The sequence below is a fragment of the Haloferax mucosum ATCC BAA-1512 genome (assembly GCF_000337815.1).
Classification (GTDB): domain Archaea; phylum Halobacteriota; class Halobacteria; order Halobacteriales; family Haloferacaceae; genus Haloferax; species Haloferax mucosum.
The window spans coordinates 57,672-282,805 of sequence record NZ_AOLN01000001.1 but is presented as its reverse complement, the minus strand read 5'-3'; the positions used below and the strand labels follow the sequence as shown (position 1 = coordinate 282,805).

Genomic DNA, 225,134 nt, shown 5'->3' with positions numbered 1-225,134 from the left:
TCGGTATCGTCGCCGTCTTCTTTCTCATCGTCTTCCTGACCAACCCCGTACAGGCCGTCACGCCCGTCGGCAACATCGCAGAGAACATCTCGCAGGTCGCCTCGTTCGCCCTCATCGTGCTCTTTATCGTGTCTATCGCCGGTCTCATCGGCGGCGTCATCGGCGGGTTGTCGGTCCTGCTAGACGTCAGCCTCTACGGGGCCGCAACCCGGCTCACGGAGCGTATGACTGAGACGCCCCGGCGGTCGAACACGTCGGACGCGGGCGAGTGACCGTCGCTCCGGAGCGGCCCGCGCGGACCCGTCAACCACGACGTCAGCCCGGCGGCGACTGCAATAACGTAGGAATCCGTGTGGAGGGCATGCAACCACGATAAAATCCGGGGGCAAAAAGTTAACCAGTTGACACAGATGGGAGCGAGACTCAGTTGACTAACGCCTCCACGACCCGCTCACGCAGGTCGTCGCGCACGCGGTGAGAGTCTTCGGCGTCGGTCCGGACCTCGATAACGTCGGTTCCATCGGATGCGACGGCGTCGGCGTAGGCGTCGCGGAACTCGTCGGTTCCGACCGAGTCGAACGAGAGGTCGTAGAGGTCCGCTGTCGCCTCGAATTCGAGACCGTGTGGCGTCTTGAACTGGTCGGTGAACGGCGGTTCGTACTCTTCGATGGGGAGCATGTGGAAGATGCCGCCGCCGTCGTTGTTGACGAGGACGATAGTCGCGTCCACGCCGAGTCGGCCGAGTGCGAGCAGGCCGTTCATGTCGTGGTAGTACGCGAGGTCACCGGTGACAAGCGTCAGATGGTCGGTCGTCGCCGACCCGGCACCGAGGGCCGAAGAGACGATGCCGTCGATACCGGACGCGCCGCGATTTCCGAGGACGGTCCGCGCTTTCGTCGAGGGACGGGCGAATCGGTCGAGGTCGCGGACAGGCATCGAGTTCGAGACGAAGACGGTCGATGGCTCGGGCGCGAGGTCTGCCACGTCGGCCGCGATTCGACCCTCGAACGCGTCGGTTTCGGTGTCAACAGCGTCCCAGTGTGCCGCTTCAGCGTCGGTCCACAACTGGTTCCACGCTGAATCGGAGCGGTTGCGAACGAGTTGCGAGAGTCGCCACGCGAGCACGGATGGCTCGGCTTCGACGAGGTCCGTCGTGGTGAACTCGGCTTCACGCCACCGGCCTGTCGGGTCCACGAGATACTGTCGGGCGTCGGTGCGCGCGAGGTACTTTCGAAGGGGCTTCGAGGTCGGCGACGCGCCGATTCTGACGACGACTTCGGGGTCTGGCCAGTCGGCGGTGACGCGCTCGTCGAGGTAGGCGTCGTAGCCGCCGAGGACGGTTGTCGTCCGGGTGTGGCCGCCGAATCGGAGTCCGGAGAGCGGGTCGGCGACGATGGGGAAGCCGGTCGCGTGCGCGAAGGCGGCGAGGGCTTCGGCGTTGAATCCCGGCGGGTCGGCGGGACCGGCGACGATGAGCCCGCGGTCCACGGCGAGTTCGTCAGCGAGCTTTCGGAGGTGGTCCTCCGAGAGTTCGGGTGCGCCGCCGGTCGTCTTGACGTACGGCGTGTTCGCGCCGCGCCCGTCGAGCGCCGCGGGGTCGAGGTCGGCCGGAACGTCGTCTTCGACGCGGGTCGGTTCGAGCGGCTTTCGGAAGGGAAAATTGAGGTGGACCGGACCGGAATCGACGCCGGTCGCCTCCGAGACGGCGCGCGCCGCAGTCGTTCGGAGTCCCCGAAGCTTTCGCGTCGTCGCCTCGGGTTCGGGCATATCCTTATACCAGCGGACCGCGCCGCCGTAGAGTTTCTCTTGATCGACGGTCTGATTCGCCCCGCTGTCGCGGAGTTCCGGCGGTCGGTCGGCGGTGAGGACGAGCATCGGCACGCGCGCCTGCGACGCCTCGATGACGGCCGGGTGGAAGTTCGCGGCGGCGGTGCCGGAGGTGCAGACGATGGGCGTTACGTCGCCCGTGCGTCGTGCGCGGCCGAGCGCGAAGTAGGCCGCAGAGCGCTCGTCGAGGTGCGAGAACGTCTCGATGTCGTCGTGGCGGTCGAACGCCTCGGTGAGCGGCGTCGAGCGACTGCCGGGTGCGATGCACACCGCGTCGATACCGGTGCGTGCCAGTTCGTCGGCGAACGTTCGTGCCCAGAGGGTGTTTCGGTTCGGCGCTGTCATCTCGTGTTGTCTCTAATCGTCGTGGTGAGTCGGTACAAAAGACGGCTCGAACGTTCAGTCGTCGCGTTCGAGTTCGTCCAGGATGGGTCGGTACTTGAGTTGGACTTCGTCCCACTCGGCGTCGGGGTCAGAATCGGCGACGAGACCGACGCCCGCAAAGAGCGTCGCCAGCGTGTCGTCAACGATAGCCGAGCGGATGGCGACCGCGAAACTGCCGTCGCCGTCGGCGTCGAACCAGCCGACAGGCGCGGCGTACCAGCCGCGGTCGAAGGGTTCGGTGTCACGGATAACGTCGAGTGCGGCCGCGGGTGGCAGACCGCCGACCGCAGGCGTCGGGTGGAGCGCGTTCACGAGCGAAAGCACGTGTTCGTCGCGTTCGAGCGTGGCGTCGATAGGCGTCCAGAGGTGTTGGACGGTAGCGAGTTTGCGGATGCCGCGGTCGCCGACGCGAATATCGGCCGAAAACGGGTCGAGTTGCTCCCGAATCGTCTCGGCGACGAGTTCGTGTTCGTGGTTGTCCTTCTCGCTTGCGAGGAGTTCGTCCGCTAACCACTCGTCTTCGTCGTCGGTGTCTCCGCGGCCGGTCGTTCCGGCGAGCGCGCCGGTTTCGACCTCGCGGCCCCGGAGCGACACGAGTCGCTCGGGTGTCGCACCGAGGAAGCTCGCACCCGTCTCGGGTTCGACGAGGAAGCGGTGGCACTCGGGGTAGGTATCGCCGAGACGGGCGAGCAGGTCGGGAACGGACGCCGGTCGGTCGAGTTCGACTTCGAGCGCCTGCGCGAGAACGACCTTTCTGAGTTCGCCCGCGAGGATGTGCGAAACTGCCACTTCGACGCTGTCACGCCACGCATCGACAGAGGTAGTTCGGTGGCGTTCCGAAACGCCGGGCGGTCCCTGTGGCGGCGCGTCGGGGAGGTCGGTGAGCGTCTCGCGGACCTCCGCGAGTCGGTGTTCGACCGCCTCGGGAGCGTCACCGACGGCGGTGACCGTGAGCCACGCGTCGTCGCCGTCGAACACGAGTTGTACCTCGGGAACGACGAACCGCGCCGCCGGGAAGTCACCCCACGGATTTCGTCCGGTCGCCGCTTCGTGAAACGCGAACCCGCCGAAGAAACGCGGGCGACCGACCGACGGGCCGTCGATATCGGCATCGTCGAACAGCGACGTCGCGGCCTCGCGGGCGCGCGTGAGACGCGCCGGGCCATCAGACTCAACGGTCACGGCCGCGCCGCCACCGACGACGGTTGGCTCGTCGGGGGCGGTCCACACCGTCCGCGGGCGGTGCACCGCCGCGAGAGACGCCGTAACGGGCGGTGCAGACAGTCGAACCGACCTGCTGACGAGATGTGTTGTCACCTCGTCGGTCCGCAACGGTTCCATCGAACGAGGCTCAGGACCGGGGACGCTTGAAACTCTCCCTTCTGTTCTGTGAGAGAGTCGAGATATCAGCCACAGCGCGCCCATATTTGTATATTAGTCAACAGATTGTGGCTCTCGCGGGAGGGACCACCCCGACTCTAACTGTACCGCTCTTCGTCCCACGGGTTTGCCGTGTTCGAGTAGCCCCGCTTCTCCCAGTAGCCACGTTCGGGTTCCGTGAGGAATTCGACGCCGGTCACCCATTTCGCACCTTTGTAGGCGTACCTGTGCGGGGTAACGACTCGAAGCGGGCCGCCGTGGTCCGTGGGTAGGTCGTCGCCGTCGTAGCCCCAGACGAACATCACTTCGTCGCGCATGCACTGGTCGAGCGGGAGGTTCGTCGTGTAGCCGTCCATCGCGTGGAACATCACGTGAACCGCGTCGTCGGCGACGCCCGCTTTCTCCGCGAGCGTCGGGAAGGTGACGCCCTCGAACTCGCAGTCGAACTTGCTCCAGCCGGTGACGCAGTGGAAGTCCTGAATCTGCGTCTCCGAGGGGAGGTCGCGGAACTCGTCGAACGAGAGGTCGAGTTGGTTTTCGACCGCTCCCCACACCTCGAACGACCACGATTCGGGGTCCCACGAGGGCGTCCCGCTCTTCGAGAGGACCGGAAATCCTTGGGTCTCGCGTTGGCCCGGCGGGAGTCGGTCGCCGTCGAACTCCTCGTAGAGGTGCGTCACGTCTTTGGGCATGCTCGAACCTTCGACCCGACGCACCTATCAGTAACGACTCCGGTCCCGCTCGTGTGACCGCCCGGGTGTCGGCGACGGGCGAAAGTGCTTGCCGCCTCGGTTGCGACGTGTTGGCTACTTCGGCGTCTCGGTTTCCACAATCATACCACCGAAGAATACTGAACCCGTACGTCGCTCTTGCTGACCTTCGGGAATCCCTATTGGCCCCCCGGTAGAGTTATATACGGCCCTTCCAAAGCGTCGGACGTTCAGATGCCCAAAGTAGAGATTACCGTGCCGGAACACCTAGAGATGCAGATCGTCCAGCTCGTCGAGCAGGGCGAGTTCGTCAACCGCGACGAGGCTATCGAAGACCTCCTTTCGACCGGTATCCGCGCGTACAAAACGAGCGGTCCGATGTCCGACGAGGACCGCGCCTTCGAAGACGACGGAATGATGGGCCACGAAGACGAGTACGTCTTCTGAGCCGGATGACAGAAGTCCCCAATAACTCTTAAAACATCCTCGCGCCTAACGAACTCTCATGCACAAGGACGAACTGCTGGAGCTGCACGAACAGATGGTCATCATCAAGGATCACTTTTCGGCGCGCGACCACGTCGATTCGAGTCTCTTCGACCCGTACGACGAACTCAGCGTCGAGCCGTCGCACGTCCACAAATCCAAGAGTGAACACAAACATGCCGTGTTCGTGCTCGGAAACGCCCTCGCAACCGCGATGAGCGACGACGAGTTTTCGAGTGCCGGACGCGTCGGCAAGCGGATGGAAGAACTGGCAGACGACGCCGAAGGCAAGATTTGAACGACGGGGACACCCGTCCGAGCCTTTCGAGCGGCGTTCGCCGTCGCCGTAGTCGTGTCGCTCGATAGCACGTTTCAAGCAGTTCTCCGCGGGTTTCTTTATCACCCGTTCGCACGACACAGGTAGCCAATGCTAGACATTCCGGGCTGGATTCCGTTTCACCGGCTCGCCGCCGTCGCCACGCTTCTCGTCGCCGTCGTCGCGCTCGCACTCGCGGACCGTCCGAGTCGGTTCGCGGCCGTGCTCCGCCGTCGGTTCCTCTTCGGCCTTCCGTGGGGGACTCTCGTAAGTGTCGGCGGCGTTCTATTCGTCTATCTATTCGTCCAAGACGGGCTTTCGACGTGGTATCGACCCGTCGTCATCCCGTTTCGGGCGTGGTCGTACTTCTACCCCCTCGGGATGGTCGTGGCCCCGTTTTCACACTCCGGTGCCAGTCACCTCACCGGGAACCTCATCGGGACGCTCACGCTGGCACCGGTCGCCGAGTACGTGTGGAGTCACTACCCGACTCGGCGCGGTTCGACCTCGTTTGGATCGCTCCGCGAGAATCCGTACGTTCGGGCGTTCGTCATCTTCCCCGGTGCCGTCTTCGTCGTCGGCCTTCTCACCTCGGTGTTCGCACTCGGCCCGGTCATCGGGTTCTCCGGCGTCGTGTTCGCGTTCGCTGGATTCGCACTCGTCACTCGGCCGCTGACGACCGTTCTCGCCTTCGTCTCGGGACGCGTCGTCAGCGTCTTCTACAACGCGATGTTGTCGCCCGAAGTTGTCGCGTCGGCCCGGCCCGTGTTCTCCACGCCGTGGTGGGCGCAAATCGCCATTCAAGGGCACGCAATCGGACTCCTGTTCGGAATCCTCCTCGGCGTCTGGGTCGCCAGACAACGGCGGGAGGTGCGCGTACCGGCGTTTCGAAGCTTCGCCGGCGTCCTGCTGTTCGCAATCAGTGAGTCGCTGTGGGCGGTGTACTTCTTCCGCGGCGGCGGGACGTACGTCCTCTTTCGCGCCGTCGGATTCGCTCTCGTCGTCCTCCTCGCGTTGCTCGTCGCGCTCACCGTTTCGGCGTCCGACAGGCCACTCCGCGAGCGCGCGCCATCGGGGTCGCTCCCGTCGGCGCGTCACTGGCAGGTCGGCGTCGTCGTCTTACTGCTCGTCGTGTCGTCGCTGTCGGGTCCGGCGGTGCTGTACAACCTCTTTACCACCGCCGGCGACGACCTCCCCGGCGAAAGCGTCTCGGTCAGGGATTACGAGGTGACCTACGCCGAAGACGTACCGAACGGGCTAACCGCCGCATTCGACGTCGAACTGTTCGGAGAATCGACGACGACGAACACGTCCGGCGTCATCGTCAAGAGCCAGCGACGCGGCATCTGGACGACAGCAGTCTCGAAAAACCGGTTGGCGTTCGCGGGCGACTCGACCGTTCGGTTGGGCGGACTCGGGTGGCGCGACGAGGTGACCGCCTCGCGGGACGGCTACGCCGTCGTCGGGTCGGGGAACGCGGCGTATCGAGTGTTCCTCGCTGGCGACGAGAACGCGACACTGGCTTACAAGACGGGCGCAGTTCGGGCCGAACCCGTCGTCTCCCGTCGCAACATCTCTGTCGTTCCGACCGCGACGGGGTACGACCTACAGGTCTCGTCGGAACGCGGCACCGTCAGAGGGCCGATGCCGACGAAGAACGTGAGCACGACCCTCGATGGGATTCGGTTCGTTCGAGAGGGGTCGTTCGTGTTCGCGGAGTCGCAAGGGACGCGAGTCCGTATCGCCCGACAGGAATCGTATAAGTAGGAGACAGCTCCGGTTACCACTCGATTCGGAACACTTCCGCGTCGAGTTCGCGGCGGTCGGCGTCGTGGAAGTCGAACTGTCGTTCGAGGTCGAACGTCGCCCGGAACGCGTCGGTGAGTTCGCCGTCCGCGTCGGCGACGAACGATTCGACGAACTCCTTGCTCCCCTCGTTGTGGACGGAGTACGACACGTCCGCGACGCGCGAGACCGCATCGAGGAACGCGCGGTCAGCGTGCTCGTTGCCCCGTTGAGCACCGAAAGGCGGGTTCATCAACACGGTGACCGGTTGGTCGTCGGGAAGACAAAGCGGGAGGCGAGTGGCGTCGCCGCGAATCCAGTGAATTGGGGCGCTGGCACCGACGCGGCGGGCGTTGTCGAGCGCGGTGTCGAGCGCGTCCGGGTCGAGTTCGACGCCGACGACGCGGGCGGGTGACCTGAGCGCGGCGCCGAGCGCGAGCATGCCGGTTCCGGTTCCGAGGTCGAGAACGGTCGTGCTCTCGATATCACCGCGGAGGTCCGCGAGGTGAACGAGGTGCGCCGCGAGGTCCGGCGGCGTCGGATACTGTTCGAGAGAGACCTTGGGAGCCTCGAATCCGGCGACCACCGCCAACTGCGCTTCGAGCGCGGCCTTGGTTGCCATCAAGCGTCGATGGAACCCCGAACCTCAAAAGCGACACCTTCGCGGTGGGCGCGTTCGTCGAGCGCGGCGAGTGCCGACGCCGTCTCCTCGGGGCGACAACAGTCGGCGACATCGACGATGACGCGTCCGACGCCGAGGAACGCGGCGGCGCGGACGTACTCCCGGAGGCGGTCGGATTCGGCTTGCACCGCAAACGGGTCGTCCTCGCAGAACTGCGCTTCGACGGTGAGTTCCGCGGGCAAGTAGCCCTCGTCAGCGAGTCCGGCTTTCAGGTCGCGGAGGTGCGCGGGCGCGGTCGAATCCAGATTCGATGCGTCGAGTGCGACCGGCGTGAAATCGGTCGGACGACCTGCGGCGACGGCGGCTTCGACGGAAGACGTGTCGAGGGTGCTCATGACACCCTCACATTTCCTTTGGTTATGTATATAGCTTTGGAAATGCGCAATAGTAATTTTTTATGACGTGGCGCTCCGGGTCAGCGGGTCGAAGACGGCGTATGCGACCGGAAAAACAGACTAGACACTGATAATCGAGCAGAACGTAGGGCTTCCGGGGGTCACACGCTCCAACCCCCATCCCCCACACGGGATGTGGAGTCGCACGGTCCCCGCGTCGAAGTAGCACGCGGTCAGTTTTTCAGTCGTACGTGTGCGTGAGGACTTCCGAACCAGTCGCGTCGCGCACCGTGACCGTATCGCCGCCGTTGTTCCAGACCGCACCAGCGCGTTCCCAGTACACGTCGGTTGCCGTGTCTGACCCCGACCCGGTGTGGAGCGTAATCGTCGCGCCGCTCGCAAGTTCCGTCCCGTCGGCAAAGGTGTACGTCGAACCCGCGGCGTCCGAGATAGTCCACCCCGAGAGGTCGATAGCGCTGTCGCCGCCGTTTTCGAGCGTCACCGTCTCTTCGTTGAGGTTGTTGTTGTCGTTTCCGGGCGCGTCGGCGGCGACGGTGACGGACAGTCCGTCGTCGTTGTCCGAACCGCCGTCACCACCCTCGGTCGCACAGGACCAGAGACCGACGCCGCGCTCGCGTGCTTCGCGTTCGGCGCGGTCGTACCGCTCGCGCTCTTCGAACGAACTGTCGTAGAATCGAGCGTGCCCCTCGGTGATGAGGTCGTAGTTGAACTCCGAGCCGTCAACGACGACGTAGGCGAGAATCCGGCCGTAGTAGCCGCGCTTTCCGGCTTTCTCGTCGTATCTGAGTTCGACGGTCCGCCCGGAGAGTCTCGACTTCGCGTAGGCGCTCGCGTCCTCGCCCGCCTCGCCGAGACACCGTTTTCCGGCGTCGGTCTCGGGGACGCCCTTGAACTCGTCAGGCGTATTTTCGCCGTAGACCTCGGGCGTATCGACGCCGAGGAGTCGAATCGTCTCGCGGGACCCGTTCGGCATGACGACCTTTATCGTATCGCCGTCAACGACTTCGACGACTTCGACCGTGACGTCACCCGACACGGCGGTCACCGATGCCGACTGATTGGTGGTGGTCGTCTCAGTGACCGTCGTCTCCGCGGCCGTCGTTTCGGCGGCTACTGATTCGGTCGGTGTCAATTCCGCCGTCGGAGATTCGGTGTCTGCGCCACCCACACCGACGCACCCAGCCAGAACAACGAGTAATACGATACCGAGGGTCAGGGTAACACGTCTTACCATCTGATTTACCGTTTGTCAGGGAACTGTATTAGTAGTTGAGTCGGAACGACCTGAATCCGAACGCCTCGAATCGCACGACTGCGACCTGTGTCATAATTCTGTTACAAAGGTTTAAATTCACGCTCCACCAGAAACCTTTTAATGGAACGTCCGAGCCGGCAGCGTCAGCGAGAGGAGGCAACGGCACAAGAGGACGAGCAAGTCAACTGCCCGGAGTGCGGGTCGGACCAGATCGTCACAGACGCAGATCAGGGGGAGTTAGTGTGTGACGACTGTGGTCTCGTTCTCGATGAGCGACAGATCGACCGTGGTCCGGAGTGGCGCGCGTTCAACCACTCCGAACGCCAGTCGAAGTCGCGCGTCGGTGCTCCCATCACCGAGACGATGCACGACCGCGGGTTGACGACGACCATCGACTGGAAGGACAAAGACGCCTACGGTCGGTCGCTCTCGTCCGAAAAGCGGTCGCAGATGCACCGGCTTCGAAAGTGGCAGGAACGAATTCGAACGAAAGACGCGGGCGAGCGAAACCTCCAGTTCGCACTCAGTGAAATCGACCGGATGGCGTCCGCACTCGGCGTACCGCGGTCGGTACGCGAGGTCGCATCCGTCATCTACCGACGCGCCCTCAACGAAGACCTGATTCGCGGGCGGTCTATCGAGGGCGTCGCCACATCGGCGCTCTACGCCGCCTGTCGGCAGGAGGGAATCCCGCGCTCGCTCGACGAAGTCGCCGAAGTGTCTCGCGTCCCGCAGAAAGAAATCGGTCGCACGTACCGCTACATTTCCCAGGAACTCGGATTGGAACTCAAGCCGGTCGACCCGAAGCAGTTCGTCCCCCGGTTCGCCTCCGCACTCGAACTCTCCGAGGAGGTACAGGCGAAGGCGACCGAGATTATCGATGTCTCCGCGGAACAGGGACTTCTCTCCGGGAAGTCTCCGACCGGATTCGCCGCCGCCGCAATCTACGCGGCCTCGCTTCTCTGCAACGAAAAAAAGACTCAGCGCGAAGTCGCGGACGTCGCGCAGGTCACCGAGGTCACCATCCGGAACCGCTACCAAGAACAGATCGAAGCGATGGGATTTAGATAAGCGCGCCGCGGTCTCTCGGCGGTTCTCGGTCTTGCAGTCTCTCAGTTTTTCACGAAGACGACGATTGGACGCCCCCAAAGCCCTGTCTGATAGGTGTGTGCGACGTAGCCGTCGAGTCTCGGTGCCAACGTGTCGCGCTCTGATGCGGGCGCGATGACGACCGGCGGAATCGACGACCGTCGTTCGAGCGCGGTCGCGTCCGTCACGGACGCCGTGTCGGCACCGGTTCGTTCGACGTACCACGCCATCGGCAGTTGCTCACCCCACTCGTCGGGGACCGGCGGGTAGTCCGCCGCGCCGTCCGAGACGTACATCGAACTCCCGTAGTAGAGCACGTCGGCGTCCGAATCCTCGGTCGGGCCGACCCACGTCGAGAGGTTCTCGCGGAACGCGGCGAAGTCGCTCGGCGGCTGGCCGTAGTGTGCGAGGTTGGTGTCGCGGTCGCTCGGAGCGTACACCTCGGTCGTCGCAACCGCGCCGGTCTGCGCACCGAGCGCGAGCAAGACGAGAATCGCCGCCGCGACGCGAGGCGTATCCTGGCTGTCGAACGCTCGTCTTCCCCACCGGCCGAGCGCGGCGAGACCGACCGCCGCCGGGATGGCGAGCGGGACGACGACGTAGACGCCGAGCCACGGGGCAGACACCTCAGTCAACATCGGGACGAACGCGAGCGACGCACCCGCCCAGTAGACCGCCGCTGAGACGACGCGCCGCGGACCGCCGGCAGTGTAGCGGTCAACGACGAAGACGCCGACTCCGAGGAGCGTCACCGGGAGCGCCGCGAGCGCGAGTGTCTCGCCGAGGTTAGCGAGGTACGGGAGATACTCGTGTGTCGCACCGGGGTAGCGGTTGACGATGCGGACGCCGACGAACCGGCGCACGGATTCGAACAGCGCCACGTCGATTGCGCCGAGAATCGTCCCGGGCGTGTAGAGTCCGGCCCTGTCGGTCACGCCCGCTCGCGGGGCGAACGTGAAGACGTAGAGACCGACGAAGACGAGGACGGCACGTGCGGCCGGTGTCACCCCACCGCGGAGGCGCGCGGAGAACTCACCGAGTCGCATCGCGGCGGGGCGCGCCGACGACACGAGCGCGGCGTGGTCGAACACGAGCAGGCCGGCGACGCCGAGACAGCAGAGCGCGACGATACCGAGACCCGAGGCGGCGATTGCGAGCGCGCAGGCCGCGGCCAGACCGTAGGCGTTCTTCCGTCCGTGACCGTTTGCGAGTCGGAGCGCAAACCCGAAGGCCGCGAACGCGAAGCCGATTGCGAGCACGTCTCCGCGGGCGAACCGGCCGTAGTAGACGAGAAGCGGGTTCACCGCGAGGACGAGCGCGAGCGCGACTGTCTCGTCGGATTCGAGGTAGTCCCGAAAGAGGAGGCTCACGAGCGGGAGCACCGCACCGACGACCGCAACCGGCAGTCTGAGCGCGAAGTCGGTCGTTCCGAAGACGGCCAGTGAAGTCCGCGAGAGGAGGTATACGAGCGGTCCGCCAGCGACCGGCCGGTATTGGAAAAAGCCGGTTTCGAGGTAGCGGAGGCTCCAGTAGCCGACGCGGGCCTCGTCCCAGTGGAGTGGTCGCCCGCCGAGACCGACAAGGCGGACGACGAGCGCCACGAGGGCGAGTGCGCCGACGGCGAGCGCCGTTCGGTCGAGCCGTTGCCCGACGCGGGAGGGTATCATGAGGAGACGTGGCGCGCCGGACGGCAGAAAGGTTACGGAACATTCGAGCGAAGCGCCACGAATCGTGCGCCGGCACCGACAGCTTCGAAAGCATCATCTCCGCCGACCGGTAGCACACGGATATGACGCTCATCGACTCGCTTCCACCGCGGCCGTTAGAGCCGCAGGAACTCACATCGCTGAATCGCTCCGAGGCGTTCGACCTCGTCGTCGCCGTCGAAAACGACGGGCCGGCGCGCGGCCTGCTTTTCGCCACCGACTCGTGGGTCAAAGGTGCCGCGTACGCCGACGAGTCAGGCTGGTCTGTCGTCGAGACGGTCGAACTCGACGACGGAACCGCCCGAATCGACGGCCTACAGGCCTGTGAATCGTCGATTCTGTCCTTCCAAGACGACGAGAACGAGGAGTAGAACTAATCCCGTTCCCGACTGAGTATACTCTGTCATGTACAGCGAAATCCTTGTGCCGACCGACGGAAGCAAAGCCGCCGAGCGCGCCATCGACCACGCGCTCGACCTCGCAGAGACGTACGATTCACGGGTGCACGCGCTGTACGTCGTCGATACGAGCATCTACACCTCGCTCGATGCCGGCGCCGATGTCGTCATCAACGCGCTCGAACGCGAGGGCGAAGCCGCGACCGGGCACATCAAAGAAGCCGCGAAAACGTCGGGCGCTGAAATCGAGACCGAAGTGGTCACGGGAACCGCCTATCGCTCGATTCGGGACTACATCGACGACCACGACATCGACCTCGTGGTCATGGGCACCCACGGCCGAACCGGACTGAGCCACTATTTGCTCGGAAGCGTCACCGAACGCGTCGTCCGAACGTCGCCGGTGCCGGTGCTCACGATTCGGATGGACGAAGACGAAAGCGAGCAGGCAGGGGCGGAGACGGAAGCGGAGACCGACGCGTCGGCGACCGGAACCGAAGCCGAGTCGGACGCCGACGCCGCCGAATGAGTCCTCTTTTAGACGACGAATCTCCCGTCGGACCCGGCTGTTTGATAAACAGTTTTGGTGCGTTCCCTCATACGCCGCGGTATGACCGAGTACACCGTCGAGTTCGTCGGAACGGGCGAGACCATCACCGTGTCCGACAAGCAGACGATTCTCAAAGCCTGCATCGAGGAAGGAATCGCACAGGAGTACTCTTGCCGCGTCGGGATGTGTCTGGCCTGTTCCGCGGAGATTCTCGAAGGCGACGTCACTCAACCGGCCGCTCGCGGCCTGACCGAAGAAGAAGCCGAGAAGTACGCGCTTACCTGTATGGCTCGCCCGCAGAGCGACCTGAAGCTCGACCGCGGCGTCTACCCCCCGAGCATCGAAGACGACGCCGCGACCGCGGGCACCGTCGCAGACGACGACTAACGACGGGTGTCACCGCGCGGGCGACCACGACCGCGCACAGATTCTTTTTGTTCTCGCTACGCGCCCGGTCAGCGAGTCGCGCTCACGCCCGGGAACGAACCCAACGCGTCGTCAGTTGACCAATACGTCAGTCGATTCGTCGGTCGATTCGTCGGTCGATTCGTAGTCACCTCGCCACTCGTCTCGGCAATCGACCCGTCACTCGCCGCTCGCCGTCGCCGCGCAGTTGTTCGGTCCCAACTCGACTTCGAACGCTTCGTCGTCGTCAAGGGAGTCGCGGCCGAGATTCGCGTCGATGATTCGCTCGTAGTTGGCCGGGCGCGGCGGCATGTCGTCGAGGACGAACGAGACGAACTCGGCTTCGTCCATCGAGAGCGCCCCGAGACGGTCGCGGAGCGTTCCGAGCGTCGCCACGTAGCCGCCGCTTTCGTCGGGGTCGGCCCGGTCGCTGTAGTGGCCGGGAGCGACGCGTATCTCGTCGTCGAACTCGCCGTAGCGGTCGCGGAGCGTTTCGTAGAGCCGTCTGGCCGCGTCGGGTGCGCCCTCGTCGCCGTCTTCGAGGTCTGGCCGTGCGACGCTCTCCAAAAAGAGGCTGTCGCCGACGAAAAGCAGGTCGCCGAGGCGGTAGGCGGTCATCTCGCTCGTGTGTCCTGGCGCGTGAACCGCGGTGAGCGATGCGTTTCCGACCGACACAGTGTCACCGTCTTCGACCAGTCTGGCGTCGAAATCGAGACCGCGCTCGACCGCTCCGACCGGGACGACGGCGGGGACGTCCGCGAGTTCGGCGACAGCGCGGACGCCGCTTACGTGGTCGGCGTGGACGTGCGTGTCCACGGCGGCGACGAGTTCAGCACCGCGTTCGCGGGCGTCTTCGACGTACCGCGATGCGAACGCCCGAAGCGGGTCGATGACGACCGCTTCGTCGCCGCCGACGACCATGTAGGCGAGACAGCCGCTCGACGGGCGGTCGTACTGGAGCACCGTCGCCTCGTCGTGTTCGACCTCGTGGGCGCGGTAGACGCGCGCCCAGCCCTCCATCCCATCTTCGAGGTTTTCGGCTTCGACGCCGGCCTCGGTGAGCAAGTCGGCGACGGTCGCGCTCGACCGGCCTTCACCGCAGGCGACGACGACCGGCGACGGCACGTCTCGAAACTGGTCTGCGAGGTCCGAGACGGTGCCAGTCACCTCAGCTTGCGTGAACTTGATCGCCGGAATCTGCGTCGCTGTCACGTGCTGGCCGTCGATGTGCCACGTGTCGAACTCGTCACGGTTTCGAACGTCGAGGACGGCCGTCGGGTCGCCGCGCTGGAGTCGTGCCGCGAGTTCGTCGGGAGTCATACTCACATCTACGTACTCGGCCCGCAAGAACGCTCCGCGGCTTCGACGGAGACTCTACCGCGCGGTCCTGTCGCCGTTCACTGCGGTGTTTCGCTGGCGTTACTGTGGCGTTCAACCGCGTTACTGCGGTGTTTCGCTGGCGTTACTGTGGCGTTCAACCGCGTTACTGCGGTGTTTCGCTGGCGTTACTGTGGCGTTCCGCCGTCGTTGCTGAGATTCGGGTCCGGCGAGTCGTCGTAGTCGGTGTCGTCAAGGACGCTAGCCGGCGGGCCGTCGATATCGCCCGGAAGTCCACTGCTGGACTGCGATGCTGGCCGGTCTCCACCGTCGTCGAGTTGCGACTCCTGTCGGTCGTCGCCGCCGAGTCGCATCGCGGCATCGCGGATTGCGAGGACCTGTTGGGTTTGCGAGCGGGTCGCGTCGGCAATTTCCGCGATTTTCGCTGAGACGGCGTCCGCACGCGCGTTCGCGTCATCGACCATATCGGCGATTTGTTCGGCGCTCTCGGCTTGGTCGTCGGTCGCGGACGCGACTTCGCTGACGCCGACGGTCGCCTGTTCGACCGCCGAGGAGATGTCCGAGAGACTCCGCATCACGTCTTCGCCGCGGTCGATACCGTCGTAGAGGCGGTCGGTCGTCTGCGAGAGGCTGTCGATGGTGTCCTGTGCGTCTTCTTGGATGTTGTCTACAGTTGTCTCGACTTCCGTCGCACGCGCCTGTGACTCTTCGGCGAGGTTCTTCACCTCGTTTGCGACGACGGCGAATCCCTCACCCGCCTCGCCCGCGCGGGCCGCCTCGATAGAGGCGTTGAGCGCGAGCAGATTCGTCTGTTCGGCGATATCGTTGATGGCGTCGAGTACTTCGTCGATTTCCTCGATTTGGTCGTGGAGGCGTTGGACGTCGCTCGACGCGGTTTCGGCGGCTTCACTGACGTCGCGCATCACGTCGATGGCTTCGTCGGCCGCATCCTCGCCTTCGGCGGCGCGGTCTGCGGCGTCCGCGCTGGTGCGTTCGACTTCCTCGGCCGTCGCCGCGATTTCCTCGACTGTCGCGCTCATATCCGAGACTTCCGCCGCAACCGTGGCCATGTCCTCAGCCTGTTCTTCGGCGGTCGCTTCGATGTCGGTGGTCCGGTTGGTGACCTGTTCGGAGGTCGAAAGCAACTCCTCTACCGGTTCGCTCACGTCGGCTTCGACCTCGGCGGCGAGTTGCCGACGACGCGCCGCGGCGGTCCGCGCGGCCTCGCTGTGCGAGTGGATGTACGTGTCCATCGCAACCTGTTGGTCGAGAGAAAGCAGTTTCAACACCGGAAGGAGTCGCTCGACGAGCGCATCGACCGCGGCATCGACCTGATTCCCATCGCCCCCGCCGCGAGCGAGGCTATCGCGGTCGCCGCCGTCACCGAGTCCGGACAACAACCCACGCAAAAGCCCGTCAGCCCGAGTTCCGTCGTCGTCGCCAGCCCCGGATTCGGCTCCAGATGTCGCGTCAGTGGCGGTGTCAGTATCGGACCCGCCGAACTCTGCTTTCACGTCGGACGCGATTGCTTCGGTTATCCCCTCGTAGTACACCGAATACGCGCCGAGGTAGAACTTCGGCCCGAGGTCTATCAAATCGTGTATCTTCCCGATTCGCGCCCGCGTTGCGAAGTAGTCGGCGTCGTACTCGCCGGAGGCCAGTTGTCGAAGGTAGGCCGCTTGGTCCGCCTGTAGCCGCTCCATCGTCTTCGTCGAGCGGCCGAAAAACGCCGTGGCCTCCGCGTGCTCGCCGAGATGGTCGTAGAAGTTGGCGGCGAAGTCGTCTGCAAACTCATCGAAAAGCGGCTGAAGCTCGCTGACACGCCGCTCGTCCGCCGCAGAGAGACGGACGAACGACTTCCGCCACTCGATTTCTGCGTCATCGATATCTAATTGAGAAAGGAGGGCCTGTCCATCGACGCGTCTTCTCACGTCGGCAGTGACCTGTTCCGAGGGGTCGGTCATAACTGGTCTCACCAGCCAGCCGTATTTCAACCCTCCCCACGCGGTATCACTATTGATAGCACCGTAGGACCGTCAGTGTCGTCGGAAAGTCGCTATCTGTGAGTCCGGACTCCGGTTGTCGGGTACGGAAAAGGTTACCGAGGCTAACGTTCACATCGACGGCCGCCCAGTGAACACCCATGAACGCCGAAACGTTCCGCGACTCCATCGAGACGGCGAAGCAAACAGAACTCGACCGACTCGGTTCCTCGAAGCTCCTGTTGGCCCTCACCGAGGCGGACCTCTCCGAGCCGGCGGTGCTTCGCGCCGCCGCCTTCTCGGAACACGCGGCCTGCGAGACGTTCCGCACGTGGGCGGAAAGTGAGACCGACGAGCGGGCGAAGACGGCCTTCGAAACCACCGCAGAACAGGAAGCGACGCACCTCGACCGCGTGCTCGACGCGCTCGACGACGACATCGACCTGCCCGACGAACCCGGCCCGATGCACGCCTATCTCCGCGGACGCGACGACACTATCGAACGAATTGCCGCCGGGATGGTCGGCCGCGGTCTCGTCTCACTTCGGACGCACACACAGGTTATCGGCTTTTTCATCAACGAAGCCGACAGGCAGGGCGCAGACCTGTTTCGAGAGCTGAAATCGGAAACCGAAGACACCCTCGACACCGGTCTCGACCTGCTGGACGAACTGTGCGAGAGCGACGACGACTGGGAGCGCGCGAAGATGGTCGCCGAATACGTCGTCCAAATCGCCTACGACGACTACGCGGACGGGCTTGCCAACCTCGGCGTCGACCCGAAACCGCTCTGCTGACTGCCCGCAGACGACGTCGTTGGTGGTGGGAAGAGACCAGTAGGTCGCTCCGTCCGAACCTATTCGGTTCTTCATGTGCTAGCCAGAGGCATGAAACGTGAGATGCACGGATGCGTGGACGGACTCTACACCGCTCCGTCGAGCGGCGAGGCGATGGTGTCCCACGAGACCGTCGCGGTCAGAGACGGCGGTATCGAGGGCGACCGCTACTTCGACGGCAACGGGTACTACTCGGCGACCGATGGCTGTCAGGTGACGCTCGTCGATGCCGCAGTACTGGACGAGGCCGAGCGCGAGTTCGACCTCGACCTCTCCGGGGGACGACACCGCCGAAACGTCGTCGTCCGCGGTATCGACCCGTCAGCCCTACTCGATGCGACGTTCGCGCTCGGCGAGGCCGAACTCCGCGGGACGAAGCTCAGGCCACCCTGCGCGTATCTCGCCGACCTCGTCGGCGACGACGTTGGCGCCGCGCTCCGGGAACGCCGCGGCGGTATCTGCGCCGACGTCGTGACGCCCGGTCGCGTCGCAGTCGGCGACACGCTCCGCGTGACCGAAGCGAACCCGCGCGAGATGGGGCGGGAAATCGCCGACCGGCTCGGCGGGCGCGACGCGGAAGCGGCGTCTTCGGAACCGAACCCGGAGACCGGACACGAATGACGCGGGGGCAATCGGGAGCCACCGAGCCGGTGAGACGGGCGAAATCGAGCCTGCAAGCCGTGCTCGCAACCAAATCGAGCGAGACGGAACGAGACTCATTCGTCGCGGTCGCACCCGGCCGGGTGAACCTCGTCGGTGGTCACACCGACTACAACGACGGCCTGTGTCTCCCGACGGCCGTTGACCGACACGTCGCGGTCGCGGCCCGCCCCCGCGACGACGACCTGCTTCGCGTCCATGCGACCGACTTCGACGAGACGGCGACAATCGGACCCGACGACGCGCCGGACGGGTGGGCCGCCTACGTCGCCGCCGTCGCTCGCGTCCTCCGCGAACAAGTCGCGGTTCCCGGCGCGGACCTCGCTATCGCCTCCGACGTGCCGACCGGCGCGGGTCTCTCGTCGTCCGCGGCACTCGAACTCGCCACCGGTCGGGCGCTCCTCGCCGCGGCCGACGCCGACCTTCCAACGGTCGACCTCGCGCTGGCGTGCTGGCGGGCCGAACGCGAGGGTGTCGGGGTCGAATGCGGCATTCTCGACCAGTTCGCGGCCGGTCTCTGTGAACCGGATTCGGCGCTCTTTCTCGACTGTCGAACCCGCGAGTACGAACAGGTCTCGCTCGGCGGCGCGGTCGGCATACTCGTGATCGACACCGGCGTCTCCCACGAACTGGCCGATTCGGGCTACAACGACCGCGTCCGCGAGTGCCGCGAGGCGCTGTCGGCGCTTCGGGAGGCGTCCGGACGCTCCCTCGACGCACTCAGAGACGTTGACCGCGACCTGTTGGAGGCGCACGCCGACGCTCTCGATGCGGCCCACTATCGCCGCGCGCGACACGTCGCCACCGAAAATGAGCGCGTCAAACGCGCCCGCGACGCCCTCTCTGCGGGCGACTTCGAGCGAGTCGGCGAAGCGATGGTCGCGGGCCACGAGAGCCTCCGCGACGACTACGAAGTGAGTTGCTCGGAACTCGACGCCGCGGTCGAACTCGCAACCGGCACCGACGGTGTCTACGGCGCGCGAATGACCGGTGGCGGATTCGGCGGCAGTGCCGTGGCGCTGGTTGACGGGGCCGAACTCGGCCGCGTGATGGACGCGATTGACGCGCGGGCAACCGAGTGGGTCGGGGCGGACGCGCGGGTGTTCGCGTGCCGACCCAGCGGGGGCGTTCGACTGGTGGATGCCCGCTGAAATCGGCTCGTCCGGCGATAGTTGGGTGTCTCACTCGGGGAAGATGCTGTCCGGCAGGTACGCCGTGACCGTCCAGTTGGGCGCGCCGACGACCTCGCTTATTTTGAGACTCAGCGCCGCGGAACAGAGGATGTAGGCCTCGCCGCGGGTCAGGTCGCGCTCGGCTTCGAGGTGCGAAATCATGTGGCTGACCGCCCGCTTCATCGCCGTCATCAGGCTGTCGGCGATGCCTGTCGTCCCGTAGGCCGGGTCCGCCGGGTTGGTGTGCGTCGTCGAACCCGACGTTTCCAACTCGGGTTGCGCGATGGACTTGTCTTTCAGTACGTCGAACCGCGCCGTGACGAACATCGGCGCTTCGATACCGGTGACACAGACTTCGCCGTCACCCTGTGCCGCGTGGCAATCACCGGTCGAAAACAACGCCCCCGCGACCTCGACGGGGAGATACAGCGTCGAACCCGCTGTGAGATACGTCAAGTCCATGTTGCCGCCGGTGTCGCGCGGCGGGAGCGTGTTGTGTGCACCGGGCGTCTTCGGAGCCACGCCGCCGATACCGGGAAACAGGTTCAGCGGAACCTCGATGTCGTTTACGAAGTGCGCAACGTCGTCGCCGAGGTCCCAAACGTATAGCCCGCCGTCTTCGAACTCCTCGGGAAGCAGGCCGTAGCCCATCTCGCCCGGCATGTACCCCGTATAGCCCCAACCTTTGTGCTCGAAGTCGAGGAACTCGACGGCGAGCACGTCCCCCGGTTCGGCACCGTCGATAGCGACCGGGCCGGTGAGCGGGTGCACCGGGTCGAAACTGACGTTCTCGAAATCGTCGGCCGTCGAGTCCGGCGTGAGTTGCCCGTCGAGGGCGTCTCGACACTCGAATCGGACGACTTCCCCGGGTTCGACGGTGAGGACCGGTTCGATGCTGTTGTCCCACTTGTGATGAATGTTCTCGTCGTCGTCACTCAGTTCGTACTCGACGCGATAGTTGTTCGACATGCGCTAGCATATGTCGTTGCGACGTAACAAAACTAACTAGGCGGCGAGCGGCGCGTTCTTTCCCGTCTCAGTTTCGGACGGCCGACTGTCGGCGACTCACGACAGAACGGACTTCGATACGTCGATTGACATACATAGCAGTAGTGTTAGATAGTGACATGGACGAAGTCGAACTCAATCGCGGGTTAGCGGGTGTGCTCGTCGCGGAGACGAAACTGAGCTTCATCGACGGCGAGGAGGGAGAACTCATCATCGGCGGCTTCCCGCTCGCCGAACTGGCGGCCAACGCGACCTACGAGGAGAGCGTCTTCTTGCTGTTGAACGATAGACTGCCGACAGCGGCCGAACTCGACGAGTTCCGCGCCGACCTCGCGGCGCGACGCGACATCGGCGACGAGGTTCGGGCCGTGCTCCGGCGCGCCGCAACCGAGCGCAAGCCGCCGATGGACGCCCTCCGAATGGGCGTCGCGGCCGCGACGCTCGGAACCGACGACCAGTCGAACGAGACCGCGGCGCGGCGGGTCGTGGCCGTCCTCCCGACACTCGTCGCAACGTACTGGCGCTACCGAGCGGGCGACGAACCGGTTGCACCCCGCGCGGACCTCGGCCACGCCGCGAACTATCATTACATGCTGAACGGCGAGGAGCCGACCGACGCCGAAGTTCGCGGCCTCGAAACGTACCTCAACACCGTCATCGACCACGGCCTGAACGCCTCGACGTTCACTGCCCGCGTCGTCGTCTCGACTGAATCGGATGTCGTGTCCGCGGCGACCGCCGCCGTCGGGACGCTCAAAGGACCGCTTCACGGCGGCGCGCCCGGTCCCGTCCTCGACATGCTTCGGGAGGTCGCCGACGGGGACGACCCGCGAGCGTACGTCCAAGCGAAACTCGACGCCGGCGAGCGCCTGATGGGCTTCGGCCACCGCGTCTACCGCGTCCGCGACCCCCGCGCGGCGGTGCTCTCGGCGGCCGCCAAGAGCTTCTACGAGGACAGCGGTGATACCGAGTTTTTCGACACCGTCCAAACGTTCGAAGACGTTGCGGTCGAGCTACTCGCCGAGCACAAACCGGGACGCCGACTCGAAACGAACGTCGAGTTCTACACCGCCGCGCTCCTCCACGGCGTCGGCATCCCGAAAGACCTCTTTACGACGACGTTCGCCGTCGCCCGCGTCGGCGGCTGGATAGCGCACTGTCTCGAACAACTCGCCGACAATCGCATCATTCGGCCCCGGAGTCAGTACGTCGGTGAGAAGGGGCGGACGTGGGTGCCGGTCGAAGAGCGGTAAGGCGGCGCAGTCGCTGTGTGGTCTTCGTTTGGGAAGAAAAACCGCAGGAGAACGCTCTCGGCTTACGCTTCGTCGAACAGAGCGAATCGGAGATTCGCTGGCTCGCCGAGTCGCTTCACTCCTCGTCGAACAACGTGTCGCCTTCGACCATGTGCGCTTCGACGGCGTCCATATCGAGCGTCAGGCCGAGACCCGGCTCTTCCGGAATCTCGATGTAGCCGTCTTCGATGACGGTCTCTTCGACGAGGTTCTCCCACCAGCCGAGTTCGTAGGAGTGGTATTCGACGGCCAGCGAGTTCGGAATCGCCGTGCCGACGTGCGCGGAGGCCATCGTCGCAACCGGCGACGAGACGTTGTGCATAGCGACCGGAACGTAGTACTGGTTCGCCACGTCCGCAATCTTCTGTGTCTCGCGCATGCCGCCGACCTTGGGCATGTCGGGGGCGACGATATCGACCGCCTGATTCTGGATGAGACGGCGGAGTTCGGTCACGCGGTAGCGATTTTCGCCGACCGTAATGGGGGTAAGGGTGGACTTCGTGACTTCCTCTTGGACTTCGAGGTTCTCCGGCGGGACGGGGTCTTCGAGCCACCAGACGTCGTAGTCCTCGATAGCGGCGGCGAGGCGCTTCGCACTGCCGCCCGAGAAGGTCCAGTGGCAGTCGAACGCGACGTCTGCGCGGTCTTTCACGCGCTCGGTGACGGCTTCGACGATTTCGGCTTTGTGTCGAATCTCGCCAGGACGGAGATGTCGGTTGGCGCGGTCCTTTTCGAGTCCGGACGGCACGTCGAGGTCGAACTTCAGGGCGTCGTAACCGAGTTCCTCGACGACGCGTTCTGCCTCGTCGGCGCAGGCTTCGGGGTCGGCCTCGTCGGCCGTGTGGCAGTCACAGTAGACGCGAACCTTGTCGCGGTACTTGCCGCCGAGCAGTTGGTAGGCCGGGATTTCGAGAATCTTGCCCGCGAGGTCGTGCAGGGCGATTTCGATGCCGGAGATGGCGGTGACGGTGACGCCCTCGACGGAGCCTTCGCCGGACATCTTTTGCACGAGGTGCTCGTACAGCCGGTCGATGTCGAGCGGGTTCTCGCCCACGATGAAGGGCTTCATGCGCTCGATGAGTTCCGGAACGCCAGCGCCCCAGTAGGCCTCACCGGTGCCGACGATACCGGCGTCGGTGTAGATGCGGACAAGTGTCCACGGGAAGTTCCCGTCCACCATCGTCGTCTGTACGTCCGTGATTTCCACGTCTCGGCCGCCACCGCGCTTTGCGGTCACGCCCATCGTCTCCGCGGAAAGCTCCCGCATCGTGTACTCCGCGTTCGGGTCGTGAAGGTCCGCGTAGTTCTTACCCATGCGAAGTAGTTTACTCGAACATTAGTAAAGTTTTCCCGACCCGTGCGACGGGTGACGAATCGGACGGCGAGCGAAGACTGCCGGATGGACGTGTGATGCGCGGGCGGGTGTTCGGTGCACGGGCGGGTGTTCGGTGCACGGGCGGGTGTTCGGTTCGAGGAGGAGCGTATGGCGCGAGAGATAGAGAGAACACGGGACACACGGGAGAGAACCCGCAGTCGTCCGATAGAGAGCGCAAAACTCTCGAGGAGACTCCCTTTCGGACGGCTGTGGGCCGTTAGTAAACGGATACCACCTTCGAATCTCACGCGAGCCGTGACGACACGGTCACTGACGATTCGGTCGTGTTACTGGTTTTCAGTGGTTTAGGAGCCTCTTACCACCGTCTTCGGCTCAGGCAGGTATATCGGATAGTGTGAAATTCCGGTAGCCGACAGATAACGAAGGGATTCACGGTCGAACTGATTCGTGAATGACGGACGACAATACAATCGAACTGTCGCGTCGGAAGGTCCTCGGTGGACTCGCCCTCATCGGCGTCGCATCCGCGACCGCAGGTGCAGGAACGATTGCCGCACTGAACGATACCGAAAACAGCAACGGAAACCAGATATACGCGGGTCGGATGGACCTCCGAATCGACGGCGGGGATTCGAGCGTCACCCTCATCGACACGGGAAGTAACTCCATCGTCCCCGGTGACAGCGGAATCGGTTGCGTGACGCTAACGAACTCGAATGGGAGCAACGTCGCAGGAGCGGTTGACGTTCGCATCACTCGCGTCGCGGACAGCGAAAACGGCCGCGAAGAGATGGAAAAAGAGGCGGGAGACACGACCGGAGCGGGCGAACTCGGCGAACACCTGCTCGTTCGGATGTACTTCGAAGACGGGTCGGGCAACCGAACCTACCTCGGCGACGACCAATACCGAAAGGCCACCAACCGCCTGCAATCGGGGAAGACGTTCAACACCCACTACCCGCTCGACGTGAGCGGGGAAGTCGATTTCTGCCTCGACTGGAAGCTCCCTTCGTCCGCGCCGCCGACGATTCAGACCGATAGCTTCGAAGTCGATTTCGCCTTCGACATGATGCAGGCGGTGCTCGGAGACGTTATCGACGGCCAGTCCGGGTTCGCGTTCACGACGAGCGGGAAATACACGGGCTACCCGGTCTGGAACGGGTCGGAGACGTTCAAGGGCAAGATGATTCGCGGCGACACCGCCGACAGCACGGCCGAGTCCGTCCAAGTCGATGGGACCGGCGCGTACCGGACGTGGGACATCGATGGCTCGCCCGCCGGCTTCGCATTCGAGACCGACGGCGACACCGCGTCGCTCGACGTTGACGGGACCGGAACCGGCGTCATCGACGTGGCCGACACGACGAGCGGCGTCATCGCCTTGGTTCTCAAGAGCGGCGACGTCACCGTCGAGAACCTCGCAATCGACGGTATCCCCGTCGCCCCCGGGTCGCTGTCCATCGACAGCGGCGGTGAGACCCTCGGCATCCAACTCGACGTTGGGTCGTTCGACAGCGGCGTGACCGTCACCGGCGACATCACGCTCGGAAGCACCGACCTCGCCGACGAGACAGGCGTCGAAATCCTCGTCCAATAATACCGGCTGACGGCGGCGTCACCCGCCTTCGGCGAATCAAATCAACAACGAAACATATGCACTCATCCGTCTCACGCTCGCTTCGGGCCGTTGGCGTGCTGGCCATCGTCGTCGCCGTCGCCGCCGCGGCCGTTTACGCGGTTCCCGCACTCGTCGGTGCCGAACACAGCTACGTCGTCCTCACGGGTAGTATGGAACCCAGTATCGGTGCTGGAGACGTCGTCATCCTCGACGAGCGACCGACCGACACAATCGCCGAAGGCGACGTCATCACCTTCGCCCCCGGCGGCTACGGGTCGAAAAGCGACGTGCGCGTGACGCACCGCGTCGTCGAGGTACACGAGCGCACGGACGGCCTGTACTTCGAGACGAAAGGCGACGCCAACGAGGACCCAGACCCCGGCCTAGTCCGTGCGGACCGCGTCGTCGGCGTCGTCATGTTCCATATCCCGTGGTTCGGCTACGTCGTCTCCTTCGCTGGCACGCCGCTCGGGAAATTCTCATTAATCATCGTTCCTGCCGGGTTGCTCGCAGTCACCGAACTCCACGCACTGGTCCGGGGAGACCGAAACGAAAGGAGGGAGAACGAAGGTGGAGACGCGTGAAGCGTGGCGAACTCGGGAATGCGCTCGTCGGCGTGCTCGTCTTCGGACTGCTGGTTGGCTCGACCGGCGCGTACACGTACGGTGCGTTGACCGACTCTGAGACCGCGAGCGCCGCCTTCGGTGTTGGCGTTTTTACGCCACCCGACGTGTCGAACATCCCCGAGGGTCCGAACGAGACCGAGTCCGAGACCACTGCAACGACGGCCCCGACGCCCGCCGCGAACTGGACGACGATAGATTCGAACGAGACGACACCAGCGAATCAGACCGTACCGGCGGAGAACCAGACAGCACCGGCGGAGAACCAGACGATGCCGGAAACGCCTGAACCCCCCGCCTCACCCGACTCGCCGGAACCGTCCGAAACACCGGAAACGCCCCAGACTGCGGCGAACGAAACGGAGACTGAGGGCCCGAAGACGAACGAAATGGGGACCGAATCAAGGGAGCCGGAGAACACGACCGAGACGCAGACGCCGACAGCGAATCCCGACGACGCGGCGTCTGAACCCCCAGAGACGCCGGACGATGCGGACGATGAATCGGCCGACGGGGAGATTTGTACGCCCAGTGAGACGCCTACTGCGACACCCGCTGAGACCCCTTCGGACTCGCTGACCGACACGCCGCCTGAATCGCCAGCCGAAACGCCGTCTGAAAGCACCGGAGGGACGACAGCCGAGACGGAGACGACGAAATCAGCGTAGCGCGTCGGACTGCTCAGGGCGACGACGGGCCGAACGGGACACAATGTTCACCGCTACTAGGCCGGTTCGCGGCGCTGGATGACGTCCCTGAACGTGGTTCGAACGATACCGTCGAGTTCGAACGAGAGGTCGAGTCTGTCGAGTTCGGCTTCGATGTCGCACGTCTGTTCGAAGTCGATACCGCGGCGGCGGAGCGCGAGAAGCCGCCAGAGGTACGCGAGTCTGAGGAGTCGCATCGCGCCGGGAACGTCAACCTCGCTCCGGACGCGGTAGGTCACCCACGCCGAATCCGGCAGGACGTGGTGTGGGTCTGCGAGACCGTCGGTGAGAAGCGAATCCCGAATCGATTTGGTGATGGCGAGGTCAACCACGCCAGCGTCGTGGACGTGGCCGATTTCCTTGCCTGCGACGCGGAATTCGGTCCCGCCGAAGCGGTGCGGTGCGGTCTCGACGCCGGGCCATCTGGCGACCCTCGAAACGATTCGGTCTATCGAGGCAGTCATACCGGAACTACGCGGTCAGTCCGCATAAAGAGCGTTTACGACGATGTTGCCGTCGAAGCCCGACCAATCGTCGGAGAGACCCGAACTCGTGACACGGTAGTGGTTTCTCGTCGCCGAGATACCCGATACATACCAGCGTTCGTGACTATCTGTAAGAAAAGAGAATATTCGAAACGGGGACACTCATCCCCGGCAGGTATTCACTGATTAAGACGAGTTAAGACACCATATTTTCGCAGACTGCGACGCATTCGACTGCCTGCAAAGACCGGCCGCCGGCGAAGCCAACTCTCCCGGACGAGTCGTGCGCCTGTCCGAGAGTAGATAATTCGTAACGAAACCCCTCGAAGACGAATACCGAGTTGAATCATGTCTTCGACTGCCACCGCTAAAGCACTCCATCGAACATCCATCGACGCTCGGGGGGCGTGGCGATGAACATCAGTCCGTTCGGCGTCGGGGTCGTCGTATTGATCGTCGTCGTGTTCGCGTTGCTCTCCGGCGGCGTGAACACGTCCGACGCCCCGGCCCCGACGAACGAAGCCGACGCCGCTATCGGCTCGAACGCGGCCGACCCCGCCGGGAACACCGCGGACGACGCCGACAACTCGGCCGGTGTCACCGCCGCCGACGACGATGACGACGCGGGCGCGGACGGTGATACCGCTGACACCGACACCAAAGTCACACAAGGGACGTTCACGGTCGTCTCAGCGCCGGTGAGCGACGAGGAAGAGTCGGAAAAGAAGTCATCGAAGAACAAGAAGAAAAAGAAGAACCGAAACTCGAACGACGACGAGTCGAACACTGACGACAAGACGGCCGGTGACAGCACAGCTGACGACTCGTCTGGCGAAGGTGAGATGTGTACGGTGTGACCGAACGCGGAGAGTACTGATTGACTCGGCATCTCCTTCCACATCGATGTCGTCTCGCCTGTCGGTATCACCCCGTCTGTCGGTATCACCCCGTCTGTCGGTATCACCCCGTCTGTCGGTATCACCCCGCCTGTCGGTATCCACTCTACCTGTCGGTGTCTCCCACCCCGTCGATGTCGTCGAAGGCGGTTACGTCGAATCCGTCTCGGCGAGTCGGTGCGGGGGAGTCACTCCCGCCCGATGCCGACGAGTATCAATCGACGAGGAGATTGAGCGCGTACGCGGTCCTGAGCACCGACGCGGCGTCGCCTCGGTCGAACACCAGCCCGTCGGTCTCGCGGACGTGTTCGAGGACGCCGGGCGAGGAATGCTCGGGTGCCGCCGCGAGGCCTTGATTCTGTTCTGCGGCCCACGTCATCACGTCGAGGTCGGACTTCGAGTCGCCCATGACGAGCACGAACGGGTCGTCCACGCCGAGCACGTCGAGAGCGGCCTCGACACCCGCCGCTTTGTTCAAATCGACCGCTGACAACTCGGCGGCGTCGGCGTGGTAGTATGCGACCGTCACGCGCTCCAGCGTCGCTTCGACGTCGTCCGGGATGGTCGCGTCCATATCGGGTTTCTCGCCGCGGTCGGCGAGGACGCCCTCGATTTCCGGGTCGCGCGACGCGAAGTAGGACCGAACCCACGCCGGTCCCTCGGGGTCGTCGGTGACGGCCTCGCCGAGGAGGTCCATCATGTAGACGAGTCCGTCGTCGATGACCGTCTCGGCGTCGTCGCTCCCCGTCTCGAAGTTCGGCTTGAGCGTGACGTTGAACTCGTTGCCCTGAAGGTGGACGCACCCGCGCAGTGAGTCTGGCAGGTCACGAATCACGCGGCCGCGAACCGACTCGAAGACAGACTGGACTGAGTCGTCGAGAGCCTCGTAGAGCAGGCGTTTCGTGTCGGAGCCGTGACCCGGCGTGAACACGCCCGTCCCGGCCTCGTAGACGATGCTCACGTTGCCGGAGTGGACGAGTTCGTTACCAAGCCCCTGAATCGAGAAGCCCTTGACGTTCTCTAAGGTCTGTCCGGTACAGATGACGATGGGAACGTCAGCCTCGTGGAACTCCGTGAGGAGGTGAAGGACCTCTCGCGGGATTTCGTTGTCCGTCCGCCCCGCCGAACGGAGCGTCTCGTCCACGTCGAGCACGAGCGCGTTCACCTGTTTTTCGTACTTCGTGTAGAGGTCGAGCGCGGTGAACGCTTGGTCTCTCGTGGCGCGAGCGGCGAGTTCGGCGTAGCGGTCGCCGTCAGAGAACGCCCGCTTGATTCGGTCTTTTTTCTCGGTCAACTCGTCATCGACCGCTTGCCAGTGCGAAAGCGCCACAGAAGAACCGAGTGGTGGCAAGAGATCGACGAAGTCCTGTGCTTCCCGGACCGCGTCAGCGTCGAAGTTCCCATACAACCGATACAGGATGTCGTACCGCTCCATGACTCGGGGTCGTCACCCAATCGCATTAAAGCCGTGTGGCAGGCGAATCGTGCCGGAACACTGCGACCCGCCCTCGAAATCGTCGGACGACCCCGCAACTCTGATACTGACTGGACGACGACGTGTGCACATGGCACATTGGACCGACAGCATCGTCGGCGACCGAATGACAGTTGACCGCGAGTTCAACGACCACGTGATGAACTCCCGGTTCTCCAGTCAGGAGTGGGGTCTCATCATGACGGCGACCGAGTTCGAAATCGAAAACGCGGACGACCCCGAGACGGCGCGAATCGTCGCCGACACGGAGAAAGTCCCGCAAATCATCCCCGAACTCGACAACATCCGCAGTCAGATGGGCGCCGTGGGCGGCGGCCAACAACAGCAATCGTCGTCCGGCGGCGGCATCGTCGATTCCATCAAAGGCGCACTCGGTCTCGGCAACGGGGGTGGTGGCAAACAGGACGAACAGGAGAAACTGGAGGACGCAGAGCGTCTCACGCAGGAGTACGCCGACACCCTGCAGGAACACCTCGAAAACAACGGGAAGTGGGAACAGGTCCGAGTCAGCTACCTCGAATAGAGACGAATCCGAGACAGGGATTCGACTGCGGGGTCAGTACTCGTCGCCCGCGTGAAACATCGTCCGCTCGCTCGCCTCGTAGATATTAATCAGTTCGTTGACTAACTCGTCGTACTCCTCGTCTTCCTCCCGAAGCATGTCGAGTCTTTCGACCGTTTCGTCGTCGAGGTGAATCTGCGGCATGTGTGTTACCACGCCGTCAGATGTCTTAAACAGCGGGGCGCTCCCGTCGAAACGAGAACGTAGAACGAGGGTCGGCGGACCGATTAACAGACTCGGCTTCGAAAACAGAACCATAGACATACTTCGGTTAAGGAGACCGTAGAGCGCGTATTTCGGGAGTTCGGAACTCGAACCTGTGGGCCTCAACATATTAGTCGCTGCCAGCACATACTGTTCTGTACTGTGGATAGTCTGGATATTGGACAAGACGAGTCGGTTCGTGTCCTCTATGTCGATGCCGACAGGTCGTACGCAGAGGTGGTCCAGACGAATCTTTCCCGTCTCGATTCGGATATCGAAGTTATTTGTACGGACACTGCCGATACGGCGCTGGAGCGGATTTCGTCGCAGTCGGTCGATTGCGTGGTCACCGCAGCATCTCTCGACACCGACACCGGCCGCGGTCTCATTGCGGCAGTCCGCGAGCGCAACGAGTTTCTGCCGACGATACTGCTCAGCAAAGACCACGAGACAGGCGTCGATATCGAAGCGACGGCGAGCGGTCTCTCCGAGCACGTCGCGCTTCGGCCCGAACGAGAGAGCTTCGAATTCCTGGCGACGCGAATCGAGGCCCTCGTCGGCGCGGCCCGCGACAGACGACGGAACAGCGTGCCGACCGACAGGCTCAAGCGGACGCTCGAACGCACGACGGACGCGATTTACGCGGTGAACACCGCGTGGGAAATCGAGTACATAAACCAGAAGATGGCGGACCGTATCGGCCGTGACCCCGACGACGTTATCGGTGCCGTACTCTGGGAGGAGTTTCCGACTATCGTCGGAACCGAACTGGAAGCGCGATACCGGACTGCGATGGAGACCGGAGAGCCTGCTTCGTTCGAGCAGTATCTGGACTCGCCGTTCGACTACTGGGTCGAAGTGCGCGCGTTTCCCGACGACGACGGGCTAACGGTCTTCTCCCGCGAGATAACGGCGGAACGAGAGCGCGAACAGGAGCTCCGGCGGAGCAAGGCGATTTTGGAGAACGTCCACGACATCGTGTTCGTCCTCGACTCGTCGTTGGACGTGCAGTACGCGAACCCCTCCGCGGCGCGCGCTCGCGGCGGTCCGGTGGAGATGCGCGGGATGAATATCCTCGATATCGTCGGTGACCGCATTCCCGACGACGACCTCGAACGCTTCCGCGAGGCTGTCGACGAGACGCTCTCAGGGATAGACGGCCGAAGCGATGGCGGGCCGGCCGGGTTGTACGACTTCGACATACAGATGTCGTTCGACTCGTCGTTCGGAGGTCGGACGTTCGACGTCAGACTCACGCCGTTGTGTGAGGCGGACGAAAAACGGGTGCTCGTCGTGGGCCGCGACGTGACAGAACGCGAGGCCGCCCAGCGACAGCTCGAACGGGAGCGAGACGCACTGCAAGCGGTCCAGAAAGTGATGGGAGACGCCGGTCTCTCGACCGACGAGCGCCTGACGCGACTGCTCGAAATCGGGTGTCAAACGACCGGACTCGACATCGGCATCATCTCCGACATCGACGGGGACGACTACGTGGTTCGGGCAGTCCATCCCGCCGGTGGCGGGATTTCAGTCGGCGACGAGTTCAACCTCCAATCGACCTACTGCGAGGCGGTCGTCGCCACCGACGACGTGTGTTCGTTCGTGGACGCAATCGAGGCAGGAAAGGAGACGCACCCCGCGTATCAGGAGTTCGAGCTCCAAGCCTACATCGGCGTTCCGCTCGCCGTCGATGGCGAGCGCTACGGGACGCTGAACTTTTCGAGTCTGGAGACCCGAGAGACGCCGTTCGGAGAACTCGAACGGGCGTTCGTCGAACTCCTCGGGGAACTCGTCAGCACCGAGTTGGCGCGCGAGCGGAGTCGGACCGAACTCGAACAGACGAACCAACGCCTCGAATCGCTCATCGAAGCGGCCCCGATGGCGATTCTGGAAGTAGACGAGCACGGGGACGTACTCCTCTGGAATCACGGCGCAGAGGAGATGTTCGGCTGGTCGAGGGAAGCGGTTATCGGGCAGTTCAATCCGCTCGTTCCAGACGAGAAGACAGCGGAGTTCGAGGCGCACAGAAGACAGACGCTCGCCGGCGAGCGTATCCGCGGAAAGGAGGTCAAACGGCAGACGAAACACGGCGAGGAACTCGACTTACTGCTCTCGACGGCCGCGATAGGCAGTCCGGACGGAGATACCGACCACATCATCGCCGTTCTCGAAGACATCACGCCGCAGAAACGAATCGAGCGCAGTCTCCGTGAACTACAACGGACCGCACAGCGACTCACCGTCGCAGAATCGACCGAGGAAGTCGGGGAAATCGTCGTCGAGGCGGCGGTCGATGTGCTCGGTCTCAAAGTCACGACCATCTGGGAGTACGATACCGAAGAAGACGCGCTCGTCCCGCTGAACGAGACGCGCGCGGCCCGCGAGCTATACGGAACCACGCCGACACTCACAGCCGGTGAGAGCCTCGCGTGGGAGGCGTTCGAGGCCGGGGACATCCGCATTTACGACGACGTTCGGACCCACGAAGGACGCTACAACGAGGACACAGAGATGCGAAGCGAGATTGTCGTTCCGCTCGGCCGACACGGTCTCTTGCTCACTGGTTCGACCGCCTCACGCGAGTTCACCGACCGCGATACGGACCTCTTTCGAATCCTCGCGGCCTCCGCCGAGGCCGCCATGGTGCGAGCGAAACGAGAGGCGGAACTCAGAGAGCAAAACGAGCGACTCGACAAGTTTGCAGACGTCGTCGCACACGACCTTCGAAACCCGCTCACCGTCGCCGTCGGCTTCCTCGACGTGGCTACCGAAACCGGCGACGAACAATATTTCGACAGGGTCCGGGACGCACACGAACGTATCGAGAACCTCATCGACGACCTGCTAACGCTCTCTCGCGGCGAGCGCCCGATCGACGACAGCACCGAAGTCGATATCGAACTGTTAGCGCGGCAGTCGTGGGAGTACGTCGATACCGACGACGCGACGCTCTCGATAGCCGAGTCGCTCCCGGCGGTCCGCGGGGATGCGGGCCGGTTGAAGCAACTGTTCGAGAACCTGTTTCGGAACGCAATCGAACACGGCGACGTGGACGTGAACGTAACAATCGAGGCTCTCGCGGACGGCGACGGGTTCGCCGTCGAAGACGACGGAGACGGTATCCCACCGGAGAACAGAGAGGAGGTCCTCGAACACGGCGTCTCCTACAGCAGTAACGGAACCGGCTTCGGTCTCAGTATCGTCGCCGCCATCGCCCGCGAACACGGGTGGACACTCACGGTGGGAGAAAGTACGACCGGCGGCGCTCGGTTCGAATTCAGACCCAAACAAAGCGCGTTCGACGACGCGTGTTGACGCGCGCTGAACCGGAGAGTACGACCGTCTTACCGGACCGTTCAGCGGGCTGAACGAAAATCAGTTCGCGGTTACGCTTTCGACGACAGTTGCTTGTACAGGCTTTTTCCGGCGCTTCCGGAGACCTCGGTCAGGTCGGCGTGTACATCGGCGATGCGCTCGCGGATGTCGCGGCCGACGACGCGCGGGTCGAACACGGACTTGTTCGGCGACCAGTCGGTCTCGTTGAAGAACGTGTCGCGGGCGTCTTCGACGCCTTCCGGCGGGACGATGGCGTGCGGGTCGTCGCTGTAGAGGTCGTACGCCGTCCGCGTGTACTCGTACTGATAGCGGGTGTCCTTGTTGACCTTGCAGATGCCGTGTTTGAGCATCTCTTGGAGTTGGTCGGGCTGGACGCCCGAGGAACCGTGTAGGACGAGCGGCGTGTCGAGACCGTGATCGCGGAGCGCCTGTCGGATGTCGCGGGCGAGGTCGGGACGGAGTTCGAGGTCCTTCCCCTTGGCGACGCCGTGTTGCGTGCCGACGGAGATAGCGAGCAGGTCAGCGCCCGTCCTGTCCACGAACTCGACCGCCTGTTCGGGGTCCGTGTAGAACGCCTCTTCGGCCTCGATTTCGTCTTCGACGCCCTTGATTTGGCCGAGTTCGGCTTCGATGAGCGTGTCGGAGTCAGCGGCTTCGACCATCTCGACGACCTCACGGCTCGTTTCGACGTTCTCCTCGAACGGGGCGTGCGAGGCATCGATCATGATAGACGACGGGATGTCGAGTTCGATCTGTTGCTCGATGAACTCGAGGTCCGTCTGGTGGTCCATGTTGAGGAAGACGCCGATGTCGTACTGCTCGGCGATGACCTCGATGTAGTTCCCCATGGCCTTCAGACCCGCGACAGGGTCACCGTTGCCCGCGAACTTGCAGGCCCCGCCGCTGAGTTGTAACAGAAGGTCCGAGTTCATCCGGTCGGCACCCTCCATGAGTCCCATCATGATACTCGGCTCTGCGATGTTACTTGCGATGAGACCGAATCCTTCGTCGAGCGCCTCGTCGTACACTGTGGCGAGTTCCTCCCCGCCGTAGAACGGCATTATGCGTTCACCTCGGATTCGTCAACGATTGCGAGGATAATAATCTATGGGAACTCAGTTTCGAATCTGCACGTTATTGTTTGTTCGTGTCCGAGTTAATTTTCACAACGCAGAGGTCGTCCCGGACGAGACAGACGGACAGGCAGGTAGGCGGACAGACAGACGGACAGAATAGCGGAAACTCGTCGCCGACAGCGACCCTACGAGAGCAGTCGCTTCAGGCGGGCAAACAGCCCTTTTTCGGGGTCGCCGCCGCGACGAACGGGTTCGTCAGATTCGGACGGTTCGTCCGCGTCCGAACTGCTCGCCGATGAATCAGCCGTTTCGGCGTCAGCGTCTCCAGCGTCGTCAGTGACGGCACCACCGCTGTCGCTTCCGAAAGAGACAGCGCCGGTCGCACCCGATTCGACGAGTTCGACCGCGTTCTCGATGACCGCCTCGGCGTTGTTGACACCGTCTTTGACGGTGCCTTTGAGGACGAGTTTGCCCTCGAATCGGTCGCGGTTGACCGACGTGTCCGAAGTGATGATGACCGCCTCGGCGTCGGTGATGGCGTCCGCGTCGAGTTCGTCCTGCGTCCCCATCGCGCCTTGGACTTCGACGTCGATGTCGTGGCCGAGGCGTTCTGCGGTTTGAAGGAGATTCTCAGCCGCCATCTGGCTGTGTGCGATACCGGTCGGACAGGAGGTGACTGCGACGAATTTCATTGTGTTTCTCTCAGTAGTTCCGTGACTTCTGCCTTGGTCTCGGCCTGCAACGCCTGCGATGCGAGTGTCGTTGCGTCGTCGGTGTCGGTCTCCGAAACGGCCGCTTTGACCTGCGGCACCGTGACGGCACTCATGCTCAACTCGTCGAGACCGAGACCGACGAGGAGTTCAGTGAGGTTCGGGTCGCCAGCCATCTCGCCGCACATGCCGACCCAACAGTCGGTGCCGTCGGCGGCGGAGACTGTGGCGTCGATAGCGCGGAGCACGGCCGGTTGGCGGTAGTCGCCGAGGTCGGCGACGCGCTCGTTGCCGCGCTCTGCGGCCATCACGTACTGTGCGAGGTCGTTCGTGCCGATGCTGAAGAAATCGACGTGCGGAGCGAACTGGTCGGCCATGAACGCCGCGGCGGGCGTCTCGACCATGATACCGAACTCGGGCATCGCGTGGTCGATGCCTTCCTCGGCGAGGTCGTCTGCGACCGCCTCGAACCGCTCGCGCGCCCGCTTGAGTTCATCGACCGTCGAGACGAGCGGGAGCATCACGGAGATTCTCGCGCCGTCTGCGCTCGCCGCGGCCCGGAGGAGCGCACGAATCTGCGTCTCGAAGAGAGTCGCGTCGGGACCGAGCGACCGACGGATACCGCGCTCGCCGAGGAACGGGTTTTCCTCGTCCGGCAAATCGAGGTACGGAACCGGCTTGTCGCCGCCAATATCGAGCGTTCTGACGACGACGCGGCCAGAGTCGAACGCCTCGACCGCCTCGACGTAGGCGTCGAACTGCTCGTCTTCGTTCGGAGGCGAATCGCGGTCGAGAAAGAGGAATTCGGTGCGGAACAGCCCGATACCGTCGGCCCCGCGTTCGACCGCCGGGCCGAGGTCGGACCGCGTCCCGACGTTGGCCGCGACTTCGATTTCGACGCCGTCGGTCGTGGTGACCGGGTCGGGTCGAACCGCGACGTCGTCGTCGGCCGCGACGGCGTCTTTCCGCTCGGCGTCGGGTGAAATCACAAACTCGCCGGATTCGCCGTCAACGACGACTTCTGCGCCGTCTTCGACCGAATTGAGTTCCTCGCCGATGCCGACGATTGCGGGCAGGGCGAGCGACCGTGCGAAGATGGCCGCGTGCGACGTTCTGCCGCCGGTCACCGTGGCGAATCCGGCGACGCGTTCGGGGTCGAGTTGGGCCGTGTCGCTCGGCGTGAGTCGCTCGGCGACGACGACGCTTCCCGCCGGAAGCGACGAAAGGTCAGTTCGCTCGCTGTCGGCGAGAACGCGAACGAGTCGGTCGCGGACGTCGCGGAGGTCGTCGGCGCGTTCGCCCATCCGGCCGCCCATGTTTTCGAACTGCTCGATGAACGTCGAGAAGGTCTCTTGGACGGCGTGTTCGGCCGGCAGTCCGCCATTGATTGCCTCGGTGACACCGTCGGTTATCTGCGGGTCGTTGAGAAACTGAATATGCGCGTCGAAAACCGCGGCTTCGTCTTCGCCGACCCGCTCGGCAGTCCGCGTTCGCTCCGTTCGGAGTTCTCTTTCGGCAGTGGCGCGCCCGTCTTCGAAGCGCGTACGTTCGGAACCGACGTCTACGTCTTCCGGTTCCGGCGGCTCGGGGAGGTCCGCGTCCGGGCGATACCAGACGACAGATCCGACACCCGAAAGCGGCGTGACACCGATACCGGAGAGAGTTCGCTCGGCCATGGTCAGTGTGTGGCTTCGGGCGTCGAAAGGATAGCTTCGAGGGCATCGAGTGCCGCTTCCGCGTCGTCGCCCTCGGCGACGAGGCGAACGGACTCGCCGTGGCTGACCCCGAGTCCGGTGACAGCGAGCATGCTCGCGGCGGGTGCGAGGTCGTCCGCGTCCGCGCGTCCAAGTCGGACATCGGCGTCAAACTCGGTCGCCGTCTCGACAAACTGCGAGGCGGGGCGGGCGTGCAACCCGTCTTCGGGGACGACGGTGACGGTTCGTTCCATCAGGCGACCACCTCGTCGAGGACGGCTTGAACCGTCTGTTTGCGCTCGGCTTCGAGGAGGTCTTCGCGCACGTCTTCGTGCATGAGCGACCGCGAGAGGGCGCTCAGAATCTGGAGGTGGTCTTCGCCGCCGTCGGCGGGGACGAGAATCAAAAAGAGGAGTCTCGCGGGTTCGTCGTCCATCGCGTCGAAGTCGATACCGTCCGTCGAGCGCGCGAACGCGACCGTCGGTTCCGAGACGGTGTCGGTCTTCGCGTGTGGGATTCCGATGCCGAACCCGACGCCGGTCGTCGCCTCGTTTTCGCGTTCGAGGAGCGCGTCGAGGGCGGTCTCGCGGTCGTCGACGCGGCCCGCATCGACGGCCAAATCGAGGAGGAACTCGATAGCGTCCTCCTTCATCGCCGGCGGTTCTTCGAGTGAAATCAGTTCGAGTGGTGTGATGGTGCTGATGTCTGTGGCGTCCATGGTGCGTCGTTCGGGTCTGGGAAGGTGTGGTTGCGTTCGTCGTCAGTCGTCGGAGGCCTGTGCGGCGATTTTCGCGTCGAAGTTTGGCTTGATTGCCGTCGCAATGGTCGCCGTGACGAGCGACCCGAGCAGGATACAGCCGACGAACATGAACGGCTGATTCGACAGTGGCACGACGAAGATACCGCCGTGCGGCGCGGGCATCGTCACGCCGAGTGCCATCGAGGCCGCGCCCGCGACAGTGCTCCCTGCGACGACGCTCGGAATGACGCGAGCCGGGTCTGCGGCCGCGTACGGAATCGCGCCTTCGGTGATAAACGAAAAGCCGAGGAAGACGCCGCTTTTGGCGTTTTCGTACATCTCGGCGGCGTACTTCTGCGGCGCGATGAAGTTCGAAAGCGAGAGTCCAATCGGCGGCACCATGCCCGCAATCATGACCGCCGCCATCGGCGCGGTGACGCCCTCGGAGATGAGGCCGACGGAGAACACGTACGCGACCTTGTTGATTGGACCGCCCATATCGGATGCCATCATTGCTCCGAGGATGGCACCGAGGAGAATCGCCTGCCCGCCGCCCTGCATGTTGCTCAGAAACTCCGTGAGTCCCGCGTTTGCGATGGAGATGGGAACGCCGAGTACGAACAACATGACCGGCGCGAGAACCGCGGTCGTCGCCACCGGGATGAGGAGGACGGGCATCATCGGTGCGACGAACTCCGGAACGTTGCGCTGTTTGAACCAGCGGGCGACGAACCCGGCGAGGAAACCAGCCACGATTGCACCGAGGTAGCCAGCCCCGGCGGAACCGCCCTGAAGACCGATAACGTCGCCAGCCGCTTGGAGGACGTTCCCTTGCTGGATGACGTACGAGAGAATAAAACCCGGTGCGAGTCCCGGTCTGTCGGCGATGGCGTACGCGATGTACGCGCCGAGTACCGGAACCATGAGCGTCAGTCCCGCGCTCCCGATTTGCGCGAGGAACCAACCGGGCGTGCCAGTCGCCTCGAAGATGTTTCGCACGTCTGCCGAAAACGAGGCGACCGCGTAGCCCAGCGCGAGGAAAATGCCGCCAATCGTCACGAACGGAATCATGAACGATACCCCTGTCATCAAGTCCTCCTTCACCGAGGTCAGGTAGGACCGAACTGCGTCTTCTGCGTTTGCCATAATGTTGCCAACCCTACGCAGAAACATACGAAAATGTATTCAAAAATCCTTTCGAATATGTATATTTCTGATTGAAATATAGTTTATAAAAGTCTGAATTGTGAACTTACCGCCGCCGTACGGTGGTTACGTCGATGCGCGTTTCGTTCGTGAGTACGTCTTCGAGGTGTGGGACGCGGGTACCAGCGACGCCGACGACGCGAGCGGCGGTCAAGATACCCATTCGGAGCGCGTCCGCGTTGCTCGTGCCGTGTTCGCGGGCCGCGAGGAATCCCGAGAGAATCGCGTCGCCAGCGCCGACCGTATCGACGACCTCGACATCGGCCGCGGGTGCCGAGAGCACTTCGTCGTCTGTGACGAGAAGTGCGCCGTCGGCACCGAGCGAGGCGAGGACGTACTCGAAACCGCGGTTCTGAAGCGCTTCGGCGGCCGCAATCGCATCGTCGTCCGATTCGACGGCCCGCCCGGTCGCCGCCGCGAGTTCCGACCGGTTGGGTTTGCAGACGAAGTAGTCGGCTTCGAGATTCGAAAGGGACTCTCCGCCCATATCGACCGCCGTTCGCCAGTCGCCGGCGCGGGCGAGCCTATCGACCGCCGACAGCGACATTCCCGGTGGGAGACTGCCGCCGACCAAGAGCGTGTCTGGCTCGTTCGCCTGCACCGTCTCGACGAGTTCGTCTACGTCGGCGGCGCAAATCTGCGGGCCGTTGTGATTGAGTTTGTATTCGCCGTCTTCGGCGAGGACCGTCGTGTTCAGACGCGTGTTCGCGTCGATGGTCACGAAATCCGAGGGAACGCCGTCGTCGTCGAGTCGGCCGCGGACGAACGTGCCGAAGTGGCCGCCGAGAAAGCCGGTCGCGGTCGTGTCGGCGTCGAGTGCCGAGACGTACTTGGCGACGTTGATTCCCTTACCTCCGGCGGTGAACACCGCGTCGTCGGTGCGGTGGACGACGCCGGTTTGGAGCGGTTCGTCGAAGTGAATCGTGTGGTCAACCGCCGGGTTCGGCGTGACGGTGAGAATCATTGTCCGGCCTCGTCGGCGACGACGACGCTGGCGCTCTCGATGGCTTCGCGGGTGTCGTCGTCGAGCGTGCCGTCGGTGATAAACAGGTCAACGTCCGCGAGCGACGCGAACTGAACGAAGCTTCGGCGACCGAGTTTGGATATATCGGCGACGAGGACGACTTTCTCTGCCTTTTCGACCATCAGCTCTTTCATCCGCGCTTCGTCCTCGTTCGGCGTCGTGAGACCGGATTCGATGTCGATGGCGTTGGTTCCGAGAAAGAGCACGTCGAAGTTCGTCCGTTGCATGAACGATTCGGCGGTCGGCCCGACGAGCGCTTTCGTCCGCCGGCGAAGCGTCCCGCCGGTGAGTTTGACTTCGTTGTCGTCTTCGTTCAACTCGACCGCGAGACGCGGCGAGTTGGTCACGCCGAGAATCGTCCCGTCTTTGGGGACTTTGCGGGCGACTTCCATCGTGGTCGTCCCCGCGTCGAAGAAGACGACGTGACCCTCGGCCAGTTCTTCGACGGCTCTGTCGGCGATTGCACGTTTGCCTTCGAGATTCTGCACTTCTTTTTGCCCGTATGTCTGCTCGCGGCCGACGGAGGTCACCGGGACGGCCCCACCGTGTGACCGTTCGATGAGTCCGCGGGTTTCGAGTTCGCGTAGGTCACGGCGTATCGTCGCCTTTGAGTATCCCAGGTTCTCGGAGAGTGATTCGACGGACCGACCGTCTGAATCGGCGACGAGTTCGACAATGCGACGTTTGCGCTCTGCTGGTAACATCAGTGGCGGTACCTCGTTGGGTGGATGGTACGTCGGCAGGGAGTGTTAATTGTTTATGTTGGATTTCGTTCGTCTTTGTTCGGTTTGGGCGAATAGACGCGCAGGAACGAAGACAAGTCGTCGAAGGGAGCGTGACTGACGAAGCGACTCGCGGTGAGACAGAAACAGTAACAGACGGAGAGCAATGCCGAAAAATCGAACGAAGCCCGCGCGTCGGGCAGGTGTGGCAGGGGCAACGCGCCCAGCGACGGACTTCGATGGCAGGCGGCTCCAACCCGGTATCGAGTTCGGATTCAGGCTCAGGTTCAGATTCAGATTCAGATTCAGATTCAGATTTAGATTTAGATGCAGATGTAGATTCGAATTCGGCTTCGCGGATTCGAACGTGAACGCGCGTCCGACAGCGGCGTCCGAGAGTGAGTACCAACTACCGACTATCGACCGACAGACAGCTTAGAGACGGTCGATAATCGCCGCGGACACGTCCTCCGTGGAAGCGTCGCCACCGAGGTCCGGGGTTCGTGGACCGTCCGCGAGAACGCCTTCGACGGCGGCTCTGACCTGCTGTGCTTCGGCTTCGTAATCGAGGTAATCGAGCAACATGGCGGCCGAGAGGATGGTCGCCGTCGGGTTGGCGATTCCTTCACCAGCAATGTCGGGAGCGGACCCGTGAACAGGCTCGAACAGTGCACTGTCCGGACCGATGTTCGCCGAGGGGAGTAGGCCGAGACCGCCGACGAGTCCGGCCGCGAGGTCCGACAGCACGTCGCCCGCGAGGTTCGGACAGACGATGGTGTCGAACTGCGTGGGGTCGAGACAGACGCGCGTTGCGAACGCGTCCATCAGAACTTCTTCGACTTCGACGCCGTTCTCGTCGGCGACGGAGACGACGGCGTCACGGAAACGGCCGTCGGTCTCGCGCATCACGTTCGCCTTGTGAGCGACCTGAAAACTGCCGCCCTCGCCGCCGACGTAGTCGCAGGCGTATTCGGCGAGCCGCTCCGATGCGGACGTGGTCACGACGCGCGTGAGCGTCGAGAGGTCCTCAGAGAGGCAGTCCTCGTGACCCGAGTAGACGCCTTCGGTGTTCTCCCGGAGGAAGACGAGGTCCGTCTCCGGGCGCAGGGCGTCCACGCCGGGGTAGGCCTTCGCCGGGCGGACGTTGACGAAGGAGTCCACTGCAGTTCGAAGTGGGAGAATAACGTCCGCCGCCGTCTCGCCCGCGGCCCCGAACAGGGTCGCGTCGGCCTCTGCCGCGAGGTCGTAGGTCTCCTGCGGGAGCGCCTCGCCGGTTTCTGCTTTCACGTGGTCGCCCGCGTCGGCTTCGACGAATTCGAAGTGACCGACCGCTTTCAGTACGTCCACGGCGGCCGGGACGACCTCCGCCCCGATTCCATCGCCGGGGATGACGACAATCTCGTGAGTCATGTCAAACCGTGGGATGGGCGACGGAAAGAGTGTGTCGATACCCCCGAAAACCGCCTTTCACCGGGGTGTGAACTTCAGCCCAAAAATGACTTCTTCCCGAATGTTTTTATCCTCTCCGTGAGAATAATTACGTGTGGGAAGTATTCGAAAATAAATCGGTGTTTTCTTGTATCATGTTCCTGTAGCTATTGCTCCGGAGCACCGACCTCCGGGAACGACCTGCTCTGTGGGTCGGGGTTCGCCGTCTACGAGCGTCTGCCACGCGAAGCGTCTATCACGTGAACAGCGACGCGACACGAAGAGCGTCTGCTACACGAACAGCGACGCGTATAGCCAGCGATTCGACACGAAGAGTCACACGGTCATCCCGGCTCACGAGTCACCAACAAGCTATGTCCGAACACACCCACCCAGACGAGATTGCAGCCGAATCAGCGACCGAACGACATCTCCCGGACCCGGCGGTACTCGCCGACCGCGAGGACATCGACTACTGCGAGCATACGTTCGTCCACGAAGACGGCGACTTCTGTGAGCGCGACTACGCCGGTCGAGCCATCGTCGGCGTCACGAACGACGCGGGTGAGGTTCTCCTGCAAATTCATCAAGAATCCGGGGCCGGTGTTCTCCCGAACGTGAAAGTCGCCTCGGACGACGACTACGTCGCCGAAGCTGTTCGGGGAGTCAGCGAACAGACCGGCATCGACGTCGAAATCGAGGGTATCGAGCGCTGTCGGCTCGCCAAACACGACGTCGAAGGCGAGGACACGTCCATCGACGCGACGACTCACGTCGTACTCAGCGCCGCTCCCGTCTCCGACGACGACCCACACTCTGACACCGACGGTGTGACCGCCGAATGGCGCGACGCCGTCCCGGAGGCGAACCGTGGCCTCCCAGCCGACGACGACGTGCGACTGTTCGTCGAGTAAGCAACAGAGTCACACAGCAGCCGTCGCGTCACGCTCACAATCAGGTCGAAACGCTCGCCAGAAACAGTGCGGTGCGTCTGTGACTGCCGAAGAAACAGCGACCGGTCAGCCGTCCACGTAGGGAAGGCTGTCTGCCGTGTCCTGTACCGCGTCGGCGTTCGACTTCATGAGCGCCGTCGTGTCCCAGACCCCCTCGGTGAGCGCCTTTCTCTGTGCGTCGTCAACGGTCACGTCCACGGTCGTATCGCCGTAGGTGACCGTCTCGTTTTCCACATCCACGTCGATGTCGGCGTCGGGGTTCTCGTCGACCCAGTCCTGCAGTTCGACGATGGTGTCGTGGTCGGCGGTGACCGTCGGGATACCCAACGCGAGGCAGTTGCCCGCGAAGATTTCCGCGAAGGACTCGCCGATGATGGCGTCGATGCCCCAGCGCATGAGCGCCTGCGGGGCGTGTTCGCGTGACGAGCCACAGCCGAAGTTCGCGTTGACGACCATGATAGAGGCCTCTTGGAAGTGCGGCTCGTTCATCGGGTGGTCCTTGGGGTCGTCGTGCTCGTCGTACCGCTTGTCGAAGAACGCGAACTCGCCGAGACCGTCGAACGTGACGACCTTCATGAACCGCGCCGGGATTATCTGGTCCGTGTCGATGTCGTTTCCGCGGATGGGGACGCCCGTCCCCGAGGCGGAGTCGATTGCTGGGATTTCGTCGGTCATGCTTCTGTCACCTCCTTCAGGTCGCGCACGTCAGTCACGTGGCCGGTCACGGCCGCCGCGGCCACCATGCGCGGGTTCATCAGCACGGTCTTGCCGTCTTTCGACCCCTGTCGGCCGATGAAGTTCCGGTTCGACGAGGACGCCGAGGCTTCGTCGCCCTCCAGTTGGTCTTCGTTCATGCCGAGACACATCGAACAGCCCGCTTCGCGCCACTCAAATCCGGCTTCCTCGAACACCGCGTCGAGACCTTCCGCCTCGGCGGCGGCCTTGACGCGCTGACTGCCGGGGACGACCATCGCGCGGACGCTGTCGGCGACTTGACGACCCTCGACGACCTCCGCGGCACGGCGCAGGTCGGGCATCCGAGCATTCGTACACGACCCGAGAAACGCCACGTCGATTTCGTAGCCCGCCATCGTCTCGCCGGGTTCGACGCCCATGTGCTCTTGCGACATCCGGGCGGTGTCCTGTTTTTCTTCGGACAGGTCTTCCGGAGCCGGAATCGGTTCGGTGATGCCGACGCCCTGTCCGGGCGTGGTTCCCCACGTGACGACGGGTTCGAGTTCCGACCCGTCGATGGTGACGACATCGTCGTACTCGGCGTCCTCGTCGGAGCGGATTGACTCCCAGTACGGCTTGAGTTCGTCGAACTTCTCGGGGTTCTCCTGGAAGTAGTCGGTCTGTTTCAGCCACTCGTAGGTGGTCTCGTCGGGATTGACGTAGCCCGCGCGAGCGCCGCCCTCGATGGACATGTTGCAGATGCTCATCCGACCTTCCATGTCGAGGCTCTCGATGGCTTCGCCGGCGTACTCGTAGACGTAGCCGACACCGCCTTCGGTGCCGAGGCGACGGATGATTTCCAGCACTACGTCCTTGGCTTCGACGCCGGGTTCGAGTTCGCCCGTGACCTCGATTTTGCGAACCTTCTTTTTCTCCATGGCGACGGTCTGTGTCGCCAGCACGTCACGAATCTGGCTCGTTCCGATACCGAACGCCAGCGCGCCGAACGCGCCGTGGGTCGAGGTGTGGCTGTCACCACAGACGATGGTCGTGCCGGGTTGGGTGAGTCCCTGCTCCGGCCCGATGACGTGCACGATACCCTGGTCGCCCGAGGTCGGGTCCGAGAAGTTGATGCCCGCGTCACGGACGTTCTGTTCGAGTTCGGACATCATCTCTTCGGCGGCGTCGTCTTGGAAGGGACGCGACTGGTCCGACGTGGGGACGATGTGGTCTACCGTCGCGTGAGTCCGCTCGGGATAGGCGACGTCGAGGTCGCGCTCTTGGAGCATCCCGAACGCCTGCGGACTCGTCACCTCGTGGATGAGGTGCAGGCCGCAGAACAACTGCGTCTGGCCCGTTGGGAGTTCGGAGACGGTGTGTTCCTCCCAAACCTTGTCGTAGAGCGTTCCCTCACTCATCTACGTCACCTGTGTCCGTCCGATTTCGGCCGGTGATTTCGGTGTGTCCGCGTTGCCAAACGTCGTTCGTGCCGTCGCCGTACGGCGGCGTGTGGTCCACCTGTTTCATCGTCTCCGACCCGCCCGTCATCGCGGGTTGCGAGTCGGACCTGCCGCCGTCGGTGACGGCCGGGCCGCGCTCGTAGACCGTGGTGAACGTCTCGCCTGTGTAGGGGTTGGTATGGTTAACATTGCGCATTCGGTTCGATTCGTCGTCCGCTGTCTCGTTTCGCGTCATTGGTACGTGGTGGTTAGGGGGTGGTCAGTCGTCTGCCGGTGCTTCCGGTTTGTCTGCGTCGGTCTCGTCGGTCTCATCGGCCCACGAGAAGAGGTCGCGGAGCGGTTCGCCGACCTGCTCGATGTCGTGGTTCTCCTCTGCTTGTTTGAGCTGGGAGTACGACGGACGGCCCGCCTGATTCTCCAAAATCCACTCGCGGGCGAAGGTACCGTCTTGGACCTCTTCGAGGACTTCCTCCATGCGCTCGCGGCTGTGTTCGTCCACGACGCGGTCGCCCCGGGTCAGGCCGCCGAACTCGGCGGTGTCGGACACCGAGTGCCACATGCCGCCGAGTCCGTCTTCATACATCAGATCGACGATGAGTTTCAACTCGTTCAGGCACTCGAAGTAGGCCATCTCGGGGGAGTAGCCCGCATCGACGAGTGTCTCGTAGCCCTGTTTGACCAGCGAGGTTACGCCGCCGCAGAGGACGGCCTGCTCGCCGAAGAGGTCGGTCTCGGTCTCCTCGCGGAACGTCGTCTCGATGACGCCCGCACGGGTACAGCCGATGGCGTGGGCGTACGCCAGCGCTTCCTCCTTGGCCTCGCCGGTCGTGTCCTGATAGACGGCGATGAGACCGGGCGTCCCCTCATCCGCCTCGTAGTTGCGTCGGACGAGGTGGCCGGGAGATTTCGGTGCGGCGAGCGTCACGTCAACGTTCTCGGGCGGCCGAATCTGGTTGTAGTGAATGTTGAAGCCGTGAGCGAACTGGAGCGTGTTCCCGGGTTCGAGTCCGTCACGAATCTCCTCGAACACCGTCGGTTGGACGGTGTCGGGAACGAGCACGGAGACGATGTCGGCTTCCGCGGCGGCCTCTGCGGGCGTCGCCACGCGCAGTCCGTCTTCGCGTGCGGCCGTGCGAGACGAGGAGTCCGCACGCAGGCCGACGACCACGTCCACCCCGCTGTCGGCGAGGTTCTGGGCGTGGGCGTGGCCTTGACTGCCGTATCCGAGGACGGCAACGGTCTTGTCGTCGATGTGCGTTCGGTCTGCGTCGTCGTCGTAGTAGACTGTCGTGGTGAGTTCGGTCATTTGGATGTAGTGTTGGTCGTCGGTTTGGTCGGTTCGCCGGAGGTTCCGGGCTCCTCTCCGGGGACTGTCTTTTTCCCGCCGTGGGCGAGGGCGGTCTGGCCGGTCCGGGCGATTTCGATGATGCCGAATCGACGGAAGGCGTCCACGGCATCGTCGATTTTGTGCTCGTCACCGGTCAGTTGGACCGTGATGGTCTCCGGGCCGGCGTCGAGCGTCTTGCCATCGTACATCTCCGTGATTGCGTGGACTTTGTCGGGGTCTTCACCGCGGACTTTCAACAAGACGAGTTCCGCGCGAACGGCGTCGTCGTCCAGTTCGCCGATGGAGATGACCGGCTTCAGTTTGGCCAGCTGTGTTTCGATTTGGTCGATGCCGGGGTCGGGTTCCTCGACGACCATCGTGATGCGCGCGTGTCCATCGACGGTCGTCGGCCCGACCGTGAGGCTCTCGATGTTGAACTGCCGGCGCGCGGCCAGTCCAGCGACCCGCGAGAGGACGCCGGGTTCGTGCTCGACGATGGCCGACAGCACGGTTCTGCGCGGCTCGCGTTCCGATTCGACCGCAGGGTCAACGCGGATTCCTTGGGCGTTCCGCCGTCCGTCGGGATGCGGACGGTCTTCGGGCGCGGGACCCTGCAATCCCGTTTGACCGTCGCTCATAACTGGTCCTCCGAGAGGGCGAATTTGCCGTTCGCACCGCCCGACGAGACCATCGGGTAGACGTTCTCCGCGGGGTCAACGTGGAAGTCGATGACTGACGGACCGTCGTACGCCAGCGCCGCCTCGATTGCTTCCGGGACTTCCTCGTAAGAATCGACGGCCCAACCGCGCGCGCCGAAGGCTTCTGCGAGTTTGTCGAACTGGGGACACCAGTCGTAGCCAGCGGCCATGCGACGGCCCTCGAAGAAGGCGTCCTGCCACTGGCGGACCATCCCGATGTACTCGTTGTTCAGGATGGCGACGGTGATGTCGAGGTCCTCGCGGACGGCGACCGACAGTTCCTGAATCGTCATCAGGAACGAGGCGTCGCCATCGACACAGACGACGGTTTCGTCGTCGTCGGCCGCGAGTCGGGCACCGATAGCGGCCGGAAGCCCGTATCCCATCGTGCCGAGTCCGTGCGAGGAGACCCAGCGACGCGGTTCGCGGAACGTCCAGTACTGGGCGGCCCACATCTGGTGTTGGCCGACGCCGCTCGTGACGATGGTCTCGTCGGGCGTGGCTTCGTCCAGCGCCTCGACGACGAACTGCGGCTTGAGCGGTTCGGTATCCGGTGCCGCGTAGTCCATCGGGTACTCGTCTTTCCACGTCAGACACTGTTCGCACCACTCACGGGCGTCGGGGCTGGCCGTCATCTCGGCATCGACGCGCTCGATTGCGCGCTCGGCGTCGCCGACGACCGGGTAGTCCGCGTGGACGTTCTTCGATATTTCCGCCGGGTCGATGTCGATGTGAACGACCTCCGCTTCGGGCGCGAACGTGTCGATACCGCCTGTCAGACGGTCGTCGAAGCGCGTGCCGACCGCGACGAGACAATCGGTGTGCGTGATGGCCATATTCGCGTAGCCGGTGCCGTGCATGCCCGCCCACGAGAGACAGAGGTCGTGGTCTTCCGGCATCGCGCCGATTCCGGGCATCGTCGTGACGACCGGAATCCGGTGCTCTGTCGCAAACTGCCGGGCCGCGTCGGTCGCGTTCCCCTTGACGACGCCGCCGCCGAATAGCAAGAGCGGTTTCTCCGCGCGCTCGATTGCGCGGGCCGCGGCCTCGACTTCGGCGTCGGCCGGCTCGGTTCGGGGACGGCACGTCGCCGGGGACCGTCCCGGACCGGGTTCTCGGTCGGTCTCGCCGAGCGAGACGTCTTTCGGGAGGTCAACCAGTGTCGGTCCGGGGCGTCCTTCGGCGGCGAGTGCAAACGCTTCGCCGACCGTGTCGCCGACGGTGTCTGGCGAGGTTGCGAAGTAGTTGTGTTTCGTGATAGGCGCGGTGACGCCCGTCGTGTCCGTCTCTTGGAACGCGTCGGAACCGACCATGTCCGATGGGACCTGTCCTGTGAGCGCGAGCACCGCGTCGGAGTCCATGTTGGCGTCGGCGATGCCGGTCACGAGGTTCGTCGCACCCGGACCGGACGTGGCGAGACAGACGCCGGGAGCGCCGTGGACGACACCGTAGGCGTCGGCGGCGTGGGACGCGGCCTGCTCGTGCGCCATCGTCACGTGACGAATGTCGGAATCGTACAGCGCGTCGTAGATTGGCATGATAGCGCCGCCCTGCACGCCGAACGCGGTTTCGACGTCAGCGTTTTCGAGCGCGCGGATGACCGCCGTCGCGCCGGACGTCACTTCGGTGTCCGTCGACTCCGCTTCGGTCGCGGCCGGGGCAGGCTCTGTCGCAGGTGCGGTGCGTTCGCTCATGTGTTGGCTCCGTGCTTTCCGGGGGGTGTGGTTGGTCGTCGATACAGGCGCTTTCGGTCGATTGCGTGGTGCTGAGACTCCATTGTGGGGACTGCAGGGATGGCTGAAAACGGTGCAAATGCGCGGGACAGAGAGATGGGGTGGTAGGGGGCTAGGCCCCTACAATAATGAGCGACCGAAGCGCAACGACGGCGGCGGCGCTCGCACCGACCTGCGGAGCGGCGAGTGCCACGGATGCGTCGCGTTGCGTCATCGTATCGCACACGTACGTCCGGCGTATAATAATCCTTTCGCGGCGGGCAACGATTGCACGCCGAGCGAGGTGGCCGAAACCGGACACGTGCGCAGGGCGGTCGCCCCGTAGGGCCACAGCCCGCCGCCATCAGGCGCGGACCTCCTCCTCCCTCTCGGTCTCTGTTTCGTGGGTAATTCCCACGTCACGGGCGAACGTTTCGAGCGTCGTGTCGTCGATTCGCTCTTTTTCGGCGCCGTGGTCCTTGACGCGGCGGGTGACTTCTCGGACCTCGGCGTCCGAGGCGTCGAACCCGATGTCCGCCAGGCGCTTGCGCACCGAGTGTGTCCCCGTGTGCTTGCCGAGTACGAACTCGCGTGTCGCGCCGACCATCTCCGGAGTCATGACGCCCGGTTCGAACGTGTCTGCGTTCTCGATGACGCCCGCGGCGTGAATGCCGCTTTCGTGGGAGAAAGCGTTCCGTCCAACGACCGGCTTGTTCGCCGGGACCGGGATGTCGGAGGCGCGCTCGACAGTGCGAGCCAGTTCGGTGATTCTCGTCGTGTCGATACCGGTGTCAACGCCGTAGACGGATTCGGCGGCCATGACGACCTCCTCGTAGGCGGCGTTGCCGGCACGCTCGCCGATGCCGTTGACGGACACCTGCGCCTGTGTGGCACCGGCTTCGAAGCCGGCCATCGCGTTGGCCGACGCCAATCCGAAGTCGTCGTGTGCGTGCACGTCGATTCGGGCGTCGGTGTGTTCGCAGACCATCTCGACCATCCGGGCGAAGCGAGTCGGCGTCGCCACGCCGCAGGTGTCGGGGAGGTTAATCCAGTCAACACCGGCGTCGGAGACGGCTTCGACGATTTCGACGAGGAACGCCTCGTCGGTTCGGGTGGCGTCCATCGGCGAGAACATTACTTCGACGCCCGCGTCGCGGACGCGTTCGACACTGCGGACGGCGCGCTCGACGGCCTCCTCGCGGGAGGCGTGCATCGAGTCGGCCAACTGGACGTCACTGGTGCTGACGAACGTGTGCACCATGTCCACGCCAGAGTCCAGCGCGGCTTCGATATCCGTATCGACGACGCGGGCCAATCCGCACGTCGTCGTGTCCGTCGAAGCGGCGATGTCGGCGACCGCTTCGAACTCCGCATCAGAGTTCACCGGGAACCCTGCCTCGATGACGTGGGTCCCCATGTCGTCGAGGGTGTGGGCGATGTCGCGCTTTTCCTCGTAACTGAACGAGGTTCGCGGAGACTGTTCGCCGTCGCGGAGCGTCGTGTCGAAGATTCGTACGTCTTCGATTTCAGATTGGTGGGCTAACGTGCCCTGGAAGAACTCGACCCGCCGGGGAACCCGACGAATCCTCCGTGTCGTTGTGAGACATCGTGTCAGTCAGGTGCCGCAACTCGTATTTAACTGTTTCTCCCAGACAGTATCACGAATGTTCACAAGCGACCGCATGACAATACCTAGCGCTTCTAATCGCTGTACCTAAACGACCTAATACGATTTCATGTCATATAGTGACTTGATACACCGACGCAGGATTCTACTTAGCCCACTATTTAATACAGTTTATATAATTTAGAAATTAATGTTCGGCCGGGCTGTGCGCGTTTTGGATTGGACAGATGTAGACCGAAACGGTGGCTGTGAATCGGTCGGTCGTTGCGCACGAATCTCGGAGGGTGCCGAGAGACAGGTCTCGCCGATTGACCGAACCCTTTTCTCGTCGCTCGACAACCGGGCGGGTATGGGCGACTTCAATCTCAATTTGCAGACGGCCGAAGAACACCTCGACACGGACGACGCAGAGGGAGATGTCGTTCTCGGCGTCCTCGACGGCTCGACCCCGCCCGAAGAGTGGGTCGAAACCGTCGCTCGCGGCAACGTCCTGATGCTGGCAATCGACGGCGACCTCAACAAACTCGCGTCGGGCTTTGCGCGCGACGTCAAGGATATGGACGGACAGTTGATGCATTTCCGGAAGTTCCTCGTCGTCTCCCCGCCGGGCGTCAAGATCAACACCGACAACCTCTGAGCGAGCAACGACGGAAAAACCGGGTCCATCGGCCGCGGGGAGAGACCTTATCCGCGTTCCGTCCTACAATACGGGCATGCCGATGAAAGGTCGTGGCAGTTCGCAACTCCATGAAATCGACCGCTGGGAACACGGTGTCGGATGGCTCGCGTACCCCGACGAGACCATGCAACGCGCCAGCCACGCCGTCGAAGTCGATGGCGACGTGTGGCTGTTCGACCCGGTTGACGCCGACGGACTCGACGACCTGCTCGCCGAATACGGTGACGTCGCAGGCGTCGCAATCGGACTCGACAGACACAAGCGCGACGCGGCGACTATCGCCACCCGTCACGAGGTTCCCGTGTACGTCGCGTCGTGGATGACCGGCGTCGCCGACGAACTCGACGCGCCCGTCGAACGCTTCGGAAACTCCCTCGGCGATTCGGGCTTCCAGACGTTCCGCATCGTAGACCGCGCTGTCCCGCCGTGGCAGGAAGTCGGCTTCTTCCACAAAGAACTCGGCACGCTCGTCGTCCCCGAGACGGTCGGGACGGTCGGTTACTTCTGTGCGCCCGGTGAGCGACTGGGCGTTCACCCGATGCTCCGCCCGATTCCGCCGCGACGGGCACTGTACGGCTACGACCCCGACCGTCTGCTCGTCGGTCACGGGGCGGGCATCTCCGAGAACGCGGGCGACGAACTCAGAACCGCGCTCTCGAACGCCCGAACGAACCTCCCGAGCGCCTATATGCAGGCGTTCAAATCGATGCTGTCGAACTGATGGACGAGACGAGCACGCTCGGGAGCGACGGCTACTCGACCGGTGACGACACACCAGCGGCCGGTGGGTCAGAACACGGTCACACTGCGGACGAGACGAATGCCGCGACGGACGAGCGCCGACGCGTTCACGCGACCCGCGGTCTCATCGACTTGCTTCTCGACATGGCCGAGGACGCCGAGCCGACGGCGATGAATCTCGTTCTCGCGCCGACTCCCGCCGGAGAGTTCGACGCCGACCTCGGACTCGGTCCCGAGACACCGGTCCTCACGCACTTCTACATGGCCGAAGCGGGTGGGTCGGTCAGCGCTGTCTTCGGGATGGACCTCGGCACGCCCGCCGGAAGAGGTCGCGCTCGGTTCCTCACGCACCCACAGGGACCCTTCGAACTCACAGAGCGCGACGACCTCGCCGCGGTCGTCCTGCTCGCCGTCCCGCCGTGGGAGTCCCGGACGCTCGCCGCGTTCGACCGCGCCGGGCGAAAGTTGGAACTCGTCGTCGTCGATGCCGAACCGCCGAAAGAAGAACTCACCTGAGTGGTTGGTGGTCGAGTCAGACACCACGGCGACGGTGCGCGTGTGATGACGGGTCGTCGGACCGGCCGCGACGTCGCTACCGGAGATACCCGAGGTCGGTCAACTGCTCCGCAATCTCCTGAAACTCCGACTCAGAGAGGTCGCCACCCGACCGCTCGTGCTGGATGACGATGCTCCGAAGGAGGAACCGAACGAGGTCGCTCGTGCTGGAAAACGTCGTCCCCTCCAAGGTATCGTCAACGCGGGCGGCCAACTCTTTCGGAATAGATACCGTCGTGTACTCCGTCATGGCTTGCAACTGGTACTCACTGGGGTTAACCCCAACGGTGCCGTCCGAAACCACGTTCCAGGCAGTGCATTGACAGTACTGGACGCCAGCGATATCGCAGGAGGTCGGGGGTTTTTCCATCACGGGATACGTACACGAACTCGATGGCTGCGAGACCGCCCCAAAACGACACGTCGGAACCGGACGCAATCGAGTTCGGTATCGCCGCACTGGCCGACCACCTCAAACAGGCCGACATCGACTACCCGGCAGACGCACGGTCGATTGTGCAGGCGCTCGACGATGTCGCCGTCCCGGTTGACGCCGCGGGCAACACGGTCAGAATGAGCGAGGTACTCGAAGTCGCACCGACCGACCGCTTCGAGTCCCGGCGAGAGCTACTGGACACGCTCCACCCGGTGTTCGAGGAGTATCGCGCGAAAGCGTCGAAAAGTCTCGTGGGGCGGCTCCGCGCGCTCGTACCGTTCTGAAGACCCGTCTGTCGGCCGAAGCGTTCTAATGCCCCGTCTGGCGGTGTAACGGCCGCCTATCGGCCTCACAATCGTCTATCGTTCTGACACCTCTCCAAGACAGTCCGCTAGCCCGTCCTCTTGCCCGGCGGAACCGATTCCGACAGCTCTCGTCTCGGTTAGTCGCCTGCGCTCTCGTCTTCGATCGAGTTGATGCGCTTCATCTGTTCGCGGTGGAGCGACAAGATGAGGTCTGAAAGCACGCCGAACATCAGGAGTTGGACGCCGAAGAGGATGCCCGCCGCGGAGACGACGGCGATGACTTCGTGCGAGACCATCCGGACAAGCCACTCGTACGCGACGTACACGGCGAGACCAAGCCCCGTTGCGGTCGAAGCGAGACCGACGCTCCCGAAGTAGAAAAGCGGGTTGTTGGTCTTCGCGCGGCGGTAGAGTTCGAGGAAGATGATGCCCCCGTCACGGATCGGATGGAGGTTCGTGTCCGACCCGTCCGGGCGAGGGTAGTATTTCGTCGGCACCACCGTGGTCTCGATGCCGCGTTTCGCGCACTCGACGGCCATCTCCGTCTCGATGCCGAAGCCGTCGGAGGTGAGCGTCATCTGGAGGAACGACTCGCGGGTGAACGCGCGGTAGCCGCTGAGAATGTCCCGGTAGTCGTGGCCGTGAATGAGGGCGAACGCTCGGTTGATGATTCGGTTGCCGATCTTGTTCAGCGTCGTCATCGCGCCGGATTTCATGTCGGCAAAGCGGTCGCCGATGACGTGTTCGTATCCGTCGTCGAGCGGTGCGAGCATCTTCGACGCGTCGCTCGGTTCGTAGGTCCCGTCACCGTCGAGCATCAGGACGTACGTGGCTTCGACGTACTTTTCAACGGCCTCTCTGACTGCTTGTCCCTTCCCGTCACCCGACTGGACGACGACGCGTGCGCCGGCTTCCTCGGCGAGTTCGCGCGTCTCGTCCGTGGAGTCGCCGTCGATGACGAGGACGTTTCCGAATCCCTCGTCTCGGTAGTCGGCGACGACCTCGGCGATAGTCTCCGCTTCGTTGTAGGTCGGGACGAGGACGCAAACGTCCGCGTAATCCATCGGCCGTACCTGTGAGGGGGATGCTTAAAAGTGGTTCCGAAACCCGGTGCGCGCTCCGAGCGGACCGTCGGGATTTTTGTCGCAGTCCGTCAAGGGCGGACCATGCGCAGACTCGTCAAACGTCTCGCCGGTGCCGTTACGGCGCTCCTCTCTCTTACGGGGCTCCCGTACGCTATCTACCTCCTCCTTGCAAAAGTGTGGAACCCGCAGGGGTCGCCCGCGGACAAGCGCCCGGCGGAGCCGTCAGTCAGCATCGTCCTCCCGACGTACAACGAAGAACGAATCGTCGAGAACAAACTCCGCGACCTCGTGTCGCTCGACTACCCGATGGACAAGGTCGAAGTCGTCGTCGTTGACTCCAGTGACGACGACACCCGCGACATCATCCGCAACTTCTTCGCCGACCGCGAGACGCCCGAGTTGACGCTCCTCGAAGAGGACGAACGCCGCGGTCTCGCGCCCGCGCTCAACGACGCCTACGCCGCCACGAAAAACGAGATGGTCGTCAAGACCGACTGCGACTCCAAGGTTGCTCCCAACGCGCTCCGCGAAGCCGCCGCGAACCTCGCAGACCCCGACATCGGTGCGGTGACCGGCCGCAACGTCGAAGTCCTCGGCGGCAGTGACGTCGAAGAGGGCTACCGCGACGTCCAAGCCACAATCCAGACGCTGGAGTCGCACATCGACTCGACGCTCATCTTCCACGGTCCGTTTTCGGCGTTCGAACGGGACGAAATCGTCCCCATCGACCCGGATTCGATCGCCGACGATACCGAGTTGGCGCTGAAGATTCGACGCAACGGCAAGCGCGTCGTCTTCGACCCGGACGTACAGTATATGGAGGCGTCGCACTCCGAGTTCGGAAAGCGCCGCACGCAGAAAGACCGCCGCGCGATGGGCCTGATTCGCCTGCTCTTCCAGCACCGCGACGCCATTGGCCGCCACGGTCTCTACGGCGGTGTCGTCCTCCCGTTCAACTGGTGGTTCATGGTCGTCTCGCCGTGGCTCCTCGCGGGCGCAATCGGGCTGACGACGCTCGCCGGTCTCCTCGTCTCCGGTCCGCTCGGACTCGCAATTCCCACAGCACTCGGCGCGTTCACGTTCCTTGGCTCGCGCGACCTGCTTGGCTCGCTCCAGCCAGTGTACGCCATCTTCGACACGCAGGTCTCCCTGCTTTTCGCCGCCGTGAAACTCCTCCGCGGCGAAGGCTCGGCCATCTGGGACGTTGACGAGGAACTGCGGGATGTCTACGAATGAATCGCCGACGCAACCACCGGACCGACCGATAGCATCATGAAGATACTGCAGGTGACGCCGCGGTATCCGCCGCAGTCCGGCGGTGTCGAAACGCACGTCCGCGAAGTGTCGGAACGTCTCGTCAACCGCGGTCACGACGTGACCGTCGTCACCGCCGACGCCGGTGGCGACGGCTTTCACCGCGAGCGACGCAACGGCGTTCGCGTGCGCCGGCTCCGAGGCGTCGCACCCGGCGGTGCGATGCACATCTGCCCGCACGTCGCCCGCGCGGTGAGACAGGCCGACGCCGACGTCGTACACGCACACAACTATCACTCGTTCCCGCTTTTTTTCGCGGCCCTCGGCGTCGGCGACCGGCGGTTCGTGGCGACGCCGCACTACCACGGCGCGAGCGCGAGTTCGATCCGTGACCGACTCCTGTCGCTGTACCATCCGGTCGGCCGGTGGGCGGTTCGCCGTGCGGACCGAGTGGTCGCCGTGAGCGACTGGGAGCGCTCGCATCTCGAAGCCGACTTCGGCGTCGATGCGACGGTCATTCCGAACGGGCTGGAACGCGACCGATTCGCGTCGGCGACGGCGACCGAACGGAACCGACCGTACGTACTGACCGTCGGCCGGTTAGAGGAGTACAAAGGCGTCCAACACGCGATTCGGGCGCTTTCGGAGCTTCCGGAGTACGACCTACTTGTCGCCGGAAGCGGCGACTACCGCGACGAGTTGGAGCAAATCGCCGCCCGAGCGGGCGTTTCCGACCGCGTCGAATTCCTCGGCTACGTCGCCGACGAGGACCTCCCCGGACTCTACGCGGGGGCCGCGGCATACGTGACGCTCAGCGAATTCGAAGCGTACGGAATGACCGTCGCAGAGGCGCTAACCGCGGGGACGCCCTGTGTCGTCCTCAACGCCGCCGCGCTCACCGACTGGACGACGGAACCCGGCGTCGTCGGCGTCTCAGACACCGAGTCAGCGCGCGTCGCCTCGGCGGTACGAGAGGCGAGCAAACGGACGAATCCCGCGGCGGAGACGGTCATCGACTGGGACACCGTCGTCGAACGACTTCTCGACGTGTACGCCTGACCGAACCGCCGCGTCGAGCGATACCGACTCGAATGTCAAATCGGACGAATTCTCCGAGTGAACCCGTCAACGGACTAATTATCAAATGTCATTATTGGCACCAAACATTGACATTAGAGAGTCGTGACACCCGAATATGGCGACTTTGGAAGGGGACCCAACGCAGGGGGCGACTATCGAGAGCGTTGGTGGGACGGTCGAGCATTACGATAGCGAAATCGAGGACTTCGACCGCGCCAACCTCGGATGCGGAGACGAGTACAAAGAGGGCTGGTACAACGTAGACATTCGGGACACGGTTGACCCAGATGCCGTCTGGGACTTCAACGATTACCCGTGGCCGTTCCCGGACGACGCCTTCGACGAGGTGCTTTTGGACAACGTTCTCGAACACCTCGACGACCACTACGCGGCGCTCGAAGAGATTCACCGCATCACTCGCGTCGGTGGGACAGCGAAGATTGCCGGGCCGCACTGGAACTCCGCCGGCGCGTGGATCGACCCCACCCACACCCGTCCGTTCGACCCACGGACCTTCGAACACTACCTCATGAGCGACAAGTTCGACGTCATCGACCTCACGGTTGATAAGGTTCGGTGGGCGAAACCCCTCCCCGACGCGGCGGCGCTGTGGCTCGCCGATAGTTTCGGACAGGGCGTCTCCGGCTTCGAGGTCGTCGTTACCCCGACATCTCAATCGAAATAACTGGAGCACAGCCGGGACTGTCCAGTGTCCTTTTTACCTGCTCGTGAGATGCGTACAGTATGAACGTGCTGCTCGTCACTGTGGACTCTCTCAGATACGACCGCGTGAACGAGCGGGTCATGCCGTTTACGCGGTCTTTCGCGGACGATTCGCTGGAGTTTACCCAGTGTGTTGCGAACGGCCCATCGACTCCCGCTTCGTTCCCGTCAATCCACGCGAGTCGCCATTTCGCCAGCATCGACGGTCTTGGGCTTCCCGCTGGCGGACGCGACATCGTGACCCTCGCAGAACGACTCCGCGACGCTGGCTTTGCTACCTCGGGCTACACTGACAACCACTTCACCAGTGGGTCTTACCACTTCGACAGAGGCTTCGACACGATGCACGACGCCAGCGGCTCCGCCGAGGCCGGAAAGCTCAAGCAGTTCGTCCAGTCGAACCTCGACAAGGAGGGCGTCCTGTTCAAGACCATCGAGCGGGTCTACACGCAGGTCGATGCCATGTGGTCTACGACCGTCGGCAACGAAAGCGAGTACGAGCGGGCCGCCTCGCTCAACCGTCGCGCGCTCGATTGGATAGACGAACGCGAGGAAGGCGAAGACTGGTTCGTCTGGCTCCACTACATGGACGTCCATCACCCTTACGAGGCCCCCGAAGAGTATCAGCGGCAGTTCCTCGGCGAACCGGTTGGGGTTGCCGACTGTCGTCGGCTCTCGCGGAAGGGCACACACCACCCCGAAGAGGTGACAGACGAAGAGTGGGAACTGATTCGTAACCTGTACGACGCCGAGTGCGCCTACGTTGACGACCAGTTCGAATCGTTCATGGGCGAACTCGACCAGCGCGGAGTCGTAGACGACACGACCATCTGTTTCACCGCCGACCACGGCGAACTCGTCGGCGAACACGGCAATGCAGGCCACCCCGCCGAGTTCTGGGAAGGGACCGTTCGTGTTCCCTTCATCCTGAGCGGCGTGGACGAAACCGGAACGGTCGAAGGACAGATTCGCCTCCTCGATACGGCACCGACGTTGACCGACGCGGTCGGACTGGAGATACCCCCCGAGTGGAACGGGGAATCCGCGCTCGATGTCGCCCGCGGCACCGTCGAGAGCCGCGAGTTTGCCTTCGGTGGCGTCGGCCGGCAAATCGACTACAAGCGGTGTTACGTCCGCCGGAGCGACGGGTGGAAACTCCTCCGCCACGCCGACGACGGCGAGTTCTGTTTCGACATCACGGAGACACCCGACGAACGCCCCGAAGACGACCGCTCGGGCGACGGCGTGCCGGAGTACGACGAACTCTCCGCCGTCCTCGACAAACACATGCAAGAGATGGCGGACCTCAGAAGCGGCGTCGGCGGCGTCGATGAAGGCGAAGAGATGGTCGAAGAGCACCTCCGCGAGTTAGGCTACCTCGAATAGAATCGCTCGGAAACCGCTCCCTCGAATAAAACCGTTCGAAAGTCGCTACCGGAATAGCGCTGTTCGGAAACTAGTCGCTTCGGACAAACAGTCGAACCGTCGGATTCTGAATCGACGAATTCGAGAGTTCTCACTCCAGATAGCCGAGTTCTTCGAGTCTGCCGCGCGTCGCCGAATCGACCTCCATCTTTTCGTCACCGTGGACGCCCATGCCGAACGTCTCGTACGCCTCGCGGAGGTCCGCCGGCGGGTCGTCGCGCGTGGTCGCCTCTTTCGGGTCGTCGCCGAGGTCGAACCACACGGTCGTCCCCGTCTCGGGCACGTCGATGAGTTTTCGGTCGCTGAGCCAGACGGCGCGTTGGTTGTAGCCGTACCCGGTCTCCTCGCACAGAATCGGTGTTGGCGACTCCGAGTCCTGCGAGAGCGGACGTCCGGAGAACTCCGGTGCGTTTTCGAGTTCGAGCGCGTCGGCGACGGTCGGAACGACATCGACGAGCGAGACGCGCGTGTCGTCTCGACCGGGTTCGACGGTCGGCGCATCGATCCACAGCGGAACCGTTGCGGTCTCTTCGAAGACACTGTGGCCGTGGTCGGTGCCGTAGAACCCTCTTGGGTCGTCGTTCAGGCGTCGTTCGAGGTCGGTGTGTTCCCAGAACGCCTCGCCGTGGTCGCCACAGACGACGACGATGGTGTCGTCCGGAACCGCCTCGAAGAGCCGTCCGAGTTCGTCGTCCGCGCCGCGAATACCCGCGTCGTACGCGCGCTTCCGGGCATCTCGGTATTCTTCGAAGTCAGCACCGTCGGTCGATTCTCGGAAGCGCCAATCTTCGAGTCCTTCAACGTCGGGAACGCCGAATCGCTCGCGGTGTCTCGCTGGAATGTCGAGCGGCGCGTGCGGGTCACCGAGTTGGAGATGAAGGAACCAACGGTCGCGGGAGTCGGTCCAATCGAGCGCCGCGTCCACGCGCTCTGTGGCGTCAGTGTACTTGATATCGACCGACTGGAACCGGTCGCCGACCGATTTTTCGGCCATCGGGATGGCGCTGACCATCGCGGTGTCGTAACCCGCCGATTCGAGCAGTTCGGGGAGTGTCGGCACGTCCGACCGCGGGCGCGTTGGGAACTGCTCAGACGAGAGGTCTCGCGGGTCAGTGTCGAATCGACCGCCGTGTTCGTGTGGATACCGACCGGAGACGAGCGACGCGATAGACGGGAACGTCCACGTACTCGTCGCGGTCGCCGTCGAAAAGGACCGGCCGTCGAACGAATCGAGCGTGGGTGTCGTCGGCCTGTCGTGTCCGAATCCGGAGACGTGGTCCGCTCGCAGACAGTCGATGACGACGAACAGGACGTTTTGGGGTGCTCCGACGCGCACCTCGTGAGCGGTCGCTCGTCCCCGTCGTTCGCGCCAGTGGGCGAGTTTGTGCTTCGTGTTCACCCACATATTGTTGAGCCGTGGGAATCGTTTGAGAGAGACCATCTTATTCAACGTACCCCAAACTCTTCAGCGTCTCCTCGACGTCGCGTTGGTCGGCGCGATTGTCGCCGACATCGGTCGCAGTCGCAGGTCCCGTCTCGACCGGTCTGTCGGCGACGTCGCCGGTGAAAAGCGACGAGAGCACTGACCCGTCTGCGTCCTCCGGCATCGGAACGCCGAGGTAGTGGAGGATGGTCGGGGCGAGGTCGTACAGCGTCGGGTCGATAGCGACATCGTCTGCGGCGATGTCGTCGCCCCACGCGGCGAACACCCCGTGGTGGCGGTGGGTCGCAAGCCAGACCAACTGCTCGCCGAACACGTCGCCGCCGAGGGATTCGGGGGCATCGACGCCAGTCGTGTACTCGACGAGGAGGTCCGGCGAGAGCGGCATCGAACCCGTGTAGATGTCGGCGGGGTCGTGGACGGCCTCGGCGACGGGCGTTCCGTCGGGCGTTTCGAGCGATTCGAACGCCGCGGTGAGGTCCGCGACGTACGCGTCCTTGTCGGCGTCGGAGTCGAACGCGCGGTCGTTGACGTAGACCGGGCCGCGGCCGAGCGAGATGGCTTTCGTCTCGTCCCAGTCGATTGCGGCGTCCTGAATCGAGATGCGACCGCTCTCACTCGGGAACCACCGCTGGACCGATTCGGGAACGACGGCCTGTGCGAGACTGACGAGACCGAGCGTATCGACCACGCGTTTGAGGCGTTCTTCGGTGAGCCCGACCGACGCGAGTAGGTTCCGAGACGACTCCGCTTCGACGATGAGGTCGTCTCGCTCTGCGAGCCACTGGTTGACGAGGAACGTCTCGTCGATTTCGACGAATCCGTGGTCGCTCATCAGGAAGACCGCCTCCGTGTCGTCGCGGTCGAGGAGTTCGCCGAGGCGAGCGTCGATTCGCTCGTAGAGACGGCGGATGTGGTCCGGGCGGTCCCAAAGACGGTGCTGGACGGTGTCTGTGATGAATACCGTCGTGTGCACGAAGTCGCAGTCGCGGTCGGTCGCCAGCCACTCGGCGGCCTCGAAGCGCTGGTCTGCGAGCGTCTGAGCCTCCGTTATCAGTTCGTCCGGCGACGCCTCGCTGAGGACGAGGTTCGGTTTGACCCGGTACGAGGGGATTGCATCGAGAAGGTCGGCTTTGAGCGATGCGGGCGACGTGAACTCGCCGCGCTCCGAGGCGGGACTCCCGGCGATAGTGAGCACGCCGTCTGTCGTCCGCGGCGGGTGCGTCGTCGGCATGTTCACCACGCCCGGTTTCACGCCCGCATCGACGAGCACGTCCCAGTACTCGCGCGAGCGGAAGTCCGAGGAGTCGTTCGTCGAGATATCGCAGGTGTCGTGGTCGAACGAGAACCACTCGTAGACGCCGAGTTTTCCGGGTGTCTTCCCCGTGGAGTAGCACTTCCACGCGGGGAACGTAATCGGCGGCAGTGTACTTTCGAGGTCGGCATCGACGCCGCCCGAACAGAGGCGTTCGAAGGCGGGGAGACCCCCGTCGTCCATCCACCGTCGGAGGAGCGACCAATCGGCCCCGTCGAGCCCGACGACGTATACGGTCATGGATTGAGTCTCGTCGGTAGACGTTTAAAATTCTTCGAGTACACTGGCGAATGCCGCTCTGAACGCGTCCTGTCTCGATTCGGCGTCGAACGTCGCACCGCGCGCGCTTGCGTTTTCGGAGAGGCGACGGCGCTCGGAGGGCGTTCGGTCGAAGTACGTTGCCACGCCGGTTGCGAGTGCCGACGGCGTGGGTTCAACCACGAGCGATGGGTCGAGTTCGCGCACTTCGGATTTCGTTCCCGTCGCGTCGGTCACGACCGGCGGCAGTCCGGCGCGCATCGCTTCGAGCACGCTTACCGGGAAAGTGTCCATACGCGACGGTTGCACGTACAGGGACGCCGGTTCGAACGCATCTTCGAGGGCCTCGACGTAGCCGCGGACGGTGACTCCCTCGGTCCGTTCGTACGACTCCGGATGACCACCGCCGACGACGTGGAGTTCGGCCTCGGGGTGGCGCTCTCTGACCATCGGCCACGCCTCGACGAGCAGGTCAACGCCCTTGTATCGCTCCGGCCGACCGACCGTGACGGCGACCTTGCTCTCGATATCCGGCGTTACCGAGCCGAGCGCCTCGAACACGTCCGGCTGGACGAAGGGGTGGGAGACGGCAATCGGCGTGTCCTCGCCGACGATAGGGCGAGTGAAGTCGGCCGCGAAGTCGGAGACTGCGACCACACCGTCGATGTAACGCGACCCAATCGTTCGGACGAGGGGCTGGCCGAACCGACCGACCAGCGATTTCACCGCCGAACTTCCCTCGAAGTCGTCGCGGCCGAGACTGTACAATCCGTGGTCGGCACAGAGATACACGAGTTTGGAGCCTCGAATCACACGGTTGACCAGTGCGGCGTAGAGCGGGCGGGACCCCTCGACGAGATACACGTCGTACTTCGGGGCGCGGATGCCGTTGACCACGTCGGCCGGGATGCCGTCGCCGAGAACGTCGGGCGAAAAGCCACGGAAGTCGACGAGGTCCGCGCCGATGGCCTCGGCGAACCCCCGGTGTGCCGGGTGCGGGTCCTGAAAGAGCATGGCCACGCGAGCGGAATCGAGGTCCATAGTATATCCTGAACGAGTCGCGGCATCGGATAAAAAGGAAGCGGACGTACGGGGGACAGCCGCATCGAAGAAGTCAGTGAGACGGACACATTCGTAACCGGGACTGACTGGTTGGGGGGGCGTCCAGTCGTGCGAACTCGTCCCCTCACCATGGTAGCTACCCTCACCGTTGTTGACAGACATTTCAACTTATCATTGAGGAGAACGAACCGCCCGATATGGTCTCTCCCCGTCACCCTAACGTAGTTCTCCTCATCTTTGATACGCTCCGAGTCGATGCACTCTCGTGTTACAGTGACGACGCCGTCGAGACGCCGAATATCGACCGCGTCGCAGAAGAGGGAGTCCGCTTCGAAAACGCGTTCTCCGCCGGGCCGTGGACGCCCCCCGCACACGGAACACTCTTTTCCGGGCGATGGCCGTCGGAAACCGGATTTACTGGCGGCATGCCGTGGATGGACGAGAGCGTGCCGCTTCTCGCGGAGGTGCTTCGAGACAACGGTTACGACACCGTTGGCGTCCCGGGTCCGGCGAAGATGGCGTCGGCGACGGGACTCGACCGCGGATTCGATTGGTACTACGAGGCGTACGAGGCAGTTGCTAAACGGCCATCTGCGGCGTGGTTCAAACAACTCCTCACCGACCCCGCGATTCGGCGCGACTTTATTCGGATACTGACCCGCGGCAACGACTACTACAACGAGCTTCGAATCGAGAAGTTCCAAGAGGGTCTCGCGGAGACGACGAATCCGTTCTTCGGGATGATGAACCTCACGACCGTCCACGCCCCGTACGACCCGCCGCGTCCGTACAAGGAAGCGGAGACACCGGAACTGTCTCGACCTCGACTCCCGATTCTCGAAGAGTTCACGACGAGCGGGAGCCTCGACCGCGACGACGTTCGAGAAGACCGTGTGTTCGGCGTCGCTGACGGCGAACACATCCAAGACATCCGATTGCGCTATTTAGACGACCGCTCGTACGTCACCGACAGCGAACTCGGCATCGTCGAGCAATGGTACGACGCCTCAGTCCGGTACCTCGACGACCAGGTGGGCCGTGTCCTCGATTGGCTCGAAGCGCAGGGGAAACTGGACGACACCGTCTTGATTCTCACGAGTGACCACGGCGAGTACTTCGGAGAACACGGTGGATTGAGTCATGGCGACTTCCTGTACGACGAGGTTCTACACGTCCCACTTCTCATCTCTGGGCCGGGTGTCCCGTCGGGCGAGACCCGCGAGGACTTGGTCTCGCTCGCAGACGTGTTCGCAACCGTGTGTGGGTGCTGTGATGTCGAGTGCCCGCCGACCTCCGGTATCGACCTCTTCGGCGACGAGGCGCGCGACGTCGTGTTCGGTGAGCGCGCGCCGACCGACGAGCGCGAACTCGCGGCCGCAGACGACGTCTCAGCGGAGACGGTTACCGCGCTCGAACTGGGACGAAAGAGCATCCGAACGACCGACTACCGATTCGAAATTCGTTCGGACGGGAGTGAAGCGCTCTACGAACTGCCGGGCGAGACGGTCGTCTCTGACCCCGACCCCGAACTCGTCGAGTCGCTTCGAGACCGTCTCGTTGACACCCTCGGCGACGGGTTCGGCGGGGACGACGGCGGTGACCGAGAGTTCAGCGACGCGGTCGAGCGGAACCTCCGCGAACTGGGCTATCTCGGCTGACGAGAGTGCGGGCGGTCGGGTCGAACCGTCGTGTCCGGTCACCCGAACGGGAGATTTTTACATACTATGGTCGTCGTCGCCAGTATGCGCACGCTACTCGTTGGCCTCGACGCGGCCTGTGCGCCGGTCCTCGATCCACTCTTCGAGGACGGCGCACTGCCGAATCTTGCATCTCTCTTCGAGGACGCGGCGACTGGCCCACTCCGGTCCCAAATCCCTCCATGGACCGCGAGCGCGTGGCCGTCGCTGTACACCGGGAAGAATCCCGGCAAACACGGAGTGTTTGATTTCCTCGCGTTCGACGGCTACGACTGGGACGTGGTCAATGGCTCGGACGTGAAGGCCCGAACGATGTGGGACTACCTCGACGAGAACGACCTGTCGAGTGTCGTCGTCAACGCCCCCGTCACGCACCCGCCGCGGCATATCGACGGTGCCGTCGTTCCGGGCTATCTCGCCCCCGACGAACCCGACTGCCACCCAGAAGGAATCCTCGACGACATCCGCGAGGCGGTCGGCGAGTACCGCGTCTACGCCGAACGCGAAACCGACGAACGCGTCGATGACGACGCAAAATTCCGCGAGTACCTCCGACTCACGGAACTCCGCGGGGAGACGTTCCGCTACCTCGCAGACCGCTTCGACCCCGACTTCGGGTTCGTCCAGTTCCAGAAGACCGACGCCGTGTTTCACGACTTTCCCGGCGAGTTGGACAAAGCCCGCGAGGTCTACGAAACCGTTGACGAGCAACTCGGCGAGATTCTGTCGGCCTGCGACCCCGACGTGGTCGTCGTCGCGTCCGACCACGGCATGGGCGAGTACGACGGCCACGAGGTCCGCGTCAACGAGGTCCTTCGACAGGAAGGCTTTCTGAACACCTCCACAGACGGTCGCGGCGTTCCCTCGTGGTTCCAGATCAAAGACGAACGACTGGTTGACGGCGACGGCGAAGCAGACGGCCCGACGCTTCTCGAACGCCTCGCCGTCGTCGCCGCCAAGGGCGGCCTGACCTACCAACGCGGAAAAGCCATCCTCGACCGCCTCGGTCTCGCCGAGTTCGTCGGGAAACACGTCCCCGTCGGCGCGGTCTTCGCCGCCAGCGAGAGTGTCTCGTTCGAGTCGTCGAGCGGCTATCTCCGGTCGGGGTCGGAACTCGGCGTTCGACTGAACGTGGACGGACGCGACCCCGCGGGCGTCATCCCCGAATCGGAGTACGAGTCCGTCAGAGACGACATCATCTCGGTACTCGACGCGCTGACCGACCCCGAGGGACGCCCCGTCTTCGACGAGGTCGTCCCGCGCGAGACGTATATTCACGGCCCGTACGCGGACGACGCGGTCGATATTCTGTGTGTCCCACGCGACTTCGAAAACTCGCTTTCGGTCCACATCGGCGACGCGTTCGGCGCGCCAGAGCCGTGGAATCACAAACCTGATGGTATCGTCGCCGTCGCTGGCGACGGGGTTGACACAGCCGCTGACCTCTCGGATGCGCACTTGTTCGACGTCGCGCCGACGGTGCTCTCGACGTTCGGCATCGCGCCTGACGAGGAGATGGACGGCACGACGCTCCCGGCGGTCGAGGGAGTCGAACCCAAGTCGTACCCCGAGTTCGAAGTCGAAGCGCGGATGCAGACCGACGACGAGTCGGTCGAAGAACGACTCGCGGACCTCGGCTACCTCGAATAGCCGAGTCTGGTTGCCCGTTGTAATCGGCCGTAAACGGCGTGTACGGGCGTCCTGTGACTGAACCGCTAACGACCGAACTATTTTTCAGCGATGCACACGCCTCACAGGACGATGATTGTCCTCGGCCTCGACGGTGCCACCTTCTCTCTTATTCGCCCTTGGGTAGAGGCTGGTGCCCTTCCGACGTTCAGCAGATTGCTGGACGAGAGTGTTCACGGAGAGTTAGAGAGCACAGTCCCCGAAATCACGGTCCCCGCGTGGCCCGCATTCGCCACCGGGCGAGACCCCGAATCGTTCGATATGTACGGTTTTACCCACTTCAACCGCGATACCAACGAACTCGACTTGAGTCACGACGAGTTCGTCCGCGGCAAGATGTGGGACGCGATAGACGACCAAGACGGACGAAGCGTCGTCTTCAACATCCCCGGGTCGTACCCGTGGCAGGCTATCGACGGTGCGATTATCGCCGCCGCGCCGGAGTACAAAGAAGAGTACTCACACCCTCCGGAGAAGTGGGACGAACTCGTCGAACTCGTCGATGGGTACAAACTCCGAAACGACAAGGTTCCGGGGTCGCAAGCCTACGTCGATCTGAGCCTCGAACTGGTGGACAAGCGGTTCACTGGCTTCGAACACTTCATCGAATCCGAAGACCCCGACCTCGCAGTCGGTCTCATCCGTGCGACAGACCGCGTCGCACACCACTACTGGGAGACGGAGGTATCGGACGACAACGCTCTCTTGCAGGTGTACAAGCGGGTTGACGAACGTCTCAGCGAGTTCCTCGATTCCCACGACGACGAAGACATCGTCATCATGAGCGACCACGGCTTCGAGAAAGTCACCGGGAAGTTCATGCCGAACAAGGTACTCGCCGACGACGGGTTCATTCACCTGACCGACTCCGGCGACAGCACGAAAGCGACGCTCGGGTCGCTGAAGGATTACGCGAGCACCGCACTCGGAACGGTCGGCTTGCTCTCGTTCGCCCGCAAGGTCGTCCCTGAAGACTTCGTGAACAGCCTCCCGTCCGGGGATACACTGAGCCTCGACAACGCCATCAACCTCGGCCGAATCGACTTCGACCGAACGAAGGCAGTCTGTGACGTCGGACAGAAGACGACGCTCGTGTACGCGCTCTCGGACGACGAATCCCAAGTGGACGCGATTTGCGACGAGGCGGAAGCGACGCTCCGACGGGGCGCGACTGACGTCGGTCTCGACGTCTCGTTCAAACGCCTCGAACGCGGCGGTCCCCACACGCCCGACCTTGCAATGATAATCGAGACGCCGGAGATTCACGCGTCGTCCCGACTCGATACCGATTCGGCACTCATCGACGTTGATACGAGCGGACACGCCCGCGACGGCGTTTTCTTCGCGCGAGGCCCGTCGTTCCGAACCGGCTCCGTCGAAGGCGCACACATCACGGACGTCGCGCCGACGATTCTCCACACGCTCGGCTACGAGATTCCCGAACTCACGAGCGGGGACGTCCTCGACGTGTTCGAACCCGGCTCGGAGCCCGCGACTCGGTCGCCATCGTACTACGACTTCACAGGGTCCGACGCCGTGACCGGCGGCGGTCTGTCGGGTGACGAAGAAGGAGAAGACGAGGTGAAAGACAGACTCCGAGAACTCGGGTATCTCGAATGAAAGTCGGTGCCGAGGTTTCCAAGCGGTTCATCACCAACGTCCTCGGCACGCTCGCGGGATTCCTCGGGACGATATACTTCGCCCGCGTCCTCGGTGCCGAAGGCATCGGTGTGTTCGCCATCTTCCAGAGCATTCAGATGCTCATGGGGGCTACCTTCGGGTTCGGCATCTTCGTAACCGTCACAAAGTTCGTCAGCGGCAGTGACGACGAGGCACGCCACTTTACCGCCGCGCTCTTTATCGTCGCCCTCGGCGGCCTGCTTTCGGCGATCGTGTCGGTGCTGTTCCGCGGCCCGATAAACGAGACGTTGGGCGTTGACGCCGCGTTGTTACTCCCGTTGGGCGTCGTCAGTTGGAGCCTGTTCAGAGTGACCGGTGCGTTTCTCGAAGGTGAGGGTCGCGTCGCTCTCAGTGGGATGTTAGAAAACGGCCGATACGTCGCCATCGTGGGTATTCAGACGGTGTTCGTCGTCGGCGGGTTCGAGGTGCTGGGTCTCCTCTGGGGGCTGATTCTCGGCCAACTGCTCACGTTCGTCGTCGCGTACTTCGGCTTCGCCCGAGTCCGCCCGGCGCTCCCGACACGCGAGACGCTGGTAACGTTTGTGACCTTCTCCAAGAACACCTACATCCAGTCCCTCGCGGGGCAGTTTTTCAAACAGGCCGACTACATCGTCATCGGCCGGCTTCTCGGCCCGGGCGCGGCGGGGATTTACCGCGTCTCGTTTACCATCTCGGAGTCGTCGATGCTGTTTTCGGCCGCCCTCTCGAAGGTATCGTTCCCCGAATTCTCCAGGCTGACGGCCGAAGAGCGTCACGAGCAGGTTCATCGGCTCTTCGACCGCGTCGTCGCCTACAGCGGCGTGTTCTCGATTCCGCTCATCGCGGGGGCGTTGGTGGTCGGAAACGACCTGCTACGGACCGTCTACCAAATTTCGCCCGGAACGGTCGGAATTCCGTTCGTCGGTGAAATCGGACTCGCCAGCGCGCTCATCGCAACACTCGCACTGGCGAATCTGTTCAACGGCTACCGCGGAACGCTCGATAGCTACTTCCTCGGCATCGACAGGCCGCGGCCGGTCGTCCTCGGAAGCCTCGCACTCATCGGGACGTACGTCGCGTTCGTCTACCCGCTGACGGTCTGGTTCGGCGCGCTGGGCCTCGGGTGGACAACTACGATTAGTTTCCTCGCGTGTGTCGGCGTGCTGTCAACGACACTGAATTACCGGCCGTCCGCCTCGTCTTTGACCGACGTGGGCGCGCAGGTGTTCGCCGCGAGCGCGATGTACTTCGCAACCACGGCAACCGTGTCCGTGCTCGGCGGTTCGGCGGGTGCTATCCGGCTTACGGCCGTGATTCTAACCGGTGCGGTCGTTTACTTCGCGCTTCTCGTCGTATCGAGTTCGAGCATCCGAAACGACGTGTTTTGGATCGCAAAAGACCTCTACGAGGGTCGTACGTGAGTTATCGGCCCTCGCAAGGGTCGCTATCATAAGGCTTATGCGCGTTTTCCCAGTCCATCGAAGCGATGAGCGTAGACACTGAGCGAATCGAGGACTCCGACGCGAAGTCGGTCCTCGAACTCGCCAAAGACTGGTATCACGTACCCGCCCTCCTCGTGATACTGGTCGGTATGTTGACCATTCGCCTTCGGTCGTACAGTAATTTCATTAGAGGTGGTGAAGTCCTCTTCTCAGGAAACGACGCTTGGTACCACCTTCGGGAGGTGACGTACACGGTCCAAAACTGGCCTTCGACGATGCCGTTCGACCCGTGGACCTACTTCCCGTTCGGAACGAGCGTCGGACAGTTCGGGACGATTTACGACCAAATCATTGCGACCGCCGCTCTCATCGTCGGTCTCGGGAGTCCGTCGCCCGACCTCGTTGCGAAGACGCTTCTCGTCGCACCGGCGGTCTTCGGGACGCTCGTTGCGATTCCGACGTTCCTCATCGGTCGCCGCCTCGGTGGTCGCCTCGGCGGTCTCTTCGGCGTTCTCATTCTGGCGCTCCTGCCGGGAACGTTCCTGCGACGCGGTCTCGTCGGCTTCGCCGACCACAACATCGCAGAGCCGTTCTTCCAGGGCTTCGCCGTGCTGGCGATTATGATCGCCCTCACGGTTGCGAACCGCGAAAAGCCGGTTTGGGAACTCGTCGCCGCCCGGGACCTCGACGCACTGCGTTCGACCCTGCTGTGGTCGGCGCTCGCCGGCGTCGCCATCGCCATGTACATGTGGTCGTGGCCTCCGGGCGTCCTTCTCGTCGGTATCTTCGGTCTCTTCTTGGTCCTACAGATGGTCGCGGACTACGTCCGCGGTCGGTCCCCGGAACACGTTGCGTTCGTCGGTGCCGTCTCGCTCGGCGTCGCGGGACTGCTGATGTTCGTCCCGCTTCACGAGATGTCCTTCAGCGCGACGAGCTTCAGCCTGCTGCAGCCCGTCGTGTCGTTCGTCATCGCACTGGGCGCTGTCTTCCTCGCCGGACTGGCTCGCTTCTGGGAGCGCAACGACGTTGACGACCGTGGCTACCCCGTCGCGGTCGGCGGACTGGCGGTCGCCGGTATCGTCCTCGTTTCGGTCGTCCTCCCCGACGCGTTCAACAGCATCGCACGGAACTTCCTCCGTACCGTCGGTTTCAGCGCCGGTGCGGCGACGCGAACGATCGGTGAGGCACAGCCGTTCCTCGCGGCAAACACGCTCCAGTCTACGGGCATGACGGCGGCCGAACGCATCATGTCCGAATACGGATTCACGTTCTTCACCGGACTCGTCGGTGCGATTTGGCTCGTCGGCAAGCCGCTCGTCAAAGACGGCGACGTCCGAAAAGTCGGATACGTCTTCGGTAGTCTGGCGGTCATCGGACTCATCTTCCTCCTGCCCGCCATCCCCGCCGGAATCGGTTCCGCTGTCGGCATCGACTCCGCACTCGTCAGCCTCGCCATCGTCACCGCTCTTATCGTCGGTGCAGTGTTGCAGGCCGACTACGAGAGCGAACAGCTCTTCGTACTCGTCTGGGCGGCCATCATCACGTCCGCCGCCTTCACGCAGGTTCGTTTCAATTACTATCTCGCAGTCACGGTCGCGGTGATGAACGCGTACCTCCTCCGCGAGATTCTCTCTTTCGACGTTATCGGTCTCGCCGACGTGGACCGCCTCGACGACGTCTCGCTCGGGACGGTCGCCGTCGTCGCCATCGCGTTGCTCCTCGTCCTCACACCGGTTCTCATGGTGCCGATTCAACTCGGCAACGCGGGAACCAGCAGTAACGCACTGCAGTCCTCACAGGACGGTCCCGGCGGTGTCACCCAGTGGCAGGGCACCTTCGATTGGATGCAGAACAACACCCCCGAAGAGGGTGAGTTCGGCGGCGCGTCCAACGACATGGAGTACTACGGCACGTACAAGGCGACGAACGACTTCGAGTACGCGGACGGCACCTACGGCGTCATGTCGTGGTGGGACTACGGTCACTGGATTACGGTCCTCGGCGAACGCATCCCGAACGCCAACCCGTTCCAGCAGGGCGCAAAGGGGGCGGCAAACTTCCTCCTGTCGCCGAACGAGACGCAAGCCGCCGACGTCCTCGCAGACCAGAGCGAAGAGGGTGAAGACACCCGCTACGTCATGGTCGATTGGCAGATGGCTTCGACCGACTCGAAGTTCGGTGCGCCGACCATCTTCTACAACAGACAGAACGTCAGTACGACTGACTTCTACAGCACGCTCTACGGACTGCAAACGCAGAACGGACAAGAGCGCATCACCTCGACCGCAGACGTCAAAGACCAGCGCTACTACGAGAGCCTGATGGTCCGCCTCTACAAGTACCACGGCAGTGCTCGCGCGCCCTCGCCAATCGTCGTTGACTGGGAAGAGCGCGTGTCGCAGGACGGCTCTGTCACCTACAAGGTAACGCCGAGTGACGGCCAGCCGGTCAAGACGTTCCGGACCATGGACGCCGCGAAGTCGTACGTCGCAAACGACACGACCTCGCAGATTGGCGGTCTCGGCGAGTTCCCCGAGGAACGCGTCGCCGCCCTCGAACACTACCGCCTCGTGAAGTCGTCGAACAGTTCGGCGCTTCGCTCCGCGTCGTACCAGAACTCGCTCATCCGGAGCGGCAACACCTACGGCATCCAGCCGCGTGGTCTCATCGGTAGCAACCCCTCGTGGGTCAAGACGTTCGAGCGCGTCCCCGGCGCGACGGTCGAAGGCGACGGTGCCCCGGCCAACTCGACGGTGACCGCTCGCGTCCAGCTGCGCGACCCCGACTCGGGAACGACGTTCAACTACACCCAGCAGGCGCAGGTTGACGCCAACGGTGAGTTCACCATGACGCTTCCGTACTCCACGACGGGCTACGACAACTACGGTCCCGACAACGGGTACACGAACGTCAGTGTCCGCGCAGTGGACGACTACAGCTTCTCCGGACCGACGTCCTTCACGGGGAACAACACCATCGTCAGCTACCAAGCGACGAACGTCTCCGTCGAGGAAGGCCTCGTCAACGGCGCTGAAGACGGCACCGTACAGGTCTCGCTCGAACGGAACGAACAGGAGTTCTCCCTGACGGAATCGGGCGGCGACAATTCGAGCGCGGACGACTCGACGACGAACGAGTCGGCGTCCGCATCCATCGACGCTGACGCGATTCCGGTCGCCGCCTAACTCGGCGACGAATCGCTCGACCGCGGTCTTTTTTCATAGTCTCACTCGGGATAACGGTGGACTGATATTCTTCGCGGCAGAGAAGCCGACAACGAAATGTCGAAGCACACTGACGAGCGCCCACCCAGTTTTTCGTGGCTCGTCGTCTACCTCAAAGGTATCTGCATGGGTGCCGCCGACGCCGTCCCCGGCGTCTCCGGCGGCACTATCGCGCTCATCACCGGTATTTACGAGCGCCTCATCGGTGCCGTCACGGCCATCACACCGGGACGAATCAAGCGAGTGTTCCGCGGCGTCGCCCCCGGAAATCGAGACGATGCGATTGCGGCGATGCGCGAGGTCGATGTCGGATTCTTACTCGCGCTCGGTGCCGGCATCGCAACCGCCGTCGTCACCATCATGCGCGTCCTCGAAATCGCCATCGAGCAACAGCCGGTACCGACGTTCGGCTTCTTTTTCGGCCTCATCGCGGCCTCGGCGGTCGTGCTGTACGCGCAGGTCTCCCTCGACGGTCCGCGCCAAATCGCCGCCGCAATCGCCGGTTTCTCCGTCGCGTTCATCGCGTCGGGGACGGTCGGTAACGCGCTCGGACACTCGCTTCCCGCGACAGCGCTCGCGGGCGCAGTCGCCGTCAGCGCGATGATTCTCCCCGGTATCTCCGGGTCGCTCCTCCTGTTGATACTCGGCCAGTACCAGTACATGACAAACACGCTCAACGCGTTCGTCGATAGCCTCATCGGCGTCGTAAACGGCGGCTCTGTCGCCGCCGTCGTCGAACCGGGGACCGTGGTCGTGACGTTCATGGGCGGTGCGGTCGTCGGCCTGCTCACCATCGCACACGCCGTCCGCTGGGCGCTCGAACACTATCGACGCGCGACGCTCGCGTTCCTCGTGAGCCTCATCGTCGGTGCGCTCCGCGCGCCGGTCGCCAAAAGTAGCGAGCAACTCGCCGAGTTGGGCCAGTCGTGGACGACGGAACTCGTCGTCATCTTCGTCGCCGCGGCGGTCGTCGGCGCGGCTCTCGTGTTGCTCGTTGACCGCTACACCAGCGTCATCGAGTCGTAAGCGACCCTCGACTCCGAGTATGCGAATCGGGTAGTAGAAGGCCTGAAAATCTCGAATCCCTCGTCAGCGACGAGCGACGCAGACGAACGTCTCGTGTCTCGTCTCGCCGTGTGTGACGGTAAAGCCAACCGATTCGAAGGCGTCCGCCGCGTCACCGAGACCGAAGCGGTGGTCAATCGGCGGGCCGGCATTTCCGTCGCCGGCTGTGGACCAATCGACCACAACCACGGTGCCGCCCGGGCGGACGACGCGCGCGAGTTCGGCGAGCGATTCGTCCGTCGCAAACTCGTGGTACGTCATCGTCGAAAACGCCGCGTCGAGGTCGTCGTCGTCGAACGGAAGGCTCGCAACGTCGGCGGTGACGAACTCGACGTTCTCCGGCGCGCCGTTCTCGCGGTAAAAGTCGTGCATCTCCGCTTGGACATCGACGGCGTACAGCGTGCCGACGTGCGGAGCGACGTCGTCGGTGAAGAATCCGGTTCCGCTTCCGAGGTCTGCGACCGTGCTTTCGGACGACGGATGCAGATGAGACAGCAGTTCCTCCCGAGAGACGAATCGGTACCGTGCGGGGTCGTCGAGTTTCGCCGCCGCATCGACGTCGAAGGTGTGAAAGCCCATGTTCTCACTCCGCTCGGAGTCCGGTAAGTCCCATCGGTTCCGGAAGAAACGTGCGTGAACCATGCACGACCGGGTGTCGATGCCGCGGCTGTGGCTCCGAATCTGCCTTGACGGTGGGATTTTTTGTGTCGGCCGATAGTCCTCCACGTATGGAACCCCAACTTCGGCGACCCACGCGGCGCGCCTGTGAGCGCTGTGGCCGGGTCGAACGCTGGGACGAAGACGCCACGACGTGGGTAGTCACGTCCGAAGACGGTGACAAACTGGTCGGGAGTCCGTATTGCATCCACGAGTGGGACATCAACGGTCGCTTCGCACCGTTCGAAGAACCGGCCTGACCCGACGCGTGGACGATTCCCGGAGGCGAATCTGAGATGCCGACTGTCTACATCACTACCCCGTCTACTGCGAGCGACGAACTCGCTCGAACGCTCGTCGAAGAGCGACTCGCGGCCTGTGTGAATCGCGTCCCCTGCGAGTCGGTCTACCGCTGGAACGGCGAGGTTCACGACGACGAGGAGACGATTCTCCTCGCCAAAACGACCGCCGACCGCTACGACGACCTCGTGGCTCGCGTCGTCGAACTCCATCCGTACGACGTGCCCTGTATCGAGCGATTCGACGAGTCGCACGTCCTCGGCGAGTACGCCGACTGGGTCGAAAACGAAGTTCGGTAACTCGACTCCGACGGGTCACGAAATCAGCTATTCTCGAAGTGCGTCGAGTACGGAGAGCGTGCCGTCCATGTACGACTGCGCCAGTACTTCGTCAGCCGCCGCCTTGGCTACGTCGTCGGCGTTGGCGACGGCGTACGACTGCCCGACGACGCGGAACGTCGAGGCGTCGTTTTCGCTGTCGCCGACCGCGACGAAGTCCTCGGGGTCGTACGACATCGTCTCGCAGACGTGTTCGAGACCGACACCCTTCTCGACGCCGTGAGATTTGACGTGGTAGGCGAAGCCGGTGTCGATGACTTCGAGGTCGAACTCGTCGGCGACGGTTCGAAGGAGGGCTTCGTCGGCGTCGAGATTGACGGCGATTTCGGTCTCGCGCCAGCGGTTGACGGTGTCGGCGGCACCCCACCCGAGATCGCCGCCGCGAGCGGTGAACTCGTCCGCGGCGGCCTGTGCGGCCTCGCGGTCTCCCGCGAAAGTCACGTCGCCATCGACGAGCACGACGCCGCCGTTTTCGGCGATGACCGTCTCGGGAAGCCCGAGGTAGTGACAAAGCGAGACGGGGTACGGAAAGGCCTTGCCGGTGGCGAGGATGACGGGTGCGTCCCACGACGGGAGCACGTCGAAGGCTCGCGGGTCGAGTCGGCTCTGTGCGTCGGTAAGCGTCCCGTCGATATCGAGTACCAGCGGTGGAACCATACCCGCCGTTCGGGGAGGGGGCAAAAAGAGTCAGCGGTCAGTGTCGTCCAGTCCGCGGAACACCAGCGTCGAGAAATTCGGAATCGGGCGCGTCGCCGGACGCCCCGGTCCGTCGGACGAATCGCGTCCCGAAACCCGGCGGACGATGCCGAGGTCGGAGAGTTCATAGAGGACGCGTCTGATGGTCGCCGCCGACAGCGAGACGTCCGGGTTCGAGGCGATTGCCTCCGTCGCGGCCGACACCGACGCCGTGTCGGCCCCGTCGAGCGCGACGAAAGCTCGGAGGACACGACGACGACTGTCAGGGAGCGCGAGGACGCGTCCGAGCGAGCATCCGTCCTCCGGAACCGCGTCGATACCGGCGTCGATGTGTTCGGCGGTGATAGTGTCCGCGCCGTCGGTCGCGGCCAGCGTGGCCGCTCCGTACAGTGCCGACAGCGCGTCGTGAGCGTCGCCGTCGGCCCACGCGGCCACGTCGCTCGTCGCATCATGAGTGAGCGCGTTGCGCGCGAGGCCGTCGGACGCCCGGGCGACGAGAATATCGACGAGGCTGTGTCGTTCGTACCTCGGCACCGAAACGGAGCCGATTCGACCGGCGTCGTCTTCGAGAGCGGTTCGACCGACCGTCAGCACCGAGAAGTGCGGCGAGACGGCTTCGAGCGTCTCGATGGCCGCCGTCGCGGCATACGTTTCGGGTTCGCCGACGTGGTCAACCGCGACGATAGCGCGTTCGTCGTACGTGACTCGGCGACCGAGTTTGTCGCGCAACGCCTCGATACCGACGCCCTGCGAGGGAATCGACTCGTCGGACAGCGCGTCGAGCGTCGAATGCAGGAGCGCGAACTCGGTTGACGCGTCGCGGGCATCGACGTACGCGAACGAGGTCGTCGGTGACCCGGACGTACGGGTCGTCGTGTGGATGACGGATTGTTGGGAGGGGACGGCACGCGAGAGATGCTCGAAGAGCGACGTCACGACGGCGGATTTCCCCGCCCCCTTGGGACCGTCGATGTGGGCGTTCGACGGGAGGTCGCCGTCGAAAACCGGGTCGAGATGGTCGAGGATGCGTTCGAGCGTCGGCCCGCGGCCTGTCGGCTCGTCGGGATGGGTAGTCGGGGCTAACGCGCTCAGGTCACGGACGAGGCGGCGTCGAGTCCCACCACGTTGCCGCCGTCGAGTGATTCTGTCTTCGAGGCGCATGTCGGAGAGTGTCTCGTACCAAGGGTATCCGGCGCACGATTAAAAAGCGAACTACTCCACGGACGGCCGTGGTGTGAGAGAACATTATTCATGAACTATTCTGGAAAACACGCCTCAAAGCCAGCTGAGAGGTTCCTGAACCGACCGGTTGACGAATCGTCCGTAACTAATATGAAAGATGATTTTGAATTATATTCGTCGTTTAAATTCGCAACACAAACACCAAGCTACGGTATTCTACGAGCAGAACGTTGGCATTCGCTCACCGAAAGAGGTCCGAGTACTGAGGTGAATCGAGGCGGAATCGAGTGAAGGTAAAATAAAGTGCCGTCGGTCCTACCTCACGAAAGACAGATGAATAAATCGCCGAGCGTCCTCGTCATTGGCGGGGGTTCGACTGGTACGGGCATCGCACGGGACCTGGCGATGCGCGGGCTGGATGTGACCCTCGTCGAGAAGGGGAATCTCACACATGGGACGACGGGGCGGATGCACGGCCTCCTCCACAGCGGCGGGCGGTACGCAGTATCCGACCAAGCGTCGGCCAAGGAGTGTATCGTAGAAAATCGCGTCCTACGACGAATCGCGGGCCACTGCGTCGAGATGACGGGTGGCCTGTTCGTCCAGCGACCCGAAGACTCCGACGAGTATTTCGAAAAGAAGCTAGCGGGATGCCGCGAGTGCGGGATTCCCGCTGAAGTCCTCTCGGCCGAAGAGGCTCGGGAGATAGAGCCGTACCTCGCAACGGACATCAAGCGAGCTATCAAGGTCCCCGACGGGGCTGTTGACCCGTTCCGACTCTGTGTTTCGAACGCCGCGAGTGCCGTCGAACACGGCGCGCGCGTCGAGACACACTCGGAGGTCACAGACGTGCTCGTCGAAGACGGCGAAGTCGTCGGCGTCGAAGTGACCCACCAGAGCGGGACCGGGCCGTACGTCCACGGAAAGCCCGGCGAAGTCGAAGAGATATACGCCGACTACGTCGTCAACGCGACTGGCGCGTGGGCGGGGCAAATCGGCGACCTCGCCGGCGTCGATGTCGAAGTGCGGCCGTCGAAGGGCGTTATGACCATCATGAACACCCGACAGGTCGATACGGTCGTCAACCGTTGTCGGCCGAAAGGCGACGCTGACATCATCGTTCCCCACGAGACGACGTGCATCCTCGGGACCACCGACGAAGAGGTCGAAGACCCCGAAGACTACCCCGAGGAGGGCTGGGAAGTTGACCTGATGATCGAAACGCTCTCGGAACTCGTTCCGATGCTGGAAGATGCACGGACGATTCGGTCGTTCTGGGGCGTCCGCCCGCTGTACGAACCGCCGGGGACGGGCACCGAAGACCCGACGGACATCACGCGCGAGTTCTTCCTTCTCGACCACGCCGACCGCGACGACCTGCCGGGCATGACGAGCATCGTCGGCGGAAAGCTCACGACCTACCGGATGATGGCCGAGAAGATTTCCGACCACGTCTGCGAGAAACTCGACGTCGAAGCCGAGTGCCGCACCGCCGACGAGCCACTTCCGGGGAGCGAGGACTTCTCCGTCCTCCGCGACTACATGGAGGACTTCGGTCTCCGGTCGCCGATTGGCCGCCGCTCGGTTCAGCGACTCGGCTCGCGGGCCGACGACGTGCTCAACAGTATCGACCCGAACCCGGTCGTCTGCGAGTGCGAGGCCGTCACCCGCGCCGAGATTCACGACGCGCTCGACACCGCGGGCACTGACCTCAACTCCGTTCGCATCCAGACGCGCGCCTCGATGGGCAACTGTCAGGGGGCGATTTGCTGTCACCGGATGGCGAACGAACTCGCACCCGAGTACGACGAAGACATCGTTCGCTCCTCGCTCGACGACCTCTATCAGGAGCGCTGGAAGGGCGAGCGCCACGCGATGTGGGGCGAACAGCTCTCACAGAGCGCGCTCAAACACATGTTGCACGCGACGACGATGAACCGCGACGAAGACCCGGCCGCGTCGGACGACGCACTCGACTTCGCCGCGTTCGACGACGGCAATCAGTCCGAAGGTGGAAGCGCTTCAGATGGGTCGTCCGGCGGCGCTGTCGCCGATGGCGGTCGCGTCTCCACCGCGGACGACACGGGAGGTGCCGATGGCGATAACTGACGACGTGCTCGTCGTCGGTGGCGGTCTCGCCGCCTGCACGGCCGCACTTTCCGCCGCGGAGACGGGCGCTCGCGTCCGCCTCCTCGCACACAAGAAGAGCACGCTCCGACAGGCCAGCGGTCTCGTGGACGTACTCGGCTACGCCGGCGGCGACGGTCCCTTCGCGGAGCCGTACGACGGACTCGACGCGCTTTCCGACGACCACCCGTATCACGTCGTCGGCGAAGACGGCATCCGCGACGGGCTTCGCCTCTTCGACGAGGCCGTCGGCGACGCCTATCAGGGCGGCCACACGGACGCGAACGCACTCGTGATGACGCACGGCGGGACGATGAAGCCGACCGCTCGCTACCCCGAGTCGGTCGCGCCCGGACTCGCCAGTTCGTCCGGCGACATGCTTCTCGTCGGCTTCGAGAGTCTGACCGACTTCGACGCACCCGTCGCGGCCGACCACCTCGCGGCCGCCAACGTTCCGTTTTCGGTTCGTGGCGTCACCGTCGAGTTCCCCAAATCGTTCCGTTCCGACGCCAAGGTCACGCGCTTCGCAAAGGCACTGGACCGTGACGAATCGGTGTCCGGCGGGACGGTTCGATCCGACCTCGCCGACGCTATCGCGGCCGAACTCGACGGCGAAACCCGCGTCGGCTTCCCGGCGATGCTCGGCGACGACCACGACGACGAGGTCCGCGACGAACTCGCAGACCGACTCGGCGTCCCGGTCTTCGAAGTCCCGACCGGCCCGCCGAGCCTTCTCGGTCTCAAACTCGAAGATATGCTGTTCGACGCCCTCGACGAAGCGGGCGTCCGCATTTCGACCGGTAACCCGGCGGTCGATTTCGAGACCGAAGACGGACGCATCGAGACGGTCATCGTAGACCAGAAACACCGAATGACACCCTACGAGGCCGACCAAATCGTCCTCGCAACGGGCGGCTTAGTCGGCAAGGGTCTCGATTCGGACCGCGAGCACATCACCGAACCCGTCTTCGGGTGCCACGTGCCGCATCCCGAGGACCGCTACGACTGGTCCGAACCCGAGGCGTTCGGGGACCACGCGTTCGCGCGCTTCGGCGTCGTCCCCGACGACGAACTGCGACCGACCGACGAAGACGGAGCGGTACAGTTCGAGAACTTGCGTGCGGCGGGCGGCGTCGTCGGCGGCGCTGACGTGGCACGCGAAAAATCCGCGAGCGGCGTCTCGCTGGCCACCGGTGCGGTCGCCGGACGCCTCGCGGGCGAGGAGGCAACCCAATGAGCGACGCAGAGTCACCGACAAATCCGAATCTTAGTCCCGGCGCACAGACAGACGACTTCGAAGCCGTCGAGGTGTTCTCCGAGAGCACCGACATGGACCTCCGTCCCGGCGCGGACAACTGTTACAAGTGTACCGCCTGCGACGTGTCCTGTCCGGTCGCCGAAGTTGACGACGAGTTCCCCGGGCCGAAGTTCCAAGGGCCGGAACAGTGGCGTCTCAAGCGCAAGGACGACGCCGCCGTTGACGACTCCATCATGTCGTGTTCGAACTGTATGCGCTGTGACGACGCCTGTCCGTCGGGCGTCCCGCTCAGCCAGATGCACAACACGGCCCGCGGCGAGTACGTCGAAGAGGAGATGGACAAACTCTCGCGGGAGTACATCCGCAACCGCATCCTCGCCAACTACGGGACGCTCGCGCAACTCGGAAGCATGTTCCCGCGTCTGACGAACGCCATCATGGGTAACTCGGTCGTCCAACAGATCAACGAGAAGGTCCTCGGCATCACCGCCGAGCGCGAGTTCCCCGACTTCGCCACACAGACGTTCCGCGAGTGGTGGAACGAACGCGGCGGTCCGAAGGTCCGCTCCGAAGAAAAGCGCGTCGCCTACTTCCACGGCTGTTACTCTAACTACAACACGCCCGAAGTCGGCAAGGCGATGGTACGCGTCTTCGAATCGTTCGGCTACGAGGTCGTCGTCCCTAAACAGCGCTGTTCGGGGACGCCGATGTTCGCAAACGGGATGCTGGAAGACGCGAAGCGCGCCGCCGGCATCAACGTCGAGAACTTCTCGGGGCTTCTCAACGAGGGTTACGACATCATCGCCTCGTGTACCTCGTGTTCGATGTCGCTCCGACAGGAGTACCCCGAACTGTTCGACATCGACGGCATCAAAGACGTGTCCAAACACACCTACGAAGCGCTCGAATACCTCCGCATCCACGAGGACCTCGAAAGCGAGGTCCGAACGTCGTCCGTCGAAGACCAGGCGTTCGCCTACCACGCGCCGTGTCACGCCCGCAATCAAGGTCTCGACCGGCAGGCGGTCGAACTGTTCCGCGAACTCGACGGCGTCGAAATCGAGGACGTGGGCGACTCCTGTTCCGGCATCTCCGGCACCTACGGCTGGAAAGAAGAGAAGTACGACAAGTCGATGCAGATCGGCGCGGACATGTTCGACCACATGGACCACGCCCAAGGCGATGTCGGGATGACCGAGTGTCCGACGTGTTCGATGCAGATGGAACACGGAACTGGATACGACATCAAACACCCGCTTCAACTCCTCGAAGAAGCGGTGGTGTGAGGCGCGCGCGATAGCGCGCACGCGCCGCGGTACCAATAATCACTGCCGAAATCGTCGTTCGTCGGTCGCGGGCGTCCAGCGCGCACGGTCGAGTGAAAAACTGCTATTCATCTGTTTGAGGGGCTTTTGAGCCAGAATTCACCAGTTCGGAGTTACGTCACCGCGCGGCGCTCGAACTCGTCGCGGCCGCTCAGCGCAACACATTCGAAAAACGACGATTTCAGGGTGGTAGTAAGAAAATAATCCCTCGAAATTGAGCCGTACAAGCGATTTAGAACGATATAGTCACCCCTTATTTCGAATCGTCAGTAAAGAAAGGTTTATCATATAATTTGTGCACGTTTGTAGTGGCAGAACTCTCGTGCTGAGAGTTCGCATCGAGGTTGGTCAAAATGTCAGAAAAAACATATGTCGGCGCCATCGACCAAGGTACCACAGGTACACGGTTCATGGTGTTCGACCACGACGGCAAGGTGGTCGCAAACGCATACGAGAAACACGAGCAAATCTACCCCGAACCCGGCTGGGTCGAACACGACCCGAACGAGATTTGGGAGAATACGAAGGTCGTCATCAACGAGGCGCTCGACGACGCCCTTCTCGACGCGGAACAACTCGAAGCGATCGGTATCACGAATCAACGCGAGACGACCATTATCTGGGACCGAGAGACCGGACAGCCGATTCACAACGCCATCGTCTGGCAGGACCGCCGAACGACAGACCGCATCGAGACGCTCGACGCGGACGACAAGACGGACGACGTGCGGGCCAAGACGGGACTCGAACCAGACGCGTACTTCTCTGCGACGAAAGCCGAGTGGCTACTCGACAACTCAGACCCCATCAAACTCCAGCGCTCGCGGCCCGAAGACATCCGCGACCGAGCGAGAGACGGCGAACTCGCCTTCGGGACCATCGACACGTGGCTCATCTACAAACTGACGGGGAACCACATCACGGACGTCACCAACGCGTCGCGGACCATGTTGTTCAACATCCACGACATGGAGTGGGACGACGACCTCCTCGACGAGTTCACCGTCCCCCGCGAGGTTCTCCCCGAAGTTCGCCCGTCGTCCGACGACGACCACTACGGCGAGACCGACGCCGACGGCTTCCTCGGTGCCGAAGTCCCCGTCACGGGCGCGCTCGGCGACCAGCAGGCCGCCCTGTTCGGTCAGACATGTTTCGACGCCGGTGACGCGAAGAACACCTACGGGACCGGTTCGTTCATGCTCATGAACACCGGTGACGAGGCCGTCATGTCGGAACACGGCCTGCTTACCACCGTCGGCTTCCAGCGTACCGGCGAACCCGTTCAGTACGCCCTCGAAGGTTCGATCTTCATCACCGGCGCGGCTATCGAGTGGCTCGAAGATATGACACTCATCGAGAGCGCCACCGAGTCCGAAAAACTCGCCCGTTCTGTCGATTCGACCGACGGCGTCTACTTCGTGCCCGCGTTCGCCGGGCTTGGCGCGCCGCACTGGGACCAGCGCGCCCGCGGCACCATCGTCGGCATGACGCGTGGTACCCGCCGCGAACACATCGTTCGCGCCACACTCGAATCCATCGCGTTCCAAACCCGCGACGTGGCCGAAGCGATGGAGTCCGACAGCGACATCGACCTCTCCAGTCTCCGCGTTGACGGCGGCGCGGTCAAGAACAACTTCCTCTGTCAACTCCAGTCGAACATCCTCGACACCGAAATCGTCCGCCCGCAGGTTGACGAGACCACGGCGCTCGGTGCGGCCTACGCCGCCGGTCTCGCCGTCGGCTACTGGGAGACCATGGACGAACTCCGCGCGAACTGGCAGGTTGACCGCGAGTTCGAACCGAAGGACCCACAGAACGTCGAGCACCGCTACGGCCGCTGGCAAGAAGCGGTCGAGCGGTCGCTCGATTGGGCACGGGAGAGCTAAGATGTTCGAGACGCTCCCGCTCCAGATTCCGGTTCTCGGTCTCGAAGTCGAGCGCTTTCTCGCGCTCCTCCTCGCGGCGTTCGCCGGTGGGATGTTCGGAGCGGCAATCGGCGCGCTCCCCTCGTTTATCTTCACTGGATTCGTCGTCCTCCTCGGTGAGACCGCCGGAACCGTCATCCGACAGTTAGAAGGCACCGAGATACTCACCGCTGGCGAACTCGGGACCGGAATCACCGGTAGTATCGGATTCGGCCCGTTCGTCGGTCCCCACATCGCCTTCGCCGGCGGTGTCGCGGCGACGGCGTACGCGGCCAAGCGCTACCCCGAGATGGAACCCGACGGCTGGGACTTCCACTTCGGAAAAGACATTCTCTACGCCTTCGGCACGAAGCCGGACATTCTCGCCGTCGGCGGCCTGTTCGGCGTCCTCGGTCTGCTCATCGCCCGCACCGCGTCGGGCCTCGGACTACCGCTGGACGGCATCGCTCTGTCGGTCATGACGACCGCGCTCATCGCGCGGCCGGTGTTCGGCTACCCGCTTCTCGGAAGCCCCGCCGGCGACGGCTTCCTCGACATGACGCCGTTCGAACGCGACGAACTGCGGCGCGACGGAAGCGGCCGCCCGGCTGTCGAACCGTGGCTTCCCCAACAGTACAAGTGGCTCAACGTCTCCGTGCTCGGACTCGGTGCCGGTATCCTCGGTGGCTGGGCGTGGCTCATCACCGGGAGCTTCTTCCTCGGCTACGGCATCTCAGCGGCGAGCCTGTTGTTCTTGAACCTCGGCGTCGAGAACTTCCCCGTCACCCACCACATCACGCTCGGTGGCTCGGCGTTCGCGGCCGTCGCCGCCCCGATTGTCGGCGGAAGCGAACCGCTGATTATCGTCGCCGGAGCCGTCGGCGGTCTCGTCGGCGCGCTTCTCGGCGAGGTGACACAGCGCGTCGCATACTCGCATTCGGGGACCCACGTGGACCCCCCCGCGATGTCGATTACGATTTACTCGCTCGCCATCGGCGTGCTACACCTGCTGAACGTGATTCCCAACGCGGCGTACCTCTGACGCACCCAAGCAGTACCCGCTTCGGACGTACCGTCGCACCGCTCGCGGCTCACGAGTCGGTCGCCGACGGCGGCCGACGTGATTTTTTCGGGTCGCAACCCCCCCACGACCGTCAGTGCTAACTCAGCACGGCCGAGAGGCTGTGTATGGAGCGCATCGTCACCGTCGTTCCGGAAGACGGGCTTCACGCTCGCCCGGCATCCATGTTCGTTGAGACTGCAAACTCGTTCGACGCGGAGATTCGAATCGGCCGCGCGGACGACGGCGAACTCGTTCCCGCGGCGAGCATGCTCGCCGTCACCGGTCTCGGCGTCCGCCACGACGAACTCGTCAAGCTAGTCGCCGAGGGTGACGACGCGGCGGCCGCTTTGGACGCGCTCGAAGACGTACTCTCGACGCCGGAACGCGGCGACGAGTGACGCGAGACTCGCTTTTCAGCCCGACTGGGTCGGACTGTGCGACCGGTTCAATTCAGTTTCCGATAGTCGCGGGCGTCTTCGGCCCGCTCGACGACCGAATCGAGCGTCGCCTTCGAACTCGTCGTCTCGACCGCCGCGTTGAGCGTTCCCTCTAAAATCGGCGCGTCGGCGATGACGGCCGGAACGTCCGCGGCCATCTCGATGGCGAGTTCGGCGTTCATCACGGCGCTTCCGAGGTCAACGAGGACGACGACGCCGTCACCGTCGTCGGCCGACTCGATACCCTCGCGGATTCGGTCCGGAGACGTGCCGATACCGGCTTCGTCGCCGCCGGCAGGGACGATTCTGGCGTTTCCGCCGCCCATCTGTGCGGCCACGTCTGCGATACCTTCGGCGGCCTTCGCGCTGTGCGAGACGACGACGAGACCGATCATTCGTCCCTCCGCGCGGCGTCGGCGGCGTGTGCGTCGCGCTCGACAGCACCGTCGAGGTACGTTTCGGCGGTCGCAAGCAGTGCTTCGAGAATGAACAGTGTACTCGTCGCGCCGGGGTCCTGATGGCCGACAGAGCGCCAATCGAGGAACGATGCGCGGCCCTTCAACGCCTTGAGCGGGACGGTGAACGCGACGCCGCGTTCGGCCGCATCGACCGCTTTGGCGAGGGCCGAAAGCGGCGGGAGGTCGTCCTGTTCGATGGACTTCTTGTAGGTGTGGACCGCGGGGACGAGCGCGTCAACCATCGTCTTCGACCCGACTTCCGCCCCACCGCGGTCTTTGACCTTGTCGAGGTACGTCTCCGCGAAGGCGACCGACGTGTCCGCAGTGATGCCGTCTTCGAGTTCTTGACTGGCGAACATGATAGAGCCGCCGTAGAGCGGTCCGGCGGCACCGCCGACGTTCGAAATGAGCGTCTTACCGACGTTCTGTACGACCTCGTTCGGGTCCAGCTCCTCGAACTCGTCGCGTTTTTCGGCCGCCTTACCGAAGCCGCGTTGCATGTTCGCGCCGTGGTCCGCGTCACCGATTGCGGAGTCGAGGTCGGTGAGATACGACTTCTCGTCGGCGAGTCGCGCCGCCACGTTATCGAGCGCGTCCAGTACCGCGTCGCGTTCCGTCTCAGCATCGGCCATAGGTTCACCTTCGTAACCGAGTCGTTAAGCCCTTGCCACGGTGGAGTGTTCCGCCTGAAAATTGGGTTGCGGGTTGTCGGACGGGCGATTTACTCGGAGACGGTGAGCGCGGGCGTTTCCGCGGGCGCGCCGAGCAGTGTTTTCAGTTCGTCGTCAACCCGGAGGACCGAGACCGAACAGCCCATCATGTCCAGCGAGGTCATGTAGTCGCCGACCCACGCGTCCCACGTCTCGACGCCGTGGTCGTCGAGGATGGACTGGAGTTTTCGATTGACGATGTAGAGTTCCGAAAGCGGCGTGCCGCCCATACCGTTGACCATTGTCACGACCTCCTCGCCCTCGTCGAGTTCGAGGTCCGAGAGGACGTTTTCGGTCAGGTGTTCGGTTATCTCGTCGGCGCTCATGATGTCCGCGCGCTCGGTTCCGGGTTCGCCGTGGATGCCGATTCCGAGTTCGATTTCGTCCTCGCCGAGGTCGAACGTCGGTTCTCCCTTGTCGGGCGTGACACACGAGGTGAGCGCCATCCCCATCGTGCGGACGTTGTCGATGACCTTCTCTGCGACCGCCGTGACCTCGCCGAGGTCGCCGCCTGCGGCCGCCTTCGCGCCAGCGCACTTGTGGACGAAGATGGTTCCTGCGACGCCGCGGCGGCCCGAGGTGTATAGCGAGTCTTCGACCGAAACGTCGTCGTTGACGACGACTTGCTCGACTTCGACGCCCTCCATCGACGCCATCTCGGCGGCGGTGTCGAAGTTCATCACGTCGCCTTCGTAGTTCTTGACGACACAGAGGACGCCCTCGCCTGCGTCGGTCGCCTGAATCATCTCATCTATCTGGTCCGCCGTCGGCGACGTGAACACCTCGCCCGCCGCCGCGCCGTCGAGCATGCCCTCGCCGAGATAGCCCGCGTGTGTCGGTTCGTGGCCCGACCCCCCACCGGAGACGACCGCGACCTTCCCATCGACCGGCGCGTCGTCTCTAACGAGTACCGACGTGCCGTCGAGGCGGCGCAGTTCGGGGTGTGCGGCCACCATCCCGTCGAGCATTTCGTCAACTACCGCGCTCGGTTCGTTGATCAATTTCTTCATGATTCACGTACTAGAATGGTCGATTAGGGCAAAAGTGTTGGTCAGCCGGAGCACTCGGCTGGCAGTCACGGGCCAAAAAACGACGCCGTCGTCGCCGACGGTGTCTCAGTCGAGTTGCGTGACCGCGATGGTCACGGACACGTCTTCGACGTCCCACGTCTCGACGGTCTCGCCCTCTGCGCGTCCGAGTTCGAGCGTGCGAGCGCGGACTTCCTCGGCGATGAGGTCGTGGTTCTCCTCGACGAAGGCGGCTACGCGGTCGTCCGCGACGTCGATTTCCACGTCGATTTCGGCTTCGACGTCGAGGTCGAGTTGCTTGCGCATCTCCTGGATTCGGCGGATAACGTCGCGGGCGTAGCCCTCGGACTCGATGTCGTCTGAGAGTTCGGTATCAACGTAGACGGTGCCGCCCTCGAAGTCAGCACCGGAGACGTGTTCCGGCGGTTCGGCGCGATAGCTGACCATCTCGTCGGTGAGTTCGTAGGTCTCGCCATCGACTTCGACGCCGGATTCGACGTCGGCGCGGGAACGACCTTCGACGGCACCCATGATTTTCTGGGCGTCAGCGCCGAACTCCGGCCCGATGACGCTCATCTGCGGTTCAGCCGTCTCGACGAGTTCGTCGAACACTTCGACGACTTCGACGGCCCGCGTGTTCACGCGCTCAGAGAGGAGGTCCGAGAGGGCTTCGACCGCCTCGGTAACCTCGTCGTCGTCGGACTCGACGACGATACGCGAGACGGGCCAGCGGAGTTTGCGGCCGCCGAGTTGGCGAGCGTGGGCCGCGGCCTCCTCGACATCACGGAGAACCGCCATGTTGGTCTCCAGTTCCTCGTTTCGGAGGTCGTCGTCGGATTCGGGGTACGAGAGCATGTGGACGGTCGTCTCGGAGCCGTCGAGTCGCTGGTACATGCGCTCGGCCATGTAGGGCGTGTAGGGCGCGATGAGTTGGATGGACTCGGTGAGGACGGTCGAAAGCGTCGCGTACGCGCCGAGTTTGGAGTCCGAATCCTCTTCGTCCCACATACGCTCGCGGATGGCTTTCACGTAGAACCGAGACACGTCTTCGGTGATGAAGTCGAGAAGCGTGTTCAGCGCGGTGGAGACCTCGTAGTCGTCCCACGCGTCGTGCATCTCGGCTTTCACGGTCTGAAGCCGCGAGAGCACCCACTCGTCAACGATGGTGAGTTCGCCCTCCGAGAGGTCGGTCTCGGCGGGGTCGTAGCCGTCGAGGTCCATGTACGGAAGCGGGAAGCGGAAGACGTTCCAGAAGATGTTGAGCGTGGACTGCATGTCCGCGAGACCGTCCCAGTCGAACGAGAGGTCAACGCCCTGCTGGTCGTGGCTCAGGAGGTACGCGCGAAGCGGGTCGCGGCCGGCGCGGTCGATAGCCTCCTCGGGCGTGACGATGTTGCCGACGGACTTCGACATCTTGCGGCCGTCCTTGTCGTTTGCGAACCCGTGCATGAGAACCTCCTTGTACGGCGACTCGCCCGTCGCGGCGGTTCCCATGCCGAGTTGCGACCAGAACCACCCGCGGGTCTGGTCGTGGGCCTCGATGATGAGGTCGGCGGGCCACAGCTCCTCGAAGTTATCGGTTTCGCCGGGGTAATCGAGGGTGCCCCACGTGGCGACAGAGGAGTCGATCCACACGTCGAACACGTCGGGGACGCGCTCGTAGGTCACGCCGTCTTCGGTGATGGTGAGGGGGTCAACCGACGGTCGGTGAAGGTCGATTTCGTCGGGGTCGATATCTTGGTCGGCGCGCTCGGCGAGTTCTTCGCGGGTGCCGACGACAAGCATCTCTTTTGCGCCCTCGGCGTCGGGGTCTTCCGGAACCCAGATGGGAAGCGGGATGCCCCAGTAGCGCTGGCGGGAGATGTTCCAGTCGGGGGCGTCGCTCACGAAGTCACGGAAGCGGTTGTCGCGCGCCCATTGCGGGTGCCACTCGGACTCCTCGATGTTGTCCAAGAGTTGGTCTTTGATGTCTGTGACCGTGATGAACCACTGGTCCGTGGCGAGGAAGATGATGTCCGTGTCACAGCGCCAACAGTGACCGTAGCGGTGGTCGTGCTCGCCTGCGTGGAGTAGGTGGCCGTTCGCTTCGAGGTCGTCCATGACCGCCGGGTTGGCGTCGCGGACGAACGTGCCGGCGTAGTCGCCGGCCTGTTCCGTGAACTCGCCTTTGTCGTCAACGGGGACGAACACGTCGAGACCGAGTTCCTGCCCGCGGGCGAAGTCCTCTTGACCGTGGCCGGGCGCGGAGTGGACGAGACCGGTTCGGTCGGCTTCGACGTAGTCGGCGGTGTAGACCTGTCCGGCACCCTCGAAGTCGGCGAACTCGGTGAGCACGGGTGCCAGCGGGTGGTCGTACTCCCAGCCGACCATCTCTTCGCCGGTAACCTCATCGAGAACCTCGAAGTCCTCGTAACGACCCTTCTTGAGCACGTCCTCGACGCAGGGTTCGGCGACGTAGAGCACTTCGCTCTCGCCGTCTTTCTCGGCGCGGACCGCCTGGTAGGTCATCTCCTCGGAGACGGCGACGAAGGTGTTCGCCGGGATGGTCCACGGGGTCGTCGTCCAGATGACGAGGTTACCCTCGCGGCCCTGCAACGGGAACTTGACGTAGATAGACGGCGAGGTGATTTCGTCGTATTCGACCTCGTTGGCGGCGATGGCGGTCTGACAGCGCGGGCAGTAATTGACAGAGCGTTTGCCCTGCTCGACGAGTCCGTTGTCGGCAACGTTGGAGAACGCCCACCACGCGGCCTCCATGTACTCCGGCGATAGCGTCTCGTAGGGGTTGTCCCAGTCCATCCACGTGCCGATGGACTTGAAGTCCTCGTCCATCGCCTCGCGGTTGCGGACGGCGAACTCCTTGCACTTGTCGATGAACGCCTCCATACCGAACTCCTCGATATCGCGCTTCGAGGTAAAGCCGAGTTCCTCTTCGACTTTCACCTCGATGGGAAGCCCGTGCATGTCGTAGCCGGGGCGGTCGGTGACGTGGTGCCCCGTCATGCGCTTGAAGCGGATGGCGGCGTCCTTCAGCGTCTTGTTCCAGGCCGTGCCGAGGTGCATCTGGCCGGACGTGTACGGTGGACCGTCAACGAAGAAGAACGACGGGTCGTCGGCGTGTGCCTCCTTCGTCGCCTCGTACGCGTCGTTCTCGTCCCAGTACTCGCCGACTACGGACTCGACATCCGCCGGCGTGTACTGGTCTGCGATGTCTTCCATACCCCGACGTTCTCGCGGATATATATCAAAACGGCGGGTCTCGTCCGCGTCCGTCGGACGTTCTGTCGCGTCGCTCTCAGACATGGTCACGGCTCCGTCGCGGCGGACGGGTGGCTCGTCGCCACCGTCCGAACGCAGTGGGTTCAGTCTGCGGTCGATACTCGTGTCGGGTGTGAGTCGTGTGTCGTTCCATACGATGTACTGCGGGTGCTCAGAGACGATTCGGGCGGGATACGGAGTTGGAGAGTTGTGCGAGGCTACTGCCCCGCAATAATGAGCGAGTCGACGGCGACGGTGGACAGTCGGGACTGAGAGACCGCAAGCGAGCGGTGTTCAGTCCGGTGCCGTCGCATAATACGTGACACGTGTGTCTCGGAGCAGATAACCCTTACTCCGAGGGCGACACCACCGCTCTCCGGTGATGAAAGCGGGGGGCCGCTCGGAGAGACCGCTCAGTCCCACGTAATCCACAGGAGGATTCCCAGCGCGACCGCTTGGAGGACGTGAATCCCCATCAGGACGCGCCACGCGACAGCGGGCATCTGCGTGGCGAACCACACCGAAAGCGTAGGGTCAACGAGGTAGTAATACAGGGTGAACAGGCTCTGTACGAGGAGGAAGAACCCGAACACGAGCAGGCCGAGAGCGTGTTTTGACCGGAAGGTCAGGTAATTCCGTCCCCAAATTCCGAGCATGACGACGAGGAACGCGGCACTCAGGCCGACCGAGAGCCGAGCGATATCGACCCAGATGCTCATGGCCATCGCTCCGTGTGGGGCAGTCCGCGTCGTGGTCTCTGTGTTGTCGTCATTCACTCACCTGTGCGATGATTTGCTCGATGGTGTCCCAATGCTGTCTCGTCCGTCCGGAGGGGATGTAGACCGTTCCGTAGCCGTCGCCGCCGTTTTCGACGACGCCGTTTTTCACGAGCACGTCGAGGTGGTGACGAACCGTCTTGTAGTCGAGTTGCAGTTCCTCGGCGAGTCGGTTGGCGTTTTGCGGACGGGCCGATAGTTCGCGGAGGATTCTGATTCGGTTCGCACCGCCGCGCGTGCCGGTCAGTACGTACCAGAGAACGCCCTCCATCCACCGCTATTACGGACGAAAGCGACGTAAGTACGTCGGCTGGTACCAACTGTCGTCGTATTTTCGACTGACATTCTGTTGCCGACTGTCGGTGGGCGCAGTGCGGTCGAAACGAACCGAGTTGGGACGGTCGGTTCGGGTTCGCAACTCTGCGCCCGTCTCCGTCCTCGTACACAGACCCGGCCTCGGTCTCGAACCCGAGACGACTGTCAGTTAGTTGTCGGCGACGACGCTGAGGTCGAATCCCGCGTCTCCGGGTTCGTCGTCGGGCGTCAGGTAGCCAAGTGCGATCGCGGTGTAGGCGCGGCCGCCTTCGGCCGACACGTCGAATTCGGCAACCACGTCGCCGTCGTTGGACTCCGTGTCGCCCCGAATCTGGAGTGTGTAGTCTCCGGCGGGGACCTCAACTGTCGCGGCGTCGCCGAAGGCCGCGCCGTCAACGAGAGCGTCTCCTGAACCCGCGACAGCCACATCGACCGCGGGTGCGTCGGGCGAGGCGTGGAGGACGCGGATACGGGCCGTATCGTCAGCGGGGGCCGAGCGGTCGTCTTCGAGGAGCGAGACTGCGAAGGCGTTGTCGGCCATCGAGTCGAGTTCGCCGAGCGCCGCGGCGGTGTACGCACCGGCCGCGAGGTCGAGTTCCTCGTCGAAGACGACGGTATCGGGTGCGTCGGTCGCGCGAATCGTCACTTGATGCATCCCGGTGGTCAGCGCGAGGTAGTCGCTTACGGCACCGAACGGCACGTCAGAGAGGGCGACCGCGCCGTCAACGACCACGTCCACGTTCGGCGCGTCCGGCGAGAGGTGCGCGGCGCGGAAGAAGACGTCACGCTGGACGAGACCGCCGCCGCCGGCACCGGCGTCAACGGCCGCGATGGGCCGGAAGGCTTCGTCCATCGGTTCGTCGTCGGACGTCAGGTACCCCGCGGCAAACACCGTGTAGACGGTCCCGCCGACGAATTCGACGTCGAACTCGGCGACCGCGTCGCCGTCGTTCGATTCCGTGTCGCCTCTGACCTGGAGCGTGTAGGTGTTGGCTGGCACTTCGACGCTTCCGGACTGGGTGAATTCGACGCCGTCGAAGAGCGTCTGGTCGCCCGCAGTGATGTCCACGGCAGGCGCGTCCGGCGAGGCGTGAACGACGCGAACGCGGGCGGTGTCGTCGGAAGGGACCGAGACGTCGTCTTCGAGTACGAGCGGTTCGAACGTCTCTTCGGAGAGTTCGCCGACTGCGGCGACGGTGTAGGTCGCCTCGGCAACGTCGAGGTCGCCCTCGAAGGCGACCGTCGAGTCGTCGCCCGCGGCCGTTATCTTCACCGTCCGCACCCCGACCGGAACCGAGAGGTAGTCGCTCACCGCCCCGAACGGCACGTCTGAGAGGGCCATCGAGTCATCGACGTACACGTCAACGTTCGGCGCGTCCGGCGAAAGGTGTGCCACGCGCACCATCGCCATCTCCGGTTCCGGCGTCGGTGTCGGCGTTGGTGTGGTGGTCGTCTCCATCTCGTCGTCGTCTGCTGTGCCACTGCCCATGCAACCTGCGAGTCCACCAACGATGGCGACACCGCCGATTCCACGGAGCATATCTCGGCGCTTCATGTTCGTCATAGCGACGAGAGATGGATTCGGCGAAGCAAAGATGAGGATTTTCCCAAATTCAGCCAGAATGCCTCCAGATTCAGACGCCAATGGAGCCACTATCCGACTAGTAGATTGTTTTTATCCAGAATAAACCCAGTGATGCCAAATTCTGACGGAGGCTGATTCGACCGCTGAACGCGGGAGTCGCTACCCGAAATCCGGCAGGTCGTCGGGGGCTTCGTATTCAGACTCCCAGTCGATGTAGTCGTCTTTGAGCACGTCACACACCGCTTGGCCGAGTTCGGTGAGTCCGGCGTTTATCGACGACACCTGCCCCCACGAGGTCAACTCGGGGTGTAACTCGCGTTCCTTCCAGTCTTCGGGGAGACCGGGAGCGTGGTAGCCGACGCGGTCGGCGAAGTCGTCCCAGAAGAAGTCGAAGTACGTGAGTAAGTCGAGGTCGAGGACTATCTGCCACTGTGCTTCGGTGACAGGAGTCTCCGCGGCCCACGACTCGAACGCGTCGGCCCACGCGCCCTCGACGAGGAACGCTTCGAGTTCGGTTCGCTTGAAGTCGGCATCGACGGCGACCTCCGCGTCGTCGTACTGGTTCGGGTCCACTTTCGGAAGCGACGGCGGGTCGGGGACGGGAACGTCGAGCATGCTCGGCAGTGGGTCGCGGTCCCGGATAAGCGTTCGCCGGACGGGACGGTCCGACGGCCCGCGCGTCGCTTAGTCTTCCATCCGTTCGATGACGGATTCCAGTTGGGCGGCGCGCTCTGCGACCGCTTGCTCGCGGAGTTCCGCTTCCTCGTCGGTCTCGCAGACGAGTTTCGGCACCGGCGTCGGGTGGCCGTCGTCGTCGAGCGCGACGAACGTCAGAAACGACGTGGTCGTCTTCCGGCGTTCGTCGGTCTTCGGGTTCTCGGCGTGGACATCGACTTTCACGTCAACGCTCGTCCGGCCGACGTTGAAGACATAGGCGTCCATCACGGCGACTTCGCCGAGGTCGATCGGGCCGATGAAATCGACGTGGTCCATCGACGCGGTGACACACTGCCGGTTGGAAAAGCGCATCGCCGCGATGGCACCGCAGATGTCCATCCAGTGCAGGACGGCCCCACCGAGCGCGCGGCCGAGATTGTTCGTGTCGTTCGGTAAGAGCAGTTCGGTCATCTCAGTGCGCGATTCGGCGAGCGTCGCAGTGGGGTTGCTCATGCGAGAGGCGTCGCACTGGGGGGGCTTGAAATCGTGGGACGCGAACTGGCCCGTCTGAGAGTCAGTCGTCGAAGTCCGTATCGAACGCTTCGGGCGGCTGTCCGGCGGCGTCGAGCACTTCGTCGGAGATGAGAATCGGGCAATCGACCCGGATTGCGAGTGCGATGGCATCGCTGGGGCGCGCGTCGAAGACGAACGTCCGCGCCTCGCCATCGTGATACCGTTCGGCGTCAACTTTCGCGTAGAACGTGCCGTTCGAGAGGTCGTCGATGCGGATGCTATCTATCGCGCCCCCGAACTCAGTCACCATCTCGGCGAGCAAATCGTGCGTCAGCGGGCGTTCGAACTGTTCGCCGGAGAGACCGAGTTGGATCGCTTGGGCCTGGTCCGAGGTGATGACGATGGGTAAGAACTCGTCCCGAGCTTCGAGAACGACCGCGGGGACGTTCGACCCGTCTTCACCGACACCGACCCCGATACCGTGAACCACGGCACGGTGTTTCATGCTATGCAGTAGTCGCGGAGAGTACGAATAATTACCCCACAGCGAGACCGGGGTGCGTTACGCCCGACGCTGGCGCACGTACTGGAAAACCACGATTGCGAGGATGATGACCAGTCCGCCGGCGAAGAACGCCACTCCCGGCGGGATGGTCTGTGTCGCCGCGGGCGCGGCTTCCGAAGCCATCATCGTCACGTCGCCGCCGTCGGCGCTTCCCGTTTCGGCGGCCGGAAGGAACGCGCCGGGACCGCGGGTCGCAATCCACTGGACGAGCGCCGAGAGGAGACCCAAGACGGCGACGCCGCCGAGCAGGCTCGTCACCATACTCGCCAGTCCGGTTCGCGTCTCTTCGCCCGCCGCGACGACGACGAGCGGGCGGTCCGCGGGCGCGTAGACTTTCATCTCGCGGCCTTTCTCGGAGTAGACGGTATCGACGACTTCGATGAGGCCGGCGTCGTCGAGTTTTCCGAGGTGGTACTGGACGTTCTGTAGGGACGTGTCCACGCGCTCGGCGAGTTCGGCGGCGTTCGTCGGTTCTTCGTGGAGTTCAGCGAGCACGCGCCGGGCCGTCCCCGACGAGAGCGCCGAGAGGAGTTCCGACGCCTCGTCGTCGTCGAGTCCGATAACGCGAGGCGACGGCTCGTCGGCGGCGGAAGTGTCCGGTGCGGAGGGCAATAAACCGGCCATGAGAGGCGTTACTGCACGGGAGGATACAAACTTGTTGTCCGTCGCGTCGGTCGTGACCCCGAGGTATCACTCGCCCGCGCCGACGACCAACACCCGCAAATCGTTGACGTTCGTTCCCGTCGCGCCCGACCTGACGAGCGCGTCTGCGTCGCGGAGCTTCGGCAGTGCGTCGTTGTTCGCCAACGCGGCGCGCGCGGCGCGCTCAGAAACCGTGTCCGCATCGACGATTGCGCCAGCCACGTCGGTTCCACCGTCGCGGCCGTCGCTGTCGATGCTGGCGAGAACGGCGCGCGCAGGCAGTTCCGGCGCGGCGGCGAGGCAAAATTCGAGGTTCGGGCCGCCGGACCCGTCACCGCGGACGGTCACGGTACACTCGCCGCCGGAGAGAATCACTGCGGGCGCGTCGATTGGGTTCCCGGTCGCCACAACTTCTTCCACGACGGCGACGTGGGTTTTCGCCGCCTCTCGGGCCTCGCCGCGCACGCTAGACGAGAGTACGAGCGTGTCGTAGCCGCGGTCGCGGGCCACGTCGCGGGCGGCGTCGAGGGCCGTGAACGTGTCCGCGAGCACGTGGTTCGTGACGCGCTCGAACACCGAATCGCCGGGGGATGGCGTCTCCGGTCGTTCGCCGGCCGACCCGCGGGCGAGGTGGGTTCTCACCGCCCGCGGCACGTCGAGGTCGAACCGGTCGAGCACGTCGAGGGCGTCGTCGTAGGTCGTCTCGTCGGGCGCGGTCGGTCCCGAGGCGATGACGCCGAGGTCGTTTCCGACGACGTCCGAGAGGACGAGTCCGACAACCGTCGCGGGCGCGGCGAGTCTGGCGAGACCGCCGCCTTTGAGCGTCGAGAGGTGTTTCCTGACCGCGTTGAGGTCGTGAATTTCAGCTCCGCTTTCGAGGAGTCGGTCGGTCGTCTCCCGAAGGTCCGAAAGCGGGATGCCGTCGGCCGGTGCGGGGAGGACCGCGCTCGCACCACCGGTGACGGCGACGAGAACGAGCGTTCGTTCGTCGAGGTCCGAGAGGAGAGAGACGAGTCGAGTCGTGCTTTCGACGCCGCGGGCGGACGGAACCGGGTGGTCGCCGGGGAGACGTTCGATTCGATGTGCGTCGTCGTGCGCGGTCTCATCAGGGCGTCGTGGCGTCACGACGACACCGGCGTCGATTCGGTCGCCGAGGATAGATTCGAGCGCGTCCGCGATGCCGTCGGTCGCTTTCCCGCCGCCGACGACGAGGAGGCGGTCGTAGACCGAGAGGTCGTACGTCGCGTCTGCGACCGTGAGCGCGTCACCGTCGAGCGAAACCGACTCGTGGACGACTCGCTCCGGGAGAACGGCTTCGACGCCGGCCCGCAGGCAGTCGATTGCGGCCTCGTGGTCGGATGTCGGGGTTCGTGCGTCGAATCCCTGCATGATTCGTGGGAGATGCCGACACGGATAAAAGTCGTGGGCCGGTACACCCGGCGATGAACGATTCGTCGCCCGGCGAGGGCCACGTCCGCGTCGTCGGCACGGCCCACGTCTCGGCCGACAGCGTCCGTGAGGTCGAAGAGACCATCGAAGCGGAGCAACCGGACGTTGTCGCGGTCGAACTCGACGAAGGACGCTATCGTCAGTTGAAAGGCGGGTCCCCGGAAGATATCGAAGCGAGCGACCTCCTTCGCGGTAACACCGTCTTCCAATTTATCGCCTACTGGATGCTGTCGTACGTCCAAGCGCAGATGGGAGAAAAATTCGACGTACAGCCCGGTGCAGACATGCTCGCCGCGGTCGAGACCGCCGAGTCACACGGCATCGACGTGGCGCTCGTGGACCGAAATATTCAGACGACCATCCAACGCTTCTGGCGGCGGATGGGACTCGTCGAAAAGATGCAGATGGCCGGCGAGTTGCTGTTCGGCTTCGCGGACGCTCGCGGTGTCGGCGTCGTGTTCGGCATCGCCGCGGGCGTCGTTCTCGGCCCGCTCGTGGGTCTCTACGGCGGTGCTATCGGTATCACCGACCTCATCCTGACGCGAACTGCCACCGCCGCGGTCGTCGGTGCGGCCACCTCGTACATGCTCTATACGGTCGCGTCGTTCTATCTCGACGGTGACGACGCACTTCTTGCCGGTCTCAGCGGTGGTGCGGCGCTGGGTATCATCCTTAGTTTCGGTCTCGGTGTCGGAACCGGTCTCGTCACGCTGATTCTCAAGGACCTCGGCACCGCTATCGTCGGCAGTCTCGTCATCGGGATTCTCAGCGGCGTCGTCGTCGGCATCGTTGCCGGAACGCTACTGAACGTCCTCGGTCTGTTCGCCCCCACCGCGGAGGACCAAGACTACGAGGAATACGAGATGGCAGACCTCACCGACGGCGACGTTGTTTCCGCCATGATGGAGGAATTCCGTCGGTTCAGCCCCGGCGGCGCTGAGGCGCTCATCGACGAGCGCGACGCGTATATCGCGCACAAACTCATCGCGCTCCGGCAGTCGGGAGCCGACGTCGTCGCCGTCGTCGGCGCGGGTCACAAGGCCGGCATCGAAAACTACCTCCAGCAACCGGAGACGTTGCCGCCGATGGACTCGCTCGTCGGCGTCGCCGAGAAAGACGGCTTTCCGTGGGGCAAGCTAATCGGATTCGGCGTCACTGCAGTCTTCATCGGCTTTTTCATCCTCCTTGCGATGGCCGGCATCAGCAACGAGCGCCTCCTGACCATCTTCGGTGCGTGGTTTCTCATCAATGGTCTCTTCGCCGGTACGCTCGCCAAAGTCGCCGGGGCGCGCTGGAGCGGCGCGCTCGTCGGCGGTCTCGTCGCGTGGATGACTTCCATCAACCCACTTCTCGCACCTGGTTGGTTCACCGGCTACGTCGAACTTCGGCACACGCCCATCAACGTCGGCGACATCGGGACGCTCAACGAACTGCTCTCGGACGAGGAGACGCCGATTCCCGAACTCGTCGGGCAGATGCTCGACGTGCCGCTTTTCAAGCTCATCATGGTCGTCGCCATGACGAACATCGGGAGCATCATCGCAAGCTTCCTCTTCGTGACGTACGTCATTCCCGTCATCGCGGCCGACCTCGGCGGCGCGTCGGGCGTGGCGAATCTGATGTTCGAAGGCGCGCGTAACAGCGCCGACCTCATCTGGAGGACGTTCACGTGAACGTCACGTTCTCCTCGCGCGAACTCCGTGACCTCGTGGTCGCGTGGCTCGCGCTCGGACTCGCGTTCGCCATCTTCTTCGCCGGTGGCGGCAATCGCGCGCTCGCATTACTTCTGAACGGGTCGTTCGGTCTCGCGCTTATCGTGAGCCTGCTCACCGCCGGTGTCGGGTTCCTCCTCCACGAAGTCGCACACAAGGTCGTCGCTATCAGATTCGACCAGATAGCCGAGTTCCGCGCGGATTACGGCATGCTCGGAATCGCCGTCATGAGCGCGCTCATCGGCTTTATCTTCGCCGCGCCGGGCGCGGTCTACCACCGCGGAATGCTCACCGAGCGCGAACACGGTCTCATCGCTCTCGCCGGACCAGTGACGAACCTGCTTCTCCTCGTCGCGTTCGCGCCGGTGTACGTCGTTGGCCTGCTCGGCGGGTCCGAAGTAGTACAACTCGTCGGCGCGCGAGGACTGGTTATCAACGCCTTCCTCGCGGCGTTCAACATGCTTCCCTTCGGGTCGCTCGACGGCCGAACGGTCAAAGCGTGGAGCACGCCCGTCTTCGGGGGAGTTCTCGGCGTCTCGGTCGTTCTCACCGTCGCGCTTCTCTTGTTCGTCGGCATCTGAGCGCAGGAGCGTTCTTCTTGTCTCTCGGCGGGTCTCTCTTTTTGCGGACTCGAAACGACCAGCCCTCGACTGTCCGGAAAGGATGCTCCGACCAAGAGCCGCCGCTGTGGCGTGAGGGATGGTTCGGGAACGTGACGGGAACGTCGAAGTAGAAAAGTCGGGGAGGGCGTGTGAGTGGGTGAGTGAGTGAGTGAGCGTGGATACACGGAGGGACGAGGGCAATTGAGGACGATACAGGGTCGAGTGAATGAGTAAAAAAGTTGGGCAGGGAGGAGGGGTTGGGAGGGGTTGGGCAGGGAGGGCGATTAGATAGGGGGCGGGGAACCGGAGGGGAACGAGGGGCAGGTCGGTCGGGTGCGATTCGAGGAGTTGCGGGAGGTGACGCCACGTGTGGAGGGCCGGGACGTCTGCGGGTACCGAGACGAATCCGGGAGGGGCGTGCGTTGCAGTCGAGCGCGGTCCGCGTCGCGGTGTCGCCGTCGTCTCACTCCTGTCCGTGCCCGCGTCCGAGAGCGAGCATAGCCACGTGGAGGGCGATTAGACCGATGAACAGAGTGAATTGACCTGACTCGAAACCGCCCGCGAGCAGGGGCAGGTACACGAGGGGGAGCGCAACTGCCGACCAGAACGCGATGGTTTCGACTGGTTCGAAGGCGATGCGACCGAGCGTCGATGCAGAGTCCAGTGTGACCGAGTCGGACGTGGAGGGGATTCCGGACATCGTCACTTCTGCATAGAACGGGGACCATCATATAAGGGGTTGAGCGTTACCGTGAATTCGCATTCTTTTCGGACCCTTCAGGGACCTCCGACACCGAACGTTTCTCTTTAGTAACGTTTTACAAACGATTCAGAGAGTCCGAAAAGTTTTATAATCACTTCTCGTGGTTTTTCAGATAACCCGGCAATTATCTCTGGGTTGGCGTTGTGTCGCACACGAACCGGTGAGAATGTGCCGCAGAAGGCGGTGCAAAACGCCGCGCGCGTCGCGGTTTTGTGTCGGGTAACACGGAGGACGAAACTCGGCGCGCGAGCAGTGGAACGATACCCACAACCGAACATATGCGAGAACGTGGATGAATTGGACCCTGTGATTTTATATTTCGGCCTATCTCGTACACGAACATGACGAACGACGATTCCGAAGGGATGACCTACGCCGACGCGGGCGTCGATATCGAGGCGAGCGAGGCCGCGACGGCGGCGCTCGTCGCGCAGGTCGGCGGCGGGTCGGGCGACTACGCCGGACTGCTCGACATCGGCGACCGCTATCTCGGACTCGCAACCGATGGCGTGGGGACGAAGCTCCTCGTCGCAGAAGCCCTCGGCGACTACTCGACGGTCGGCATCGACTGTATCGCAATGAACGCGAACGACCTCGTCGCCGCGGGCGTCCGCCCGGTCGCCTTCGTTGATTACCTCGCGGTTGACAACCCGGATGAAACGTTCGCCGAACAGGTCGGACAGGGACTCGCCGCCGGTGCCGAAGCGGCCAACATCGAACTCGTCGGCGGCGAGACGGCCGTCATGCCCGAAGTCATCAACGGACTCGACCTCGCCGGAACCTGCGCCGGACTGTCGAAGAAAGACGCCATCTTCCCCGGCGAAGCGGACGTTGGCGACGTTCTCGTCGGGTTCCCGTCGTCTGGTATCCACTCGAACGGACTCACGCTGGCCCGAAAAGCCGCCACGTCAGACGGCGACTACGACGACACGTGGGACGGCGACGACTACGAGACCGTCGGCGAAGCGCTCCTCGAACCGACGCGTCTCTACACGTACCTGCTCGACGACCTCCGCGCGGCCGAGACGAACGCCGCGGCCCACATCACCGGCGGCGGGTGGACCAACCTCGAACGCATGGGCGAGTTCCACTACGCCATCGACGACGCCTTCGACCCGCACCCAATCTTCGAGTTCGTCCAGACCCGCGGCGGCGTCTCGGACGAAGAGATGCACAAGACGTTCAACATGGGAACCGGATTCGTCGCCGCAGTTCCCGAGTCGAACGCGAACGCGCTCGTCGAAGCCACCGACGGCCGCGTCATCGGTCGCGTCGAATCAGGTGACGGCGTCTCGATTCGCAGTCTCGATCTTAAATAGTCAGTCAGAACCTATTACATAAATTTCAAATAAGATTATATGTGTCGTTTTGCTATCGTGTCGTGTGATACGACCACCGACACCGACGGGAGCGCCGCTTCTCGGGCACACTGTCGGGTTTGCAACCGACCCCTTCGGCTTCGTCGCCGACCTCCTGACAGCACACGGGGTCGAGGATGCGGTCGGACTCGACGTGGTCGGGATGGGAGCGTTGTACGTCCTCGCACACCCCGACCACTTCGAACGAGCGCTCGTCACCGAACGCGACGCGGTGACCAAGGGACACGAGTTCGAAGCCGCGTTCGGTGACGCGACCATCTCGTCGGAGGGAACAGCGTGGCGGCGACAGCGGACCGAACTCGACCCGTTTTTTCGGTGGGAACAGATTAGCGAGTACGCACCCGAGATGCATCGGCAGGTCGAACGACGGCTTTCGACGTGGCCCGATTCGGGGACGCTCTCACTCGAAGCGGAGATGAAGGCGATGGCGCTAGACGTGGTCTTTGCGACTATCCTCGGCCGCGAACTCGACATTGGCGGCGACGAGCGAGTCCGTAGGGCCGCGGACGGTCTCAACGCCCGGTTCGCCCCCTCGTCGTGGGTACTTCCCGCGTGGATGCCGACACCGAGTCGCCGCCGGTTCGAGCGCGCACAGCGAACGCTTCGAGAGGAAGTGCGACGACTCGTCGAGACGGCGGACGACGAGAGCCTCACGAGACGCCTCGCCGACGCCCTCGGAATCGACGGCGAGTATCCGACGACGGTCGAGTCACTAGAGGACCAGCTTATCGGAATGATATTCGCCGGTCACGAGACGACGGCGCTGGCGCTCACGTTCACACTGTACGCGTTGGCGACGAATCCAGATGCACGTGAACGGGCTGTCGAGGAGGTAGACCGCGTCGTCGGCGAAGAGTCGATAACCGCCGAAACGCTCGGCCACTTACCCGTCCTCGAACGAGTAATAAAAGAGTCGCTCAGACTCTATCCGCCGATTCACACGATTCCGCGCGAGACGGCGAAACCGCTTTCGACCGGCGAGCGAACGGTTCCGGCGGGAGTCGATATCCACCTCTCGGTCATCCGTGTCCACCGCGACGAGCGCTGGTACGACGACCCGCTCTCGTTCGACCCGGAAAGGTGGACCGGCGACGGGGACCGACCGACGTACGCCTACCTCCCATTCGGTGCCGGGCCGCGGAGTTGCCTCGGGCGGTCCTTCGCGCTCACCGAGATGAAAATCGTGCTTGCGGCGGTTCTCCGGGAGTTCGAACTCGATTGGGGAACCGATGCACCGCTGGGGATTACGCCGGAGATGACGACGCAACCGAAGGGACCGACACCGCTCGTCGTTCGCCGACGTTAGATGTGTGCGGCGATGTCGGCTTCGGTGATGATACCGACCGTCTCGCCGCCCTCGACGACGATGATAGCCGAGTTGTGGTCGAGGTAGACACCGATTTCGTCGAGCGTCGTGTCGGGTTCGACCGTGGTGACGCCTTCCGACATCACCTCGTTCACCGGTCGGTCGGTGACGTTGTCTTCCTGTACGTGGCGGATGTCGGCGTTGGAGATGATGCCGAGCGGACGACCGTTTTCGATGACCGGCAACTGCGAGAACCCGGCGTCGAGCATGATGTCGCGCGCCTCGCGCACGGAGTGGTCGGGTTCGACGCTCCGGACCGTCGTGTTCATGATGTCTTCGGCGCGGACGATACGACCTTCAGCCTCGTCTAACGCCTCCACGATGCGGCGAAGCGTCGAGAGACGCGGGTCTACGTCACCGCCTTCGATGCGAGCGATGAGGGGTTGAGAGACACCCGCCATGTCGGCGAGTTTGCTTTGCGTCAGTTCTAACGAGTTCCGGCGTTCCCGGAGGTCCTGCGGCGTGGGGAGTTCCATGTCGTTGTGATAACCCATGGTTATGAAAAAGGTTTCTGGTCGCTTACCGTGCGGTGTGGTTCAGTGTCTGACCGGAAAATCGAGTGTCGTACCGGTGAGGACGCGGCGTGTCCCGGCCGGTGGCCGTCGGCTTCGGCTTACTGCTCTTCTTCTTCGTCGAACTCCATCACGTCGATGACGTCGAGGGGAACGTCACGGAGGGCACCGCCGACTTCGCTCTTTGCGATGCGAGAGGCGTGTTTCTCGCCGTCGGCGTTGAAAACCTTGATTTCGAGGAGCAGTCCGACGAGCGCGGTGTTGGCCGCGATGAACGCGGAGTCGAACGGTTCGCCGCAAGCGGGACACGGCGTCGCGCCGACTTCGACTTCGACGTACTCTTTGTCCTTCTGGTTGAGACGCTTGCCGGCTTCGCTGACTGCGACGCCGATTGCGTCGTCGATGTCCTCGACGTCCCGGACCAACCAGGCCGCCTCCATCGCTACGAGATAGTTGCTCATACATACGTTACGCGCCGGTGGGGTTTCGTGTCTTGTGGTTCGGCCGGCGGGTTGCCAGAGAGATGCATACTCACGGAGGCGGCGGTGATGAGACTGAACGTGCCAGCGAAGAGGAGCAATCCGAGAGAGACGGTAACAGACAGACAAACACCGTCGTCGATTCGGTCTCGATGGCCCGCCGACCACTGCGCACGTACTGCGCATGCCACCCTGATAATCGCCATAACTTATGCGAATCCCTTCGGAGAGTGACACGCGACGCCCTATCGAATCGCGTGCTCAGCCACCCAATAGTCATATTTTGAAAATCGCAAGACAGCGCCGGGTTCGTCTCACGGGCGTCGAAGAAAGACTTATATTGGGGGACCACCCGAGCCACGACTGAGGACACGGTAATGTTCCCCCGCTTGAAACACTACGGCCTATTCGCCGTCTACCAACTGTCGGTCGCCGCCGGCATTGCACTGCTCCCCATCGCGCTCGCCGCCCGCCGTATGGGTGTGACCCTCCCAGTCCAGCGTCTCGTTGAGACGACCGGGACAGCCTACGAACGCGCCGCAAGCCGGTAACACGGCGCATACAGGTGTTTTGTTCTTCGCATCGAGAGCGACGCGACACCGCGATGACGGGCGTCAGACAGCACAGCACCGGCAACGGCGAGGTGAAGGGTTGCATTTATCAGCGCCGAAGTGCAATCGCAGACAATGCGTACCCCGACTCACGACGAGTTCTCCGGCCGTCTCGACTCGCTCAACGGCGACCACTCGAACGTGTACGGCCCCGAACTCGGCGAGTTCCACCACGCCGAGCGTCGAGCCGACTCGCTCGGTGACAAAGAGACGAAGACCGGAACGACCACGGTCGGCATCAAGACGGACGAAGGCGTCGTCCTCGCAACTGACATGCGCGCGAGCCTCGGTCCGATGGTCTCCTCGAAGGACGTCCAGAAGGTCGAAGAGGTTCACCCGACTGGCGCGCTGACCATCGCTGGGTCGGTTTCCGCCGCCCAGTCGCTCATTAGCTCGCTCCGCGCCGAAGTGCGACTCTACGAGTCCCGCCGCGGCGAGGACATGAGCATGCAGGCGCTTTCGACGCTCGTCGGTAACTTCCTCCGCACCGGGGGCTTCTACATCGTCCAGCCCATCCTCGGCGGCGTTGACGACGACGGCGCACACATCTACAGCATCGACCCCGCAGGCTCCATCCTCGAAGAGGAGTACACCGTCACCGGTTCCGGGAGCCAGTATGCTCTCGGTGTGCTCGAACAGGAGTTCTCCGACGACCTGAGCATCGACGAGGCAAAGCAAGTCGCCACGAAGGCGATTCGCTCCGCGGTCGAACGCGACCTCGCGTCGGGCAACGGCATCAACATCGCCGTCGTCACCGACGAGGGCGTCGATATCCAGCGCCACCAGAACTTCGAAGGCCTCGAATAGGCACGCTCGTTTTCTATTCGTTTCCACCCGTCGCGTACCTGCGGGACTCGCGTTTCAGTCGCCGCTCCGTTTTCGACGTGGGTCACCGCTTCTGACCGCGTCCCGGCTCCCGCAATCGTCTCTCAGCCGTTTGCTTCCGGAAGCGGCCGAAGGAGACCGAACCAGACTCGGTAGACGGTCGCTCCGAGGAGGTGTCCGAGCGTGAAACTGTCGTTGAACGATTCGCTACGGGACGACAGCCGAACATCGACCGCCGTCGTCACGAGACTGGCGAAAAAACGACGCCGCCGACTCGTCCGAACCTGCCAGAAATCGCGGTCGTCCGCCCACAGGTGGCCGACCCCGCGGACCCCTCCCGCGACGAGTCCGACGAGAGACAAACGAGCGGGCGCGTGCTGTTCGTCTGCGCTGTCCTGACGTATCTTCCGGAGCAGGAGCATCCAGAGCGACGCGAAAAGCGAGAGGCCGAGTTGCACGAGCGCTGTCGTTCGACGGGTGACCATACTGCGCCTTAGTCGGGCGATTCAATAGTTGTTTCTTCGACAAAATGGTGGGAGGACAATCCGTGAGGTTCGTGCGGGTCGGTCCCGTTAGAACCAGTCCGCGAACGCGCCTTCGAGAAGCGTCTCTGACTGCTGTTCGACGTACTCACGTTGCATTTTGTGGAGCGCCATCTCGAAGTCGGCCCCGTCGTCGAGTGCGTCCTCGACGCGGGCGCGCTTCCAGTCTGCTGGCGTGACGCCCGTTTCGACGCGTTTCCGCAGGGGTTCGAGGTAGTAGTTCGCCTCTTGTTTCGAACACCCGGCGAGTCGGAGACCGTCGCGGGCGTGGACGAGCAGGTCCTCGTAGAGTTCCGCGCCCGACACTTCGTCGCCGTCGGCGTCGAGCCAGTAGATGTCGCCGTGGGGACCCTCGCGCATCGCCGTGTAGAAGTTCTTCTCGGCGGTCTCCCACGCGATGTCGATGCTGGGGTGGTCCTGCCGAGGCAGACGTTCCATGAGTCCCGCGAAGGCGGCTTGGAACGCCACGGAGTCGCGGACGGTTGGCTGGCCCGCGATGGGACGGAACTCGATGCGGGCGTTCGCCGAGGAGCGCGATGCCCCATCGAACACTGGTCGGACCCAACGCCAGTAGGTGCCGTGTTTGCGGCGGAGCGTAGCGAACGCGTCGTCGAATCGGTCGCCCCGCTCGACAGACATCGGAACCATCGTGGAGTCCGAAACCACACGGTCAACGGCGTCTTCGACGGTCGTGAGGTCACGTGGGAACATGACCTTCTCGTGGTCGCCGGAGTTGAGCACCGATTCGAAGACGGCGATGCGGTGTTCGTCCCAGCCGTCGTCGAGAATCTCCGCCGCCGTCGCCTCGTCGTCGTAGAGGTCCGCCGGGAAGAACGGCGAGTTGACACCGAGTGCGAGAAGCGGCCCGGCGATGCGGAGCGCGTAATTGAAGAAAAACGGCAGGTCGGCCGCGTGTGGTACCTGATAGTGCGGTTGAATCGACGTGATGAGCGCCTCGGGCATCACGGTGTCCGCTTCGAGAGAGACGTGCGGCGCTTCGAGAGTAAACGACGGCGGCGCAGTCGGGCCGTTAGCCATCGCGTGGTACCGAACCGAGTTGCTCATGTTCGTTGCGAGGCGGACGCCGTCGTCGGCGACGGAGTCGGTGAGGTACTCGGTGGCGCTCTCGCCGGCGGGGGGGATACTCCACATCCCGTCGGAGACGAGACGCATCCCCTCGGCGGCGGCGCAATCGAGCGCGGCGTCGAGGCGGGCGCGAACCTCGGACTCCTGTGCGCGAAGTCCGTGGGGGTTCAGCGGTTGCGGACTCGTCGTCATCTCGGCGTTGTGCAGTCCCAACTCCTTTTCGAAGCCCATGAGTCCGAGCAGTCGCCGTGGGACCCGCATAAGCGCGTGTACGTCGTCTTCGCTCGCGGACCATCGGCCGTCGGAGACGGCGTAAAACTCGTACTCCAACCCGACAATCGACTGGTGGTTGTCGAAGGTTCCCTCGCGCAGTTCGCGCTTGAGAACGTCGGCGTCGGCGTTCGCTTGTGCTTCGAACTCGGCCGCGTCGACCGCGAGCACGTCTTCAACGCGCTCTGCGAGGTCGTCGCTCATACCCGCCGTTCGAGCGGCAAGACTCTTGAACTTCCCGGCAAGGGAGTCGTTCGACAGCGAATCACACGCCCGACGACTGTCGAGACGCTTTTGCTCCGGGCGGCGATAGTCTGCGTCGATGGAGTTCGCCGAGTTCGCTTCCCGCGCCGCCGAAATCGAAGCCGAGAGCGCGGACCTCGCCGTCATCTCGCTGTTGGCTGACCTCTTTTGCGACGCGGACGACGACCTCCCGACGGTCGCCCGCTTCGTCCAAGGCCGCGTCTTTCCCGCGTGGGACTCGACCACACTCGATATCGGCCCGCGACTCTGCCACGAAGCAATCGCTCGCGCGGCCGGCACGAACGTCTCTGCCGACGACGTGGAAACCCGGCTCGCCGACCGCGGCGAAATCGGTGCCGTCGCCGCGAGTTACGACTTCGGCGGCCAACGCGGTCTTGCCGCGTTCGGCGCCGGCGGACGAGAGACTCTGACCGTCGCCGAAGTCGATTCCGAACTGCGCGCGCTCGCCGCCGCCTCGGGGTCCGGGAGCGAAGAAACCAAGCTCAAAACGCTCTACGGACTGTTCAACCGAACCGACTCCGACGAGGCGCGGTTCCTCGCGCGACTCGTCCTCTCCGAGATGCGTATCGGTGTCGGCGAAGGGACTGTCCGCGACGCAATCGCAGAGGCGTTCCTCGTCACCGACGCTGACGCCGCCGCAATCCGCGACGACGACGCGGATTCGGAGACCGAGACGGCCGCCCGTGACCGCCGCGACGAGGCTATCGCCGCCGTCGCCCGCGCGCTACAGGTCTCGAACGACTACGGCATGGTCGCCGAAGTGACCCGCGATGAGGCCGAGTCCGGTCTCGACGAGGTCCGCCTCGAAGTCGGCCGCCCCGTACAGGCGATGCTGGCGCAGGCGGGGACCGCCGCCGACGCGCTCGACGAGTGGGAAACCGCGGCGGTCGAGACGAAGTTCGACGGCGCGCGCGTGCAGGTCCACCGCGACGACGAGGGCGACGTGTCGTTGTTCTCGCGGAACATGGAGGACGTGACGGGCGCGCTTCCGGAAGTTGTCGAGTTCGTCGCGGACGCGGTTGACGAACCGGTCATCCTTGACGGCGAAGTGGTCGCCATGGACGACGACGGCGAACCGCTCCCGTTTCAGGAGATTTTGCGCCGGTTCCGCCGTAAACACGACGTGGGCCGAATGCGCGAGGAAGTCCGCGTCGAACTCCGGGCGTTCGACTGCCTGCACGCCGCCGGCGACGACCTCTTGAACGAACCGCTCACGACGCGACACGACCGACTGTCGACAGTCCTCGGGAGCGATTCGGACGCCGTATCCGACTTGCTTCTTACGGACGACCCCGACGAAATCGCCGCGTACGAATCCGACGCGCTCGAATCCGGCCACGAGGGGATTATGCTGAAAAATCCCGAAGCGACCTACTCGCCGGGCGACCGCGGGAAACACTGGCTGAAGCGAAAACCCGACGTGGAGACGTTAGACCTCGTGGTGACGGGCGCGGAGTGGGGCGAAGGCCGTCGCGCGAAGTATCTCGGCACGTTCCTGCTTTCGGCCCGCGTCGAATCTGAGTCGGACGACGATGAGTTCGAAACCATCGGTAAGGTTGCGACCGGCATCACAGACGAAGAGTTAGTCGAACTGACCGAACTGCTCGAACCCGAAATCGAGCGTGAATCGGGCAAAGAGGTCGATATTCGCCCGTCTGTCGTCTTCGAAGTCGGCTACGAGGAGATTCAGGCGTCGCCGACGTACTCGTCGGGGTACGCGCTTCGGTTCCCGCGGTTCGTCTCCGTGCGGGCGGACAAGACCGCTGACACGGCGGATTCGCTGACGCGCGTGGAGCGACTCGCCGAGTCGCAGTAGGGTGAAACGAACGGACTCACAGTCGCAGTAGTCGTGTTTTTCAGTCGGCAGGGCCTCTCACCAGCTATGACCATCGCACACGACGGCCTCGACGTTTCGTGGCTCGGCTACGCCACCGTCCGCATCGAGTCGCCCGACGGTTTCGTCGTCTACTTCGACCCCGGCCGCTACGGCGTCCTCGACGACTATTACGCCCGCGACGGCGACCTGATTCTCGTCACGCACGACCACCACTACGACTCTGATGCCATCGAGCAGGTCGCAAACTCGGATGCGACCGTCGTCGCCTTCGAGGGCGTCGATGCCGCGAACATCGACCGCGACGTGGTTCCCGTCGAAGACCTGCCGTACGAAACGATTCGCGTCGGCGAGGAGGACTTTCTCACCGTCGGTGAAGTTGACGTGTGGTCACTCCCGGCCTTCAACGACCCCGACGGGTCTCACCTGCGGGAGAACGGCGAGCCGTACCATCCGCGCGGACTCGGCTGTGCGTACCGCATCTCGATTGGTGACCGGTCGGTCTTCTGGCCGGGCGATTCGGACGTGCTCGAAGGGTTCCGCCACCTCGAAGTCTCGCTGTTCCTCGCCAACATCGGTGGGTCGGTCGTGATGGACCGTCACGAAGCCGCCGACCTCGCGGACGTGCTCGACCCCGACCTCGTGTTGCCCGTCCACTACGACACCATCCCGGTTCTCGAAGCCGACGAGGAGGCGTTCGTCGTAGACGTGGCGAAACGCGGGATTCCGGTCGTCCTCGACGACCCGACACAGCTCTGAACCGTTCTCAAAACGGTGTAATCGGACAGAACGATTTTCTTTCGTCAGGCCATCACTTGGAGTATGGACCTCGACTACGGCATGCTCGACGGCCGACGTCCCTACTACCGCTTCGGCGACGCCGACGCCGACCCGGTTTTCGTGCTTCCCGGTCTCTCCGACGCGTTCCAGCGAACCGCTCCGAGCCGCGGGACTGCGATGGTTCTGAGCGGTCTGTTCCGTGAGTTCTCCGACCGCGACGTCTGGGTCGTCGGCCGCTCGCAACACCTGCCGGTCGGCACGTCCACCCGCGACATGGCCGCCGGCTACGCCACCGTCATCGACGAACACGACCTGTGGCCGGTGGACGTTATCGGCGTCTCGATGGGCGGTCTCGTCGCACAGTACCTCGCCGCCGATTACGGCGATTACGTCGATTCCGTGGCGCTCGTCTCGGCCGCGACTCGACTCGGTGGCCACGGCGAAAACGCACTGCGGCGCTGGCGGAACTTGGCCGGCAAAGGAAAGTGGGCCGAGGCCGTCGCCGAGATGGAGCGCGAAGCCGCCACCGGCTACGAACAGAAACTCGCGCCGACGTTCCTCGGACTCGCCGGGCGGTTCGTGGACTTCAGACCCGTCGTTCCTGCGGATGCGGTCGTCTCCTGTACCGCCTGTCTCGAACACGATTCGCGCGACGTGCTGGACGGTATCGACGCGCCGACGCTCGTCGCCGCGGGCGACGCCGACCGACTATTCCCGGTCCCGCGACTCCGCGAGACCAAAGCCGGCATCGACGACGGGACCCTCGCGCTGTTCAAGGGCGTCGGTCACGACCTCGCAGTGAGCGAGCCGCGAGAGCTAAACGGCATCGTCAGACGGTTTTTCGACGGGTTCCGCGGTGACGGACTGTATCCCTAACCTCAAAAGAAACACCGAATCGAGCCGAAAGCGGGACGAACCGACCGCTCGTTCGCCGGGTCAGCCGCCTCAGATGATACCCATCTCGTCGAGACGGGTCGGGAGGTACTCTTCTGTCACGAAGTCGAGACCGCGGGCCGCGAGCGCCTGCTGTTCGGCCTTCTTGCCGATGTCGAGTTGGAGTTCGATTTGCTCTTTCCAGTAGTCGGTCATAAAGCGCGGGTCTTCGAGTTCGGACTGGAGCGCGTTGATGTCCGAATCCGCGAGCGGGTCTGTCGGCAGGTCGTAGTCCACGATGTCCTGTGGCTGGATGCCGACGAACTTCGCTTCGGGCGTCGCAAGGTACTCCGAGAGGTGCGCCGATTTGATAGAGCCGTAGGCGACAGAGCCGAAAATGCGGTAGGACCACGGGTCACCGTCTGTGAAGACGACGACCGGCAGGTCGAGTTCGTCGTGGAGGCGCTTCGTGATACGACGGGTCGCACGCGCCGGTTGGCCCTTCAGGTGGACGACGAGAACGTTGTACTCGTCGTCGAAGCCGTTTTCGACCAACCGGTCGCGCATCCCACCGGTCTCGACACAGAGCACGAAGTCGATGTCGTGGTCGAGGAACTCTATCGTATCCGGGTTGTTCGGAATCTGGTACCCGCCCTCGCCGACGTCCATCTGACAGTGGATGTCGCGTTCGCCGCGGCGCGTCTGCTCGCGGAGTTCGAGCGGTCCCATGAGCGTCGCACCGGACTCCTCGGGGCGCATGTGGAAGTCCTCGCGGGTGACCTCCGAGACGATTTCGAGGTCTTCGATGAGTTGGTTCGATTCGTCCTGTCCCGTGAAGTGCGCCTCCTCTGCGTCCCACGATTCGGAGAGATAGTAGAGTTCACGCAGGGTAGACGACCGGTCTTCTTCGAGTTGCCGCGCGAGGAACTCGATGGTGTAGGCGGCCTTCAGAAGCTTTCGCGCGCCGCGGACGCTGTTGGCCGAGCGCGTCGAGGTTCGGTCGCCGTAGACCCAGACGTTCGAGTCTTCGTCGTACTCGATGTTGCTTTTCGTCCGCGTCGGGAGCGTCATCTCCGGAATCTCCCCCGCGTCGAACTGGTCGTAAAACTCCGCCGCGAGGTCGATGAGTCGTTCGCGGGCGACTTCTTCGGGCGTTTTCGAGTCGGATGCCATTATACGTTCACCGTGAGTTTCTCAGTCTCGACGCCGTCCACGTTGATGTCGAACGACGCGTCCTGTGCGACCGAATACGTGAGTGTCGCCGTCTCGCCGGACGACACCTCGGGGTTCCACTTGACGAACCACTCGCCGTCGAGGTCAACGACGGACGCTTCGCCGTTGAGTCCCTGCGGTTCGGCGGAGACAATATCCGTGATATCGGGCGACTCGTTGGTGCTCGAATAGTTCTTCACCGTGAGTGTGACCGACCCGTCTTCGACGGTTCGTTCGATACTTACGTTGTTCATGATGCGAGCGAGCGCGCCGTCGATGTTCGGTTCGTTTCGCTCGGTGACCTCCGAGAGCTTCGTCGCCATCTGCGGGAGGATGCGGCCGAGTACGTCCTGTTTCTTGCGGCGTTTCTGGAGCGACCGGCGCTTCGAAAGGTAGGATTTGAGTTCGCGGGCCGCCTCGCGGATTGCGAGTTCGACCTCGTCTTGAATCGCCGGAACGTCGGCGAGTGCGTCCTTGGACTCGCTCGTGAACGGAACGTTCGTGGACGCGACGTGAACCATCAACACCGCCGGACCGCTCGGCATGCCACTTCCGCCCGGTTGGTCGAGGTTGTAGTTTCGCCAGCCGATATCCTTGACGACGTGCGTGATAGTACACGCGCCCTGCTGGTAGACGAGGGGGACGCGGTTGGCAAACCGGAGCAGGTCGATGCTCCCCTCGGATTTGAGTTCGCCGCCGTAGGCAATTCCGGCTTCGACGATGAACGGGTCGCCGCCGTGAACTTCGGCGTCACGGGTCGCGGCCGCGTAGAAATCGGCGTCGAACTCCTTTTTCAGGCCCGCTTCGACGAGTTCTGCAGAGATTGGCGATAGGCAATCGGTCGGCGGCGCGAGGATGTCCGTCTCGCGCATCGCGTCGAGCAGGTCGCGGGCGAGGTCGCGGTCGTCCGCTACGTCGCGGACGTTGGGGACGTCGTCGCCGACGGTTCGCATGCGCGACCAGATGGCATCGACGATCTTCTCGCGGGCCGTCTCGCCGTAGGTCTCGTCTTCGCGTTCTTTGGTTCGCTCGGCGGCCCACGAGACGAACTCCGCGATGTCACCGCGGGGCGCGCGGTCTGCCGGACCGGTCGTCTCGGCGAACTGCGTGGCGATAGACCGCGCCATCGACAGTTTCCCGGCGTCGTCTTTCTGCGTGGTCGTCACGTCGTCGATGATGGCGTACACGTCGTCCTCGCGGTCGTCGGTGAGAACGGGCCACAGCGCTTCTACGACGTTCGACTGGACGGTATCGCCGAACGACGTGTCGGTCTCGTCGCCGACCGATTCGGAGACGTTGCCGACGATGGTGAGCAGTTCCTCGTGTGCGATTCGGTCCTTGCCGACGACAGTCTCGACCAGTTCCTCGGCGAACGCCGCCGTGGCGTCTTTGCCCTTGTTGGCGACGGCGTCTTCGACGACCGCGACGAGTTCGTCGGCGTCGGTCGAAGCGGGCGTTCGCCACGTCATCTCGCGGCCGAAGTGCCGGTCGCGGAAGGCGTCGTGAATCTTACTGGAAGTCTTCGAACCGACCCGTGTGAACTCCTCTTGGAGAAATCCGGAGATAGAGTACGATTCGGTCGCCGTGAGCATCTTCAAGAGCGTCCCGAGCTCGACGCCGTGAGGATGCGGGCGGATTTCGGTCGTCTGTTCCGGGAGTTGGTCGGTCGCCCGCTCGAACTTCAGCGGTTCGTCGAGTCCGGGTTCGCGGAGTTCGAGTCGCGCGTGTGGGTTCACGACCGCGGTGTGGAGAATGTAGTCGTGAAGTTGCTGGCGTGCGCGCATGTTCGCTTCCATCTCCAACTCGATTCGCGTTCCGTGGGGGCGGTCCCACGAGGTCGTCTTCTCCGTGCGAATCTCGGGTTCGTTCTGGTCCGTGTTGATGACGAGTTCGAAGTACTCGGCGTCTTCTGCGCCCTGTGTGCGACTCGTCACCTTCGCGGGCTTTCCGCTCGTCAGTTGCGAGTAGAGGACGGCCGCTGAGATACCGATACCCTGCTGGCCACGGGACTGTTCGCGTGCGTGGAAGCGAGAACCGTAGAGGAGCTTCCCGAACACTTTGGGCAACTGTTCTTTCGTGATGCCCGGCCCGTTGTCTTCGATAACGAGGCGGTAGTAGTCGCCCGCCTCGGCGATTTCCACGTAGATGTCGGGCTGGATGCCCGCTTCCTCCGTGGCGTCGAGCGCGTTGTCAACCGCCTCTTTGACGGCGGTGACCAACCCGCGGGCTCCGCTGTCGAAGCCCAGCATGTGCTTGTTCTTCTCGAAGAACTCGGCGATGGAGATCTCCCGCTGGCCCTTGGCCAACTCCTCTGCGATCCCCGGCTCGTCACCGAGTGTCGACTGGAACGACGTCATTTCCTGTTCCGCATCTACCCAGTCCCACGTTAAGTACCCACCGGCACCAGAGTGGAAGTGAAACCGGGTTTCCTGAGGCGTGAGTACTGCTACCAACAGATGTGGCGAGTGTGAATGACACCGACACGCGCGGGTTTTTAGGTAAACGCCGAGACCGCCAGACTGCGCTCAAGTCGCAAAGCAGGGCTTCAGTAGGTAGTTCGCGCCCGCGCGTGAGAGCCTTTAAGGGACGGGCTATCCTAGGCCACTTCAGATGTCACAGGATAACGAGTACGGGGCCGGGCAGATTCAGGTCCTCGAAGGGCTGGAAGCCGTTCGAAAGCGTCCGGCGATGTACATCGGGTCCACCGATTCTCGCGGACTCCACCACCTCGTCTACGAAGTTGTCGATAACTCTATCGACGAAGCGCTTGCGGGGTATTGCGACGCTATCGAAGTGGCCCTCCACGAAGATGGTTCAGTCAGCGTCACGGACAACGGACGCGGGATTCCGGTAGATACGCACGAACAGTACGACCGACCCGCACTGGAGGTCATCATGACCGTCCTCCACGCGGGCGGGAAGTTCGACAACAAGTCCTACCAAGTGTCCGGCGGTCTCCACGGTGTCGGCGTCTCCGTCGTCAACGCGCTCTCGCAGAAACTCGAAGTCGAAGTCAAGCGCGACGGGGCAGTTTGGACGCACCGCTTCGAACACGGCGAGCCGAAGCCGGATCAGTTCCAGCGCATCCGCGACCTCGAACCCGACGAAGACACCGGGACGACAATCCGGTTCTGGCCGGAAGGCGAAATCTTCGAGACCACCGAATTCCAGTTCAAGACGCTCGAAAACCGTCTCCGCGAACTCGCGTTCCTCAACTCCGGCGTCGAAATCACGCTCACCGACGAGCGCACCGACGGATCGAGCACGTTCCTCTTCGAGGGCGGTATCCGCGAGTTCGTCGAGTACCTCAACGAGACGAAGACGGCGCTCCACGACGAGATCATCTACTACGAGGACGAAGCGGAGAACATCGAAGTCGAAATCGCCATGCAGGCGACCGACGAACTGCAAGGCTCTATTCACGCCTTCGCCAACAACATCAACACCCGAGAAGGGGGAACCCACCTGACCGGGTTCAAGACCGCGTTGACCCGCGTCATCAACGATTACGCGCGGAGCAACAATCTGCTCGACGACCTCGACTCGCTGAAAGGCGAAGACATTCGTGAAGGTCTCACCGCGGTCATCTCGATCAAACACCCCGACCCGCAGTTCGAGGGCCAAACGAAGACGAAACTCGGCAACAGCGAAGTCCGCGGTATCGTCGAGTCGATCACCCACGAACAGCTCGGGACGTTCTTCGAAGAGAACCCCGGAACGGCACAAGCAATCGTCATGAAGGCCGTCGAAGCGGCGAAGGCTCGCCGCGCCGCGAAGAAGGCCGAAGAACTCACACGCCGAAAGTCGGCGCTCGAATCGACGGCGCTCCCCGGAAAACTCGCCGACTGTCAGAGTCGTGACCCCACGAAGTCCGAACTGTTCGTCGTGGAGGGCGACTCCGCGGGTGGCTCTGCGAAGCAGGGCCGAGACCGGAAATTCCAAGCGATTCTCCCCATCAAAGGGAAGATTCTGAACGTCGAGAAACACCGTCTCGACCGCATCCTCGAAAACGACGAGGTTCGGGCGCTCATCACTGCCATCGGTGCGGGTATCGGCGACGAGTTCGACATCGACGAGGCGCGCTACCAGCGCATCATTCTGATGACCGACGCCGACGTCGACGGGGCACACATCCGGACGTTGCTTTTGACGCTTCTCTACCGGCACATGCGTCCCCTCATCGAAGCGGGCTACGTGTACGCGGCCCAACCGCCGCTGTACCGCGTTCGCTACCGCGGCAACACCTACGACGCGATGACCGAATCGGACCGCGACCGCATCGTCGAAGAAAAGTGCAACGGCAACCCCACGCAGGTCCAGCGGTTCAAGGGTCTCGGCGAGATGAATCCCGACCAGTTGTGGGAGACGACGATGAACCCCGAAAATCGCGTCCTCAAGCGCATCACGGTCGAGGACGCCGCCGCGGCCGACCGCATGTTTAGCATCCTGATGGGCGACGCCGTCGAACCGCGAAAGCAGTTCATCAAAGACCACGCGACAGACGCCGAGTGGGTGGATATCTAATATGAGTTCTGAGACACCAGATGCATTCGAACCGGGCGCGGGTATCGCGGCCGAAATCAAGAACGCACGCATCGAAGACGAGATGGAACAGTCGTACATCGACTACGCGATGTCGGTCATCGCGGGTCGCGCACTCCCCGACGTGCGCGACGGTCTCAAGCCGGTTCACCGGCGCATCCTCTATGCGATGGACCAAGCCGGCGTGACCGCCCACTCGTCGCACCGCAAGTCCTCGTCCATCGTGGGCGAGACGATGGGAGACTACCACCCGCACGGTGACTCCGCCATCTACGACGCCCTCGCGCGCATGGCGCAGGACTTCTCGATGCGCTACCCCCTCGTGGATGGACAGGGGAACTTCGGGTCCGTTGACGGTGACCCGCCAGCCGCGATGCGGTACACGGAAGCGCGGATGGCCCCAATCGCCGAGGAACTCCTCGAAGATATCGACAAGGACACCGTCGATTTCCAATCGAACTACGACGACCGCAAGCAGGAACCGACAGTCCTGCCGTCGTCGTTCCCGAACCTACTCGTCAACGGGTCGTCCGGTATCGCGGTTGGGATGTCCACGAACATCCCGCCGCACAACCTCGGAGAAGTCATCGACGCGACCGTCGAACTCATCGAGAACCCCGACGCGACCGTTTCGGACCTGATGGAACACGTCAAGGGTCCGGACTTCCCGACCGGCGCGAACATCGTCGGCCGCAACGCGGTCCACAAGGCGTACAAGACGGGTCGCGGTCGCGTCCGCGTCCGCGCCGACTACGAGGTCGAAGAAGAGGAAGGCCGCATCGTCATCAACGAACTCCCGTATCAGGAGAACAAGGCCCGCCTCATAGAGCGCATCGCCGACGACGTCAACGCCGGCAAAATCGAGGGTATCCGCGACATCCGCGACGAGTCCGACCGCGACGGTATCCGCGTCGTCATCGAACTCAAGCGCGGCGCGATAGCCGAGGTTGTCAAGAACCAACTGCTCGACAACCACCTCGAATCGACCTTCGGCGTCATCAACCTCGCGCTCGTTGACGGCCAACCGCAGGTCCTCACACTCAAAGAGACGCTTCAGCACTACCTCGACCACCGCCGCGACGTGGTTCGGCGGCGCTCCGAGTACGAACTCACCGAGGCCGAAGACCGCGCGCATATCCTCGAAGGCCGGCTGAAGGCCCTCGAACACATCGACGACGTGGTCGAGACGATTCGGAATTCCGAGAGCCGTGACGACGCGAAGGCCGCACTCCGTGGGGAAGTGACCGTCGAGGTTGACGGCGAACCCCTCCCGGCCTTCGGCTTCTCGGAGGACCAAGCGAATCACATCGTTTCGATGCAACTCGGTTCGCTCACCTCGATGGAAGCGGCCGAAATCGAAGACGAGTACGATGACGTCCAAGACACCATCGAGCGTCTCGAAACCATTCTCGGCGACCAGTCGGAACTCGACGCAGTCATCGAGGAGGAACTCCTCGAAATCAAAGACCAGTACGCGGACGAACGCCGCACGTCCTTCGTCGCCAACACCGGCGAGGTCACGCGCGCCGACCTCATTCCCGAAGAAGACGTGGTCGTCGTCGTCAGCGAAGACGACTACATCAAGCGCATGCCGGTTTCGCAGTTCCGCGCCCAACACCGCGGCGGCAAGGGCATCATCGGGACCGACCTCAAGGAAGGCGACAACGTCTCGTCGGTGTTCGTCACGAACACGCACGACGACCTGTTGTGTTTCACCAACCACGGACAGGTCTACCAACTCAAAGCCTACCAGGTGCCCGAGATGTCGCGGACGGCCCGCGGCAAGTCGGCTGTCAATCTCCTCGACTTCGACGACGGCGAGGAGATCACCGCCGTCGTCAACTGCGACGACCTCGAAGAGATAGACGGCTACCTGACGATGGTGACGCGAGACGGCTACATCAAGCGCACCAGCGTCGATAAGTTCCAGAACATCCTCTCGACCGGTATCATCGCCACCAAACTCGACGAGGGCGACGAACTGGCCGATGTGGAGGTTACAGACGGCACCCGAGACCTCGTTATCGGCACCGAACAGGGCATGTCAATCCGGTTCGACGAAGACGAGGTTCGTGCCATGGGTCGCTCCGCACGCGGTGTCCGCGGCATCAACCTCACCGGTGACGACGTGGTTGCCGGTGTCGCCGCCATCGACGAGACCCACCACAGTTGGGTGCTTACCGTCACCGAAAACGGCTACGGAAAACGGACCGACCTCGACGCGTACCGCGCGCAGTCGCGCAACGGGAAGGGCCTCATCGACATCAAGACGAACGAGCGAAACGGGCCGGTGTGCGCTATCAACACCGTCGGCGAAGGCGACCACCTCGTCGTCATGTCCGACGAAGGCCAGATTCTCCGGACCCCCGTCGAAGACATCTCGACGGTCGGCCGCAACACGATGGGCGTCATCGTCATGGACATCGAATCGGGCGACGCCGTCGCGTCAGTCGATGTGATTCCGGCCGCGATGAGCGAAGACGAAAACGAACTGGACGACGAAACGTCGGAAAACGCGCTTGCCGACGGCGAGTCGGCTGACGACGAATCGACCGAACGCGCCAACGAGTCGGCTGACGAGATTCCGGCTGACGACGAGTAGTTTCCTCGCCGACTCTGCGTCGGTTCGGCCGGTTACGGCGGCGTACAGTCCGCCAAAGACGAACACGGTAGCGACGAACCCCGGTGGTGCTGAGCGCGACCCATTCGGCGGCCGTCCGACGCGAAACCGTGAATCGTTCGAGGAGCACCGACGACGCCGGCTCGGTGGGGGGGTTTTCGGGGTTTGCCTAGAGGTTTCCCGCCGGTCGGTGGTATCGACGGCGGTATCGCTGTCGCTCTCGCGGGCGAAGTCGGCTGGAGAACCCGCCATCGAACGGTATCGTCAGAACAGACAACTGAATCCTCGGGTCGCGTTCCCGCGGGAGCTACTCGTCAACCGTCGCCGGTTCGGTCGTCAGGTCGTACGTGTAGTGTCGGGGTTTACGGTCCCGAAGCCACTCGCGCAACGGCTCGACCCGCGGCCGGTAGGTGAGCGCCGACCCGAGTTCTGAAAGCGGCAGAAACTCCGCTTGCTCGATTTCGTCGTCGGGGTCGCACGGAGCCGGTTCGACCGGGTCGCCCTGTTCGGTCGCGTGATAGAACCGCTGGAGGTAGATTCGCCGGTCAGGGCCGCGAATCTCGCTCGTGAACGCGAGCGACTGAATCTCCACGTCGAGACCGGTCTCCTCTGCGGCCTCGCGGGCGGCCGTTTCGGAGAAGAACTCCCCGGGTTCTGACCCACCTTTCGGGAGACCCCAGCGGTCTTTCTCGTACACCGCGAGTACCGACTCGTCCCGAAGCACGACGACTCCGGCGGCCAAATCGTGCGGCGCGGGTGCCTCTCTCGGAGTTGCCATCAGAGGATACGCTTTCCGAAGGCGCTGGCGGCGAGTTCGGTTGCGAGCGTGGCCGTCTCGTTGTGTTCGTCGAGGATGGGGTTGACCTCGACGAGTTCGAGCGAACGCATCGCTCCCGACTCTGCAACGAGTTCCATCGCGGTGTGGGCCTCGCGGTACGTCGCACCGCCGCGGACGGGCGTCCCGACCCCGGGAGCCTCGCGGGGGTCGAGCCAGTCGAGGTCGAGACTGACGTGGACGCCGTCGGTGCCGCTCGTCGCCACGTCGAGCGCGTCGAGAGTGACGTCGGTGATGCCTCGTTCGTCGATATCAGACATCGTGTAGGCGGTAACGTCGCTGTCGTGAATCGCCGCGGTCTCGTTTTCGTCGACGTCACGGAGACCGACGATAGCGACGTTTTCTTCCTTCAAGCGCGGCGCGTTCGCCCACTTGACACCTTCGAAGTCGCCGATACCGAGCGCGGCGGCAAGCGGCATGCCGTGGACGTTTCCGGACGGCGAGGTCTCGGGCGTGTTGAAGTCGCCGTGGGCGTCGAACCAAACGACGCCGATGTCGGCGTCGCGGGCGCTTCCGACCATCGAGCCGATTGCAATCGAGTGGTCACCGCCGAGGACGAGCGGGGTGACGCCATCCGAAATCGCGTCGGAGACGGCGTCCGCGAGGGTCGTCGTGACCTCTTCGACTTCGTTGATGTGCTTTGCGTTCGCCGCGCCCGCATCCGCATCACGCGTTGCGAGGTGTGGGACCGTGAGGTCCCCCGCATCCGATGGCGAGACGTCGGCGGCTTCGAGTTGTTTCGTGAGTCCACCGTACCGAATCGCAGAAGGTCCCATATCCACACCGCGCCGATTCGCCCCGTAGTCCGTCGGGGTGCCGATAATTCGGACAGATTTCGCCATGATTCTACTCACAGATACCGGCGGTTTACCTCCACCGGTTAGTCGCCGGGCGTAGGGCAACGGAAGAAACAAATCGCTTCCCGAGACGACACCGGGGACAGCACCGAAGGTGTCTCCGAGAGAGAGAGCAGTTGCCGTGTTTTAGTAGTTAGACGTCCGGTCGGTCACTCGTTCAGATACGGTTCGCAGACGCGCTCGACACCTTCCTCGAAGCTGATTTGGGGTTCCCAACCGGTCGCCGCCCGGATTTTGGTGCAGTCGGCCATCGTGTCGTGGACGTAGACGTCGAGTGGGTTGTCGATGTACGCCGGTTCGACATCAGTACCGAGAACCTCGTTTATCATTCGGACCATCTCGTTGAACGTGTAGCTCTCGCCGGTTCCAAGGTTGTAAATGCCCTGTAGGCGGTTGTCTGCGGCGACTTCGATTCCGCGGACGATGTCGTCAACGTGCGTGAAGTCGCGCGTCTGTGACCCGTCACCGAACAGTTCCGGCGACTCGCCGTTGGCTATCTTGTCGGCGAACTGTGCGATGGTGTTGGCGAACTCGCCTTTGTGTTCTTCCGCGCCGCCAAAGCCTTGATAGACCGAGAAGAACCGAAGGCCGGCGAGGTGCATGTCGTAGTGGTTGTGGAAGTACTCCGCATAGCGTTCGCGGGCGAGCTTCGACGCCTCGTAGCCGGTTCGAGCCTCGACCGGCATGTCTTCGGGCGAGGGGTCGGTCCGTGACCCGTAAATCGAGGACGTGGAGGCGTAGACGACCGTATCACAGCCGTCGTTGCGGGCCTGTTCGACCGTGTTCACGAACCCTTCGATGTTGACACGAGCACCCTTCGTGGGGTTTTCTTCGTGCATCTTGTACGACGAAAGCGCCGCGAGGTGGAACACAACGTCCACGTCTTCGGTCGGCAGGTCGTCGTCGAGGACGCTCTTTTCGTGGAATTCCACGGCGTCGTCGAGATTCTCTGGCGTGCCGAGATAGAGGTCGTCAACCGCAACCACGTCGTTATCCGCGGCGAGGTGGTTTGCGAGGTTCGAGCCGATGAATCCGGCACCGCCGGTGACGAGGACTCGTTTCCCGTTCATATTCGACCGCACTCCCGTGAGGCGTATAGTGCTATCGACCGCATCTCGTCTAAATCTCGGTTCAAAATGAACATTCATGTATGGCCTTTCATCACAAAGTAAACGAACGGTAGATTTGAGGCGTCATCCATCGGATTTAAGGACGTATGTAGCCAATCACTCTCCATGTCATCAATCGAGCTCACTTCGAGTCAGAAAACTATCCTTACCGCACTCATCAACCTCTATCGAGAATCTGAAGACGCGGTGAAGGGCGAGGACATCGCAGAGGAAGTCAACCGAAACCCGGGGACCATCCGAAACCAGATGCAGAGTCTGAAAGCGCTCCAACTCGTCGAGGGCGTCCCGGGACCGAAGGGTGGCTACAAGCCGACCGCAAACGCCTACGAAGCGCTCGACGTCGATAAGATGGACGAGCCTGCATCGGTGCCGCTGTTCCACAACGACGAGCAGGTAGAGGGCGTCAACGTCGATGGAATCGACCTCTCCAGCGTTCACCACCCCGAACTCTGCCGCGCGGAGATTCACGTCCAAGGCTCGGTTCGTGACTTCCACGAGGGCGACAAGATTCGCGTCGGCCCGACGCCGCTCTCGAAGCTCGTCATCGACGGCACGCTCGACGGCAAGGACGACACGAGCAACATCCTCATCCTGCGCATCGACGACATGCAGGCCCCCGTCGGCGAACCTCAGCACTGAAGCCTCACGGAGCCTCACCGACTTTCTTTCTCTCTTCTTCTGTCCCCGAGCAACAGCGCCGGTCGTGTTCGACCGCTCTTTGGGTTGACGTAGAGACTGGACTCGGTATCGACAGACGCATTCTGCGAAAGTGATAGGGAAGCACTCGAAGAGACCCCAAGAGCCGGACACGAACACAAACCGCAGTCGGAGGAACGCGAGTGGCAAAACCGAAACCAGAAACTCGACGAGAAGAGACGAAGCGAGACGGTCGAAATCAGAGAGTCAGTACGTCACCGAACGCACCTCGCGTCCCGGTTCCGATTCACCGCGTGCGCGTCGCTCGCTTACAGGTCGTTCCAGGCGGAGAGCGCGCGCTTCGGGGAAGTCACGTCGGAGATCCAGTTCGCGGCGATTCCCTTCTTGAGCAGACGGGCGAGCGGGCCGCCGAAGACGTTGACCGGGAACTCGCCGACGACGGGGAACTTCACGCCGTGAGCGACGGCGTCGTGACCGATGGAAATGACCGTCCCTTTGTCGGTGAACGTCCAGCGCTTGAGGGGCTTGCCAGCGATGGCGCGGGCGATGTTCTCGCCAGCGACGTCCGCGGCGTCCCACGCGGCCTGCGCCGTCGGCGGCGCGACGTTGTCGGGACCCTGTTCGACGAGCGAACAGTCGCCGACCGCGAAGACGCGGTCGTTGCTCGTCTGGAAGTCCTCTTCGGCGAAAAAGCGGTGGGAGCGCTCGTCCTGTTCGAGTTCGATCTCCTGGGCTTCGGGCTGGCCAGTGATGCCGCCGGTCCAGACGAGAACGTCGTAGTCCAGTTCTTCCGGGGCTTCGTCCTCGCCGCCGCCGAGGAAGACCGTCTCCTCGTCAACCTTCGAGATGAAGTCGCCGGTCAGGATTTCGATGTCGAGTTCTTCGAGTCGGCGACGGAGCGCGCCTTGGAGTTCGGGGTCGTTGCCGGGGAATATCTCGTCCATACCCTCGACGATTTGGATGTCGATAGGGGCACGGTTCATATCGCGGTACTCGGCGACTTCGGCGGCGGTCTGGATGCCGGAGAGACCTGCACCGCCGATGACGACCTTTGCGGGGTCGTCTCGGGAGGCGTCCTTTGCGGCCTGTTTGATGTCCTGGTGAATCTCGCGGGCGTCGTCGAGACCTTTGAGCTGGTGGGCGAACTCTTCGAGTCCCTCGATGCCGAAGAACGCGGTCGAAGAGCCGATAGCGACGAGCAGGTAGTCGAAGTCCACGGTGTCGCCGCCTTCGAGTTCCACGGCGTTCTCCTCGACATCGACGTTCGTCGCGCGGCCTTTGACGAACTCCGTCTCCGGGGATTTGATATCGTCAACCGGGATGGTGATGCTCGACTCGACACTCGGGTCGCGGATGCATCGGTGGACCTCGTGGAGAACGAGGTGGTAGTCGTGTTCGGCGACCCACGTCAGTTGTGCGTCGTAACCGAGTTCTTCTTCGAGGCGTTTTACTGCGCCGGCCCCGGCGTACCCTGAGCCGAGAACGACGACCTGCGTGCTCATGTCGTCGTCTGCGCAGTCATCCGATAAAGGGGCTTTGAAACTCGCTCCCAACGCGGGGGGATTTGGGTGCGATACGCCTCGTAGCGTCGAAATACGGGTTCGACGGTTGTCGGATTATTCGAGGCTGAGTCCGGCGTGCCAGCGGTCAACGCCGGCCTCGCGTTTGACCTCGTCCATCTTGGCGAGGAGGTGGACCGCGAGGCTCGCCACTTCTGCCGCCCGCGACTCGCCTTCAGTGCGGAACTCACCGGTGACCCGGTTCGCGTAGACCGAACAGACGGCACCGGCGCGGAGTCCGTAGACGTTCGCAATCGTCAGGAGCGCCGACGCTTCCATCTCGATGTTCTTCACGTTCGCGTCTTGCAGTTCCTCGACGAGCGAGTCGGCTCCGGCGGCGCGAAAGCCCTCGAATCCGGGGCGGCCCTGCCCGGCGTAAAACGAGTCCGCGCTCATCGTCAGTCCGACGTGGTAGTCGTAATCGAGTCGCTCCGCGGCCGCGACGAGCGCAGAGACGACTTCGTGGTCGGCGACGGCGGGGTAATCCTCGCGGACGTACTCTTTCGAGGTCCCCTCTTGTCGAACTGCCCCCGAGGTGATGACGAGGTCGCCCACGTCCATCTCCGGTTGAATCGCACCGCACGAACCGACGCGAATGAACGTATCAGCGCCCACACGGGCGAGTTCCTCGACGGCGATAGCCGCCGACGGACTGCCGATTCCGGTGGAGGTGACTGAAATCGGCGTCCCGTCGTACGTTCCCGTCGCAGTTCGGTACTCGCGGTGGTAGGCTTTCTCCTCGTGGTCGTCCCACAGGGACGTCACCTTGTCCACGCGCTCTGGGTTCCCCGGCAGGAGGACGGCGTCTGCGACGTCTTCGGAGGCGAGTTCGATGTGGTACTGGACCTCGTCGTTGGGGTCCTCGCTGTGGCCGGTCATACCCGCCGCGTTCGCTCGGCCCGATAAAAGGTCCTTCGCGTTACGCTCGTAAACATGCCAATTCGCCGTCGAAGTGACGGCGGTTCGTTGTGATAGATGTTAACTAAATAGAATAATATAAGTAATGTAAAATCAATTCAATTTTAAATTTGTCATCTTGTCCAGTCATAAAACTATAATGTTACCCAGACAACACTTCCAACTGCGATGTTCGAGAAAGACGGAGTGTCACGACGTTCGTTCGTCAAGCAAAGCCTCGTCGCTACCGGCGTCGCCGGTGGCGTCCTCGGAAACGTACAGACCGTCGCCGCAGACAAGCCGCAGACGCTCACCGTCGACGGAAACGGAAAGTACGAAGTGGTCGTCAACGACCCGAATGCAACTGGCCGAAACCTCGAAGATGACAGAATAAACGACTTTGACAGAAAAACGAAGATTAACGGAAACGTAGAGGGAGACAAAGATATAATTGACTTCGACGGCTGGATTACCAGAATTTCGCTTGAGGGCGATATTGTAGCTGACGTGTACGGCTCAGACGATACCCCGGGAGGAGATGTGGTAGTCTCAGGGGACGAGGGTGGGTCTCAGTACGCCTTTACTGTCAGCAACAGTGTCGAAGCGACAGCGGACTGTGAAGATGAGTCTATATACGGTGGGGACACCGTCAATGGGACGCTGAATGATTATGGCGACGATGACACGTTCGAGGTAATCGGCACGATTACAACCGCCTCTACGTTCTCGTTTGAGGAAGAAGTGACATTCAAATACGTCGATTAATTCTGACGAGAGTCGGACACGAAAACTCCCTCGACTTAGCCGCGTACCATTTCTTCGGTAATCGTATTCGGGAGGAGTTCACCGAGCGTGTACGTTGTCGTCTCGCCGTCCCCCTCGTCACAGATGACCGGGAGGTCGTCGTCGCAGAATTCCGCGAGTGTCTGTCGGCACATCCCACACGGCGTCACGCCGTCTCGTGCGCCCGACGTGACCACGAGACGGGCGAACTCGGTGTGACCGTTCTTTACTGCTTCGGCGATGGCGACTTCCTCGGCGTGAAGGCTGTTCGAGTAGTTCGCGTTCTCGATGTTACAGCCGACGTACACCTCGCCGTCAGTCGTTTCGAGCGCCGCACCGACGGTGTACTCCGAGTAAGGAACGTGGGCGTTGTCGAGCACCTCGCGGGCACGTTCGACGAGTCGTTCGGACATGTGTCGCGGTGATTCGCCCGTGGCGGCTTAGTTCGTTCGCCTCTGGAATTCGGTCTCGTCGCCGTGTCGGGTCCGGTCTTGTCGCTGTCTCGTCAGTCCCGTCGTGTCGCTGTGTCGAATGCGGTCGTGTCGTCCCGCAAGCGACTATACCGTTCGGTTCCAACGCGCCGTCGTGAACGACAGATTGGGTGGACGGCGAGTGCTCATCCTCATCGGCGCGAGCGCCGTGCTCGTCTCGGGGATTCTTGGCGTCTTCATCGGCGAAAGCGGCGGTCAAGTCGCCGCCGAGGTATCACTGTTCGGACTGCTTTCGTTGCCGACGTCGCCGCTCGCGTTCAGCGTCTACGGCATGGCCCTCTCCGTGGTCATCCTCGCGGTACTGTTCGGTCTCGTCGAGTTCGCATCGCGGCTGGAACAGGCCTAACTCCGGTGTGCGACCGAGCGTGTAATCGCGGCCGAAAGGCGGACCGCTTTTGCTCGTCGGGGCCCGAAGGCCGTCTATGGACGCGCCCTCATCGACCTCGACATCGTCTTCGGCCGGTCAGCCGTCGCCCGGGCCGCTCCCGGAAGAAGAGGGTACGAAAAACAGAAAACGCGCCGCGTTAGCCACCGCGCCGTTTCTGGCGCTCGGTATCGCCGACGTGGTGCTCATCCTGTTGCAGGGACTCGAACCGCTCTGGGGGTTCGCAATCCTGCCACCGATTCTCTTCTGTAGCGTACTGTCGTGGATCGTCTTCAGCACGGACTTCCTCGACGACCGAACGTAGCCCGCCGGAACTGTCGTACGCTCAGCGCCGCAGATTCGTGGAGTATTTCGTCGGCGTCTCCTCGTCGTAGCCGAAGTCTTCGGCGGTTAGTTCCGGCTCGGATGCGTCGGATTCCGCCGGTGCGGCGACCTTGAACCGCTCGCGGAGGCGGTCGGGCATCGTGAACGACTCGCGGTCGAGTCGGAGCGCAATCGCGTCGGGGTCAGTCTCTCTGACAACTTCGAGTCGGCCGGCGATATTCTCGGGGAGGTCACTGGCGTCCAGTGCCTCGAACCCGAACTGCGCGCAGTAGGTGTGTTCCGACGTGAATCCGTACACCGTGTCGAATCCTTCGGCACTGGCGCGGTCGAGGAGTCGCTCGACGACGTGTGCGCCGACGCCCTGTCCGCGCCATCGCGCCGGGACGCCGACACAGGCCACCTCGCAAAACGGGTCGTCACCCTTGTGGACGCGGATGCGACCGAACCCGGCCTTCTGATTCGACTCCTCGTCGAGCGCGACGACGTAGTCGCGGGAGCGAAAGGAGCCATCGTCGAGTCCAAGCTCCTCCAGCGAATCGAGCAACCAGACTTCGTCTCGGTTCTTAGCATCCCGGACGTACATGCGTGAATATACGCGCTCCGGGAGACAAAAACACCCCGGCGGAACGTCGGGTGTCCACTCGGACCGCAAATCCGAACGAAAGAACGGTAAAGATTGATGGTTCCGGTCACGGTACGTCGATTCATGAACGTACCCGACACCGATACCGTGGTGCACGAACCGGACCCGGCGTTCGTCGAAGACGCCAACGTGACCCAGTTCATGCGGGAGTACGATATCGCGGACTACGACGAACTCATCGAGCGGACGACGTCCGATATTCCGGGCGTGAGCGCCTCGGGCGTCGATTGGTTCTGGGACGAACTCACGGACTACCTCGACATCGAGTTCTACGAGGAGTACGACGCGGTGCGGGACGACAGCGAGGGACCGCAGTTCACAGACTGGTATCCCGGCGGCGAGATTAACCTCGCCCACAACGTGCTCGACCGCCACGCCGCCGTCGAATCGCCGAATCGAAACCGCGTCGCCTGCATCTGGGAGGGCGAAGACGGGGAAGTCGTCCAGCAGACCTACCACGACCTCTACCGAGAGGCGAACCGCGTCGCCAACGTCCTCGAATCCTACGGCGTCGGCACCGGCGACACCGTTGGTCTCTACATGCCGATGGTCCCCGAAGTCATCTCGATTCTCTACGGCTGTTTCAAAGTCGGCGCTATCGCCGTCCCCATCTTCTCCGGCTTCGGCGTGGACGCGACCGCGACGCGTCTCGAAGACCCCGAGTGCTCGGTGCTCTTTACCGCCGACGGCTTCTACCGCCGCGGCTCGGAAGTCCGGCTGAAAGCGACCGCCGACGAAGCCATCGAGGAGGCAGGCTGTGTCGAAAACGTCGTCGTCTACCAGCGGTTCGAGGACAGCAACGAGGATGGTGGCGTCCCGTGGACCGACGGCCGCGACGAGTGGTGGGACGACGTTGTCGCATCCGCCGACCCCGAATACGAGACGAAACACCTCCCCTCGGACGCTGAGTCGATGCTCCTGTACTCCTCGGGGACGACGGGGAAGCCGAAAGGCATCGTTCACACCCACGCGGGCGTGCAGATGCAGACGGCCAAGGAGATTCACTTCGGGTTCGACCAGAAGCCCGAAGACCGCTTTTTCTGGGTCTCAGACATTGGCTGGATGATGGGACCGTGGACGCTCATCGGGAACCACACCTTCGCCGGAACCATCTTCATGTACGAAGGCGCGCCCGACTACCCGGAACCCGACCGGTTCTGGGAGATGATAGAGCGCCACCGCATCACCACGTTCGGCATCTCGCCGACGGCCATCCGAGCGCTCCGGAAATACGGCGACGAAGCGGTCGACAAACACGACCTGTCGAGTCTGCGTCTCCTCGGTTCGACCGGCGAGCCGTGGGACCCCGAGTCGTGGCAGTGGTTCTACGAGCACGTCGGCGGCGGCGAAGCACCGATTATCAACATCTCCGGTGGCACCGAAATCTGCGGCTGTTTCCTCATGCCGATGCCGACCCAACCGCTCAAACCGTGCAGTCTGGGCGGTCCCGGCCTCGGCATGGATATCGACATCGTGGACTCCACGGGCGAGTCCATCGCCGACACCCACGAACGCGGCTTCCTCGTCGCCCGCGACTCCTGTCCGTCGATGACAAAGAGCCTCTGGTCCGGCAACGAGCGCTACCTCGACACCTACTGGTCGTCGTGGGACGACCTCTGGGACCACGGCGACTGGGCGCAGAAAGACGAAGACGGCTTTTGGTTCCTCCACGGCCGCGCCGACGACGCCCTCAACGTGGCGGGTCGTAAGGTCGGTCCCGCCGAGGTCGAAGGCGCGCTCATCGAACACGACGCCGTGAATCAGGCGGCCGCCGTCGGTGCCGACGACGAAACCACGGGAACTGCTGTCGTCGCCTACGTCGTCCTCGAAGACGGCTTCGAAGCGAGCGACGACCTGCGCGAGGAACTCCGCGGCGTCGTCGGCGAGGAACTCGGGAAGCCGTTCCGCCCGCGCGAGGTGCTGTTCGTAGACGAGTTCCCGAAGACGCAGTCGGGGAAGATTATCCGCCGCGCCATCGCCTCCATCTACGCGGGTGAAGCGCTCGGCGACATGAGCAGTATCGAAAACCCCGAAGCGCTCGAAAAGCTCGAACAGGCGTCCTGAAAGGAACGGCTGGGTAGATTTGGTGCCGTTTTTCAATCGGCTATCGACGGAACGACGCCGTCGTTCCACGCCTCGGCCGTAAAGTCAACCGCACCGTTCCATTTTGCGACGACGGTCGTCACCGCGAGGTCGCCGGTCACGTTCACCATCGTCCGGATACGGTCGAGAATCGGGTCAACACCGGCGACGAAGCCGACGATTTCCAGCGGCAAGCCGAGTTGCGTGAGCACCAGCGTGAGCATGATGAGACCGGACCCCGGAACCCCTGCGGTTCCGATACTCGCAAGGACGGCAACCGCGACGACCGAAAACTGGTCTATCAACGAGAGGTTCACACCCATGATGTTCGCCGCGAAGACGGCCGCAACGCCCTGATACATCGCCGTGCCGTCCATGTTAATCGTCGCACCGAGCGGGAGCGAAAAGCCGTAGATTCGCTCTTCGATGCCGAGGTTCTCGTCCGCGTCGGACATCGTAACCGGTAGCGTACCGGACGACGAACGGATGCTGAGTGCGGTCACCATCGCGTCGCGTCCACCCGAAAGGAACGCGAGCGGCGAGCGACCGGCAAGTCCGGCGACGAGACCGCCGAGGTAGACGAGACCGATGTGGGTGACGGCGGCCAAGAGCATTGTGACAATGAGAAGCGTAAACGGGAGAATTGCGTCGATACCGGACGTTCCGAAGACGTTCGCCATGAGCGCGAAGACGCCGACGACGCCGAACTCCATGGCACCCCAGACGACCTTGTACATCGCCTCCGCGCCCGCTTCGGCGAGGTCGAAGAACGTCTCGATGCCGGACCGAACCGCCTCGTCGTCGGTCTCCTCCCAAACCAACGAGAGACCGAGACCGAAGACCACGACGAAAAAGATGGTCGGAAGCACGTTGCCTTCGGCCATCGAACCGATCGGGTTCGCCGGAACGATGTTGAGAAGCACCTCGACCGCGTTCGGTGCCTCGGCGCTCTGGGCCTCGGCGTTCGTCAGCGAAAGCCCGCGAGACCCGGGGGAGACCAGATTGCTCACGCCCAACCCGACCGCGACTGCGAGCGCGGAGGTGAACGCGTACAGCGCGACGACCTGTACGCCGACACGTCCGAGCGACGACGGAGAGAGCTGTCTGACGCCCATCAAAAGCGTGAACACGACGATGGGAACGATGAGCATCTTCAGCAACCGAACGAACAGGTCGCCAATGGGCTTCAACGCGGTCGCGGGCTGGCCGACGACGAGTCCGAGAATAGAACCCAACACGAACGCCAATCCGATTCGGTAGACGATGCTGACAGCCCGGTACCGTCGCCACAACGAAACGATGGCAGTATTTGACATGATGCAAGTTGGCACTAAGGAGACAACAGAACGATAAGTGTATTGGCCAGACACCAACGTTCGGCGTAAAACTCGAACCGAGTGTGAAATTTCGCCTTTCTCTCCAACAGAACTCCGACAGCCGTCGAACCGGCCAACTCAGCCGTCGGCGAAAACGTCGGCCGGCGTAATCGTAGCCGGAGTCTCCGTTCTTTTCGCGGGTTTGTGGTCGGCGACGACGACTGCCGCGTCTGTCCGGTCCGCCGTCTCGTCACCAACGGGGACGCGAATCGTACCGCCGGCGAGAAGCGGTGCGAGGAGTCCGGCGGCGACTGTTCCCGGGTGCGAAATCGAGGCTCGAATCGCCACCGTATCGGCTTCGGTGAGACCGAACTCCGAGACGACGCGCTTCGCGGCGTCGAGCAGGTCGGCGTGCGTGTATTCGCGCTCACCTGCGACGAGCGCCGCGTCGTCGGGGGCGACGGCTTCCGGGTGAACGGCAGGGTTCTCGCTCCAGACTTCCTGTTCCCAGTGGGTCGTCGCGGGCGACTTCGGCGGGCCGTTGTAGACGGCGAGTTTGTGGCCCGGCGGGAGGTCGAACTCGTCTTCGCGGGCGGCGTCAACGACGACGGCGCGTGCCTTCGCGGCCGAGTCGAAAGTCGTCACCGCACCGAGTTGAGCCGCGCCGAGGAACGTCAGTATCGGCTCGGGGAGCGAAACCGGTTCGACGGCGACGCGAGCGCCCTTGCGGACGCCGAGGTAGCGAAGCACGTTCCCAGCCTTGTACGACGTGGTGATGAGGTCGTAGTACGTGTACGTGTGGCCGGGAGCGTCCACCCGAAGCGCGAGACTGTCGCTTCGTCGGTCCCGAGCCATGAGGTCGCCGATAACGTCCATGGGCGGTCCTACGGAGTCGGTGCGAAAAAAGCCGCCGAGGCGGTCGTCGGGGTGACACGACAACGGCGCGCGACGAGGTCACGCTACTTCAGGGCGCGCCCGCGACGACGAACAGGCATTCCTCGTCGCCGGCTCGGAGTTGTCGCGTATCCCCGGGCGAAACACGCACGGCGTCGCCGGGGTCGAGTTCGACCGTTTCGCCCTCGACGACGAGCGTCGCCGTCCCCGACACCAGAAAGTAGACCTCCTCGTGGTTCTGTTCGGCGTGGTTGTGGCGCTTTCCGGTCCAGTCCGGGTCGCACTCGAAGACGGAAAATCCGAGTTGTTCACACTCCAGCGCGTCGCGCATGAAGTGGAGTCCGCCGCCGAGTTCGTCTACGTCACGGTAGTTGACCTTCGTGTGTGTCATTGTCTATCTAAAGAGCGCAAGAACCCTGAACGTGACGACTGGAAGCGTAACGCGAGACGGGCGAAAAGCGGCGACAGAGAACGCCAGAACTGCGACAGGGTAATTGAGAACGGTTACAGCGAGTTCTTGAGCTTCTGGAAGAGACCTTCTTTGACCTCTTCGCCGCCCGCTTCCGCGAACTCCTTGAGTGCCTCGCGCTGGTCGCTGTTGAGGTCTTCGGGCGTGACGACGTGGACCTCGACGTGGAGGTCGCCGTGGCCGCGGCCGTCGAGGTGCGGCATTCCGGCACCGGAGACGGTGAACGTCGAACCGCTCTGTGTCCCCGCGGGAATCTTCAGTTCTTCGTCGCCGTCGAGCGTCGGGACATCGACCGTCGCACCGAAGACGGCCTGCGGGAAGGAAATCGGGTGTGTGTAGCGAAGGTCGTCGCCGTCGCGGTCGAACTCATCGTGGTCGCGGACGTTGACCTCGACGAACAGGTCGCCGTTGGGGCCGCCGTTCTCGCCCGGTTCGCCCTCGCCGCGGTAGCGGAGGCGCTGTCCGTCGCGGAAGCCGGCGGGGATGGTGATGGTCACGTCGCGGGTGCGACGGACGCGACCGCTTCCGCGACATTCGGAACAATCTTCGCTGTAGGTCTTCCCCTCGCCGCCGCAGGCGCGGCAAGTCGTCGTCTGTTGAACGCGGCCGAACGGCGTCTGCTGGACAGACGTCTGCTGGCCGGAGCCGTTACACTCGGAACACGTGTTCACGTCGGCGTCCTCGGGGTGGCCCTCGCCGTCACACTCGGGACAGACCTCGCGGCGGCGAATCGTCACGTCGCGTTCGATGCCGTGATAGGCGTCTTCGAGGTCTATCGAGATGCGCTGGGCGACATCGCGGCCCTGTTGCGGGCGGTTGCGCCGTTGGCCGCCACCGCCGTTGAACAGGTTGTTGAAGATGTCTTCGAAGCCGCCACCGCCCATCCCGCCGAAGGGGTTCCCACCGCCGCCGAAGGGATTGCCTTGTCCGCGGCCGCCACCGCCGCCACCAGCGCCGCGTTTTTGCGCCTGCTGGAAGCGCTCGTGGCCGAGTTGGTCGTACATCTGGCGCGTTTCGTCGTCCGTGAGGACCTCTTTTGCCTTCTGGACCTTCTTGAACTTCTCTTCGGCGTCGTCCTCGTCGGAGACGTCAGGATGGTACTTCGCGGCCTTCTTGCGGTACGCGTTCTTGATTTGGTCTTTCGAGGCGTCCCGCGAGACCCCGAGCACGTCGTAGAAGTCCTCGCTCATCAGTTGCTATGTTGTAACCGGTGAAGGTATTTGAAAAGTGCGTCTCCCGTATCGGCGAGCGCGAGCGGCGTCAGGACCGACGACGCGGTCCGTTTTCACCGCCCGAATGGACCCGCCGAAAGCGGCGGTGTCGGGGAATTCGATTACTCGTCTTCTTCGTCTTCGAAGTCCGCGTCCGCGTCAACGAAGTCTTCCGGATCGACATCGGCACCGCCGGGGCCACCAGCGCCGCCGGGACCGCCGGCCTGCGCTTGCGCCTGCTGTTGGTACATGCGCTTTCCGATCTCCTGTAGTTCCTTCGAGAGGTCTTCGGTCACGTCTTCGAGTTCGTCCGTGCTCGCGTCGTCGTCTTCGAGGACCGCTTCCACGTCCTCGATAGCCGCTTCGATGTCGGCGCGGAGTTCGTCGTCAACGTTCTCTTCGTTCTCTTCGAGGAGCGTCTCTGCGCGCTGGACCGCGCCTTCGGCCTCGTTGCGGGCTTCGACGGCGCGGCGGCGCTCTTTGTCCTCTTCTGCGTGCTGTTCGGCCTCCTGCTGCATGCGGTCGATTTCGTCGTCGGAGAGACCAGCGCCGCCTTCGATGGTGATGGACTCGGCGTTGCCGGAGCCTTTGTCCTCGGCGGAGACGTTGACGATACCGTTTTCGTCGATGTTGAAGCCGACTTCGATCTGCGGCGTTCCGGCCGGTGCCGGCGGGATACCCGAGAGCGTGAACTCGCCGAGGAGTTCGTTGTCTTCGGCCATCTCGCGTTCACCCTGGAAGACGCGGACCTGCACCGTCGTCTGGTTGTCGGCCGCGGTGGTGAAGATCTTGGATTCCTCTGTCGGGATGGTCGTGTTCTTCTCGATGAGACGCTCGAAGAGACCGCCCTTGACCTCGATACCGAGCGACAGCGGCGTCACGTCGAGGAGAACGATGTCGTCAACCTCGCCGCCGAGGACGCCACCCTGAATTGCCGCGCCGAGGGCGACCGCCTCGTCGGGGTTGACGGACTTTTTCGGCTCGGAGCCGAGGATGTCTTCGACCTTGTCGAGGACCTGCGGCATGCGGGTCGAACCGCCGACGAGGATGACGTCGTCGATGTCGTCTTTGTCGTAGCCGGCGTCTTCGAGCGCCTGCTCTGTCGGTTCGACGGTGCGGTCGATGAGGTCCGTCGTGAGGGATTCGAACTTCGCGCGCGTCAGGTCGTATTCGAGGTGGACCGGACCGGAGTCAGTCGCCGTGATGAACGGGAGGTTGATGGTCGTCTCCTTGCGCGAGGAGAGTTCGATTTTGGCCTCTTCGGCCGCATCCTTCAGGCGCTGGAGGGCCTGTCGGTCCTCGCGGAGGTCGATACCGTGGTCGTTTTCGAACTCCGTGGCGAGCCAGTCGATGATCGCTTCGTCCCAGTCGTCGCCGCCGAGTTCGTTGTCCCCGTTCGTCGCAACGACTTCGTAGACGCCGCCACCGAGGTCGAGAACAGAAACGTCGAAGGTACCGCCACCGAGGTCGTAGACGAGCACCGTCTGGTTCGACTCGTCGTCGAGACCGTACGCCATCGACGCCGCGGTCGGCTCGTTGACGATGCGCTCGACTTCGAGACCCGCGATTTCGCCGGCGTCTTTCGTCGCCTGACGCTGTTTGTCGTTGAAGTACGCGGGGACGGTGATGACCGCCTTCTCGACTTCGTCGCCGAGGTAATCTTCGGCGTCGCGCTTGATCTTCTGGAGAATCATCGCCGAAATCTGCTCCGGCGTGTACTCCTCGCCCTCGATATCGACGGTGTATCCGTCGTCGCCCATGTGGCGCTTGATGGAGCGGATGGTGTGCTCAGGGTTCTGGATAGCCTGGTTCTTCGCCGGCTTGCCCACCAGTCGCTCACCATCGTCGGTGAACGCGACGACGGATGGGGTCGTTCGGTCGCCTTCTGCGTTCACGATAATCTCCGGGTCGCCGCCCTCCATTACCGCGAACGCGCTGTTCGTGGTACCGAGGTCGATACCCAGAATCTTGTTGCTCGCCATCTTGCCCGCAAATACCGTCTTTTGCCGGTTAAAGGTTACTAGATACTGCGACACACGGCGTGAGTTGAGGTCGCCGCTGTCTTGCGATTTTGAAATCTCGCGTCGAAACAGGTCGGTCGATTTATGTAGAACCGCCGAACCCATCGCTCGTGGATTTAAAGTTCAATTTTTCAATAATTTTTGGCCGCGAAGAGACCAAGTGTCGCTACTTAGCCCGCTGACGGTGGTCGCTCGGTTCCATCGCGTGCGTCGTCGTCGGCGTTCGGGACCGCCTCGACACCGCGTTCGAGGACGGCGAGGACGTTCGAGAACGTTCGTTCGCGGCCTTCGCTGGCGAAGCACTCGTGGCCGCCGTCGTACGCGACGAGATTCGAGGCCGGCGTCCGGTCGCCGATTGCTCGCACGTCTACGACGCGGTCCGAGAGAGACACAAAGACCACGTCCCTCCGATTGAACGGCGGTAACGATTGCTGTGCCTCGTGAATCGTTCGGAGGAACGCGGGCGAGACGTTGTCCGGGGCGTCGGATACTTCGGCCGCGAGTTTCAACTCGCCGAGGGCGTCGCGGGAGATACCGCTCGGAACGAACGGTCTCGTCGTCGGCATTCGGACGAAAAGCGGGAAGAGGAGACCGTCCAGCCCGTCGAAGGACATCCCCCACCACGGGCTCAGAAAGACGTTCCTGACCGCGAGGTCGAGGTGAGCCGCGACGAGGCCGCCGGTGCTGTGGCTAAGCACGAGGTCGATGTCGCGGTCAAGCGCGTAGGCGCGAACCGGGTCGACGTACTGGCTGTCGAAGTCCCACCCGTTCGTCGGGAGTTCGACGGCGTGGACGCGGTAGCCCTCGTATGCGAGTCGGTCGATGAGCCACTCGACGCTCCGGTGAGTCGGTTTATTCCCCCATCCGAGCACGAAAAGGAGGTCGTCGTCAACGGGGTCGCCGTGTTGCGTAACCCGAACAGTTGGTTGGTCCCGACGTGGACGAAGTCGCATGAGAGAGTGATGGTCAGGTGAGAACAAAAGTCCTCGCCGGTTCACACGCCCGAGACGGGTCAAATCCCGCCATCTCGGTGTGCGGCGGTGTCGCGTTTCCCTACGCGTTCGTCCGTTCGGTGTCGTTGTGGAATCGTTTCAGCGTCGTTGCGGCGTCGGCTACGCGTCTTTGCTGACGGTGACCTGTGCGGCCCGGATGACCTTGTCGGCCATCTCGTAGCCGGGTTGGAACACGTCGGCGATGGTGTCCACAGGCTGGTCGCTTTCGACGCGCATCATCACTTCGTGTCGCTCCGGGTCAACGTCGGTCCCCGGTTCGGGGTCGATGACTTCGACGTTCTCGGAGTCGAGGATGCGGTCGAACTCCTTGAGCGTCGATTCGATGCCGCCGCGGATGTCGGCGTCTTCGTCTTGGTCGAGCGCGCGCACGAGGTTGTCGCGGACCGTCACGACGCGTTCTACGAAGTCCTCCGTCGCGCGGTCTTTGATCTGCTGTTGGCGCTTCTTGGCTCGCTTCTTGTAGTTCTGGAAGTCCGCCTGCGTGCGCTTGAGGCGCGATTCGAGGTCTTCGGCGGTCGCTTCAGCCTCGTCACGTTCGGCTTCGAGGTCGGCGATGCGGGATTCGAGCGCCGCGACCTCGGCCGCGAGGTCGTCGTCGTACTCGGCGACGCGGTCGGAAACCGTGACCTCGTCGGCGGCCGCCTCGCCAGTTTGCTCGTCGGTTGGCTCCTCGTCGGTTACCGCCTCGGAAGCCGCGTCGTCGGACGCGGCCGCATCCGCGGTCGCCGACCGTTCCGCGTCAGCGTCCGTCTCAGCGTCGGATTCTGTGGATGCGTCCGTGACCGACTCGGCAGGGTCGTCGCTCATGGGCGGGAGAAGTGTCCGATACGGCTTAAGAGTGTAGACTGCCGCCGGGCCGAAACCTTTCTCACCGATGCCGCCCGTTGCGGGGACCGCAGTGACAGTTTTGGAACGATGTCGGCGGCTGGTTACGGAATCGCGTCGCCTACTGGTACATCCCCAGCGGCCGCGCCTGCGTGCTCTCTTCGTCTGACTGTTGCATGCGGCGGGCTAACTGCTCTTTCGCCTCCCGAATCTCGGTCGTCCTATCGACGAGGTCATCGACGGGGACCTCGATGCCAGTCAGCGGTTCGATTCCCTGCTTGATAACCACGCGTGCGGCTTCAGGGTCGGGGAACTGCGGGTCCGACTCCACGATGAGACCGAGCGCGGGCCGACCGACGGCCACGGCGTTGCTGAGGAGCGCGCCGGTCGGTCCCGAGACGAGTCCGGTTTCGGTGGGGTTGTCGATACCCGCCGCAGTCAGGTGCTCAGCCGCGCCGCCCGTTCCGACGCCGTAGAGCGCCGGAGTGTCCGCCGATTTCTCCCGAGCGATGCCGGAGAGGAAAATCGGGAGCACGTCGAGTTCGTCGAACCACGACCCGAGACACCCCGCGAGTTCCGTCGCCGCGTCGGGGCGAATCGGGATGTCGCTTTGGAGGACGAGCAGGTTCCGTTCGGCGTCGGCGTAGAGTCGAACTGGCGGGTGCAGTTCCGGGTCGTCTTCCATGTAGACCGCAACGTCCGGAATCCCGTCGCAGAACGCGTCACCGTAGTGTGTCATGTCGAACGCTTCGACGAGGTGGTCCGCCGCAATCTTCCCGACGAGTCCGACGCCCGGAAGTCCTTCGACCATCGTCGGTGAGTCGAGTTGGTCCGTGAGTTCGTCAGCGAGAACGTGAATTCGTGCCATGTGTGAACATCCTCGCCCACGTGAGGTAAATCCGACGGCTGTGTGCACGGAATGGACAGACAGCGAGGAATAAATACGTGGGGCCGACCGCGACGAGGGGAGAGTCCGCGCCGACACCGCCACCGGGGAGACGGTTGCGCGCCGACCACTCCGAAACCGACAAGCGCGCCCACGCGGAATCGACACGCATGAACCCGCTTGAGCGGTACGCGCCACTCGTTGACGACGAGGCGGCATTCTTGGAGGCCTGCGAGCGGTCCCTCCCCTCTGTCGTCCGTGTCAACACCATCAAAACGACGGTGGAGCGCGCCCGCGAAGCACTCGACGACGAGGGCGTCGCCTACGAACCGACTGACTGGCACCCCGGTATCCTGAAGCTCGAAAACAGCAGTCCGGGCACCAACTGGCCGTACTTCCACGGCTGGCTCCACGGCCAAGAAGAGGTCTCGGCGCTCCCGGCTATCGCCCTCGACCCGCAACCGGGCGAGCGAATCTGGGACACCTGTGCGGCACCCGGGTCGAAGACGACTCAAATCGCGGCGATGATGGACGATGAAGGCGTCCTCATCGGCAACGACAACAATCTCGGTCGCCTCTCCGCGCTTCGGCACAACGCCGAACGACTCGGCGTGACCAACCTCGTCGTGTCGAATCAGGACGCGCGCAACTTCTCGATGAAGCCGTTCGGCGAGCGAACTCCCGACAAGTCCGGGTCCTTCGAGCAGTTCGACCGCGTGCTCGTCGATGCGCCGTGTTCTTGCGAAGGCACCTGCCGCAAGAATCCCGACGTGCTCGACGAGTGGACCATGAACCACGTCGCAAGCGTCGCGGGCATCCAGAAAGGAATCCTCCGACGCGCCGTGCAGGTGACGAAACCCGGCGGCACCGTCGTCTACTCCACCTGTACGTTCGCGCCCGAAGAAAACGAGGCTGTCCTCGACTTCGTGCTCGAACGCGAGGACTGCGAGATAGTCGCGTGGGACGTGCCCGATGGCTTCGAAACCGCACCCGGCATCACCGAGTGGGAAGACGACGAGTACGACTCCTCGGTCACGAACGCGCGTCGCGTCTACCCGCATCAAAACGACACGGGCGGCTTCTTCACCGCGAAACTGGAGGTCAACGCATGAGAGACGAGACCGCCGAAGACGAAAACTGGGGCCAGCAGTTCGACCGTCTCCCGGCGACGCCCGACGAGCGCGTCGTCGAAGCCCGACCCACCCGAACCGAGGTCGTCGAGTGGTGGGTCGAACGGTTCGGCATCGATCCGAAGATGTTCGACGGCTACACCTTCTGGGAGAAGGGCGCGGGGAAGATTTGGGCGTTCAACGGCGAGGTCGTAGACCCAATCGAAGTGCAGGGCCTCGGCATGCGCATCCTCCGAACCCGCCAGCGCCACTGGAAACCCTCGACGAACGCGGTCCAGCGGTTCTGCCGCGACGCGACGAAAAACGTCATCGAACTGAGTCCGGGTGAGGCAACGGCGTTCGTCGCGGGCCACGACCAACAACTCGACTGGTGGGAGGGTGACTGGGGCTACCTCACCGCCGCTCACGAACTCGCCGGCGAACGCGAACCGCTCGGCGTCGGTCTCTATCTCCACGGCGAACTTCGCTCGACCGTCCCCAAGGGTCGCCAAGAAGAACTCGTCAAACTCGACTAACACGCCGTTTTCGGCGGAGGAAGCCGACTCAGGATTATTTCTCTCGGACCGTTCCGCCGCTCAATCCGTCCCATTCGACGCGGTAGCCGAGCCGCGAGAGCACCGCGCTCGCGTCGTCGAGCCCGTGTGCCGAGAGGACAGACTCGACCGCCGACAGCGACAATCCGGGTTCGACCGCCTCGGCGACAGCATCGAGCGTTTCGGGACGAATCAACGTCCGACCGACGAGTTCGTGGTCGGGGAACGAAACGTCCGCGAGGGCGTCCACGGAGACCCCGTGAGCGTCCGCGAGGTCGGCGAGGGAAACGACGTTCTCGTCGGGGGTGAGCGTCGCCGGAAGCGATGCGGCCGCGTCGGCGACAAGGTCGGCTTCGTACTCCCGGAGCACGTCGATGACGTCTTTCACCCGCACGGACCCGGAGTACGGGACGACACGGTGGTCGCGGGCGGCGATTTCCTCGCCGACGCCGAGAGATTCGTCCACGGCGACGACGAGTGCCACGTCCTCGACGTCGGCGAGTTGCCCGAGTTTCTTTTCGACGTACTCGGGGGTCCAAAAGCCCATGATTTCGAAGAAGACGCGGCGGTCTGCGTGGCGATACTCGAACGCGAAGTCCGGAATCATCACGCTCGTCCCGGTTTCGAGCGGCGCTGGCTCCCTGACGAGCGACCAATCGAGGTCGAGACCGCGGACGCGGGCGGCGAAGTCGGCTTCGACATCGCTGTCGAAACTCGGTTCGGCCATCGGTTCGACGCCGGGGACGGATACGTCGTCGCTCGTGAGCACCAGTTCGCGTTCCGTCCCGCGGTCGTCGATAGTCGCCACGAGTCGCCACTCGCCCGCAGTTGCGACAGACCGGAGCAACCGGGCGAAGGCGGTCCCGTACCGTCGGGTTCGCTGGAAGAGCGCGTCGGGACCGGTGACGACGACTTCGCGGCCCGCGTCGGTCTTCTGGACCTCGTACATCAGTCGGAGTCGTTTGACTGCCGAGACGACCGCTTTCGGGTCGGAACTTCGGATGTGGACCTCGGTCGCGTCGAAAAGAGCAGTCTGCGCCAACGAGAGGTTGTACTGCGTGAGCAACTCGTCTGGCGTCCACCGTGGGTCGAAGTCGGTGAGGATTTGCTCCACTTCGCGGTCCGCCGTCAACGAGTCGTCCACCGCGTCGGAGGTCGAGCCGAGCGAGTCGGCCGCGCGGTCAAGCGCCGCGGCTCGCTCGACTGGGGTCGTAACGCCGCCGACCGCCATCGCCGCCTCGAACGCGGCGCGGCGGACGCGGACCGGTGGCAGTGGCGCACGGGTCTCGAAGACGGCCTCGCGGTCGAGCAGTGAGGCGAGGCCTCTGGCGAGCTTGAAATCGTCGGCCTCGGCTTCGAGCGCTTCGAGGGCGTCGTCGAGGTCGGCTCTGGACTCGCCGACGTGGCGCTGGAACGCGCCGATGGCCTTCGCGGCGAGCGGGCGGTCGCTTCGCGCCGCGAACTGCGGGTGGTAGCCACCGCCCGCTCTCGACACGCGAAGGAGGTCCTTCGTCAACACGCTCGCCACGAGGAGCGCGCCGGACAAAAGCGACTCGGGCGATTGCAATGTGGTGACGACGACGGCAACAACGCCGACGACAAAGCGCATTCGCAGTCGAGTCACGGACGGCAAGGTTCATTGCGTCTCCGCCGGACGCCAGCGTATGGAGCGACGACGCTTCCTCGGAGTGGTCGCAGTCGGCCTCTCGTCGGGCTGTCTCAGCGGGCTTCCCGGGGCGACAGGACCGCGAAATCCGCCCGAGGCACCGGCCGGCAAGCCACGCGAGACGCCAGAGGTGCCACCGGTCCGCGTCTCGGCGGTCGATTTCGAGGCGACTGAGGACGGCCGCGTTCGTGTCTTCGGCGACATCGTCAACGACGCCGAGTCGGAGCGGGTCGTCACGGTCGAAATCCGAATCGAAATCAAAGACGAAGAGTCGGTCAAAACACAAGAAGTGACCGTCCCATCCGGCGGGAAGACCCCCTTCGAAACCGTGTTCGACGTGTCGTACAACGCCTTCACGAGGAACGGCAATCTGAACGTCTCGATACTGTAGGGTCATCGGCGACGGTCGGCGACCCGTTCTTCCGCCGTTTCGACGCTCACGAGTTCGTAGAGCGTCGCGGTCGAGCCGTCCGATTTCGGGCGGAGAATGCGTCCGAGCCGTTGAGTGAATTCGCGTTCCGACCCGGACCCAGAAAGCAGGATGCCGACGTTCGCATCGGGCACGTCGACGCCCTCGTCGAGGACGTTGGCGGCGACGACGGTGTCGTAAGTGCCGTCGCGGAAGCGCGCGAGAATCTCCCGGCGCTCTTTCGTGCCGGTCTCGTTCGTAATCGGCGGGACGAGAAACCGCCGCGAGATGCGGTAGACGAGGTCCGTCGAGGCGGTGAAGATGATGACGCGGTCCTCGCGGTGGCGCGCCAGCAGTCGCGCCAGTTTGTCCACTTTAGCCTCGGAGTTCATCATCACGTCGCGGGCGCGCTGTTTGGCGAGCAGGGCTTTTCGCGCCCGCGGGTCGGTTCCGGAGCGCATCACGAGTTTCTGGTAATCGCTCCCCGACTGCATCGACAGCCCCGAGCTTCGCAGGTAGTTCACAAACGTCGATTGCGCCTCGTCGTACGCCTCGCGCTCGGCGGCCGTGAGTTCGACCTCGACTCGGCGGACTTCGTAGTCGGCGAGGTGGTCGCCCGCCAAATCGTCAACGTCGAGTCGGTAGAGTCGCCGCCCGACGAGTTCCGCGACCCGTTCGTGTTCGCCGTCCGGACGCTCGAACGTCGCTGTGAGACCGAGTCGGGCAGGTGCCGCGAGAAATCGAGGGATGTCCTGATACCCCTCGCCGCCGAGGTGGTGAACCTCGTCGAAGACGACGAGACCGAAGTCGCCACCCACGTCGTCGGCGCGGAGATACGCCGAGTCGTACGTCGAGACCGTAATCGACTCTTGGGTCTGTTCACCGCCGCCGAAGCGGCCGACCGGCACGTCGAACTCGGTTTCGAGTTCGCGGAGCCACTGGTCTTGGAGGTCGATTGTCGGCACGACGACGAGTGTCGGGACCGAATGTGCCGCCATCGCGGCGACGGCGAGGACCGTCTTTCCCGCGCCGGTCGGGAGTTCCACGACGCCGCGACTGTCGGCATCGAGCCACGAATCGAGCGCGTCCCGTTGGTACGAACGAAGGTCGTAGGTGGTCGAAAGCGAGCGGTCCGAATCGACCACGGGCGCGATTCGGTCCTCGAAGTCGATGCCGGCGGCGACGAGTGCGTCCCGAAGGTCGGCGTAATACATCGCGGGCGCTCGAAAGCCGCCGCTTCGCGGGTCGACTTCGACGTTCGGGAGGTCGGCGAGGGCGGTATCCGCCTCGGCGGCGTCGGTCTCGGCGTGGACGGTCCCGTGCTCGAATCGGAGGGTCGTCACTACCGGTGGATTGGAGAGGGCCGGTGATAAATCGACGGTCCCGGAGCAACGACGAAACCGGCCCGGTCGAACCGGGGCCGCGGGTGATGTGTCGTCAGGTGGTGGGCCAACAGACATACGCCAGCAGATGATGACCCAGCAGACGAGGAGTCACCGCGATGGCCGAAGGTTCAAATCCGATGCCGGGGCAAGGAACCACCATGAGTGACGAACTCGAAGCCGCCGTGACGCAGTTTTTGAACGACTACAAACGAGCGATGTCGGAGTACGAGAAGGGCTACGCCGACGCCGACGCGACGCTCTCGATTATCGACTCGCACGTGGACGAGTTACGCGACGCGCGAGAGTGACGAGCGTCGAGGGACCCGTTTTCGACAGTAGCCGACAAACATGTACGTGAATAGACTAGTTTGCTCCACCCATGTGTGGGAAGAACTATCCCGGATGCCGACGCCCGATAGAGTATGACGCACTTCTCCGACCGAGTGGAGCAGATTTCCATCAGCGGCATTCGCAAAGTGTTCGAGGCGGCGGACGAAGACGCCATCAACCTCGGATTGGGACAACCCGACTTTCCGGCACCCAACCACGCCAGACGGGCGGCTATCGAGGCCATCGAATCGGGGAAGGCCGACAGTTACACGGAGAACAAGGGTCTGTTGAGCCTCCGCGAAGCGATTGCCGACAAACACCGCCGCGACCAAGGCGTTGACCTCAACCCCGACGACGTTATCGCCACGGCCGGCGGGAGCGAGGCCCTCCACATCGCCATCGAGGCACATGTAAACGAAGGCGACGAGGTCATCATCCCCGACCCGGGCTTCGTCTCCTACGACGCGCTGACGAAACTCGCGGGCGGGACGCCGGTTCCCGTGCCGCTCCGCGAGGACCTGACGCTCGACCCCGCCGACGTCGAAGATGCCATCACCGACGACACCGCGGCGTTCGTCGTGAACAGCCCCGGCAACCCGACGGGTGCTGTCTCGCCGCCGGAGGACATCGCGGAGTTCGCCCGCATCGCCGACGAACACGACGTGTTGTGCATCTCCGACGAGGTGTACGAGTACACCGTCTTCGAGGGCGAACACCGCTCACCCATCGAGTTCGCCGACACCGACAACGTCGTCGTCGTCAACTCCGCGTCGAAGCTCTTTTCGATGACTGGCTGGCGACTCGGCTGGGTCTACGGCTCGTCGCGTCGCATCGAGCGCATGATTCGCGTTCACCAGTACGTGCAGGCGTGTGCGTCCGCTCCCGCGCAGTTCGCCGCCGAAGCGGCGCTGACCGGCCCGCAAGACCGCATCGACGAGATGACGGAGACGTTCCGCAAACGCCGCGACCTCGTCGTCGATGGACTCGAAGACATCGGGTTGCACGTTCCGTCGCCGAAAGGCGCGTTCTACGCCATGCCGGAAGTTCCGGAAGGCTTCACACAGGAGTGTATCGACCGCGGCGTCATCATCGTCCCCGGCGAAGCCTTCGGCGAGAACGGACGTGGCTACGCTCGTCTGTCCTACGCGACGGACACCGAATCGCTCCGAGATGCAATCGAAATCATGCGTGACGCGTACGACGCGGTCGTCTGACACGAAAGACCGACCGCGATTCGCTGTCTGAACTACGATAGTAGTGTACATTCTATACGTCTGATTCCTCGCGTTCGAAGTGGAAACTCTTAACTTAGAAACTCCGAGACAGGACATTCGTCATGTCCGAAGCGACATACGGGATTATCAGTCTGCTTCCGGCGCTTTTCGCCATTATAATGACATTGGCGAGCAGGCAGGTACTCCTGTCACTTTTCACAGGTATCTGGATAGGTGCGACCATTCTGGTGGGATGGAACCCTATCGGTGGGGCGGCATACTCCCTTCAGTTGGTCATCAACAGCGTGACCGAACCATTCAACAGCAAACTCCTCTTGTTTACCTTCCTCTCGGGTGCGATGCTCGGGATGATATTCCTCTCGGGTGGGATGAACGCGCTCGCACAGCGCATCATCGCCCGGATTAAGACCCGAAAACAGGCGGAGATTGGCACGGGTATCCTCGGGATGCTCATCTTCGTTGACTCCTACGCGAGCACGATGATTACCGGGTCGGTGATGCGGCCGATTACCGACAAATTCGACATCAGCCGCGAGAAGCTCGCCTACCTGCTGGATTCGACGACTTCGCCGGTCGTGAGCGTCGCCGTCGTCTCGACGTGGGTCGGTTTCGAAGTCGGTCTCATCAGAGACCACCTCAGTTCGATTTCCAGCGTCGATAAGAGCGCGTTCGTGGTGTTCCTACAGAGCATCCCGTTCCGCTTTTACAGTCTGCTCGCAGTCACGCTCGTGTTCATCCTCATCGTGATGGAGTGGGACTTCGGCCCGATGAAGCAGGCAGAAGACCGCGCGAGAAACGAAGGGAAGGTCCTCGGAGACGACGCCGACCCGCTTATCGAGACGCGCGAAGAAGACATAGAGACGCCCGACCACGTCGATGCGCGCTGGTGGTACTTCGCCGCACCTATCGTCGCGCTCGTGGCCGTCACCGGCTTTGGTCTGCTCTACTCCGGCGGTTGGCCGTCGAAGGTCCCCGTCGAAGCGCTGAAGGGTGCGGCCACCGCAGACGCGATTCTCTGGGGCGTCTTCTCGGCGTGTGCAATCCTTCTCGCCATCCTCGTGGGCCACGCCCGCGTCGAACTCGAAGCGGTGAGCGACTCCATCTTCGAGGGCTTCAAGATGGTTATCTTCCCCATCGCCGTCCTCTCGCTGGCGTGGACTATCGGCTCTGTCAGCGAAGCACTCGGCGTCGGTGAATACGTCGTCAGCATCTCGCAGGGAATCATCACGGCACCCATGCTCCCCGCAGTCGTGTTCATCACTGCGGCCATCATCTCGTTCGCCATCGGAACGTCGTGGGGGACGATGAGCATCATGTTCCCCGTCACGATGCCGCTGGCGGTCCAACTTGGCGCGCCGCTTGCGGGTGCGACCGGGGCAATCCTCACCGGGTCGCTGTTCGGCGACCACTGTTCGCCCATCAGCGACACGACAGTCATGTCGTCGATGTTCGCCGGTGCGGACCACGTTGACCACGTGAACACGCAGATTCCGTACGCGCTTCTCTGCGGGACGGTTGCGACGGGTCTGTTCCTCGCAAGCGGGTACGGCGTCTCTTCGCTCACGCTCTTCGGATACACGGTCGGCCCGTTCGTGTTGCTCGCCGTCGGCGTCGTCACGCTCTTCGTCGCCGCGTACATCCTCTCCGAACACGCTGACGTGGGGGCGCCCGCAGTGTTCGGTTCCTCCTCGGACTAACGCGAATCGCCCGCTGTTCTCGATTTTTACGTCGCGTCCGACGATTCCGGAGCCGAAAAGAGTTGAATCGTCGCTTCGCCGACCCCACCCCGTGAGAGAAGCGTCACGACATCGTCCGGTTCGATTCCGGTTTCGCCTCGCGGGGTGAGCACGTCGTCGTCGCGTTCGATAGAGACGACGAGAACATCGTCGTCGAGTAGTTCGTCGTCGCCGATTTCGCCGAGCGTCCTGCCGACGATTGGCGCGTCGCCGGCGACGACGAGTTCGACGACTTCTGACCCACCGGCGAGGCTAACGACGTCTGCCAGCGCGCCGAATCCGGGGCGTTCGTTCGGGCCGAAGGGGCTGTACGGCTCGTACGACTCGCGGCGAACGAGATTTTCGTCTTCGATGTCGAGGCCGAGATTCGAGAGTTCACGGCCGATTCGCGTCACGTCGTTCATGTCTTTGCCGACCGCGAGGACGTGGAGATTTCCCCGGCCGGAGAGGAGTTCGCGGACGTTGACGACGCCGGAGATTTCTCTGACGAGCGTCGAAAGGCGTTCGCGCTCGGGGACCGGCGCGGTACAGACGAAGAGGTTCGTAAATCGGTGGCCAGTTCGCTCGAAGTCGATGTTGGCGTGGTACCCCTCGATGACGCCGTGGTCTTCGAGTTGACGGATACGATTGCGAATCGTCCCCGGAGAGACGCTCACCTCGTCGGCAATCATCGGAGCTGAAGTCCCCCGCGCGTCGTCCATCAACGCGTGAATGATCACCCTGTCAATCTCGTCGAGACGGTAGTCCATAGTCGCCTCTCGCGGCCGGAGCCAAACAGGTTTCCCGTTCGTCGCTCGGGAGAAAATAGGGCGCAAGGTCGGACGAGGCGGAGAGTGTGTGGGTATGAGCGGGACCAGAGAGCAGAATAGAACGAGGAGGGTGGAGAGAGCGGGATAGAGACCGACGCTACCGAGCCACGAATCCGGCAACCAGTACCGTCGCGTAGGCGAGAAGGAGGAGTCCGCCGAAGAGACCCGCGGCGGTGAGACTCATGTTCGGATAGACCATGGAAAACAGCGCAGTCGAGGCGGCGTCGATGAGCATTCCCGGAACGACGAGCAGTATCGCGGCCTCGAGCCTCGCACCGCCGGAGAGACCGCGCCATCGGAAGACGCCAACCGCGAGCACCCACATCACGGGGACCACCAGCGCGAACACGCCCGCGACGACGAGCGGCCGCGTCGGGTCCAAAATGAGTTGCCCGACGATTCGAAAGACGAGTCCGGCCACGAGTGCGACCGCGAGTCCGACACCGAGGAGGGACCGCGTTTCAGACATCGAAAGCCGGGTTGGCGCGGCGACCTGCGAACCAGTTTCCATACGTCTCGTACGCGAACCAGCCGTATCAGCGTTCCCGCGGACCCCGGACAAAAGCGCCGTCAACCCAGTGAGACCCGTAGCCCGTCTCCGTCGGTTTCGAACGCCGTGCCGAACGATGCAGAGCGCGCTCGCATCGTCTCGCGTGACCACGAGGCGACCGACGGAAATGCGCGGTGGACGGCGAAATCGGCGATTTCGGTCGGAACGAGCCGAAGTTCGAGAAGCCGACCGTCAGTATCGACCTCGAAGACGAACAGAAAGCTCCGGTCGTTTCGGAGACCGTCGTGGACGACGTAATCGTCAACGAAGTCTCCGGTGTCGTAGAGAATCACAGCACCGTTGTACACCTCGACACCCTGAAAGACGTGTGCACTGTGGCCGTGGAGGATATCCACGCCGGCATCGACCAGCCAGTGTGCGAACCGTCGGAACGACGGCGGCGGATACTCGCGCATGTTCGGTCCCCAGTGTAACGACGCGACGAGCAGGTCCGGGTCGTCCTCACCGGCGCGTTCGAGTGCGCGCCCGACGCGTTCGAGACACGCTTCGTCGTCCGGGTCGATACCGACGTAGGCCGTGCCAGGCGATTCGGTGTCGGCATCGACGGCGAACTCCGGCATGTTGTCCGTGAACGCGACGAGCGCGACGTCCAGTCCGCCGACGACGACGCGGGCAGGGTCCCACGCTTCGGTCTCGGTACGGCCCGCGCCCGAAAACGGAATCGCCGCCGAATCAAGCGCCGAAACCGTATCTTCCAGTGCGACGTCGCCATAGTCGAGGACGTGGTTGTTCGCCAGCGTCACCCACGACACGTCTGCGTCCCGGAGGGCCGGAATCGCCCACGCCGGGTCAGCGCGAAAGTGAAACGGGTGGTACGTGCGGTCCCACTTGCGCCCTCGTGTCGAAAGACAGCATTCGAGGTTGACGAAAAGACCGTCGAGGCCGACGAGTTGCTCCCGCATCGACCCCCACACCGCGTCCGGCGGTCGCCGTTGCTGTGTTTCGTTCACGAGTCGGCCGAACATCACGTCGCCAGCGAATCCGATGCGGACCGAGTCGGCTACGCGGCTCATAGCTTACAGATGGTCCCCGAGAGCGTCAACCCTTGGCAGGAATACTGAAACGATAGTTCGGAGAGTCAGCCAACCGCGCGAGATTCCCTGAGTGGTGGTTTCGGGTGAAAAGAGCCAACGAAGTCGCTGGGCCGTAGCCACCGATTCTGTATAGCGAAATAAGATTTATTTGCCGTAGTTCGAACACGCATCTGTCCTTCTAAAAGGGACACAAACCAGAGAAAAGACAGATATTCGACTCTTATTTCGCCGTGGAGACGATTTTGATGACGTCGCCTTCGCTCAGTTCGTGGTCTTCAGCGATACGGCGTTTCGACCGGGCGTCAACGGCGTGGAGATAGCCGTCGCCGATGTCAGAGTGGACCGCGTACGCGAGGTCACGGGGTGTCGCTCCTCGCGGGAGCAAGAACGCGTCGGGGAGCACGGTTCCGGTTCCGTCGGTCCACTTCGATTCGTTTTGGACCGGGTAGACCGTGATGCGGTCGAGTACGTCGTAGACGGCGGTGTCGATAGCCGCTTGAGTGCCGGTCCCGCCGTGTTCGGCTATCAGGTCACGGATTTGGTCGAGTCCGTTTCGTTGTGCCTCGCTCACGTCACCGCGGATATCGAAATCGTCATCGCCGGGATGGTAGTCGATGATGCCCGCCTCGCGCGCCCGACGGAGAGCGAGTTCGCCGTCCGCCGTCGCGGCGATAACCGGTTTGCCCGTCTCGCCGAGTCGTTCGAGGTTCTCCGGTGGGGCGATATCGATCTTGTTGGCGACGAGGACGATCGGTTTCGTCCGCTGGCGTATCGCACGGGCGAGGGTGATTCGGTCTTCGTCGGTCCACTCGCGGGGGTTCGGCGAGTAGTCGAGGTCCCGGAGGACGGCGGCGATGTCGTACTCGCTCGCGCCGACCCCAGTCAGCAGGTCCGAGAGCGCGTCATCCATGTCGAACTCCGGCGAGCGCGACTTTCGGACGACCGATTCCCAGTTTCGGTGGACGATACCGGCCAACCACTGTTCGAGTTCTTCCTCGATGAAATCTACCTCTTCGACGGGGTCGAACGTACCGACTTCGACGGGTTCGCCCTCGGCGTTGGTGCCGCCGGAAGCATCGACGACGTTGACGATGGCGTCGGCGTTCGTGAGTTCGTCGAGGAACTGGTTCCCGAGACCACGACCTTCGTGTGCGCCGGGGACGAGTCCAGCCACGTCAACGAGTTCGACCGGGACGTACCGAATTCCGTCTTCACAGTTGCCACAGCGCTCGTCGCGGTCGAGACACGGACAGTGGGTTCTCGCGTGCGTGACACCGCGGTTCGCGTCGATAGTCGTAAAGGGGTAGTTGGCCACATCGACCTCCGCGAGCGTCGAAGCGGTGTAGAACGTCGATTTGCCGGCGTTCGGTTTTCCGGCTAGCGCGAGCGAAAGCATGCGTGGACGAACGTCGCCGACGGGGAAAAACGCTCGCCGTGGCGACCGAAACTGCGGGACGACACGCCGGGAAAGGGGGCACTGCCCGACCCGGGACCGCGGAAGGAGACACTGCCCAGACCCCGGACCGCGGAAGGAGACACTGCCCAGACCCCGGACCGCGGACCGCGGAAGGCAACCCGGCGTCGTGGGCGAAAAGCGTTCGGTTAGCTCGATAGTCGCCTGAGCACGGTGCGACCGACGGCGAAGACGCCGCCACCGAGAACCGCGAGCAGACCGCCGAAGACGACGATATACGGCAGGGCGTACGCGAGCGCGACGACGGCCGCACGGAGGGCGACGAAAACACCGCTAACCGACGCGAGGAACGCCTGTAACACCGGAACGTCGTACCACTGCGACGGTCCCGGCGGCCGCTCTGAGAGCGAGATACGAACGGTCGAGAGGGCGACACGGTCCTCTAACGACTGTTTTTGTGCTTCGAGTCGTTCGATTTCGGTTTGGACGTCCGTGAGACGCCGTTCGACGGCGAGGACGTCCTCGGTGGTGTTTGCCGACTCGTAGAGGTCGCGGAGGCGGTCGCGCTGTGCGCGGAGATTGCTCAATCGCGCTTCGAGGTCAACCAGTTGGTCGGTCACGTCCTCGGAACTCGTCTCGACTCGTTCGACCTCGCCGAGTCGCTTCGCGTCGTTCACGAACGCCGAAAAGTTGTCCGACGGAATCCGAACGACGAGTTGCCCCGAGCGGTAGGTCCCGCCGCCCCGACGATTGACGCGCTCGCTCGAATCGCTGACGTAGCCGCCGTACGACTCGGCGGTCGCCTCGACCGCATCTCGTGAGCTATTGAACTCGTCAACGGTCAAGTCGAGTTGTCCGTTCTTGATGATTGCTCGCTGTTGTACCTGCGGCAAATTGTCGCCCTCAGCGCTCTCGGCTTCGACGCCGTCGGGCGCATCGGTGGTGAGACTCACCTGACCCGTCCCGGAATCTGGACTTCCAGCACTTCCGGCACCCCCGGTACACCCTGCGAGGAGAACGAGAGCGGCGACGGAGAGAAGTTTCAATCGACTGTCCATGTGCCGGACTCGACACGAAACTCAATAATCGTTGGGTAGACACAAACAGTGACTGACGTTATCTTGCGGGCGGTGAATCGACGGCGAGAGCCGAACTGGGGGTGGTTATTCGGCTTCGCGGGGAAGGTTGTCCCGGTGGATTCGCATCTCACCGCGGGCGCGCATGGTCCCATCGACGTGGGCACCGGCTTCGAGAACGAGGTCGTTACAGGAGACGTCGCCGAGGACGCGAGCGCCCTCGTGAAGCCGAACTTCACCGTTTCGGGTGGTGACGTCGCCGTGGATTCGGGTGCCGCTCCCGACGACGATGTCGTCGCGGGCGCGAAGGCTCCCGAAGACGTTGTTGTCGGCGTCGAGGTCGATGGATTTCGCGCGGATATTCCCGTGAATCCGGCACTCTGAACCGACGTGTGCCGGCGTCGAGACGCGCCACGCGTCGTCGGAGACGGTCGCGTTTCGCGGGATGACGAGCGGGTCTTCGGGCGTCTCACCGGACAGCGTCTCTGCGAGTTCGTCCGCCGCCTCGTCCTCGCCGAGTCGGAGGAGTTGCGAGAGAACGATAAAGTAAAACACGAGCGTCGGAACCGGGTTTCGGATGACGATCCAGCCGTTCGCTTCGAAGCCCTCTTCGATATCCACGTCGTCGCCGATGTCGAGGTCGCCAGAGACCATGAGTCGGCCGGCGATGTGGACGCGCTCGCCGAGATAGGCGTCTTCGCCCACGAGGACGTTCCCGGCAACGTCGTCCAAGAGGTCGAGTCGGCAGTCGCCTTCCGCCTCGATGTCGCCGCCGAAGGTGACGCGTTCGCCCGCGAGGACGTTTCGACCGCGGACGCCGAACTCGACGGTGCTTTGACCACCGACGACGACGTCCCCGGCGGTCACGAGGTCGTGTTCTTCGACCGTCGTCCCGTCGGGTATTTCGAGTGCTTCGAGGGGGTCCGAACCCAGTGACACGCTCCGAACCAACACCCGGGCCATAATAAACGGTCCGCAAGACGAACGTCTGACAGAACTGCCGTCGTGGGATACCGACGACGGCGTGTTTTTAACTCCCCGCGAGGAACAACGACAAGTATGACGATTCTCTCTTTCGACGAAGACGGCGTAGACGTGGTCTACGAAGGGACGGAGTTCCGTCTCGAAAAGGAACTCATCGAGGAGGCTGTCGGTAAATCCTACCCCGACGTGACAGATCACGAAGTGCTGAAAATCGTCGAGAAGAACCCCTCGCTCGGCGGCGAACCGCGCCGCGTCCGCGACATCCTCAATTCGGCGTAGCTCCCGCGGGTCGCGTCGTCTCCCTCTCCGTAGAAAACTGACTCACGATTTTTCACCGCTCGACAGTGCGCTCACCGAGGTGCGCCCACGGGACGCCCCAGTCGAAATAGCCACTGAGACACCTCACGTCGAAGTGGCCGAGACATCCGCACTGACGCTGTCGCCGTCCGACTGTCCGCCGCCAGCCAGCACGAACCCGAGCACGAATATCGGGATGCCGGGGAAGAACACTCCGAGAAGTCCGAGAGAGGTCCCGTCGAGCACGCCTGCGAAGAAGGCACCCAACAGCACGGCGACGAATCCGCCGAGTGCGACCGTCCAGTTGCGGTTTCGCGCCGCGACGCCGACGACCGCGAGACCGGTCGCCACAGGCACGACCGGGAGGTCGGCACTGCCCGGAAACGAGACCATCGAATCGAGAAGCGTCACGACCACGTCGATGGCGAGCGCGACGCCGGGTATCGACAGCGAGGCGGCAATAGAAAGCGGTCTGAACGTACCAATTCTGAGTGCGGCGACGCCGACGCCGAGGGCAGTCATCGAGAGCAACAACGCCGACAGTTGGACGATAGGCGACAGGAATCCCATATTCTCGTCGGCGACCTGAGTCACACGGTACGTTTCGCCGTCGACGCGGACGTATCTCGACAGCGATTCGAGAGCCGTGGCAACGTCGTCTCGGTCGTCTCGATACGTCATCGTTGACCCGTCTCGCACGCCGGTTCGGACCACGTCGGCCGCGGCAGGCGGGAGGGTTTCGAGGTCCGTTACCGTCGAGTCGGGTTCCGGTTCGGCGGGGTCGAACATGAGCGCGATGCCGTGTTGACCGAGGCGAGAGTCGTACGCCCAGCCGTAGGCACCGACGGTGCCGAGAGAACCCAGTACGAAGACGAACGCGAGGAGGAGGCGAGTGCGAGCGGACACGGTAGCCCACAGGTGACGGCATGAGCATAAGTCTCTTGTCACATGGTCGCAGTCGAAGGAGGAACGAGAGAGCGACCAGACGTCTACCGCCCGTAGATTTCCGTGCCGGGGTTGAAATCCGCCCACGCGAACCAGAACATCGGCGACCGGTCGTTCGCCCGTGTCAGCGTCGTCCCGTCGTGTGGGCCGTCGAGAGCGCGTCCAGTGAGAAGGTCCCAGCGCGACCCGGCCGCGAGGAGGGCGTTGCCATCGCGCTCGAACGCGACGGCAGTTCCGTGGATGCGGCGGACGTAGGCGACGAGCGTGCCGTCGGACGAGGCGGTGACGACGACCGGAAGACCGCCGACGGTGTCGTTGACGACACCTGCCTCGTTCACCGTGTCGAGTGGATACGCCCGCGCGACGCCACCCGCGGCGATACCGAGGACGGAGGTTTTCGGGTGAAGTCGGTCGTCAACCTCGTCGTTGAACCCGATACCGATAGTACTCGACTGCTGGTAGTCTCGGTAGGGGTTCACGCCGTAGTTTCTGGTCTGTCGGCCGCGAATCGTGCCCGAGACCGGCGGCGGAACGAGCACTTCGGTCTCGGGGTGAGAGGCCTTCCACTCGCCCCACGTCGAGATGGTCGAGGGGAGAAGCGAGAGCGTGTCGCCGGTCCGGTCGCCGCGAATCGCGGTTGCGAGCACCTGACTCCACAGCGACTCGGTTCGGTCGTCGTACATCACGAGGTCCGACATCCAGAGGTATCCCGAGACGCCGAAGTAGGTCGGTTCGCCCGCGACGAGTCTGTCGGCGACGACGGCGCTCCCGCAGAGCGGGCAGTACGTCACGACAACGGGGCGGTCTCCGAACGAGTCGTTGACGATTTCGTGCCAGTTCAGGATGGCGAGCGGGTAGGCCCGGGCGATGCCGTCGAGTTCGACGCCGACGACCTCGAACGAGTCGTCGAGCGCGACGTCTACCTCGTCGAATCTGGCCCACTCGTCGGCGAACACAGGCGACGTGAGAGCCGGAATGGCGTCTTTCGGTGCGCCGCGGCGGAGTTCGTCCTTGGGAATTGGGAGGTCGAACGAGCCGACACGGGTCGCAGTTGTGGTAGTCGCTGTGTCGGTGGCTGTGGTCGCGTCGGCCGTCGTCGTGCCGGTCGCATCGGGACCGTCGTCGCCCGCAATCGGCGAGTCACCTTCGAGACAGCCGCCTAGTGCAGACGTGACGCCGAGCGCGACGAGGAATCGGCGGCGGTTCATACTCGGTATTCGTCCGACCGACGCATGAACGACGTGCGGTATGGTGACGTTGCGCACGACCGAGATTTGGGACAAAAACGAGCCGGAGCCAATTCGAGACGGTCGCGTGCAGGGCTTCAGGCCTACGGTTCGAGTGTCTGGCTGGGCGTCTCTGGCCGCGTCTCAGCGTCGGATGCGCTCTTCGAGACAGACTTTGACGATGGACTTTGCGATGGCCGCGCCGCCGGCGAAGGGGTCGAGTTTGGTCTCACCGGCGCGCTCGCGGTACGGAATCGGAACTTCAGCAATCTTGTAGCCACGCATCGCAGGACGGAGAAGCAGTTCGGCGGACAGGCCCGTGTTTTCCGTCCAGTCGATGTCGTGGAGCAGTTCACGGCGGTACGCTCGCATGCCGGTCGTCGTGTCGTGGACCGGCGCGCCCATCAGGAAGCTTGCGAGGCGGGCGAACGCGACGTTGCCGAAGCGATTGAGTCGAGGCATCGTCTCCGCTCCCGTGGTGATTCGGTCGCCGGAGACGACGTCGTACCCGTCGTTGATGAGGTCGAGGAATTTCGGAAGAAACTCCATCGGGTAGGTGTCGTCGCAGTCGGTGGTGACGACGACGGGACGGTCCGGCGCGAGAACGGCCGCTTCGACCGCGACGCCGTATCCCTGTGGCTCCTGTTCGACGACGCGTGCGCCCATCTTGCGGGCGATTTCTGGCGTCCGGTCGTCGGAGCCATCGACGCAGACGACTTCCGCTCTGCCGTCGGTAATGCGGTCGATGTCGGCGAGAACCGAACCGATAGCCTGCTCTTCGTTGTACGTCCCCATGACGACTGCGAGGTCGTCGAAGGTGTACTCACTCATTGCGCGGGCTTGTAGACCGCTTGCCTTGAGTTTTTAGGTTTGCCAAAACCGTGGCAAACAACCGAGACGTTGGCCGGAGATTACCCGAGTCCACGCGTGTCAGGTTGGTCTTCGAGTTGCTTCGTGTGGTCGATGAGTAAGTCCATGAGACGCGTCGCCGACGCCTCGACCTCTTCGAGACCGTCGTCGGACTGCCCGCTGACGCGGACGGACAGTTCGTAGAGTTCGAGTTCGACGTGTGGGACCGTCTCGTCACCGTAGCCATTTTCGTCCGCCCTTCCGCCATCGGCCGCCTGTTGGTTGGTTTCGTCGGTACTTCCTCCGACGGGAGAGTCGTCGGCATCCTCACCCGTTGAGGCGTCCACTTCGCCGTCGAGCGTCGAGTCGGCCTCGGTCTCGTCGTCGGTCATGTGCGGCGCCTCGCTTCCGGGGATGAAAAAGGCGGGTGGTTCCGCGACGACCCTCCGGTCGTGAGAGTTCGGAACGTTCGTTTCAGGCGAGTTCTGCATCCAGTCCGTCCCACGCGCGGTCGTGCAGTCGGCCGGTGACGGTCTCCATGAGGCGTTCGAGATTGACCGTGTCCTCGCGGTTGTACGAGACGAGCGTATCGAGCGCCGAGTCGTCCCCCTGTTCGTACTCGCGCCAGAGTCGGACTGCGTCACGTCCCGAAATATCCGGGCGGTCGCGTTCGATACCGATGTCCGTCTCGATCTGTTTCAGGCCACCGGTCAGGTCCAGCGTCCGGCACGGATACATGAGGTCAACGTGCGGTACGTCGATAGAGAGGTCGAACGAAGTTTCGAGGAACGGAACGTCGAAGCGAGCGCCGTTGAACGTCGCAATGAGTTTCGCGTCCGCGAACTGTTCGCGGAGGGCGTCAGCGGTCAAATCCTCGCCGCGGACGAGTGTCTCGGTCTCGCCGTCTTGGTGGAACGAGACGGTCGTCACCGAGTTTTGTTCCGGCGACAGGCCGGTCGTCTCGATGTCGAAAAAGCAGGTTTCGTCGCGGAAGTTCTCGTAGAGTCGCCAGCGCTCGCCGGAGGGGAACGAAGCGTCGAAAAAGTGCGAGTTGCCGTCGTCGAGGTGCTCGGCGGCGTCGGCGATGTAAGATTCGATTCGGTCGGCCGTCTTCGCGCCGACGAGTGAGGGATCGAACTCGTCCCAGTGTGTGACCCCCGATTGCCAGAGATTTCGCTCCGTCCGCTCGCCCACACCACGGACGGGGATGAAACTGTTCTCGATTCGCATGTACGACAGGGAGGTATCCGCGACCCTAAATGCGTCGTCGTCGGGATAGTCGAGCGGTCGGCGGCCTGCCGCGGTCGTTTTATCGACGCGAATCCAATTCGATGACATGTGTGGCCGCTACACGCTGTTTACGTCGCGGGAAGAACTCCGAGAGCGGTTCGATGCGGTTCCGACGCGGCAGTTGGACGCGCGATACAACTGCGCGCCCGGACAGGAACTACCGGTCGTGACGAACGAGGCACCCGACGAATTTCGCTTCCAGAAGTGGGGGCTCGTTCCCTCGTGGGCCGAAAGCGCGAGCGTCGGTAACGACCGTATCAACGCCCGTGCCGAGACCGTCCGAGAAAAGCGGAGTTTCGCCGACGCCTACGAGTCTCGCCGGTGTCTCGTCCCTTCCGACGGCTTCTACGAGTGGGTCGAACGAGACGGGGCGAAACAGCCCTACCGCGTCGCATTCGAAGACGACCGACCGTTTGCGATGGCCGGCCTGTGGGAACGCTGGACACCGAAGACGAAGCAAACCGGACTCGGGGACTTCGGGAGCGGCGGTCCCTCCCGTGAGCAAGAACCGCTTGAGACGTTCACCGTCGTCACGACCGAGCCGAACGACCTCATCTCGGAACTCCATCATCGGATGGCCGTCATCCTCGCGCCCGACGACGAGGAAACGTGGCTCCACGGCGACCCCGACGAAGCGGCATCGCTCCTCGATACGTATCCCGACGACGAGTTGACCGCCTATCCGGTCTCGACGCGGGTGAACAGCCCCGCCAACGATGCCCCCGGGTTGATAGAGCCAGTCGAAGTGTAACCGCATCGAACTGCACGAACGCCGACCCGATTTGGGTATAGCGAGATAGAATATACGAGTCTGCGCTGAGACGTCTCGTATCCGGCGTACAAACGTGTTCACGAGAACGACGGCAGAATCGTGGATACAATCGTTCTGATTGGCTTCGGCGTGTGCGGCGGCGTCTCGACGCGACTGACCAAGTACCCACACTTGAGAGGGAGTGATAGGCCGCCAGCCAATGCGACAGCAAACCGAGAGACGCCGAGGGTAACGGCCCGGTACGACATGGTCGGGCAGTCGAAGAGTCTTGAACTCGGTGTGTTTGCGTCGCTCTTAGCCACCGTAGTATGGACAGGAGACGTTCGGAGAGGAGAAAACCACGCCCTGAGAGAAACGCCACACGCGGTTGCTGAGCGGTTCTCAGTGTAATCGAGGTGACAACGACTGTCGAGCGAAGAACCGCTTGAGACTGTTCTCTGAGTACGGGGCTTCTCAGGAAGAGACCGTCGCTGTAGCACAAACGATACGATGCGGACTTGTACGCAGTCCGAACGACGAACGATAGTGAATCGCCGTGTGAGGCGGGAGAAACGAGTCCAACATCGAGACTATAGTCGATTGGTAAATAGATATTAATTTACTAGCAAAATATTTGTATAAACAGCTATTTTTCTGGATGGGTTATTCGTGTCTAAATACACAGGAGACGACTCAAAACACCGTACTCGGTGGAGAAAAATACAATCCACATTGGTATGAATATTTTATGGCATTAATTCATCACCAAAAGTGAGAAATAAATTATGCACTGAGACGGCCACCAGAGGATAAATATAATATTTCAGAGCAGAGTTTGTTGTAAAAATGAATCCGCTGGATGGGTATCTTCGACCGAACACTCCGGGAGTAAAGACGACTAAGACAGCCATCCAGATATTGAGGGCGGTTCCAAAGTTGTGAAGTGTCCGAACGATTTCTGTCGTTTTCGCTAAGACAGGATTCTGTTCACTCCATAGATACGCTCAAAACACCCGAAACCGACGATTTCAGCGGCCAAATACATATCCTAATTTCTGCTAGTAGATTGGCGAAATTAGGGTTGCACTAATTAGGATAAGTACCATTTCGCACCGAAAATACGCCTGCACTGATTCAGATAACTTCACTTATTCTGGACTGTGCCAGTAGATTGAATATCTCCCCCCGAGTCACACCGACCATGAGCGACGAGGACGACCGGGCGACGGTTCAAACCTATCTGCCGGCACACCAGAAGGCCATTTGGAAGGAACACGCCGACCGGCTCGGCATGAGCCAGAGTGAATTTGTCAGGACGATGGTACAGGCAGGACGAAGCGATTTCGAGGTCCCGACGAAGGGGAATGAGGCGGGCATTTCCCCCGGGGTAGAGAGGGTGAAAGCAGGTCTCCAGACAGAGAATTCTAATCAACCAATTGTGGGCGAAAATAATAGTCGTCTCGAAGGCCGCATCGTCGAGGTGTTGGAAACCGACTCACACCACTCGTGGGACGACCTCGTTTCGGCGCTGACCGACGACATCGAAGACCGCCTCGAATCGACGCTCCAGGAACTCCAATCCGACGGTCGAGTCGTGTACAGTGGCCGCCATGGTGGCTACACGCTCGCGGGGGACGATGGCCGCTGAGCGACCGGCCGAGGTCACCGACCCGGTGGGCTATTTTCTCCAAGATATGACCTACCACGGGAAGTCCGACCGGACCCGCGACGCCTACGAGCGTGTCCTTCGAGAGTTCGAGTCGTTTCTCGGCGACCCCTCCCGCAACCCGGCCGGGACGGCGCGGTCGGTTGACGAAGCGACGCACCGCGACTGCATGGCGTGGATACACACGCTCAGAAACCGTTCGGTCGCACCGAGCACGGTCGCAACGTACGCCTCCTACCTCCACCGGTTCTACGCCTACATGGCCCAAGTCGGCGCGTTCGACTCCAATCCGATGGGTCTCGTCATGGAGGAGATGGACGAACGAATCGACACCAACCCGGCCCGACGAGAGCTTTCAGTTCCGCAGATGCGGGCGTTCGTCCGCCAGATTCACCACCCGCTGGAGCACGCACTGGTGGTGACGCTCCTCAAGACGGGGATGCGTGTCGGCGAACTGTGCAACCTCGACCTCCGAGACCTCTCGCTCGAAGCGGAGACACCGCTCGCAGATGTATCGACCCGCGCCGCTCTCGACGGTCGCGGACCGTCGATATACGTCTCCGCCGACCCGAGCGCCGGACGCGTCGAAAACGGCGAGCGGCGAACCGCGTCGAACAAGCGAAAACGCTCGACGGTGATTCCGGTTGACGACGAATTAGAGGCTGTGCTCCTGCGGTGGCTTGCGATTCGACCAGATACTACCGCTCCCGCAAAGCCCCTTTTCGTCGGTACTGCATCGGGATGGGGAGACCGCTTGGAGACTGATGCGGTCCACCACGTCGTCACCTCGCACGCTGCCGACGTTGGATGGTACCGAACGGGCGGCGACCGAGAAGAGAACGTCACGCCCCACTACTTCCGGCACTTCTTCACGACGCACCTCCGCGACCGGACCGGAGACCGAGGTATCGTCAAATACCTCCGGGGCGACGTCGCAGGCGACATCATCGACACGTACACCCACAATTGGGGGGATAGAGTCCGCGAAACGTACGAATCGAACATTTATTCACTCACGTAAGTCGGGGATAGCGCGTTCGAGACAAAACATATATATGATATCTCGCTATATCCAATGTCGAACCCCGACGCCACTGGACAGGTCGTCTCGACGACCGTGTCTCTCGCTGGAGCGACAAGCGAACGACCTCCAGAAGGTTCGTATCGACGACATTCTCAGGCCGTCACGGTCGGTTTCGACGTCGAATCGAAAACCACACTCTTTTTGTTTTAGGCCAGCCTAAAACAGGCAATGGCCGCCAGTACCCAGCCACACTCGGAGACAAGGTCAGACGAAGATTCGACGGATACACCCGAAATATCGGTCTGTGAAAGCTCGCCCGGCAAATCAGTGTTCCTCGAAGCGGGGAACACCGAAGGGTGGATTTCGAGTGACACGACTACCGACGTGATTCGATGAGCGACCCTACGACACCAGAATCAGAGACGCTGTCCGACGAAGAAACAGAGCGGACGATTATTCGAAACGGGCGGAAATTCGAAGAGGAGTACCGTCTCGACGCCAGCGGCGCCGGAGAGTTCCTGATTACGCTCGGTGAGCAACTCCGCGACGGCGACGAACTGACAATCACGACCGACGAGTGGGAACTCCCGTTCGCGTTCGGCGAACCCGTCGAACTCGAAATCGACTTCGACGGCGTCGGTGACCCGGAGCTCGAAATCGAACTAGAACTCCCGGGACGAACCGAACAAGAGCCGCCCAAAGTGGAGTAGAAGACGAGAGTAAGTAGGTGGGAGACACGAGAACGCAGTTTCAGTGCGTTGCGGATTCTTCGACGAGCGTGTCGTCTTCGAGGTAGTGGTCGATAATGTGTGTGTGCTCTTCGACGTCTTCGAGTTGCTCCCGGAGCATTTCGCTGGTCGCGTAGTCGCCGAGACCCTCGGCGAGCCCGATGTGTTCCCGGTAGCTCTCGATGATGTCACCGTACATTTCGAGGTCGTTCGAGAGTGACGTCCGGATGTCGTAGACGTCTTCGTCTTCAGCTTCAACCGTTGCGGCGTCCGAAAGCGCGGACATGCTAGCGTGCGGAACACCGCCGAGTGCCTGCACGCGCTCGGCGATCTCGTCTGCGGCTTCTTCGACTTCTTCGTACGCCTCCTGGAGGAAGCGATGAATTTCGAGGTGTTCGGCACCTTCGACGTTCCAGTGGTGTTTGTGGAGTTGGTGGTACAAGACGTAGGCGTCCGCGAGGTCCGTGTTGAGCGCCTCGATTACTTGTTTGGCCTTCTCCGCTTCGAGTCGGAGAGGGTTCTCACCGACTGTATTCGCTTTTCGACGAACGGTCTCTTGGGAGCTCATTGCACCCGTGGGGTTTGTCACGAGAGGACATAAAACTACACAGTAAATAATTAAGATTCAGTGAGAGACGAGTGTCCGTCGGGGCAGTATAGGTCGGGCGCATCAGAAAAGTGCGGGGCCGGAATTTCGGAGGTTACCCTCTCTTAGAACGCCTCACGGAAGATGTCTTGTTGCCACGTGCCAGCACTGTCGGTGAACACGTCCCACTCGCTCCGTTTGACCGTCAGATACGAATCGAACAACTGCTCGCCGAGCGCCGAGCGAAGCACGTCGTTTTGTTCCAACGCGTCGAGCGCCTCGCCGAGTGTGGTCGGGAGTCGCTCGATGCCGCGTTGGTCTAACAGTTCATCACGACAGTTACCGGGGTCTTCGTCGAGCGGCAGTCCCGGGTCGGTTTCGTTCTGCACGCCGTCCCATCCCGCGGCCAAGAGACCGAGTAGCGACAGATACGGATTCGCCGTGTTGTCCGCGGGGCGGAACTCGATTCGCGTCGCACTCTCGCGTTTGTCCGCCGGGAGTTCTGGAACGCGGATAGCCGCTTCGCGGTTTCCAATTCCCCAACAGCAGAACGCCGCCGCACCCGACTGCGGTTGGAGTCGTGCATACGAGTTCACGGTCGGCGACGTGAGCGCGAGCAACGCCGGGAGGTGGTCGAGGACACCGCCGACGAAGTGACGTCCCATCGGACTCAACGCCCTGTCCGCGTCAGTCGGGGCGAACAGGTTGCTGTCGTTCCACAGCGAGAGGTTGATGTGACAGCCGTTCGTCGCTGTCTCGAACGGGAACGGGAGAAACGTCGTCTCGAAGCCGTGGGACTCGGCGATGGCGGCGACGGTCTCCCGGAGGAACACGTAGTCATCGACGGCAGTGAGTCCCTCGCGGTGTTTCGTGACGAGTTCGTGTTGGCCAGCGGCGTACTCCGGACAGTGCTTCGTGACCGTGATCTGTTGGGATTCGAGTGCATCGATGGTCTCTAAGACGATTTCGTTGAACTCGCGCATACTGGCCGTCGCGTAGAGACCGCGGGTGCCGTGCGGTTCGTCGTCCGCGCCACCCTCGTCGCCCGGGGTGTAGAAATGAAACTCGCTTTCCAGAGCGGTCGAGGGAACGACGCCCTCGTCCGCGAGCGTCGAGATGAATCCGGAGAGTGCAGACCGAGGGTCGGCCGCCCACGGCGTCTGGTCGTCGGTTTCGTACAGCGAACAACAGACGGCCGCGACGCTGTCTTCGTGGTCGAGCACGCGAAACGTCGAACGATCTGGAACCAGTCGAACCTCGCCGACTGCGTCGAAGTCGGCGTCTTTCACGCGCATGCCGAGCGCGTTGAACGACTGGATCAACGTGGGCAGTTGGATGCCGGATTCGAGCGCATCTTCGAGGTGCGCCCGCTTTACCGAATGACCATGAATGTGCCCGTCATTGCCGACGTACAGCAGTCTGACGAGTTCGACACCGGCATCCTCACACTGCGCACGGATTGATTGGGGTTCCATGCTCAGTTTACGCCATCGGTGACGATTTCCGCGACGCGGTCGCGGTCAAAGAGCTGTTCGTCAGCCGGGATGTCCGGGTACGGCTCGCCGTTGACGTATCCGGGCCACTCGCCGAACTGCTCGGGGTAGAGTTGCTTGGCAGTCATCTCGAGCTGGAAGAGGTTGAGAAGCGGACCGTGTCTGCGCGCCCCCTGCGTGAACACGCGGTCTTCCTTGACTGCGGTCAGCTCTTTTGCGACCTCGTGGTTCTCTAAGTCCGCACGGATGTCGTCGATGTTGAAGTAGTCCGTCATCGGACCCAACACGAGAAGCACGTCCGGGTCGGCTTCCAGCAGAATCTCGTAGTCGAGTTTGATGTTGCCGCCGTCCTCGCCGTAGCCCTCTCCGATTGCGGACGCCAGCGCGTCTGTCGTCTTCATCGGCCGGGTGTGCGCGGAGTAGTAGCCCGGGTGGTTCATCTTGTAGCCCCACATGTTGTCGTCGTCGGAGCTCGAAAACAGCACCATCGCCGCGGTCGGGCGCTTGCTCTCTGGTGGGAGGTTCGATTCGATATTCGAGACTAACGAGTCGTGAATGCTCGAAAGCGCCTCGTAGCGTTCTTCTTCTTGGAACACCTGCGCGACCTTTCCGAAGATTTCCCAGAGCGTGTAGTACTCGTACGAATCGACCCACTCCGCGGGAGGCTTCTGGTGGGTGTCACTGAACGTGTTTCCGAACCACGGAGCCACGTTTTGCTCGATTTCTTCGATGTCGCTCATGTCCCAGCCTTCCGCCGAATCGACCTTCGCGGGGTCGGCGAGGTGGATGTCGCTGTCGAGTTCGTAGAGTTTCTCCTTCGTCGGTGGCCACGAGGAGTAGATACCCTCCCAATCGACGGTGACGCCGTCGAGATGGTGGATAAAGTTGTTCCACAGCGATTGGTGGTACGAGGGTCCGTGCATGGCGTTTATCGCGTCGCCGTATCCGAGCGCGAGCGCCATGCCAGCGTGCTGGCCGAGAATCGTAAACACCGTCTCGGGGACTTCGTCGAACTCGACGTCGCCCATCGGGGCCATCGAGACCGTGTACGAACTACTGTCGTCTTCGGACTCCGTCGCCGTCGCCGTCGCCGTTTCGGTCTGCGACGTCGATTCGGAAACCGTCGTCGTCGAATCAGATGCGGCATCGCCGGTACAGCCGGCGAGGAGGCCACCACCGAGGAGTGCACTACCGTACTTCATGTAATCTCTGCGCGTCGGTGAGCCGCGACCGCTGGAATCTCGTGCCATATTTTTAGGCCAGCCTAAAACATTATATGGCTTTCGAAGTTTAGGACAGCCAAAATCAATTTCAGCCCGGGCGACCGTATAATTATCGATTAAAATACAGGTCTAACGTAGGATAAAACACGCGAACTGATAGTATCTGTGACTAGCACATGGCCAATTTGGTGGCTCATGTTACCGACCACGGCCTACGACAGGTCGGAATTTGGGGACGAGACGTCGGCTCCGGAAGTCTACCGAAAGTAGTTGTGAGGGAGTCATGTTTTTTAGGTTGGCCTAAAAACACACGTGACGAAGAACTAATGAGCGACACACCGACTGTCAAAGCCCGCTGTGAGAAGCAGAATATCGACCTCGTCAGACTCCTTTATGTCACCCCGAGCGGAGTGATGCAGGCCACCACCGTCGACGTGTCGGAAGTCGATGCGGCAATCGAAAACGGAGTCACGCTCTCGGAGGTCATCCAGGTCTACGACGCGTTCGCGTGCCGAAACAGGGACAGCCGATTCGACGCCGTCGGCGAAGTACACCTCTATCCGGACCCCGAGACGTTTCGGCCTCTTCCCTACGCGGAACGGGCCGGCGCGATGCTCTGTACGATTCGAACCCTCGACGGCGAACCGTGGGCTGTTGACAGTCGCTCGTCGCTCCAGTCGGTCGAAGACGACCTGCGGGCGAAAGGACTCGCCCCGCACGTCGCATTCGAAAGTGAGTTCAGTCTCTTTAGCCGGGACGAAGACGGTGAAATCACCCGCGGCGACGAGGCGGGCGCGTACCGAACTGAGTCGATTCGCGGGACGCACGACACAATCCTGCACATCGTAGACGCGCTCAAAGCGCAGGGAATCGACGTGAAGAAATATCATCCCGAGTTCTCACCCGGAAAACACGAAATCGTCACCGGACACCACACTGGACTCGAAGCGGCCGACGAACACCTACTGCTCCGTGAAACGGTCAAGAGCGTGGCCGAACGAGACGGCTATCAAGCGACGTTTCTCCCGAAACCGTTCGACGACGGGACAAACGGCTGTCACATCAACGTCTCGCTGTGGAACGGAGAAAACCAGTTTTTCGACCCGAGCCACGACGATATAAGCGAAACCGCGCGGCAGTTCATCGCGGGCGTGCTCGACCACGCGCCGTCCGTCCTCGCGCTCACGGCACCGACGGTAAACTCGTACAGTCGCTTACAGCCGCGTCACGGCGCGGCGGGCTACATCTGTTGGGGCTGGCTCAACCGGGAGGCGCTAATTCGAGTCCCTGCACCGGCACAGGGACGGGAAGCCGATTCGACCAGAATCGAATTCCGCGGAGGCGACAACACGGTGAATCCGTATCTCGGCCTTATCGGGCTTCTTGCCGCCGGAAACGACGGTATCGAACGCGAACTCGAACCGCCGGAGCCGGTTTCGGTTGACCCGTGTGACCTCACGGACGCTCAGCGAACCGCGAAGGGAATCGAACGACTCCCGCAGACGCTCGGCGAGGCGCTCGACGCGCTGGAGCAAAACGAGGTACTGCGTTCGGCGCTCGGTCCGGACCTCTTCGACGCGTACGTGGAGGTCAAACGAAACCACTGGAAGTTGTTCACCGAAAGCGCCGGATCGTGGCAACGCGAACGGCTACGGAATCTCTACTAGTCACTCCCCACTGCGTCCGTCGATTCTCGGGTTGCGTCACCGAGCGTGGCAAGGGCGTTGTCCCGCCACGACCCCAGCCTGAACCACGCGACTGCGAGCACCGCCCCAACGACGTTCGAGACGGCGATAGAAATCCAGACCCCACTCGGACCGACGGCTTGTGCGCCGAACCACGAAAGCGGGAGTCGGATGACTGCCCGTGTCGTCAACACGATAGCGGCCGCAACAGTGGTCATTCCGATACCGCGGAAACCGCCGACGAACGTCCGTAACACGCCGATAAAGCCGAACGTCGGGACGACCCAGTGGAGAAACGAGACGCCGAATCTGATAGTCGCCGGTTCGTCCGTGAAGAGACTCACAATCGGCCGCGCGGTGAGCCACGTGAGGACGGCGATGGCCGTGAGGCTCCCGAACGCAATCGCCGCGGCGCGGTAGTTAGTCGTCACGGCGCGGTCGAGTTTCCCCGCTCCGATATTCTGGCCAGTCATCGTTTCGACACCCCTCGAAATGCCGACCGTAGCGAAGCCGATCGTCGAGATGACGCGGATGCCGATACCGTATCCGGCGACGGCCGCTGTCGAGAAGGTGCCGACGATGACGAGAAGCAAGTTAATCGAGATGCCTCGGCCCATCTGCTCGACAGACGTTGGGAGACCGGTTCGGGCGAGTTTGCGACCCCAAGAGAAGTCCGGCCAGAAGTGGCGCGCCTCGACGTCGAGACCCCGCGAGGAGGCGAACAAAAGATAGAATCCGACGAGCGCCGCGAGGGTTCGGGCCGTGAACGTTGCAATCGCGGCACCGCGAATACCGAGTTCGGGGACGAATCGCCAGCCGTAGATGAGAATCGGGTCGAGAAGCGCGTTGAGTGTAATCGACCCGAGCATAACCGGAAGTGGTGTGATGGTGTCTCCGGACCCGCGCATCAAAGAGAGGAACGCGACGAACCCGACGGTCGAGGGGAGACCGAGCGACATTATCTGTAGATACGAGGTTGCAAAGCGGTGGACGTCGGACGTAATGTCGTACAGTGCGAGCACGTCATCGACGAAGAAGAAGCCGAGCACGCCGACGACAGTCCCCGAAAGCAGTCCGTACGTGACAGTTTGTGCCGCCGCGTGGGCGGCCCGTTCGTGGGCTTCGCCGCCGGTCGCTTGAGCGACGTGGATACTGCCCGCGACGGGGAGTCCAAAACTCACAGAGAGGAGAAGGTACGCGAGCGGATACGCGAGTGTAATCGCCGCCAGCGACGCGGTGCTGTACTGGCCGAGCCAAAACGTATCGACGAGCGTGTAGACCGTTTGGATGACGTTCGTAATGATAACCGGCAGTGCGAGTATCCCGAGTGGCCGGGCAATCGACCCCGAAGTCAAATCGAGGTCGTCCTGCCGGGTGAAAAGACGCACGAGCGCAGTACGGATTCCCATTCCTGAGTCGCTCCCGTTAGTTTGCCCCGTGTTCCTTCCAGTGACGGGCGAGTTCGGCACAGGTTGCGACCCACGCACCATCGGTGTTGGTGACCGTTTCGAGCAGGTCGTCGAGCGCGTCGATGCGACTGGCTCGACCGATGACCTGCGGGTGCATCGTCAGCATGAACATTCGACCGCGACGGTGCAGGCCCTCGAACTCTGCTTCCCACGTGTCGAAGACGGGACCGACAGGCGAGATTCCCGACTGGAAGTCGAAAGTGGGCTTCATGTTGAATCCCCAGTAGACGAAATCGTCCAGCAGGAAGTGGTTGGGCAGTTCGACGAGTGGATGGTCGTCGCGTAGATACGGAATGTCAGTGTCCATCATCGACGAATCGTATATCATCCCCACCTCTTCTGCCAGTTCCAGCGTTTGGTCGGTTTGCCCGCCGCGATAGCCGAGTGGCGGTTCGCCGGTGAGGTCTTCGAAGAGTTCGACAGTCCGCAGAAACTCCGTCTGCTCTTGTTCTCGTGAGAGCGTCCGCGGATGGACGTGCGAGTAGGTGTGGTGTGCGATTTCGTGGCCGTGGTCGTGTATCTGTGTTATCGTCTCCGGCCACTCCTCGGCGACTCGACCGGGGACAAAGAAGGTACAGTGGCAATCGTGTTTGTCGAACACCTCCAGAATCCGGGGGACTGCGACCGTCGGCCCGTACTCGCCGCGGAATTCGAATCGTCCGAATCCTTCTTTTTGTTTCTCGCCCGCGCGCCAAAGCTGACCGGCGTCGAGGTCAAAAGTGAACGAAGCCGCAGACTGGTAGTCTCCCCACGGAGTCGCGTCAGACGACTGCTGTTTGAACTGTGACATCAACAAATTTAGGCCGACCTAAAACTTAAACCTTTTTGATAAAGAATTTTTATTCTGAAAATAAGCATACAGAGACGTTTCTACCGGCGTGTTCGTCGGTGATTCCCGACGGGATACGTCAGTTCACCGCGGTCGCCGCGGCATTCGAGACACCGAGAGACCACATCGTGGCCGACGCGTCGTAGTTATCGGGGCTGTTAGACCCATTTTTAGTCTGGAGGCCAGCAGAGCGCAGACGAACGCGTCTTACGACAGGTCGCGTTCTTCGATTCGGTCGTTCGCCCCCGAGATGTCGGCCAGCGACTCGCCCTCGTAGAGGCGGTCGATGATTTCGGCTTCCGTTCCGTCGTCCCCCGTGTAGTGTTCGATAACGTGGTCGAGTTCGTCACGAGGGACGAAGACGACACCGTCTTCGTTGCCGATTGCGACATCACCCGGTCGAACCACCGCGCCGCCGATCTGCACGGGAACGTTGATATCGCCGCCCAAACTCTGCCGCAGGCGGTAGACCGTTCTGTTGGACCTCGCTCGGGCGAAGACGGGAAAGTCGATATCTCTGATTGCGCCCGTGTCTGTCACCGAACCGTCGATGACGACGCCGCGTACGCCGCTCGCAACGGCCGCGTGTGTGGTGATTTCCCCCCACGGCGCGTTCGTCTCGTGGCCGTCCATCTGGATGACGATAACGTCGCCCGGTTCGGCGAGTTCGGTCGCCTTGTGGACCATCGTTCCATCGACCGGCGGAATTCGAACCGTCAGCACAGAGCCGACGATGCTCGCCGAACTCGCGGTTCGCATAAACTGCAGTTCCGGCGACGAGTGTCCGAAGTGCCGGTGGTGGCCGAGTTCGTTCGGGTCAACGCGTTCGAGGGCGCTCAGCTGGTCGTCGCTCGGGCGGTCGCAGTCGCCGATTACCATCGTCTCATCCTCATAACTCGATATTAATTTAGGCCAGCCTAAAAGTTAAAAGTCTACCGGCCACGAATAGTTCAGCGGGAGCGAAAGCGGTGTGCAGTTGGCACTCGCCCGTGACGATATTGGCGACTCGCTGGCGGTCGAGTCGCTCGTCTTCGGTGAGAACGTCGGGCGAGAGGCCCTCTGCGTCCAGTTCGTGTTGTGACAGTCACACAACCGGTCCCTGATACGATGCGCCCACGTCGCTGACGCGGTCGTTTTGGACGGCTCGAAGTTCGCTTCCGAGTTCGTGGTCAGTCATTGACTGGACGAACTTCGACTCGAACTTGTCGTCTGTCAGCCTGTGGGGTGGACTCAAGTCGCTCTTTGACTCATACTCGCCTCTTTATCCCCGGAGCGGTAACGACACCCGAGACCGTGAGTTCGTTGCTTCCGTTAAAACCGTCCGCCGAATCGGTTCGAGACAGAGAGTTAGCGCCGAACCTCGTCGCGCTCGACGACCCGGCGGCCGACGACGTACTCTCTGCGCTGTCGTCTGCGACCGCGAGACAACTTCTCGCCGCCGTGTACGACGACCCGCGTCCCGCATCGGAGTTGGCAGACGCGCTCGATACGACCGTCCAGACCGTCAGCTATCATCTCGACCGGTTGGTCGATGCCGACCTCGTCGAACCGGTGACGACGTGGGTCTCCGCGCAGGGCCGAGAGATGGCGGTCTACGGGCCGACCAGTTCGGCCGTCGTTCTCTTCGCCGGTGCGGAACGAACCAAGCCGCGACTGGCGTCGGGGCTTCGGACGCTCGTTACCGGCGTCGGAGCGACGCTGGTCGGGAGCCTCCTCGTACAGGCGCTTTGGACCCAGCGACGACCGCGTGTCCGCGTCGCCAACGCGCCGCAATCGCCAGACACCGTCGTACCCGCGTTCCTCGCCAGTTACCTCGACGGACCGGGCGCGCTCGTGCTTGTCGTCGGCGTGGTGCTGACGCTCCTCGTCAGCGTCGCAGTCGTGTGGACTCAAAGGCGCGCTTGAGTCTTACAGAGCCTAAAGATATCCCCGTTCGTTGGGAAGTATGTGCAACGAAGAACCCTCCTCGCCGCGGCCGGCTCCGGTCTCGCGGCGACACTCGCAGGCTGTACCGCAAGCGCAAACGACGACGGCGGCGACGACGATTCGACGCCGGAGCCGACACCGGAACCCGTCGATGCAGTCACCGTCGAGACCGGGGAGCTCCTCAGCGCGGTCGTCGGCGAGGCACCCACGAACACCGGCGGGATGCTCAAACCGCACCACGTTCGACTCACCAACCCCGGTGAAGAACCGTGGATTGCCAAGCTAGCAGTGTCGCCCGCGCTCGGGGACGGGCACGTCGAAACCTACGAACTCCAGACCGACGCCACCGTCGCCGTCGCCCTCCGACTGCCCGCCGAGTACGACGTGTCCGTCACCGACGTGCGCGCGGAGACGACGACGACCGAGACGATTACGCCCGAGAACTTCGACTGCAACGAGTCGTGGACGGCGTTTTCGCCCGGCGATGGCGAGATTTCGGTCGGCGGCGGCTCGACGCGGATGGCCTGCCAGCCGCCGGTCGTCTCAGCTGAAGACGCAGTGTCCGTCTCGGTCGGTGACGGCTCGTTGCCGGACGACACGACCAAACCGCACGCTGTGTCGGTGTCGAACCCCGGTGACGAACAAGAGTCGGTTTCGCTCTCGCTCGAAACGACCGACGAAACCGTCGCCTTCGGCGGGACGTACCAACTGAAACCGGGTGCGCGTCTCGACGTGGCGCTGACCGAAGCCCGCGACTTCGTCGCAACGGTCGAACGCGGCGTCGGCGATGACGGCGAGACCGTCTCTAAATCGGTCGATATCGACGCGTCGAACTTCGACTGCAACGCCTCTACGACGACCATCTCGCTCGCGGCCAACGGCGACATCAAGGCGACGACGATTTCGACGCTCATGTACTGCGGCGACATCGAAGGCAACGAGACGAACACATCGCAATAACGCCACACCCATCGTCTCCGAACCGCGGGTGGTCCCCCCGTCGTTCCAGACTCACTTTTTTACAGTGGCGAACCACTCCGCGCGTGGCTTCCATCCCCGAGCCGTGTTTTCGAACCGATAGACGCACTGCTCGACGCGATACCGAGGCGGAACGAGATGGATGAAAATATGAATGAAAATGAAACGACAGCCGTCCGGTTCCTGTCGTTCCACCGACCCGATTAGACCGTCAGTGCGGTCTCTATGTCCGGCGACGAAATCGCTCGCTTGACCGTCTCGGCGGCGGGCGTCGCTTCCGCGACGTTCTCCATCAGGACGGTCTCGCTCGGGAAGAGATGTTCGCCGAGAACCAATCCGTGTTCGCGCGCGGTCGAACCCGTCATCGTGAGGTACACACCGAGACCGGCGTCCGCGATTGCGGCCTCTTCTTCGGGCGCGCCGTTGGGGTACGCGAACGTCACGTCGTCGAGACACCGGGTCCCGAGAACCGCTTCGACGAGACGCTCGTAGCGGGGCGAGATACACAGGTCGCCCGCGTAGTCCGCGACGAAATCGCGGTCGAGGTCCGCACCCGGCGGGAGAATTTCGGGGTCGGCCATGAGCGTGTGGTAGACCGTATCACCGAGTCCGGAGACGACCCGAACGTCGGTGTCCATCGGGTCGATTCGGGAGTTTACGTCGTCGATACTGCCGAGTCCGTCGGGCTGGAGTTTGACGACCTCTTCGAGTACGAGGTCGGCGCTGTCGAATCCGAGCCCGAACTCGTGTGTTCGGAGGGCGCGAAACGGCTCTTCGCGGCCGACGAGGTGGATATTCACGCCGTCGAGTTCGAAGACAACGCTGTCGAAGACGATGCGCCGCGGCATCCCGTCGCGGTCGTCGCGCAGGAGCGTGTACTCCGGCGCAGTCGGGTCCGCGAGGTCGCTGTATTCCGCGAGGCGCTCGTACACGTCGTGTTCCGGATGGGTATGGGCCTTCGTGACCGACTTCTCGAATCGGAGTGTCGAGGTGATGTCGTCTGCCACCTGAGCGATGCTCTCGGTCGTGGCGAACCGTTCGAGCACCGCTTCGAGGGGGCGACCCTTCCGCGGAACGGCGACGCGCACCGTCTGTGTCATCACCGGATGGATGTGGTGGCCCGCTAAACAGGTTGCGCTTCGGGAAAACGCTGTGTCGGTTCGAAACCGTGAGACGGTCCGTTATTCGTCTTCGGGAGCGCCGCCCATGCCGGTCCCGAACGCGCCGGCGAGTCGCTCGCGGAAGGTTTCGAGTTCGGCGACAGTCTCGTTCAGGTCGTCGATGTCGTCGCGCAGGGCATCGAGGTCGTCGCCGGTCGCAACGTCTTCGATGCGCTCTTGAACGTCCGACAGGCGAGAATCAATCGACTGCTTCGTATCGACGATGTCGCCGTCGAGGGAGGCGATGTCCTCTCTGATTTCGCCCACTTCGTCGTGGAGCGTCGCCGCGGTGTCCTGTGCGTTGGACGTGTCTCGTTCGACGCCTTCGAGTCGCTCGGCCGCCTCGTCGAGTCGAGTCGAGAGGCTGTCGAGTCGTTCGTTGACGGTGTCGAATTCGGCTTCCCGCTCGGAGAGCGTCGATTCGATGCTGTCGAGGCGGGCCGACCCGGCTTGGATGTTGCGCGAGGCGTCTTCGAGGCGCTCGTCGTAGCGCTCGAACGTCTCGTCGTACTCGTCCAGCCGTTCGTCGTGGTCGTCGAATCGCGCATCGTGGCTCTCCAACCGCTCGTCGTACTGTTCGAACTGCTCGCCGTGCGCATCGAGTCGCCCGGCGTGACTCTCCAGTCGGTCGGTCGCCGAATGGACGTCCGACGAGAGCGATTCGAGACGGTCGCCGTGGTCGTCGAGGTGGCTTTGAGCGTTGGCGACGGTCGAAGAGACACGCTCGCTCCGTTCGTCAACCGCGGCAATCGTCTCTTCAGCCGCGTCGAGACGCGACGTCGCGTCGTCGACGGATTCGACCGTGTCTTCGACCACCGTGTCGAGCGCATCGAGGTCCGCTCGGAAGGCGTCCATCTCGGCGCGGAACTCGGAGACCAGCTCCTCGCCGGTCCCCTCCTCGTCGATGAACTCGGCGAGCGCGTCGGAGTACGCTTCGAGGTCTTCCATCTGCGATTGGAGGCGGCGGATACGAACGTCGGTGCTCCGACGCGTCTCGACATCGACCGCCTCACGAACCACGTCGAGGTCCGACTCGTCGGCCGTTCCAGCGCGTATTTCGGCCGCGAGAGCGGAGACGAGTCCGCCCTCCGCGGCCGCGGATACGGTACCGGTGTCGGTCGTAGGTGTCGTACTGGTGTTGGTACTGGTACTGCCACTGGTGTCGGAGTCAGCGTCGGTGCTATCGTCTGCACCCGACTCGACAGCCTCGGTGTCTGCGGTCTCGTCGTTTGAATCTGCTTCGTCGTCGTCTGACTCCGTTACCTCGTGGGCTGAATCCGCGTTGTCGTCTACATCCGGGTCTTCGAGGTGAGCGGTCACGGCCGGGGTCGTGTCGGTGGTCACCGCCCGCGGTTCTGGGTCGGGTCTCGTCTCGGGTTCTGCGTCGGATTCGGCGGTGGAGTCGACGTCGGTGGACTCGACGTCTCGACCGTCGGCCGCGTCGTCGAGAACCTCCGCGTCGGACGACGGGTGAGAGACTGGTTCGTCGGCGTCAGTCACCGACTCGCCGCGCGTCTCGTCGGCCGCCGCAGTTGTTTCTCTCCCATCGTCAGCTTCGAAGGCCGCCGCGAGGTCGTCGTCGGTCGGCGTGTTGTCCGTCGAAGCGCCCGCTTCGGCGTCGATGACTTCCCCCACGTCATCGGCGGCGCTCGCGTCAGCGCCAGCGTTTGTGTCCGCGTCGGCTTCCACCGGCTTCCGGTCGCCGGCGAGTACGTCGCGTACCAGTTGACTGCGGTCTTCCCCGAGGATATCGTCGATGTCTTCGGGGTCGATGCCGCCATCGGCGGGAATCCGTTCGAGGGTCGGCTCTTCGAGGAATTCGGTGCGGTCTTGGCCGTCGGTGATTCGGATGCCGTACACCGTCACGAGTTCTTCACCGGGGTCGAGCGTCCGCTCGTACTCGACGCGGTGGTCCTTGTAAGCGGTCCAGTTGTCGCTCTCGAAGTCGGGGTGGAATCCCACGCTCTCCATCGGGAACGACTCGGGGATACGGTCGATAACTCGGATTCGGGTCGGTTCGTCTTTCGACGAGTTGATGACGAACTTGATCGCGGGGACAGGGAACTCGTCGGCGGCGAAGGTTTTTTCGACCGTAACCTCGCCGTCCGAGACTGATGTAACCCCTTCGGACTCGCGGCTCATGGCCGCCACTTTCCCGACATCCATTATAAAACAACCGGGGAGTTGCCCCCGAGTCGTCGCCGTCTGTCGATTCGACGGTCAGAGTTCGTGACCCTCAGAAGACGAGATTGGTCGGCGAGCGTGACGGAGAGCGCGGTAGTTCCGAGTGAAAGCGACAGGAGTGAACAAAAATCGAGAGACGCCGGACCCGACCGAATCGATGCGGCCGACTACAAATCGACGCGGTCGCCGATTTCGACGAGTTCGAGCGAGCGCGGGGCGTCGAAGCTCTTTGCGTGGTGATGGAGCACCTTCGGGTCCGAGGTCATACCCTTCCACATGTCCCAGTGAGACGGGAGCAATCGGTCGAAGTCGAGGTCGTTCGCGGCCTCGATGACCTGATTTTCGTCGTTGTACCACTTCGTTCGGACGGGTTCACCGGTCTCTTTGTCCGCGATGTTGGCGACAGTCCCGAATGCGAGGACGCCGAGGTCGATGTCGTAGCGGTCGCCGAGGGCGTCGAACTCGTCGGACGGCTTGGTGTCGCCGCCGTGGAAGAATGTGCCCGAATCGTGCTCGAAGACGTACGAGACGGGATGGGTCGCGTCGGGGTCGTAGGCGGGTTCGACGTGAATCGTGAACTCACCGATTTCGATGGTGTCACCCTCCATAACCTCCTCGAACTGGTCTTCGGAGAGGTCGTAGTCGTCCAGCCACGCCTCGTCGTCGAAGGCGACAGAAAGCGAATCGTCGGGGGCGACGAACGTCGCGCCGGTGTGTTCGAGGATGGGCGCTTGGCTCGGGCCGTGGACGTGGTCGGTGTGTTCGTGGGTGGCGAGAACGGCGTCAGCCTCGGTCACGTCTTCGGGGTCGAAGGGGACGGGAACCATCCGAACCGTCCGCGGCGGGTCGCCGAGTCCCACGTACGGGTCGATGAACACCGTCGTTCCCTCGCTTCCTTTGAGTACGAAGCCGTTGCAACCCAGATACCAGATGGCAACCGTCTCGGGGTCGGCCGATTCGACCGCCCGCGGAAGCCAGTCACTCCAGTCGCTGACTGTCATAGAGACTACTCCTGTCGCCGGGAGACTAAGCGTTGCGCTCTCGGTGATACTGTGTCGGCGGCTACATCCCACCAGTCGCCAAAAGACAATATATGCCACAATAGATTGCAATCTAATATGTGAAATATACGGTTCTACCCCGGCAAACTATTTAGTGAATGCACCCGTGATTGAATACGTCATGCCAAGTATTCACAAGCAGACGGCAGATTTCTCGTCGATGGCCGAGACGATGCGTGCATGTGCCACGTGGGAGCCGGTCTCTCCCCTCGACGACGCACAGCGAACAGACGAATTCTGACGCGGATTCTCCCGCCGACTCCGAGCCGCCCAGTCGAATCGCCCCCACTTACGGAGACGCCGGTCGATACGGACCGTATGCGACGAGGCGAATCGGCGTCGTACACGGAATCGAAACAGTCACAGGAGAAGTCAGAACTGTCACGCGGAGCGTCGAAGCCGCCGAACGAGGTGTCTTTCACGTGCGCGTGAGCGTCATCGGCGGCGGCGTCGTTTCCGAACCGGTCGAATCGCTCGCAGAAACCGTCGGCCGAGAACTGGCACAGCGCGGTCACACAGTCGTTTGCGGCGGTCTCGGCGGCGTGATGGAAGCCGCGTGTCGCGGCGCGAAAGACGCCGGTGGCACGACGTTCGGTATCCTCCCCGGAGAAGACCGCGCCGACGCCAACGAGTTCATCGACCACGCTATCGTGACCGGACTCGGACACGCGAGAAACGCGCTCGTCGTGCTGAATGGCGACGCCGTCGTCGCCATCGACGGAGCGGGCGGGACGCTCTCCGAAATCGGCTTCGGACGCGTATTCGACCGGCCAATCGCCGGTCTCAGAACGCAACAAGTCGGGTCGCTCGACCGATTCAAATCCTGTGAGACGGCAGTGGAAGCAGTCGAGTTCGTCGAAGCCGAGGCGAGCGGCGCGACAAGCGAGTGAGGGTGTGCGGCGCGCTTTCAATCGAGGTCGCGTTCGACACAGTCGCGGAGGACATCGTCAACGACGGTCTCTCGGAACGTCTCCCAGTCGGTCGTCTCGGCCCAGAGGTGGCCCGAGTCGGTCGGTTCGAGCGCGTCCCGGCCCGTTTCGCGCTCGCGCGTGCGAACGTATCCATTCGCGCAGAGCGCTTCGACGGCGACATCGAGGCGCGGGCGGAGCGTGTTGGACAGTCGCTTTTCGAAGCGGTCGCCCTCCTCGTTGTTTCGAGCGACGCGCACGCAGAACGATTCGAACGGCGACCACGAGTCTTCGTCGCGCGCGCCGGCGACGATACCGTGGTGTTCGGCGCGCTCGCGGAGGATTGCGGCGACTGCTCGGCGAGTCCGAGGACGCGAGCGGGGCGGGCCGGTCGCCAACACGTGAAGGACGGTCGCTTCGAGGTCGCCGAGCGGCGACAGCGTGTGGCTTTCGAGCGTCAGCGTCGAACCACCGCTGACGAGTCCGTGGTCGTCGATGTCGGTGAGCCGCGTTTCGACCGTCTCGGCCTGTTGGACGAGTTCGTCGGTCGTCGCCGCAACCGGCTCGGCGGCGGACGAGAGGTGCTTTCGGGCGTCGAGATACGCGTCGAGGTGAGCTTCGAAGCGGTCGAGCGAGTCGAAAAGCGATATCGTCGCGTCGTCTTCGAACTTGCCGAAGCGAGCCTCGCAACTCGTGCGGAAGCGCGCGAGTAGCTCGTTAGGGTCCTCTTCGACCGCCGAGAGGAGTTTCGTCTCGGCATCGAGCCACGATTCGAGCGCGTCGAGGACGACGGTCGGGTCGCGCGTATCCGACGGGTCGGGGTGCGGTTCGTCGGCTTCGACGAGGTCCGCGAGTTGCTCGCGGGCGCGGCCGACGTAGGCAGTCATCGCACCGAGCGGCGACTCGTCGTTCGAACCCGCGGCACGTGTGAATCTGCTGTCGCGCCGCCCGTGTGACTCGCCACTCGCCTCCGCGAGCGCGTGGCGAAGGTCGCCGAGTGCGAGACGAAGCGGTTTCGCAACGGCGGCGGCGGCGGGACCATCGGCGACGCGGCGGAAGTCGGAGAGTGCCGAGGCGGCTGTTTCGGCCTCACCGACGAGTCTCCGGAGGTCGGCAATTGCGGCGAGGTCGCGGCGGTCGTCTGCCGGGACGGCCAAGAGAACGACCGCGTCGCGGGGTATCTCGCCGCTATCAACGAGCGCGGTCCGTGCGGCGTAACACGCGGCGGCGACCTGCGGCGGCGCGCTGGCGAGGTTCACGTGAACGTCGCCGTCGGCCGTCGCTTCGCGTAGCAACTCGGTCGTCGCGGCGTACAACTCGGCGAACGGTGCGTCGAAGGGGAGTCGTGTTTCGTCGATATCTGCAAACCGCCCCGAGAGTCGTTCGGAGACGGCCTGCGCGACGTGTGCACTGGCCCGCGGAGCGCCAGCCGCACACTCGTCCGGGTCGCGACCCTGCTCGGGGTCGGCCTCGTCACGGACCAGACGAACCCGGTCGGCGTCGAAGTCGCCGGTTTCGAGCGGGGTGACGACCCGCTGGACATCGAGTCCAAGGACGGAAAGGTGGGTCGTCGGCATCTATCTGTCTCATTCGCTACCGGTACCCTGAATGTTGTGGTGATTTCTTCTGCTGTAGTGGTAATCTGGTGTCTTATAATCAAACCATCGACAGGTACGCGTGGCGACCGACGACGCCGACTCCGAATACGGTGATGCCGAGCACCATAGTTGCGCCGAGAACCGGGATAACGGAGAGCATTGTACTTCCGATTGCGCCGACGAGAAGCGACACGCCGAGCGATGGGGACCGGCCCACGGCAGGCTTCACGACGAGAGACCCGAGAAAAACGGTTGCGACAGCGCTCCCGATAACAATCAAGACGACGAATACCAGCACCACCACGACGACGAGAAGCAGACCCAAAAGCGGGATAAAGCTACTCAGGATGAGCACCACAAATGCAAAAAGAGAGACTCCCAAGCCCCAGACAAACGACCGACCCGGGTTGCTCCGGATTTCGGAGATCGAGTTGCGGGTGTAGTCGGGACCAGCGGCGACGAGAATGCCACCGAAGACGAGGTTGAGAATCAGACTGAACCCGATACCGACTATCGTCGAAGTCTCCGGCACGGAACCGAAGTGCTGTGCGGCGGCCGTCCCCGCGAGCGCGAGGAGACCGAGGAGGGACAGGAGAGTGGTCAATGGTTTCCGTTGGGGAACCATACCCGATGGTGAACGGTTCCCGACAATAAAGGTATTCCGAATGACAGGTCCGGCGACCGAAAGAAGTCAGGACGGAGTCGCGGCGGATGGCTCCCCGACTATCTCACCACGTGCCGTGGAAGGTGTCGAATTCGAGTGAGTCGAGAGGTTCGTCACCGACGGCGATGCGGTACTCCTGGGGCGTGAGCATCGGCTTGTGGAAGCGCGGTCCGTCGTCGGTCGTGATGCGCGGACAGCCCGTGTTGACGAACGCGTCCATGTCGAAGTTGCGGAGCCGGTCCGGCGTCACCTCGTCCATGGTGATGAGGTAGGCGTTTTCGTTGTCTTCGAGAATCTTCTCGGCGATCTCCATGCGGCCCTGTCCGATTTTGGTGCAGAAGATGACGCCCCACTTCTCGGCGTCCATCGCCTTGTGGACCGACGCGTAGCGCTGTTTCATGAACTTCCGCGTGTCGGCGATGGTGACGACGTTGTTGACGGGGTCGGCGATGATGACGTTCTTTTCTGGGTGTTCCATCGCAAGGCCGAGCGGGTGGAACTTTCCGCCACCGACGTAGAGGACGTTGTCGGCCGGTATGTCTGCAGAGGCGTAGTTGCAACCAAGCACCTGCCCCTCGTAGGTGAGACGGTCGTCACCTTTGCGGGTTTGGACGGTGTAACCGCGCTCTTCGAGCCAATCGCACATGTCCTCGAAGCGGTTCATATGTTGAGCCGTCGTGACGAGACCGACTTCGTCGCCCTCGATTTCGTCGAGCGCGTCCTCCATGATGGGGAACGGGTCCACGTTGGAGAAAAGCGGCACGTAGATAATCTTGTCAGACTCCTTCATCGGAGAGTGACCGAAGTGGACGAACACGTCGGTTCGGCGCATCAGATAGGTGTCGAGGTCGCACGCGCCGTAACACGGCTGTCCCGAGAGCATGAACGTCACGTCGTCGTCACAGAGCTGTCGGAGGTCGTCGGCGACGGCCGGACCACGGCGTTTCAGCCCTTCGGGGAACTGCAGGCCGACGCGACTGGCGTCGCGTTCTTCGACGGCTTCGACGATGCGTTCGAGTTCGTAATCCCACTCCCGGTCGTGCTTGAGCGACATCCCGGTGTTTCGAAGGTCTCCCTCCGAGGAGGCGTCCTGACTCATTGAGGCTCCCTAACGGACGAAGCGGTTTAACGACGGTGTTTTCCCACGATTGGGCGTCACACACCCCCACACGACCATATTTCAACGAATTGAATCGACCCGACACAAGAGTGCGAACCAACGGCGAGAAGCGGTCCCGATCGAAGTCACACCGGCGTCAGTAGCGCACGACCCCACATTTGATTGGCTCGCAGTTACCCGGTTACTCTTCCGTCACTCGGGGGTTGAAGCCGTGCGACGGCATACTGTGGCCCATGGCCGACATTCCCCTCGAACACGTTCACGTCGAACCGTCAGCGCCGAGTGACGGGCCGGGACCCGCAGTCGTGTTACTGCACGGACGCGGGTCGAACGAACAGGACTTACTCCAGATTGCACAGCGGTTCCCCGAGAACCTGCACGTCGTAAGCTTTCGCGCGCCCGACGAGCTACAGGGCGGCTACACGTGGTACGAACTCGACCTTTCGGCGGGCGGTCTCCACCAGAGTCAACCGCACGCCGAGCAGTTCGATCGGTCGCGCGAACTCGTCCGCGACGCCATCGGTGGCGCAATCGACCAGTACAACCTCGACCGTGACCGAATCGGCTTGCTCGGATTCAGTCAGGGTGCAATCACCAGTCTCTCGCTTCTCCTCGACAATCCTGACGACTACGCGTGGGTCGTCGCGCTCCACGGCTATCTGCCCGCGTCGCACGCCGACCTCGACCCCGAAGGAATCGCCGGGAAACCAGTCTTCGTCGGGTCGGGCGCGCTGGACCGCGTGATTCCGTCGTCGCGGGCGGAACACGCCGCCGACCGACTCCGCGAACTCGGTGCGGACGTAACGTCGAACGTGTACCAAGCACCCCACGGCGTCGGGGCGGACGAGTTAGCCGACATCGTCGCGTTCGTCGAAACGCAGGTCTAACCCCCGATTACTTCGCTCTTCGGCAGGTTGAAACCGTTCGACGCCTAACGCGCGGTTATGAGCACGCAGACGACGCGGCTCGAAGAACTCGGGCGCGAACTCGGCGAAGCCATCGCTGACCATCCGAAGTACGAGGCGTACGAGGAAGCGAAGGCGGCCGTCGAAGCCGACGACGACGTTCAAGAGCTTATCACCGAGTTCAACCAACTCCGCGAGGAGTTCAACGTCGCCCGTCAGATGGGCGAAGCGACCCAAGAAGGCCTCCAGAAGGTCCAAGCCGCCCAAGACGAACTCCACTCCGAACCCGTGATGGAGGAGTACCTCCTCGCACAGGCCGAACTCGTCGGCGAGTTGGAGAAGATCAATCAGGCCATCTCCGAACCGCTTTCGGTCGATTTCGGCGGGGAAGCCGGCGGTTGCTGTCACGACTGAGGAGACAGCCGCCTCGGCCACCGCGGTTTCACGCGGCACGGACGTGGGCTTGTTTTCGCCGTAGGTTCAAATACGAGACCGGCACCAGTCCGGGCTATGTTGGCAATCGCTGGCGGCAAGGGCGGAAGCGGCAAGACCACCACGACGCTCGGACTAGCGAGTGCGCTCGACGGTCCCGTCCTCGCGGTTGACGCCGACAGAGACATGCCGAATCTGCACACGATGGCCGGTGTCGAACGACGCGACGACGGTGGAGCGAGCGATGCCGTACTCGAACCGACGGTCCACCAGCACCCGACAGACCAGACGGTGTCGGTGTTGCCGGCACCGAGCGGGACCGACGACGAGGCGTTCGAGGAGTGGTTGGAGTCGATTGCGGCCGACGACCGAACGACGGTCGTCGATTGTCCGGCCGGCGCGGGACCCGACGCCGCAACACCGCTCCGCGTCGCCGACGGCGTCGTCGTCGTGACGCCGTTGTGCGCGCCAGCGCTCCGCGACGCGGCGAAGACGGCCGCGATGGCGCGTGCGCTCGGGACGCCCGTCATCGGGTGTGTCGTCACCCGCACGCGAGTCGCACCGGATGCGGTCGCCGAACTGGTCGGCGCGCCAATACTCGGAACTGTCCCTGAAGAAACATCACCAGTACTCACTCAGCCAACAGTTCAAGCCGCCTATCGTCGGATTGTAGACAATATATCGGGGAAGAAGTAATATGAGTGACTGTCTTAGCCACAGGCATGTCTCGACTGGCGACCGGTATCGACGTTCTCGACCGTCAACTCGACGGCGGGATTCCGGCGGGGAGCGTCGTCCTCCTCGCGGCCGACCCGGCCAGCCAGTCCGAACTCTTCTTGTACGAACTGACGACGACCCGCGGGACCCTGTGGTTGACGACGTTACGCTCCGACGTTGCCGTCGAAGACGCGCTCGACCGGTGTCCGGGGGCGACCGGAAGCCCGACCATCCGGGACGTCGGCGGTGACGCGCCGCTCGATGCGGCGAACAAACTCGTACGCGACCTGCCCGAGGGGGCGAACCTCATCGTCGATGTCGTCGATACGCTCGAACGGAACGAGGGACCGCGGTATCGGAAGTTCCTCAATGCACTCCAGACCCATATGGTCAACACGCGCGGTCTCACCGTTCTCCACGGACTCAAAGGCGAGACAGTGCCCGAGAACCGCGACCTGACCGAGCACATGGCCGACATCGTCTTCGACCTCGAAACGAAAATCGACGGCTCGGAGATAGAAAACAGGCTCGCCGTTCCGAAGTTCCGTGGCGGCCGAGCGCTCGACGAGACCATCAAACTCCGGCTTGCAGAGCGGGTCACGGTCGATACCAGCCGCGACATCGCGTGAGTCAGCGCCCGGTCAGAAAGCGAAGAACCCGAACGTACCGAGCGTGACGGCGACGATGAGTCCGACCCAGACGCGCACAGAGAGCGCCGCACCGCGGGTAAAGACGTATGCGAAGTACGGAGCGAGCGGCGAGAGACGGTAGACGAACGAGACATCGACGCCAGCACCATATTTGAGCGCGAGCGTCAGGCCGACGGTACAGAGCCCGGCGGCGAGTGCGACTTTTACGTCGGTGAGGTCGCGGAGGTCGTGCGCCGCGGTGTCGTCTGTCGAAGCCATAGCTACGAAGCGGTCGGAAGGCGAGTATCAAGAAGCCGCCGATTCGCGGGAGGCGGCGGAAGTCCTCGCTTACTCTTCGTCTGCGTCGTCGAGTTCTGCGGCGAGTTCGTCGGCGTCGATATCGACGTCCTCGATTGCTTCTTCGATGTCAGCGCCGCCTGCGCCGCCCATCATACCGCCGAGGCCGCCCATGCCACCCATGCCGCCCTCGATGGTCTCTTGGACGATGACGCGGTCGATGTCGAGACGCTGCATGATGTCCTGCGCAATCTGCTGTTTGGAGAACATCCACTGCTGGTTCATCGTCATCTGCGGTGTCGCCTCGATGTAGAGCGTGTCCTTCTCGACGGTGACGGTCTCCGTCTCGGGTTCGGCGTCCTCGTCCTCGTCGTCGGACTCGACAACCTGCTCTTCTTCGACTTCGTCCGTCTGAATCCAGACGTCGGGAGCCTGCTGGAGGTACATGCCGAGAAGGCCGGAGGCCTGCTCTTCGCGGTCGTCGACAAGGTCGAGAACCTCGTACTCGTATTCGAGGTCCTTGCCCGCGAGGGGGTGGTTGAAGTTGACGCGGGCGCGACCTCCGATGATGGTCTCAAGACGACCCTGCTCGCCGTCGATCTGGACCTGCGCACCGGGGTAGCGGTCGTCTTCGTCGATCTTGTTGGCGCTGACCGTGCGCACTTCGTCTTCGTCGTACTCGCCGAAGGCGTCTGCCGCCGGAATCTCGACGGTATCCTCGTCGCCGACCTCGGCACCGATCAGGGCGTCGTCAACCTCGGGGAAGACGTGGCCCGCGCCGACGATGACGACGCGAGGCTCAAATTCGTAGCCCTCGACGTCGATTTCGGCCTCTTCGGCCACTTCTTCACTCGTAGTATCGACGACGTCGCCGTCTTCGACCGTTCGAACCGTGTACGCGAGGCGAACGAAGTCGTCGTCCTGAATACCGGACTCGACGTCTTCATCGACCTGCTCGGCCTCCGCCTGCTGTTCGTCACTCATACACGCTACGTGATTCGTGCGACCCTTAAGAATCACGTTTCGCCGGCGGGACGTGTCCGACACGGACGCCCGTCAGAAAATCGACCCCGAGACCCCGTGTACGGCGAATCGTTTATATCAGTGTCAATAGTTATAATACTAGTGGTGTGTTCACATGGCACAGACAGTTCTGTTCGTCGGGTTTCTCCTCGGAGCCGCACTGCTGGCGCTCATCGTGTTCTTCACCGGCCGGGGGCGGCGACACTACACCGTCACCGCCGTCCCGACCGGGGGCGGGTCACGTCGGGACACGGGGAGGCAGTGGTCGAAGGACCCGACGGTGCTGTCGCTCGTATTTTTGCTCGTGACGTTCGGCTTCGGCGCGATTGCGGTGTTGTTCATCGGCGGGAGCGGCATCCCGGACGAAGCGACGAACGTCGCGGGCGCGGCTCTCGTCACCGCGACGGTCTCTGTCGTCGTTTCCTACCTGTTCTACGGGACGTACCACGCCGCGCGCGGAAGGGGACTCAAGCGCTCGCAGGCGGCGCTCGCGGGGTCGTGGGTCATCGGCGCGCTGTTTATCATCGGCGTCACGCTCAGGTTGTTAGGGTTGCTCTGAGATGGCGCTCTCGTACACCGGTCGCACCGAGGCGCGGCAGATTCCGACGACGTGGTGGCTCGCGGCGCTCTGTTGGTTCGAACTCCTTGCCGTCGCCGCATACCTTCACGCCGCGCCGGTTCGAGTGGACGAACTCCGGTACGTCATCTACCCGTTCGTCTGGATAAACGTCGGTATCGCGGCGCTGTGCTGGACGGAGCGACCGACCGCCGACCGCCGCGTCGAACTCGTCGCGGGAGTCGTCGCCGTCGCGTACTTTTTCGTCCTCGCGTTTCTCGCCGGACTGCTGTCCGTGAACGTCGGCGCGCTCGTCGGCGACGGACACGTTCGCGCCGCTGGACACGCCGGCGGACCCGCCGGCTGGCAGTTCGCGCTCGGCGCACCGGGATGGGGACCGCGCGTCGGCTACGCCGGGACGGTCGTCTCGGCAACCGTCGTTCCGTATCGCGTCGTCGGCTATCTCGCGCTTTCGTACCTCGTCTACGTTGCGACTCTCGACGCCGCGCGCACGGCGCTTTCGGGCGCGCTGGGGTTGGTGACGTGTGTCGGGTGTACGGTCCCACTCGTCGGCGGACTCGCCGCGGGGGCCGCCGGTGGAACCGGCGTCGTGAGCGCGCTCCGTGTCCTCTCGGTCGATGTTTCGACTGCCGTGTTCGTCGTCGCCGTGGGCGCACTGATGTACGGGCCGAAAACGGTAGCGTGGCTCCAGCAATGACCCGAAGTTCGATTCCGCGGCCAGCCCTGCGGTCGCTTGTTCGGGGCGGACTCGTCGGTCTCGCGGTGCTGGCGCTCACACTCCTCGGTCTCGTCCGACCGGTCGCCGCACACGCCGGGTCGCTCGCCGGATCGCTCGAATCCGTCCGCGCGCCGTTCTGGCTCGTCGTCGTCTCCGGCGGCGGCGTCGTCTGTGTCTCGTTTCTCCTCTCGGCGTTCGTCACCGACGACGAGTCGCTCGGCGCGTTCACTCGATTCGGCGTCGAAATCGGCGAGTCGAGCGCGATTGTCGCCGCCGTACTCCGGTTTCTCGGCGTCGCCGCGCTCGTCGCAGTCGTCGGATTCTCACTCGCCGGTCCGTCAGTCGCGGTCGCAAACGCGGGCGTGCTCCTCGTTTGGGTCGTTTGGTGGGCGGGCTTTACCATGCTGACGTATCTCGTCGTGGACGTGTGGCCGCTCGTGAACCCGTGGCGGACGCTCACGGCGACGCTCAGCCGCCAGATTCAGACACTTCAGCACGCGTCTCGTTCCTACCCTTCCCGTCTCGGGTCGTGGCCGAGCGTCGTCGGCCTGCTCGGTCTCGTCTGGCTGGAGGTCGTCAGCCCGCTGGCGGCGAATCCGCGGGCGCTCGCCGGTGTCGTCGTCGCCTACTCGCTCGTGACTGTCAGCGGCGCGGTCGTCTACGGCGACGCGTGGTTCGAACACGCAGACCCGGTGGCGCGTGTCTTCCGTCTCTACGGCCACCTTGCGCCGATACAGCAGACCGCCCGTGGACTCTCGGTCACTCTCCCCGGGTCGGGGTTGGCGCGCTCCCGCGAGCGAATGGGAACCGATGACGTGGCCTTCATCGTCGCGCTCCTGTGGGTGACCACCTTCGACGGACTCGTTTCGACCGTCGCGTGGGAGCGCGTCCTCGACGCCGCGACACCGGTTCCCGCATGGGCTGTGAACCTCATCGGCATCGTCGTGGGCTTTCTCGTGTTCGTCGCGGGCTACCGACTCGCCTCGCTGGCCGCTCGACGAACCGCCGAGACGTACGTCACGACTGCGTTCATCGCCGGGTGGTTCGCACCCGCGCTCGTCCCAATCGCCGCCGGCTACCATCTCGCGCATTTCTTCGGCTACGTCGTCGGTCTCGCACCGGCACTGGCGGCGGTCGCGCTCAACCCGCTGTCGCCGCCGGCGGGTATTACCGTCTTCGTCGTCCCCGCGTGGTTCGGCAGTCTCCAGCTCGCGTTCGTCGTGTTGGGGCACCTGTTGTCGGTCTGGGTCGCACACGTCCGCTCGTTCGACGTGTTTCCGGGCCGGTTACAGCCACTCCGGAGTGAGTACCCTTTCGTCGCCGTCACGATTTGCTACACGGTGGCGAGCCTGTGGGTCGTCGCCCAACCGACCGTCGGGGGTGTCGCCTGATGCGTTCGCTCGATGACGGACGGTCGAAACGGGTCGGAGACGACGCCACCGTGAGTGAAGAACGCTCCAGCGCAGGTCAAACATCGAACGAAGAGAGACACACCGTGGTTCCCGAAACAGCCGTGCCAGACGGTGAAACGCCTGCGGCGACCTGTCCATACTGCGACCGCCCGTTTCGACGGGCGCGACTCCGTGACCTCCACGTCGGCGAGATGCACGAACGGCGGTCCGCGAGCGACGAAGCCGCCTATCGGGACGCCGTCAAAGCCGAAGACGAAGCCCTCTTTCGCTACCACCTGAAGGTCGCCGGTGCGCTTGGCGTCGTCTTTACCGCGCTGTTTCTCCTCGCGGTCGTCGGCTTCAGTGTGTGACTCGGCAGAACCCTGTGTGTCAGAAGTCGGGTGGGACTACGCGTCGTGTTCGTTCCCGCCAGCGGACCCCGGTTCGTTCGGGTCCGGCAGGCGCATCACGACCGCGGTGAGCACGGCGACGCCGACCAGCGCGATGCCGCCGCCGACCGCGATGACGAGTGTTGACGCGCCGACGGCCTCTGCAACGAGAAGCGCCGCGAGTCCGACGACCACGGCACCGAACGCGAGAACGAGCACGAGCGAGCTTCGTTTCATGACCAATGGTACCACACCAACCTCAAAGAAAGTATGCGCGTGTGTGAGTCGGTAGAAAATCCGAGAGTGACGAGAAGTGAGTCGAAGAAAGCGACGGGAGAAGGTCGAAGGAAGTGACGGGGGAAGGTCGAAGGAAGTGACGGGAGACGGAACGGCAAAAAGAACACAACGAGAATCCGTCGCTCAAGTCGCGTTCTCGCCGCCGTGGGCGGCGGCGACGACCAGCGCGAACACGGCGAGCGAGATGACGAGACCGGGACCGACGACGAGTGGTTCCGTGAGTTGGCCGGGGACGACGCGCGTCATCATGAGAGTCACGCCGACGCCGACGGGGACAGCGAACAAAAGCGCATAGGCGACCGCGGCGAGAGTCGAGTGGTGGGCGTCGGGGTCGGCCGGTTGGTGAGCAGACATCGTTACAGGAGCGAGTACGACGCCGCGAGCGTGAGCGCCAGCGCCGCGATGAGTCCGATACTGACGAGATACGTCAGCGAACGCGGTTCGAATCGGAGGTGCTGGAAGTACGCCGCGACGAGCACCGCCTTCGCCGCCGAGAGGACCATGATAACGCCGAAGGCGAGCCAGTAGTTCAGTCCCGCGAACTCGACGAGAACCTGAATCGTCGCCGAGACGAACAACACCGCGTAAATCGCCGTGTAGAGTTTTGTTGATACCATTTTGGTCACCTCACAGGATGTAGAAAAGCGGGAAGAGGAACAGCCAGACGATGTCCACGAAGTGCCAGTAGAGACCGAAATACTCCACCGAACGGCTGTCTTCGAGGTACGCGCCCCGCCATGCACGCGCAGTCAGATACAGTGCGATGATGAGTCCCGCGATGACGTGGGCGGCGTGAAGCCCGGTCGTGAGGAAGAACGTCGAAGAACGGACGTTCGTCGAGAGCCAAATTCCCTCGTGGAAGAGGTGTTGCCACTCCAACCCCTTGTTGACGAGGAAGCCGATTCCGAGGACGAACGTCGCGCCGAGGCTCGTCACGAGCGCCCCTTTGTGTTGCTTTTCGGCCGCAACGAGCGCGAGAACGACCGTGAAACTACTCGTCAGCAGGATGTAGGTGTTCACGAGACCCGGAATCGGGTCCGACGGAATCGGCTCCCATCCGGTCCACCCGAAGGCAAAGCGAGTGAAGACGTAGGCGCCGATGAAGCCGCCGAACAGCACCACGTCGGACGCGAGGAATATCCACATCCCGACTTTGCCGTTGTCGATGCCGGAGAACGGCCACGCCTCGCCTTCCTCGAAGACCGGGCCGTGGAACGGCTCTAAGCCCATGGCAACGAGTGAACCGAGAGTGACGACGCCGCCACCGACGGCCGTCGTCGCGTACGCCGCGCCGGCCATCCCACTCGGGAACGCCGCCTCTTGAAGCGGCGACAAGCCGAGCAGGACGAGAAACGCCCCGAGAGAGAGCACGAACGGCCAGATGCTCGCGTGGCTCGGTCCCTCGACCGCTGTCGATTCGACGGTCGGTAGCTCGGTTGAAACCGCCGTCTTCGACGACGCCGCGATGCCGCCGTCGGCGGAGACGGACGAGCCGGCGGGCGTGTCGGAACGGTCACGACGCGGAGCTATCTCGCCCGCCTCGATGACTTCGAGGTGGCCGTTCCGGTAGGTCGGCGTCCCGTCGAAGTTTTCGAGCGGCGGCGGCGACGGCACCGCCCATTCCGCGGTGTGTGCGTACTCCCACGGGTTGTCTGGTGCGGGGTCGCCGACGAAGGCGCTCTTGAACAGGTTGTAGAACATGACGAGAAACGACAGTCCGAGGACGAACCCGCCGACGGTGGCGAGTTGGTGCCACGGCGCGAGTTCGGGCGCGTAATCGAAGACCCGCCGCGGCGTCTCCCACGCGACAAAAAGTGGGAAGTACAGTAGATTGAAGCCGACGAAGTAGATGGCGAAGTGAACCTTGCCGAGGAACTCGTCGTACATCCGGCCGGTCATCTTCGGGAACCAGTAGTAGAGACCGCCGACGAGCGCCGTGACGCCGCCGACCATCACGTAGTGGAAGTGAGCGACGACCCAGTAGGTGCCGCGGAACTCGTAGTCGAGGACGACCGCGCCGAGGAAGACGCCGGTGATGCCGCCGATGATGAACAACAAGAGCGCTCCGAAGACGAACAGGAACGGCGTGGTAAAGCGTATCTTCCCCTTCAACATGGTGTAGATGAGCGCGAACACCATCAGGTCGAACGGGAGCGAGATGCCGATGGTGGTTATCATAAAGAGCGTCTTCACCTGGAGGTTGATGCTCGTCAGGAACATGTGGTGCATCCAGACGGCGAAACTCTGGATGGCGACGAGGACCATCGCGATGATGAACCACTTGCGGCCGACGATGCGGCGGCCCGTGAACGTCTGGAACACTTCGGCCATGACGCCGAGCGCCGGGAAGAACACGATGTAGACCTCGGGGTGACCGAAGAACCAAAACAGATGCGTCCAGAGGAGCGCGCCCGCCGGCGACTCCATGGCGAAGTAGGTCGTCCCGAGCAGTCGGTCCGACGAGAGCACCAAGAGCGCCGCCAAGAGCGCCGCGAAGGCAAAAAGCATCATCCAGACCGTCAGGAGAATCGTCCAGCTAAACAGCGGCAGGCTTCGGAGTGTCAACCCCTCGGCTCGCATGCGGTGCATAGTTGTCAAGAAATTGACAGACGAGACGGTGACGGAGGCGACGAACAACACGAGTGCCAGCACCGCGGTCGAAGCCCCGACATCGGGCGTAAACGTCGGGACGCTCAACGGCGCGTACATCGTCCACCCACCCGAGAACGTCCCGCCTTGGAAGAACGAGACGCCGAACAAGATGCCAGAAAAGAGATACAGCCAGTAGGAAAGCGCGTTCAAGCGCGGGAACGCGAGGTCTTTCGCCCCCATCTGGAGCGGGACGATGTAGTTGGCGAAGCCGAAGGCGAACGGCGAGAGGAACCAAAAGACCATCAGTAACCCGTGGGCCGAAACGGCCTGATTGTATGCGAGCGGGCCGAGAATCGTCTCGCCCGGCCCGCGCGGGACGAGCAGTTGGATTCGCATCAGCCACGCGAGAACGCCGCCGAGAACGAGGAAGAAAAGCGACGTGACGATGTAGAGAATCCCCACGTCCTTGTGGTTCGTCGTGACGAACCAGCGTTTGATGCTCCCGGTCCCGGGAAAGTCGTGGCCGTGGTCGTCGGTTACTGTCCCACCGTCGGTTCGTTCGGGATTCGTATCAGTCATACTACCACCTCGGTCAGTCGGCCCGCGTTCGCGGGTGCAGTCGGTTGGAGCGCGTTCGTGTCGGCTGAGTGAATCGCGCTGGTGTTCTCACTCGACTGCGTTCCGTTCGTGCTCTCGTACCAGGCTTCGTACTCGTCGGGCGGCATGACGATGACCTCCGCGGACATGAACGAGTGGCCAGCGCCACACAGTTCGTAACATTGGGCGGTGTAGGTCCCCGTCTCGTTGGCGGTGAACCACGTCTCCGTCTCCTGGCCGGGTATCGCGTCCGATTTGACGCGCAACGCCGGGATGCCGAAGTTGTGGAACACGTCCGCCGACGTCAACGTCAGTCGGACGGGTTTGTCGGCCGGAACTCGCAGAACGCCGTCGGTGGTGTGTCCGTTCGGATACGTAAATCGCCAGCCGAACTGGTAGCCTTCGACCTCGACGTGGAGTGAGTCCTCCGCCGACGGTCCCTCTTCGACGTACAGAAGCGTCAGATACGTCCACGAAATCAGCGAGACGACGATAACCATGCTCATAAAAAACGACGTGAACAACTTCCGGCCCCCACCACCACCTGTCGGCAACTCGCCGACGGTAAGCCGATCCGCTTCGTCGAAGTCCCCGTTTCCCGACCCGAAGCGGTACTTGTAGGCGTTATACAACATATACCCCAAGACGACGACACCGACGAGCGTTCCGAGAAGCAGGAACACCTCGAAGATGCTGTCGAAGACGACCGCTCGGGACCCCCTCGGGACGATACCGCTTTGAAGCGGGACCGAACTACCGAACCCACGAGCCATGACCATTGTCAACACCACCCAAATAAATTAATTAACGTTCATGATGATTACTGTTTCGGAGAAATCGGGGATAGAACGACGGTTACCAGTTCGGTGAGACGGAAAGACGGAGCTATCGACGCGAAAAACGGAGAACCGACGGCTGACGGGGCAGTCTGCGGCGGACTACACTCGGTGCTGTGGAATCCCCCCGAACCGGTCGAGCGCGTAGCCGAGGGACAGGCCGTAGACCCAGTGGCCCAACAGCGAGAACACGATGAACGAGGTAGTGATAAACAGGTCCGCGCTCGGCCAGAACGCGGGGACGAACCCGGCCCAGTACAACGTGGCGAACGAAACACCACGGAGGTAACCGGGCGACTCCGGCGGGAGGAACGCCCCAACGACGACAAATGTCAACGGCAGGACGACGACACCACCGATTCCGAACAGAAGAACCCCGAGCAGGAGCGTCGGTTCGTACCCGAAAAACGCCGCGAACCCGGCGAATCGGGTGATTGGTTCCGTCACGAACAGGCCGAGTAGATCGGGAATGCCGACTAGAACGGGGAGCATCAGGACCGTCCCAACGAAGCCGCCAACCATCGCCGTGAAGATGACACGACCCGTAATCTCGTGGTCCACCACCTCACCGGTGGGTTGCTCTACCGCCGCTGGCGTCGGTGTCTCTTGACTCATGTTCCCGTCGTACTACGGTCCCACCCATGATAAAAGGTATCAAATGCCACAATTTGGTGGTGCCGACGCACCTCGGGAGAGCGGTTCGAGTCGGCAGAGACGACAGAAAGTCACCGCGCTTTTGCCAGGCGAGCGCGCCGACGAGAGTATGTACGAAGTCGAAGTCAAGGTCCGCGCCGACCACGAGACGCTCCGAGAACGACTCGAGTCGGTGGCCGCCGAGCAGGTAAACCGCGTCGCGCAGACGGACACTTACTACGACGCGCCGCACAAGGATTTCGCGGCGACCGACGAGGCGCTTCGGCTCCGCCGCGAGTCGCGCTACGAGGGAGACGAGGTCGTCGCCAAAACGACCGTCGTCACCTACAAAGGGCCGCTCGTAGACGAGTCGTCGAAGACGCGCCGCGAGTACGAAACCGGCGTCGAAGACGGCGAAACGATGGACGCCATCTGTGAGGCCGTCGGGTTCGAGCCTGCCGCGACGGTCGAAAAAGAGCGCGAGCGATTCGAACTCGACGGCTACACCGTTTCGCTCGACGCCGTCTCCGGTCTCGGCGAGTTCGTCGAGGTCGAAATCGAAGTCGAGTCCGGCGTGGACGCGGCGCGCGAGGGTGCCTTCGACGTGCTTCGGACGCTCGGCGTCGAACCCGACGACCAGATTCGAACGTCCTATCTCGGATTGTTGCTCGGTGCGTCCGAAGAGTGACGACAGAACCGACCGAACCCGCGTTTCGAAGGCCGATACTGTTACGTCATATATAATTCCCAACAGTAATACGCGATTCGAGGAAGGTTTCCGCAAGTTATAGAACCGCCCGCCGGGTACTCCCGGCAATGAGTGACCGAAACATCCGCCTCGAATCCGCCGACAAGCGCGCGGTCGAGGACCAAGAGGTCGAAATCGTCGAACGAAAGGGAATCGGGCACCCGGACTCCATCTGCGACGGTATCGCCGAGAACGTCTCCCGCGCGCTCTCGAACCTCTATCTCGACCGCGTCGGGAAGGTTCTGCACTACAACACGGACGAAACGCAACTCGTCGCCGGAACTGCCGCACCCGCATTCGGCGGCGGCGAAGTCATCGAACCCATCTATCTCCTCATTGTCGGCCGCGCCACGAAAGAGTACGACGGGCAGAAGCTCCCCGTCGATTCGACGGCGCTCCGTGCCGCCCGCGAGTACCTCAACGAGAACATCCCCGGACTCGACGTGGGGACGGACATCATCGTCGATGTGAAACTCGGTGAAGGCTCCGGCGACCTGCAGGACGTCTTCGGCGAGGAGACCCAACAGGTCCCGATGGCGAACGACACGAGTTTCGGCGTCGGTCACGCCCCGCTCACCGAGACGGAGCAAATCGTCCTCGAAGCCGAACGCGCCCTCAACGGCGCGCGCTACGGCGACGACCACCCCGAACTCGGACAGGACATCAAACTCATGGGCAAACGCGAGGGCGACGTCATCGACGTGACCGTCGCCGCCGCGATGGTCGATAACTACATCGAGACCCTCGACGACTACATTGCGGCCGTAGACGGCGTCCGCGAGTTCGTCACCGACCTCGCAACCGAGTACACCGACCGCGAAGTCAACGTCGAAGTCAACACCGCCGACGACTACGAGGAGGGCTCTATCTACCTCACGACGACCGGCACCTCGGCCGAGCAGGGCGACGACGGCTCCGTCGGTCGCGGCAACCGTGCCAACGGTCTCATCACGCCGAACCGCCCGATGAGCATGGAAGCGACCTCCGGCAAGAACCCCGTCAACCACATCGGGAAAATCTACAATCTACTTTCGACTCACATCGCCGAGACGGTCGTCGCAGAGGTCGATGGCATCCGCGACCTGCAGGTCCGCCTGCTCTCACAAATCGGCCGCCCCATCGACGAACCGCACGTCGCCGACGCGAAGGTCATCACGGAGCCGGGCGTCACCATCGCCGACATCGAAGACGAAGTTACCGCCACTATCGACCGCGAACTCGCCAACGTGACGGACATCACGCGCCGCACCATCGAAGGCCAACTCAGCACCTTCTAAGAGCGAATCGACGCGAATAACGGGCGTCTTTTAGTTGCCCGTTCGGTGCTGGCCAGACCGCAGAAAAATACCGATAGCGACGCCGCCGGATCGGAAACCGATACGACCGAGTCGAAGTTCGGACCGTTACTCCGCGTCCGAGTCGTAGTACTGTTCGATGAGTTTCGCGGCCGCGGTGGCCGTCTTCCGGTAGTCGCGGTCGCCGTCGGGTGTTCGAACCGCGTACTCGTAGTGTCCGCTGTCCGGGACGTACCACTTCTCCGGGAACGTATCGAGGACGTACTGCGGGTCGCCGTTGACCGGCGCGCCACGTGCGGCGGCGACGCGGGGTTCGTCGTCGGCGTCGTCCGCCGACGAGGCACCGTCGCTGTCTCCGCGGGCGGTGACGACCGAGGTCGTTTCGTCGGCGAGCGGCCGGGGTTCGGGAACGTCGCGTGGAGCCATCACCGTCGGATTCGATTCGACCAACAGCGTTTCGGGCACGTCGGGGTGCGACGCCGGAATACCGCGGTGGACGCCCGGCTTGCTCGACGCTGTGAGGGTCTGTCCCATCAGCACCGACTGCATATTAACCGTATGGCCGCCTTCGGGCGACAGTTGCTCGTAGGAGCCGTCGGGGTTCATCTCCCACGATTTCCGGTTATCGGCGAAGCCGAGTTCGAGAATAAATCGGAGTTGTTCGCGGATGTCGATGTCCTCGACGGGTGCGATTGCCTCGACGCGCTTGTCGAGGTTCCGCGTCATCCAGTCGGCCGAACCGATGTAGTACTCGGGGTCGCCGGCGTTCTCGAAGTAGAAGATGCGCGAGTGTTCGAGGAAGCGGTCAACGACGCTCCGAACCGTGACCGTCTCCGAGAGACCGTCGATGCCGGGGCGGAGCCGACAGATATCGCGGACGAGCAGGTCGATATCGACGCCAGCCATCGACGCCTTGTAGAGTTCTTCGACGATACCGGGGTCTTCGAGCGCGTTCATCTTAGCGACGATGCGTGCAGGGCGACCGGCGACGGCGTGTTCGGCCTCGCGGCGGATACACTTCGTGAACTCGTTTCGCATCGTCACGGGTGCGATGAGGAGTTTGCGGAACTCCTCGTCCAACGAGGGACCGGTGAAGAAGTTGAACACCTTCACGAGGTCCTGTCCGATGTCGCGGTCGGCGGTGAGGATACCGAGGTCAACGTAACCTTTTGCGGTCCCCGAGTGGTAGTTTCCGGTGGCGACGTGCGAGTAGAGGCGAACGCCATCTGCTTCCTCGCGGACGACGAGTGCGGTCTTCGTGTGGGTCTTCAGACCGATGGTTCCGTAGGCGACGTGGATACCCTCTTCTTCGAGTTTACGGACCCATTCGAGGTTGTTCTGCTCGTCGAACCGGGCTTTGAGTTCGACCATCGCGGCGACTTGCTTGCCGTTGTCGGCGGCGTCGATGAGTGACTCGATGATTTTCGAGTCTGACGCAGTCCGGTAGATTGCGGCCTTGATGGCGAGCACCTTCGGGTCGTTTGCGGCCACGTCGAGGAACTTCTGTACCGTGTCGCCGAAGGAGTGATACGGGTGGTGCAACAGCACGTCCTGCCGGCGAATCTCGTCGAACATGGAGTGTCCGTCGCCATCCATGTCGCCGGTGCTGAGCGTCGAAAACCGCGGGTGCGGTTGTGGCGTCCACGAGGCGAGCGAGAGGTCCGGCCGCGAGAGGTCGGTGAGGTCCATGAGCTCGCGGTAGTCGAGCGGTCCCGGCAGGTCGAACACTTCGCGCTCGTCGAGATGTAACTGTTCGATGAGGAGGTCCCGCGCGGCCGCCGGCGCGTCGGCCTCGATTTCGAGACGCACCGCAGTCGCAAAGCGGCGCTGTTCGAGCACTTCTTCGATCATATCGATGAGGTCCTCTGCGACCTCCTCGTTTCGGCGGACCTCGGCGTTACGCGTCAGTTTGAACACCGCGGTGCCGAGCACCTCGACGTTCGGAAAGAGTAAATCGAGATTCGCGCGGATGACCTCTTCGAGAAGAACGTAGCGGGTCTCGTCGCCTTCGGTCTCGACCTCGACGAGTCGCGGCCGGTTCTGCGGAATCTTCACCCGAGTGAACGTCGGGTCGTCGTCCTCGTCGCCTTGGGTGATGACCGCGAGCGAAAGCGAGAGATTGGAGATGAAGGGAAACGGATGTGCCGGGTCGAACGAGAGCGGCGTGAGCACCGGCAGAACCGAGAGTTGGAAGTACTCGCGCATGTCCGACTGTTGGTCGGCGGTCAGGTCGTCGTAGTCGCAGATATGGATTCCCTCGGCGGCGAGCGCGGGGCGAATCTCCTCGCGGTAACACGCGGCCTGTCGCTCGAACATCGGCCGTGCCTTGTCGATGACTGCTTCCCACTGTTCTTGGGGTGTGCGGCCGTCGGTCGTCTCTTCGGTGACGCCGGCGTCGATTTGTTGCTTGAGTCCGCCGACGCGTTTCATGAAGAACTCGTCTAAGTTCTTCGTGAAGATGGCGAGGAAACGGACCCGTTCGAGGAGCGGGTTTCGGTCGTCCAATGCCTCGTTGAGTACGCGAGACTGAAATTCGAGTTGACTCAGTTCGCGGTTGAGATAGTACTGTGGGTCGGAGAGGTCGATAGTGTTGCTCGACTCGTCGGTCATGGACATTAGGTTGGGCGGGAGGTCGGCGGACTGTGCGGCGAGCGTATGACACACAGAGGAGGTGAAATCTATTAAGTGGTTTATATTGGTTCCTCCACTGTCTACGGTTCAGTAAATTGTACTATGTGTGAGTATATAATATTGGTATCTGTTTTGACACTCGGCGTGAACGGTCGGTAGTGCTCGAAACGAGACGCTGAAAAGCGGCCGCGGAGAACAATAGCTGTGAACGAGACGGCGACCGTCGTCCTCGTCGGATATGGCGAGGTGGGCACCAAAAGTTCGAACGTGCGGGCGAAGATGGAGCGTTTGCTCTGCACGAATCTGCAGGCAGTTCTCGACGACCGGGCGCTCGCGGGGAACGTTGACCGGACGTGGTCGCGGCTTCTCGTCCGCGACATCGACGACCCCGAGGCGGTCGCCGCCGCGTGTGCCGAGGTTCCGGGCGTCGTCTGGACGCGGCCGAGTCTCGTCTGCGAGCCGACCCTCGACGCTATCGTCTCGACCTGTCGGGAACTCACCACGGACCATCCCGACGGTGCCAGTTTCGCCATCGACGCCGACCGAATCGGGTCGGCCGACCACCACGGGTTCACCAGCAGAGACATCGAACGCGAGACCGGAAGCACCGTCGTCGAAGCCACCGGCGAACCGGTTGACCTCGACAACCCCGACCGAACGTACCGCATCGAGTGCCGCGAAGAGACCGCGTACCTCTCTGCGCGACGATTCGACGGGCCGGGCGGTCTCCCGCTCGGGACGCAAAGAAAGACCGTCTCGCTCGTCTCCGGCGGCATCGACTCGCCGGTTGCGACGTGGGAACTCATGCGCCGCGGCTGTGAGGTCGTCCCCGTCTACGTCGATTTGGGCGACTTCGGCGGTGCCGACCACCGCGCTCGCGCCATCGAGACGGTGCGGACGATTGCCCGCCGCGCGCCGAACGCGAACATGCGCGTGCACGTGGTTCCCGCCGGCGACGTCGTAGAGCGGTTGATGGACACCATCGAAGACACTCGCATGCTCTCGCTTCGGCGAGTGATGCTCGTCATCGCCGCCGAAGTCGCCGCCGACGAACACGCCCACTCCATCGTAACCGGCGAATCGCTCGGCCAGAAATCCAGTCAAACCGGCGGCAACCTCGCGGTCACGGAGGCCGCCGTTGACTACCCGGTTCACCGACCGCTTTTGACCCGCGACAAGACAGATATCGTCGCCACGGCCCGCGACCTCGGGACGTACGACGACTCGACGCTCCCCGTCGGCTGTGAGCGCGTCGCACCGCGACACCCCGAGACGAACGCGTCCCTCGCCGCCGTCGAGGCCACCGAACCCGACGACCTGTTCGACCTCGCAGTCGAGGCCGCCCACAAACGAACGGTCGTGCCGCTCGGCGGCAGTTCGTAGTGTGCAAACGTTCGGCACAATTTTAAATTTACAACGATTTGGGTATCATTCTGGACCTTCGTTGACTAGAAAGTGGATTTATCTACCACGAGTGCAACGATTCGTTCATGCCACGGACATCGCATCCCGGCCGCAGTCACCCCGGCCCGGAGTGGCGCATCTCGCATCGGGCACCGCGGACCGACTGGAGCGACACCATCGAGCGATGTGCGGCGTGTCGGAGCCACATCGACATGCGCGAGGAACACTACCAACTCGTTCTCGACCGGAAAATCGACCATCCCGGAAAGCTCTCGTTCGAGCGCCAGTGCGTCGTCTTCTGTGACGAGACCTGCGCCGAGACGTGGGAGTCCCGCGTCTAAGTACCGGAACCGCTTTACCCGACCCGGACCGTCCATCTCGACGTGACGCAGGTCTGTATCGTCGGAGCCGAAGACGTCCACCTACAGTACGAGTTGCTATCGAGGGATACGGCTCGTGCGGCGCTTTCGACGTACGACATCTCAGAACCGTTCGAAAACTCGCTGTCGGTCGAGACGGTGAGCCTCGGGGCGGCCGTTTCGCTTCTCAATGACCTCAACTGGTATCTGGTTCGCTTCGCTACGTTCTCGCTCGTTCGTGAACCGTCGGTCTCGGCCGACGAATGGCTCTCGCGCGACCTCGCCCGGAAAATCCGTGACGGAGAGGTTCACCCTGACGAGACGGGCGACCACCTCGCAATCTACGGCGTCGAAGACGAGCGACTCGTCGAACCGATGTACGTCACGCGGGTCGATGGATCGGTCCCCGAGTACGACCTCAGAGACGTTGACGAAACCGTCGTGGTCCGCGTCGATGAGTCCGAGTTCGGTCGGTAATCGGAACGGCGAGACACAAACGAGACAACAGCCAGCGGCCGAATCGAAAACCTGATTCTACGGCTCGGCGTCGAACATTCCGGTTGACATGTAGCGCTCGCCGGAGTCCCAAAAGACGGTCACCACGAGTGGTTGGGACTCCTCGTCGGCGCCGGGGTCGGCAAGTCGTTCGGCCACGCGCTTTGCCGCGAGTAGTGACGCGCCGGACGACTGACCGACGAGAAGGCCTTCCTCGCGGGCGAGGCGACGACATTCGGCTTCGGCATCTTCGAGCGCGACGATTTCCACGTCGTCCAAGAGACCGGTGTCGAGGTTGGGGCTGACGAATCCCGGACCCATTCCCTGAAAGTCGTTGTCGCCGACGTCGTGGCCCGAGAGGACGGCGCTTTCGGCGGGTTCGACGCCGACGACGCGCATCGACGGGAACTCTTCTATGAGGCGGCGACCGTTCCCCGAAATCGTGCCGCCGGTGCCGATACCGGCGACGAAGGCGTCGATGCGGTGGTCGCCGACCTGGTCGAGAATCTCCTCGGCGGTCGTCCGGTAGTGCGCCGTGGGGTTCGCCGGATTTTCGAACTGCCGGAGTTGGTACATCCCTTCGGCTTCGAGTTCGTCGGCGCGGGTTTTCGCGTCGGCGATGCCGCCGGAGACGAGTTCGATATCCGCCCCGTAGGCACGCATTATTTCCCGGCGCTCGGGGGACATCGAATCCGGCATGACAATCGTCAGGTCGTAGCCTTTCGCCGCCGCGACGACGGCGAGTCCGATACCGGTGTTCCCGGACGTGGGTTCGACGAGGCAGTCGCCCGGCGAGATATCGCCCGCTTCCTCGGCGGCTTCGACCATCGCCTTTGCAGGACGGTCTTTCGCCGACCCACCCGGGTTCTTCGACTCTATCTTCGCCGCGATGGTCGAGCCGTCGGGGGAATCGACTCGGACCAGCGGCGACCCGATAGCGTCGAGGATACTGTCGTCCATCGCCTGTCAGTTCTCAGCGCGAGCCTAAACGACTGGCGGAGGCGGATGAAACGGCCACCGTTTCCATTCGGGGGCGGAATCAAAAGCAACGCGACGGTGCGGGCGGCGAGCGCCGCCGCGAGCGGACCGGTTAAATCCGTCCGGCCGGTAGTCCGGCGCATGGCAGAAGCCGAGACGCTCGAAACGATGCAACCGAACCCCGCGTGGGACGCCGCGTCCTACCCGGACGTCGTCGAAACCCTCGCCGACGGCGACTACACGTTCAAGGTTTGGGGTGGCGACTGGTGCGGCGACTGCCGGAGCCAACTCCCCGACTTCGCCGCGGCCCTCGACGCCGCCGATGTCCCCGCCGAGCGAATCGAACACTACCCGGTCGAGAAGGCCGACGACGGGTCGAAAATCGGCCCGTTCGTCGAAGAGTACGGTATCGAACTCATCCCGACGGTCGTCGTCGAACTCGACGGCGAGGAAGTCGCTCGGTTCGTCGAAAACGAGGACGTTCCGATTGCGGTCTACCTCGCCGAACAGCTCTCGAACTGAGCGCTGGCGGTTGATTTTCCTTCCGCAGTGTCGGTAGAGAGATACGAGACGACCGAGTATGCCGACTAGATGAGACGAAGACAGGTCCCCGTGTCGCTCGGAGCAGACGGCAAACGCGTATTGGTTGGTGTCAGCTAATGACCGACGAGAAAAGGGAGCCAGCGCACTACATCCTCGACAGCGACGACTACGGCCGCGACGTGAAGACGCTCTTTTCGGAGGTGTTCCCCCTCACACACGCCGTCCGCGTCGAACTCGACCGATACTGGACCGACGAGGACGATGGCGGCGAACAGTGTGCCGCGGTTCTCTCGTCGCTGAAGGCTCTCGACCCGGCGCGACCCGACGACCGAACGTACCAGTTCGCTCTCGACGACGAGGGAACTGACGTGCTCTTTGCGTTGCTCGATGTAGCACAGACGGTCGCCGGACAGCACTTCGTATTTCGACTCAGATTACTCGACCAAGACGGCGCGGCGTTGCTCAAGACGATTCCACACGAATCGTCGGTATCGGGTGAGTCCCCGCCGTTGCCCGTCGAGACGGTCGAATCAATCCAGTCGGCGTTGGCCGACAGAACTGCACTGTTCGTGGAATTAGGTGTCCGGGGGCGGTGGGAAACAGACGAGCACGCGTACCGACTCGCCACGACCGACATCGTGGAATCGTCGCTCGACCGAAAAACGAGTCGGACGCTCTGTTCTGCGCTCACGACGAACGACCTCCACATTCGGGACGAGACGACGCTAGTGTTCGATACGTGGCAGGGAGAGAAAACCGTACCCTGCGTGACCTCCGAACGCGCCGAACGAGTCGCCGAAAAAATCAGAGAATTACGACGGCGCTACGACGGCCATCGTCTCTGAACCCGATTCCGACCCGTCTCTATTTTGAGTCAGGCATCGTCGCCCGCTGTGAACCACGCCAACGCCTCGTCGATGTCGTGAGTCGGCGCAGAGCAGGTGAAGCTCTCGCAGGCGTAGACGGTCGGTTTGCCATCGGTCGCCTCGCGGGCGGCCCAGATGGGCGGAGCCTCGTCAAGTTCGAGTTCGTCGAGCCACACGTCCAGTTCGTCGTCGGTTGCGGGTCGGCGAGAGACGACCAGTCCGGGGAGGTACCGCGAGGCGAGCGTTTCGCGCCACTCGTCGGGCATCTCGTCGGCGGCGGCGGTGAGTTCCGGGACACCGCTGGCGGCCTTTTCGGTGGCGAGCACGAGTGAGACGTGTTCGAGCGGGCTGCCGCGAATGCGGTTGGCGTAGGATTCGAGGACCGCGTCGGCGGCCTCGCCGAAGCCAGCGTCCGGGGCGAAGTGTTCGAGGTCCAAAAACAGCGACGTGGCGACACCGAGACTCGACGGCGTGGACTGGTCTGTCGCCTCTTGCGGACGCGTCACCAGTGCCTCGCCGCTCTCGGGCGTGAAGTAGAGCGTCCCCGCGGCGGCGTCGTAGAACTCGCGGTTGGTCGCTCGTGCGAGGTCGATGGCGAACGAGAGGGGTTCGAGGTCGCCAGTCGCTTGGTACAGGTCGAACGCACCGCGAGCGAGGAAGGCGTAGTCTTCGAGATAGCCGTCGCCTTTGACCTCGCCGTTCATCACGCGCCGCGAGAGCGTTTCGGATGCTTCGTCCCAGAGGTGTTCGCGCACGAAGTCGAGTGCGCGACGGGCGTCAGCGGCGAGCGAGTCGTCTTCGAGGGCGACTGCGCCCTGCGCGAAGGCCGAAATCATCAGTCCGTTCCAGCCGGCGAGCACCTTTTCGTCGCGGGCGGGTCGCTCGCGGTCTGCGCGGGCGGCGAAGAGCGTTTTCTTGGCTTCTTCGAGGTGGTCTTCGACCTCGTCTTCCGAGAGGTCGTACTCCGCGGCGAGGTCGGAGAGAGTCGCTGAGACGTTCAGGACGGTCGTCTTGTTTTCGAAGTTGCCGCCGGGCGTGACACCGTAGCGGTCACAGAAGAGGTCGGCTTCGAGTTCGGGAAGGTGGCTTCGAACGGCTTCGGGCGTCCAGACGTAGAACGTCCCCTCCTCGCCGTCGGACTGGGCGTCAAGCGTAGCGAAGAAGCCGCCGTCGTCGTGAGAGAGTTCCCTGCGGACGAATTCGAACGTTTCGCGGGCGACTGCCGCGTACGACTCGTTTCCGGTGAGTCGATAGGCATCGAGGTAGCGCGCCGCGAGACCAGCTTGGTCGTACAGCATCTTCTCGAAGTGCGGGACGGTCCAGTCTTTGTCCACACAGTAGCGATGGAAGCCGCCGCCGAGGTGGTCTCGGAGACCGCCGTTGGCCATCGCGTCGAGGGCTTCGACCGCAACGTCGAGTGCCTCGCGGCGGCCAGTGATTGCGTAGCCGCGAAGGATCGCGTCGATGCGGCCGGGTTGGGGAAACTTCGGGCCGCCGCCAAAGCCGCCGTCGTCGCGGTCCGCCGCCCGAAGTGCAGCCTGTACCGTCTGGTCGAGAATTTCGGAACCGGGAGCCTCACCCGGTGTGTCCGGCGTTTCTTCGAGTCGGTCGGTGATAGCGTGCGTCCACTGTTCGGCGCGGTTTTCTATCTCGTCGCGGTCGGTCTGCCACGTCTCGGCGAAGCTTTCGACAAGGTCGCGGAAGCCGGGTGCGCCGCGGCGCGGCTCCGGCGGGAAGTACGTCCCGACGAAAAACGGTTTGCCCTGCGGCGTGAGCCACACCGAAAGCGGCCACCCGCCGCCGCCGGTGACGAGTTGGCAAATCGTCTGGTAGATGCGGTCGAGGTCGGGTCGTTCCTCGCGGTCGACCTTCACCGGGATGAAGTGTTCGTTGAGCACCTCGGCGATTTCCGGGTCCGAAAAGCTCTCGTCGGCCATGACGTGACACCAGTGACAGGCCGAGTAGCCGATAGAGAGGAAGATAGGCTTGTCCTGTTCGCGCGCCGCGTCGAGGGCCGCCTCGTCCCACGGTTGCCAGTTGACGGGGTTGTCCACGTGCTGACGGAGGTACGGGCTTTGCTCCTCGTCGAGTCGGTTGCGTCCCACCGGATTGGTCATGTCTCGAAGTCGGGACCCCGTGAACTAAAGCGGCGTGGAGGCGGCGAGTCACCGTCGAGTCCGCCGGTGGGCGAGTCGTTTCAGAACACGTCGAGTTGGTCGTCGAGGAACACCCACCCGTCGAGGTTCTCTTCTACGACTTTCGAGATGGGTTTCCCGGGTCCGTGGCCCGTCTTCGAACGTGTTTTCAGGAGAATTGGGTTGTCGCCTTCCTGTGCGACCTGCATCCGGGCAGTCATCTTCCGGGCGTGGAACGGGTCCACGCGGGAATCACTCTCTCCAGTCGTAAAGAGGACGGCCGGATACTCGCGCTCTTCGACGTTGTGATACGGCGAGTACTCTCGGATGTACTCGTAGGCCTCAGGGTCGTCGGGCGACCCGTACTCGGTGGTCCACGTTTCTCCGAGGAGCGAGGTGTGGACCTAGTATACATGTTTGTGTGCAGAAAACCTTTCGAGAAGGACAATCTTTACACTCTCGTGCGCAGGGTATGCGGGTATGAGCGAGACCGTCCTCCTCGTTGGTGGTGGCGGCCGAGAGCACGCGATTGCCCGTGCGCTCGCCCCCGATTGTGACCTGTACGCCTGTGCGAGCAACCGAAACCCCGGCATCGCCGACCTCGCCGACGGATTCGAGACGATATCGGAGACGGCGGCGGACGACATCGTCGCCTACGCCGAGTCCGTGGATGCGACACTCGCAATCGTCGGTCCCGAATCCGGGCTAGCGGCGGGCGTCTCCGACGCACTCGACGACGCCGGCGTCTACACGTTCGGCCCGCAAGCGGCCGAGGCCCGCATCGAGACGGACAAGGCGTTCCAGCGACGGTTCATGCGCGACGAAGAGATTCCGGGCAACCCCGACTTCGCCACGTTCGACGACATGGAAGCCGCCTGCGACTACATCGACGACTACGACGGCGACCTCGCGGTCAAGCCCGCAGGCCTGACCGGCGGTAAGGGCGTGAAAGTCATCGGTGACCAGGTGACGCCCGAAGAGGCCAAGGAGTACCTCCGAGACTCCGACTACGAGCGCGTCGTCCTCGAAGAACGCCTCGTCGGCGAGGAGTTCACGATTCAGGCATTCGTCGCCAACGGCGAGTTCCGCGTCAGCCCCGCCGTACAGGACCACAAGCGCGCCTACGAGGGCGACGAAGGGCCGAACACCGGCGGCATGGGTAGCTACACCGACGTAACCCCCTCGCTCCCGTTCATGGAGGACGGCGACTACGACGCCGCAGTCGAGGTCATCGAAGCGGTGGTCGAAGCGATGCCCGACTACAAGGGCATCCTCTACGGCCAGTTCATGCTCACCGCCGAGGGACCGAAGGTCATCGAGTTCAACGCCCGGTTCGGCGACCCCGAGGCGATGAACACGCTTCCGGTGCTCGAAACGCCGTTTCTCGACGTGCTCGTTGCCGCCCGCGAGGGCGAGTCGCTTCCGGGTCTCGACTTCGCCGAGAAAGCCACGGTCTGCAAGTACGCCGTCCCGGAGGGCTACCCGACAGACCCGACCGCCGGCGCGAAAATCGAGGTCGAAGTCGACGACGACGCCGACGCGCTCTGCTTCTATGCGAGCGTGGACGCCCGCGACGACGGGTTGTACACGACGACTTCCCGTTCGTTCGCAGTCGTCGGCGTCGCAGACAGCATCGCCGAGGCCGAAACGCTCGCCGAAGACGCCCTCGCCGACGCCGGCGACGGGTTCCACATCCGCCACGACATCGGCACCGAAGCGCTCGTCCAACAGCGCATCGACCACATGGCCGCGCTCCGCGGCGAGTAATCGAACGGAGTCGAACGCGGCGACGCGAGTGCGTACTCGGGTCGGAGTGAGGGCGTGTCGCGGGGTTGCTGTCCGTATTGCGAGGGCGCTTTTATCCTCCCATCCCAATCGGTTGTCGTGACCGACGACATCGACGACACCGACGAAACCACGCGGCGACACGACCGCATCGACCACCATCCGACGCCCGGCCCGCGCAACTCGCTTCAGTACTGGACCGACGCGAAGCCGGTCTGGCGGGTAATGCTCAACTACGTGTTCGTCCTCGTCGCCCGCATCGCGCCGTCGCTCAAAATCCGAAACTGGGCGCTCCGACAAATCGGCGTGACCGTCGGCACGGGCATCTCGTGGGGGTTAGAGGCGACGCCGGACGTGTTCTGGCCGGAACTCGTCACCATCGAAGACCACGCGATAATCGGCTACGACTCGGTTATTCTCTGCCACGAGTTTCTCCAAGACGAGTACCGGACGGGCGAGGTCGTCGTCGGCGAGCGTGCGATGATCGGCGCGAACGCGACCATCCTACCGGGCGTCCGCATCGGCGAGGGCGCACAAGTCGCCGCGAACTCGCTCGTCACGCGAGACGTGCCGGCGGGTGAGACTGTGGCCGGCGTTCCGGCGCGACCGATGTCGGACGACGCGGTCGGCGATGACTGAGCGGTCTCTGGGAGCGACCCGTTACTCGTTTTCGGTCGTTTTTGCTTCTTGGAGTCGAATACAGAAAGCCGCGCCGTCCGCTTCGTCGTCGTTGTCTTCGACCCAGATGGTACCGTTGTACGACGAAATCACGTTGTCGGCGAAAAAGAGGCTGATACCCGTTCCGTGGTGGAGTTGGTCGTACTCCTCGCGGCCGAAAATGAGGTCGCACTGTTCGTCGGGGACGCCCGGCCCGTTGTCGGCGATGCGGATGATGACGTAGCCACCGTCGCGCCGCACCGATACTTCGACGGTCGGCGTCGGTTTGTCGTTGTGCGTGACCGCGTTTTCGAGGACGCACTCGATGACTTGGCCGAGGAGGTCGCCGGCGAGGACCTCGACGTCGGGGAACGTTCCGAACTCGAACTCGGCGTCGGGGAACTCGATCATCGCATCGACGAGTGTGCTGTTCAACACCGCGTTGAGTTTGATTGGTCGGTTGGAAACGTCGTGAGACCGCTCTAAGTGCTCGCGGAGGTCTCGCGCCCGTTCGGATTTGTGGACGATGTCGAGGACCTTCTCTTGGACGAGTTCGAGTTCTTCGAGCGCGTCTTCGTCTTCGATTCGGCTGGCGACCTGTTGGGTGTATCCGTAGATAACGTTGAGTTCGTTTCGGAGGTCGTGTCGGAGGAGTCGGTTCAACACCTCAGAGGCGTTTTCGTAGCGACGTTGCTTCGTGGCATCGACGAAAAACGCGAGGATACCCACGACTGCGCCGCCGACGACCATCGGGGTCGCAAAGCCCTGTCCGTAGATGACCTGTTTGTCCTTTCGCCGGACGGTGAACTCCCCGGACCACGTCTCACCGGCAATCATCTGCTCGGCGATTTCGTAGTACACCTCCTCGTCGGCCGCGATGAGTCCGACGGACTCACCGAGTAACTCGTCTAAGTCGTACCCGAGAAAGTTCAGTCCCGCGTCGTTGACGTCCCGAAATGTGAAGTTCGTGTCTGCGACCAACATAGGGATACCTGCGGTTCGGAAGGCCTCGCGGTACAGCTCCGGGTCGGTATCCATCATAATTGTTCTGGAGATACGATTCGCCCACGCATACTTATTTTCGGTGGTCGAACCACCAGTAGAATCGTATCAACAAGACTGGAGGTCGAACAGTCGGTGGTAGTACTTGGCGACGACATCGACCGTCGAAGAGACGTCGCGTTCGAGGCTCTCACGGGACCACTCGTCGTGACGATGTACGTCGGCGATTGAATACTGGGAGAGGTCGTCGATGGTCTCGTCGTCGGCGTTCAGGACCATACACGCGAGTTTGAGTCGATTCGTTCACCAGGCAATCGTCTCCCAGCTGTCGTGTCGCTGTCCGTGACGCCGCCAAAACCGGGTGTGGAGGGCCGCGTACTTTGGGTCCATATCGGGGTCGTCACAGACCGTTCGAAGGAGACCTCGGACCTCCGACCAGCGGAGGTCGTCGTCTATCGACGGTGCGCCGGTGACGTCCCCAAGAGACGAGACGAACACGTCCGCGGAGCGACCGCGCTCGGCACGCCCACCGAACGCGACCCGGTTTTCGATTTCGTCCTGAACGAACAGTGCTCGCATGAACGACTCGGCCGCACGAGCGGTTCGAGACCGAGAAACTGCCGGAAACTCGAATCCGAACGCCGTTACCATATGCTCGACCGCCGCCGACGCGGCTGACCGGGCGGCCGCAACGTCGCAGGCGACGAGGTGGCTCTCCCGCATATCTTGCAAGTGAAAGCCACCGAGAAGTGTCTCGGCCGCCTCGAAGGCGGGCGGTTCGGGAGTAGAGACGTTCAACGACGGGAGGTCCTGCGTCATCTATTCAGGGAATCCGATATGAAACAGTCTCTAGACCAGTCGTAAATAATTGTGGCAGAAGATTGTTGTGTCTGTGGCGGGGGCGAGCGTCGCTATCTGACCCGGCCGACCCCCTCCTCGAACACGTGTGCATTCGGGAGGATGTACTCCTCGTCTTCGGATTCGATGTGGGTGACGAACATATCGAACTCTTGGACGACGCCGCGCGTCTGACCGACGATAATCTCGTCGCCGATGCCGTACGGTTGGGTGAAGAGCAGATACGTTCCCGCGGCACCGGACCGAAGCAGGTCGCGGAACGCGACGGCGCTGAGAACGATGAGACCCAGCATGTAGGACCCGAGGAGGACGAGGAGCGGGAGCGTGGTGACGCCGACTTGCGAGAGCGCGACGAGCGCCGCGAGGAAGAACACCGTATACTTCGCAAGCGGCGGGACGATGTTTACCTGCGGGAGTTTCACCGCACGGAATCGCTCAGCGATGAGGAGTTCGACCTTGTCGCCGATGACGACGCCGACGATGAGCACCAAGATAGCGACGAACAATTGCGGTAGCGTGTCCGCGAAGACGATAGTCCAAAACTGGTCGGCGTAGTTGACGCCGGCGAACGAAAGGGCGGCGAGAATCGACGTTCCGAGGACGAAATAGCGGGTGAGCCACGAGATGATTTCGACCGTCGAGGTCTCGAAGTCGCGGGCGGCTCGCTCGAATGCAGTTCCCTCGATCGACTCCGGCACGCCGACTCGGACGAGTAGTCGATGGACGAGCGTCCCGGCGACGTAGGCGAAAATCAGACCCAAGAGCAGAATGACGAGAACCCCGAAAAATCGGATTCCGGCGGCGCGGATGAGCCGATCGACGAAGCCGCCAATCGACTGGAGCGGGAAAAGCGAGTGTGTCGAGTAAGCCGACGGCTCGGCGAGAAGCGTCGAAGCGGACCCTCCCATCTCAGTATGCCTCCGGGTCGATTTCGAGAATTATTTTCCCGCCTTTGAAAGCGCGGACGAGACCGTCAGATTCGGAGAGCACGATAGCCGTGGCGTTGGTGTCGCGGGTGATAGCTCCACCGGCCATGTGGCGCGCACCGAGCCCTTTAGGGATATCGACGCCCTCAGCCGAGGGTTCGAGATAGCGGTACGCGGAGACGATTTTCCCCGAGTCAGAGATGACGAACGCGCCGTCGAGCCGGGAGAACTCCTTGAGCATCACGTTGACGATGGGGTCGCCGACGTAGACGTGGGACTTCTCGAAGGGGTTGTACGAAAGGGGCCGGGACTTATTCATCACCTTGCCCGCGTCGCCGACGATAAACAGCGCGCCGACGGGTTCACCCTTCTGTCCTTTCTTACCCAGTTCGATGGCGACTTCGAACACGTCGCGGATGACACCGGGGTCCGCCCGGGAGTTCGCAAAGAGGTCGTAGATACCCGACCGCATGTTCTCTTCGACGCGAACCTTGACGACGGAATCCGGGTCGCCGTCGAAGATACCGACGTTGCAGAGAATCGTGTCGCCCGCCTCGACGATACTCTGTTCCATCGCACCCTCGACACCGAATCGAATTCGGTCTTTGACGTTCTGGAACTGGAGCGGCAGTTCCACGAACGTCTCGGCGTCGAGCGTGTTCTCAGGAGCGATGACGACCGTCGGGACGTCGGCCTCGGCGAACCGCTCGTAGTGCGAGTGGCTCGGCGTAAAGAGGAATAGCCCGTCAACATCTGCCACGAGGTCACCCAATAATTCGGATAGCGCCGCCATTGGTGGAGACACACACTGTGTGAGAAAAAGGGTTGTGTCGTGTCTGACGTGTGGCGTGCACTTTATGACGGTCAGTAGAAATGAACTGTCGAATACGCCAGTAGATCGTTTGAGTCCCTCGGCGACGGTGTTTCGACGGACGAAATAGTCGTCGGGAGCAGACGGCACGCAGACGAATCCCGACTCAGCGGGGTTATTTCACCGATTGAGAATTGGCGCTCGGAGCGCCGCCACCTCGTCGAGAATGGCCCGTCTGTTCGATTCGTCGACGCCGTTGGCGCGAAGCGCGGCTTCGAGGTGGCTCGCAATCGCGTCGAAATCGTCGCCGGAGAGACTGAGGTGAGCGTGTGCCTCGCGCATATCTCTACCGTCGTACTCGACGGGACCGCCGGCGACGGCGCTGATGAACTGGACTTGGTGGGCGTGCTGTTTCGCCATGTCCATGTCGTCGAAATAGTGCGCAACCGTGCCGTCGGCGAGGACGCGGTCGTAAAAGTCTGACACGACTGCTTCGACGGCTTCTCGGCCACCGATTTCGCTGTAGATTGACGTTTGCATCCATCCGCGAATTAGTCATGTCGGTGTTAAGTTTATACCCGAACAAATTCGGGGCGGTTTTGAGTTCCGACGGGACAAGTCGTCGAACGAAAAGACAAAGCGAGTAGGAAGCCCACGGTTTGCAGTACTCGCTGTCGCTCACGGCTTTGCCGTTCGTGGGTGCTCGGACAGGAAATGCGCGGGACAGGGTTCGAACCTGCGAAGGTCTACACCACAGCGTCCTAAGCGAGGCGCGACCGTGAACGGCCAACCCTCGTGTACCCGCCAATTTTCACTTCGACGATACCAAAATAATCGGCAACGGTTATAATTGCTTCTCCGAGACAGCGGTAGTCGCTGTCCTCACTTCCACCAATTGATAATTCGGTCGAAGTAACTATTTGTGGCGGTGAAGAGTGATACACGAATATGTCAGGAGCCATCCTCTTCATAATCGCGTTATTCTGGATTAGTACTGCTATTGGCGTTGGTTACGACGCGCGAAAGCACGGAGGGAGTTTCGTCAAGTGGTTCCTCATCGTCGGGGTTACTGGCATCTTCGGCTTGATGTGGTACTCTATTGCCCACAACCGTTCGCCCCAACCTCGAACAGATACCGACCGTACACTCCTCGTGAGTAGTGAAGTGGTAGATGTGGAGACAAAGGAGAAAACAGTAGTTCAACTATCCGTCCCGACCGATAGCACGACGTTCGCCATCGAGCAGTTCGAGTTGAAGTGTCGAAAGTCTGGATACCAACCGACTGAAAAGCCAAACATCGAAGTGCAGTAACTCGATGAGGCCGCCGTCAGTCACCCGTTAACGATTCCTCGGCGCTCCGCCTGATTCGACGCGCCTCGCTCCTTACCGAGGGGGTTCGCGCCTCGTCGTTCTCGATGTCCCTCATCTCGTCCAGTAGGAACGCGACTTCCCTCGGGGTCAGTTTCATGCTCTCACTTCATTGTCTGAGGACTTGATGCTGGACTTCAATTCTTTGAGAACGGCCTCTGCATGGTGTCTCTGTACCCTTCCCGTGTTACAGTTCAAACGTAGAACACAGTATCACGTTCCTACAAACATCGGGGTCATCGAGTTCCTGCTCAACGGTTTAGAACGAGTTACCCCCCCGAGGGGACACCCTCTGGGTAGTTACCTTACGGGGAACCGACCACCGCCGCTGGAAATTCACGGGCGTTAATTGGCGCGCGGATTGGCCGACGCTTCAGAGGTGAAACGCGATGAGACGGCAAGCCGAGACGCCAGCAGAGAGGAGAACACCGAAATAGGGCTTGGGGGTTAGCACACGAGTCGGCAATGCGAGCGCGATAATTGGTAAATCGGCGCGCAACTATGGGTCGGTTTTGTCTGGTTTTGAGGACAACTCCAGCATGGATGAAACTTTATGTCATGTTGAACAGAATCGCAGACCATGTCCGATGCGCCCCTACGTGAACTCCATGACGCGATTTCGTCTATCCATAGCGAGATACGTCAAGAAGGGAGTGAGTTCGACTTTCGGTATTCTCTGGTAGACCATCTGTTCACCGACGCGCTCGATTGGTCCCGAACAGAGGGCGAGGGCCATGTCAACTTCGAGGACGACCGAAAGGACCTGCTGTTCTACGACGACAGCGAACCGCCGTTCCCGGTCATCGTCTGTGAAACCAAGCGCCCCTCGCACGACCTCGACCTTGATGACGTTGAACAGTTAGAAACCTACATGAACGGGGTCGGGAGTGCGAGATACGGGATTCTCACTAACGGGCACGAGTTCCGGCTCTACGAGTACGAATCTGAAAATAGAGAGATTAGTGGTATCGACGGGTTCAACGTTGATGCAGTAGCCAAGACGAACTTCGAGAATCTCTCCGAAGACCAACAAAATGCGCTTGGTGAACTCGAATACCTCCATCGCAGTCGGTACGTAGATTTCGGCGATGCCGAGTACTTCCGTGAGACGTATCAGGAAGTTCCTGTCCAGTACCAACCGGGGACCGACGACGAAGGGTACGAACTGTTCTTGGAGGCCGTCAAGAACTCGCTCGACGAACTCACCGACGTTCTCAAGGTGTTCTTCGATGATTACCGAGAACGCGACGAAGGCTCCTATCCCAAGGACTTCTTGGATTCTACGTTCCCCGATTGGAAGGAGTGGCGCGAATACACGGGTCGGAGCAAGAACGCAAAAGAAGCGTTCTGCCGGGAGACTGCATACATCATCCTGAACCGGGCGCTGTTCGCCCGTATCGCCGAGGACAAGGAAATTGTCGGTCACACGCGGCTCTCCTCCCGAGGGATGGCCGACGAACTGGAACGCGATGAGGACCGCCCGTACCTCGAAGCGCTCATGGACACCTACGACCGAATCGACGACCACTACCCCGACCTCTACGAACTCGGCATCTTCGACTGGTGGTGGGTCGCCAAGGACAAGCGTGGTCAGTTCTCGAAAACGGAGCGGCGGAAACAGCGCGACCTCGAAGACGACCTCAACTACTCGTTGAGTAAGGTCCTCAAGCGGCTCAACCGTTTCAACTTTGGATACGTCAACCGCGACATCCTCGGCCACGTCTACGAGGACTACCTCCCGAAGAAGGAGCGTAAAGAACTGGGTGAATACTACACGCCGCTCGAAGTCGTCCAGTTCATGCTCGACTCTGTGGACTACCGTCCGAACGAGGGTATCGGGCGAAAAAAGGTCCTCGACCCTGCCTGTGGGAGTGGGACCTTCCTCACCGAAGTCACAGAGCGCCTCATCCAGCACTTCCTCCGGAAGTTCAACAAGAACAGTATCCATGCGTTGAACGCCGATGAGGCCCGCACGATTCTCGAACGAGTGGAAGAGAACGTCTACGGCATCGACATCAACCCCTTCGCGGCCCACATCACGCAAATCAACCTCCTGTTCCGCACTATCGACCTCTACGACAAGGTCACGGAGAAAGACCCATACTACACGATGGACGGCTTCGAGGTCCACGTCGCAGACACGCTCACACCGACTCTGCGAGAGCAAAAATCTGGAGGGTCGGATGCGGAGACGATGCAGTCTGGACTCGAACAGTTCGCTGGCTACAACGGACGGGCAAAGTCCTTCATCGAAGACAGAAATGCCGTAGACCGAATCAAGGACGACGTGGAGTTCGACGTTGTTGTAGCCAACCCGCCATACGTTCGTATCCAGAACCTCAGCGGGATGAAAGACATCTACTCCTCTCATTACGCTAGCGCAATCAAGAATTTCGACATCTACGTGCCGTTCATTGAGCGTGGAGTGGATTGGTTAACTGACGACGGGAAACTGGCGTACATCTGCCCTGACCGGTTGGTAATGGCAGACTACGCCAAGGCGATTCGAGACCAGTTAGTCGAAGAGCCGATTACCAGCCTGATTGATTTCAAGGAAGCAGATGTGTTTGACGTGCCAACGCCCTATCCCTGCGTCTTCACTCTTGACCGGGAACAGGTAGTTGAAGGCAACAACGTTCGATGTGCGCGATTTGCTGAGAAGAACGATGGAGTCTTGGATGAAATCAGGCATCTTGACGGGTGGAGGACGCCGAAAGATGCTGAAGGATACGAATTATTCGAGTACTCGCAGGACCAGTTAGCAAAGGACAACGAAGGTACCCCGGCTATCTGGAAGCCGATGCCGGACGATGAGCGAGAAGTCTTCGACAAAATTGAAAGTCGGTGTGACTCTCGTCTTGAGAACGTGACTGACGAAGTCTTTCAGGGGATTATTACCGGACGTGACAAATTGTTCGTCGGCGAAATTGTCGGAGACAACGAGGATGGGACAGTCCAGTTCAATCCACCAGAAAGCGACAAACCGTACCCAGTAGAAAAGAAACTCCTACGCCGGTTGCTGAAGGGTAAAGAAATCGACCGATGGAAGACCGATTGGAGTGGTCGTTGGGTAATCTTCCCATACAAAGTTACCAAAGGTAGCGCACGAGTGTTTACCGAAGACGAGTTACAAACAGAGTACCCAAAAACGTGGGACTTTTTCCAAGCTCACGAAACTGCTCTGAAAAGTAGAGAAGGCGGAAAATGGAAAAATAAAGAGCATTGGTGGGGCTTCAGCCGTAAACAAAACATCGAGAAATTTGAACGGGACAAAATGATGGTCGGTGTATTGCGAACCCAACCGTCTTTCGTTCCGGATACTGAAGGGCTGTATTACTTCGTAGGTGGCGGTACTGCCGGTGGGTACGGTATCCATCTTAAAGAGGAGATGGCACGCAACGAGGAGGACGTCTTCTATTTCGGTGGACAGATGAACTCAAAATTGACCGAGTTCTATCATAAACACATCAGTTTCATCTTCGGGGACAAACACTACTCCTATGGACAGACCTTCCTCCAGCCACTACCGGTTGAAACCGATTGTGAGGAAAAGAGTAAAATCGCGCAGGTTGCAAGACAGATACGCAACACCTCTGAACAGATAACTGAGTTAGAGGTTAAGACATCAAAAATTACAAATTACCTTTCGGAAAGCGAGGTAGATTCAACGGTTCTTGACCTTGCTGATTCAATCAGCCTCGACGACGACGACTATCGGCAAGGCCCAATTCGGACCAATGACAAGATGGTGGTGAGTTCAGAGAAGGTCTACCAAGTCGTGATGAAACGGGGGCACACTATGGACTTTGGAAATGAGCAGATTCGAGACTTCGTCTTCATGCTCCTCAAAGCGCAGGATAAGCGTCTCGGTCGCACCGAGTTACTCAATTTAGCGACCCCTGTGGGTGAGGACGTGGTCGCTCTGATGGACGAGTATCAGTCCGATGAGGCCCGCATAGAAGAACTGGAACAAGAAGTCGAGCAACTGCAAGACGAACTCAACGACCTAATTCTCCGAGACGTGTACGGCCTTGACGACAACGAAGTTGAAGTCGTGGACGACTTCTTGGAGGTCTGGTGAGAAGACGACAACACCGACTTTTTCGAGACCTTCACGGGGCTCGGTAGACCGATAGTTCTGTTGGTATCAAGGGTCGAAATGCCGTCCCCGGTGAAAAGTTCATGTTGTATCTCTTCTTTACCTCTTGCTGTCATCCGATGGGGCCGGGGGAAGCCTGCCATTGTTGGTACTGAGTTCGGGAAGAGTGGGCCAGTACAGGGAAGTCGACAAACACAATTTTGTTCCTTTTTCAGAGGCGGAATTCCCCTCTCCATGGAAGGTGGCACCATAACCGCGGCTAAATCTCACGAAACTCGATGTGTGGCCCCCAAATGAGAAAGTTACAAACACAACCAATACTCTAAAAATATAAGACAAATACACAATTTAATCCCATGGTTTCTGTGCCACATATGGTGTGTCAAGCATGTCACACACATCCCCTCAGTAGTAACACGTAGGGTATCCCCCTGCTGTTTGAGCCTCGTGTTTAGAAGACGTGTTTACACTAACGTACTCTAACAGCGGCCTCATCGGATAGAAACACGGTATTAAACCCCGTTAGTAGAAACCCTCCTATAGTCCTCCCTTTGAGTAACCATCCGATGAACGAGTGGTTACCCTCCATTCTTCTGTTCTTCCTGTTGTGTTTGTATCCGATGACGCCGCCTACTATGAACGTCTTTGGAGCGTGTTTCTATAACGAGTACGGCCCTCAAACCGAGATGACTGATTGAGATAGCACAAATAGAGGGAGTCCCATACAACCAGAGTCTATTTTATGGCCTCTGAAAGAATTCAGAATCGGTTTTACATACATTGAATGGTTCCCATCGTATTTTGAAAAAGAATCGCTCTCGCAACCGCACAGAGCGTCGGTAGTTCTTCAAGACAACCGGGTGATTGCGAGAGCCATAGGGAGTAGAGAATACCACATATGTCCAAATTATACTATAGTGTATTGTAATTCCACAATTAAGTTTTGTGTCTCGGCCCGCCGCTTCAGGACCTCAGTTCATCGGTCGCGTTTCTGCACTTGGTTGCTACACCAACGAAAGCCCGAACTCGTGCGTGATAGTAAGCGCGACCACGTGCTAACTGTGAAAGTGGCAGGGTTTTGAGAGTAGTTGCGTTGGTCAGTCATAATCGAGTGATGGGCGGTGAGCAAAGAATTGTTGCTCGAATTTATCGAGAACGACGAGACATCTAAGCCGGGGGTTGTTGACCCTCGGTTGTGTCCCGCCGTTCCGGTAGGGCGAACGGAGGACTGGAGCGTGAAAATCCATGCTCCTGTCCGTCGTTTCAGAACGAGTTATCACTCACTCAATAGCGAGCAGTTGGCTTCGCGCTCTCGCCGCCATTTCGGGGTGACCCTCCGCCAGCAACTCCGCGATGAGGTGGTACACTCGTTCGACTGGGATGCTCTCCTCGTAGGGCCAGTTCCCCGCCGAAGTCGGTGTCCGTCCCTCAACGACGGCGACGACGTTCTCGGCCTCATCGAGTTCAACCACGGGGAAGTCGTCAGGCTCGTGGGCCTCGGAGGCGTTGGCGGGGTGATTCTTCCGACCCTCAATCTGTCCGAGGTGGATTAACACCCCGTGTATTCCTTTGAACGGTTTCCCACAGTACGGACAGAGCCGGGCGACCGACTCGGTTTTCCGCTCCTCTGGGTAGTTGACTTCGACCTCTCGCGTTCCGACCTCTTCCAGATTTTCGAAGTCGAGATGCTCGGGAATTTCTCCCTGCGGTCCGTGCCCGTCTCCAACACTCCGAAGCACGTGGAGATGCATCCCGCGACTCAACTTCTCGGCCTCACAACCGTCCACGGGACACTTGACGACTCGCTCCGCGTTCCGGTGGGGCTTCGTCGGCGACGTCATCGGATTTTACCCCATCCTGTCGAGGGCATCCCGACGGTCTTCTACGGGTACTTGGTCGTACTTCATTGTCGTCATGGGGTTCTTGTGGCGAAGTTGGGCCTTCGCCGCGGCGAGGTCGCGCTCCTTGGTCATGTACGTCCCCACAGAGTGCCGAATTGTGTACCACGACATCTTCCGGTTCGCCGTCTCGATACCGGCTTGGTCGCAGAGTCGGTGTAGTAGCCTCCGAAGGCTACCTGAACCGTGAGGGTTCCCGTGACTCGTCAGCCAGAGTGCGTCAGTTCCCTCGTACCGCTCATACTGCTCCCGCTCCTCCAACCAGCGAGACAGTGCCGTTGCAGTTCGTTCTGTGAGGCTGACAGTCCAGTTACCCTCATTCTTCGAGGACTCGTCCTTCGGAATTCGGAGGATGCTGTTCCTCGTGTCCACCCACTCTGTTCGGGCGTTTCGGACCTCGTTGGGTCGAAGACCGGCGTCGAGACTGGTCCAAACGAGCGAAGTGACTTCCCACCCGTTCACTTCGTCCCAGTCTTCGCGCGTGACATCCCCGTACGCCTTCCCGAGGGCGTTCGAGATGTAGAGTTTCCATCCGTTACGCTCCTCTGCGGTGAGAGAGCCGTAGGCAGGGATGTTTCCCTCGTTGAGTGCCGCCTGTCGGATGGCACGGCGTTCTTCGCGCGTGAGGAAGTCTTGCGGCTGGTGGTTGCCGCCAGAGCCGTCGAAAGAGTACTCGAACTCCCACTCGGCGTACCCGTACTCGTGGTGGAGCCATTTTGAAAGGTGCTGGAGGCCTTCCTGTGCTTTTCCCTTCGTCACTTGGCTCTTATCGGAGAACGCCAACCAGTCCATGTAGGCGGCGGCGTCATCGGACTGAGGCGGGTACGTGTACTCGTTCTTCTGCTCCCAGAGCCACAGGTCGAAGCGCGCGGTTCGGTACGCCGTCGAGTAAACGGTGTACGGCGAGTACCCTTCGGCCTTGTCTGGGTACTTTCCAACCTTCAACAGCCATGACAGGAATCGAACTCTCCTGTCTTTGTAGTCTACAAGTTGTTTCTCGTTCAGTACGCCGTCGTGCGATTTTGGGACCACCGGGATGGGGCGTTCTGTGTCTAACTCCCCGTTGGTGAATACGCTACAGCGCGAGAGCATGATTGGCAGGTCTTCCATGTTGGTTTCCTGCCGAAGCGAAAATCGAATGACGGCGAAGCCGTCGTATGCGCGGGACAGGGTTCGAACCTGCGAAGGTCTACACCACAGCGTCCTAAGCGCTGCGCCTTTGGCCACTTGGCTACCCGCGCGCATCGGGGAACGCTCCCCTTCACCCGGACATTTTCCGCACCGTCATATAAACGTCACGAGGAGTGCCGAGCAGTGCCGCCGCGGAGATTATGTTCCGGGAGCGAGAAGGTCGGTCATGTACAGCGCCCGAGACCAACGAGACAACGAAGAGTGGTTGGCCAGCATCGACGCCGCCGCCGACAGTCTCGAACTCGGAAGCGAGGCCCGTTCGTACGCCTCAGACATGTTTCTCTCGCAACTACCGGACGAAGACCGCTCGAAGAACGCCGTCGCCGCCGCCAGCCTCTACGCTGGTGCGCTCATCGCGGGCGAAGAACGCTCACAAAGCGCCATCGCGGAGACGATGGAGGTGTCGCGGTTGAGCATTCAACAACGCTGGAAAGACCTGCTCCGCGGAGCCGGGTTCCGACCGCCGAGTTGGTGACTGAAGCCGCCAGTCAGTGGCTTCTGCCGTCGGGCCAGACCCGCCGCGTCAACGCGACGTAGGTCACCGCAGTAGCGACGACGCCGGCGGTGACGTCGCCGGCTGGAATGCCAACGAAAAGCGAGAAGAATAGCCACCGACCGCGAATTCGGTGACGGTAACCCCGACGAGGAACGCGATGGCGGTGCCAATGGCGAGACTCACGAACAACTTGTGGCAGATGGATTACAACCCACGCGAGAACCAGAAAACTATTCGTCGCTACTGGGTGGATTGCGGCCGCGACCGTCTCGCTCGGGCGTGAGGTTGCCGTGTCGGTCGATTTCGCCCATGACGATTCTGGTCGAAGAGATTCTGTCGCCGTCTTCGGCCGGGACGTGTTCGACAACCTCGATTTGGAGGGGCTTGAGACCCTTTTCTTCTCGAATCTGGTTGACTCGCTCGCCGCCCGATTTCGTCTCAGGCGAGACGATGAGAACGTCGAACCCCGGTTCGGTTGCGATGCCGGTCGGCTCGTCTAGTTTTCGGACGTCGAACTCGCGGCCGTACTCGTCGGCTAGCGGCCGAAGCTCCGCTTCGAGGTCGGCTCTTCGCGTCTCGAAGGGACGAACGTAGCGGTCCACGTGACGGGTCTGTGGCGCGAGTTCGTCGCTCGTGAGTCCGACCGTGACGTCGCCCAATTCGAACGCTCGTTCGAATAGCGCGAGATGTCCATCGTGGACAGGGTCGAACGTCCCGCCCAACGCGACGTGCATACTCTCGGGGTGGGTGCCCCGCGACTTAAGCGGGTCGGGTTAGCGTGGCGACAAACACCGAACGAACGAGAGACTGCAGTGTTATTCTTCTCGGACGGTAATCGTGACCGGTTCGGTTTCGTCGGACCCGTCGGTGCCGAGGTGCCGGTCGAGGTTGAATACGGCGTTCAACTGTTCTTGGACCTGTTCGGAGACACCTTTGACGAGGTCGCTCGGCGCGATAGCGGTGTACTCGTAGGGGTTGTTGCCAGCGCCGGAACTCTTGCGTTTGCGGCGCTCGACCGTCTCGTCTTCGGTGAGCTCGGCCAGCGCCTCGCGGACGGTACTCGGATAGAGACCGGTTCCGGTTGCGACCTCTTCGCTCGTCGAGTGCGGGTGCTCCCGGAGATACACGTAAATACGCGCTCGCGTCTCGGTGTCGAGAATCCACGCGAGTAGGTCTATGAGTCCGTCGTCGAACTCGGAGATAGTACAGTCCGAGGGTTCAGTCTGCTCGTCTGCCGCCGAATCCGCTCTCCGCTCGGTAGTCTGGTCCGCAGTCATTTGTTCTACGACAAAGGTCAAAACGCTGGTCCTGAAAAATGTTTCTTGTCGAGGTCGCCGGTATCGAGGCCGTAGACGGATGTTTGTGCGTCTCAATCAAGTGTGAGGTATTCACAAAGAGCGTCGATTCCGGACGTGTCGTGGATGCGTCGTTGGACGACCGCTCCCGACTCGGCGTCGAGGAGGTTCCGCAGGCCGTCCACGTCGAGTCGGTCGGACTCGCTTTCGACGAACGATTCGAGGCTGACGACGCCCTCCGAGTCAGGCGTGATAAAGCTCGCATCGCGGCCGTGACGGGTCGCGCGCCACTTGTTCTCGTCGAGGAGTTCCCGGCGAACGCTCGTCCCGGATTCGCCCGACTCGTAGCGCTCTGCGAGGTCCGAGACGAGCGCGTAGACGTATTCGACGAAATCGACCACGCGGTCGGGGTCGGTCTGGGCGTCCGGCGTCCGAATTTCGACTGTCCCGTGGCCCGTGTGTGGGCGCACGTCGTACCAGAGTTCGCCCCGGTCTTCTATCGACCCGTGTTCGACCATCCGGCGTTCGAACTGCTGGTAGTCGTCGAAGTCGTCGAACGCGGTCGGTATACCCGTGTTCGGAAGGTTCTCGAAGATCTTGGCGCGCGCGGAGGCGAGTCCCGTGTCGAACCCGTTCCAGAACGGCGAGTTCGCGGACAACGAGAGGAGCGGCGCGAGATACCAGCGGAGTTCGTTGGCAATCCAGACGGCTTTGTCGGCGTCGTCGATGCCGACGTGGACGTGAAGCCCGGCAGTCGTATTTCGGTGCTGTGGGTACTGAATTCGGTCGAGTTGTGCTTGGTATCGCGGTTTCGCCGCGTGGTCGAGTTCGCGCCACTTCGCCGCGGGGTGGAGTCCGGCCGCGGCGATGCGGTAGCCGTGGTTCGACGCGTGTTCGACGAGCGCTTCGCGGACGGACGTGACCGCCGACGCGACGTCGGACAGGTCCTCGATACGTGGCGTCTGCGTCTCGATAGTGAATTCAAACAGTTCGTGGTCGAGTCGTCCCGAGAGCAGTTCTGGGGGTTCCGGTCCGTAGACCAAGTCGTCGATGCCAGACGTGGGGCGACCGTCGGCATCGACGATATAGAACTCCTCTTCGACGCCGAGCGTCCCCATTCGGTCGAAGGCATCCGCCGACCCTAGTTCCATCGCAACGCCGTTAGATGCCCCGAATTAAAAACGTCGTGGACCCCGGCGAACGCGTCGCACAACTACAGGCGTTACACCCGGGGATATTGACCGATACATTCTCGCGTCGCCGAGCGTATCGGCGGGCGAGCGACCTCACTTCGGCCGGGCGACGATACCGAGGTGGTCCGCGTGGAATCGGTCGAGTCGCTCGGTTTCGATGATTTCGTAGGCCGATTCGAGTGCGGAGAGCACGTCCGCGAACACCTCGTCTGGGTCGGCAGTCACGTCTTCACTCCGGGCTTTGACGGCCATCAGCAGTCGGCCGTCGTCGGCGAGGAACTGCCGGTTGCTGACGGCGACGTCAGCCTGTCCGCGGGTCGCAACGTCCATAATGAGGCAATCGACGCCGGATTCGACGACGTGTGCGTAAGAATCCGGGTCGCGCGCGTCCTTGAGAAGCGGGAAGAGATTGTCTCGGGCTTCGGCGACGCCGACGAGGTCACGAACCGGTCGCGGCGCGAACTCGACGGCGTAGGTCGCCCCGGCGAAATCGGCGACGTGCGAGACCGTCGTCCCCGACGCGGCACCGAGATAGAGCACGGTCTCACCGCCGACGAGTCCGGTGTCCATGCCGAGTTCGAGCATCGCGCCGAGTTTCGAGCGTCCGGCGTCCCAGGCGCGCCAGCCGTCGGAATCGACCGGTTCGCCGTACACAGGGCCGCCGCGCGTGGAGAGTCGCATTCGGCCGTCGAAGGACCGACGATCGACGCCCGTCGGGAGGGCCGGCGAGTCGGCCGAGTGGTCGTCGCTCATTCGCCTCCCTCCTCTTCGCGGGCGCGAATCGTCGCCATGCGGTCGGCGAGTTCCTCGTGAATCTCCGGGCGATAATCGCCTGAGTAGTGGTCGATACGGGCCGCGATAGAGAGTTTCCCGGCGAACGCGCGGGCCGCAGAGCCGCGGTCCTGTGGACGAGTTCCACGGACGTACTCGTGGGTGAAGATAACCCCGTGTTTCGGCGACGAGGCGCGGCCTTTCAAGTGAGCGAAGAGCGCGTCTTCGGCTCCGAGCACTTGGACTGTCCCGCTCGGCGATTTAGCGAGGCTATCGAGACCACCGGCGAGGGAGATGAGTCGCGCCGCGAGCACGGGACCGGCCATCTCGGCGAGGTTCGGCGCGCTCGTCGGAGCACGTTCTTCGATGAACGCGCGGAGTTCGTCGCGTTCGTCGAGGAGGTCAACGGCGCGAGTCGCATAGGAGACGACGCGTTCTTCGGCCGCGGTCGATGGCTCGCGGGCGGCGATGTCTCGAACGCCGTCGAGACCGCGCGGAACGGACTCGTAGAGCGTTCCCGCCCACTCGACGACGCGCTCGGCGAGTTCGTTGGCGGTTCGTTCGGCGTCGTCCATCGCGCGCACCGCGTGAGCGAGTTGCACGTCGTCGGCACGCTCGCGCTCGGCAACGGCGTCGCGGGCGGCCGAAAGCGTCGCCGAACGGAGTTTGGCGTAGTAGTCGGTTTCGTCGGCGGCGAACCCGGATTCGACGGCCTCTGCGGGCCAGTCAGTGGGAGCGGACGCGCGACCCTCTCGGATGCACTGTGCCCCGGATTCGGGGTCGTCCGGGGTCGTGCCGGCGAACCATGCGTCTGTCATACTGGCGGATTGCGCCCCGTCGGGGTAAAAGGACACGGACCCGCGAGCGGTGGTGTGTTCGTCATACCGTGGTAAGTTTTAACACACAATATTACGTACCGATTGGCGATGGAACGGGCTTCGTACGTCTGTCGTGAATGTCAAACAACCGTGAGCGCCGCATCGTACCGTGCGACCTGTCCGAAGTGTAGCGGCGAACTTCGGCCCACGTCGGTAACTAATTCTGATTACCGACGTGCCGGAGGGTGAACGGGACGCGCGGGTCGTCCGACCCGACCGTCATTCGCTCGATTGCCGTGACGACCGACGACCTCGTGACTGCTCTCGAAGCGAACTGGCGCGGAACGAAGTCCGTCGTGCTTCGCGTCACGCCGCCGTTTTATGGGCGAATGCGGGCGCGAATTCACCTCACTGGCGGAGAGTCGGCCGACTACGACGAGCCGTCGCCTCTCCATTTGACGCCCGGATTGTTCGTCTCCGAGAGTACTCCATCGTATCCCGAGGCCGACGAGACCCGGCCGGAACCCTACGAAATCGACGAACACCACGAACGCCACACCGCCGCTGTCCGCGAGTGGCGCACCGCGGTCCGGGAGCATCTCCGCGAGACAGTCGAACTTCCGGCGACCGACGAGCCACACGAAATCGAAGTGAAGTACCTCGGTTGAGTACCGGTGTCGGCGTTGGCGTGAGTGGAATGCTCACATGGGACGAACATTTTTTCGGCGTCGCACACACCGTAGCGACATGTCCACCGACGAGTACCGTCGCGGCACGGCGGTCGAACGCGAACGACAGGGAAAACAGCGACCCGCTCGCGGCCGCTACCGCGGTATCTTGCCGACGATTTACGCGATTGGACTCGTCATGTTCACCGTCGTCTCGGCGTATCTCGGTCCGGAACCCGCGTTCGCCGTCTATCTCGTCACGCACGTGTTTTATGCGGGACTCATCCACGGCGACATCAACTCGCTCCGCGAACAGGGCATCGAGTGGGGCGTGTCGCGGCATCTCTGGTTCGGTGCGGCGTTCACGCTCCCGTTCGTCGTCCCCGCGTACTACCTCTACAGCAGGCGCGTCATCCGCCGGGAAAACGAGTCGCGCGGGCTGACAAACGAGTGACGTCAGACGCCGAGTGAGGACCGAATTCGAGGCTAAATTGGTATCGAACTGGAACGTTCGTAGCCACCGAACTTATACCGAGAGAGCGGAAACTCCGGGGCGACGATGGCTAAACGTACAATCGCAATCCTCGCTGTGGCCGCTCTTCTCCTTACGAGCGGCTGTATCGGCTTCTTGACTGGCCAAGAGGCGCTGACGTTCGACGCCGAACCGGCGGCGACCGACGCGACGGCCGCATCGAACGCCGGGTATTCGACGAACGGCACCGAAACATTCCACGTAAACCACACGGTGAGCGTCGGCGGACAGGAGCGAAATATCTCCGTCAGTAACCACATGACGACATACCAGAAGGCCATCGACCTCGGGTTCTTCGGCGAGGCCAAACTAGGCATGTTCAGCGTCATCTCCACGCCCGCCGCCGAAGTCGGTGGAGAGGCTCGAAACCCAATCAAAGATTACTCCAACGACCGACTGGTCAAACTCGTCGATAGCCAGTATCAAGGATTGCGCGACGTCGAGGTCGTGAGTTCCCGTAACGTCCAGATGCTCGGCGAGCAAAGCAACGTGACCAAATACAGCGCCACCGCGCAGTTCGGCGGCGAAGAAGTCGATGTCTACGTCCACGTCACCAAGGTCCGTCACGAAGAGGACTTCGTCGTGGCAATCGGCATGTACCCACAGCAACTCGACGGCGAAGAGGAGAACATCCTCGAACTGATTCGCGCCGTCGAACACCCGTCGGAAGCGTAAATTCGGGCGAGACTTTTTCTCGTTGACGCGGGTCGGTGTGTTATGAAACGCGTGCGGACCGCAGGAATCGGTGTCACGGCAGTCGGCGTGGTCGGCTACGGCGTGGGTGCGTTCGTCGCGTACCCCGGACGTGCATTCTCCGTGACGACCGTGATGGTCGGAATTACGCTCTGGGCTATCGGAGGAGGCGAATGATTTCGGCACTCGTCTACGACGACGGCGGCGTGAGCACGTACGACGCGTCGAGCGTGACGGCGGCGCGCGATGCCGACGGCACCACGTGGGTACGCGCAACCGACGAATCCGAGTTCGACAGCGTCGCGTCGGCGTTCGGCATCCACCCGCTCACGGTCGAAGACGTGCGAAACGACGCCCGGCCGAAGACCGAGGAGTACGAAGAGTATACCTTCGTCATCGTTCGAGTGGCGACGCTCCGAGTCGGAGAACAGGTATTCGAAGAAGAAGTCCAGACGAAGCCGGTTGGTCTCTGCTTCGGCGACGATTGGCTCGTGACGCTGACCCGACGAGAGATGGAGCCGCTCGACCGCGTGTGGAACGCCGTCGAACGAGAAGACTCAAGATTACTTCGGCTCGGGCCGGATTTCGTCGCCTACCGCGTCATCGACCGCATCACCGACGACTATTTCGGACTGTTAGACGAGGTCGGAGAAGAGATAGAACACATAGAAGACATCATCCTCGAAGGTGCGAACCCGGACGTGCTCGAAGGGCTGAACACGGTCAGACGCGACTTGCTGTCGTTTCGGAAGACGG

The 225,134-nt window shown here is 62.7% G+C and carries 219 protein-coding genes, 1 tRNA gene and 1 pseudogene (2 of these 221 cut by a window edge); 98 read left to right on the top strand and 123 right to left on the bottom strand.

Annotated elements, in window-relative coordinates; translation table 11 throughout:
- Positions 1–272: the 3' portion of a hypothetical protein gene (locus C440_RS01315; protein WP_008317504.1), read on the top strand. The gene continues 292 nt to the left of window position 1, outside the view; 272 of the gene's 564 nt are visible here — the last part of the coding sequence; the start codon falls outside the window, past its left edge; it ends in the stop codon at positions 270–272.
- A gap of 151 nt (positions 273–423) precedes the next feature.
- On the opposite strand, the gene menD is transcribed toward C440_RS01315, so the two are convergent.
- From menD to C440_RS01300, 3 genes are all read right to left on the bottom strand, one after another.
- Positions 424–2,172 (bottom strand): 2-succinyl-5-enolpyruvyl-6-hydroxy-3-cyclohexene-1-carboxylic-acid synthase, encoded by a 1,749-nt coding sequence (gene menD, locus C440_RS01310; RefSeq protein WP_008317502.1) that lies wholly within the window; start codon positions 2,170–2,172, stop codon positions 424–426.
- A 54-nt stretch (positions 2,173–2,226) separates the two neighbouring features.
- Entirely contained in the window at positions 2,227–3,552 is a 1,326-nt protein-coding gene (locus tag C440_RS01305; RefSeq protein ID WP_008317500.1) for an isochorismate synthase, read from the bottom strand.
- Positions 3,553–3,689: 137 nt separating this feature from the next.
- On the bottom strand, positions 3,690–4,283 hold the full coding sequence (locus C440_RS01300) for a sulfite oxidase-like oxidoreductase (RefSeq protein WP_008317498.1): 594 nt from the start codon (positions 4,281–4,283) through the stop codon (positions 3,690–3,692).
- Positions 4,284–4,535: 252 nt separating this feature from the next.
- Here C440_RS01300 and C440_RS01295 point away from each other — a divergent pair, with 252 nt between their 5' ends.
- The 3 genes from C440_RS01295 to C440_RS01285 all read left to right on the top strand — a co-directional run bounded on the left by C440_RS01295 (position 4,536) and on the right by C440_RS01285 (position 6,870).
- A complete protein-coding gene (locus tag C440_RS01295; RefSeq protein ID WP_004056919.1) occupies positions 4,536–4,748 on the top strand; it encodes a ribbon-helix-helix domain-containing protein in 213 nt (70 codons plus the stop codon).
- A gap of 58 nt (positions 4,749–4,806) precedes the next feature.
- The gene (locus C440_RS01290) at positions 4,807–5,085 is read left to right on the top strand and encodes a UPF0058 family protein (RefSeq protein WP_008317496.1); all 279 of its coding nucleotides are present in this window, start codon (positions 4,807–4,809) and stop codon (positions 5,083–5,085) included.
- A gap of 129 nt (positions 5,086–5,214) precedes the next feature.
- A complete protein-coding gene (locus tag C440_RS01285; protein ID WP_008317495.1) occupies positions 5,215–6,870 on the top strand; it encodes a rhomboid family intramembrane serine protease in 1,656 nt (551 codons plus the stop codon).
- Positions 6,871–6,883: 13 nt separating this feature from the next.
- Here C440_RS01285 and C440_RS01280 read toward each other — a convergent pair whose 3' ends face one another.
- The 3 genes from C440_RS01280 to C440_RS01270 form a co-directional block, all read right to left on the bottom strand.
- The gene (locus C440_RS01280) at positions 6,884–7,510 is read right to left on the bottom strand and encodes an METTL5 family protein (RefSeq protein ID WP_008317494.1); all 627 of its coding nucleotides are present in this window, start codon (positions 7,508–7,510) and stop codon (positions 6,884–6,886) included.
- Complete coding sequence (locus C440_RS01275) at positions 7,510–7,905, bottom strand: hypothetical protein (RefSeq protein ID WP_008317493.1); 396 nt, start codon at positions 7,903–7,905, stop codon at positions 7,510–7,512. Before C440_RS01275 ends, C440_RS01280 begins: the two co-directional genes overlap by 1 nt.
- Before the next feature lie 241 nt (positions 7,906–8,146).
- The gene (locus C440_RS01270) at positions 8,147–9,160 is read right to left on the bottom strand and encodes a lamin tail domain-containing protein (RefSeq protein ID WP_049915105.1); all 1,014 of its coding nucleotides are present in this window, start codon (positions 9,158–9,160) and stop codon (positions 8,147–8,149) included.
- Positions 9,161–9,301: 141 nt separating this feature from the next.
- Between C440_RS01270 and C440_RS01265 the strand changes: the two genes are divergently transcribed.
- Positions 9,302–10,252 (top strand): transcription initiation factor IIB, encoded by a 951-nt coding sequence (locus tag C440_RS01265; protein WP_004056913.1) that lies wholly within the window; start codon positions 9,302–9,304, stop codon positions 10,250–10,252.
- Positions 10,253–10,293: 41 nt separating this feature from the next.
- Here the strand turns inward: C440_RS01265 and C440_RS01260 are convergent, their stop codons facing one another.
- Positions 10,294–11,937 carry a flippase activity-associated protein Agl23 gene (locus tag C440_RS01260; RefSeq protein WP_008317490.1) on the bottom strand — a complete coding sequence of 548 codons (1,644 nt, stop codon included), beginning with the start codon at positions 11,935–11,937 and terminating at the stop codon, positions 10,294–10,296.
- Between the two features lie 122 nt (positions 11,938–12,059).
- Here C440_RS01260 and C440_RS01255 point away from each other — a divergent pair, with 122 nt between their 5' ends.
- From C440_RS01255 to C440_RS01245, 3 genes are all read left to right on the top strand, one after another.
- The gene (locus tag C440_RS01255) at positions 12,060–12,347 is read left to right on the top strand and encodes a hypothetical protein (RefSeq protein ID WP_008317488.1); all 288 of its coding nucleotides are present in this window, start codon (positions 12,060–12,062) and stop codon (positions 12,345–12,347) included.
- Positions 12,348–12,381: 34 nt separating this feature from the next.
- Positions 12,382–12,903 (top strand): universal stress protein, encoded by a 522-nt coding sequence (locus tag C440_RS01250; RefSeq protein ID WP_008317486.1) that lies wholly within the window; start codon positions 12,382–12,384, stop codon positions 12,901–12,903.
- Positions 12,904–12,984: 81 nt separating this feature from the next.
- On the top strand, positions 12,985–13,311 hold the full coding sequence (locus C440_RS01245) for a 2Fe-2S iron-sulfur cluster-binding protein (protein WP_008317485.1): 327 nt from the start codon (positions 12,985–12,987) through the stop codon (positions 13,309–13,311).
- Between the two features lie 198 nt (positions 13,312–13,509).
- Here C440_RS01245 and C440_RS01240 read toward each other — a convergent pair whose 3' ends face one another.
- Both C440_RS01240 and C440_RS01235 read right to left on the bottom strand, forming a co-directional pair.
- Positions 13,510–14,649 carry an MBL fold metallo-hydrolase gene (locus tag C440_RS01240; protein WP_008317483.1) on the bottom strand — a complete coding sequence of 380 codons (1,140 nt, stop codon included), beginning with the start codon at positions 14,647–14,649 and terminating at the stop codon, positions 13,510–13,512.
- A 185-nt stretch (positions 14,650–14,834) separates the two neighbouring features.
- Positions 14,835–16,631 (bottom strand): globin-coupled sensor protein, encoded by a 1,797-nt coding sequence (locus C440_RS01235; protein WP_008317481.1) that lies wholly within the window; start codon positions 16,629–16,631, stop codon positions 14,835–14,837.
- A 179-nt stretch (positions 16,632–16,810) separates the two neighbouring features.
- On the opposite strand from C440_RS01235, the gene C440_RS01230 reads away from it, so the two are divergent.
- The 3 genes from C440_RS01230 to galK all read left to right on the top strand — a co-directional run bounded on the left by C440_RS01230 (position 16,811) and on the right by galK (position 19,296).
- Positions 16,811–17,446 (top strand): hypothetical protein, encoded by a 636-nt coding sequence (locus tag C440_RS01230; protein ID WP_008317479.1) that lies wholly within the window; start codon positions 16,811–16,813, stop codon positions 17,444–17,446.
- Positions 17,447–17,536: 90 nt separating this feature from the next.
- Positions 17,537–18,106, top strand: coding sequence for an MOSC domain-containing protein (locus tag C440_RS01225; protein WP_049915103.1), 570 nt, complete (start codon positions 17,537–17,539; stop codon positions 18,104–18,106).
- Positions 18,103–19,296, top strand: a complete 1,194-nt coding sequence (gene galK / locus C440_RS01220; RefSeq protein ID WP_049915102.1) for a galactokinase — start codon at positions 18,103–18,105, stop codon at positions 19,294–19,296. The genes C440_RS01225 and galK overlap by 4 nt, the downstream gene beginning before the upstream one ends.
- Before the next feature lie 30 nt (positions 19,297–19,326).
- Here the strand turns inward: galK and C440_RS01215 are convergent, their stop codons facing one another.
- Positions 19,327–20,286, bottom strand: coding sequence for an acetamidase/formamidase family protein (locus C440_RS01215; RefSeq protein ID WP_008317473.1), 960 nt, complete (start codon positions 20,284–20,286; stop codon positions 19,327–19,329).
- A gap of 158 nt (positions 20,287–20,444) precedes the next feature.
- Here C440_RS01215 and C440_RS01210 point away from each other — a divergent pair, with 158 nt between their 5' ends.
- Positions 20,445–21,578 (top strand): citrate synthase/methylcitrate synthase, encoded by a 1,134-nt coding sequence (locus C440_RS01210; protein ID WP_008317471.1) that lies wholly within the window; start codon positions 20,445–20,447, stop codon positions 21,576–21,578.
- A gap of 115 nt (positions 21,579–21,693) precedes the next feature.
- Here C440_RS01210 and C440_RS01205 read toward each other — a convergent pair whose 3' ends face one another.
- Positions 21,694–22,932 (bottom strand): mandelate racemase/muconate lactonizing enzyme family protein, encoded by a 1,239-nt coding sequence (locus C440_RS01205; RefSeq protein ID WP_008317469.1) that lies wholly within the window; start codon positions 22,930–22,932, stop codon positions 21,694–21,696.
- Positions 22,933–23,404: 472 nt separating this feature from the next.
- Between C440_RS01205 and C440_RS01200 the strand changes: the two genes are divergently transcribed.
- The 3 genes from C440_RS01200 to C440_RS01190 are packed head-to-tail and all read left to right on the top strand — an operon-like array spanning position 23,405 to position 25,862.
- Positions 23,405–24,550, top strand: coding sequence for a SipW-dependent-type signal peptide-containing protein (locus C440_RS01200; RefSeq protein ID WP_008317466.1), 1,146 nt, complete (start codon positions 23,405–23,407; stop codon positions 24,548–24,550).
- Positions 24,551–24,606: 56 nt separating this feature from the next.
- The gene (locus C440_RS01195; protein ID WP_008317465.1) at positions 24,607–25,155 is read left to right on the top strand and encodes a signal peptidase I; all 549 of its coding nucleotides are present in this window, start codon (positions 24,607–24,609) and stop codon (positions 25,153–25,155) included.
- On the top strand, positions 25,152–25,862 hold the full coding sequence (locus tag C440_RS01190) for a hypothetical protein (RefSeq protein WP_008317462.1): 711 nt from the start codon (positions 25,152–25,154) through the stop codon (positions 25,860–25,862). The genes C440_RS01195 and C440_RS01190 overlap by 4 nt, the downstream gene beginning before the upstream one ends.
- A gap of 56 nt (positions 25,863–25,918) precedes the next feature.
- On the opposite strand, the gene C440_RS01185 is transcribed toward C440_RS01190, so the two are convergent.
- Positions 25,919–26,365: a luciferase domain-containing protein gene (locus C440_RS01185; RefSeq protein WP_008317458.1), complete on the bottom strand. Its 447-nt coding sequence runs from the start codon at positions 26,363–26,365 to the stop codon at positions 25,919–25,921.
- Positions 26,366–26,799: 434 nt separating this feature from the next.
- Between C440_RS01185 and C440_RS17470 the strand changes: the two genes are divergently transcribed.
- Positions 26,800–27,243, top strand: a complete 444-nt coding sequence (locus C440_RS17470; RefSeq protein WP_008317454.1) for a hypothetical protein — start codon at positions 26,800–26,802, stop codon at positions 27,241–27,243.
- A gap of 253 nt (positions 27,244–27,496) precedes the next feature.
- On the opposite strand, the gene C440_RS01175 is transcribed toward C440_RS17470, so the two are convergent.
- Positions 27,497–28,717 carry an HAD family hydrolase gene (locus tag C440_RS01175; protein ID WP_008317452.1) on the bottom strand — a complete coding sequence of 407 codons (1,221 nt, stop codon included), beginning with the start codon at positions 28,715–28,717 and terminating at the stop codon, positions 27,497–27,499.
- Between the two features lie 130 nt (positions 28,718–28,847).
- Here C440_RS01175 and C440_RS01170 point away from each other — a divergent pair, with 130 nt between their 5' ends.
- Complete coding sequence (locus tag C440_RS01170; RefSeq protein WP_008317449.1) at positions 28,848–29,300, top strand: DUF5799 family protein; 453 nt, start codon at positions 28,848–28,850, stop codon at positions 29,298–29,300.
- A gap of 33 nt (positions 29,301–29,333) precedes the next feature.
- Here the strand turns inward: C440_RS01170 and C440_RS17610 are convergent, their stop codons facing one another.
- On the bottom strand, positions 29,334–29,483 hold the full coding sequence (locus C440_RS17610; protein WP_008317448.1) for a DUF7557 family protein: 150 nt from the start codon (positions 29,481–29,483) through the stop codon (positions 29,334–29,336).
- A gap of 222 nt (positions 29,484–29,705) precedes the next feature.
- Between C440_RS17610 and C440_RS01165 the strand changes: the two genes are divergently transcribed.
- Positions 29,706–32,858, top strand: a complete 3,153-nt coding sequence (locus C440_RS01165) for a PAS domain-containing protein (protein ID WP_008317447.1) — start codon at positions 29,706–29,708, stop codon at positions 32,856–32,858.
- 71 nt (positions 32,859–32,929) lie between these two features.
- Here C440_RS01165 and fba read toward each other — a convergent pair whose 3' ends face one another.
- From fba to leuB, 9 genes are all read right to left on the bottom strand, one after another.
- Positions 32,930–33,940, bottom strand: a complete 1,011-nt coding sequence (fba, locus tag C440_RS01160) for a class II fructose-bisphosphate aldolase (protein WP_008317445.1) — start codon at positions 33,938–33,940, stop codon at positions 32,930–32,932.
- Between the two features lie 200 nt (positions 33,941–34,140).
- Positions 34,141–34,647, bottom strand: a complete 507-nt coding sequence (locus tag C440_RS01155; RefSeq protein WP_008317444.1) for a PTS fructose transporter subunit IIB — start codon at positions 34,645–34,647, stop codon at positions 34,141–34,143.
- Positions 34,644–36,341: a phosphoenolpyruvate--protein phosphotransferase gene (gene ptsP, locus C440_RS01150; RefSeq protein ID WP_008317442.1), complete on the bottom strand. Its 1,698-nt coding sequence runs from the start codon at positions 36,339–36,341 to the stop codon at positions 34,644–34,646. Before ptsP ends, C440_RS01155 begins: the two co-directional genes overlap by 4 nt.
- Before the next feature lie 2 nt (positions 36,342–36,343).
- The gene (gene ptsH1 / locus C440_RS01145) at positions 36,344–36,613 is read right to left on the bottom strand and encodes a phosphocarrier protein HPr (RefSeq protein WP_008317441.1); all 270 of its coding nucleotides are present in this window, start codon (positions 36,611–36,613) and stop codon (positions 36,344–36,346) included.
- On the bottom strand, positions 36,613–37,077 hold the full coding sequence (ptfA, locus tag C440_RS01140; RefSeq protein WP_008317438.1) for a fructose PTS transporter subunit IIA: 465 nt from the start codon (positions 37,075–37,077) through the stop codon (positions 36,613–36,615). The genes ptsH1 (C440_RS01145) and ptfA overlap by 1 nt, the downstream gene beginning before the upstream one ends.
- A 42-nt stretch (positions 37,078–37,119) precedes the next feature.
- Positions 37,120–38,244, bottom strand: coding sequence for a fructose PTS transporter subunit IIC (ptfC, locus tag C440_RS01135; protein ID WP_008317436.1), 1,125 nt, complete (start codon positions 38,242–38,244; stop codon positions 37,120–37,122).
- Between the two features lie 106 nt (positions 38,245–38,350).
- Entirely contained in the window at positions 38,351–39,268 is a 918-nt protein-coding gene (pfkB, locus tag C440_RS01130) for a 1-phosphofructokinase (RefSeq protein ID WP_008317434.1), read from the bottom strand.
- Positions 39,265–40,032 carry an HTH-type transcriptional regulator GlpR gene (glpR, locus tag C440_RS01125; protein WP_008317433.1) on the bottom strand — a complete coding sequence of 256 codons (768 nt, stop codon included), beginning with the start codon at positions 40,030–40,032 and terminating at the stop codon, positions 39,265–39,267. Before glpR ends, pfkB begins: the two co-directional genes overlap by 4 nt.
- A 453-nt stretch (positions 40,033–40,485) precedes the next feature.
- Positions 40,486–41,460, bottom strand: coding sequence for a 3-isopropylmalate dehydrogenase (leuB, locus tag C440_RS01120; RefSeq protein WP_008317431.1), 975 nt, complete (start codon positions 41,458–41,460; stop codon positions 40,486–40,488).
- Positions 41,461–41,852: 392 nt separating this feature from the next.
- Here leuB and C440_RS01115 point away from each other — a divergent pair, with 392 nt between their 5' ends.
- A complete protein-coding gene (locus C440_RS01115; protein WP_008317429.1) occupies positions 41,853–42,392 on the top strand; it encodes a hypothetical protein in 540 nt (179 codons plus the stop codon).
- Positions 42,393–42,497: 105 nt separating this feature from the next.
- Here C440_RS01115 and leuD read toward each other — a convergent pair whose 3' ends face one another.
- The 7 genes from leuD to C440_RS01080 all read right to left on the bottom strand — a co-directional run bounded on the left by leuD (position 42,498) and on the right by C440_RS01080 (position 49,918).
- On the bottom strand, positions 42,498–43,106 hold the full coding sequence (gene leuD / locus C440_RS01110; RefSeq protein WP_008317427.1) for a 3-isopropylmalate dehydratase small subunit: 609 nt from the start codon (positions 43,104–43,106) through the stop codon (positions 42,498–42,500).
- Complete coding sequence (gene leuC, locus C440_RS01105) at positions 43,103–44,524, bottom strand: 3-isopropylmalate dehydratase large subunit (protein WP_008317425.1); 1,422 nt, start codon at positions 44,522–44,524, stop codon at positions 43,103–43,105. The genes leuD and leuC overlap by 4 nt, the downstream gene beginning before the upstream one ends.
- Positions 44,517–44,801, bottom strand: coding sequence for a hypothetical protein (locus C440_RS01100; RefSeq protein ID WP_008317423.1), 285 nt, complete (start codon positions 44,799–44,801; stop codon positions 44,517–44,519). The genes leuC and C440_RS01100 overlap by 8 nt, the downstream gene beginning before the upstream one ends.
- A 24-nt stretch (positions 44,802–44,825) precedes the next feature.
- A complete protein-coding gene (gene ilvC / locus C440_RS01095) occupies positions 44,826–45,872 on the bottom strand; it encodes a ketol-acid reductoisomerase (RefSeq protein WP_008317421.1) in 1,047 nt (348 codons plus the stop codon).
- The gene (gene ilvN / locus C440_RS01090) at positions 45,869–46,531 is read right to left on the bottom strand and encodes an acetolactate synthase small subunit (RefSeq protein ID WP_008317419.1); all 663 of its coding nucleotides are present in this window, start codon (positions 46,529–46,531) and stop codon (positions 45,869–45,871) included. Before ilvN ends, ilvC begins: the two co-directional genes overlap by 4 nt.
- A complete protein-coding gene (gene ilvB / locus C440_RS01085; protein ID WP_008317417.1) occupies positions 46,528–48,285 on the bottom strand; it encodes a biosynthetic-type acetolactate synthase large subunit in 1,758 nt (585 codons plus the stop codon). Before ilvB ends, ilvN begins: the two co-directional genes overlap by 4 nt.
- Positions 48,286–48,667: 382 nt before the next feature.
- Complete coding sequence (locus C440_RS01080) at positions 48,668–49,918, bottom strand: LeuA family protein (RefSeq protein ID WP_241431971.1); 1,251 nt, start codon at positions 49,916–49,918, stop codon at positions 48,668–48,670.
- A 361-nt stretch (positions 49,919–50,279) separates the two neighbouring features.
- Here C440_RS01080 and C440_RS01075 point away from each other — a divergent pair, with 361 nt between their 5' ends.
- From C440_RS01075 to C440_RS01065, 3 genes are all read left to right on the top strand, one after another.
- A complete protein-coding gene (locus tag C440_RS01075; protein ID WP_008317413.1) occupies positions 50,280–50,567 on the top strand; it encodes a DUF5779 family protein in 288 nt (95 codons plus the stop codon).
- Positions 50,568–50,643: 76 nt separating this feature from the next.
- On the top strand, positions 50,644–51,330 hold the full coding sequence (locus C440_RS01070) for a hypothetical protein (protein WP_008317412.1): 687 nt from the start codon (positions 50,644–50,646) through the stop codon (positions 51,328–51,330).
- Positions 51,330–51,866 carry a hypothetical protein gene (locus C440_RS01065; protein WP_008317409.1) on the top strand — a complete coding sequence of 179 codons (537 nt, stop codon included), beginning with the start codon at positions 51,330–51,332 and terminating at the stop codon, positions 51,864–51,866. Before C440_RS01070 ends, C440_RS01065 begins: the two co-directional genes overlap by 1 nt.
- Before the next feature lie 76 nt (positions 51,867–51,942).
- Here C440_RS01065 and C440_RS01060 read toward each other — a convergent pair whose 3' ends face one another.
- A complete protein-coding gene (locus C440_RS01060; protein WP_004976972.1) occupies positions 51,943–52,155 on the bottom strand; it encodes a ribbon-helix-helix domain-containing protein in 213 nt (70 codons plus the stop codon).
- A 143-nt stretch (positions 52,156–52,298) separates the two neighbouring features.
- Here C440_RS01060 and C440_RS01055 point away from each other — a divergent pair, with 143 nt between their 5' ends.
- On the top strand, positions 52,299–52,625 hold the full coding sequence (locus tag C440_RS01055; protein ID WP_008317407.1) for a hypothetical protein: 327 nt from the start codon (positions 52,299–52,301) through the stop codon (positions 52,623–52,625).
- Between the two features lie 158 nt (positions 52,626–52,783).
- On the opposite strand, the gene aglJ is transcribed toward C440_RS01055, so the two are convergent.
- Positions 52,784–53,710, bottom strand: coding sequence for an S-layer glycoprotein N-glycosyltransferase AglJ (gene aglJ / locus C440_RS01050; protein WP_008317406.1), 927 nt, complete (start codon positions 53,708–53,710; stop codon positions 52,784–52,786).
- A 102-nt stretch (positions 53,711–53,812) separates the two neighbouring features.
- Between aglJ and C440_RS01045 the strand changes: the two genes are divergently transcribed.
- From C440_RS01045 to C440_RS01030, 4 genes are all read left to right on the top strand, one after another.
- Positions 53,813–54,967 carry a glycosyltransferase gene (locus C440_RS01045; RefSeq protein WP_008317404.1) on the top strand — a complete coding sequence of 385 codons (1,155 nt, stop codon included), beginning with the start codon at positions 53,813–53,815 and terminating at the stop codon, positions 54,965–54,967.
- Between the two features lie 36 nt (positions 54,968–55,003).
- On the top strand, positions 55,004–56,044 hold the full coding sequence (locus C440_RS01040; RefSeq protein ID WP_008317403.1) for a glycosyltransferase family 4 protein: 1,041 nt from the start codon (positions 55,004–55,006) through the stop codon (positions 56,042–56,044).
- A 136-nt stretch (positions 56,045–56,180) separates the two neighbouring features.
- Positions 56,181–56,750, top strand: coding sequence for a class I SAM-dependent methyltransferase (locus tag C440_RS01035; RefSeq protein ID WP_008317402.1), 570 nt, complete (start codon positions 56,181–56,183; stop codon positions 56,748–56,750).
- A 59-nt stretch (positions 56,751–56,809) separates the two neighbouring features.
- Positions 56,810–58,174, top strand: coding sequence for a sulfatase-like hydrolase/transferase (locus C440_RS01030; RefSeq protein ID WP_008317401.1), 1,365 nt, complete (start codon positions 56,810–56,812; stop codon positions 58,172–58,174).
- Between the two features lie 130 nt (positions 58,175–58,304).
- On the opposite strand, the gene C440_RS01025 is transcribed toward C440_RS01030, so the two are convergent.
- From C440_RS01025 to C440_RS01015, 3 genes are read right to left on the bottom strand one after another with little or no spacing between them, the layout of a single operon-like run.
- Entirely contained in the window at positions 58,305–59,654 is a 1,350-nt protein-coding gene (locus C440_RS01025; RefSeq protein ID WP_008317400.1) for a sulfatase, read from the bottom strand.
- Between the two features lies 1 nt (position 59,655).
- Positions 59,656–61,209 (bottom strand): alkaline phosphatase family protein, encoded by a 1,554-nt coding sequence (locus tag C440_RS01020; RefSeq protein WP_008317399.1) that lies wholly within the window; start codon positions 61,207–61,209, stop codon positions 59,656–59,658.
- Positions 61,210–61,233: 24 nt separating this feature from the next.
- On the bottom strand, positions 61,234–62,268 hold the full coding sequence (locus C440_RS01015) for a glycosyltransferase family 4 protein (RefSeq protein ID WP_008317398.1): 1,035 nt from the start codon (positions 62,266–62,268) through the stop codon (positions 61,234–61,236).
- A 218-nt stretch (positions 62,269–62,486) separates the two neighbouring features.
- Between C440_RS01015 and C440_RS01010 the strand changes: the two genes are divergently transcribed.
- The 6 genes from C440_RS01010 to C440_RS00985 all read left to right on the top strand — a co-directional run bounded on the left by C440_RS01010 (position 62,487) and on the right by C440_RS00985 (position 73,026).
- Positions 62,487–63,947 carry a sulfatase gene (locus tag C440_RS01010; protein ID WP_008317397.1) on the top strand — a complete coding sequence of 487 codons (1,461 nt, stop codon included), beginning with the start codon at positions 62,487–62,489 and terminating at the stop codon, positions 63,945–63,947.
- 66 nt (positions 63,948–64,013) lie between these two features.
- Positions 64,014–65,636, top strand: a complete 1,623-nt coding sequence (locus C440_RS01005) for an alkaline phosphatase family protein (protein WP_008317396.1) — start codon at positions 64,014–64,016, stop codon at positions 65,634–65,636.
- 111 nt (positions 65,637–65,747) lie between these two features.
- Positions 65,748–67,295, top strand: coding sequence for an alkaline phosphatase family protein (locus tag C440_RS01000; protein WP_008317389.1), 1,548 nt, complete (start codon positions 65,748–65,750; stop codon positions 67,293–67,295).
- Positions 67,292–68,755 carry a lipopolysaccharide biosynthesis protein gene (locus C440_RS00995; protein WP_008317387.1) on the top strand — a complete coding sequence of 488 codons (1,464 nt, stop codon included), beginning with the start codon at positions 67,292–67,294 and terminating at the stop codon, positions 68,753–68,755. The genes C440_RS01000 and C440_RS00995 overlap by 4 nt, the downstream gene beginning before the upstream one ends.
- A gap of 65 nt (positions 68,756–68,820) precedes the next feature.
- Entirely contained in the window at positions 68,821–71,961 is a 3,141-nt protein-coding gene (locus C440_RS00990) for an oligosaccharyl transferase, archaeosortase A system-associated (protein ID WP_008317380.1), read from the top strand.
- A 96-nt stretch (positions 71,962–72,057) separates the two neighbouring features.
- Positions 72,058–73,026, top strand: a complete 969-nt coding sequence (locus C440_RS00985; RefSeq protein WP_008317378.1) for a DUF368 domain-containing protein — start codon at positions 72,058–72,060, stop codon at positions 73,024–73,026.
- 63 nt (positions 73,027–73,089) lie between these two features.
- Here the strand turns inward: C440_RS00985 and C440_RS00980 are convergent, their stop codons facing one another.
- Entirely contained in the window at positions 73,090–73,644 is a 555-nt protein-coding gene (locus tag C440_RS00980; protein WP_049915097.1) for a class I SAM-dependent methyltransferase, read from the bottom strand.
- Positions 73,645–73,793: 149 nt separating this feature from the next.
- Here C440_RS00980 and C440_RS00975 point away from each other — a divergent pair, with 149 nt between their 5' ends.
- Both C440_RS00975 and cutA read left to right on the top strand, forming a co-directional pair.
- Entirely contained in the window at positions 73,794–73,982 is a 189-nt protein-coding gene (locus C440_RS00975; protein ID WP_008317375.1) for an HEWD family protein, read from the top strand.
- Between the two features lie 36 nt (positions 73,983–74,018).
- Positions 74,019–74,321 (top strand): divalent-cation tolerance protein CutA, encoded by a 303-nt coding sequence (gene cutA, locus C440_RS00970; RefSeq protein WP_008317373.1) that lies wholly within the window; start codon positions 74,019–74,021, stop codon positions 74,319–74,321.
- Between the two features lie 27 nt (positions 74,322–74,348).
- On the opposite strand, the gene C440_RS00965 is transcribed toward cutA, so the two are convergent.
- Positions 74,349–75,017, bottom strand: coding sequence for a phosphoglycolate phosphatase (locus C440_RS00965; RefSeq protein WP_008317365.1), 669 nt, complete (start codon positions 75,015–75,017; stop codon positions 74,349–74,351).
- 30 nt (positions 75,018–75,047) lie between these two features.
- Positions 75,048–76,217 carry a Cdc6/Cdc18 family protein gene (locus tag C440_RS00960; protein WP_008317364.1) on the bottom strand — a complete coding sequence of 390 codons (1,170 nt, stop codon included), beginning with the start codon at positions 76,215–76,217 and terminating at the stop codon, positions 75,048–75,050.
- Positions 76,218–76,571: 354 nt separating this feature from the next.
- Between C440_RS00960 and glpA the strand changes: the two genes are divergently transcribed.
- From glpA to ptsH1 (C440_RS00930), 6 genes are all read left to right on the top strand, one after another.
- Positions 76,572–78,347 carry an anaerobic glycerol-3-phosphate dehydrogenase subunit GlpA gene (gene glpA, locus C440_RS00955; RefSeq protein WP_008317363.1) on the top strand — a complete coding sequence of 592 codons (1,776 nt, stop codon included), beginning with the start codon at positions 76,572–76,574 and terminating at the stop codon, positions 78,345–78,347.
- Entirely contained in the window at positions 78,334–79,602 is a 1,269-nt protein-coding gene (gene glpB / locus C440_RS00950) for a glycerol-3-phosphate dehydrogenase subunit GlpB (RefSeq protein WP_008317362.1), read from the top strand. Before glpA ends, glpB begins: the two co-directional genes overlap by 14 nt.
- Positions 79,599–80,909 carry an anaerobic glycerol-3-phosphate dehydrogenase subunit C gene (locus C440_RS00945; RefSeq protein WP_008317361.1) on the top strand — a complete coding sequence of 437 codons (1,311 nt, stop codon included), beginning with the start codon at positions 79,599–79,601 and terminating at the stop codon, positions 80,907–80,909. The genes glpB and C440_RS00945 overlap by 4 nt, the downstream gene beginning before the upstream one ends.
- A 392-nt stretch (positions 80,910–81,301) precedes the next feature.
- Positions 81,302–82,834 carry a glycerol kinase GlpK gene (glpK, locus tag C440_RS00940; protein ID WP_008317360.1) on the top strand — a complete coding sequence of 511 codons (1,533 nt, stop codon included), beginning with the start codon at positions 81,302–81,304 and terminating at the stop codon, positions 82,832–82,834.
- Position 82,835: 1 nt separating this feature from the next.
- Complete coding sequence (locus tag C440_RS00935; protein ID WP_008317359.1) at positions 82,836–83,894, top strand: hypothetical protein; 1,059 nt, start codon at positions 82,836–82,838, stop codon at positions 83,892–83,894.
- Between the two features lie 146 nt (positions 83,895–84,040).
- Positions 84,041–84,313: a phosphocarrier protein HPr gene (ptsH1, locus tag C440_RS00930; protein ID WP_008317357.1), complete on the top strand. Its 273-nt coding sequence runs from the start codon at positions 84,041–84,043 to the stop codon at positions 84,311–84,313.
- A 47-nt stretch (positions 84,314–84,360) separates the two neighbouring features.
- Here ptsH1 (C440_RS00930) and dhaM read toward each other — a convergent pair whose 3' ends face one another.
- From dhaM to C440_RS00870, 12 genes are all read right to left on the bottom strand, one after another.
- A complete protein-coding gene (gene dhaM, locus C440_RS00925; protein ID WP_008317355.1) occupies positions 84,361–84,747 on the bottom strand; it encodes a dihydroxyacetone kinase phosphoryl donor subunit DhaM in 387 nt (128 codons plus the stop codon).
- A complete protein-coding gene (gene dhaL, locus C440_RS00920; RefSeq protein WP_008317352.1) occupies positions 84,744–85,442 on the bottom strand; it encodes a dihydroxyacetone kinase subunit DhaL in 699 nt (232 codons plus the stop codon). The genes dhaM and dhaL overlap by 4 nt, the downstream gene beginning before the upstream one ends.
- An 89-nt stretch (positions 85,443–85,531) precedes the next feature.
- Positions 85,532–86,530: a dihydroxyacetone kinase subunit DhaK gene (dhaK, locus tag C440_RS00915; protein WP_008317351.1), complete on the bottom strand. Its 999-nt coding sequence runs from the start codon at positions 86,528–86,530 to the stop codon at positions 85,532–85,534.
- 105 nt (positions 86,531–86,635) lie between these two features.
- Complete coding sequence (ileS, locus tag C440_RS00910) at positions 86,636–89,767, bottom strand: isoleucine--tRNA ligase (RefSeq protein WP_049915096.1); 3,132 nt, start codon at positions 89,765–89,767, stop codon at positions 86,636–86,638.
- A gap of 452 nt (positions 89,768–90,219) precedes the next feature.
- On the bottom strand, positions 90,220–90,525 hold the full coding sequence (locus C440_RS00905) for a hypothetical protein (protein WP_049915123.1): 306 nt from the start codon (positions 90,523–90,525) through the stop codon (positions 90,220–90,222).
- Positions 90,526–90,574: 49 nt separating this feature from the next.
- Positions 90,575–90,853: an ArsR/SmtB family transcription factor gene (locus C440_RS00900; RefSeq protein ID WP_008317343.1), complete on the bottom strand. Its 279-nt coding sequence runs from the start codon at positions 90,851–90,853 to the stop codon at positions 90,575–90,577.
- A gap of 213 nt (positions 90,854–91,066) precedes the next feature.
- On the bottom strand, positions 91,067–92,461 hold the full coding sequence (locus C440_RS00895; protein ID WP_008317342.1) for a DUF4397 domain-containing protein: 1,395 nt from the start codon (positions 92,459–92,461) through the stop codon (positions 91,067–91,069).
- Between the two features lie 180 nt (positions 92,462–92,641).
- A complete protein-coding gene (locus tag C440_RS00890; protein ID WP_008317341.1) occupies positions 92,642–93,097 on the bottom strand; it encodes a hypothetical protein in 456 nt (151 codons plus the stop codon).
- Between the two features lie 69 nt (positions 93,098–93,166).
- Positions 93,167–93,652 (bottom strand): acyl-CoA thioesterase, encoded by a 486-nt coding sequence (locus tag C440_RS00885; protein ID WP_008317340.1) that lies wholly within the window; start codon positions 93,650–93,652, stop codon positions 93,167–93,169.
- A gap of 61 nt (positions 93,653–93,713) precedes the next feature.
- Positions 93,714–94,157, bottom strand: a complete 444-nt coding sequence (locus C440_RS00880) for a bifunctional nuclease family protein (protein ID WP_008317339.1) — start codon at positions 94,155–94,157, stop codon at positions 93,714–93,716.
- A gap of 57 nt (positions 94,158–94,214) precedes the next feature.
- The gene (locus C440_RS00875) at positions 94,215–94,841 is read right to left on the bottom strand and encodes an ArsR/SmtB family transcription factor (RefSeq protein ID WP_008317337.1); all 627 of its coding nucleotides are present in this window, start codon (positions 94,839–94,841) and stop codon (positions 94,215–94,217) included.
- Positions 94,842–94,907: 66 nt separating this feature from the next.
- Positions 94,908–96,248: a glycerate kinase type-2 family protein gene (locus C440_RS00870; protein ID WP_008317336.1), complete on the bottom strand. Its 1,341-nt coding sequence runs from the start codon at positions 96,246–96,248 to the stop codon at positions 94,908–94,910.
- A 53-nt stretch (positions 96,249–96,301) separates the two neighbouring features.
- Between C440_RS00870 and C440_RS00865 the strand changes: the two genes are divergently transcribed.
- Together C440_RS00865 and C440_RS00860 are read left to right on the top strand one after the other, a co-directional pair.
- Positions 96,302–97,981: a TraB/GumN family protein gene (locus tag C440_RS00865; RefSeq protein WP_008317335.1), complete on the top strand. Its 1,680-nt coding sequence runs from the start codon at positions 96,302–96,304 to the stop codon at positions 97,979–97,981.
- A complete protein-coding gene (locus C440_RS00860) occupies positions 97,978–98,601 on the top strand; it encodes a zinc metalloprotease (protein WP_008317334.1) in 624 nt (207 codons plus the stop codon). Before C440_RS00865 ends, C440_RS00860 begins: the two co-directional genes overlap by 4 nt.
- A gap of 484 nt (positions 98,602–99,085) precedes the next feature.
- On the opposite strand, the gene C440_RS00855 is transcribed toward C440_RS00860, so the two are convergent.
- Positions 99,086–99,322 (bottom strand): hypothetical protein, encoded by a 237-nt coding sequence (locus C440_RS00855; RefSeq protein ID WP_008317333.1) that lies wholly within the window; start codon positions 99,320–99,322, stop codon positions 99,086–99,088.
- Between the two features lie 404 nt (positions 99,323–99,726).
- Here C440_RS00855 and purM point away from each other — a divergent pair, with 404 nt between their 5' ends.
- A complete protein-coding gene (purM, locus tag C440_RS00850) occupies positions 99,727–100,704 on the top strand; it encodes a phosphoribosylformylglycinamidine cyclo-ligase (RefSeq protein ID WP_008317332.1) in 978 nt (325 codons plus the stop codon).
- Positions 100,705–100,768: 64 nt separating this feature from the next.
- Positions 100,769–102,070, top strand: coding sequence for a cytochrome P450 (locus C440_RS00845; RefSeq protein WP_008317331.1), 1,302 nt, complete (start codon positions 100,769–100,771; stop codon positions 102,068–102,070).
- Here C440_RS00845 and C440_RS00840 read toward each other — a convergent pair.
- Both C440_RS00840 and C440_RS00835 read right to left on the bottom strand, forming a co-directional pair.
- Positions 102,067–102,606 (bottom strand): CBS domain-containing protein, encoded by a 540-nt coding sequence (locus tag C440_RS00840; RefSeq protein ID WP_008317330.1) that lies wholly within the window; start codon positions 102,604–102,606, stop codon positions 102,067–102,069. The two genes, C440_RS00845 and C440_RS00840, sit on opposite strands and share 4 nt — an antisense overlap.
- Before the next feature lie 137 nt (positions 102,607–102,743).
- Entirely contained in the window at positions 102,744–103,103 is a 360-nt protein-coding gene (locus tag C440_RS00835; RefSeq protein ID WP_008317329.1) for a DUF555 domain-containing protein, read from the bottom strand.
- Between the two features lie 395 nt (positions 103,104–103,498).
- Between C440_RS00835 and C440_RS17605 the strand changes: the two genes are divergently transcribed.
- Both C440_RS17605 and psmB read left to right on the top strand, forming a co-directional pair.
- Positions 103,499–103,672 (top strand): hypothetical protein, encoded by a 174-nt coding sequence (locus C440_RS17605; RefSeq protein ID WP_008317328.1) that lies wholly within the window; start codon positions 103,499–103,501, stop codon positions 103,670–103,672.
- A gap of 135 nt (positions 103,673–103,807) precedes the next feature.
- Positions 103,808–104,539 carry an archaeal proteasome endopeptidase complex subunit beta gene (psmB, locus tag C440_RS00830; RefSeq protein WP_008317322.1) on the top strand — a complete coding sequence of 244 codons (732 nt, stop codon included), beginning with the start codon at positions 103,808–103,810 and terminating at the stop codon, positions 104,537–104,539.
- 122 nt (positions 104,540–104,661) lie between these two features.
- Here the strand turns inward: psmB and C440_RS00825 are convergent, their stop codons facing one another.
- Together C440_RS00825 and C440_RS00820 are read right to left on the bottom strand one after the other, a co-directional pair.
- On the bottom strand, positions 104,662–105,042 hold the full coding sequence (locus C440_RS00825; RefSeq protein ID WP_008317320.1) for a hypothetical protein: 381 nt from the start codon (positions 105,040–105,042) through the stop codon (positions 104,662–104,664).
- An 87-nt stretch (positions 105,043–105,129) separates the two neighbouring features.
- Positions 105,130–106,659 (bottom strand): hypothetical protein, encoded by a 1,530-nt coding sequence (locus C440_RS00820; RefSeq protein ID WP_008317319.1) that lies wholly within the window; start codon positions 106,657–106,659, stop codon positions 105,130–105,132.
- Between the two features lie 118 nt (positions 106,660–106,777).
- On the opposite strand from C440_RS00820, the gene ligA reads away from it, so the two are divergent.
- The 3 genes from ligA (at position 106,778) to C440_RS00805 (ending at position 110,209) form a co-directional block, all read left to right on the top strand.
- Complete coding sequence (gene ligA / locus C440_RS00815) at positions 106,778–108,535, top strand: ATP-dependent DNA ligase LigA (protein WP_008317318.1); 1,758 nt, start codon at positions 106,778–106,780, stop codon at positions 108,533–108,535.
- 66 nt (positions 108,536–108,601) lie between these two features.
- Positions 108,602–109,312 (top strand): MBL fold metallo-hydrolase, encoded by a 711-nt coding sequence (locus tag C440_RS00810; protein WP_008317315.1) that lies wholly within the window; start codon positions 108,602–108,604, stop codon positions 109,310–109,312.
- Positions 109,313–109,375: 63 nt separating this feature from the next.
- Positions 109,376–110,209 (top strand): alpha/beta fold hydrolase, encoded by an 834-nt coding sequence (locus C440_RS00805; RefSeq protein WP_008317314.1) that lies wholly within the window; start codon positions 109,376–109,378, stop codon positions 110,207–110,209.
- Between the two features lie 69 nt (positions 110,210–110,278).
- On the opposite strand, the gene C440_RS00800 is transcribed toward C440_RS00805, so the two are convergent.
- Both C440_RS00800 and C440_RS00795 read right to left on the bottom strand, forming a co-directional pair.
- On the bottom strand, positions 110,279–111,379 hold the full coding sequence (locus C440_RS00800) for a DNA topoisomerase IV subunit A (RefSeq protein ID WP_008317312.1): 1,101 nt from the start codon (positions 111,377–111,379) through the stop codon (positions 110,279–110,281).
- Positions 111,379–113,775, bottom strand: coding sequence for a DNA topoisomerase VI subunit B (locus tag C440_RS00795; protein WP_008317308.1), 2,397 nt, complete (start codon positions 113,773–113,775; stop codon positions 111,379–111,381). Before C440_RS00795 ends, C440_RS00800 begins: the two co-directional genes overlap by 1 nt.
- Positions 113,776–114,028: 253 nt before the next feature.
- Between C440_RS00795 and gyrB the strand changes: the two genes are divergently transcribed.
- Both gyrB and gyrA read left to right on the top strand, forming a co-directional pair.
- On the top strand, positions 114,029–115,942 hold the full coding sequence (gene gyrB / locus C440_RS00790) for a DNA topoisomerase (ATP-hydrolyzing) subunit B (protein ID WP_008317301.1): 1,914 nt from the start codon (positions 114,029–114,031) through the stop codon (positions 115,940–115,942).
- Between the two features lies 1 nt (position 115,943).
- Positions 115,944–118,562: a DNA gyrase subunit A gene (gene gyrA, locus C440_RS00785; RefSeq protein ID WP_008317300.1), complete on the top strand. Its 2,619-nt coding sequence runs from the start codon at positions 115,944–115,946 to the stop codon at positions 118,560–118,562.
- A 325-nt stretch (positions 118,563–118,887) separates the two neighbouring features.
- Here the strand turns inward: gyrA and C440_RS00780 are convergent, their stop codons facing one another.
- The 3 genes from C440_RS00780 to C440_RS00770 form a co-directional block, all read right to left on the bottom strand.
- Complete coding sequence (locus C440_RS00780) at positions 118,888–119,358, bottom strand: NUDIX domain-containing protein (RefSeq protein ID WP_008317298.1); 471 nt, start codon at positions 119,356–119,358, stop codon at positions 118,888–118,890.
- Positions 119,358–120,257: an arginase gene (gene rocF / locus C440_RS00775; RefSeq protein WP_008317297.1), complete on the bottom strand. Its 900-nt coding sequence runs from the start codon at positions 120,255–120,257 to the stop codon at positions 119,358–119,360. Before rocF ends, C440_RS00780 begins: the two co-directional genes overlap by 1 nt.
- A 164-nt stretch (positions 120,258–120,421) precedes the next feature.
- The gene (locus tag C440_RS00770) at positions 120,422–121,342 is read right to left on the bottom strand and encodes an NAD-dependent epimerase/dehydratase family protein (protein WP_008317295.1); all 921 of its coding nucleotides are present in this window, start codon (positions 121,340–121,342) and stop codon (positions 120,422–120,424) included.
- 165 nt (positions 121,343–121,507) lie between these two features.
- Between C440_RS00770 and C440_RS00765 the strand changes: the two genes are divergently transcribed.
- Positions 121,508–122,041 carry an Rrf2 family transcriptional regulator gene (locus C440_RS00765; RefSeq protein ID WP_008317292.1) on the top strand — a complete coding sequence of 178 codons (534 nt, stop codon included), beginning with the start codon at positions 121,508–121,510 and terminating at the stop codon, positions 122,039–122,041.
- A 326-nt stretch (positions 122,042–122,367) separates the two neighbouring features.
- On the opposite strand, the gene C440_RS00760 is transcribed toward C440_RS00765, so the two are convergent.
- Together C440_RS00760 and C440_RS00755 are read right to left on the bottom strand one after the other, a co-directional pair.
- Complete coding sequence (locus C440_RS00760; RefSeq protein ID WP_008317290.1) at positions 122,368–123,561, bottom strand: NAD(P)/FAD-dependent oxidoreductase; 1,194 nt, start codon at positions 123,559–123,561, stop codon at positions 122,368–122,370.
- A gap of 114 nt (positions 123,562–123,675) precedes the next feature.
- A complete protein-coding gene (locus C440_RS00755) occupies positions 123,676–124,497 on the bottom strand; it encodes a nucleoside phosphorylase (RefSeq protein WP_008317289.1) in 822 nt (273 codons plus the stop codon).
- A gap of 207 nt (positions 124,498–124,704) precedes the next feature.
- On the opposite strand from C440_RS00755, the gene C440_RS00750 reads away from it, so the two are divergent.
- Positions 124,705–125,280, top strand: a complete 576-nt coding sequence (locus C440_RS00750) for a twin-arginine translocation signal domain-containing protein (RefSeq protein ID WP_008317288.1) — start codon at positions 124,705–124,707, stop codon at positions 125,278–125,280.
- Positions 125,281–125,315: 35 nt separating this feature from the next.
- On the opposite strand, the gene cdd is transcribed toward C440_RS00750, so the two are convergent.
- Positions 125,316–125,711, bottom strand: coding sequence for a cytidine deaminase (gene cdd / locus C440_RS00745; protein ID WP_008317287.1), 396 nt, complete (start codon positions 125,709–125,711; stop codon positions 125,316–125,318).
- A gap of 172 nt (positions 125,712–125,883) precedes the next feature.
- Between cdd and C440_RS00740 the strand changes: the two genes are divergently transcribed.
- Complete coding sequence (locus C440_RS00740; protein WP_193788381.1) at positions 125,884–126,135, top strand: DUF7520 family protein; 252 nt, start codon at positions 125,884–125,886, stop codon at positions 126,133–126,135.
- A 76-nt stretch (positions 126,136–126,211) separates the two neighbouring features.
- Positions 126,212–126,478 carry a hypothetical protein gene (locus tag C440_RS00735; protein WP_008317285.1) on the top strand — a complete coding sequence of 89 codons (267 nt, stop codon included), beginning with the start codon at positions 126,212–126,214 and terminating at the stop codon, positions 126,476–126,478.
- Between the two features lie 21 nt (positions 126,479–126,499).
- On the opposite strand, the gene C440_RS00730 is transcribed toward C440_RS00735, so the two are convergent.
- The gene (locus tag C440_RS00730) at positions 126,500–127,081 is read right to left on the bottom strand and encodes a GNAT family N-acetyltransferase (protein ID WP_008317284.1); all 582 of its coding nucleotides are present in this window, start codon (positions 127,079–127,081) and stop codon (positions 126,500–126,502) included.
- 123 nt (positions 127,082–127,204) lie between these two features.
- Here C440_RS00730 and C440_RS00725 point away from each other — a divergent pair, with 123 nt between their 5' ends.
- Entirely contained in the window at positions 127,205–129,205 is a 2,001-nt protein-coding gene (locus C440_RS00725) for an AMP-binding protein (protein ID WP_049915092.1), read from the top strand.
- Between the two features lie 32 nt (positions 129,206–129,237).
- Here C440_RS00725 and C440_RS00720 read toward each other — a convergent pair whose 3' ends face one another.
- From C440_RS00720 to C440_RS00685, 8 genes are all read right to left on the bottom strand, one after another.
- The gene (locus C440_RS00720; RefSeq protein ID WP_008317281.1) at positions 129,238–130,539 is read right to left on the bottom strand and encodes a dicarboxylate/amino acid:cation symporter; all 1,302 of its coding nucleotides are present in this window, start codon (positions 130,537–130,539) and stop codon (positions 129,238–129,240) included.
- 138 nt (positions 130,540–130,677) lie between these two features.
- Positions 130,678–131,415: an AMP-binding protein gene (locus C440_RS00715; protein ID WP_008317280.1), complete on the bottom strand. Its 738-nt coding sequence runs from the start codon at positions 131,413–131,415 to the stop codon at positions 130,678–130,680.
- A gap of 88 nt (positions 131,416–131,503) precedes the next feature.
- Entirely contained in the window at positions 131,504–131,824 is a 321-nt protein-coding gene (locus C440_RS00710) for a cupin domain-containing protein (protein WP_008317279.1), read from the bottom strand.
- 113 nt (positions 131,825–131,937) lie between these two features.
- The gene (gene dnaJ / locus C440_RS00705; RefSeq protein WP_008317277.1) at positions 131,938–133,092 is read right to left on the bottom strand and encodes a molecular chaperone DnaJ; all 1,155 of its coding nucleotides are present in this window, start codon (positions 133,090–133,092) and stop codon (positions 131,938–131,940) included.
- Between the two features lie 143 nt (positions 133,093–133,235).
- Entirely contained in the window at positions 133,236–135,095 is a 1,860-nt protein-coding gene (gene dnaK, locus C440_RS00700; protein ID WP_008317275.1) for a molecular chaperone DnaK, read from the bottom strand.
- Between the two features lie 209 nt (positions 135,096–135,304).
- Positions 135,305–136,087: an alpha/beta hydrolase gene (locus C440_RS00695; RefSeq protein ID WP_008317273.1), complete on the bottom strand. Its 783-nt coding sequence runs from the start codon at positions 136,085–136,087 to the stop codon at positions 135,305–135,307.
- 159 nt (positions 136,088–136,246) lie between these two features.
- Positions 136,247–136,954 (bottom strand): nucleotide exchange factor GrpE, encoded by a 708-nt coding sequence (locus C440_RS00690; RefSeq protein ID WP_008317272.1) that lies wholly within the window; start codon positions 136,952–136,954, stop codon positions 136,247–136,249.
- 139 nt (positions 136,955–137,093) lie between these two features.
- Positions 137,094–137,840, bottom strand: coding sequence for a proteasome assembly chaperone family protein (locus C440_RS00685; protein ID WP_008317269.1), 747 nt, complete (start codon positions 137,838–137,840; stop codon positions 137,094–137,096).
- 188 nt (positions 137,841–138,028) lie between these two features.
- Between C440_RS00685 and C440_RS00680 the strand changes: the two genes are divergently transcribed.
- Together C440_RS00680 and C440_RS00675 are read left to right on the top strand one after the other, a co-directional pair.
- Complete coding sequence (locus tag C440_RS00680) at positions 138,029–138,970, top strand: RsmB/NOP family class I SAM-dependent RNA methyltransferase (protein WP_008317268.1); 942 nt, start codon at positions 138,029–138,031, stop codon at positions 138,968–138,970.
- Complete coding sequence (locus tag C440_RS00675) at positions 138,967–139,503, top strand: DUF7122 family protein (protein WP_008317266.1); 537 nt, start codon at positions 138,967–138,969, stop codon at positions 139,501–139,503. Before C440_RS00680 ends, C440_RS00675 begins: the two co-directional genes overlap by 4 nt.
- Before the next feature lie 34 nt (positions 139,504–139,537).
- On the opposite strand, the gene C440_RS00670 is transcribed toward C440_RS00675, so the two are convergent.
- A complete protein-coding gene (locus tag C440_RS00670; protein WP_008317264.1) occupies positions 139,538–141,040 on the bottom strand; it encodes a DUF790 family protein in 1,503 nt (500 codons plus the stop codon).
- A gap of 145 nt (positions 141,041–141,185) precedes the next feature.
- On the opposite strand from C440_RS00670, the gene C440_RS00665 reads away from it, so the two are divergent.
- Entirely contained in the window at positions 141,186–141,578 is a 393-nt protein-coding gene (locus C440_RS00665) for a hypothetical protein (protein ID WP_008317263.1), read from the top strand.
- Between the two features lie 2 nt (positions 141,579–141,580).
- Here the strand turns inward: C440_RS00665 and C440_RS00660 are convergent, their stop codons facing one another.
- A complete protein-coding gene (locus C440_RS00660; protein ID WP_008317262.1) occupies positions 141,581–142,939 on the bottom strand; it encodes a DEAD/DEAH box helicase family protein in 1,359 nt (452 codons plus the stop codon).
- A gap of 200 nt (positions 142,940–143,139) precedes the next feature.
- Here C440_RS00660 and C440_RS17600 point away from each other — a divergent pair, with 200 nt between their 5' ends.
- The 3 genes from C440_RS17600 to C440_RS00650 all read left to right on the top strand — a co-directional run bounded on the left by C440_RS17600 (position 143,140) and on the right by C440_RS00650 (position 146,243).
- Positions 143,140–143,289, top strand: coding sequence for a hypothetical protein (locus tag C440_RS17600; protein WP_008317261.1), 150 nt, complete (start codon positions 143,140–143,142; stop codon positions 143,287–143,289).
- 114 nt (positions 143,290–143,403) lie between these two features.
- A complete protein-coding gene (locus C440_RS00655) occupies positions 143,404–144,525 on the top strand; it encodes a pyridoxal phosphate-dependent aminotransferase (RefSeq protein ID WP_008317259.1) in 1,122 nt (373 codons plus the stop codon).
- Between the two features lie 122 nt (positions 144,526–144,647).
- Complete coding sequence (locus tag C440_RS00650; RefSeq protein ID WP_049915089.1) at positions 144,648–146,243, top strand: Na+/H+ antiporter NhaC family protein; 1,596 nt, start codon at positions 144,648–144,650, stop codon at positions 146,241–146,243.
- Between the two features lie 26 nt (positions 146,244–146,269).
- On the opposite strand, the gene C440_RS00645 is transcribed toward C440_RS00650, so the two are convergent.
- From C440_RS00645 to C440_RS00620, 6 genes are all read right to left on the bottom strand, one after another.
- Positions 146,270–147,031: an Lrp/AsnC family transcriptional regulator gene (locus tag C440_RS00645; RefSeq protein WP_008317255.1), complete on the bottom strand. Its 762-nt coding sequence runs from the start codon at positions 147,029–147,031 to the stop codon at positions 146,270–146,272.
- A gap of 157 nt (positions 147,032–147,188) precedes the next feature.
- Positions 147,189–147,602, bottom strand: coding sequence for a DUF5367 family protein (locus C440_RS00640; protein WP_008317254.1), 414 nt, complete (start codon positions 147,600–147,602; stop codon positions 147,189–147,191).
- A gap of 59 nt (positions 147,603–147,661) precedes the next feature.
- Positions 147,662–148,675 carry a CapA family protein gene (locus tag C440_RS00635; RefSeq protein ID WP_008317252.1) on the bottom strand — a complete coding sequence of 338 codons (1,014 nt, stop codon included), beginning with the start codon at positions 148,673–148,675 and terminating at the stop codon, positions 147,662–147,664.
- A 241-nt stretch (positions 148,676–148,916) separates the two neighbouring features.
- On the bottom strand, positions 148,917–150,092 hold the full coding sequence (locus C440_RS00630; protein ID WP_008317250.1) for a redox-regulated ATPase YchF: 1,176 nt from the start codon (positions 150,090–150,092) through the stop codon (positions 148,917–148,919).
- 206 nt (positions 150,093–150,298) lie between these two features.
- Complete coding sequence (locus C440_RS00625; protein WP_008317249.1) at positions 150,299–151,168, bottom strand: DUF4349 domain-containing protein; 870 nt, start codon at positions 151,166–151,168, stop codon at positions 150,299–150,301.
- Between the two features lie 105 nt (positions 151,169–151,273).
- Positions 151,274–152,125 (bottom strand): polymer-forming cytoskeletal protein, encoded by an 852-nt coding sequence (locus C440_RS00620; protein ID WP_049915087.1) that lies wholly within the window; start codon positions 152,123–152,125, stop codon positions 151,274–151,276.
- Between the two features lie 120 nt (positions 152,126–152,245).
- Between C440_RS00620 and C440_RS00615 the strand changes: the two genes are divergently transcribed.
- On the top strand, positions 152,246–152,449 hold the full coding sequence (locus C440_RS00615; protein WP_008317247.1) for a DUF5800 family protein: 204 nt from the start codon (positions 152,246–152,248) through the stop codon (positions 152,447–152,449).
- Between the two features lie 123 nt (positions 152,450–152,572).
- Here C440_RS00615 and C440_RS00610 read toward each other — a convergent pair whose 3' ends face one another.
- The 5 genes from C440_RS00610 to C440_RS00590 form a co-directional block, all read right to left on the bottom strand.
- Positions 152,573–153,373 (bottom strand): hypothetical protein, encoded by an 801-nt coding sequence (locus tag C440_RS00610; protein WP_008317246.1) that lies wholly within the window; start codon positions 153,371–153,373, stop codon positions 152,573–152,575.
- Between the two features lie 83 nt (positions 153,374–153,456).
- Complete coding sequence (locus tag C440_RS00605) at positions 153,457–154,620, bottom strand: DUF3179 domain-containing protein (protein ID WP_008317245.1); 1,164 nt, start codon at positions 154,618–154,620, stop codon at positions 153,457–153,459.
- A gap of 162 nt (positions 154,621–154,782) precedes the next feature.
- A complete protein-coding gene (locus C440_RS00600; protein ID WP_008317244.1) occupies positions 154,783–155,469 on the bottom strand; it encodes a dolichyl-phosphate hexose transferase in 687 nt (228 codons plus the stop codon).
- A gap of 80 nt (positions 155,470–155,549) precedes the next feature.
- Positions 155,550–155,879: a hypothetical protein gene (locus C440_RS00595; RefSeq protein WP_049915085.1), complete on the bottom strand. Its 330-nt coding sequence runs from the start codon at positions 155,877–155,879 to the stop codon at positions 155,550–155,552.
- An 82-nt stretch (positions 155,880–155,961) separates the two neighbouring features.
- Positions 155,962–156,717 (bottom strand): ribonuclease H-like domain-containing protein, encoded by a 756-nt coding sequence (locus C440_RS00590; protein ID WP_049915120.1) that lies wholly within the window; start codon positions 156,715–156,717, stop codon positions 155,962–155,964.
- Positions 156,718–156,823: 106 nt separating this feature from the next.
- Between C440_RS00590 and C440_RS00585 the strand changes: the two genes are divergently transcribed.
- From C440_RS00585 to C440_RS00570, 4 genes are all read left to right on the top strand, one after another.
- Positions 156,824–157,528: an SOS response-associated peptidase gene (locus C440_RS00585; protein ID WP_008317240.1), complete on the top strand. Its 705-nt coding sequence runs from the start codon at positions 156,824–156,826 to the stop codon at positions 157,526–157,528.
- Between the two features lie 1,201 nt (positions 157,529–158,729).
- The gene (locus tag C440_RS00580) at positions 158,730–159,176 is read left to right on the top strand and encodes a DUF5805 domain-containing protein (RefSeq protein WP_008317238.1); all 447 of its coding nucleotides are present in this window, start codon (positions 158,730–158,732) and stop codon (positions 159,174–159,176) included.
- Complete coding sequence (locus tag C440_RS00575) at positions 159,166–160,215, top strand: tyrosine-type recombinase/integrase (RefSeq protein ID WP_008317236.1); 1,050 nt, start codon at positions 159,166–159,168, stop codon at positions 160,213–160,215. The genes C440_RS00580 and C440_RS00575 overlap by 11 nt, the downstream gene beginning before the upstream one ends.
- Before the next feature lie 395 nt (positions 160,216–160,610).
- Positions 160,611–160,928, top strand: a complete 318-nt coding sequence (locus tag C440_RS00570; RefSeq protein ID WP_008317232.1) for an amphi-Trp domain-containing protein — start codon at positions 160,611–160,613, stop codon at positions 160,926–160,928.
- 40 nt (positions 160,929–160,968) lie between these two features.
- Here the strand turns inward: C440_RS00570 and dpsA are convergent, their stop codons facing one another.
- The 3 genes from dpsA to C440_RS00555 form a co-directional block, all read right to left on the bottom strand.
- A complete protein-coding gene (dpsA, locus tag C440_RS00565; protein WP_008317231.1) occupies positions 160,969–161,514 on the bottom strand; it encodes a DNA starvation/stationary phase protection protein DpsA in 546 nt (181 codons plus the stop codon).
- Between the two features lie 143 nt (positions 161,515–161,657).
- Positions 161,658–163,007: a gamma-glutamylputrescine synthetase gene (gene glnA2 / locus C440_RS00560; RefSeq protein ID WP_008317230.1), complete on the bottom strand. Its 1,350-nt coding sequence runs from the start codon at positions 163,005–163,007 to the stop codon at positions 161,658–161,660.
- A gap of 2 nt (positions 163,008–163,009) precedes the next feature.
- Complete coding sequence (locus C440_RS00555; RefSeq protein WP_345775580.1) at positions 163,010–164,275, bottom strand: ABC transporter substrate-binding protein; 1,266 nt, start codon at positions 164,273–164,275, stop codon at positions 163,010–163,012.
- A gap of 299 nt (positions 164,276–164,574) precedes the next feature.
- Between C440_RS00555 and glnA2 (C440_RS00550) the strand changes: the two genes are divergently transcribed.
- A complete protein-coding gene (gene glnA2 / locus C440_RS00550; RefSeq protein ID WP_008317227.1) occupies positions 164,575–165,915 on the top strand; it encodes a gamma-glutamylputrescine synthetase in 1,341 nt (446 codons plus the stop codon).
- Here the strand turns inward: glnA2 (C440_RS00550) and C440_RS00545 are convergent.
- The 3 genes from C440_RS00545 to C440_RS00535 form a co-directional block, all read right to left on the bottom strand.
- Complete coding sequence (locus C440_RS00545; RefSeq protein WP_008317226.1) at positions 165,912–167,342, bottom strand: MATE family efflux transporter; 1,431 nt, start codon at positions 167,340–167,342, stop codon at positions 165,912–165,914. The two genes, glnA2 (C440_RS00550) and C440_RS00545, sit on opposite strands and share 4 nt — an antisense overlap.
- 16 nt (positions 167,343–167,358) lie before the next feature.
- Positions 167,359–168,192: a polysaccharide deacetylase family protein gene (locus C440_RS00540; RefSeq protein WP_008317224.1), complete on the bottom strand. Its 834-nt coding sequence runs from the start codon at positions 168,190–168,192 to the stop codon at positions 167,359–167,361.
- Between the two features lie 246 nt (positions 168,193–168,438).
- A complete protein-coding gene (locus C440_RS00535) occupies positions 168,439–169,110 on the bottom strand; it encodes an RraA family protein (protein ID WP_008317222.1) in 672 nt (223 codons plus the stop codon).
- A 414-nt stretch (positions 169,111–169,524) separates the two neighbouring features.
- On the opposite strand from C440_RS00535, the gene C440_RS00530 reads away from it, so the two are divergent.
- Both C440_RS00530 and C440_RS00525 read left to right on the top strand, forming a co-directional pair.
- On the top strand, positions 169,525–170,136 hold the full coding sequence (locus tag C440_RS00530; RefSeq protein WP_008317219.1) for an ArsR/SmtB family transcription factor: 612 nt from the start codon (positions 169,525–169,527) through the stop codon (positions 170,134–170,136).
- Between the two features lie 42 nt (positions 170,137–170,178).
- Positions 170,179–171,117 carry a hypothetical protein gene (locus tag C440_RS00525; protein WP_008317217.1) on the top strand — a complete coding sequence of 313 codons (939 nt, stop codon included), beginning with the start codon at positions 170,179–170,181 and terminating at the stop codon, positions 171,115–171,117.
- 221 nt (positions 171,118–171,338) lie between these two features.
- On the opposite strand, the gene C440_RS00520 is transcribed toward C440_RS00525, so the two are convergent.
- The 3 genes from C440_RS00520 to C440_RS00510 all read right to left on the bottom strand — a co-directional run bounded on the left by C440_RS00520 (position 171,339) and on the right by C440_RS00510 (position 175,480).
- Positions 171,339–172,235 (bottom strand): hypothetical protein, encoded by an 897-nt coding sequence (locus C440_RS00520; RefSeq protein WP_008317215.1) that lies wholly within the window; start codon positions 172,233–172,235, stop codon positions 171,339–171,341.
- Positions 172,236–172,316: 81 nt separating this feature from the next.
- Positions 172,317–174,437: a hypothetical protein gene (locus tag C440_RS00515; protein ID WP_049915083.1), complete on the bottom strand. Its 2,121-nt coding sequence runs from the start codon at positions 174,435–174,437 to the stop codon at positions 172,317–172,319.
- Positions 174,438–174,646: 209 nt separating this feature from the next.
- Entirely contained in the window at positions 174,647–175,480 is an 834-nt protein-coding gene (locus C440_RS00510) for an MBL fold metallo-hydrolase (protein WP_008317211.1), read from the bottom strand.
- Between the two features lie 482 nt (positions 175,481–175,962).
- On the opposite strand from C440_RS00510, the gene C440_RS00505 reads away from it, so the two are divergent.
- Positions 175,963–176,430 carry a TIGR00725 family protein gene (locus C440_RS00505; RefSeq protein WP_049915118.1) on the top strand — a complete coding sequence of 156 codons (468 nt, stop codon included), beginning with the start codon at positions 175,963–175,965 and terminating at the stop codon, positions 176,428–176,430.
- A gap of 17 nt (positions 176,431–176,447) precedes the next feature.
- Here C440_RS00505 and C440_RS00500 read toward each other — a convergent pair whose 3' ends face one another.
- The 3 genes from C440_RS00500 to dph2 all read right to left on the bottom strand — a co-directional run bounded on the left by C440_RS00500 (position 176,448) and on the right by dph2 (position 179,809).
- On the bottom strand, positions 176,448–178,025 hold the full coding sequence (locus C440_RS00500) for a DUF6293 family protein (RefSeq protein WP_008317209.1): 1,578 nt from the start codon (positions 178,023–178,025) through the stop codon (positions 176,448–176,450).
- 79 nt (positions 178,026–178,104) lie between these two features.
- The gene (locus C440_RS00495; RefSeq protein WP_049915082.1) at positions 178,105–178,671 is read right to left on the bottom strand and encodes a hypothetical protein; all 567 of its coding nucleotides are present in this window, start codon (positions 178,669–178,671) and stop codon (positions 178,105–178,107) included.
- Positions 178,672–178,774: 103 nt separating this feature from the next.
- The gene (gene dph2, locus C440_RS00490) at positions 178,775–179,809 is read right to left on the bottom strand and encodes a diphthamide biosynthesis enzyme Dph2 (RefSeq protein WP_049915080.1); all 1,035 of its coding nucleotides are present in this window, start codon (positions 179,807–179,809) and stop codon (positions 178,775–178,777) included.
- A gap of 254 nt (positions 179,810–180,063) precedes the next feature.
- On the opposite strand from dph2, the gene C440_RS00485 reads away from it, so the two are divergent.
- From C440_RS00485 to C440_RS00470, 4 genes are all read left to right on the top strand, one after another.
- On the top strand, positions 180,064–180,717 hold the full coding sequence (locus tag C440_RS00485) for an alpha/beta hydrolase (RefSeq protein WP_008317204.1): 654 nt from the start codon (positions 180,064–180,066) through the stop codon (positions 180,715–180,717).
- 57 nt (positions 180,718–180,774) lie between these two features.
- A complete protein-coding gene (locus C440_RS00480) occupies positions 180,775–181,149 on the top strand; it encodes a YlbF family regulator (protein WP_008317202.1) in 375 nt (124 codons plus the stop codon).
- Positions 181,150–181,245: 96 nt separating this feature from the next.
- Positions 181,246–181,863, top strand: a complete 618-nt coding sequence (locus tag C440_RS00475; RefSeq protein WP_008317201.1) for a nucleotide-binding protein — start codon at positions 181,246–181,248, stop codon at positions 181,861–181,863.
- A 26-nt stretch (positions 181,864–181,889) separates the two neighbouring features.
- On the top strand, positions 181,890–182,513 hold the full coding sequence (locus C440_RS00470) for an RAD55 family ATPase (RefSeq protein WP_008317199.1): 624 nt from the start codon (positions 181,890–181,892) through the stop codon (positions 182,511–182,513).
- Between the two features lie 12 nt (positions 182,514–182,525).
- Here the strand turns inward: C440_RS00470 and C440_RS00465 are convergent, their stop codons facing one another.
- Together C440_RS00465 and C440_RS00460 are read right to left on the bottom strand one after the other, a co-directional pair.
- Positions 182,526–182,792 (bottom strand): hypothetical protein, encoded by a 267-nt coding sequence (locus tag C440_RS00465; protein WP_008317197.1) that lies wholly within the window; start codon positions 182,790–182,792, stop codon positions 182,526–182,528.
- 69 nt (positions 182,793–182,861) lie between these two features.
- Positions 182,862–183,794, bottom strand: coding sequence for an FKBP-type peptidyl-prolyl cis-trans isomerase (locus C440_RS00460; protein WP_008317196.1), 933 nt, complete (start codon positions 183,792–183,794; stop codon positions 182,862–182,864).
- Between the two features lie 154 nt (positions 183,795–183,948).
- On the opposite strand from C440_RS00460, the gene C440_RS00455 reads away from it, so the two are divergent.
- From C440_RS00455 to C440_RS00440, 4 genes are read left to right on the top strand one after another with little or no spacing between them, the layout of a single operon-like run.
- Entirely contained in the window at positions 183,949–184,392 is a 444-nt protein-coding gene (locus C440_RS00455) for a hypothetical protein (RefSeq protein ID WP_008317195.1), read from the top strand.
- 1 nt (position 184,393) lies between these two features.
- The gene (locus C440_RS00450) at positions 184,394–185,107 is read left to right on the top strand and encodes a DUF7546 family protein (RefSeq protein WP_008317194.1); all 714 of its coding nucleotides are present in this window, start codon (positions 184,394–184,396) and stop codon (positions 185,105–185,107) included.
- On the top strand, positions 185,104–186,519 hold the full coding sequence (locus tag C440_RS00445; protein ID WP_008317193.1) for a hypothetical protein: 1,416 nt from the start codon (positions 185,104–185,106) through the stop codon (positions 186,517–186,519). Before C440_RS00450 ends, C440_RS00445 begins: the two co-directional genes overlap by 4 nt.
- Before the next feature lie 50 nt (positions 186,520–186,569).
- Entirely contained in the window at positions 186,570–186,890 is a 321-nt protein-coding gene (locus tag C440_RS00440; protein ID WP_152417814.1) for a DUF7410 domain-containing protein, read from the top strand.
- A 36-nt stretch (positions 186,891–186,926) separates the two neighbouring features.
- On the opposite strand, the gene C440_RS00435 is transcribed toward C440_RS00440, so the two are convergent.
- The 6 genes from C440_RS00435 to C440_RS00410 all read right to left on the bottom strand — a co-directional run bounded on the left by C440_RS00435 (position 186,927) and on the right by C440_RS00410 (position 191,845).
- Complete coding sequence (locus C440_RS00435; protein WP_008317190.1) at positions 186,927–187,145, bottom strand: hypothetical protein; 219 nt, start codon at positions 187,143–187,145, stop codon at positions 186,927–186,929.
- 183 nt (positions 187,146–187,328) lie between these two features.
- On the bottom strand, positions 187,329–187,559 hold the full coding sequence (locus tag C440_RS00430) for a hypothetical protein (RefSeq protein ID WP_008317182.1): 231 nt from the start codon (positions 187,557–187,559) through the stop codon (positions 187,329–187,331).
- A 2-nt stretch (positions 187,560–187,561) separates the two neighbouring features.
- Positions 187,562–187,822: a cytochrome C oxidase subunit IV family protein gene (locus C440_RS00425; RefSeq protein ID WP_008317181.1), complete on the bottom strand. Its 261-nt coding sequence runs from the start codon at positions 187,820–187,822 to the stop codon at positions 187,562–187,564.
- 10 nt (positions 187,823–187,832) lie between these two features.
- Positions 187,833–190,376, bottom strand: coding sequence for a cbb3-type cytochrome c oxidase subunit I (locus C440_RS00420; protein ID WP_008317180.1), 2,544 nt, complete (start codon positions 190,374–190,376; stop codon positions 187,833–187,835).
- A complete protein-coding gene (gene coxB, locus C440_RS00415; RefSeq protein WP_008317179.1) occupies positions 190,373–191,167 on the bottom strand; it encodes a cytochrome c oxidase subunit II in 795 nt (264 codons plus the stop codon). The genes C440_RS00420 and coxB overlap by 4 nt, the downstream gene beginning before the upstream one ends.
- A gap of 165 nt (positions 191,168–191,332) precedes the next feature.
- Complete coding sequence (locus tag C440_RS00410) at positions 191,333–191,845, bottom strand: DUF6789 family protein (protein ID WP_008317178.1); 513 nt, start codon at positions 191,843–191,845, stop codon at positions 191,333–191,335.
- A gap of 148 nt (positions 191,846–191,993) precedes the next feature.
- Between C440_RS00410 and cyaB the strand changes: the two genes are divergently transcribed.
- Together cyaB and C440_RS00400 are read left to right on the top strand one after the other, a co-directional pair.
- Complete coding sequence (gene cyaB, locus C440_RS00405) at positions 191,994–192,551, top strand: class IV adenylate cyclase (protein ID WP_008317177.1); 558 nt, start codon at positions 191,994–191,996, stop codon at positions 192,549–192,551.
- A 128-nt stretch (positions 192,552–192,679) separates the two neighbouring features.
- Positions 192,680–193,888, top strand: a complete 1,209-nt coding sequence (locus tag C440_RS00400; protein ID WP_008317176.1) for a methionine adenosyltransferase — start codon at positions 192,680–192,682, stop codon at positions 193,886–193,888.
- A gap of 126 nt (positions 193,889–194,014) precedes the next feature.
- On the opposite strand, the gene ppk1 is transcribed toward C440_RS00400, so the two are convergent.
- Positions 194,015–196,516, bottom strand: a complete 2,502-nt coding sequence (gene ppk1, locus C440_RS00395; protein WP_049915116.1) for a polyphosphate kinase 1 — start codon at positions 196,514–196,516, stop codon at positions 194,015–194,017.
- Positions 196,517–196,741: 225 nt separating this feature from the next.
- Between ppk1 and thiI the strand changes: the two genes are divergently transcribed.
- From thiI to C440_RS00380, 3 genes are all read left to right on the top strand, one after another.
- On the top strand, positions 196,742–197,920 hold the full coding sequence (thiI, locus tag C440_RS00390; protein WP_008317173.1) for a tRNA uracil 4-sulfurtransferase ThiI: 1,179 nt from the start codon (positions 196,742–196,744) through the stop codon (positions 197,918–197,920).
- A gap of 107 nt (positions 197,921–198,027) precedes the next feature.
- Positions 198,028–198,282, top strand: coding sequence for a hypothetical protein (locus C440_RS00385; protein WP_049915075.1), 255 nt, complete (start codon positions 198,028–198,030; stop codon positions 198,280–198,282).
- Between the two features lie 42 nt (positions 198,283–198,324).
- Positions 198,325–198,777 carry a DUF5804 family protein gene (locus C440_RS00380; protein ID WP_008317170.1) on the top strand — a complete coding sequence of 151 codons (453 nt, stop codon included), beginning with the start codon at positions 198,325–198,327 and terminating at the stop codon, positions 198,775–198,777.
- A 57-nt stretch (positions 198,778–198,834) separates the two neighbouring features.
- Here the strand turns inward: C440_RS00380 and C440_RS00375 are convergent, their stop codons facing one another.
- Entirely contained in the window at positions 198,835–199,755 is a 921-nt protein-coding gene (locus C440_RS00375) for a PLP-dependent cysteine synthase family protein (RefSeq protein ID WP_008317169.1), read from the bottom strand.
- 159 nt (positions 199,756–199,914) lie between these two features.
- Between C440_RS00375 and C440_RS00370 the strand changes: the two genes are divergently transcribed.
- Complete coding sequence (locus tag C440_RS00370) at positions 199,915–200,295, top strand: thioredoxin domain-containing protein (protein WP_049915074.1); 381 nt, start codon at positions 199,915–199,917, stop codon at positions 200,293–200,295.
- Between the two features lie 137 nt (positions 200,296–200,432).
- Complete coding sequence (locus C440_RS00365) at positions 200,433–201,161, top strand: hypothetical protein (protein ID WP_008317165.1); 729 nt, start codon at positions 200,433–200,435, stop codon at positions 201,159–201,161.
- 29 nt (positions 201,162–201,190) lie between these two features.
- Here C440_RS00365 and C440_RS00360 read toward each other — a convergent pair whose 3' ends face one another.
- Both C440_RS00360 and C440_RS16935 read right to left on the bottom strand, forming a co-directional pair.
- Positions 201,191–203,299, bottom strand: a complete 2,109-nt coding sequence (locus C440_RS00360) for a thioredoxin domain-containing protein (protein WP_008317164.1) — start codon at positions 203,297–203,299, stop codon at positions 201,191–201,193.
- A gap of 80 nt (positions 203,300–203,379) precedes the next feature.
- Positions 203,380–203,718: pseudogene (locus C440_RS16935) on the bottom strand (prolyl oligopeptidase family serine peptidase); the annotation flags it as partial.
- 79 nt (positions 203,719–203,797) lie between these two features.
- Here C440_RS16935 and purD point away from each other — a divergent pair.
- Positions 203,798–205,084, top strand: coding sequence for a phosphoribosylamine--glycine ligase (gene purD, locus C440_RS00350; protein WP_008317161.1), 1,287 nt, complete (start codon positions 203,798–203,800; stop codon positions 205,082–205,084).
- 117 nt (positions 205,085–205,201) lie between these two features.
- The gene (locus C440_RS00345) at positions 205,202–205,741 is read left to right on the top strand and encodes an acyltransferase (protein ID WP_008317160.1); all 540 of its coding nucleotides are present in this window, start codon (positions 205,202–205,204) and stop codon (positions 205,739–205,741) included.
- A gap of 21 nt (positions 205,742–205,762) precedes the next feature.
- Here the strand turns inward: C440_RS00345 and C440_RS00340 are convergent, their stop codons facing one another.
- The 6 genes from C440_RS00340 to C440_RS00320 all read right to left on the bottom strand — a co-directional run bounded on the left by C440_RS00340 (position 205,763) and on the right by C440_RS00320 (position 209,896).
- Positions 205,763–206,800, bottom strand: coding sequence for a sensor histidine kinase (locus tag C440_RS00340; protein WP_049915073.1), 1,038 nt, complete (start codon positions 206,798–206,800; stop codon positions 205,763–205,765).
- Positions 206,801–206,869: 69 nt separating this feature from the next.
- Positions 206,870–207,040, bottom strand: a complete 171-nt coding sequence (locus C440_RS17945) for a hypothetical protein (RefSeq protein ID WP_008317157.1) — start codon at positions 207,038–207,040, stop codon at positions 206,870–206,872.
- A 24-nt stretch (positions 207,041–207,064) separates the two neighbouring features.
- Positions 207,065–207,580, bottom strand: coding sequence for a hypothetical protein (locus C440_RS17940; RefSeq protein WP_008317155.1), 516 nt, complete (start codon positions 207,578–207,580; stop codon positions 207,065–207,067).
- Between the two features lie 92 nt (positions 207,581–207,672).
- Complete coding sequence (locus tag C440_RS00330; protein ID WP_008317153.1) at positions 207,673–208,527, bottom strand: mechanosensitive ion channel domain-containing protein; 855 nt, start codon at positions 208,525–208,527, stop codon at positions 207,673–207,675.
- A 1-nt stretch (position 208,528) separates the two neighbouring features.
- Positions 208,529–209,338, bottom strand: coding sequence for a diadenylate cyclase (dacZ, locus tag C440_RS00325; protein WP_008317151.1), 810 nt, complete (start codon positions 209,336–209,338; stop codon positions 208,529–208,531).
- A gap of 198 nt (positions 209,339–209,536) precedes the next feature.
- On the bottom strand, positions 209,537–209,896 hold the full coding sequence (locus tag C440_RS00320; protein WP_008317149.1) for a group I truncated hemoglobin: 360 nt from the start codon (positions 209,894–209,896) through the stop codon (positions 209,537–209,539).
- A 408-nt stretch (positions 209,897–210,304) separates the two neighbouring features.
- Between C440_RS00320 and C440_RS00315 the strand changes: the two genes are divergently transcribed.
- On the top strand, positions 210,305–210,667 hold the full coding sequence (locus C440_RS00315; protein ID WP_008317147.1) for a hypothetical protein: 363 nt from the start codon (positions 210,305–210,307) through the stop codon (positions 210,665–210,667).
- 637 nt (positions 210,668–211,304) lie between these two features.
- Positions 211,305–214,805 (top strand): Eco57I restriction-modification methylase domain-containing protein, encoded by a 3,501-nt coding sequence (locus C440_RS00310; protein ID WP_008317146.1) that lies wholly within the window; start codon positions 211,305–211,307, stop codon positions 214,803–214,805.
- Positions 214,806–216,103: 1,298 nt separating this feature from the next.
- On the opposite strand, the gene C440_RS00305 is transcribed toward C440_RS00310, so the two are convergent.
- From C440_RS00305 to C440_RS00295, 3 genes are all read right to left on the bottom strand, one after another.
- Positions 216,104–216,664 carry a hypothetical protein gene (locus C440_RS00305; RefSeq protein ID WP_008317145.1) on the bottom strand — a complete coding sequence of 187 codons (561 nt, stop codon included), beginning with the start codon at positions 216,662–216,664 and terminating at the stop codon, positions 216,104–216,106.
- Between the two features lie 6 nt (positions 216,665–216,670).
- Positions 216,671–217,831, bottom strand: coding sequence for a tyrosine-type recombinase/integrase (locus tag C440_RS00300; protein WP_008317144.1), 1,161 nt, complete (start codon positions 217,829–217,831; stop codon positions 216,671–216,673).
- A gap of 48 nt (positions 217,832–217,879) precedes the next feature.
- A tRNA-Leu gene (locus C440_RS00295) sits at positions 217,880–217,962 on the bottom strand.
- Positions 217,963–218,078: 116 nt separating this feature from the next.
- Here C440_RS00295 and C440_RS00290 point away from each other — a divergent pair.
- Complete coding sequence (locus C440_RS00290; protein ID WP_008317143.1) at positions 218,079–218,387, top strand: transcription initiation factor IIB family protein; 309 nt, start codon at positions 218,079–218,081, stop codon at positions 218,385–218,387.
- Positions 218,388–218,638: 251 nt separating this feature from the next.
- Here C440_RS00290 and C440_RS00285 read toward each other — a convergent pair whose 3' ends face one another.
- The 5 genes from C440_RS00285 to C440_RS00265 form a co-directional block, all read right to left on the bottom strand.
- Positions 218,639–219,142: a phosphopantetheine adenylyltransferase gene (locus C440_RS00285; RefSeq protein WP_008317142.1), complete on the bottom strand. Its 504-nt coding sequence runs from the start codon at positions 219,140–219,142 to the stop codon at positions 218,639–218,641.
- 81 nt (positions 219,143–219,223) lie between these two features.
- The gene (locus tag C440_RS00280; protein WP_008317141.1) at positions 219,224–219,685 is read right to left on the bottom strand and encodes a winged helix-turn-helix domain-containing protein; all 462 of its coding nucleotides are present in this window, start codon (positions 219,683–219,685) and stop codon (positions 219,224–219,226) included.
- A 92-nt stretch (positions 219,686–219,777) separates the two neighbouring features.
- Positions 219,778–220,854, bottom strand: coding sequence for a glutamate--cysteine ligase (locus C440_RS00275; RefSeq protein WP_008317140.1), 1,077 nt, complete (start codon positions 220,852–220,854; stop codon positions 219,778–219,780).
- 135 nt (positions 220,855–220,989) lie between these two features.
- Positions 220,990–221,649, bottom strand: coding sequence for a fibrillarin-like rRNA/tRNA 2'-O-methyltransferase (locus C440_RS00270; RefSeq protein ID WP_008317139.1), 660 nt, complete (start codon positions 221,647–221,649; stop codon positions 220,990–220,992).
- Positions 221,646–222,485 (bottom strand): NOP5/NOP56 family protein, encoded by an 840-nt coding sequence (locus tag C440_RS00265; protein WP_008317137.1) that lies wholly within the window; start codon positions 222,483–222,485, stop codon positions 221,646–221,648. Before C440_RS00265 ends, C440_RS00270 begins: the two co-directional genes overlap by 4 nt.
- A 108-nt stretch (positions 222,486–222,593) precedes the next feature.
- Between C440_RS00265 and C440_RS17200 the strand changes: the two genes are divergently transcribed.
- The 6 genes from C440_RS17200 to corA form a co-directional block, all read left to right on the top strand.
- On the top strand, positions 222,594–222,734 hold the full coding sequence (locus C440_RS17200) for a rubrerythrin-like domain-containing protein (protein WP_152417808.1): 141 nt from the start codon (positions 222,594–222,596) through the stop codon (positions 222,732–222,734).
- Entirely contained in the window at positions 222,731–223,153 is a 423-nt protein-coding gene (locus tag C440_RS00260; protein WP_008317136.1) for a hypothetical protein, read from the top strand. The genes C440_RS17200 and C440_RS00260 overlap by 4 nt, the downstream gene beginning before the upstream one ends.
- Before the next feature lie 79 nt (positions 223,154–223,232).
- Positions 223,233–223,607, top strand: a complete 375-nt coding sequence (locus tag C440_RS00255; RefSeq protein WP_008317134.1) for a hypothetical protein — start codon at positions 223,233–223,235, stop codon at positions 223,605–223,607.
- Between the two features lie 126 nt (positions 223,608–223,733).
- Positions 223,734–224,360: a DUF6517 family protein gene (locus tag C440_RS00250; protein ID WP_193788382.1), complete on the top strand. Its 627-nt coding sequence runs from the start codon at positions 223,734–223,736 to the stop codon at positions 224,358–224,360.
- A gap of 42 nt (positions 224,361–224,402) precedes the next feature.
- A complete protein-coding gene (locus C440_RS17585; protein ID WP_008317130.1) occupies positions 224,403–224,555 on the top strand; it encodes a hypothetical protein in 153 nt (50 codons plus the stop codon).
- Positions 224,552–225,134: the 5' portion of a magnesium/cobalt transporter CorA gene (corA, locus tag C440_RS00245; protein WP_008317129.1), read on the top strand. The gene runs 401 nt beyond the window's last position; only the first 583 of its 984 coding nucleotides appear in the window; it begins with the start codon at positions 224,552–224,554; its stop codon lies off the right edge, out of view. The genes C440_RS17585 and corA overlap by 4 nt, the downstream gene beginning before the upstream one ends.

What these genes read in the sequence shown, in the direction of transcription:
- C440_RS01290 (WP_008317496.1), top strand. Translation starts at nt 4,807, where the DNA reads ATGCACAAGGACGAACTGCTGGAGCTGCACGAACAGATGGTCATCATC.
- C440_RS00795 (WP_008317308.1), bottom strand. Translation starts at nt 113,775, where the DNA reads ATGACGTCGTTCCAGTCGACACTCGGTGACGAGCCGGGGATCGCAGAG.
- C440_RS00275 (WP_008317140.1), bottom strand. Translation starts at nt 220,854, where the DNA reads ATGGAACTAGGGTCGGCGGATGCCTTCGACCGAATGGGGACGCTCGGC.
- dnaJ (WP_008317277.1), bottom strand. Translation starts at nt 133,092, where the DNA reads ATGAGCGAGGACTTCTACGACGTGCTCGGGGTCTCGCGGGACGCCTCG.
- ilvC (WP_008317421.1), bottom strand. Translation starts at nt 45,872, where the DNA reads ATGACCGAACTCACCACGACAGTCTACTACGACGACGACGCAGACCGA.
- C440_RS00875 (WP_008317337.1), bottom strand. Translation starts at nt 94,841, where the DNA reads ATGGCCGGTTTATTGCCCTCCGCACCGGACACTTCCGCCGCCGACGAG.
- C440_RS00515 (WP_049915083.1), bottom strand. Translation starts at nt 174,437, where the DNA reads ATGAGCCGCGAGTCCGAAGGGGTTACATCAGTCTCGGACGGCGAGGTT.
- C440_RS00655 (WP_008317259.1), top strand. Translation starts at nt 143,404, where the DNA reads ATGACGCACTTCTCCGACCGAGTGGAGCAGATTTCCATCAGCGGCATT.
- C440_RS17600 (WP_008317261.1), top strand. Translation starts at nt 143,140, where the DNA reads ATGAGTGACGAACTCGAAGCCGCCGTGACGCAGTTTTTGAACGACTAC.
- glnA2 (WP_008317230.1), bottom strand. Translation starts at nt 163,007, where the DNA reads ATGGAACCCCAATCAATCCGTGCGCAGTGTGAGGATGCCGGTGTCGAA.
- C440_RS01270 (WP_049915105.1), bottom strand. Translation starts at nt 9,160, where the DNA reads ATGGTAAGACGTGTTACCCTGACCCTCGGTATCGTATTACTCGTTGTT.
- C440_RS00730 (WP_008317284.1), bottom strand. Translation starts at nt 127,081, where the DNA reads ATGTACGTCCGGGATGCTAAGAACCGAGACGAAGTCTGGTTGCTCGAT.
- C440_RS00870 (WP_008317336.1), bottom strand. Translation starts at nt 96,248, where the DNA reads ATGCAGGGATTCGACGCACGAACCCCGACATCCGACCACGAGGCCGCA.
- C440_RS00675 (WP_008317266.1), top strand. Translation starts at nt 138,967, where the DNA reads ATGAGAGACGAGACCGCCGAAGACGAAAACTGGGGCCAGCAGTTCGAC.
- C440_RS01070 (WP_008317412.1), top strand. Translation starts at nt 50,644, where the DNA reads ATGCCGATGAAAGGTCGTGGCAGTTCGCAACTCCATGAAATCGACCGC.
- glpK (WP_008317360.1), top strand. Translation starts at nt 81,302, where the DNA reads ATGTCAGAAAAAACATATGTCGGCGCCATCGACCAAGGTACCACAGGT.
- rocF (WP_008317297.1), bottom strand. Translation starts at nt 120,257, where the DNA reads ATGGCGAAATCTGTCCGAATTATCGGCACCCCGACGGACTACGGGGCG.
- C440_RS01285 (WP_008317495.1), top strand. Translation starts at nt 5,215, where the DNA reads ATGCTAGACATTCCGGGCTGGATTCCGTTTCACCGGCTCGCCGCCGTC.
- cutA (WP_008317373.1), top strand. Translation starts at nt 74,019, where the DNA reads ATGCCGACTGTCTACATCACTACCCCGTCTACTGCGAGCGACGAACTC.
- C440_RS00880 (WP_008317339.1), bottom strand. Translation starts at nt 94,157, where the DNA reads ATGAAACACCGTGCCGTGGTTCACGGTATCGGGGTCGGTGTCGGTGAA.
- C440_RS00585 (WP_008317240.1), top strand. Translation starts at nt 156,824, where the DNA reads ATGTGTGGCCGCTACACGCTGTTTACGTCGCGGGAAGAACTCCGAGAG.
- glnA2 (WP_008317227.1), top strand. Translation starts at nt 164,575, where the DNA reads ATGAGCGACACACCGACTGTCAAAGCCCGCTGTGAGAAGCAGAATATC.
- C440_RS01040 (WP_008317403.1), top strand. Translation starts at nt 55,004, where the DNA reads ATGAAGATACTGCAGGTGACGCCGCGGTATCCGCCGCAGTCCGGCGGT.
- C440_RS00725 (WP_049915092.1), top strand. Translation starts at nt 127,205, where the DNA reads ATGAACGTACCCGACACCGATACCGTGGTGCACGAACCGGACCCGGCG.
- C440_RS01265 (WP_004056913.1), top strand. Translation starts at nt 9,302, where the DNA reads ATGGAACGTCCGAGCCGGCAGCGTCAGCGAGAGGAGGCAACGGCACAA.
- C440_RS00455 (WP_008317195.1), top strand. Translation starts at nt 183,949, where the DNA reads ATGGCACAGACAGTTCTGTTCGTCGGGTTTCTCCTCGGAGCCGCACTG.
- C440_RS01300 (WP_008317498.1), bottom strand. Translation starts at nt 4,283, where the DNA reads ATGCCCAAAGACGTGACGCACCTCTACGAGGAGTTCGACGGCGACCGA.
- C440_RS00900 (WP_008317343.1), bottom strand. Translation starts at nt 90,853, where the DNA reads ATGGAGGGCGTTCTCTGGTACGTACTGACCGGCACGCGCGGCGGTGCG.
- C440_RS00720 (WP_008317281.1), bottom strand. Translation starts at nt 130,539, where the DNA reads ATGTCAAATACTGCCATCGTTTCGTTGTGGCGACGGTACCGGGCTGTC.
- C440_RS00340 (WP_049915073.1), bottom strand. Translation starts at nt 206,800, where the DNA reads ATGATGGATACCGACCCGGAGCTGTACCGCGAGGCCTTCCGAACCGCA.
- C440_RS00780 (WP_008317298.1), bottom strand. Translation starts at nt 119,358, where the DNA reads ATGGCAACTCCGAGAGAGGCACCCGCGCCGCACGATTTGGCCGCCGGA.
- C440_RS01060 (WP_004976972.1), bottom strand. Translation starts at nt 52,155, where the DNA reads ATGACGGAGTACACGACGGTATCTATTCCGAAAGAGTTGGCCGCCCGC.
- C440_RS00420 (WP_008317180.1), bottom strand. Translation starts at nt 190,376, where the DNA reads ATGACTGATACGAATCCCGAACGAACCGACGGTGGGACAGTAACCGAC.
- C440_RS00450 (WP_008317194.1), top strand. Translation starts at nt 184,394, where the DNA reads ATGGCGCTCTCGTACACCGGTCGCACCGAGGCGCGGCAGATTCCGACG.
- C440_RS01115 (WP_008317429.1), top strand. Translation starts at nt 41,853, where the DNA reads ATGTCCGAACACACCCACCCAGACGAGATTGCAGCCGAATCAGCGACC.
- C440_RS01280 (WP_008317494.1), bottom strand. Translation starts at nt 7,510, where the DNA reads ATGGCAACCAAGGCCGCGCTCGAAGCGCAGTTGGCGGTGGTCGCCGGA.
- C440_RS00865 (WP_008317335.1), top strand. Translation starts at nt 96,302, where the DNA reads ATGAACGATTCGTCGCCCGGCGAGGGCCACGTCCGCGTCGTCGGCACG.
- leuB (WP_008317431.1), bottom strand. Translation starts at nt 41,460, where the DNA reads ATGACTCACGAGATTGTCGTCATCCCCGGCGATGGAATCGGGGCGGAG.
- C440_RS01015 (WP_008317398.1), bottom strand. Translation starts at nt 62,268, where the DNA reads ATGGACCTCGATTCCGCTCGCGTGGCCATGCTCTTTCAGGACCCGCAC.
- C440_RS01275 (WP_008317493.1), bottom strand. Translation starts at nt 7,905, where the DNA reads ATGAGCACCCTCGACACGTCTTCCGTCGAAGCCGCCGTCGCCGCAGGT.
- C440_RS00855 (WP_008317333.1), bottom strand. Translation starts at nt 99,322, where the DNA reads ATGTCCGGAATCCCCTCCACGTCCGACTCGGTCACACTGGACTCTGCA.
- C440_RS00645 (WP_008317255.1), bottom strand. Translation starts at nt 147,031, where the DNA reads ATGGACTACCGTCTCGACGAGATTGACAGGGTGATCATTCACGCGTTG.
- C440_RS01255 (WP_008317488.1), top strand. Translation starts at nt 12,060, where the DNA reads ATGACGCTCATCGACTCGCTTCCACCGCGGCCGTTAGAGCCGCAGGAA.
- C440_RS00285 (WP_008317142.1), bottom strand. Translation starts at nt 219,142, where the DNA reads ATGCACGTCGCGTTGGGCGGGACGTTCGACCCTGTCCACGATGGACAT.
- gyrA (WP_008317300.1), top strand. Translation starts at nt 115,944, where the DNA reads ATGAGTTCTGAGACACCAGATGCATTCGAACCGGGCGCGGGTATCGCG.
- glpA (WP_008317363.1), top strand. Translation starts at nt 76,572, where the DNA reads ATGAATAAATCGCCGAGCGTCCTCGTCATTGGCGGGGGTTCGACTGGT.
- dhaM (WP_008317355.1), bottom strand. Translation starts at nt 84,747, where the DNA reads ATGATCGGTCTCGTCGTCGTCTCGCACAGCGCGAAGGCCGCCGAAGGT.
- fba (WP_008317445.1), bottom strand. Translation starts at nt 33,940, where the DNA reads ATGCCGTTCTACGGCGGGGAGGAACTCGCCACAGTGTACGACGAGGCG.
- C440_RS00580 (WP_008317238.1), top strand. Translation starts at nt 158,730, where the DNA reads ATGAGCGACGAGGACGACCGGGCGACGGTTCAAACCTATCTGCCGGCA.
- C440_RS17940 (WP_008317155.1), bottom strand. Translation starts at nt 207,580, where the DNA reads ATGACGCAGGACCTCCCGTCGTTGAACGTCTCTACTCCCGAACCGCCC.
- C440_RS00890 (WP_008317341.1), bottom strand. Translation starts at nt 93,097, where the DNA reads ATGCTCGACGTTCCCGTCCCCGACCCGCCGTCGCTTCCGAAAGTGGAC.
- purM (WP_008317332.1), top strand. Translation starts at nt 99,727, where the DNA reads ATGACGAACGACGATTCCGAAGGGATGACCTACGCCGACGCGGGCGTC.
- ptsH1 (WP_008317441.1), bottom strand. Translation starts at nt 36,613, where the DNA reads ATGGAACGAACCGTCACCGTCGTCCCCGAAGACGGGTTGCACGCCCGC.
- C440_RS00650 (WP_049915089.1), top strand. Translation starts at nt 144,648, where the DNA reads ATGTCCGAAGCGACATACGGGATTATCAGTCTGCTTCCGGCGCTTTTC.
- C440_RS00410 (WP_008317178.1), bottom strand. Translation starts at nt 191,845, where the DNA reads ATGAGTCAAGAGACACCGACGCCAGCGGCGGTAGAGCAACCCACCGGT.
- gyrB (WP_008317301.1), top strand. Translation starts at nt 114,029, where the DNA reads ATGTCACAGGATAACGAGTACGGGGCCGGGCAGATTCAGGTCCTCGAA.
- C440_RS01045 (WP_008317404.1), top strand. Translation starts at nt 53,813, where the DNA reads ATGCGCAGACTCGTCAAACGTCTCGCCGGTGCCGTTACGGCGCTCCTC.
- C440_RS00600 (WP_008317244.1), bottom strand. Translation starts at nt 155,469, where the DNA reads ATGAGTGAGTACACCTTCGACGACCTCGCAGTCGTCATGGGGACGTAC.
- cdd (WP_008317287.1), bottom strand. Translation starts at nt 125,711, where the DNA reads ATGTCCGAACGACTCGTCGAACGTGCCCGCGAGGTGCTCGACAACGCC.
- C440_RS00460 (WP_008317196.1), bottom strand. Translation starts at nt 183,794, where the DNA reads ATGAGTGACGAACAGCAGGCGGAGGCCGAGCAGGTCGATGAAGACGTC.
- C440_RS01020 (WP_008317399.1), bottom strand. Translation starts at nt 61,209, where the DNA reads ATGACCGTATACGTCGTCGGGCTCGACGGGGCCGATTGGTCGCTCCTC.
- ileS (WP_049915096.1), bottom strand. Translation starts at nt 89,767, where the DNA reads ATGGAAGACATCGCAGACCAGTACACGCCGGCGGATGTCGAGTCCGTA.
- C440_RS00985 (WP_008317378.1), top strand. Translation starts at nt 72,058, where the DNA reads ATGTCGAAGCACACTGACGAGCGCCCACCCAGTTTTTCGTGGCTCGTC.
- C440_RS00280 (WP_008317141.1), bottom strand. Translation starts at nt 219,685, where the DNA reads ATGACTGCGGACCAGACTACCGAGCGGAGAGCGGATTCGGCGGCAGAC.
- C440_RS01250 (WP_008317486.1), top strand. Translation starts at nt 12,382, where the DNA reads ATGTACAGCGAAATCCTTGTGCCGACCGACGGAAGCAAAGCCGCCGAG.
- C440_RS00480 (WP_008317202.1), top strand. Translation starts at nt 180,775, where the DNA reads ATGAGCACGCAGACGACGCGGCTCGAAGAACTCGGGCGCGAACTCGGC.
- C440_RS00690 (WP_008317272.1), bottom strand. Translation starts at nt 136,954, where the DNA reads ATGAGCGACGACCCTGCCGAGTCGGTCACGGACGCATCCACAGAATCC.
- C440_RS00590 (WP_049915120.1), bottom strand. Translation starts at nt 156,717, where the DNA reads ATGCGAATCGAGAACAGTTTCATCCCCGTCCGTGGTGTGGGCGAGCGG.
- C440_RS00750 (WP_008317288.1), top strand. Translation starts at nt 124,705, where the DNA reads ATGTTCGAGAAAGACGGAGTGTCACGACGTTCGTTCGTCAAGCAAAGC.
- C440_RS01005 (WP_008317396.1), top strand. Translation starts at nt 64,014, where the DNA reads ATGGTCGTCGTCGCCAGTATGCGCACGCTACTCGTTGGCCTCGACGCG.
- C440_RS00695 (WP_008317273.1), bottom strand. Translation starts at nt 136,087, where the DNA reads ATGCGACTTCGTCCACGTCGGGACCAACCAACTGTTCGGGTTACGCAA.
- coxB (WP_008317179.1), bottom strand. Translation starts at nt 191,167, where the DNA reads ATGGCTCGTGGGTTCGGTAGTTCGGTCCCGCTTCAAAGCGGTATCGTC.
- C440_RS01205 (WP_008317469.1), bottom strand. Translation starts at nt 22,932, where the DNA reads ATGGGTAAGAACTACGCGGACCTTCACGACCCGAACGCGGAGTACACG.
- C440_RS01200 (WP_008317466.1), top strand. Translation starts at nt 23,405, where the DNA reads ATGACGGACGACAATACAATCGAACTGTCGCGTCGGAAGGTCCTCGGT.
- C440_RS00475 (WP_008317201.1), top strand. Translation starts at nt 181,246, where the DNA reads ATGTTGGCAATCGCTGGCGGCAAGGGCGGAAGCGGCAAGACCACCACG.
- C440_RS17610 (WP_008317448.1), bottom strand. Translation starts at nt 29,483, where the DNA reads ATGCCGCAGATTCACCTCGACGACGAAACGGTCGAAAGACTCGACATG.
- galK (WP_049915102.1), top strand. Translation starts at nt 18,103, where the DNA reads ATGACGCGGGGGCAATCGGGAGCCACCGAGCCGGTGAGACGGGCGAAA.
- C440_RS00385 (WP_049915075.1), top strand. Translation starts at nt 198,028, where the DNA reads ATGCCACGGACATCGCATCCCGGCCGCAGTCACCCCGGCCCGGAGTGG.
- purD (WP_008317161.1), top strand. Translation starts at nt 203,798, where the DNA reads ATGAGCGAGACCGTCCTCCTCGTTGGTGGTGGCGGCCGAGAGCACGCG.
- C440_RS00625 (WP_008317249.1), bottom strand. Translation starts at nt 151,168, where the DNA reads ATGGACAGTCGATTGAAACTTCTCTCCGTCGCCGCTCTCGTTCTCCTC.
- dhaK (WP_008317351.1), bottom strand. Translation starts at nt 86,530, where the DNA reads ATGAAGAAATTGATCAACGAACCGAGCGCGGTAGTTGACGAAATGCTC.
- ptsH1 (WP_008317357.1), top strand. Translation starts at nt 84,041, where the DNA reads ATGGAGCGCATCGTCACCGTCGTTCCGGAAGACGGGCTTCACGCTCGC.
- C440_RS00630 (WP_008317250.1), bottom strand. Translation starts at nt 150,092, where the DNA reads ATGCTTTCGCTCGCGCTAGCCGGAAAACCGAACGCCGGCAAATCGACG.
- C440_RS01235 (WP_008317481.1), bottom strand. Translation starts at nt 16,631, where the DNA reads ATGACCGACCCCTCGGAACAGGTCACTGCCGACGTGAGAAGACGCGTC.
- C440_RS17585 (WP_008317130.1), top strand. Translation starts at nt 224,403, where the DNA reads ATGAAACGCGTGCGGACCGCAGGAATCGGTGTCACGGCAGTCGGCGTG.
- ptfA (WP_008317438.1), bottom strand. Translation starts at nt 37,077, where the DNA reads ATGGACGCCACAGACATCAGCACCATCACACCACTCGAACTGATTTCA.
- dnaK (WP_008317275.1), bottom strand. Translation starts at nt 135,095, where the DNA reads ATGGCGAGCAACAAGATTCTGGGTATCGACCTCGGTACCACGAACAGC.
- C440_RS00995 (WP_008317387.1), top strand. Translation starts at nt 67,292, where the DNA reads ATGAAAGTCGGTGCCGAGGTTTCCAAGCGGTTCATCACCAACGTCCTC.
- C440_RS00635 (WP_008317252.1), bottom strand. Translation starts at nt 148,675, where the DNA reads ATGAGCCGCGTAGCCGACTCGGTCCGCATCGGATTCGCTGGCGACGTG.
- C440_RS00465 (WP_008317197.1), bottom strand. Translation starts at nt 182,792, where the DNA reads ATGGCTTCGACAGACGACACCGCGGCGCACGACCTCCGCGACCTCACC.
- C440_RS00990 (WP_008317380.1), top strand. Translation starts at nt 68,821, where the DNA reads ATGAGCGTAGACACTGAGCGAATCGAGGACTCCGACGCGAAGTCGGTC.
- C440_RS00935 (WP_008317359.1), top strand. Translation starts at nt 82,836, where the DNA reads ATGTTCGAGACGCTCCCGCTCCAGATTCCGGTTCTCGGTCTCGAAGTC.
- C440_RS00770 (WP_008317295.1), bottom strand. Translation starts at nt 121,342, where the DNA reads ATGAACGGGAAACGAGTCCTCGTCACCGGCGGTGCCGGATTCATCGGC.
- dhaL (WP_008317352.1), bottom strand. Translation starts at nt 85,442, where the DNA reads ATGGCCGATGCTGAGACGGAACGCGACGCGGTACTGGACGCGCTCGAT.
- ligA (WP_008317318.1), top strand. Translation starts at nt 106,778, where the DNA reads ATGGAGTTCGCCGAGTTCGCTTCCCGCGCCGCCGAAATCGAAGCCGAG.
- C440_RS00800 (WP_008317312.1), bottom strand. Translation starts at nt 111,379, where the DNA reads ATGGCATCCGACTCGAAAACGCCCGAAGAAGTCGCCCGCGAACGACTC.
- C440_RS00535 (WP_008317222.1), bottom strand. Translation starts at nt 169,110, where the DNA reads ATGGTAATCGGCGACTGCGACCGCCCGAGCGACGACCAGCTGAGCGCC.
- ppk1 (WP_049915116.1), bottom strand. Translation starts at nt 196,516, where the DNA reads ATGACCGACGAGTCGAGCAACACTATCGACCTCTCCGACCCACAGTAC.
- C440_RS00555 (WP_345775580.1), bottom strand. Translation starts at nt 164,275, where the DNA reads ATGGCACGAGATTCCAGCGGTCGCGGCTCACCGACGCGCAGAGATTAC.
- C440_RS00365 (WP_008317165.1), top strand. Translation starts at nt 200,433, where the DNA reads ATGACCGACGAGAAAAGGGAGCCAGCGCACTACATCCTCGACAGCGAC.
- dpsA (WP_008317231.1), bottom strand. Translation starts at nt 161,514, where the DNA reads ATGAGCTCCCAAGAGACCGTTCGTCGAAAAGCGAATACAGTCGGTGAG.
- C440_RS00760 (WP_008317290.1), bottom strand. Translation starts at nt 123,561, where the DNA reads ATGAGCACGCAGGTCGTCGTTCTCGGCTCAGGGTACGCCGGGGCCGGC.
- C440_RS00300 (WP_008317144.1), bottom strand. Translation starts at nt 217,831, where the DNA reads ATGGAAGACCTGCCAATCATGCTCTCGCGCTGTAGCGTATTCACCAAC.
- C440_RS00360 (WP_008317164.1), bottom strand. Translation starts at nt 203,299, where the DNA reads ATGACCAATCCGGTGGGACGCAACCGACTCGACGAGGAGCAAAGCCCG.
- C440_RS00310 (WP_008317146.1), top strand. Translation starts at nt 211,305, where the DNA reads ATGTCCGATGCGCCCCTACGTGAACTCCATGACGCGATTTCGTCTATC.
- C440_RS01295 (WP_004056919.1), top strand. Translation starts at nt 4,536, where the DNA reads ATGCCCAAAGTAGAGATTACCGTGCCGGAACACCTAGAGATGCAGATC.
- C440_RS00710 (WP_008317279.1), bottom strand. Translation starts at nt 131,824, where the DNA reads ATGACACACACGAAGGTCAACTACCGTGACGTAGACGAACTCGGCGGC.
- C440_RS17605 (WP_008317328.1), top strand. Translation starts at nt 103,499, where the DNA reads ATGTTCCCCCGCTTGAAACACTACGGCCTATTCGCCGTCTACCAACTG.
- C440_RS01000 (WP_008317389.1), top strand. Translation starts at nt 65,748, where the DNA reads ATGATTGTCCTCGGCCTCGACGGTGCCACCTTCTCTCTTATTCGCCCT.
- C440_RS00540 (WP_008317224.1), bottom strand. Translation starts at nt 168,192, where the DNA reads ATGTCACAGTTCAAACAGCAGTCGTCTGACGCGACTCCGTGGGGAGAC.
- C440_RS00265 (WP_008317137.1), bottom strand. Translation starts at nt 222,485, where the DNA reads ATGACAGACGCATGGTTCGCCGGCACGACCCCGGACGACCCCGAATCC.
- C440_RS00375 (WP_008317169.1), bottom strand. Translation starts at nt 199,755, where the DNA reads ATGGACGACAGTATCCTCGACGCTATCGGGTCGCCGCTGGTCCGAGTC.
- C440_RS01010 (WP_008317397.1), top strand. Translation starts at nt 62,487, where the DNA reads ATGGTCTCTCCCCGTCACCCTAACGTAGTTCTCCTCATCTTTGATACG.
- C440_RS00965 (WP_008317365.1), bottom strand. Translation starts at nt 75,017, where the DNA reads ATGGTTCCACCGCTGGTACTCGATATCGACGGGACGCTTACCGACGCA.
- C440_RS00765 (WP_008317292.1), top strand. Translation starts at nt 121,508, where the DNA reads ATGTCATCAATCGAGCTCACTTCGAGTCAGAAAACTATCCTTACCGCA.
- dacZ (WP_008317151.1), bottom strand. Translation starts at nt 209,338, where the DNA reads ATGGCGGCGCTATCCGAATTATTGGGTGACCTCGTGGCAGATGTTGAC.
- C440_RS01035 (WP_008317402.1), top strand. Translation starts at nt 56,181, where the DNA reads ATGGCGACTTTGGAAGGGGACCCAACGCAGGGGGCGACTATCGAGAGC.
- C440_RS00755 (WP_008317289.1), bottom strand. Translation starts at nt 124,497, where the DNA reads ATGACCGGCCACAGCGAGGACCCCAACGACGAGGTCCAGTACCACATC.
- C440_RS01260 (WP_008317490.1), bottom strand. Translation starts at nt 11,937, where the DNA reads ATGATACCCTCCCGCGTCGGGCAACGGCTCGACCGAACGGCGCTCGCC.
- pfkB (WP_008317434.1), bottom strand. Translation starts at nt 39,268, where the DNA reads ATGATTCTCACCGTCACGCCGAACCCGGCGGTTGACCACACGATTCAC.
- C440_RS00425 (WP_008317181.1), bottom strand. Translation starts at nt 187,822, where the DNA reads ATGGTATCAACAAAACTCTACACGGCGATTTACGCGGTGTTGTTCGTC.
- C440_RS00330 (WP_008317153.1), bottom strand. Translation starts at nt 208,527, where the DNA reads ATGGGAGGGTCCGCTTCGACGCTTCTCGCCGAGCCGTCGGCTTACTCG.
- glpB (WP_008317362.1), top strand. Translation starts at nt 78,334, where the DNA reads ATGGCGATAACTGACGACGTGCTCGTCGTCGGTGGCGGTCTCGCCGCC.
- C440_RS00495 (WP_049915082.1), bottom strand. Translation starts at nt 178,671, where the DNA reads ATGGTTCCCCAACGGAAACCATTGACCACTCTCCTGTCCCTCCTCGGT.
- C440_RS01185 (WP_008317458.1), bottom strand. Translation starts at nt 26,365, where the DNA reads ATGACTGCCTCGATAGACCGAATCGTTTCGAGGGTCGCCAGATGGCCC.
- C440_RS00735 (WP_008317285.1), top strand. Translation starts at nt 126,212, where the DNA reads ATGGACGCGCCCTCATCGACCTCGACATCGTCTTCGGCCGGTCAGCCG.
- leuD (WP_008317427.1), bottom strand. Translation starts at nt 43,106, where the DNA reads ATGACCGACGAAATCCCAGCAATCGACTCCGCCTCGGGGACGGGCGTC.
- C440_RS00445 (WP_008317193.1), top strand. Translation starts at nt 185,104, where the DNA reads ATGACCCGAAGTTCGATTCCGCGGCCAGCCCTGCGGTCGCTTGTTCGG.
- C440_RS01215 (WP_008317473.1), bottom strand. Translation starts at nt 20,286, where the DNA reads ATGTCGAACAACTATCGCGTCGAGTACGAACTGAGTGACGACGACGAG.
- glpR (WP_008317433.1), bottom strand. Translation starts at nt 40,032, where the DNA reads ATGTTACCAGCAGAGCGCAAACGTCGCATTGTCGAACTCGTCGCCGAT.
- C440_RS00570 (WP_008317232.1), top strand. Translation starts at nt 160,611, where the DNA reads ATGAGCGACCCTACGACACCAGAATCAGAGACGCTGTCCGACGAAGAA.
- C440_RS01100 (WP_008317423.1), bottom strand. Translation starts at nt 44,801, where the DNA reads ATGACGCGAAACGAGACAGCGGACGACGAATCGAACCGAATGCGCAAT.
- aglJ (WP_008317406.1), bottom strand. Translation starts at nt 53,710, where the DNA reads ATGGATTACGCGGACGTTTGCGTCCTCGTCCCGACCTACAACGAAGCG.
- C440_RS01055 (WP_008317407.1), top strand. Translation starts at nt 52,299, where the DNA reads ATGGCTGCGAGACCGCCCCAAAACGACACGTCGGAACCGGACGCAATC.
- ilvB (WP_008317417.1), bottom strand. Translation starts at nt 48,285, where the DNA reads ATGAGCGAACGCACCGCACCTGCGACAGAGCCTGCCCCGGCCGCGACC.
- C440_RS01195 (WP_008317465.1), top strand. Translation starts at nt 24,607, where the DNA reads ATGCACTCATCCGTCTCACGCTCGCTTCGGGCCGTTGGCGTGCTGGCC.
- C440_RS00400 (WP_008317176.1), top strand. Translation starts at nt 192,680, where the DNA reads ATGAGTGACCGAAACATCCGCCTCGAATCCGCCGACAAGCGCGCGGTC.
- C440_RS00840 (WP_008317330.1), bottom strand. Translation starts at nt 102,606, where the DNA reads ATGGAACTCCCCACGCCGCAGGACCTCCGGGAACGCCGGAACTCGTTA.
- C440_RS01155 (WP_008317444.1), bottom strand. Translation starts at nt 34,647, where the DNA reads ATGAAATTCGTCGCAGTCACCTCCTGTCCGACCGGTATCGCACACAGC.
- ilvN (WP_008317419.1), bottom strand. Translation starts at nt 46,531, where the DNA reads ATGAGCGACGGTCAAACGGGATTGCAGGGTCCCGCGCCCGAAGACCGT.
- C440_RS01305 (WP_008317500.1), bottom strand. Translation starts at nt 3,552, where the DNA reads ATGGAACCGTTGCGGACCGACGAGGTGACAACACATCTCGTCAGCAGG.
- C440_RS00595 (WP_049915085.1), bottom strand. Translation starts at nt 155,879, where the DNA reads ATGACCGACGACGAGACCGAGGCCGACTCGACGCTCGACGGCGAAGTG.
- C440_RS00685 (WP_008317269.1), bottom strand. Translation starts at nt 137,840, where the DNA reads ATGGCACGAATTCACGTTCTCGCTGACGAACTCACGGACCAACTCGAC.
- menD (WP_008317502.1), bottom strand. Translation starts at nt 2,172, where the DNA reads ATGACAGCGCCGAACCGAAACACCCTCTGGGCACGAACGTTCGCCGAC.
- C440_RS01225 (WP_049915103.1), top strand. Translation starts at nt 17,537, where the DNA reads ATGAAACGTGAGATGCACGGATGCGTGGACGGACTCTACACCGCTCCG.
- C440_RS00270 (WP_008317139.1), bottom strand. Translation starts at nt 221,649, where the DNA reads ATGAGCGACGACCACTCGGCCGACTCGCCGGCCCTCCCGACGGGCGTC.
- dph2 (WP_049915080.1), bottom strand. Translation starts at nt 179,809, where the DNA reads ATGAGTCAGGACGCCTCCTCGGAGGGAGACCTTCGAAACACCGGGATG.
- C440_RS00805 (WP_008317314.1), top strand. Translation starts at nt 109,376, where the DNA reads ATGGACCTCGACTACGGCATGCTCGACGGCCGACGTCCCTACTACCGC.
- C440_RS00500 (WP_008317209.1), bottom strand. Translation starts at nt 178,025, where the DNA reads ATGCCGACGACCCACCTTTCCGTCCTTGGACTCGATGTCCAGCGGGTC.
- C440_RS00885 (WP_008317340.1), bottom strand. Translation starts at nt 93,652, where the DNA reads ATGAGCAACCCCACTGCGACGCTCGCCGAATCGCGCACTGAGATGACC.
- C440_RS17945 (WP_008317157.1), bottom strand. Translation starts at nt 207,040, where the DNA reads ATGGTCCTGAACGCCGACGACGAGACCATCGACGACCTCTCCCAGTAT.
- C440_RS00980 (WP_049915097.1), bottom strand. Translation starts at nt 73,644, where the DNA reads ATGGGCTTTCACACCTTCGACGTCGATGCGGCGGCGAAACTCGACGAC.
- C440_RS00520 (WP_008317215.1), bottom strand. Translation starts at nt 172,235, where the DNA reads ATGACACAGACGGTGCGCGTCGCCGTTCCGCGGAAGGGTCGCCCCCTC.
- C440_RS00470 (WP_008317199.1), top strand. Translation starts at nt 181,890, where the DNA reads ATGTCTCGACTGGCGACCGGTATCGACGTTCTCGACCGTCAACTCGAC.
- C440_RS01230 (WP_008317479.1), top strand. Translation starts at nt 16,811, where the DNA reads ATGAACGCCGAAACGTTCCGCGACTCCATCGAGACGGCGAAGCAAACA.
- C440_RS00665 (WP_008317263.1), top strand. Translation starts at nt 141,186, where the DNA reads ATGGAGCGACGACGCTTCCTCGGAGTGGTCGCAGTCGGCCTCTCGTCG.
- C440_RS00615 (WP_008317247.1), top strand. Translation starts at nt 152,246, where the DNA reads ATGACGATTCTCTCTTTCGACGAAGACGGCGTAGACGTGGTCTACGAA.
- C440_RS01075 (WP_008317413.1), top strand. Translation starts at nt 50,280, where the DNA reads ATGGGCGACTTCAATCTCAATTTGCAGACGGCCGAAGAACACCTCGAC.
- C440_RS01245 (WP_008317485.1), top strand. Translation starts at nt 12,985, where the DNA reads ATGACCGAGTACACCGTCGAGTTCGTCGGAACGGGCGAGACCATCACC.
- ptfC (WP_008317436.1), bottom strand. Translation starts at nt 38,244, where the DNA reads ATGGCAAACGCAGAAGACGCAGTTCGGTCCTACCTGACCTCGGTGAAG.
- C440_RS00835 (WP_008317329.1), bottom strand. Translation starts at nt 103,103, where the DNA reads ATGAGCAACTATCTCGTAGCGATGGAGGCGGCCTGGTTGGTCCGGGAC.
- C440_RS17200 (WP_152417808.1), top strand. Translation starts at nt 222,594, where the DNA reads ATGGAACGGGCTTCGTACGTCTGTCGTGAATGTCAAACAACCGTGAGC.
- C440_RS00810 (WP_008317315.1), top strand. Translation starts at nt 108,602, where the DNA reads ATGACCATCGCACACGACGGCCTCGACGTTTCGTGGCTCGGCTACGCC.
- C440_RS00290 (WP_008317143.1), top strand. Translation starts at nt 218,079, where the DNA reads ATGTACAGCGCCCGAGACCAACGAGACAACGAAGAGTGGTTGGCCAGC.
- C440_RS00485 (WP_008317204.1), top strand. Translation starts at nt 180,064, where the DNA reads ATGGCCGACATTCCCCTCGAACACGTTCACGTCGAACCGTCAGCGCCG.
- C440_RS00255 (WP_008317134.1), top strand. Translation starts at nt 223,233, where the DNA reads ATGTCCACCGACGAGTACCGTCGCGGCACGGCGGTCGAACGCGAACGA.
- C440_RS00510 (WP_008317211.1), bottom strand. Translation starts at nt 175,480, where the DNA reads ATGACAGTCAGCGACTGGAGTGACTGGCTTCCGCGGGCGGTCGAATCG.
- psmB (WP_008317322.1), top strand. Translation starts at nt 103,808, where the DNA reads ATGCGTACCCCGACTCACGACGAGTTCTCCGGCCGTCTCGACTCGCTC.
- C440_RS00305 (WP_008317145.1), bottom strand. Translation starts at nt 216,664, where the DNA reads ATGACGTCGCCGACGAAGCCCCACCGGAACGCGGAGCGAGTCGTCAAG.
- C440_RS00640 (WP_008317254.1), bottom strand. Translation starts at nt 147,602, where the DNA reads ATGGAAACTGGTTCGCAGGTCGCCGCGCCAACCCGGCTTTCGATGTCT.
- C440_RS00905 (WP_049915123.1), bottom strand. Translation starts at nt 90,525, where the DNA reads ATGAGCATCTGGGTCGATATCGCTCGGCTCTCGGTCGGCCTGAGTGCC.
- cyaB (WP_008317177.1), top strand. Translation starts at nt 191,994, where the DNA reads ATGTACGAAGTCGAAGTCAAGGTCCGCGCCGACCACGAGACGCTCCGA.
- C440_RS00715 (WP_008317280.1), bottom strand. Translation starts at nt 131,415, where the DNA reads ATGGACGTTATCGGCGACCTCATGGCTCGGGACCGACGAAGCGACAGT.
- C440_RS00430 (WP_008317182.1), bottom strand. Translation starts at nt 187,559, where the DNA reads ATGTCTGCTCACCAACCGGCCGACCCCGACGCCCACCACTCGACTCTC.
- C440_RS00960 (WP_008317364.1), bottom strand. Translation starts at nt 76,217, where the DNA reads ATGCGCCTCGAAGACAGAATCACTCGACGGCGGCAACGTGGTGGGACT.
- C440_RS00370 (WP_049915074.1), top strand. Translation starts at nt 199,915, where the DNA reads ATGGCAGAAGCCGAGACGCTCGAAACGATGCAACCGAACCCCGCGTGG.
- C440_RS01210 (WP_008317471.1), top strand. Translation starts at nt 20,445, where the DNA reads ATGGACGAAGTCGAACTCAATCGCGGGTTAGCGGGTGTGCTCGTCGCG.
- C440_RS00975 (WP_008317375.1), top strand. Translation starts at nt 73,794, where the DNA reads ATGGAACCCCAACTTCGGCGACCCACGCGGCGCGCCTGTGAGCGCTGT.
- C440_RS00820 (WP_008317319.1), bottom strand. Translation starts at nt 106,659, where the DNA reads ATGAGCGACGACCTCGCAGAGCGCGTTGAAGACGTGCTCGCGGTCGAC.
- C440_RS00680 (WP_008317268.1), top strand. Translation starts at nt 138,029, where the DNA reads ATGAACCCGCTTGAGCGGTACGCGCCACTCGTTGACGACGAGGCGGCA.
- leuC (WP_008317425.1), bottom strand. Translation starts at nt 44,524, where the DNA reads ATGAGTGAGGGAACGCTCTACGACAAGGTTTGGGAGGAACACACCGTC.
- ptsP (WP_008317442.1), bottom strand. Translation starts at nt 36,341, where the DNA reads ATGGCCGAGCGAACTCTCTCCGGTATCGGTGTCACGCCGCTTTCGGGT.
- C440_RS01175 (WP_008317452.1), bottom strand. Translation starts at nt 28,717, where the DNA reads ATGGAGCGGTACGACATCCTGTATCGGTTGTATGGGAACTTCGACGCT.
- C440_RS01030 (WP_008317401.1), top strand. Translation starts at nt 56,810, where the DNA reads ATGAACGTGCTGCTCGTCACTGTGGACTCTCTCAGATACGACCGCGTG.
- C440_RS01065 (WP_008317409.1), top strand. Translation starts at nt 51,330, where the DNA reads ATGGACGAGACGAGCACGCTCGGGAGCGACGGCTACTCGACCGGTGAC.
- C440_RS01240 (WP_008317483.1), bottom strand. Translation starts at nt 14,649, where the DNA reads ATGACTCCCGACGAACTCGCGGCACGACTCCAGCGCGGCGACCCGACG.
- C440_RS00605 (WP_008317245.1), bottom strand. Translation starts at nt 154,620, where the DNA reads ATGAACCGCCGCCGATTCCTCGTCGCGCTCGGCGTCACGTCTGCACTA.
- C440_RS00825 (WP_008317320.1), bottom strand. Translation starts at nt 105,042, where the DNA reads ATGGTCACCCGTCGAACGACAGCGCTCGTGCAACTCGGCCTCTCGCTT.
- C440_RS00320 (WP_008317149.1), bottom strand. Translation starts at nt 209,896, where the DNA reads ATGCAAACGTCAATCTACAGCGAAATCGGTGGCCGAGAAGCCGTCGAA.
- C440_RS01025 (WP_008317400.1), bottom strand. Translation starts at nt 59,654, where the DNA reads ATGGTCTCTCTCAAACGATTCCCACGGCTCAACAATATGTGGGTGAAC.
- C440_RS17470 (WP_008317454.1), top strand. Translation starts at nt 26,800, where the DNA reads ATGAACATCAGTCCGTTCGGCGTCGGGGTCGTCGTATTGATCGTCGTC.
- C440_RS00575 (WP_008317236.1), top strand. Translation starts at nt 159,166, where the DNA reads ATGGCCGCTGAGCGACCGGCCGAGGTCACCGACCCGGTGGGCTATTTT.
- C440_RS01170 (WP_008317449.1), top strand. Translation starts at nt 28,848, where the DNA reads ATGGCACATTGGACCGACAGCATCGTCGGCGACCGAATGACAGTTGAC.
- C440_RS00315 (WP_008317147.1), top strand. Translation starts at nt 210,305, where the DNA reads ATGTCAGGAGCCATCCTCTTCATAATCGCGTTATTCTGGATTAGTACT.
- C440_RS00435 (WP_008317190.1), bottom strand. Translation starts at nt 187,145, where the DNA reads ATGAAACGAAGCTCGCTCGTGCTCGTTCTCGCGTTCGGTGCCGTGGTC.
- C440_RS00895 (WP_008317342.1), bottom strand. Translation starts at nt 92,461, where the DNA reads ATGACGAACATGAAGCGCCGAGATATGCTCCGTGGAATCGGCGGTGTC.
- C440_RS00545 (WP_008317226.1), bottom strand. Translation starts at nt 167,342, where the DNA reads ATGGGAATCCGTACTGCGCTCGTGCGTCTTTTCACCCGGCAGGACGAC.
- C440_RS00945 (WP_008317361.1), top strand. Translation starts at nt 79,599, where the DNA reads ATGAGCGACGCAGAGTCACCGACAAATCCGAATCTTAGTCCCGGCGCA.